Source organism: Anabaena sp. CCY 9613, from assembly GCF_963920895.1.
Lineage (GTDB): Bacteria > Cyanobacteriota > Cyanobacteriia > Cyanobacteriales > Nostocaceae > Cyanocohniella.
The window spans coordinates 57,672-231,160 of sequence record NZ_CAWUDE010000009.1; the positions used below are offsets into that span (position 1 = coordinate 57,672).

Genomic DNA, 173,489 nt, shown 5'->3' on the forward strand with positions numbered 1-173,489 from the left:
TTTAGAATCCTTGGTAATTCGTCGTGACATTACAGCCGATGCTACCCAAGGTAGTACCCAGACAACTTTAGAAGTCCAGGATGGCGACACAATTGCCCCAGGTGCTGTGGTAGCAAGTACCCAAATCTTAAGCAAAGAAGGGGGTATTGTCCGGGGTGTACGTAAAGACAGTGAAGCTGTGCGTCGCTGTTTAGTGTTACGGGACACCGATAAACTCATCATGAATACCAGTGCCCAACCCACAGTGAAAAAGGGCGACTTATTGGTAGAAGGTGCAGAAATTGCTCCGGGAATTTTTGCTGAAGAATCTGGACAAGTATTGGCAGTCAACAATGCTACGGCTGGATCTGCTACTGGTGAATCTGCTCTCAGCGCCCAACAATACTCCATAGTCATCCGCCTTGGTCGTCCCTACCGAGTCAGCCCTGGCGCTGTATTACAAATAGAAGATGGTGATTTGGTACAACGGGGCGATAACTTAGTGTTGTTGGTATTTGAACGCGCCAAAACCGGAGACATTATCCAAGGTTTGCCTCGGATTGAAGAACTGCTGGAAGCTCGTAAACCTAAAGAGGCGTGCATTTTAACACGACGGGCTGGAGAAGTCAAGGTAGTGTATGGAGATGGAGACGAAGCGATCGCCATTAAGGTCGTAGAATCCAACGGTGTCGTTACCGATTATCCTCTAGGCCCTGGACAAAACTTGATGGTACCAGATGGCGCGATGGTCATAGTGGGAGAACCATTGAGTGATGGCCCATCCAACCCCCACGAAATCCTGGAAGTCTTCTTTAGCCTGGGTTCGGAGGAAGGCGTTTATGCTTGTGCCAGCCATGCTTTACAGAAAGTACAAACATTCTTGGTGAATGAAGTGCAGATGGTGTATCAGTCCCAGGGGATTGATATTTCTGACAAGCATATTGAAGTGATTGTGCGCCAGATGACCAACAAAGTGCGGATTGATGATGGTGGAGACACTACCATGCTTCCTGGCGAATTGGTAGAACTGCGCCAAGTTGAACAGGTAAACGAAGCTATGGCTATTACCGGCGGTGCTAGGGCGCAGTACACCCCAGTTCTGTTGGGTATCACCAAGGCATCGTTGAATACTGACAGCTTCATATCTGCTGCATCATTCCAAGAAACCACAAGGGTACTTACAGAAGCAGCCATTGAAGGTAAATCTGACTGGTTGCGTGGCTTGAAAGAAAACGTAATTATCGGGCGCTTAATTCCGGCAGGTACTGGTTACAATACCTATGAAGAACCAGGTGCTATTGATGAATATGCGGCTCTGGAAACCAATGGTGTTTTGGATGAAGTTGATGATCCACTAGATATGGTGCTAGATGACCGCACAGCACGCGCCTACAATTTAGATTCTCCTGGACTGGCTGAACCTGGATTTGGCAACCGTCGCGTCGAGAAGTCTATTTTGGATGACGAAGATGAGTTGATTGCTGATGAAGTTAGCGACCTTGTAGAAGATGATGAAGACGATTACGAGGAAGTTGACGACGATGAGGATGATTACTCTTAATCACTGCATCAGCTAAAACTTTATAAAATTTAAGGCAAGAGGAAAGTTTCTTTTGCCTTTTTTTTATGCCACACCATAATCTGTATACTGCCGTTTATAAGCAGGTTGCAAACCCAAAACAATATCTTCTCGTTGTACCCCCATTTCTACCAACTCTTCAGCCGGATTTTGGTCAGTTAAATTTTGCTGAAGCCAGATTTTGTCATTTTTAATATTAAAATGAATAACACATCGATAAACACGTTTTAAACCTTCCCATCCCACATTCATCCATTGATAATGGTCGCGCTTTTCATCAAAAATTAGTTGGACTTCTACTTCACTATCAGCGACATCATCATTAGCTATTTTCATTTTTGTACTTGGGGTAACAACTGTTCGCAGTTTCTTAACTTTAAATCAGCTTTAGATTTTCGGAAATGCTGATGCTGTTATTCATTAATATATAATAATTGTTACAAAGATTAACTTTAATAAAAAAATTAGCCTTTATCCTTTAATATTCTTAATCTGCTCATCTCTTAATACTAGCTGACAGAATTACCATAATCTAATAGGCTAATCTCAAGTAGTATGCCCATAAGTTTTTAATCAAGAATATGCCTTTTAAAATTGTCCAAAACTTTGAAAGTGATTTCTGTCTTGAACCTGAAGCGCAAGCAAATTTAGATAAATTATTATCTAATGAATCTTTCATAGCACAAATTTGTCAATATTCACAATGTGAGAAAGTTGAATTTACAGAGTTACTTTTTCAACCAGTACCATATAGTTTAAATACGCCTAAAGGAATGCCGGCAGAGTTTGAGAATTATCATGAATCTGATGAGTATGTCATTATCAATGTACCGCCAAATTTCATGTTTCAAGCTAAGATTTTTCAACCTAGTCGTCTTTGTGCAATTTATAGAAAAGTTCAATAAATTTTAATTATGACTACGCAAACTAATTTCTCAACTTTAGCCAATTTAGAATATTTTCCTTACATTGACGACAGAGGTCAATTACCTGAAATAGTTCAGGGAAAAATAGGAGTATATGCCATCTTTGACCAAGCAAAAGTTTTGCAATTTGTAGGATATTCACGCGATGTTTATCTGAGTTTGAAGCAGCATTTAGTCCGTCAGCCACAACAATGTTATTGGGTGAAAGTGCAAACTATTGAACGTCCGAGTCGTACTGTTTTAGAAAGTATTGAAAAAGCTTGGATTGAGGAAAACGGTAGTGTACCTGTGGGAAATGAAAATGATAAAGAAATTTGGACGCAGCCGATAAATATCAAACCATTGATGACGCCTGAAGAACAAGCAAACTATAATAATCCAGCTAATGATGAATTGGCACAAATTAAAAGTATTAAAAATGTTGCCCGGAGAGTAGAAGCAGAAATTTTAGCGGTGTTGAAAGACCGGGGTTTACACGAACAATTTCGTTTCCAACCTAAGTTGAAGGAAGAAGGATTATTGGATTTAAAGTGAATTAAGTTCGGAAGTTGCAACACCGAGTTGAGTACTGGTGACAAAATGTAAAATATATGACTATGATTGTTGTGCTGATCGGCGCTAATTTATGCAAACCCTGCTGAACGATCGCTATCAAGTTATTCGCACACTGGGTGCTGGTGGTTTTGGTGAAACCTATCTTGCAGAAGACACCTATATGCCTTCAAAACGGCGTTGTGTGGTGAAACAGCTAAGACCAATTCAAAATAATCCCCAGATTTACAGACTGGTACAGGAACGTTTTCAAAGAGAAGCAGCAATATTGGAAGCACTTGGCGGTGCAGCTGACCAGATTCCGGCTTTGTATGCTTATTTTTGTGCAGACGGGCAATTTTACTTAGTTCAAGAGTGGATTGAAGGTGAAACACTCACTACAAAAGTCCAAAAACAGGGATTATTTAGTGAAAGTGCTGTCCAGGAGATATTGGTAAATTTGTTACCAGTTTTGGAGTACGTCCACTCCCAGCACATTGTTCACCGCGATATCAAGCCAGATAACATCATGGTGCGTCATGGTGATGGTAAATCGGTATTAATTGATTTTGGCGCGGTACGGGAATCAATGGGAACGGTATTTAATTCTCAAGGTAATCCTACCAGTTCCATTGTAATTGGTACGCCTGGGTATATGCCGAGTGAACAAGCCGCCGGTAGACCTGTTTATTCTAGTGATTTATATAGTTTAGGTTTGACAGCAATTTATCTACTCACCGCGAAGCAGCCGCAAGAATTAGAGTTAGATTCTCAGACAGGTGAGATTGTGTGGCGACAGTATGCTAGCCAGATAAATTCTACATTAGCAGGAGTAATAGACCAAGCGATCGCCTACCATCCACGCGATCGCTTTATCACTGCTAAAGCCATGTTAGATGCGTTACAAACCATAGCCAATCCTATTCCACCTACGCAACCGTTCTTCCCACAGCCACCTGTAGTCCCAACGCCACCACTACCCACTGTTCCTATTAATAGTCAGCCCACAACTCCAGCTAATAATCGCAATAGCATCTTCATGGGTAGTTTAATAGCAGGTGGGTTAATTGGTGCATCTCTAATTATTAGTCAGGTGTTTAAACAATCTCCTCAACCTGTAGTAGAAAAAAATGTCATTCCATCAGTAACATCCACGGTGATCCAAAAAACTATTCCTCCTATTGTTACCCCGATTGTACCTGTTGACAATACATCGCCAACACCAGTAGATACAACAACAGCAAATAATTATCGATGGTTATCCCAAAGAACCGTGTCAGATGCAGATTTGGATGACAAAGACGGCTTTGAACTAGATATTATGCGAAATTCGGTTTTTGCCCGTCACGGTCGTCGCTTTGATACTTCTGGCTTACAGGAATACTTTAATAATCAATCTTGGTATCGTCCTCTATATTCACCAAAGACTTTTCCTGCTAAGTTGTTGTCACAATTAGAACAGTATAATGTTGAGTTCATTAATAAATATCAAGACCGTTATAATCGCAGGTATTTTCCAAAATAATTTTTAATTTAAACGCAAAGTAAAAATTTTTGCCCCTTCCCTACAAGGGAATGGGTTGGGGTTAGGTTCCGTCGAATTTACGTTAAATATGGACATATTTAAATTTAAAAAACATATCTGTAAAGATATAATTCTAATTTTTATTTATCAATACTAATTTATGCAAACACTCTTAAACAACCGCTATCAAGTTATTCGCACACTGGGTGCTGGTGGTTTTGGTGAAACTTTTCTAGCAGAAGATACCCAAATGCCATCCCACCGTCGCTGCGTGATTAAACTGCTAAGACCGATTCAAAATAATCTTCAGGTTTACCAACTGGTACAGGAACGGTTTCAACGCGAAGCAGCAATTCTAGAAGACTTGGGTGGATTTAGTGACCAAATCCCTACTTTGTATGCCTACTTTCAGTCAGAAGGACAATTTTATTTAGTTCAAGAGTGGATTGAAGGCGATACCCTCACCGCAAAACTCCAAAAACAAGGGTTATTCAGTGAAAGTGCTGTCCGGGAAGTTTTGGTGGATTTGTTACCAGTGCTAGATTATGTCCACTCAAAGCGCATTGTTCACCGCGACATTAAGCCGGATAACATTATTGTGCGGCATCGTGATAGTAAGTCAGTGTTAATTGATTTCGGTGCGGTGCGGGAATCAATGGGAACGGTATTTAATTCTCAAGGTAATCCTACCAGTTCCATTGTAATTGGTACACCTGGGTATATGCCCAGCGAACAAGCAGCGGGTAGACCTGTTTATTCTAGTGATTTATATAGTTTAGGTCTGACAGCAATTTATCTACTTACAGGAAAACAACCACAGGAATTAGAGGCTGATGCGCGTACTGGCGAAATTGTTTGGCATCAACACGCCTTAAATATTAGTCCCACATTAGCAGGGGTTCTAGACCGAGCGATCGCCTATCATCCACGCGATCGCTTTGCCACTGCTAGAGAAATCCTCGAAGCTTTACAATTAGGTTCAGTCAGTATCCCGCCTACAGTAGCTTATCAGCATCCACAAGTAATAACAGCACCGTCTCCCGCTCCCGCCCCATCCCTAAATACAGTTGCTGTTAGTCCAGGTTCTGCCTCACAACCGTCTAATATTAATCAAGGTAGTGGACAAAAGGGCATTTTTTTCGGCAGTTTAATTGTGGGTGGTTTGATAGGTGCTTCTATCATCATTGGTTTTGCCCTGAATAGACAACCGCAGCCATTGCAAACAGTAGATTCACGCAATGAAGCATCAAATGTTATACCATCAGCTAATCCTCCTATTGCCCAAACTCCAGAACCTTCCCCAAATGGCATTCAACCACAGGAAGTTATACAACCTATAAATTCCCCCTCTCCGTCAATAATTCCTAATCAAACCCCATCTTCTAGGCCTGATCCGGTCACTAACCCAGAAATCAATAGACCATCCCCGGCACAAGCAGTGCAGAATTATTATCTAAATATTAATCAAGGACAATATCAAACTGCGTGGAATCAACTAGCCCTCAACTTGCAAAATAATACACGACTGCATCCTGATGGTTATCTTTCTTACATCGACTGGTGGGGGGGAAAAGTGGAAAGCGTCAATGTTGAACAAGTTAATTTAGTGCAAGCCAGTACAGAAACAGCCACAGTCAATGCCAAGTTTCAATACTTGATGAAAAATGGTAAACAAGTTCCCGGTTCTGTGAATTTTTCCCTTTTATGGGATGCTGAAAATAGTAGATGGGTTGTTAGTGCTGTTAAATAGCGATCGCCATTTACCCTAGACACAATAGTTATGCTCCAAATAGGGGATATAAACTGCCTGTAAATCGTCAGAATATCTGATGTACATTTGTAAAGGGCTAAAACTTGTAATTTTTCATGACAACAACGCTGCTGAACAATCGCTATCAAGTTATTCAAGTACTGGGTGCTGGTGGGTTCGGAGAAACTTCTTTGGCAGAAGATACCCACATGCCATCTCGCCGTCGCTGTGTCATCAAGCAACTCAAACCAATAATTAATAACCCACACAATCACAAAATGATTGAACAGAGGTTTCAGAGAGAAGCTGCAACCTTAGAAATTTTGGGTAGGGCTAGTGACCAAATTCCCGAACTCTACGCTTACTTTTCTGAGAATGGGGAATTTTACCTGGTACAAGAATGGATTCAAGGACAAACCTTGACCGACATCGTTGTCACCCAAGGCCATGCAAGTGAAAAGACTGTCCGAGAAATTCTCTTGAGTTTGCTCTCGTTATTAAATTATGTTCACAGTCAAGGCATCATTCACCGCGATATCAAGCCAGATAATATTATTTTGCGTGCAGGTGATCACAAGCCAGTTTTGATTGATTTTGGTGCCGTGAAGGAAACCATCCGTTCAGTAGCCAGTTCTTCAAATTATCCCACACGCTCAATGGTAATTGGGACACCAGGATATATGCCTAGTGAACAAGCTATCGGCAGACCAGTTTATGCTACTGATATTTACAGTTTAGGCTTGACGGCGATTTATCTCCTGACTGGGAAACACCCAGCAGAAATGCAAACTGACCTGCAAACGGGGGAACTTTTGTGGCAAGAGTATGGGCCTCATGTATCCCCTAATCTGGCAATGGTACTTAATCAAGCAATTCATCCTCATGTGAGCGATCGCTATAGTACCGCCAGTAAAATGCTATATGCTTTAAGGTCTACTAGTGATATTGCTCCACAATCTCCTATCACTACCCCTACTTACAATATCAGTCCTCCTAAACCTGTATCAACCACACAAACTCAAGCATTATCTGCGCCATCAACTATTTCTACCAGTAATTGGCAAAAGCCCGCTTTAATTATCGGCAGTTTAATTTTGGGTGGCTTAGTTGGTGGGGTAGCAATTTCTAGTGTCACTCGTCAACCGCAGTCTACAACACCCGTTGCCATAACTCCTACGCCCACACCATTTTCCGACTCAGATAACATTGAACCCACGCCCACACCAGAATTTTCGCCGCCAGCGCCAATTGCTGCACAACCTCGTTTAGAGCCTATAGTACCTGTAACACCACAACCACAAGTAACTCCTACATTTGCACCAACCCCGGATGTTCCGCAGCAAGAACTTCCAGTGGAAGCAAAACCACAGCAGCCAGAAACACCTGAATCTTCCACAGTTCCAGTAGAACCGGAACCACCACAGCCACAACAAGATGCTGTTCCTAGCAATACCCGAAGTTCCAATGTAAATGTGCCGGCATTTCCTACAGGAACTACTCAAGATACTGTCAAAGCAGCCTTGGGTAACCCTAGTAAGATTTCCAACGGCTTATGGAATACTCGTGCTTTCCTTTATCAATTGGAACCAAATCAGGTTGACCTCGGTTACTTATTTGACCGAAGCACGGGAGTTTTGCGCCAAACTGAAGTAGCTTTTGCCCAATCTATCCAGCCCGAAGTTATGCAATCAACATTACAAGGGATGCTTGGCGGTAATATTAATAGTAATATCCAGCAAGGACTCCAAAGAGTACGCGATCGCCAAACTAGACAATACTCTTTTAATGTTGGTGGCTTAAAAGGTGTAATTGAACGTAATCGACAGGATCGAATTTATATCGGCGTTTGGGATGCTGATTTGCATTAAAAAAAGGCCTGCTTCCGCAGACCTTTTCTACTTAGCCCCAGACGTAAAGTCTGGGGAAAAATTTGATTACTTAACAGTAACCTTACCGCCAGCTTCTTCGATGCGCTTCTTAGCATCTTCAGCAGCATCCTTAGCAATACCTTCTTTGATTGCTTTGGGCGCAGCTTCTACCATGTCTTTGGCTTCTTTCAAACCTAAGCCAGTCAATTCCCGGACAATCTTCAGTACGGCAATCTTCTTGTCAGCAGGAACGGAATCCAAGATTACGTCAAATTCGGTTTTTTCTTCTACTGGTTCAGCCGCCGCCGCACCCGCACCGGGAGCCATCATCATCATGCCACCAGCAGGTGCAGCTGCACTCACACCGAAAGCTTCTTCAATTTGCTTAACTAACTCAGATGCTTCCAATAAAGAAAGGCTTTTCAATTGTTCGAGAATTTGATCAGTTGTAGCAGACATTGATATGACTCCTGTAATGTTAATTTTGTTTTTGCCTACCCAAAGCTGCAATTAAGGACAAACTTCATCAGGCAAATTCTGGTGTAATTTGGCGAATTTTATTCAGCAGCGCTTTCAGTGCTGTCACCTTGTTCTTTCTCAGCCACAGCCTGCAAGGCGCGAGCCAAAGAACCGGGAACTTCGTTAATACCAACAGCCACTTTGGTAGCCAAGGCGTTGATAGCTCCGGCAATTTGCGCCATGAGTTGCTCTTTAGATGGCAAGTCTCCTAAAGCCTTGACATCTGTTTCTTTGAGCAGACGTCCTTCCATCACGCCACCGCGAAGTTCTGTCTTCTTAGTGACTTTCTGGAATTCTTGGTAAGCCTTAATTGCCGAGGAAAAATCTTCTTTTACCAGCAAAAAGGCGGAAGAACCATTGAGCAATTCCGAAAGTGGTTGCCAGTTGTCGTCACCATCAATGGCAATGCCCATTAAGGTATTCTTAGTTACCTTACAAACAGCGCCACTCGGACGTAACCGTTGCCGTAAGTCAGTAATTTGAGCAACTGTCAGACCTTGATAGTCAATTACCAGTGCCAAAGTTGACTCACTCAAAGTTTCTTTGAGTTCAGCAACTATCTCTTTTTTATTTTCTAGCGTTCGACCCATGCTTGTTTCACCTCCAAGGGCAAAATCGTAAATTTCCGCTAAGTAAAACCGTCTCCAATCTATTGATTCAGACTAGATTTGGTTTTACTTCCTGCTTCAACCAGAGCCACACGGCGTTTTTTTATCCACAGGCATAAATTCGGGAGTAGCTCTCCCTATTTTTGCTAAATTCAGCACCGGATTTAAATCTCTTGTGAGTCTGACTTGTGTGTTTCACTGTGAACGAGCAAAAACAATAAACCCCAGCTATTTCAGCCAGGGTTTTACAGTTAGACTCATAATACTTCGGTCATCACACCATTAAGGGTGGTACTTCCAGTAATTAGAGTTTTAACCTCGGCAGGATATTTAAGCTATTTGCTCCTGCTGTCTCCGGCTTTGCTTATTTAGTTTTTAGTCGAGAGTATTTACTAGGTACTGAACTGAGAAAATTGATTTACTAAAAATCTTTTCTAGCCTCTAGCCTCTAGTCTCTGGTTCCCATTAAGCTACTTCGGTCAGTTTCAAATCCCTGAGGGCATTAATATCGACTTTAATCGATGGGCCCATTGTGGCAGATACATAAAATGAACGCCAATAACGACCTTTAGCTCCTGAAGGACGGTTACGGTCAATTGTCTCTTGTAACGCCTTCAAGTTTACCAATAAATCTTCAGGTGAGAAGGCTATCTTACCAAACATAACATGGACAATGCCGGTTCGATCAGCCCGGAATTCTAATTTACCAGCTTTGAATTCGGCGATCGCACTTGCTACGTCAAATGTCACAGTTCCACCCTTGGGTGATGGCATCAAACCACGAGGGCCCAATAACTTACCCAACTTTGCCACCTGTGGCATCACATCTGGTGTGGCAATTAGCTTATCGAAATCCATCATCCCTTGTTGAATTTCGTTAATTAGCTCTTCTGAGCCAGCTATATCCGCACCAGCATTACTGGCTTCTGTAACTTTTTCACCTCTGGCAATTACGGCTACCCGTACAGTTTGTCCTGTACCTTTAGGCAATGCCACCGTTGTCCGCAATTGTTGGTCTGAATACTTGGGGTCAATCCCTAACCGGATATGTGCTTCAGCGGCTTCAGGAAATTTAGCTGTCGCTGTCTCTTTTAACAGGTTTAAAGCCTCTATCGGCTCATAATCCCTGTCTTCTACCTTTTCTAGCAGCGCCTGTAAGCGACGCGATATTTTTTTTCCCATTTTTCTCTCCTGGGGTAATTACGAAGTTTTGCTTCTCCCCCGATAAGTTTTGTTCTTAGTCTTTTGTCTTTTGCCAATGACTAATGACTAGTCTGCAATGGTTACGCCCATGTTCTTGGCAGTACCCGCCACAATCTTCATCGCCGCTTCTATATCGTTGGCGTTGAGGTCAGGCATTTTCGTTTGAGCAATTTCTTGCAATTGCGCTCTTGTAATTGAGCCAACTTTCTTTTTGTTGGGTTCATTAGAGCCTCTTTCAATTTTCGCTGCCTTGCGAATCAGTACTGATGCTGGTGGCGTTTTGAGTACAAATGTAAAACTCCGGTCTTCAAAAACCGAAATTTCGACAGGTATCACCATGCCAGCTTGGTCTGCCGTTTTGGCGTTGTACTCTTTGCAGAACATCATAATGTTCACACCGTGTTGACCCAATGCGGGACCCACTGGTGGTGCTGGGTTGGCTTTTCCAGCATTCAGGGCCAATTTAATGACCGCCACTACTTTCTTCGCCATTTGTGTTAGCTCTGTTTCTCTACCTGATTAAATTCCAATTCTACTGGTGTATCGCGGCCAAAAATCGAGAGCAAGGCTTTGAGTTTGCTTCGCTCTGGACTGACTTCAATCACCTCACCTTCAAAGTCTTTAAAAGGACCAGAAAGCACGACTATCTTATCACCAGTCGCCATATCAATTTTGACAATTGGCTCCTGTTCGCTAGTCTGTTTGAATATCCGTTCTACTTCGGATGGGCCCAGGGGTACTGGTTTAACGTGACCGCGGCTTTTGCTACCGCCACGTTTTTGTTCTGCTCCCACGAAATTAATTACATGGGAAGTGTTTCGTACCACCTGCCATGTATCATCTTCCATCACCATCCGCACTAGCACATAGCCAGGAAAAACTTTCTCTTCTGTGTGCTGGCGACTGCCATCCTTACGAATTTTCACCGCTGGCGTGTGAGGAATTTCTACCTGGATAATTTTGTCAGCAACATCAAATGTTTGAATGCGTTGCTCCAAATTTGTTTTCACGCGTTTTTCACAGCCTGAGGCTACTTGCACTGCATACCAGCGTGCTTCCTTGAGCGCTGTTTCTGCTGTTTCCTCTGACTGCAACGCTGAGTTGTATGGTTCGTCTGTTGCAGAAGTCATCAGAACACCTGTTTTGCTACCCAACCAAACAATCCATCGACCAAATATATCAAAGATGCGGAGAGTGTCACCATTAACAGCACAGCAGCTGATTCACTCACTAACTGCTTGCGACTGGGCCAAACGACTTTTTCCAGTTCTTCTTTTGTTCCTTGAAAAAAGTTCGTCACACTAAATCCATTAGTGGTTGCTGGCATTTCTGCTTCATTTTTTTTGGCCACTGTCGTTTGTCCCCCCGTTTCTTAAATAAAATAGAGCTATAACCTGCTAATTCACATCCAGGCTTACAGCTTCGACTCCATCATACTTATTGGAAGCAAAAAAGCTGCAAATATAAAATAATTATACCCGAAATCATTTACACTAACTGCTACATTAGCAGGCGTGCTATCACTTCGGGCTGTGTTTTTTGCTTTCAAGCGCGCCCTGGAGGACTTGAACCCCCGACATCAGGTTTTGGAGACCTGCGTTCTACCAACTGAACTAAGAGCGCACAAGCTGGGGTGGATTCAGTTATTTAGCTGAACCTTTTTTAGTATAGCACAATTTTAACTCTTAATTTTATTTTATTTTGGTCGGGGGAGCAAATCAGCGGCATTTGCCGCTTGTTAATAGAAATTTCTCCCATACTTTGAAAGAGGTTTACAAAGCACGGTCAAATCTTTGTTTAATCCGAGTAGCTTTACCTACACGTTTGCGTAAGTAATATAGCTTCGCCCGGCGGACTTTACCTCGACGTAGGACTTTGATGTTGTCAATTCGGGGAGAATGTAACAAAAATACCCGTTCTACACCAATGCCTTGAAATACACGACGGACGGTAATTGTTTCGTTAATACCACCATTGCGTTTGGCAATGACAACGCCTTCGTAGGGTTGTATGCGGTATTTTTGGCCTTCTTTAATCTTGACACCGACTTTTACGGTATCACCCACATAGATTATGGGCAAATCCGATTTTAGTTGTTCCGCTTCAATGGAACGGATAATCTCTTGAGCGCTCATAGCCTGTTTGCTTTAAAAACTCACAATCATTAATAATAAATCGATAATCCTCTTTCAGTCCACTTATTTTAGATTTAAATATCAATAATTTTACCGATTCAGCACCCTAGTCATCAAAGCTATATTGCAAGAGTCTGTGCTACAAGCATCGGATTTATGAAATTTAGCGTCGTTATTACTACATATAACCGCTTGAGTTTGCTGCAAAGAGCAATTGACTCTGCGCTTAACCAGACAGTACCTTGTGAGGTAATTATTGCCGATGACTGTTCATCTGATGGCACTGAAGCATACGTAAAAAGCTTAGGCAACTCTGTTGTTTACCATCGCAATCAGATTAACAAAGGTCATGCAGCTACGGTAAATGCTGGTGTCCACAAAGCGAGCGGTGACTGGATTAAGTTTTTGGATGATGATGACTACCTAGCTCCCAATTGTATAGAAGAAATGGCGGAGGCGATCGCCCTTTGTCCGGGTGCTGTAATTTGTTCTTGTGTGGCAGCTCAGGTAGATAGTCACGAAGTTGAACTTAGTCGTACCCCTCAAGTTGGCCCTGGTTTAGCTTTTTATATTCCCCAAGCTGATATTCACTACGGTATGCTGCTAGAGCTTGTACCTTTTGGGACACCTGCTCAGGTAGCTTGCAGTCGTGATGCTTTTTGGCAAACTTATGGTTGGGATTCCCGACTTGATGCTAACTGTGATGATATCGATTCCTGGATTCGCATTGCCCAGTTTGGCCATGCCGTTTTTGTGAATCAGTGCCTCGCCTACCGGACTATTTGGACTGGTGCATATAACCAAAAGTTTTCTTTAGCGCGGCGGCTAAATACAAATATCTTAATGAAAGAGAAGATTTACGCTTTAATTGACGAAAAGCACCAGTCTTATCTACCTAAGCTCCAAAATATCAAGAGTTATTTGAAACTGCATTGGATTTTAGCGGCTCTCAAGCACAGAAAATTCCAAAGCTGCTTGTCAATCTTAGATAAATCTATTTTCTGTCCAATATCTTGGTGGCTTTTACTTAGATCTATTTTCTGGAGACACTCTCATTTTTATAATTTGCATCTACGTAAATTGGTTTTGATTAAGTCTTAGAGGCTAAAGAAAGTCGGGTTGAAGTTTCTTCTCCCATGAATAATGACTAAATCGGCGGTCTATTATCCTCTTTATCTCTTGAGATAATTGGATTACCGTCGATTTTATTTATTTGCTGTTTTAAGGGAATCTCAATCACAAATTCTGTACCCTCATCTGGGGATGAAATGCAGTAAAATTTACCACTGTGATTTTTGGTAATAATCTGGTAGCTAATAGACATACCCATGCCTGTACCTTTGCCAATTGGTTTGGTAGTAAAGAAAGGATCAAAAATTAGTTGTTTAATCGCTTCTGGTATACCCAATCCATTATCACGAATTTTAATAATAATTTGATTATCGTCGATAATTTCGGTATAAATAAAAATCATGCCAGGCGATTCTTGAATCTCTTGGTAAGACAGTTTTTCGTTTCTTTCTTCTAATGCATCTATAGCATTAGTTAAAATATTCATAAAGACCTGATTGAGTTGCCCAGCGTAACACTCTATCAACGGCAATTCGCCATATTTTTTGATGACTTCAATACCGGGAGAGCCAGGTTTATTTTTGAGTCGATTTTCTAAAATTAATAAAGTACTATCAATTCCTTCATGAATATTTACTGCTTTATATTCAGCCTCATCTAAACGAGAGAAATTTCGCAATGAAAGAACTATTTGGCGAATGCGTTCTGCTCCTATTTTTATTGACTTCAATAATTTAGGTAAATCCTGCATCAAAAATTCTAAATCTATTACCTCAATTTCTTTTTGAATAATTGCAACTGGTTGAGGGTAGTATTCCTGATAGAGTCTAATCAGTTGAAGTAAATCATGGATGTAATCGTTAGCAGGTGTAATATTGCCATAAATAAAATTAACTGGATTATTAATTTCGTGGGCTACCCCTGCTACTAATTGACCTATGGAAGACATTTTTTCACTTTGGATCATTTGACTTTGAGTACGCTGTAATTCCTTTAATGTCTTCTCTAGTTGTTGTGCTTGTTGCCGGAATTGAACTTCTGATTGTTGTAGAGCCTCTTCAGCAGTTTTGCGTTCGCTCACATTACTCATTGTGCCGACTAAGTAGTTACTTGCTTTGATATTGTTTACTAAAAATTTGCCGCGATCCTCTACATAAATATAGGAGCCATCTTTTTTCTGTAGGCGATATTCGATTTGATACTGACTTTTGCTTTGCATTGCTTGTGCTAACAAAGACTTGACTTTTGGCCGATCTTCAGGATGAATGTGCGCTTCCCCAGCCGCTAAATCAAATTGCTGCCATTCATTAGCAATGTATCCCGTAATTTCCTCAATTGCTCCTGCCCAGCGAATGTAATTGTCAGCGATATCATAGACATAAATTAATTGTCCAGTTTGCTCTACAACTAAACGAAACTGATTTTCGCTGTCAGCTAAAGCGACTTCTACAGATTTGCGATCGCTTGATTCAATAACTAGACGCACAAATTCAGTAATCGAGCTAATAAAGTTTTCTTCTTCTACAGTCCAATGACGCTGATTACCCAAATGTTCACAACAGACTACACCAATAACTTTTCCCCTCGACCAAATTCGGACATCAAGCATTGAGGTAATGCCTAGAGGCCGTGTATAAGTATCCGAAAATTCTGAAGTGCGAGTATCTTGATGAACATCAATAACTGCAATAATTTGTTCTTCCTTCAGAGCTTGAAAATAGCTGGGATAGTCACAAACTGATAATTCAAAACCAGCATTGTGAGAATTACTAGGATGTTCATATAAGTCAGCACATTGAATTTTGGCATAATCTTCTGTATATAACCAAATACTTACACGGGCGACATCAAGTCCAATGCTAGCAACTTCTGTGACATGTTTTATGGCAGTTGGGAAGTCATCGTATTGTAGTGATTCACTTTGCACAAGTTGTTGTAAAGCAGTATTATGTCTTTGAAAAATTTGCTCAGTTTTGTGTCTTGCCGTTTCAGCTTGTTGATATTCATTAATTTCTCGTTGTAACTGATTCACTGTTTGGTTTAACAGTGCTGTTTTTGCTTCTATTTGTTGTTCTAATTTTTCATTAATTTGCTGTAAAGCAATATCTATTTGCTGATCTTTATTCACAAGAATAGGATCTATAATGCCTTCCAGAATGCTCCGGAGAAAATCTGGAAAATTTTGTTGTAGAGAATTTTGTTTGTTTTGTAAAGTAGAACTCTGGTAAAAAATATCCATCTTGCTTGATCCTGCAAGGTATTAAATTAATTGATTTAATAGTATTTTTGTCAGACAAAATAATATTCTTTTATTAGTATTCCCAAAATATGGCATAAAAATACAAAAATTCCCCCAAGGCAGATCATAAAGGTATAAACTTTATCGAAAATTCACCATATTAAAGACCTAACTTTTCACGGTATCTGGAAAACCTCTCTCCTGCGAGGAGGAGCCACTGCGTTGCGCGGGTTCCCAAGGCACTCCGTTGGGCGGATTTCCCGACTTGTAGACGCGCTCTGCGCGGCTTCTCGCAGAGTAGGAAGTGCCGCCGCATTGTAGCAAGTGGCGTTAGAGACTTTGAATTCCTGGTTTGGACGTTAGATTTTCCGTAGACTTTTCCACATGACGTGAAACGTCAGATTTAAAGACTGATAATCAACAATATTATTGAGATGAGTTTGGCAGCAATAAAGTTAGAGGGGTACAAAAGCTTGCAACCCTCAGGAAAACTCATAACAGGCTATAGCGTGCTACAGCAACGTTTTTTAGTCAAACCTCTTCTTCCATCCATCCAAATGGATTAACATTGGCTTCGTCCAACGCCAATTTAATAAATCGTGCAGCAGTGTATAAAAACAGGGGATGATAAACAAGGTTAGCAATGTGGCTAAAGATAAACCTGAAAATACCACCACACCCAATGGTTGCAGAAATTCTGACCCTTCACCAATTCCCAATGCCAGGGGGAACATACCTAAAACAGTAGTGATGGTAGTCATTAAAATTGGACGTAAGCGTTGCGGTGCAGCTTGTAAAATTGCTGTTTTGCGGTCAACTTTATCTCGTTCGCGAATTTGATTGGCAAGTTCCACCATGATGATGGCATTGTTGACGACAATACCCACCAACAACACCGCCCCCACAATCACCGTCGCACCAATGGCTGTATTGGTAACGTAAAGTCCAAAAATCCCCCCGGCTAACGCCAAAGGAATTGTAAACATAATTACTAAGGGATCGATGAGTGAATTGTATTGCACTGCCATGACCACAAATACGAGAAAGCTCGCTAATCCACCTAATAGCTGTAGTGAGTTTTGTAGTTCCTGATTAGATTCAGCTGTTGAACTAGGTAAAACACTAACGCCTTCAGGTAGATTTATACTGTCGAGAATTGTATCTACCTGTGTAAAAGCATCACTGAGATTAGCTCCCTCAGCTAAGTTACCTGCAAGAATGACGACCTGACGCTGATTAATTCGCTGAATTTCTCCTGGGGCTTGGGCTTCGGCTATTGTGGCTACATCGCTCAAACGAATTTGGCGATTGTTGCTGACAAATAAAGGCAATCTCTCTAATTGAGAAACGCTTTGCAGGGATTCTTCATTTAACTGTACTCTGACATCTACTAATCTGTTGCCACGTTGTAATCGGGTGGGGACGCTACCTTCAATGGCAGTCTGAATTGTGTCGCCAATACTTCTAGTACTTAAGCCAAAATTTGCCACTCGCTCCCAGTCAGGACGAATTTGCAGTTCTGGTTGACGCTCATCGGCATCAGGACGGAATCTGACTAAATTGGCTTGCTCTTCTAGGGCTGCTAATACTTCCCGCCCAGCTTGTTCTAAGTTATCTGTATCGTTCCCCTGAAGAATCACATCCACATCAGCACCGCGCGCCGGAGAGTTGCTGAGAATTAAACCCCGCACTTGACCAGGGGAAAGGCGGAGGCGAATTCCTACTAAATTGAGTTTGTTAAATTCTGCGGTGACTCGTTCTATATAAGCGTCTGTATTAGTACCTGGTTTGAGGGTAATAGTGCTAGTACCTCTGAGGGGATTAGCATTGACGTTTGTACCAAATAGGGCGCCACCAGCTGTTGAGAACACATATTCTGTTTCTGGTTGGTTGAGAAGAATTTCATCTACCATCGCCATAACTTTGCGGTTCGTTTCCAGGGGTGTACCGGGAGGAAACTGAGCGTTTAACCTGGCTTGTCCTGTACTAATTCGCGGCAGAATTTCTTGGGGAATTTGCGGAGCCATCCACAAACTACCGCCACCAAAAAGTAGAATAGCGATCGCAACGGTTAGTAACCGCCAGCGTAATATCCCAGCTAAAAATCGGCTATATCTGTTGGTGGCTGCATCAAAGCGACGATTAAATGCTTGTAGCGGCCAAAATCTACTTAATCCACTAGAAAATTTCCATGCTAAGGTGCGGGATGTGAGCATGGGGATAATGGTTACCGCAATCAAAATGGAAGCGGCTACAGAAAAGGTAATGGTGAGAATTAACTCGTTGAAGAGTAGTGAGATAAAGCCACCGATGAGCAAAAATGGCATCACCGCTACCAAGTTGGTACTGGTAGACGCAATTAAGGCTGATTCGACTTCCTGACTACTTTGTTCAGCTCTTTGAATCAGTTCTTGGGCATTTAGGCGAGTTTTGGTATCTTTACCGGGAGTCATACCTGCACCTTCGGCAATGTTTTCCAACATGACGATGGAGTTATCTACCACAATACCCACGCCTAAGGCTAAACCACCCAAGCTGAAGATATTTAGGGATAAACCAAATATCCCCATTAAGATGATGGCGGCTAAACTTGCCAAAGGGATAGCAATAACAATAATAAAAGTTTGCCGCAGGGAACCTAGAAATAGTAAAACTGCAAAAGCAGCTAGTCCTGTACCAATTAATCCAGACGTAGTAACGTTAGAAATAGAATTACGGATAAACTGCGATTCATCTAATGTCGGTGTCAGTATTGTCCCTTCAGGAACTACACCAGATGTCTGAAGTTCTTGCAAACGTCTTTTTACACCCTCCACAACATTAACAGTATTGGCATCTGGCTGTTTTTGAATGCTGACTTTAACAGATGGTTCTCCATTCAATAAAACATAAATGCGCTGTTGTTCGGAGCCATCCACGACTTCGGCAAAATCTCGCAAATAAACACGGCGATTCAAAACTGGAGATTCGGTATTAGAGTCTGAGGGAGAAGATACTTTAAAAGACAAATTTCTAATTTCTTCTGCACTTTGGAAGCGTCCTACCGTACGCGTCAATGGCTCGGAGTTTTGCCCTAATAGCCGACCACCAGAAACATCTTGATTGCGGTCTCTTAGTTCATCTAGTACAGGTGTCAAACCTACACCCAAAGCTTGTAAGCGGTCTAAATCCAGATTAACTCTAACTTCTTCATTCACTCCTCCCGATACGTCAACCCCCGCTACTCCAGGTACAACACCGAGTTCCCGGGCTAGTTCTTCTTCGGCAAAAACCCGTAAATCAACGCTTTCTAATGAGGGTGAAGTTAAGGCAAATTCGTAAACTGGTAACTGGGAAGGATCAAATTTGAATAAACGCGGTGCGCCCAGAGAGTCTGGTAAATTGCTTCTAGCTCTATTGAAGGCGGCTGTGGCATCATTTAAAGCTTGGTCAATATCTCCCCCTGGTTCAAAATAAAGATCTAAACTTACCTGCCCTTCACGAGTTTGGGAAAAAACCTGTAGCACTCCCTCTGTGGCTGTAAAAGCTGATTCTAAAGGTCGTGTCACTTCATCAATCGCCACCTCTGGAGAAATTCCTGGTGCGTCTATCCTGACACCAATTCGTGGATAGGTAATTGATGGTAGTAAATCTACTGGTAACTTAAGGACAAAAAACACACCCATGACTACTACTGCCAGGGCGAGCATCAGTGTGCCGATGTGTCGGCGGATGGAGATGGTACTAATACTAAATCCGCCACCCTTGTTTATTTGCTGCATCTATTATTAATCTCCAATTCGGATTTTGTAATTAAGAATATTTTCTGTTTTTTTATTGGGATGATTTTTAATTTTCCGCAGGGGTTGGCTCTGGTGCTTCTGATAAAACTGAAAGAACTACAGCGTCACCATCTTTTAATGGACGACCACTGCGAGCAACATAGCGTTCCCCTGATTGCAAGCCAGATAAAATTTCTACGTTGCCATCAGCTTTGTTCCCTAAGGTCACAGCACGGGCTATCACTTTGGTATTACTTTCTGTATCTGTAACTACAAATACTGTTCCCCGCCGATCTTCTATTTCGCTCTTTGTGGCTGTAGAGGAAGCAGAACTTTTATTGCCGTTTTGTTCTTGAATCGCTGCTTGGGGAACCACTACTCGCTGTGATGTCTGGGTTTCAAAATTGACTCGTGCTAATAGTCCACTACCAATCTTGTTGTCGTTGTTTGGAATCACTACTTCTACTGGTATTAAGCGCGCTGTAGCGTCGGCTGCGGGAGAAATACGTGTGACTCTGCCAATTAATGATTGATTGGGAAAGGCATCTAAGCGGACTTGTACAGATTGTCCAATTTGAATTTGTGATAATTCTAATTCGGAAACTTGTACTACGACTTTTACACGGCTAAAGTCGGCAATTTGCAAGACTTCATTTCCTGGTTGCAGTAGATTTCCCGGTTCTGTCACCTTTTCTGTGACAAGACCAGCAATGGGAGAGATTAAGCGCGCGTAGGATCTGCGCTCTTTTGCTTGAGCAACTACGGCTTGTTGGGCAACTACTCTACCTTGGGCCGCAGCGACTACTTCTTCTTCTGTACGCACTCGCTCTTGGGCTGCTCTTAGTACCTGGGCTGCTGTTTGAGCCTCAGTTCGTGCTTGTTGAGCATTTTGTTGGGAAATGGCTCCGGCTTGGAAGAGTTCTTGTTGTCTTTGGGAGTCGGCTTCGGCTTGTACTAGTTCTAGTCTTGCTCGTTCAACTTCGGCTTGGGCATTGCTGATTTCAGTTTTGGCTCTGGCTACTTCTGATCTCAAGGCTGCTAGTTCGGCTTCTGCTTGCTTTAAGGATGTCAACAACAGGGCATCATCTAACTGCCCAACGTTTTGTCCCCGTTCTACGCGATCGCCTACATCTAAGTTCAATGCCAATAACCTTGCTTCTACCTGCGATCGCAGTGATACTGTCCGAAACGGTGTGGTATTACCTGTATAAGTTGGTTGTGCGCGTAATGAATTGGTGCGGGCGATCGCTACATCTACAGGTGTTGCCCTGTTACCAGTTTGCCCCCCGTTAGGTTGCTGAGATTGTGCTTTGGCAGTTTCCTCTGGTGTGGCACCACAACTTACGGTCAGTAGCCCCATACTGAGTAAGCCGGCCACTAAAAATATCGGGCGAACCGATAGGTAATAAGAAAACTTGTTCTGATTTCTTTGTGTGCCAGTTACATTCTTCTCAATGGCAGAATTTAACTGAGTCATAGTTCCCTGGTTTGGGGCTGTGTGAGTTTGCTGTTTCATTGATTTTTTTCTGGCTTTGATACTCAAAATCATTGATTTTACTGTTTATAGACAAGTTTATGAAAGTTATAACAGCCTCTTTTTACCAAGAAATTACATATTTATTGCTATTCCCAACCTATAAAAATTAATTGCTTTGTCATTTCTCTGTCACTTTTTGTTGTTAAGCTTTTATTTCTTCAGAAAATAACTTCAACAAATAGTTAATACTGCCACTGTGATTATGCAGTAATAATAATTCTTTAGCAAATTAAGATGATTAATTGATTTTAGGATAAATTTAGCTTTATTGTCTCAAAATCAATCTAAAGATGGATACATTCAAAAACTATAACTATGGTTTGATTGACATTTTTATTTGCTAATTTACCATCATCTAATGACGATATTTAGTTTTACTAACAATACATAAACTATAGTAGCAAAAATATTATTAATGTCACTCGTGATCCTCAGTATTTATTATATATATTAAAAATCTTAAACATTGTTTGCTTTTTTGTTATATATAGTATATGCATAAAACCAACTTTCATTAATTATTAGGTGAGGACAATTACGCGTGATATCACCGTTACAACTGACACCAACTCATGACGAATCACAGATCACAGATTTCTTCCAGGAATCAGTCGGACAGTGGCACTCAGAAAGGCGCTACTACACTCTGCCAGCAGGAGAAACAAAAGAAATAGAGAGTGTCATCAAGATCCGGTTTTTAGCACCAGGATGTGATCAATTGCACACATTGGGACAAATGCATGATTTATCTGATGAGGTGAGTTTAATCTGTGGTGCGGAAGTCACTTGGGAAAGTACAGATGTATTAAAAGGCAGAAAAGAGTCCCAAGGTTCGACGCTATTTGGAGCTTTGGGCAGTATTTTATATCGCGATCGCGGTTTTGCCACATCCAAACCAGTCACTGCTCAATATTATTTCCCCAACCCCAAAACACTATGTTTGCGAACTGAGTACAAAGGCTCAGTGTTTGAGGAGGAGTTAAAACTGATTGGTAGCAAATACCGCACCAGACAGACCATTATTTCTCGCGCTGGTGAGCAGTTGATGATTGGTCAATATTTAGAGAAAAGAATTTAAGACTAGGGGCTAAGTGCTAACCCCTAGCCTCTGTCTTAGCGCTGCCGCTTGAATTTCAGCATCCCCATTAAACTAATTGCCATTAAGCCCAAGATGGCCCCAGGCTCAGGAACAGATTGGGTTTCAGTCTCTGCTTCAATAGAGAAGATGGTTGTTGTACCACTAACTTCATTAGCTACAACTAGTAATGGCTGACCATTGGGGCTATCGGTGGCGGAAATGAAAAGTAAACCTTCTGCACCCAAGTCACCGGCTGCTGGGGTCGTAGTATCTGCCGTAAAGTCGCGGTTGTTAACGTAGTTTACAAAGATAGGATTCACTGGGTCAGTGACATCATAAGTCATGATGCCCCCGACGCGCTCTAATCCGATAAAGGCGTAAATGCGATCGCCAATTTGGGCAATCTTCACGTCCTCTGGTTCTGGGCCTTTATCGTCACTGCGAGTATCAAAGCCATTCTCATCATTATTAGAGTTGAAGAAATCAGGTAAGCGTTGGGCGATAATTTGCTCAAACTCGTCACCACTGTCATAAACTGGTTCAAGTGTTTCAGCATCCCAAATAGTGAAGGAACGGCCACCATAGGCAAAGATTTGCTCAAATAGACCATCACCATCTACATCACCTAGAGTATTGGTGACATTCAGGCGACCCAGATTTGCCTCTTCCTTGAGGTCATCAGCATTGGGAAACACGTTGGGGTCGAGTTGATAGCTATTGTTACCCAATCGGACTTCTTCACTAAAACCATCGTAATCGCGGGCATCGCCTTCGTTGGCCGTGACAATGTAAGTTTTGCCATTAACGGTATAAGAGTCAATGCCATCGGGTTGGTACATACCAAGAACAGGCCAGTTGGTAATGTTAATAGCACCATCTTCGTTGCTAGCATCCATTCCATTTCCTGGTAAGCTACGATCCTTAAAGCCTAAGGGAATAATGTCGGTAAACTCATTATTAATCAGATCTAGAACCCCAAAGGCATTATTTTCCTGTAACGCTACCCATGCTTTAGTAGAATCATCAGAAACTGTAATGTATTCTGGCTCTAAATCCTGGGCTACAGTGGCATTTGGCCCAAAAATGCGTACCCCAGCATCCCGTAACTGATCAATTTGGCTGTTGAATTGTCTAAAGCCAGCAGTGATCACATTAGAATTTGAGAGATTCAAGAAATCTAAATCTATGATACTGACTGAGCCTTCTGGGTCGATGGTATAGTCACTATTTGGCTCACCTTCATTAGCTACTAACAAGCGGTTACCATTGGGAGTGAAAGTCAGCATGTCAGGTAACGCTCCCACGGTGACATCACCGAGAAAACCACCATTAGCATTAAAAAATAAAGCCTTGCCTAAATCCTGGGTAACTGGTGCTTCTACTGCTGCTGCTAGTATGCCATTCTTAAAGGCGACACTGTTAGCATTTCCACCAGAGAAATAGGTATTGATATCAATATTGAACAGCAACGATGGGTTTGTTGGGTCGCTAATGCCTATTACATCGATGGTTTTGGCTCCCGCATTGACTACAAACAGCCGTTGGGATACCGGGTCATAAGTTGGGATTTCCGCTGCACTGACATCAAAAAGTCCTGTGTTGTAAGTACCGATGGGTTTGAGCGAAACTGCTGCTGCTGGAGCCATGAATGTTCCCAACAGAATGGCAGATGGAGCTATTAAACCGATGAGCTTTTGGATAGTCATGATTTCCACGAAATAATTAAATGCTTGGCTTTCAGATATCAGTCAGATGTGGTTTATCCCTATACCCCAAATACAAGCACACGAACAATTGCCCACTCAGATGTGATGCAGCCTTGCAGGATATTCATGTTGCCAGTTTTGGGAAGTGATGACGCGGAATAAAGCTGACTAGCAACTACAGTTACACCTGAAAACTATCGCCCAAAGGTTAAGTAAATAGGTGCTTTAGGTTAAGTAAAGGTAAAAAGCCGTAATTTTACGTATTTTTTATCAATAAGCGAAGCATAGCCATACTTTCTTCTTAATATCTTTGGGAAATTATGTATGCTTCAATCTAGAAAATTCTCAAACCCTTATTTCATCGGGGTGATAGCGATTTTTTACAAAAAAAAACTATGTATTACGGATCACTTTTGCTAGAATTTAGGGTATTTTAGGAGTAAATGAGGGGTCATTTTGGGGTAATCCCTGTCCCTTCATCTAGTAAATATGGCACAAGGAGTCGAACAGTACATATATGAATAAGCGTGCGGTAAAAGTCAGTTTGAATGAAAAAGCTTCTGAAGATTTAAAAGAAATTGCCCGAGAACTAGGCATTTCAGAAACAGAGGTCTTAAGAAAAGGCTTGGCCGTTATGGGATTGTATGCAAAATTGAAAGAAAATGAGAAGCAAGGCAATGGTACTGCGGCAATTCTGTTGAAAGAAGGAGATATAACTAGAGAATTAATCCTTGCTTAGTAAATTTTCATGTCAGAAAGCCAAGAAATATCTGTAAGTTCTGATCAAAAGCCACCACTGTCATCAAGTGATGGCTTTCATCATAAAATTGATCCAATTGATCCCAAAGAATCTGTAAACCTGGAAGAAACTACCAAAAAGTTCGGTAGTTTTGCAGGTTCTAGTAAGGATAAGTTTTCCCTTGTAGAAGAGCGAAAAAATTATAGAACTCTCGTTTCGGGAGATTTGGCAAAATTCTTATGGTATTTACTTGGGTTTGTCGTATTTGCAAATTTGGTGTCAACTATTGTTTTTTCTTGGCAGTTAATACAAACACCAGCGGCTGATGATAGAGAGCAATATACTGAAAGAATAAACAGCGCTACAGCAAATGTCAATGAAGCATCTAAAACCTTGTATACATTTTTGGGCCCACTAGCTACTGCGGTGACAGGATATTATTTCACTAGTGTGGAAAGGTCAAATAAGGATAGTGATGACGACTAATAATGACTGCCCGTTTTCCGTTGATGTACGGCTGTCACACCATCTTTATTTAGGACTTTACCATTATCAACTGTGGCATAAACTAGCCAATGGTCACCAGATTCCATGCGGCTTTGGACTGAACATTCTAAGTATGCCAAAGCATCATTGAGGACAGGGGAACCACTTTCAGTCTCTTCAGCAGCAACATCAGCAAATCGGTCTTGTCCTGGGCCAAAGGGTTTAAGAAAATGTTTCATCAAACCGATGTGATTGCCTTCTTGAAGGATGTTAAGAACAAATTTGTTACCTGAGTGCATTAATAATTCTAAGGCGCGGTCTTTAGCAACGGCTACAGTTAAACCTGGAGGATTAAAGCTGGCTTGAGATACCCAAGAGGCTAACATAGCACTGGAAATATCTTCTTGTTTAGCTGTAACTACACACAGAGAACCGACAATGCGACCAACTGCTTGTTCTACATTGGTGGCTGGTTGGCTGGGAACACGGACTTTTTTGGATTTCTTTAGTCCTTGGGCAAAGTCAGTGCCGGCTTCTTCACACAATTGTAGTGTGGCATCATTGGGTTTGAATTTGACGCGGATGGCATCAAAACCGAATCTGTAGCCAGCATCTTTGAGTTTGTTTTCAATTAAGTCAACTGCTTCACCACTCCAGCCAAAGGAACCAAACACGCCAGCAAGTTTATTTGTGGTAGCGGTGGATAGGACAATTCCTAAAGCTGTTTGCACTGGTGTGGGTGCGTGACCACCAAGGGTAGGTGAACCAATTATAAAACCATCGGCTTTTTCTACAGCAGCACGGATTTCTTCTGGTTCTGTAAATTCGCAGTTAATTGATTCTACTGCTACGCCAGCTTTTGTAATACCACGAGCGATCGCCTGGGCTAATGTGGCTGTATTCCCATAAGCTGATGCATAAATTAATGCAACTGTCAAGTCTGCTGATGCTTGCTGTTGAATCCACTGTCGATAGGCCTTGGTCAGTTCGATTAAACCGTAACGCACTATGGGGCCATGTCCCGTGGCATACATTCTCATGGGCAAATCAGCCAGTTTATCTAATGCTGTGTCTACTTGACGAGCATGGGGAGCCATCAAACAATCAAAATAATACCTGCGGTCTTCGTTGATGGTTTCCCAACCTTCATCAAATACCTGATCACCACAAATATGCGCCCCAAATAGTTTATCTGAGTAGAGAATTTCTGTTTGTGGGTCATAGGTGCAAAGCAGGTCTGCGTAGCGCGGGTTAGGAGTGGGGATGAACTGTAAATCATGTCCTTTACCTAAATTGAGGGTTTCTTCCCCCCGCATCACCATAATTGGTAAATCCTGATTTTCCAGAGTATTACGTAAATTCTTCGCCCCAGGATTAGAACACACAAAGGTAATCTGTGGTGCAAGTTCTAATAAGGCTTTGATGGTAGCAGCGCGGTTAGGATTGATGTGACCCAGGATGACATAATCAATGGCTTTGACATCAAAGCGTTGCTGCAACGCCTCTAAATAAATTTGCGTAAATGTTTCCCCTGGAGGGTCAATGATGGCGATTTTATCAGCTTGAATTACATATGAATTAGCTGTTGTGCCTTTGGCTAGGGCATATTCAATTTCAAATCTCAATCTTGACCAGCTACGCGATCGCAGTACGGTTGTGTCTGTGCCGATGGGGAGTATTTGAACATCACGGGGTTTGTTTTCTGCCATAGCTTGATTTCCTTATTTCTAATAACTCTTATCCCCCTCCTCGCTTGCGGGGAGGGGCTAGGGGTGGGGTCTTATTCCAACCAACGCACAATTTCCTCTAAAACACCCTCTATCCTGAACAAAATATCCTCATTCTGAAATCTCACCACCCGCAAACCCAAAGATTCTAAAAACTCTTGTCGCATAGCATCTTCTACTTGAGTGTAATTGTGAATCTCCCCATCCACCTCAATCACTAATTTGATTTCGTGGCAATAAAAGTCAACGATAAACCTATCAATAACCTGCTGACGACGAAACTTAAAACCTCGCAGTTGCTTATTTTTTAATTTTTGCCAAAGTAGCTTTTCTGACAATGTGGCTTGTGTCCGCATCTGTCGGGCTAGAGGTTTAAGTTGTTTCCAGATACCTGGTGGGCTTTGCCAAGAGACCCCACCCCCTAGCCCCCTCCCCGCAAGCGAGGAGGGGGGACAGGAATTAGGATGACTGGTGATGTGATGATTTTGCATGATTTCATTTGCTATTTAAGTGTTTAGCATCACTTGAGGTTGAGACTATTAAACTCTGATGGTTTTACCCCTACTCCCTACTCCCTGTCTTAATAGCTACGGTGTACACAATTTTGATTTATAAAGAGTAGACATCTCTAAAAATAGGATTTAACCGGAAATCCAGTTCCCCCTCCTCGCTTGCACCGGAGGGGTTAGGGGTGGGGTGTTATGGGAGAAGAAAGCAATTTCCCCTACTCCCTCCCTTAATAATGGTTGCCGACTTTACGATGGTGAACGGCTGTGAATGCTTCTGGTTTAGAAACTCTGCCTTCGTAGACGGTGCTATATACTGCCCAGTGGTCACCGCAATCCATGCGACTCACGACTTCGCATTCCATGTATGCTAGGGCATCGGTGAGGATGGGCGCTCCATTTTGGGCTGGTTGTGTTCTTACTCCTTCAAAGCGGTCAGCACCGGGGGCGAATCGCTTGAGGAAGTGTCTCATGAGTGGTTGGTAATTGCCTTCTTCTAAGACGTTGAGGACAAAGCGATCGCCTACTTGCATGAGTGATTCAATTGCTCGGTCTTTGGCTACGGCTATGGATAGTCCCATAGGTTTGAAGCTGGCTTGACTCACCCAGGAGGCTAACATGGCACTTTGCACGTCGCCTTTTTTGGCTGTGATAATATACAATCCGCCACTGATGCGACCTAAGGCTTTATCGAGGTCTGCACCCAGGGACTTCATGGCTTTGATGCTGCGATCGCGGGTTACCCATTGTCCTAAGTCTGTACCGGCTTCTTCACAAAGTTGGTAGATGTTTTCTGTGGGTGTTTCTTTAATGCGAATTGCGGGGAAACCTTGTGTTAAACCCAGGTTGCGGAATTGATTCAACAAGGTGTCTATGGGTTCGTCATCTCCACCGCCAGTTTCAAATATGCCTATGGCTTGTTTTTCGTGGGCCGATCCTAAAACAGTGCTGAGTGCTGCTTGGATATTGGCTTTACTTCCCGCAGGAGGCATACCCACTACTAATCCTGTGCAACGGCTGACTAATTCCCGTAGTTCTTGTAAATCTATTCCTGACCCCAAATCTACGATTTCTATGGCAACATCAGTTTTGCTGATACCTTTGGCAATGGCTTGGGCTAGGCGATCGCTATAACCATATTCGGAAACGTAAAATATCCCTACGGCGTTTTCGGCTTTGGTTTGGGTTTGGCTCCAAGTGCGGTAACGTCCGGTGAGTTCGGCAACGTTATGGGATAATAAGGGGCCGTGACCTGTGGCAATCATCTCAATGGTTTTCAGTTCAGCCATGCGTTTGAGGGCAGACAACACTGAACGCGCATTTGGCCCCATTAAACAGTCGTAGTAATATTTAAAGTCTGCTTCAATGGCTGCTAAATCTTCGTCGAAGGTGCTGTCTGAGCAATAATGCAGCCCAAAAGCATCACAGGTGTAGAGAGTTTTTGTTTTGTGGTCGAAACTAAATATGGTGTCAGGCCAGTGTAAATTAGGGGCGATGACAAATTCAAATTCGTGACCGTTACCTAAATCTAGGCGATCGCCATTTTTGACAATTTGCCGTTTAAATGGCTGATGAACAAAATTTTCCAGAAACTGAATTGCTACTTTAGAAGCCACAACTGTGATATCTGGAGCCATTTGTAGCAAATCTTTGACTAAGCCGCTATGGTCTGGCTCGGTGTGGCTGATAATTAAATAATCAATTTCTGTGGGATTGATTAATCCGGTGAGGGTATCAAAATATAATTGGCGAAACTTTTCATGGGAGGTGTCAACTAAGGCAGTTTGTTCACCGCGAATGAGAAATGAGTTATAGGTGGTACCGTTTTGCAGACCGAATTCAATATCGAAGCGATCGCGATCCCAGTCTAAAGAACGAATTGCGATCGTTTCTTGAGCGATTTCCACAGTCTCTATGGTTAGCCGCTTTTCAGTTCTTTCGGTGAGTGCTACCATAACGCCCTTCCTTAACAAAATGAGTATTTATGCCTCTGGTTTTATTGTGACACGCCTTGATTGTTAAGTTTTATTAAAAAACCTATGAGTGACTTAAAAAAGTTAAAACTGTGAAACCACACAGACAAGGAGAAAATCAATGGTTAGCGTTAGAGATTGGTAATTCCCGGTTACATTGGGCGTTATTTACAGGGGAAACCCTAAAACACACTTGGGATACTGACCATATAGCTGAGTCAGTTATACAGCAAATACCCCAATGTCTAACCGTAGATAATGTACCCCCAGAAATTTTTTTTCCCCATCTCCCCATCCTCCTCTCTTCCGTCGTTCCCAGTCAAACTGCACTTTGGCAAACATATCCTCATGTTCAAGTCGTTAGTTTAGACCAAATACCCCTCTTAAATATTTATCCCACACTGGGAATTGACCGTGCTTTAGCTTTATGGGGTGCTGGCAAAACTTGGGGTTTTCCCATGTTAGTAATTGATGCTGGGACAGCCTTAACTTTTACAGGTGCGGATGCTAATCAATATTTAGTGGGAGGCGCAATTCTACCGGGATTGGGTTTACAGTTTGCGACGTTAGGGCAAAAAACTGGACAATTACCACAACTAACAACAGAAAATATCACTTTACCGTCACGTTTTGCCTTGAATACACCAGAGGCTATTCAAAGTGGAGTTATCCATACTTTATTGGCGGGAATTAAAGATTTTATCTTAGCTTGGTGGGAATTATTTCCTGAAAGTAAGGTGGTAATTAAAGGAGGCGATCGCTTGTTAATAATCAACTATTTAAAACTACAGGTTCCTGAAATTGCCAGCCGTTTAATTGTGGAACCAAATTTAATTTTTTGGGGAATGCGAACAATATTTATGAGTGATAAATAGAGGATGAATTTTCAGGCGATCGTTTAACTAAGTAGGAAGGCGTAAATAATTAAAGGTTTGTAGTGAGGACTTTAGTTCTCAAATAAGGGCTGAAACTACGAAATGAATTTTAATTATTTTACATTGTTTAACATAGTTTGATTTTTCTCGCCGACTTACTTATTAAACAAGTAGAGATAAAGATATCATCTCAATGTTGCTTGTTCATATAGAGTCTAGCATCCCTTTCTAAATACTCAATTTCTCTTCTCCACAGTTCTAGTTTTTTTGCTCTATCTTGTAATTGAGATACTGTCAGGTTTCCGGAAGATTGGGTATTTGCATTAGGCAAAATTCTATGATTTGCCAGCCAGGTATGGGAAAAGACTTGCCAAAGATATACATGATCGTGCTTCTCGCCACCCAGAAAACGAATCTGTTTGACTGAAAGTGTTGATTCGCCAAAAAGAATTTGCTGATTTTTGGGATTATTAGGAAACAGGCGTATCTCACTACCTTTTCCCCGAAAAAATTCGACTACAAACCACTCACCAAAATCAAATATACAAATCTCTGTAGAGTCACTCCCGTCGTCCTCTAATAAATCAACATCACCTTGGATTTGATAACTTATAGCAAGTTGTGATGTTTTAGGTAACAAAATACGAAGCCGTTCAAAACGATTACTATAGTTAGCCCAAAACTTACTACGACTACGTAGACGATTTGACTCGAAATTTTGTAAAGGGAGCCTGCTTAATATTAAAATAACTAACTTTTGGAAATCACCATAATTAATACCACCAATCCATTCTCGAAGTCTTTGTCTTGCTGGATCTGAAAGTTTGTACCAATTTCCACCTTGTCTATATTTATTTCGTAACCAATCCACCACTAAATAACAATTGGATGTTATGGTTTTAGAAACATTAGTTAGTAAATAATCAACCGCTTTTATCTGCTGAGTATCTGACATTTCATCTAAACAACTTAGCAACCATCTTATTTCTTGTTGGCTGGGAGAATTAATTGTTGTAAAATATGGTGATATTTCTTCTACAAAATTGCTAAACAATGGAATCCAAATAGGTAAATCTTTTCGGATTAAATTTAATAATTCAGTTTGATTCACAGAGTGATTACAACTAATTTTTGCTAACTGTCTACTTGGTTGCTGATTACGAAGTGCCAGAATAATTTGAACTGATAACAAATTATTAATTAACTTAGGATTAGCAAAAACATCAAAACTTTCAGCTAAAGAATGTGCTAATACCTGTTCTTTCTGACCACTATGATAAAGAGCTAAACGCCATAATAGCTGATGTTGTAACCATGAACTAGAAATTGCTACCTTCCAAATTTCTGCTGATGTTTTTCTACATCGTCCAATATTTTGCTGATCCCACTGTGCTTTAGCATGGATACAGTAAACCCAGTCCAAATGACTTATTTTATCAGATTTACCCTGTTCAATAGCCGCCAATACTAAATCAACATTTGGCATTGATATAGTCTCATTTGCTAAGTTACTTGCAAGCTGAATCAGTTGATTAGGAATACACGGGGGAGTTTCAGGTAGAGAAGGAAAAGAAAATTGCAAATTCAAGATTGTTGCTCCTTTACAAAGAAGTTTTAGTAATATCTTTATTTAATTCATCACTACGAAACTGAAAACGGAAAACTACCTTGCGATCGCCTGGATTATCCCGACTCTGATCAGATTCAATTTCTCCACGACCAGCAGCTAATATTTTCTGACTTAAAGATGTTTTTGTAGGAAAATTTATGTCAGAGAAAATGTATTTATGAACTGATGCAGACCTCATTACACTCAGTTCGAGATTTATTTGTTCATCTCCTTCTGAGCTAGTATGACCTTCTATAACTACACGGCTAATTTCCTGCTCAAATTCTGGTCTGGAGAAAATCACCCCACTGTAAACGGGAACAAAATTGCGTAGAAATGCTTTACCCTCTGGTTTTAATTCGGTGCTTCCTTTCGCAAACAGAATCGATTCTTGGATACTGATATCTCCGGTTTCTGGGTTGACTTTGACATTGATATTGTTGCTTTTCATCTCTCCTACGACATTACCAATTACTAGTCTTTTAGGCACATCTTTCTCCGCAAGCTGGAGTAGTGCAGTGATAAATAATAAGGCAAAAAACATCAATAACCCAGACATCAAATCGCCAATAGATAGATAGATGTTAGAATCATCATCCTCTATGATTTCTACATCACTTTCATTTATGGTAAAATCATCCATCATTGCTTTCATTATTATTCAAGTGGCGGGTATCATGTGCAGCAACTAGAACTTTTGCTGTTTCTAGTAAACCTCCACAAACCCTAGTCATAGAAGTATCTGCTTGTTGGAAAAAGTTTACCTGTAAATCAACGGTCTTTTGCATAGAAACTTCAAGATGACTTTGCCAAGCATGAAGGCTATCATCAAATTTTCGATTCAAATTGCTGTATGAACTGTCAACCTTTTCTACTTGCTCCCCAATACCACGCGCCAGATTTTCTAGTTGTATTAGTCGTTGTGAATCGTTTAATCCAGCAGCACTAACTAATTTGTTAATTTGTTCGACAGTCATCTGAATTTTACTCATACTTTTTTCAACTTCTTGAGTCAATTCACTCCGTCTTTGGCATTCATCTCGGAACACCTTATCAAGATGGTTTACAACCCCAGATAATCCATCCCTTTGCTCGCCTAGTGTCCCTTCCAATAAGTTGTTCTGTTCTTTAAAGAATGCGTATAAATTCGCTTGATATTCTTGCCGAAATTTGGTCAAATCTTCCTCTACTGTTTTACGGGTAGCTGTGAGTGTTGTGTCGATATTTCCTAAAGTAGATAGAAGATTATCCTTCGCATCATTCATCAATCCAGAAGCTTGCTCACCCACTGTTTTTAGAGTATTAGTTTGCTCATGAAAAGTTCTATTTGCTTGAGTGAGAATGTGGATAATTCCATTTTGAGTAGCTTGAAGCATCTGCTGTTCTACTACGGCGCGTTCTTGTAGCGCTGTTTGCAATTCTTCTCGGATTCCACGGAAGGTAGCAGCAGCTTGAACTGCACTTGCTTCAAAAGCACTTCTTTGAGCTGTCAATCCTTTGATACTCTGATCTACAGCTTGATTAATTTCGTGGGCTGTTTGTTGTAAAACTCCCGTAGTTTCAGTTTGGAATTGGCTTAAAGTGTGTCCCATAGTGTTAGCAAAGCCTTGCAGCATCTGCTGTTCTACTACGGCGCGTTCTTGTAGTGCTGTTTGCAATTCTTCTCGGATTCCACGGAAGGTAGCAGCAGCTTGGACTGCACTTGCTTCAAAAACACTTCTTTGAGCTGTCAATCCTTTGATACTCTGATCTACAGCTTGATTAATTTCGTGGGCTGTTTGTTGTAAAACTCCCGTAGTTTCAGTTTGAAATTGGCTTAAAGTGTGTCCCATAGTGTTAGCAAAGCCTTGCAGCATTTGCTGTTCTACTGCGGCGCGTTCTTGCTGTGCTGTTTGTAGTTCTTCTCGAATTCCACGGAAGGTAGCAGCAGCTTGGACTGCACTTGCTTCAAAAGCACTTCTTTGGGCTGTCAATCCCTGGATACTCTGATCTACAGCGCGATTAATTTCGTGGGCTGTTTGTTGTAAAACACCTTTTGTATTTGTTTGAAATTGATTGAGAGTGTCTCCCAAATTATGTGCAAATCCTTGGAGTTCTATCAAAGTCTCTTTTTGAAAATTCTGAATTGTCAGGATAGAACTTGCCAAATTTTGAGAAATTTCACCAAGTTCCTGATGCAGTGTCAAAACTGCTGTAGAAGCTTTTTCGGTTAACTCTGCACTTTTATCTAATCGATCTGCAATTGGTTCGAGTACCTGGATTCGTAAATCTTTAATTAGTTCTTCTAAAACTCTCTGTCCCTGATTTTCTTGGAGTTCCCGAAGTCTTTTCTGTTCTTTGAATATTGCTTCCAATCCTGGAAAAATCTGCTGCTTGACAGATTCTCCAATAGCTTGAGCTGATAACTGATTTAAGCCTGTGAACTGTTCTGCAATACTTTTACCGACAGCTTGACCAATTTCTGTTGCATTTAGCTGTTTTAACCCAGTCAAATTTTTTGCTACAAGACTCAGTGCTTCAAAGACTTCATGATTCCCATTATCTACCGTTTTTAAAGTTGCAATATTCTCTAATTTCTGGCGTAAACTATCACGCTCTTGCTGTCGTCGCCAATCACATCCAAACAACACTAGAGTAAATAAACTACCAGAACCAAGTCCCATCAAGGAAGTGGAGAAAGCTGTTGTCATGCCTTGCAGTAGCCCTGTACTGGCATTCATCAATTCTTGAGAATTTTCTGTAGATAAATTAATTCCTTGGAGTCCCTTTTGTATGCCGTAAAATGTTCCTAAAACGCCGATAGCAGTACATAATGTGGTCACAAAACGCAAGGAAGTTCGAGGTATGGGGCGGGCTAAAACAGATGGATACTTTATAAGTACAAATTTGTTATCATTTTGTGCAATGTTTTGACGAATTTTTTTAACATCATCTGTTCCTAAATGCGTTTTTAACCAGCGACTAACTCTGTTTAAGTTATTGACATTTTTACCATTTTGCAACTTACTCAAAAATCGAATTGAAGCTTGAGTTTCGCCACACGCTGAATGCAAATACCACCATACTGTGTAAATTTCAACAGCAATTGCAACTATCAATACAAAAGCAATTGCCCAATGAAAAGGTTCATTATCCCAAATAATGTCCCAAAATTTTGCTATTTCCACACTGCACCCTGATTGTTTATTTTGGTTATTTCTGTTTAAATTTTGCTAATTCTTGATCCGTCAGAACTTTTTCAGCTGTCCGCATTGGCAAATGTTCTGCATACAAGCGGTTGCCTATAGGTTCCCGGAGACATAAGCTGTAAAGTGGTTCACCCTCTACTTCTGTGTCTTCAATGAGATACACCTTTTTTGGTGCATAGTTTCGTAATAAACGAACCTGCAAACAGGTTTTTAAATCTCGTGAAGAAATAGATAAAGGTGAATTGTTTCCAAATAATTCACCAGCCACTTTCCACGCGTGGTTAATAGCCACAATCTCCTTAACCAATGTCTCTACAGAGGGGTACAATAGTTCAGAAGTTTTATCAATCAATGCTTTCACCCTAGTTGCCTAAGCCTCAATAGGTTTATTGTTCCCAAAGATGGCAACTTATTTCACTTTTTTGATTATCAATCTGAAAAGGCATAATCTATTGTTTGCAGAGTTTCCATGAGACAACACTAGTTCTGCCTGATAATCATCAAATTCTTATATCTTCTACAAATAAAAGTATCCCCGGCTTATTGCATAAGTCGGGGATCTGAGCCTTGCTTTCGATACTTTACAGCTTCACAGATAATTGCTATCAACAAAATTTATAATATCCTCAACTACAACCCCAGTACAAGATTCAGATAAATCATTACCTGCGTGAGCAATTATTTTCAAATCGACTTTTGGAATTAGTTGAGTGTAGGTTTGACTTCTCACTACATCATCTAATAAAGCTTGACCGCCTTGCAAAATTAAAACGGGAACTTCCATTAAATGTAATCGGCTGTTCAATAATTCTGCTTCAATTTCCGACTGTCGTCGTTGGAATAGTAATTGACAAGCTGTGGGATATTGCAGCAATTTCTGACGCCAACTCCAGTCTTTTTCTATTTTGTTTTGCCATCCCAGTTTTTTAATTACCGGATGAAGCAACTTTAATATTTTCAATAATAGTGGTGGACGATTTAATAATGTCCGCATCTTCTGCCAATTTTTTTCTTGTCCATCTATCCCCACACCTTCTGGTGATAGTAAGACTAAACCAGCAATTTGCTCTGGATACTTTAAAGCATAACTAGCAGCAATCCAACCTCCAATAGAATATCCTACTAAATATACTTTCTCTAACTTAACAGCTTCCAAGAACTCAGCAATAGACTCCACCTGTAAATCAATTGAATAATGAATTTTAGGATTTTCTGATTCACCAAATCCCAATAAATCTGGTGCTAGACAATGAAATTTTTCCGATAATGACTTCATCACCGATACCCATTGACTGCTATCGTTCCAAGCACCATGTAAAAAGACTACAGGTATACCTTCACCAGCTTCACGCCAAAATAATAGCCCTTGAGAGAGTTTTCTCCGGGAGTTCCGAAATAGGATATCCATTTTAATTTAAAGTTAAACTTTGAGCAGACCTGGGTTAAGTTTAAAGTCCAAAATAGTTTTATGCCAATGTCGTTAAACCATTCAAGTAGTCTTGTAGCTGCCGAGTGTGGTCATGAGACATTTTTCCTAGAGGTAAAGACTCAGGAGCAAAAGCTTGAATTTCCATGACTTCCAAGGTATCCTGAATTTCCATGTTTCCTTGAACTTCTGCTTCAACCACAACACAAATTGAATGAATTCTCGGATCGCGGTCTGGTGATGAGTAAACTCCTACCAAACGCTTAATTTGTAACAACTCTAAACCAGTTTCTTCTATTAATTCTCGGTAGACTGTTTTCGGAATATCCTCTCCCCAGTCCACCATCCCGCCAGGTAATGCCCAACAGCCATCGTCGCGTCTCCGAATTAGCACAATTTGACCATCCGGTAATAAGGGAATGATACTAGTGCCAGTAATGGGATGACGAAAAATAATACCCAATACTGTTTGTCCAATACGCCATAAGCTACGCGTGGAATGGACAATTGCCGCAAAAAAAGCAAGAACGTTCAATCTTAATATATATGTATGTTGTGTTCTCTAACTTTCCTACCACTTACATAAAATCAACTAATATAGAGATGATTTTTATGTAACGCATATAGATATGCTTGTGGTTTAGGAGTTAATTGTAATGACTCTCGTATAATATATCAATTTTCCCATTTGTTTCCCAAGAAAATTTATTTTTTTGTATTTATCTATACATAAGTGAATTGTAGATAATTTGCATTTAAATCTGTGATGATATTTATAGGACTTACGCAAAATTAACATAATTACGTCATTATTAGCGATAGCGACGTAATCGCCTAAAACTCTGGGATTGCTTCCCTTATCTGCGTTCCGGTCGCAAGGACAAATTTTATTTACGTAAGTCCTGATTTCTCTAAATAGCTTTCGTTAATATAATTAAAGTAAATTAATTTCTCTAAATTGGCAATACCAGTCCATTTTTAGCGCATTAAGTTGCGGCAATTCCGTGAGATTCATCATATAGGCAACAGATTCAGACTAGTAGGGCAAAAACTGAAAATTGCTGGACAAGTTCTATGTAATCATAACGTCTTATGTTGACAGTGATTTCCTCTATGTTTCACCTGCCAAGATTGAATTCATTATTGTGAATATGTAAGTTGACAGGAATAAATAAAACTATGTTAAATAAGGTGAAAAAATCTGAAATAAGCTCTTGGTAAGTTCTAAAGCCCTACAGTATACCTGCGCTGCATAGTAGCCTAATTTTTCACGGTAATCTGGAAAACCTCTATTTAAATCTCTCTCCTGCAAAGAGAGAGACTTTGTGGAAGTCAGATAGCTGCAAGCACGGGAGATGGATATGCATCTTGTTGACAGAAGTTCACTGAATGCGGTAGACTAGTATACTGTTAAAAGTATCTGAATAAAAAGACTAGGCCAAAAGTATATCAATAACATCAGTAGCTGATATTGCCTACAAGATGCCTAGTTGCACTTTTTTGTTGTTTATTAAATGAGGTGAACATGGCCAAGCGCCGTAACCCGAAAAAAGAAAAGGCGCTACGGAACCAGGCATATGCCAGAAAGTTTCGTAAACGGACGACTACAGGAAGAATGCAGAGAAGGTTCCAACAAAGACCTCCGAAGAGTGAGGAAGAAGAAAGTACGTCAGCAGCTGATACTGAATAAGTTATCTGCTGAAATTCTTACTCTTTAAATTTGTGAATTTGAGGGTGTACAGCTAGCTGTGCGCCCATATTTTTTAGCCATTTTTCTGTTCACGCCGTGAAGCGATCGCCCGCTGAAAAAAGTCTGATCAGTAGATGGGCGAAGTGGTGGCAGAATTAGTACTAGTCTAAGCGATGGAAGTTAAGACTAAAGGAGACGGTCATTTTGTTTTTGCATCAGCATCAGATTTTATGATGGATTGTGCTTTTAGAAACAAGCTCGGTATTCTAAATGTTTAATTTTTAAACTTAAAGGAAAGGAGCGCAGCAGAAGTTCATATTTCGCGTCAGCATTCCGAAGGAAAACCGGGTTTCCCAGCGAGAGAAACTTCTCAAGACAAATATACGTAGACCCTTAAGGATTAGAGGAAAGAAGCAGGAGAAGAAGGAGCTACCATGCAAGATGTAGAGCAAAAATTTCTAGCTCCTAACCTCTAGCTTCTAACCCCTAACCTCTAACCTCTAGCCTCTAAAGCAATTTGAGTACGAGCGGTCAGAAGTGCTTTACTAACTTGGGAAAAACCAGTACCACCATAACTGTTACGGGCAGCTACGACTTGACGCGGCGATATTGCTTCATAAATATCTACGGCAAAGGCTGGATGTATTTGTTGCCACTCTTCTAAGGTCAAATCTTTTAAAAGTTTACCTGCGGCAATACTGGTTTTTACTACTTTGCCTACGAGATTGTAAGCCTCCCGAAAAGGAATACCTCGTGCTGCAAGATAATCTGCGACATCGGTAGCATTAGAAAAATCTTCGGCTACGGCTGCTGCTAAACGCTGGGTACGAAATTCTAAACCTTCTTGTAACAATATTGTCATTGCTTCCAAAGAAGCTTTGATGGTATTTACACTATCAAATAAACCTTCTTTATCTTCTTGTAAGTCTTTGTTGTATGCCAGGGGTAGCCCTTTCATAATTACCAGCATTGCCTGGAGATGGCCAAATACGCGCCCTGTTTTTCCTCGTACTAATTCTGGTACGTCGGGGTTTTTCTTTTGGGGCATAATGCTGGAACCCGTGGCACAGCTATCTTTAAGGGTGACAAATCGAAATTCTTCAGATGACCAAAGGATAATTTCTTCACTCAGACGGCTGAGGTGAACCATGATTAAGCTAGCAGCACAAAGAAATTCAATGGCAAAGTCGCGATCGCTCACTCCATCCAAGCTGTTAGCATAAATATCCTCAAAATGCAATAGTTCGGCTGTGTAATGGCGGTCAATGGGGAATGTGGTTCCGGCCAATGCCCCACACCCTAGAGGGGAAATATTCACCCGCCGGGTAACATCTCCCAGGCGTTCCCAATCACGCTGAGTCATTTGGAAATACGCCAACAGGTGATGAGCCAAACTCACAGGCTGGGCGCGTTGCAGGTGAGTATAACCAGGTATCAGCGTTTCTACGTGCTGTTCAGCTATATCTAGTAAGACACCTTGAAATTCTCGTAATTGTCCGCGAATTTGTTGAATTTGGTCGCGTAGGTAAAGTCTAGTGTCCGTACCAACTTGGTCATTACGCGATCGCGCGGTGTGCAGCTTTTTACCCACATCACCCACAATTTCCGTCAAGCGTCGTTCCACAGCAAAATGTACATCTTCAGCATCAATCCCTGGCTGAAATTTTCCTTGCTGGTACTCTTGACGAATTTGTTCTAAACCCGCTACTAGTTGTTCTCCCTCATCTGGGGAAATAATACCTGTGTGAGCCAACATTTTGGCATGAGCTTGAGAACCAGTCAGGTCATATTCAATTAATTCAATGTCAAAATTGATACTAGCGTTAAACCGAGCGATGGCCGGATGCAACGCTGATTCAAATCGTTGACTCCAAGTTTGTTCTTTGGTCATAGATGATTAGGGCCGTAGGAGATGGGAAGGTGGGGGTGGTAATTGAGGAAGACACAATAGAAATTTATCACTCTTCCTTTCCCTTGTCCCCAGTCTTCAGTCCTTAGTCCCTAACCGTAACTTGTTAAATTCCGCATGATATAGCCAATTACCAGACCAATCAACAATGCCCAAATTTGACCTGTTTGGACAAAGTTATTCCAATTGTGTTGGATTTGACCTAACAAATCTGGATCGTTAATGTGTTGCCCTAGCATCGTCAGATTCACTGGTAATTGCCAAACTAACTGAGATATGACATCGCTGATGTAGTTCATACTTAATAATTTATGGGTAATGGGCTGTAATTAACAGTGGTCAGTTGTTTATTTTTTTCCTCACACACTGGCCACATACTGAAATTTTGCGTATAACTTAACTGTCATAACTCAAGATGCCGAAGATGCCAACCGCAATTTCTCGGCTGTTCGCAAAATTTGTCCCGCTAGAACAGCAGCACCAAAACCGTTATCAATATTCACTACACCCACGCCCGCCGCACAAGAGTTGAGCATTGTCAATAGGGGAGCTAAACCGCCAAAACTTGCACCATAACCAATGCTAGTGGGAACAGCAATCACCGGACAATCTGCCAAACCTGCCACAACGCTGGGTAAAGCACCTTCCATTCCTGCCACAACAATCAACACCGAAGATGATTCGATGAGGTGGCGATTACTTAGCAAGCGATGAATCCCGGCAACACCTACATCCCAAAGACGCTGGACGCGAAACCCAGAAAGTTCTGCTGTTACAGCTGCTTCTTCAGCTACGGCTAAGTCAGCAGTACCAGCAGAGAGAATGCCTATTAATCCTGCAAACTTGGGTTCAATTGTCGGGGGTGTAATAGCACAGATGCGCGCCAATTCGTAATAGCATAAGCCTCTAACTTTTGGTTGTAGTGCAGCATAAACGGCTGGTTCAATGCGGGTTGCCATCACCACGGGATTACGAAGGCGCATCACCTCCATAATTTGAGCAATTTGTTCCGTGGTTTTACCTGGCCCCCAAATCACTTCTGGGAAGCCAGTTCTCAATTCACGATGGTTGTCGATTTTGGCAAACTCACCCACAGGTTCATAGGCTAAGTCTTTGAGTGAAGTTAGAGCCATATCTGGAGTAACTTTACCATTGGCAACCGCTTCTAAGAGCGATCGCAAAGTTTCAGTTTGAGTCACGGTAGTTAATAGGGACTGGGGACTGGGTAATGACAAATTACGAATTACGAATTATGAGGAATCCGGCTGAAAACCCTTGAGTATGTAGCACAAAGCACGGCAAATCGCACCTTTTAGTGCCTATTTTTATTTACTAAATCATCATCGCTTCTAATTCTTCTAAAGCTTGAAAACTTCCTACTTGCCAACTACGTTCCACAGCAGCAGGAATAATCTCAGTAATAGCTATATCCTCAAAATTAGGACTGGTGTTAGATTTTATATATTTCCCCGCTTTCAGCAAATAAATAGAAAGGCTCCCGCTATCGTAAACCCATAATTCTGGGACTCCAATGGCTTCATAAGCATCGAGAGTAGTTTTTGATGTGACATCAGTCTCAATCGTTAAATCTGGCGGCGGATCATCAGGTTGTAAACGGCGGTGACCAATCATTTGTTGATAATTCTGAATATAAAAGCAAGCATCAGGTTCAACTCCTGCTACACCTTGCCGTTTAAAGGTGGTGGAACCAAAAGGTTGGTATCTGATATTTTTAGCCTTCAGCAATATTTTGACAATATCAGAAATTAAATCTTTGGGTATTTCATGTTCTGGTAAAGGAGCCATAATTTCTAAAGCACCCTGGCTATAGGCAATTCGTGTAGTTCTTTTTTCTCCCAATTCTTGTAAAATAGATTCAAATTCTTCCCAGCTAACATCTGGAATTGTCACTGTGCTACCAGGTGCTAACTGCATCTGGCTAACGGGTTTAAAAACGGGAATGGCAGCAGTCATAACCCAAATATAAGTAATCTGAATCTCAATAATTATCTATCAGGTTGCGATGGATAATATAGCCCACCGTAACCTTTAGATTGATAAATTGAGTTTAACAAAAGCAGCTAAAAGCGATCGCCTTACACTTTAAACTTCTCCGTAATCCGCTTCATCGCCTCTTCGACATTCTCCCGGCTGTTAAACGCCGAAATGCGGAAGTAACGGTCGGGGAGTTAGTCAATAATTAATTATTTTGATTTCATGAATGTTCCAGAATGCGCCGCCCAAAGCTGAGTATTTGATATTGTCAAATTCATTCCGCACTGCTGACAAGGAATAGGGATTTACCAGATAGATAAAAGGTAAATTTTCCTGGGTGATCTTTTGGGTTTCGGCGTAAATTTCTCGGCGCTTGGCTTCGTCTAGTTCCCTAGCCGCTTGAATGTAAAGTTCAGCAATTCTCGTTTCCCAAGGTGCTACTTCCCAACCTTCTATGGGTTTTTGTCCGGCTTGGGGTTTTTGATTAAACATATGTAATCCACCTTCAGGGTTCCAGACGTTAGCCCCATCATTTGGTTCTAAACCACCAGTTAAACCCAGTAACGAAGCATCCCAATCAAGAGTATTTGCCAGCTTATCTGTATAAGTATTCCATGCCAATGGCGTGAAATCAACTTGCATTCCAATTCTGTCTAAGTCTTGTCGAATTTGCGCCCCCATTGCCTCACGGATTCTATTTCCCGCATTTGTCAATAAAGTGAAGCGTACACGGTTACCGTCAGCATCTAATAGTTGACCTTGAGCATTATATTTAAATCCAGCTTTTTTCAGTAATTCTTTGGCTTTTTCGGGATTGTAATCGTAGACCTTTAATCCTTCTTCTGGTGCTAGGTAAAAAGGACTTTGTACAGAAATGGGTGAATTTTGGGTTTGACCTAAGCCACGAAAAGTATTATTAATCATCGTTTGGCGGTCAATGGCATAAGCGACTGCTTGCCGAAATTCAACTGTATTAAACCAACGAGATTTTATAGGATCTACTAGCGGTTTGCCATCTCTTTTACCTTTATTTAAATTAAACAAAACAAAAGAAGTTCCCGTAGCTGGCCCGCCGTTATAGATTGTGAAATTACCTTGTTTTTCTTGCCGTTTTAATAACGAAAAGTAGTCTGGTGTGACTCCCACAGAATCTAACCCACCAGAACGAAATTGCAGCAAAGCAGTATCTGTAGATTCGACAATTTGCCATACTACTCGTTCAATGTAGGGTTGAGCATCCCCTTGCGGCCCTTTACGCCAATAGTAAGGGTTGCGCTGGAAAACTATACGTTGACTTGTATCATAACGCTCTACTTTGTAAGGGCCATTGACAATGATTTGATCAGGAGGAGTATCAACGCCCCACTGGGACAAAAATATTGGTTTACCTTCTTGGTCTTTGGTTTTAACAAATTTGGCTAAAGCATGAGCAGGTAAAATTGGTAGTCCTAGAGTTCCTAAAAATGGTGCAAATGGTTCTGGGGTAGTAAATTCAACCCGTCGATTATCTATTTTCCTGACTTGAGGTAATGCCCGACTTTCACCAATTCGGAGAATATCTCTAGTATCTGTGGGAATCTCTTCATTGAGGTAAATGTCATTGTAAGTAAAAATTACATCATCTACTGTTAGTGGTTTGCCATCAGACCATTTCAAACCCTCTCGTAAAGTAAAAACAAACCCTAACCGATTATCAGTAATTTTCCATGATTCCGCTAATACAGGTTCAACTTCACCTGTGATAGGATTTTGGGTTGTTAATCCCTCATAAGTTAAACTAAAAATATTAGGAGATTCTGAACTAAGTGCATAGTTAAAGGTTTTGGGATCACTAAGAATACTATTTACTAATTGGGGTACTTGAGTCGCTGTACTTTTAAAATTAGCTGGGTTACAACCAGCAATTGTCATGGCTGTTGCTAAAGCCAAAATTATGGGTAACCAAAACCGTTTGAGTGTGGGAATGAGTTTTGTAATTTTCATAATTGGCAAAAAATGTAAATTCTATTAAATAAATTGAGAGTTGAACCAACCCAGAAAATTGTGAGTTGTAGGAAAATATTGGATACCATGATCTCGTAAAATTGCTGTAACCTCACGCTTTCCAAATTCCTTACTATTAGCACTTAAAAAAACTTTTATTTCATCAGAATATAGACGTGCATGGTAAAGTATACATTCTAAAATTAATTTATCCATAAAATGTTTTTCTAAAATATTTGTACTCAAGCTTCTATGAATAATTTCTGTAGTTAATGGAATTTCTTCCGCTTTAGTAATTAAATTAATCAAAGCTGAATAAAAACGTTTTTCTATTTCATTAGAATGTTCTGAAAAACTAAGATTAGCTTGTTGTAAATGATTAACAAGTAATTTAGCATTTTGTGAATTTTTGTCTCTTCCAGCTTCATGAATTTGAATATATAATCGCTGAATAAAATCTTGCTTATATTTATCTTCTTGTTCTAATGTCATGAGAGATTCTACATAACAAATACTAGGTATTACTATATCAATTGAGTTAGGTGTATTTTGCAAAAAGCTTGTTGCTAATTCATCCTGACCTTTTGCAATACTCATTAAAAAATTGGTTTCTATATAAAGTAGCACTATTAGTATTAATTAAGGTTGGGTAATTCCACCTTCTAATAAAGGTAATAAATTTATTTCCTTTATTTCCTGAAATGCTGGTGGTTTTTCTGACTTCCAGTGATAGCAAAAGTCATTAATCCAAGCTTTTACCAAATTTGTAAGATAAAGATTAAAAATTTGTTTGTTATTAAACTCAGGCTCGTAATGACTTAGTATATCCCCAGTTTTTAACCTAATAATTTCTAACAAGTTAAAACCATCCCAGTGAAAAATTAAAATATTTTCTAAATCGACAAACATCGCTAAAGGAATAAGTTGTGGGGAAGCTTTTAAATAGTCAATAATTCGCAAAATACTATATTCTTGTGTTTTCTTAGGGTTTGAATCAAATGGAAAACCTTGGACTTCAATAATTAAAATAATGTTTCCATCTTTATCTAATGCCACAACATCAGGGTGTTCTAAATATTCTAGGTTGATAGCTGTCATTTTTCTAAGTTGCTAATATTCAATTATTTTTATCTTAACTACTTTGTAAAAAATACAGTTGTATAAGTTAAGAAAAATTACGTTTCAGCCACCAGTAAAACGACAGCATAAGCACATATACCTTCTTCTCGACCAACGGGGCCTAATTTTTCATTGGTGGTGGCTTTGATGCCAATTTGATTGGGTGGTAATTCTAAAACAGTTGCTAGCTTATCCCGCATGTTTTCAATATGCGGTTTTAATTTAGGACGTTCTGCTACTACTACTGAGTCAATATTGCCTATTTCCCAGCCTTGATCTCGAATTAGCTGATGTACTTGAGTTAATAGCACCAAACTATCTGCTCCAGCCCATTGAGGGTCACTAGGGGGGAAATAATGACCAATATCCCCCAAGGATAATGCCCCCAAAATGGCATCCATAATGGCGTGGGTCAGTACATCAGCATCACTATGTCCTAATAAACCCAATTCATGGGGAATTTGCACGCCTCCTAAAATTAAAGGGCGATCGCTCACCAACTGGTGGATATCATAGCCGTTACCAATCCGAATTTTAGTCATTAGTCATTAGTCATTGGGAAAAAACTTTACCCCTGCTCCTCTGCTCCCCTGCTCCCCTGCTTCTCCTGTTGCCATTTTTCCAGTAAATCGGGGCGGCGATCGCCTGTTCTTTGAATTTGTTGTTCAAACCGCCAACGTTGAATGGCTGCATGATTCCCTGATAATAAAACATCAGGCACTTTCCAGCCACGAAAATTGGCGGGACGAGTGTACTGGGGATAGTCTAGCAATCCTTCTTCAAAACTTTCTGCCTTTAGGGACTCGACTTTGCCCACGGTTCCTGGTAAAAGTCTTACCACACCATTAATTAATGCCATTGAAGGAATTTCTCCTCCAGTGAGAATAAAATCACCCAAAGATACCTCACGAGTAACTAAATGCAACACCCGCTCATCTACACCTTCGTAATGCCCACAGATCACTACTAGCTGGTCATAACTTGTGGCTAATTCTCGCAGCAATGGTTGGTTGATGGTTTCACCCTGGGGACTCATTAAAATAATCTCTCTCCGGGGGAGAGTTGGTAGCGATTCCACAGCGCTGAAGATGGGTTCTGGCTTCATGAGCATTCCCACCCCGCCGCCGTAAGGTTCATCATCCGCCTTGTGGTGCTTATCAGTGGTAAAATCCCTGGGATTAATCAGATTAACTTGGGCAATCTGTTTGGCTAAGGCTTTACCCAGCAACCCCGAACTTAAAACTGAGGTAAAACAGTCAGGAAAAAGTGTAACTATATCAAAGCGCACAGTAATTCGTATTCGAGAACACTAATCTAAAGAATGAATGTCTAGCAAACACCATCAGCCAATGTAGGATAGAACTACAGATAAGTTTAATCAATAGTGTCTAAAAGTACCAGAACTATTGATTTTTGGTAGGATCAAAAGTTTTTCTAATTACTTAATTTGTGTTTAAATATTGTCACAAGTACATTTAAATTAATAATCTGACCAAGTTAACAACTTCCAGGATGCATCGAGCCAGCCTCAGAAAAAGCGTGTTAAGACCTGCTCGCCCCCAATACCAAAGGGGAAATCTAGTCTCCCAAGCATTATTATTTTGCCAGTCTGGAAAAAGTGGACAGGTGAACAACAAGGCGCTGGCTTTGAGGATCAGCAATGGACACATGAATATTGAGGCTTCTCCTGAGGTCGACGCTGCGCGAACATGTGTATTCAGCGAGAAGTTGGATAGCCAACTTCAGACAAGTGTCCTCCCCAAAAAAAAGCAAAGTGCAAAAATCATCAGGCTACTGATAAGTTGTGTGGCCATGGCCATACCTTGTTAAATTCACACGCCATTCGCCATAAGCCCTTCGGGTACTCTTCCCTTCGGGACGCTCCGCGAACGAGAACCCCTTCGGGGAACGCCGTCCCCTAGGTCGGGAAACCCTCCTTCAGGGCTGTCTTACCGGGAAACCCGTCCAAGGCGATGGCTCCTGAGGTTGTTGACAGGAGAAACATAATGCCGCAATTAAAAGCTAAATCGCTGGAAATGAGGACACCCCAAGCAACTAAAACCGCCGTTCTAGTTATCGGAGGCGCAGAAGATAAAGTTCATGGACGCGATATCCTCAGAACTTTTTTTGGTCGTGCCGGTGCTAGTAAGGCCTATATTACAATTATTCCATCGGCCTCTCGTGAACCGGCCATTATCGGTGGTCGGTATATTCGCATTTTTGAAGAAATGGGTGCTGAGAAGGTCGAGATTTTAGACATCCGCGAACGGGAACAGTGCGAAACGCCCCAAGTTAAAGCATCCCTGGAAGCCTGTAGTGGGGTATTCCTCACGGGAGGCGACCAGTTACGTCTGTGTGGTGTATTGTCAGATACGCCAGCTATGGAAATTATCCGACAGCGGGTGCGATCGGGACAGCTGACCCTAGCAGGAACTAGTGCAGGGGCGGCTGTAATGGGGCATCACATGATTGCTGGCGGTGGTAGTGGTGAAACTCCAAATCGTTCCTTGGTCGATATGGCAACGGGTTTGGGTTTTATCCCGGAAGTGATTGTTGACCAGCACTTTCACAATCGTAATCGCATGGGTCGTTTGATTAGTGCGATCGCAGCTCATCCTGACCGTTTAGGCATTGGCATTGATGAAGATACTTGTGCTGTATTTGAACGCGATGGTTGGCTACAAGTTGTGGGCAAAGGCAGTGTCACCATTGTCGATCCCACAGAAGTAACCCATACAAATGAACCTCATGTCGGCGCTAATGAACCTCTAACTGTGCATAATTTACGATTGCACATCCTCAGTTATGGCGATCGCTTTCACCTGTACCAGCGGACTGTATTGCCTGCTGTGCATCGCATCTCCAGCTGACGGAATAGCGTATCCGAGGTTACACTGTGTTGATCGCTTTATTTCTTGCGGTAGAAAAATGAGAATAATACCATAAAAAAAGAAAAAACTGTTTATTATGAACAGTTTAGCGGTCAATTTCAGTAAGAAACTAGAATTTTGGTTCCGAATCTCCATCTACCTATTCCCATGAGAATCCTCAAGATCCAGACCTTACGCGGCCCAAACTACTGGAGCATTCGACGCCACAAGCTGATCGTCATGCGCCTCGATTTAGAAACCCTTGCCGAGACGCCCTCAAATGAAATCCCTGGCTTTTATGAAGGGTTAGTAGAGGCGTTGCCAAGTCTGGAGGGTCATTATTGCTCGCCTGGCTGTCGCGGTGGTTTTTTAATGCGGGTCAAAGAAGGCACCATGATGGGCCATATCGTGGAACACGTAGCCTTAGAACTCCAGGAATTAGCTGGAATGCATGTCGGCTTTGGGCGCACACGCGAAACTGCCACACCTGGCATTTTCCAGGTAGTAATTGAGTACTTGAATGAGGAGGCGGGACGCTACGCCGGACGAGCCGCTGTGCGGCTGTGCCAAAGTATTGTTGATAGAGGTCGTTATCCCAAGGCAGAACTCGAGCAAGATATCCAAGATCTGCAAGACTTATGGCGTGAATCTTCTTTAGGCCCTTCGACAGAAGCCATTGTCAAAGAAGCTGAAAAAAGAGGTATTCCTTGGATGCAGTTGAGTGCGCGCTTTTTGATTCAGTTGGGCTATGGCGTGAATCAGAAGCGGATGCAGGCAACAATGACCAGTAAAACGGGCATTTTAGGGGTAGAACTAGCTTGCGACAAGGAAGCCACCAAGCGCATTCTCGCAGCCGCAGGAGCGCCAGTACCCAGAGGTACTGTAATTAACTTTTTGGACGATTTAGAAGAAGCCATCGAATATGTGGGCGGCTATCCCATTGTCATTAAACCATTAGATGGTAATCATGGACGCGGTATTACCATTGATATTAGAAACTGGGATGAAGCCGAAGCAGCCTACGAAGCGGCGAGACAGGTTTCTCGGTCAATTATTGTTGAACGTTACTATGTAGGGCGAGACCATAGGGTACTAGTTGTTGATGGCAAAGTAGTAGCAGTAGCCGAACGTGTGCCAGCTCATGTAGTGGGCGATGGCAGATCTACTATTGCTGACTTAATTGAAGAAACCAACAAAGACCCCAATCGTGGTGAAGGGCACGATAACATCCTCACCAAAATCGAACTAGACCGTAACAGCTACCAATTGCTAGAAAGGCAAGGTTTTACCCTCAATAGTGTACCACCCAAAGGTACAATTTGTTACCTAAGAGCAACGGCTAACTTAAGTACAGGTGGTAGTGCCGTAGATCGCACCGATGAAATCCACCCAGAAACCGTTTGGTTAGCCCAAAGGGTAGTGAAAATTATTGGTTTGGACATTGCCGGACTGGATGTTGTCACTACAGATATTAGCCGCCCTCTGCGGGAAGTAGATGCTGTGATTGTGGAAGTGAACGCAGCCCCCGGCTTCCGGATGCACGTCGCCCCCAGTCAAGGTATTCCCCGCAACGTTGCCGGCGCAGTTATGGATATGCTGTTCCCCAGTGAACAATCTAGCCGCATTCCCATTCTTAGTGTGACGGGCACTAATGGTAAAACTACAACTACTCGATTGTTAGCACATATTTATAAACAGACAGCTAAAGTAGTAGGTTATACCACAACTGATGGAACATACATCGGTGAATACTTAGTAGAATCTGGAGATAATACAGGGCCACAAAGCGCCCATTTAATTCTGGAAGACCCAACAGTAGAAGTAGCGGTACTAGAAACAGCGCGAGGTGGCATTCTGCGGTCTGGGCTAGGGTTTGAAACTGCCAATGTAGGTGTAGTGCTAAATGTTGCGGCTGATCATCTAGGCATAGGTGATATAGACACTATCGAGCAGTTAGCTAACCTCAAAAGTGTAGTAGCAGAAGCCATATTTCCTGATGGCTATGCAGTACTCAACGCTGATGATCACCGGGTGGCGGCCATGGCAGAGAGAACTAAAGCTAATATTGCTTACTTCACAATGAATCCCGACTCGGAATTGGTGCGGAAACACATCCAAAAGGGAGGAGTAGCGGCAGTTTATGAGAACGGCTATTTGTCAATTGTCAAAGGCGATTGGACCCATCGCATCGAAAGAGCAGAAAATATTCCCTTGACAATGGGTGGAAGAGCGCCGTTTATGATTGCCAACGCTTTAGCGGCTAGTTTGGCAGCCTTTGTGCAAAACGTCACAATTGAGCAGATTCGTGCTGGCTTGAAGACCTTCCGGGCTTCTGTGAGTCAAACGCCAGGACGGATGAATTTATTTAATTTGGGGAACCACCACGCTTTAGTGGACTATGCTCACAATCCAGCCAGTTATGAAGCTGTGGGTTCTTTCGTTCGTAACTGGACTACAGGACAGCGAATTGGTGTAATTGGTGGGCCAGGCGATCGCCGTGACGAAGATTTTGTGACTTTGGGTAAACTCTCAGCCGATATTTTTGACTACATCATTGTCAAAGAAGACGACGATACTAGAGGACGCCCACGGGGATCGGCTGCTGGTTTAATTATCAAAGGCATCACCCAAGTAAATCCAGATTGTCACTACGAGTCAATTTTGGATGAAACCGCAGCCATCAACAAAGCTCTAGATATGGCTCCTGATAACAGTCTGGTGGTAATTTTGCCAGAAAGTGTCAATCGGGCGATCAAATTAATTAAGATGCGCGGTTTAGCGAAAGAGGAGGTACAGCAACAAAATACCTCCACGACAATCGTAGATTCCCAAAATGGGGTGACATCTTCTGTTATCAATACTTTGCTTTAGGGAAATAGTAGAGACGGTGGTATCGCGTCTCTACTGCTAACTATTGCTGTTCTTTTTCTGAATCAGTGTCATCATCAGTATTGTTTAATTCCTCTTTAAAACCTCGTAAGGTCTTACCCAGTGCATTTCCCAGTTCAGGAATTTTTTTCGGCCCAAAAATTACAATAGCGACTATGGCAATTATGCCTACTTCCGGCCATCCCAGTCCAAACATGTGTCTCTCCTGTCAAGGGGTCTTTCTTAACTATAGACATTAAAGGACTACTTATTTTGTGATTTCAATCCCTAACCAATCGCTTAATTCGTAGGCTAGCCATTCCAATTCCGCCTCAGATTGGATACCACCATAATTGACACTCAGTGGGTATTTCCGGACTCCTGCCCAAATATCTAGTTGTGCCGATACTGTGGTTTTATCGCCGTCAGAATCTTTAGTAAAGTGTTTGGGAACGTAAACGAGTTTAGTGATACTTTCTTTGGGCGATGGCCGGGGACGATTAAATTTTAATCCCAATAACTCATAAGTAAAGGCAATTTGCTGGTCATTCAAGTGCAGTCGAATGCGGCCAAATATACCCAGCAACACATTCCAGATCATAAATAGCCCCACACCCCAAAAAGGCAGCGAGAATAAAGCAAAAGGCACATTCACCGGAAAAGGTGCAGCAAGCGCGCCAATTGTCCAGAATAGGATAAAAGAATTCCAGGCGATCGCAAACAACCCAGTGAATAACATTGAAGGTTGAAAGCCCACTGGGGGAATAAAGATGTCTAAAAATTCTCGATTTTTGGTAATTTGAATTTTACTACCAGCAGGTTTAACAGTAGGTTTACCAAGAGTTACCGTATTAGTTCTAGTCAACTGTGGCTGATCTAAAGCTTTTAAAGCTTCCACAGCAGAACTTGTCCGCCGTTCCACCATCGGTTCAGTCATCCACTGTAACCAGCGCGTCAAGCCTGGACTCAGATGAGTTACTTGCTCAAACTGAATCCGAAAATCCTTTTGGGGTAAGTCGGCTGGATGAGTACCCGTCACCAAATAAATTAAAGTTGCGCCTAAACTATACAAGTCAGAGGCCGGAACAGTCCGCGCCCCAAATTGTTCTGGTGGCATATAACCATAAGTTCCCACCACAGTCCTAGTTCCGCCTTCAGCTGCGAGGACAGTTTGTACTGAACCAAAATCTACTAAATAAACTTGTCCAACACTATTGCCAGAACGCTCACCCAAGAGAATATTGCTAGGCTTAATATCACGATGGATCACAGGCGGATATAGCCCATGTAGATAAATGAGAATTTCTAAAAGGGCTGTGGCGACTTGTTTAACTTCAGCTTCAGTAAAACTCCGCCCAGTTTGTAAGTATTGCTCTAATGTTTGGGCTGGGATATAACTCTGTACTAAGGCAAATCCTTTGATGGTGGGTGAATTAACTTCAAAATAGTCTAAATAGCGAGGGATAGCCGGGTGAGATAAAGATTTTAATGTTTCGGCTTCACGCTCAAACAGCTTAAGATCATCCCATTCAAAGTCACTCCCAAAAGTAAGTAACTTGATCACAACCAATTCACCAGTTGTCTGATCCTGAGCTAATAGCGTCCGCCGCCCTGACTTTTTTCCCAAGAGTTGCTGAACTGCGTAGCGGTCGCCTAAAATTTCGCTGACCATTATGATTGCTGATAACGCTGTGTTTAAAAGCTTTTATAGCTTATGGCTTGTCAAATTGGGCAAGCTAATACCTTTAGTATAATTGTGTCTTTCTATGCCTTCCCAACTTTGGCCTTATATTACCCCTGGTATTCCCGATGAATTATTTGAGCATTTGCCAGGTATTCCCTTTACTCAGCGAGAAGTGCGGCTGTTATTGATTTCCCAACTGCGGCTACAACCTGATTCGGTATTGTGGGATATTGGGGCGGGGACAGGGACAATTCCGGTAGAAGTAGGATTACTGTGTCCCCAAGGGCAAATTATCGCTGTGGAACGGGACGAAGAAGTAGCCAACTTAATTAAGCGTAACTGCGATCGCTTTGGGGTTAAAAATGTAGAAGTAATTGAAGGTAGCGCCCCAGAATGTTTGCATGATCTCAAAGTAACTCCTCACCGGGTTTGTATTGAGGGTGGAAGACCTATTCAGGATGTTTTACAAGCAGTATGGCAATATTTACCATCATCAGGTAGAGTGGTCGCCACAGCTGCTAATCTAGAAGGCTTGTATGCTATTTCTCAAAGCTTTTCTGTATTGCCAGCCAGAAATATCGAAGTTGTTCAATCAGCAGTCAACCGTCTAGAAACGCGTGGCTTTTCCCAAACCTTTGCCGCTGTTGATCCCATTTTTATCCTCAGTGGTGAGAAACTAGACTAGAGACTAGAGACTAGAGCAAAAAATACTTCCACCCTGCGGGAAGCCACAAACAGCGTCTACATCTCCTCTATCTTCCCCAATCACCGATTCCCATTGCCCCTGATCCCCAGAGGGGGCCCCGAGTTCCCCAATACCTCATTCAAAATACTTCTATGCCTTGGTCTCGAATTATTAGTGGAATTATAGCGATCGCTCTTGCTCTAGTTGCAACTCTTTTGGGGGGTTGGTACTTTACTATCGCAATTGCAGTGGTCGTATTTTTAGGTCAAGAAGAATATTTTAATTTGGTGCGTGCTAGAGGTATTGTTCCTGCTGCTAAAACCACCATGTTTGTGAGTCAAGCTTTACTGGTGATTTGTAACGTTAATGTCACTTTGGCGGATGCTGTGATGCCCATAGCTGGGACGCTAATTTGTTTTTACTTACTTTTTCAGCCGAAAATGGCCACAATTGCGGATATTTCTGCTTCGATTATGGGGCTATTCTATGTAGGTTATTTATCGAGTTACTGGGTAAGATTACGCACTCTTGATAGTGTAGCCACGAGTAATCTCCCGCTTGGTGGTTATTGGCCTACAGATTGGACAAATATTTTACAGGAGAAAAGTTTTGCTTCTTTGCCACAGGGGTTGACGTTGACAGTGCTGACTTTCTTTTGTATATGGGCTACTGACATCGGCGCTTACGTTTTTGGCAAATTCTTCGGTAAAACCCGTTTGTCTGACATCAGTCCCAAGAAAACTGTTGAAGGTGCTGTGTTTGGGATCATTGCTACTATAGCCGTAGCCGTAGCAGGAGCTTATTATTTGCACCTACCACAATTTCTTTTCACTGGTGTAGCATTAGGTTTGCTGATTGGTATTGCCAGTCTTTTGGGTGATCTCACAGAATCTATGCTCAAGCGTGATGCTGGTGTCAAGGATTCTGGTCAGTTGATCCCCGGTCACGGAGGCATCTTAGACCGCACTGATAGTTATATCTTCACAGCGCCCTTAGTTTACTATTTTGTGACGCTTTTATTACCATTGATTGCAAAGGTTTGAGGTTAGGCTAGAGGCTAGAGGTTAGAGTAATTTTTTCCATCTCCCCATCTCATCTCTCCTTAAGGATTAACATTAATCCGTCCTTGACACACCAACTGACCGGGGATCAAGTTGAGTTCTTGAATATCGACATCTGAGCCAAGATCCAAATTGTAACTATGCTCATTTTCCACAAGTGGTATTTCGTTTTGAATGACTTGAATCTGTGATAATTTCAATTCACGATTGCCAATTAACTCCAAACTTAAATAAATATCCAGAGGTATAGATTCGCTAGTGGGTGCTAAAATAGCACGGAGTCTAATTTGATTATGATCCAGGATAATTTTTTGCCAAACAATTGGTGGGGATTTTAGAGAATATTCTGGTATAAGTTTAACCAGTACATCATTTAAAGCAGTTGATAAAAGTTCAGATGAAAGGGAACTATTTAAATCCTTTTCCTCAACTACTAAATCCCCAATCACGGGTACTATTTCTAACAGTCTGAGTGGTTGACCTTTGAGTACTGAGCCTATATTGACCTGAATATTTTCTGCTAAGAGTTGAATTCGTGTAACATGAAGGCCTTGATACACGGCATCACTCGCTATTATAGAAACCCAGGGAATGCGACCAGAGAGAAGTTGGCGATCGCTCGCTTTAATTTCTACCTCTAGTTGAGATACTTGAGTGACTTGTGATTTTAACCAGAGTTTTAGAGCTTTTGTGAGTACATTTGTAATGATGCGGATTTTATGTGAACTTTTGGCTGAGGAATTTTCTTCTGGCATTTAACCACTAAGGTGATGGATATTTGCTAAACAACTAACTAAACTGAAATAAGCTTTAAATGTAACATTTATGGCTACTCAGCACAAAATACAAATATGATGAATATTATCTAATTTTTGTACTCTTTCTACAAATTTTCCCAGTATATTCAGTAATTTCAACATGGAGGCGCGGTTACAAAAAGTTCTAGCTCAATGGGGTATAGCCTCACGTCGTGAAGCTGAGGAAATGATTCGGCGATCGCGTGTGCGGATTAATGGAGTATTAGCACATTTAGGTCAGAAAGTTGACCCTCAAAAAGATACCATTTCCATAGATGGCAAACCAGTATCTGCTCGGCAGCAGCCGCCTGTAATATATCTATTACTAAATAAACCACCTGGAGTGGTTTCTACCTGCTATGACCCTCAGGGAAGAACAACAGTTTTAGATTTACTTCCTGAAGAATTACGCCAGGGTTCAGGTCTGCACCCAGTTGGTCGTCTAGATGCAGATTCCACAGGAGCTTTAATCCTGACCAATGACGGGGAACTTACATTTGCACTCACGCATCCACGTCACAGTGTCCCTAAGACTTATCAGGTTTTGGTCAAGGGACATCCATCAGAAGCCGTGCTAGAAATGTGGCGTCAAGGTGTGACTTTAGAAGGGCGAAAAACACGCCCCGCTAAAGTGAACTTAACAGAAAGTCTTGCTAAAAACAGTAGTTTAGAAATAGTTTTGAAGGAGGGGAGAAACCGACAGATTCGCCGTGTAGCCCAACAGTTGGGATATCCCGTAATTAAGCTACATCGTACTGCCATAGGCCCAATTCAATTACAAATCTCAAAAGCACCCTTGTTACGTGAGGGTGACTATCGTCTACTTAAAGATGCTGAAATTCGCTTTTTAAAAGAGCAGGTTAAGCATCTACCTATTAAAGATTCAGCTGAGGTCAGGAGCGGAGATTAAGCATGAAATGGCTAAAAAGTAAAGAACAAGAGCAGCCGACATTTTCATTAGCACAGCAACAAGCGGAAAAATTGGCAGAAATGGGCGCTCAATTGAGAGAAAACCGAAAAAACCGGGCTTTATCTCTAGAAGAAATGGTAGTTTTAACCAAGATTCCCCGGCGATTGTTGCAGGCGATTGAAGAAGGTAATTTAGAAGATTTACCAGAACCAGTTTATATTCAGGGTTTAATCAGGCAATTTTCCGATGCACTGGGCTTTCAGGGATTAGAATTTGCCAGTAATTTTCCTTTAGATTCCCATTCAGTCAGCATCCCACCTACTGAAAAAAATCATTCTATTGGTTTACTACGACCGCTTCATCTTTACTTACTTTATATATTTGTTATTGTCAGCGCTGTAAGTAGCTTGTCTCAATTGCTGAGTAATACTAATACTCTTAGCCATAGCAATCAACAGCCACAAAGAGAAACACTTTATCAATCAGAACCCAATCAAGCAAACTCTCAACAACCCACAAACTTGCAACCTGTAAGCGACACCTCAAATCGCATCAACAATAATCAGTCATTGCAGATTGGTGTCACCTTAAAAGAATCATCTTGGATTCGCGTAGTAGCCGATGGCAAAACCGAGTTTGAGGGTATTCTTCCACAAGGAACTTACCGCACCTGGAAAGCCCAAGAGCAGCTGACAGTAAAAACTAATAATGCCGGTAGTGTGTTGATGAGCGTGAATCAGCAAGAAGCCAGACAAATGGGAGAACCAGGGAAAGAGGGAGAAATCAAGATTGGTGGTAAACCCAGATCTTGAGGAGATGGGGATCAGGGACAAATGAGAAAGTATTTTTGTTCATTTCCCCTACTCCCCACTCCCTTATTTTCACTTTCCTTGCGGTGCGCGTCCGTAGAGTTTAGTGAGATTTTTCAGGCGATCGCCTAGTTCTTCTGTTAACGCTGATGGCTGATAGCGCCAATCCCAATTACCCTCAGCAACACTGGGAAAGTTCATTCGCGCCTCGGTTCCTAAACCCAAGATATCCTGTAAAGGAATAATCGCTTGATTGGCGATGGAACTCAAAGCTAATCGAATGACATCCCAGTGAATACCTTCAGGACTAATACAACCTAAATAAAGTAGTAAGTTTTGCTTTTCCCAATCACTAGCTTGGTTAAACCAGCCTACAGTGGTGTCGTTGTCGTGAGTTCCTGTATACACTACGGCGTTACGTGTGTAATTAAAAGGTAAAAACGGATTACCAGGATCAGAACCAAAAGCAAACTGCAATACCTTCATCCCAGGAAATTCATACTTGTCGCGCAGTGCTTCTACTTCTGGTGTAATGACCCCTAAATCTTCTGCTAAGACTGGTAACTGCCCCAATTGCTGTTTAATCGCATCAAATAACTCGTCTCCTGGGGCTTTCATCCATTCTCCATTCATGGCTGTTTCTTCTCCTTGTTTCACAGCCCAGTAGGCTTCAAAACCCCGGAAGTGGTCAATGCGAATAACATCTATATAATCCAGCATTGCTTCAAAGCGACCCAGCCACCATTTAAAGTCTTGTTTTTGCAATGCCTCCCAGTCATAAACTGGGTTACCCCATAATTGACCGGTTTCACTAAAGTAATCAGGTGGAACTCCTGCCATTAGTGCTGGTTCTCTCGTCTCTTCATCTAGGCAAAAAATTTCGGGATGCGCCCACACATCAGCGCTATCTTGGGCTACATAAATGGGAATATCGCCAACAATGGAAATCCCGCTCATGTTGGCATAGGATTTGAGTTCTGACCATTGGCGGAAAAATTCAAATTGAACGAATTTATAGTAAAAAATTTCAGACGTTAATTGTCGCCGTACCCGATCCATTGCTTCTGGTTCGCGCTTGACAAGTTCTGATTCCCAAGTGTGCCAGCTAGTGTCTTCATGGGCATCTTTCAACGCCATAAATAAAGCGTAATCATCTAGCCAATAAGCTTTACTGTCACAAAAACCTGCAAATTCTGTTTGTTGTAAAGGTGTTGCTTTAACTTGAAAGTTCTCACAGGCTTTTTTCAGCAATGCAATTTTTATGGGCTTAACTTGCTCATAATCTACCTTAGAGTCCTCAAATACTGGTAAATTAGCAAAGTCTTCTTCAGCTAACAAACCCTGCTCTTGCAACTGTTCTGGGTTGATGAGCATGTGGTTTCCTGCCATTGCTGAATAGGAAGCATAAGGAGAATTTCCATAACCTGTTGGCCCTAAGGGTAAGACTTGCCAATATTGTTGGTAACTTTCTCTGAGAAAATCAATAAATTTGTAGGCTTCTAAACCTAAATCCCCAATACCAAATCGACTGGGAAAAGATGTAGGATGCAACAAAATACCACTGGATCTAGGAAAAGGCATATTTAACTTCAAATATAGGAATAAGTGATTGCAACGAATTTATCACGGTAAGGTCAGCTTTGAACGCTAACAGAAAATGAGGGTGAGAGGAAGATTTTACATAATGACTATTGACTATGACTTATAGAAATCCTGCACCAACGGTTGATATCATCATTGAATTGGTGGATCGGCCACATCGACCTATAGTGTTAATTGAGCGGCATAATTCACCTTTAGGTTGGGCGATTCCTGGCGGTTTTGTGGATTATGGGGAACCTGTGGAAGTAGCGGCGCGGCGCGAGGCTGAGGAAGAAATTGGTTTGCAAGTTGAGTTGATTGAACAATTTTTGGTCTATTCTGACCCTATTCGTGATCCGCGTCAGCACACAATTAGTATTGTATTTTTAGCTACAGCATCAGGGGAACCAAATGCGGGTGATGATGCGAAGAATGTGGGTGTTTTTGAGTCTTGGTGTGTGCCGAAGAATTTATGTTTTGACCACGATCGCATTCTCCGGGATTATTGGCGTTATCGGTATTATGGGCTGCGTCCACGGTTGGGTTATTAACGAACCGCCAAGTCGCCAAGGACGCGGAGAGAGGATTTAAGATGAGTATCTATGAATTATTCTCACTGCGTTTATACTGGGTCAGTGGTATTTTATGGTGCATTATGGATGCTGAGGAATTGTTGGAGAAATATGCACAGGGTCATCGGGACTTTAAGAGTGTAAATTTGAGAGGAACAGATTTAAAAGGTGCTGATTTAAGTGGGATCAACCTACAAAATGCTGATCTGACAGGAGCAGATTTGAATGATGCAAACTTGAGCAATGCAATTCTTAATTGTACAAACTTTACCAGAGCATCTTTGACAGGTTCAAAGTTGAGTTGTTTACAAAACAGTTCTTCTGTAAATTTCAGTTGGGCAGATTTGACTTGTGCTGACTTGAGTCAGGCAAATCTAAGTAGCGCCAACTTTACTAATGCCAATTTGGATAATGCTGACTTGAGTCAGGCGAATCTAAGTAGCGCCAACTTTACTAATGCCAACCTGAATGATGCCAAGTTAAGTCAAGCCAATCTCAGTAGCGCAAACTTTATTCATGCCAACTTAGATAATACTAATTTGAGTGATGCGACGCTAGAATCTGCCGACATAACTGAAGCATCCTTGAACAATGCAAACCTTGTGAGGGCAAAACTTACAGGTGCTAATTTGAGTGGAGCTAATTTGACTGGGGTTGATTTGAGTCAAGCAATCTTAAGCAACGTTAAACTCAAAAATGCCAATTTACAGCAAATCAAAATTCGAGGCGTTCGTTTATCTCAACAAGATTTTTCTGGGATGAATTTGGCTGGTGCTGATTTGGGCGCAGCTAACCTCATTGGCGTAAATTTCAGAAAAGCTTGTTTACAAGGGACAAATTTAGATAAGGCGGAACTGCAAAAAACTGATTTGATAAAAGCGAATCTAAATGGAGCAAGTCTGAGGAAAGTAGACTTAACTGGAGCAAATATCTATGGGGCTAGCTTTGCCGAAGCAGACCTAACTGGTGCGATAATGCCTGATGGAGAAGTTTACCAGCTGATCGCCTCTGAGGTGGAAATCGGTAAACAGGAAGCATCGTTAGAGCAAGTAATATCTATGACTCGTAAAGTAATTAATACTGACCAAGCACCTGCACCTGTAGGGCCATATAATCAGGCGATCGCCGCTTCTGGTCAAATGGTATTTGTGGCTGGACAAATTGCCATCGATCCTCGCCTCGGTGATGTTGTCTACACCGATGATATTAAAAAGCAAACTGAGCAGGTAATGGCTAATCTAGAAGCTATTCTGACAGCATCTGGTGCTAGTTTTGAAAATGTTGTCAAAACCACCGTATTTCTCGCTGATATGAATGATTTTGCCGCAGTGAATGCGGTTTATGCTAAATATTTTCCCGAAGATACAGCCCCGGCCCGCGCTTGTGTACAGGTGTCGCGTCTACCTAAGGATGTTTTGGTAGAAATTGATTGTATTGCAGTGATATCTGGAGAATAAGATATGTTAAGCGATCGCCTGCATAAGCCTTCATAATTCTACCAATGGCAGGCGATCGCTCAATTCAAAATTCTTGCTAAAGTTTTGCAAAAATTACTGCCGAATACTCAGGGAACACACCAAATATCTTCTTATTAAATTTTCTTATTAAAAAATCAAAAATTTACTAGCCGTTTCCACGAACTTTGCTGTGAGGTATTACGACTTCTTCTAAATTATCTGGCTGTTGTTCTAGCCTCTTGTCGGCAAAATGCTTGTCCATTATTGCGGGTACTTGCGCTGCGGGAATGCGGCTATAACGGGTTTTGTCTGGCATCACTAGGTTAGGCCCTGCTTTGCAGTTTTTCATACAACCAGTACCTTTAATTGTTACTTGGTCTTCTAAACCGCGATTACTTAAGGCTGCTTCTAAAGCCTGACAAACTGCTTTACCACCGCGTTTCATGCAGTCAGACTTTTGACACACCAGAATTGTGGCTTTATTTTTAGCTGATTTAGCTTTAGGAGTATTAATTGCTGGGGTCTCCTGTACTGGGACTCTGCCTATTTCAGAACGTGCTGCCATCACACGTTCAGCTTTTAATGTAACTTTATCTTTTTTTAGATCGTGCTTTTTATAACCAATAACTTGTAGCCAAGTCCCTGGTGGTAAACGCAAGTCAAAAGCTGCTCGTAAATGTTTAGCAAGTTTAATGTAGCATTCACCTTCAGAAGTAGCTAATAGCAAGCCTTTGAGCTTATAGCCATCTTTGATTACAAAATTAATAAATCTTCCTTCAAGACAAAATTCTGCTGAGTCTGTACTGTAGGATGCACTCATTTTATTTAACCTATGTTTAACTAAGTAGCTTTCTAGCATTAGGCAAGACAATCTCAATCTCTGTTACTTATCAAGATTTTCGATAGCGACTTTGCCAGCTGCGTTCAAGATTCCAAATTAGGTCTTGACGAGAGGCTGTGTATTGCTGCATCACACACCAAAGTTGAATAGCTGCTAAGGGGTTGTCAATTTCCACCTGCAATGGCTGGTTAGTCTGACACCAACAAGGAATATCTAGCTCTTGCAAGCGTTGATAGATTTGCCATCGGTCTGCCCAATTCACCCCAATAACGTACTTTTGCTCTACTTCTGAACTTAACGATTTCAAGAGACTAGCCCTCAACGTGCGACAAAATTGCAGTAACTCTTGTGTCTTGAATCCCTAATTTTCAAAATTTCGGGAATATCACCTCTTCAAATAAGCATAACCTAAGTGCTAACAATTCTCAATTGTCTGAAAAAAGAATCTCAAACCTTTGTAATAATTTCCTGTTATGCGTCTGAGACTAAGGATTAGAGACTAGGGATATGAGGCTACGGTGGTGAAAGCCTAAAACAGTCCCTCTTGTTTTTTGTGTATCTATATCTAGTCTTAATAAGGTACTAAATATAACTACGTATAAATTTGGTTATAAAAATTCTTCTCATAACTAGTGTAGATAATGAGGATTCGCAGAAGATGTTTCAGAGCTTTGATATTTGAAAATTTAGTTTCTAAACATTCTCATTAGTAGTAATTCAAGACTATGTTAATGAGTAATAAATGGACTTTTAACAACAGAAAATTTATATTTTTATGATAATAATCAGGCTTGCTTTTATTTTTTAAATGTTAATATGTAGAAGATAAGCAGTTAAAAGCCGTAACTGTGATAAAGCGAGGAGAACTAATGTCAGATACACAAACTTTGTTACAAAACTTTGGTCAAGTTTACGACAATCCTGTCCTATTGGATCATAGTGTAACCGCCCCAGTAACTGAAGGTTTTAACGTTGTATTAGCTAGCTTTCAAGCACTGTACTTGCAGTATCAAAAGCATCATTTTGTAGTTGAAGGTTCGGAGTTTTACTCACTGCATGAGTTTTTCAGCGATAGCTACGAGCAAGTACAAGATCACGTTCATGAAATTGGCGAACGCTTGAACGGTTTAGGTGGTGTACCAGCTGCCAGTTTCAGCAAATTAGCAGAATTAACTTGTTTTGAGCAAGAGCCAGATGGCGTATATTCTTGTCGCCAAATGATAGAAAATGATCTAGCCGCAGAACAATCAATGATTAACGTCATCCGCCGTCAAGCCTCTCAGGCAGAGAGTTTGGGCGACCGGGGTACACGCTATCTCTACGAACAAATTCTCTTAAAAACTGAGGAACGTGCTTACCATTTGGCGCATTTCTTGGCTAAAGATAGTTTAACCTTAGGGTTTGTTCAACCTGCTCAAAATTAGTACTGTCCTAATTTCGGTTTGGTGTAGTCTACCCTGAGAAAAGAGTTGGCAGTTTTAAACATTAAAAAAATCTAAAAATGGCGGAGATGAAGAAAATATCTCTGCCATTTTTAATGTCAGTAGATGAATGTAGTAAATGTATACAGTATTTAAATAATAAATGTAAAAGATATTAGGAAATAATGGCAATTGCTAATTAGAAAAGTTTTTTATTTAAATTGTTTGCTCACCATACAACGACCAAGTAAACTTTTACTAAAAAAACGCGAAAAATATCTCACCATTGTTCAGCATGAGTCAGTTTCAATTAAAAATTATTTGCAAACAAGTTAAAGTATATTTACAGGGAATTAATTCAAATGATCTATCCTCAATTATCAGCTAAGTGAAGATTTGAGATCGCTAAGTCATAGATTGACTACAGTAGCCTACAGTGTATGTCCCAATGAAAGGGAATAGGCAACAGGGGAGATGAGGAGAATAATCAAGCGATCGCATCGCCTACAATACTGGCCAAGCCAATGGGCTGATACACGGTAGCCGTGGCAGTTTCCCTGATACAATGGCTGGCGTGCTAGGTAATTGAAGATAGTAGCCTAGACATAGGTAGGTGCTTTTGTACTCCTATCACTGTGATCTGTACTATCCAACGACCGAAAACTTAAATAATAAATAAGACGACCGAGGGGAAAGACCCTTAAAATAATCAGGATTTGTATTCTCTTACTCCAACCCAACGACTATGCCCCGCCGTCAAGACCTCCGGAAAATACTATTGTTAGGCTCTGGCCCCATTGTGATCGGACAAGCCTGTGAGTTTGACTACTCTGGGACTCAAGCCTGTAAAGCGCTGCGAGAAGAAGGCTATGAAGTGGTGTTAGTCAATTCTAACCCGGCAACAATTATGACCGATCCAGAAACTGCCGATCGCACTTATATTGAGCCGCTAACACCGGAATTGGTCGAAAAAGTCATCGCCAAAGAACGTCCTGATGCCCTGCTACCAACAATGGGAGGACAAACGGCGCTGAATATTGCTGTAGCCCTGGCGAAAAATGGTGCTTTAGAAAAGTATAACGTTGAATTAATCGGCGCTAAATTACCTGCCATTGAGAAAGCGGAAGATCGCAAATTATTTAACGAAGCCATGCAAAGGATTGGGGTAAAAATGTGTCCTAGTGGCACAGCTTCAACTTGGCCAGAAGCCAAAGCGATCGCCGAACAAATTGGGACTTATCCTTTAATTATTCGTCCTGCCTTTACAATGGGTGGCAGTGGCGGTGGTATTGCCTATAACAAAGAAGAATTTGAAGAAATGGCCCAGGTGGGTATAGATGCTAGCCCTGTTTCCCAAATTCTCATCGACCAATCTCTACTGGGTTGGAAAGAATACGAATTAGAAGTCATGCGCGATTTGGCAGATAACGTGGTGATTATCTGTTCCATCGAAAACCTTGACCCGATGGGTATCCATACCGGTGACTCAATTACCGTCGCTCCCGCCCAAACCCTGACTGATAAAGAATATCAGCGGCTGCGGGACATGGCAATTAAAATTATCCGGGAAATTGGTGTAGAAACTGGCGGTTCTAATATTCAATTTGCCATTAGTCCTGTGACTGGGGATGTAGTTGTCATTGAAATGAACCCCCGCGTTTCCCGGAGTTCGGCGTTAGCTTCCAAGGCTACAGGTTTTCCCATTGCCAAAATGGCGGCTAAGTTAGCTGTGGGTTACACCTTGGATGAAATTAAAAATGACATCACCAAGAAAACACCCGCATCTTTTGAACCAACAATTGACTACGTAGTTACCAAAATCCCCCGCTTCGCTTTTGAAAAGTTCCCTGGTTCAGAACCTGTGCTGACAACTCAGATGAAGTCGGTGGGTGAAGCCATGGCCATTGGCCGGACATTTAATGAATCTTTCCAAAAAGCACTGCGTTCCTTAGAAACTGGACGCGCCGGCTGGGGTTGTGATCAAGCCGAAAAATTACCCAGTGGTGAACAAATTCGCGCCCAACTGCGGACACCGAACCCTGATCGCATCTTCTCAGTGCGTCATGCTTTACAACTAGGGCTGAGTACCGAGGAAATCTACGAACTGACAGGTATTGACCCGTGGTTCTTAGATAAAATGCAGCAACTGTTGGATGTGGAAAAATTTCTCAAGCGCACACCCTTACAACAGTTGACAAAAGCGCAATTATATGATGTGAAACGAGATGGTTTTAGCGATCGCCAAATTGCTTTTGCCACAAAAACCACCGAAGATGAAGTCCGCGCCTATCGCCAAAAATTAGGTGTTACACCAGTTTACAAAACCGTAGATACTTGTGCGGCGGAGTTTGAAGCGTTTACGCCTTACTATTACTCTACCTACGAAGAAGAAAGCGAAGTTTTACCCACCACCAAGCCCAAGGTGATGATTTTGGGTGGTGGCCCTAACCGCATCGGCCAGGGAATTGAATTTGACTATTGTTGTTGCCACGCCGCTTATGCTTTGAAAGGTGCGGGATTTGAAACAATTATGGTCAATTCCAATCCGGAAACAGTTTCCACCGATTATGACACAAGCGATCGCCTGTATTTTGAGCCGTTGACCAAAGAAGATGTGCTGAACATTATCGAAGCCGAAAATCCGGTAGGGATAATTATTCAGTTTGGTGGTCAAACACCCCTGAAATTAGCAGTCCCGTTACAGCAGTATCTTACTGCTCTGGATGAAGCAACAACTCACCCATCATGCCCATCACCCAACCTCCCCGTGACCAAAATTTGGGGGACATCACCTGATTCCATTGACATGGCAGAAAATCGGGAGCGGTTTGAAAAAATTCTCAATCAGTTAAATATTGCCCAACCAGCCAATGGTATTGCCCGCAGTTACGAAGATGCGCTGATTGTCGCCCAACGTATTGGTTATCCGGTAGTTGTGCGTCCTAGTTATGTGTTAGGAGGACGAGCAATGGAAATCGTCTATTCTGATACAGAATTAGAACGTTACATGACCTTTGCGGTGCAGGTGGAACCAGAACATCCAATCTTAATTGATAAGTTCTTGGAAAATGCCATCGAAGTTGATGTGGATGCCATCGCCGATCATACTGGTAAAGTAGTCATGGGAGGCATCATGGAACACATTGAGCAAGCGGGGATTCACTCAGGTGATTCTGCTTGTTCTTTACCAACTATTTCCCTGTCACCAGCAGTTCTCGCACAAATTCGCACTTGGACTGTGCAGCTAGCTCAGGCATTGGAAGTTGTGGGATTGATGAATATTCAGTTTGCCGTGGTGGGCGCTCAAGGTGCTGCGCCGCAAGTCTATATTTTAGAAGCCAACCCCCGCGCTTCACGCACAGTGCCATTTGTGTCTAAGGCTACAGGTATACCACTAGCGAAACTCGCATCCTTGATTATGTCGGGACAAACCTTAGCAGAGCTAGGTTTTACTGAGGAAGTGATTCCCTCACATATCTCCGTCAAAGAAGCAGTATTACCGTTTAATAAATTCCCCGGAACTGATACAATATTGGGCCCAGAAATGCGTTCCACTGGTGAAGTCATGGGGATAGATAGTGACTTTGGGCGCGCCTTTGCCAAAGCGGAATTAGCTGCGGGAGAGCGTTTACCCCTCCAAGGTACTGTATTTGTCTCCATGAGCGATCGCGATAAAACTGCTGCCGTTGATGTGGTCAAAGAATTTATTGACTTAGGTTTCACCGTGATGGCTACTTCGGGTACTGGCCAAGTCCTGCAACAACAAGGCTTAAATGTTGAGTTAGTCCTAAAACTTCATGAAGGTCGTCCCCACGTCCTTGATGCCATTAAAAATCAGAAAATCCAACTCATCATCAACACACCTTCCGGTGAAGAGGCCCAGACTGATGCTAGATTAATCCGGCGCACAGCCTTAGCTTACAAAATCCCCATCATCACAACGATCGCCGGCGCAAAAGCTACTGTTGCAGCCATCCGCTCACTACAAACTACTACTTTAGACGTAAAAGTTATCCAAGAGTACTGCGCGATTTATCAACTAGGCTCTCAACCCAAGAAGTAAGGTATTTGGCTCTGATAGAGCATTTAGGGGCTGTGGGGGAAAATAGAGAATAGTAAAAATTTCCCCCCCGCCTGCTTTCTGAATCTGCATTAAGCAGTATTTACAAGGAAAATTAAGCAATTATTATAGAAGGATAATTATAGATTCTATTGAGATATTTTAAGAAGTATGAGGAATTAATTTTTCTCTGGAGACAATTTTATCATTTGACTTGCCCGGTCGTCTGTCAGCAGTAGCCAGCCTGAGTCTTCTAATCACAGTATCAAAGGGTAAAGACATCGATAACTTCCAGTAGATACGGATAATTCATCACCCTTGTTTTTTCAACTTCTCACTTTCTCAATTGCCCATTAATGCTAAGAGTCTATTGTATAAACTAGAACAGCTAAAAAATTAGCCTTACTAGGATTTCCATTTTTTCTCATAAATGTTACAATTATTAATAATGAAAGATACAAAAAACGTTTACCTTTTACCTTTTATCTAACCTGAGATAGTTGTGAAAACAGATAAATAACTGTAACGTCTACCAGTTAAGACCTTTATTTGATTAATATAAGCAGCCGACGAAATCCATCGGGGGCGTAAATTGTAAACCATCACAAGGGTTTCTAGCCTAACTAGCTAATGCCCTGTTTTCGTATCCACTAGTTAATGACCCCACCGTCAAATCCATCATTACCGAAGAGTAGCGCCATGAAGACCGCTCAGACAGCCACAGACCTCGTGCGGACTTACCTGCGTGAGATTGGCCGTGTGCCACTCTTAACCCACGAGGAAGAAATTTTCTACGGCAAACAGGTGCAACGTTCCAGTACCTTAAATGAAGTCAGGGAGTCTCTTGTTGACCAATTAGGTCGTCAACCGAGTCTAGAAGAGTGGGCGACAGCCGCAAATTTAGAAGCGGTCGAATTGAACGATGCGATCGCCGACGGTGAAATTGCTAAACGCAAAATGGTGGAAGCCAACTTGCGTCTGGTAGTATCCGTTGCCAAAAAATACATTAAACGCAATGTAGATTTACTAGACTTAATTCAAGAAGGCAGTATTGGGATGCAGCGGGGTGTGGAAAAATTTGACCCCACCAAAGGCTATAGATTTTCTACTTATGCTTATTGGTGGATTCGTCAAGCCATCACCCGGGCGATCGCCGAGAAAGCTCGTACCATCCGGTTGCCAATTCATATTACTGAAAAATTAAATAAAATTAAAAAAGCACAGCGCCAGCTATCTCAACAACTAGGACGCGCCCCATCAGCTGCGGAGTTAGCTCAAGAATTAGAATTGACACCCAAGCAGGTGCGAGAATATTTAGAAAAAGCGCGTCTACCTTTATCCTTAGATTTGCGGTTGGGGGATAATTACGACACTGAACTTGGGGAAATGTTAGAAGATCCAGGAGCATCTCCCGAAGAGTTCGTCATGCAATCTTCTTTATCTTATGACTTAGAGCGTCTGATGGAAGAACTCACCCCGCAGCAAAAAGAAGTAATTACATTACGCTTCGGGTTAACTGATGGACAAGCACTCACCTTGGCCAGAATTGGTGAAATTCTCAACATTAGCCGCGAACGAGTCAGGCAAATTGAACGGGAAGCCTTAACTAAACTTCGCAAGTCGAAAGCAAGTATGAATGAATACTTGGCTAGTTAGGGACTCATAAATTAGTTTACTAATGTTTTTCTAGTTTTTCCTCAGAAAAACCTTGATTTAGAGCCTGCCTAGCAGGCTTTATTCGTTTAGCTTCTGAAAGCTTTTGCATAAGGGAAGTTTGTAGTGTAGTAAAGACTTTAGTCCTCTACATCCCATACCCACATTTCTGATAACTTTGAATTTATTCTCCCCACTTACTTAGAGAGACGAGAAAATACGCTACTTTTGGTACGGTTACATCGACCTCCAATAGGTGATATGCCTGTTAAATTAGTTGATATGAATAGCCAAGAGCCAGTTAAATGAAGTAAATAGCAAGTATTTACTATTAAAATTCTCAGCACTACAGCTACTAGAGATAGTACAAGAGGTAAAGCATGAATAAACCATCTAACCGAGTTTCAGAATTTTTTAATGGTGAGTCAGAAACCAGTAATTTGCTGTGGCAGTACGTTAAAGCACTAAGTCCAGAAACAGTTACGCAACTATCTAAGCCTACTTCAGCCGAAGTTTTTCAGGTAATGGAGCGTAACATCATAGGATTATTAGGAAACCTACCTTCAGAACATTTCAACGTCACCGTCACCACCAGTCGGGAAAGTTTGGGTCAACTACTTGCTTCTGCAATGATGAGTGGTTATTTTCTCCGTAACGCTGAACAGAGAATGAACTTTGAAGCCACCCTGCAAGGCCATGAAATTAATGGTAGCGAAATTGACTAGCAATCGAAAATTTTGCTTAAAACTTCAAAGTCATTGGGTTTATACCTCCTCACAGTCACGGATAAACCCATAAAAAATAAATTTCATGGAGCATTTTCACAACCAACCTTCCCTTAAAATAAATTGCAAGCTCGGCAGATTAAACTAACTTTCTGCCGAGTTTTGCTATGGTTTCTTGTTTACTAATTTTTCCCAACCGCCATAAACTATGACTGCAACGACTTCTTCCCCACCCCACAAAATTATTGGTGTTGCCGTAATCTGGAACGAACATGAGCAAATTTTAATTGATCGCCGTCGTCCAGAAGGTGTTATGGGTGGTTTATGGGAATTTCCCGGTGGCAAAATCGAGTCTGGCGAAACCATTGAAGAGTGTATTCAACGAGAAATTCAAGAAGAACTAGCAATAGAAATTGAAGTAGGAAAGCATTTAATCACCATTGACCACACCTATACTCACTTGCGCGTTACCTTAACAGTGCATCACTGTCGTCTCATTGCTGGTGTTCCTCAAGCCATAGAGTGCGAAGAGATTTGTTGGGTACACTTAGACGATCTAGAAAACTTTGCTTTCCCCCAAGCGAATAGTCAAATTATTGCAGCATTGAAGCAAGGGAGATGAGGGAGAAACTTTTTATTCTCTAGCCTCTATACCGTAACGATGTATTAACTCAATCAGGTTGAGTCCCGCAATTTTCTACAATGGTTGCAGAGACTTAGATTGAGGATGTCAGCAAGCCAATGCCTAAAACTGTTACCGACGTAATGACCCGTGACCCAATTGTTGTCCGGGCAGAAACTCCACTGAAGGAAGCTATCCAAATTCTGGCAGAAAAACGCATCAGTGGAATACCTGTTGTGGATAATGTCGGTAAGTTGGTAGGTATTATTTCTGAAACTGACTTGATGTGGCAAGAAACTGGTGTGACACCTCCGGCATACATTATGTTTCTTGATAGCGTCATCTACTTACAAAATCCTGCTACTTACGAACGTGAATTGCATAAGGCCTTGGGGCAAACTGTTGGCGAAGTGATGAGTAAAAACCCTGTCACTATTTCCCCTGATAAAACCGTCAAAGAAGCAGCTCAACTTATGCACGATCGCAGTGTTCATCGTTTACCTGTAGTTGACAGCACAAATCAAGTAATTGGTATTCTTACCCGTGGTGATATTGTGCGGGCAATGGCAGCTAGTGAATCTTAGAAGTTATTCCAGCGCTTTTAATTTAGCAATTTTTTAAACACTTTTGAAAATTAGGATCAATAAATGAGTATTACTCCTGCGTCTGTAAGGCAATTACTGAGTTCTGAGGATTTAGGCGATCGCTTGCGTGCAGTTAATCAAGCCCGTGAGTTGGAACCAGCAAACGCCTTTGAACTAATTCAAATTGCCATAGGCGATAGTAATTCACGGGTGCGATACTCAGCCGTAAGTCAGATGGATACTCTGGGAAACCAGGATTTACAGTTGTCGTTAGATGTATTACTTGCTTTGCTTAACGACCCCGAGCCAGATGTTCAAGCAGCCGCCGCAGACTGTTTGGGTGCCTTAAAACTCCGTGATGCTTTTGAAGATTTAGAGCAGCTTTACCATACCACCCCCGAATGGCTAGTACAATTCAGTATTATTGCCACATTAGGTGAATTAGGCGATCCACGAGCAGTTGAATTACTTAAACAAGCACTTGCTTCCGATAACGAATTAGTGCAAACAGCTGCAATTAGTTCTTTTGGTGAGTTGGGAGATATCCAAGCAGTTCCCCTGTTAACCCCCTTTGCTAGTAATTCAGATTGGCAAATTCGCTATAGAGTCGTGCAAGCTTTAGCTCGTTTAGGTGGTACTGAAGCCAAATCTGTGTTGGAAACTCTCGCCAATGATCAAGTTGAAGCTGTAGCAAATGAAGCTAAAACATCTTTGCAATCGGTTTGAAGGTTTGTAGTCAGGACTTTAGTCCTTTTTTGATAGCTAAAATTCTGCCCATATACCAATCAAACACATCGGTTGATTTATTACCTCTAAGTGCATTAACAGTAATTAAATTTACCCCTTATTAATGCTATCAATAGGAGAATTACAGAAACTATCCTGACGTGATTTCTTGACTTTCACAATAGTTATAGTAGACTTGTCGGGTAAATGAAAAAAATCGATCTAACTGGGAAAGTTGTGCGTTCCAGTTAGACCGAAGATAGTAATCATAGCAATCGTCGTTACTTTCAGTTTCTGAAAGTAATTTTTTTATGTGAAGACAGGCTTAGGAAGGGATAGTTTTGTTGCGACGACGAGATACAGCCATACCTGCGGCGACTATACCCAAGCCCAGTAGTGTAGCTGGTTCAGGAACAGTAGTTAGAGTTATTTCGTAACGGTTCGCCTCCCCTGAAACTGAAGCGCTTAAGAAGCCTTTAGCAACGGTCTGCCCATTGAAATTAAAGGCTCCCTTAATCCCATCAAATGCTCCATAAAAAATGAACTTGGACGCTAACCGACTTCTCTCAATGAAAGAATCATCTAAATCAAAGGTTAACAAACCTGTGATGCCATCCAGTGTTCTTTCTCCAAAATCAATAAATGTAGGAACAGCCCCTGTTGAGTATGTAGCTCTTGCTGGACCGTCAACACTTGACCTGGTTAGATTTAGAGTACTAATTTGAATTAAAGGAGTACTGGGGTTGGGACTTAGGGTAGGGATGAAATTTCCAAAATCACCATGAGCATTAACGCCATCAACATTAACAAATCCAATGCTAGTGTTTAACGGATTGACTCCATTGTCAGGAACTAAGGCTTGACCACCAAGACCAATACTGCCACGGAGTATTGCTGCTTCAGCAGAACCACCAGGGGTAAAAGTTGTAGCAGCAACTATAGGTATAGCAGCTAATACTGCAACAGCACCTTTAAAAAGATTGGATTTACAAGTAATCATTTGAAACTCCTATAAACAACAAATTTTCATAACATAACTGCCACTGATTACGTGTATACGTCAAGTAACTTCACGGTTAATCAGTTAGTTATGTATCTCTTTCTTCTAGTAGAATCACACAAGTACCTATGAATCGGCAATATGTAATAGGTGACTTTATAAACTCTTCATTCCTGATACAAGGTAGCTTTGTATGTCTACGCAAATTTCGATAGTTTGGCTCATTAATATGGAAATACAGAATATAAATTGGTGGAAGAAAAACTTACAAGTCAGCATTACTAAATAAAAATACGATATTTCAATTTTTATGTGTATTTTCCAAGAATATTTTGCTAAATATTGATTAAGTTCGGACAATAAACCTCTGACTTCCTGGGAACAAGATAACCTGACTTCAGGTTAAGCCGATTGAGGCAAAGCTAATTCTAAATAGAGTAAGGACTTATTAGCTTGATCAAAACAAGCAATTAACCTACACAAGAAATTGACTATAAAATTAACAGGACTGCGATGACCAGAATGCTCAATTTGAGTCATATTCTTGATCTGGTCAATAATAGTTTCAATAATCGAGTGGTTACAAGCTAAAAACTTATCAGTCAGGCGTATCAAATAACTCTTTATGTTACGTCTGACTTTAGCAAATAACTAAACCTATTTCTTTCTGCTTTAAGACAGTCGCTAGTCGCTACGCAGCTATTAAATTTTTTTCAAAAATTGGTATTAATGATAAGTCGTCACTAGAACAGGGGAAGAGCTAGTATCTTCAATGATTTTCAGGACTACAGCTTTAGGACCTTAGATTTTTTATCCCGAACTGATGTTATGTATTTTCTCGTAATATAATTCGGTTCTTGTGGGTGATATTAACTAATTCAAACAGATTAATGCTGGCTGTATTGCCTATTCTTCCTGAAATTACGTGGTTATACCTAAATTTTATATTGGGTGGTTTCACCCTGGCTAACTATCAATTTTAAAGAGCAATATTAAACAAAATTCACACCAACTTTTTGTTGTTAAACAATTTCTTTAAATTATTCATGGTGTGATGTACCCAATTTTCGATACCATTTAACAAGGGATATTTATGCTTGATAAAGCAGGTAATACTTTAAATACTGCTAGAAATTTAACCCTTATTCCTAATGTGCAGGCTTTCACAGACTGGGTGGGTTCTTCAGATATCAATGATTTCTACAGTTTTAATTTCACCAGTCGCAGTAGCCTGAATATCGTTGTTGATGGTTTGAGTGCTAATGCAGATGTACAGATAATTAGAGATAAAAACAGCAACGGTGTAATTGATTCTGGTGAAGTGATGGCTGGTGCTTATAAGAAAGGAACTTTAAGTGAATCAATTCGCAAGACTTTAAACGCTGGAGATTACTTTATTCGAGTCTATGCAAAAGATGGTGACACTAACTACAGTTTAAAAATTTTTCAAAATTTTGCTCCTAATTCACTACAGTTTAAGCTCGATAAGACTAGCCTCAACGCAACAGAAACCCTGAGTATTAATAGTGCTTGGGTATCAGATAACAATGGTAATAGTGATATTTCCAGGGTAGATTTCCGCATTAGAACACCAGACGGGGAGTTACTAAATGTGGCTAATGCAACTAAATTTACCCCCACTATCAGTAATGCCAATAAAGCGAGTTTCGACTACAGTTTGTCTCTAAAAAACTTAAACTTAGTGGCGGGCGAATATATTCTCGAAGGAAAAGCCTACGATTTTACTGGTGCTGGTAGCAATACAGTCAAACAGAAATTTACGGTTACCAATACGGTTAAAGATGCAGTTACACATCAAAATTGGTTCAGTAAAAATCTACTCAACCAAAACATGATTACCTTGACGCGGAACCTAGCGGCTGATGGTGATTTGAGTCGTCAGGATATGTTAAATATCTTCAGACATGTCCAAAAAGATTCTGTAATTGATGCTAATGAGGTAAAAGACCTCAAAGCATTGGTAAGTTCAGACACCCCCTTTAGCATGGTAGATTCTGTAAAATGGTTATCGACACAGGTTGCTAGTGGTGCGTCTGTAAATATGAGCGCTAGCCAGTTTGAATCAAATTTAGTTGGTCGCTGGTTCTTAGGCACAATGGCACCGACACCTGTTTTTAAAACCAAGAATCTCACCTACGTTGAATTAAAAGGTAATCTGTTTGGTAGTGCAAATGAAGCGCGAATTGGTGATATCGATCAAGGAAATCTAGGTAATTGCACCTTTTTAGCAGCTTTGGGTGCAACCTTTGAGCGTCAATCTGATGATTCAGGTAACAATTCTAGTGCTGTTATTAACAGCATGATTACAGATAATGGTGATGACACCTACACCATACGCTTTTACTCAAATGGTGAAGCACAATATGTGAGTGTTGATCGTCGGATTGCCACTTCTGGAGGAAAAATCTTTGGTGCTAAAGCCAATGGTAGTACAAATCCAAATAATGCCGACAACGTAATGTGGGTGTCTTTAGTTGAAAAAGCTTATGCTCAATGGCAGGAATGGACATATGGCGATCGCTACTCAGGTTATAATTTGACTGGTAGTGCCGCCCATCTTTCTCGTCCTCTTGAGTTCGTTACAGGACAAAAAGCTACTAATCATAATACCAGCAGTATTAATTTTTCAACTCTGGAAACAGCTTTAGCAAATGGTCAGGCTATGACAACCCAGAGAAATAGTGCCAATGGTAATACCCAATTTATCGTAGCTGCCCATGCCTATTCAGTGACAAATGTCTACACCAATAATAGTGGTGAGCAAAGGGTTGTGGTTCGTAATCCTTGGGGGGTTGATGGTAGGACTAAAAGTGGTGCTAACGATGGATTTATTGATTTATCCTTTAAGGAGTTCCAGCAGACTTTTACTTATGGGGTTACCATCGCTTAGAAACACTGAGTTTACAAAGAATAATATTGCCAGAGTGCTACAAATTTTTTGCCTGACATACTGCCTTAGTCTGTTAATATAACAAAATGAATGCGCCCCCATGCTGATAAAAAAGCATGACTGGCGCAATTCATATTTTTTCAGTTAAACTAGCAACTTGTCGAAGAATTTCATCTGGCGGATAGAAACCGCCTTTGAAAAAACACTACTTGCTCTAACAAGTCGTCAATCATTAATTTGAGTTGTTTAGCCGTAAATTTTACTAATCACGGCTATTTTTTTAAGTTACTTCAACAGGCTGCTAGCTTGATCAAACTTGCTATTAATTTAGGCTTGTAAGAATTTCTTACGCTTTAAACCAGTACTGATTCCTAGTGCAGCCATAGCTCCTAGTCCTAAGATAGTAGTAGGTTCGGGAACGGGTGTGACTTCACCCTCTGGCTTATCAAAAGTAATTTGAAAAGTACCGATATTACCACTGCGAGATGCATTGATGATCAGCTCTCCCAAAATATTGCTTCCATCAGGCTCTATAAATAAGATCTCTAGTGGAATACCTGGCCGAGTCTGATATGAAAAACTTGTTGAAGATTCGACCCCACGAACTAAACCATTAGATGTGTCTTGTAGAATCCCTCTGACAATTCCGCCACCTTGCGCTACGCTGCGCTGTAACTGAATAAAGTTATCAATTAAAGGGACGTCGTATAAAGCACCAGGGTTAGGACCAGTTAGAGAAATATTTAGAAGCTCAGTCACTAAGGTAGCGCCTTCAAATTGACCCTCGCCATCATCAATGAACCGAGTGGTGAATTGGAGAGTGGTGTTTACGGGATCGCCCTCAAAGGCAACTGATCCACCTATACCACTGGAACTGAGCGCTTGGGCAGGAGCAGTTGCCAAACCTACACCAGCGAGAACACCGAAAGCTGCAACTCCAGCAGCGACTTTGTTAGCAATTTTACTGTTTTTTGCGATGGTAATCATTGTGATTTGCAATAGAAGGGGTAAGTTTGTCAATGCGTAACTTAGACTATTCCCCTGGCTGCCTTGTTTTTATATCTCACATCTTGCACTAAGAAATATTGATGTAATTTAATCCCTCAGTATTTGGCTGAAACCCTTATTTTAGTGGTAAAAGCTCATAAAACTTAGGTTGCTTTATCGAGCATGTTATTACTTTGTCTGGGTTTGTACTGAGAGGTGCAGGATCTGATATATGAATATACATTTGAAGGCTAGAACTCTAACAAAATCGTTAGTGTAGAGCTTCAAATTTACTAATTTAGACAACCAGAGAATCCGTGGTACAAATAATTCTGAACGTATGATTACTTATTCAGAAGTGTGGTGTTCACTTTTTTATCTTTTTTAAAAAAGTATTTCCACTGATACCTTATTATCATTAGGCTACATAAAACCAAAAAATGCAAGTATTCGTGAAGTACTTCGTCAAAACTTTATTGTTTGCTTTAATTTTTTTAAATAAGTAGACGTATGAAAATATTTACCGTGATTGACAGGCTTAAGTAAATAAGGCTAAATCGTCCCAAGCCCTTGTGATTACTAGTACCTCTGCCATGTTTTACTAACCTTTCCCTGAAAGGCTTTCGCAATGACATTATGTAATTAATTATATTTATCTACTTAACGTACTGCGATCGCAAATAACTCTTCAAGCCAGTAGTACTATAGACAGATTTACCGAAAAGATTCACTACTCATAAATATCCTCACGGAACCTACCCTTGGCCTGTTGACATTTTTAGCTCAGTAATATTAAAAAACTAGATAATTACAGATAAGGAACAGAAACTAAATAATTCCTGTAGGTTGGGGAGTCACGGCATTGGAGAGATGGCGCGGTGAGCGGGTTTCTCGGCTTGGAGGTAGTGGTGTTTGAGGTCAGGAAACCCAACATCATTAGCAGCTTTGGGTATCGCTATTGCTTCACCTAACCTACAAATTTTGGATCTTATTTAATCCCCAATCCTAAGTTGTGAATAGGATAAATAGAGACTTTATTGTAGAAAGTCTCTGCGTAAACAACCTACATAATCTAATAAATATCTCATTGTGCCAGTTTGAAAAGTGGAATATGAATTGTAGTTAATCCAGACCAATATTTTGTTTTTATTAACAAACCGCATAATCTAATAAATATCTCATTGTGCCAGTTAAAAAAGTGGAATATGAATTGTAGTTAATCCAGACCAATAGGTGGCAGCATTTTAATTTTTTATCTGGTGATATCACTCAACAACATAAGAAGTAAATTGGCGTTTAAAGGGAGAGTGGAAGCCAATAACGATATGGGAGAGAGGTAAACGTCACTCAACAAATCGTTCTGTAATAAATTCTTCTGTGCGGTTATATTTAATCCATCTTTTGCCATTTTGAAGATCAAAAATTGATAGGTGTATAGAATGGCACTTACCTAGCAAAACCTAGATACTGTGGGCAAAGCTCATCCTACGTATATCCTACGTATATTGCACAAATCTAATAGGAATCCTATATTACTGAGGCGATCGCTAGCAAATCACCATTTGGCTCTGATCTATCTTGGTGCTTGAGGCGCGGAACATCTTGACCCAACCTCATTTAAGGCTAAAAGGGGAGAAGCCCAGCTGTTTCAAGAACAACCAGGCTTCTGGGGGATGGGGTACTTACAGTATACCAAATTTTTACGCGCCGTATACCTGAGACCAAGTTGTAACTACAAAAACTACCACTGCTGCGATCGCCAACACCCCTTGAATCAAATTTCCCACCAATGAACCGACAATAATTCCTACTCCAGCCTTAACAGACAACCATAATTCACGTCGGTAAATAAATTCACCAATAATTGCCCCTAGTAGTGGCCCTAGTAATATTCCTAACAAGGGGCCCCCGAAAGGCAGAGTTGGTAGTAAACCAAAAAATCCTAATATCAAGCCGACAATTGCACCTATTTGTCCCCACTTGCTAGCACCTGCATGTTTCGCACCTAAGTAGCTAGCTAAAAATTCAATGCCGATACTGAGGAGTAAAACTACGACTATGACAATGAGTGGTATCTGAATGGCGGCAAAAGAACCACTCATCACTCCCCAAATAATAATAGAGGTTAAAATTAAACCACTACCAGGGATACCGGGAACCACAGAACCAATGATTCCTACAACCATCACGAAAATTAGTAGCCAATAAATAACTTGCATAGTTTGTAATTTTTAGCTTGGTATTGTGCTTTGTGATTCTCAAGTGTGCGATTACACCTGAGATATGTGCTGCTTTACCCAAGTGCGAAAAGCATTCTTGGCTGCTAGTTGCCCAATTTTTTTACTTTCTTGTATCCATCGGGGAATATCTCTCACCGAAATTGGCGTAAAGGTAGGACTAAACTCAACTTCTGAGTATTGATTTTCTAAAAGAGTATAAACTCGCAATACCGAACCGTTGTATCTCCAAAACTCAGGAATACCCATTGAGGCATAGAGAGATAATTTATCTATTTTGGGTCTGGAGTAATCTACCTCTAGGACTAAATCGGGTGGTGGATCTTGATTTAAATCAATATTTTCTTTATCCCTTACCAAAAATTCATTCTGAATATAATAACTACTATCCGGCTCCCCTGCTTTTTCTAGGTCATTTCGTGCCAAAGTTAATGAACCTGTAGTTTTTACTTCCAAGCCCAATTCCTCACAAAGCACAAGAATTAAGCCTTCAATCAGGCGGTTGGAGTTCTCATGCGGCATGAGTGGGGTGATGATTTCTACTATTTTATTGTCGTAGGCTAATCGAGTGTTGCGTTCATTGCCCATATCTAATAGCATGGCTTTGAATGTCTGCCAGCTAATGTTTTTTAGCAAAGTTCGGGTTTCTGCCAGTGGTGCTGTTGTTACCATTTGGGGAAATAACAATGAACAATATAAAATTAAATATCTTTGAGAGTAACTGCTAATTTATCAGCAATGCCTGCAATCCAATTTTCATCTTGTTTGGTGTAACTGCGGGGAGTATTAGCTCCTAAAATTAAGGCTCCTTGATTACCAATAGGTTGACAAATTACACCTTGAGTATTTTCTGGCAAATAATCAAATTCAACTCGTCCTGGGTAGACTTTTAAAGCGACTAAATAAATCGGCTTTTGTGTTTCTAGTACTCGTTTTAATATTGGCCCTGGTACAACTTCAGATTTAGTAGCCAGAATACCGCGACGTAACAAAACTTTACCTTGATAAACCAATACAAGCGATCGCGTGACTGTATTAGTCAATAATAAATGAGATGCCCAGGCTAATTCTGTTTTTACGGCTTCTGGTAAATCTTCTGCTAAGACAAAACCTTCTTCCCCCATTAATTCTACAGATTCAGGCGATCGCGGTTGTACTTGCTGCCAAATTAAACCCGTTAAAATCAACACTGCACTCAAAATTACGCCCAGCACATCCCCACGTGCTTGGGATTGAGTTAATTCTGGTGTCAATAAACGGTTAATCAACAAAAGTACAGCGCCTAACCCACCTACAGCCAAGGGTAGACGCCGCAAAATTCCATTGGGATCAGGTTTAGTCATTAGTCACTGTCATGAGAAAATTTCTTTCCCCCAGTCCCCTCCCTACTTCCTATTCTTCTCCTGGTTCAATGATCCGTTGGAACAAATAACCAGTACCGCGTGCTGTCAGAATTAATTCGGGATTACTAGGATCATCTTCTAACTTGGCCCGCAAACGGGAAATATGCACGTCTACTACACGGGTATCTACATGACGTTCTGGTGTGTAACCCCATACCTCCTGCAAAATTTCGGAACGGGAAAAAGCTTCTCCTGAACGGCTGACTAGCAACTCTAGCAAGCTAAATTCCATTCCTGTCAACCGAATCCGCTCATCACCTTTGTAGACTTGACGTTTGTTGGTATCTATTTTGATGTTACCAACATGAATTACCCCAGAGCTAGGAATCCCAGAAGCCCCGGTTTTATCTACTCGGCGCAGTACTGAGCGAATCCGCGCTTCTAACTCTTTGGGGGAAAATGGTTTAACTACATAGTCATCAGCACCCAATTCTAGACCGGTGATGCGATCGGCAACGTCCCCCAAGGCTGTTAGCATAATAATGGGGACATCTGATTCTTTACGTAATTCTTGACACACACCATAGCCATCTAGCTTAGGCATCATGACATCTAAAACCACTAAGTCAGGTTCAGCTTTGCGAAACGTCTCCAAAGCTTCTTCCCCATCGCCAGCTGTCACCACATCGTAGCCAATCATGGAAAGGCGCGTTTCCAAAATCCGGCGAATGCTGGCTTCGTCGTCTACCACCAGGATTTTTTCTTTATGACTTTCCAAGTTTTTCAGCGCTCCTTAACTAAAATTTTTCATGATTAATTTTTAATACCATAATATTAAGATATCATTCCATGAATTGATTGGAAAAAAGCTCTAACTCTTACCATTCTTCGATTTTAGTTTTGAGCAAAAAATTAAGGAAAAATTAAGATTTTTTAATAACTTTTAAGAATGGCAAAGCCTAAAACCTTTTACGTTTGTAACGAGTGTGGAGCAGAATCTCCCCAGTGGTTTGGCAAGTGTCCAGCTTGCGGCACCTACAATTCCCTAGAAGAGCAGATTTCTATCCAATCATCAGTAGATATACCTTCTCGGGGCGGGATCAGTAATTGGCAAACAAATCAGAACAACGGCAAACCGCCTGGTAAACCAGCAAAAGCCCGAGCTTCGCTGACATTTGATCAAATTAGCGATCGCCAAATTGCCCGATGGGAATCAGGCTATGGTGAACTAGATCGGGTACTGGGGGGTGGAATTGTTCCCGGATCGATGGTTCTCATTGGTGGTGATCCCGGAATTGGTAAATCTACTTTACTGTTACAAGTATCAAACCAACTGGCGCAGAGATACCGCATTCTCTACGTAACTGGAGAAGAATCAGGACAACAGGTAAAATTGCGAGCATCTCGCTTGGGAGTATCAAAAATCCCTGATTTGCCTAGTCATGAACCTAGTGATGAAGATGATGGGCATCATGAAAACGGCAAATTAGCAGTAAAAACACTGACTTTAGAAGAAATCGAAGAAGGTAAAAATGCGGATTTGTATGTATTGCCGGAAACAGACCTAGAAGAGATTTTACGAGAAATAGATTCCCTCAGACCTAATTTAGCAGTAATTGATAGTATTCAGACAGTGTTCTTTCCAGCACTGACATCTGCACCAGGTTCTGTAGCCCAAGTCAGGGAATGCACTTCTGCCTTGATGAAGGTGGCAAAGCATGAAGATATCACCATGTTAATTGTAGGACACGTCACCAAAGAAGGAGCGATCGCCGGGCCGAAAGTCTTAGAACATTTAGTAGATACAGTATTGTATTTTGAAGGCGATCGCTTCGCCTCCCATCGGTTATTAAGAACAGTCAAAAATCGCTTTGGAGCAACTCACGAAATCGGTATCTTTGAAATGGTGGAACAAGGACTGCGAGAAGTTTCCAACCCTTCAGAGTTATTTTTAGGTACCCGTGATGATCCTGCACCGGGGACAGCCATTGTTGTAGCTTGCGAAGGGACTCGTCCCATCGTTGTGGAGTTGCAAGCCTTAGTCAGTCCTACCAGTTATCCTTCTCCACGACGTGCAGGTACAGGTATAGATTACAACCGCCTAGTACAGATTCTCGCCGTATTGGAAAAACGGGTAGGCATTCCTATGTCGAAACTAGATTCTTACGTCGCCTCAGCTGGTGGTTTGAGTGTAGCAGAACCAGCCGTAGACTTAGGAATTGCCATCGCTATCGTTGCTAGTTTCCGCGATCGCATAGTTGATCCCGGTACAGTATTAATTGGTGAAGTCGGGTTAGGCGGACAAGTGCGATCGGTATCCCAAATGGAACTGCGGTTAAAAGAAGCAGCCAAACTCGGATTTAAACGGGCGATCGTTCCCAAAGGGCAAAAATATCCTGACTATGATATCGAGATTTTACCGGTTGCCAAGGTAATAGATGCAATTATCGCCGCCATCCCCCATCAGGAACTGACAAGCGAGGACTTAGATATAGAGGACGACGAATAGACACAGATTACGGGGGACAGTTTATAGAAGCATTCCCCCACTCCCTACTCCCCACTCCCTACTCCCTACTAAATATGACAGCCATCATCACCCCCAACTACCAAATCACCTGGGAAAAACTTCCCGATGATTACAAGCTACCAAATGATCCAGTGGACAATATCAACCAACCAGCTTTAGCCGCAGCACTAACCGAAAGCTTACAAATAGCTAAAAAAGTCCCAGATGATACCCTGATAACAACGAATTATGGCATTTGTGCCACCCTAAACGGCAAAATTGTCATTAAAGCCCCTGATTGGGCCTATATTCCCAGAATCAGTGTCAATAGAGAAGAAATAATTCGCAGTTATACCCCCCAACTCCAGGGTGAAATTCCCTTACTGGTAATGGAATTTATTTCCGATCCAGACGGAACAGAGTATTCTGTCAAACCTACCTATCCCCCCGGAAAATGGTTTTTTTACGAACGCATTCTCAAAGTCCCAAACTACATAATTTTTGCACCAGATAGCGGTAGATTCGAGATGTATCGCTTAGATAAAACAGAACGGTACGTGTTGCAAGCAGCAAACGACAACCAGCTGTACTGGATCTCAGAAATCAATCTCTACTTGGGTGTATGGCAAGGAACTCGTGAAAATCGCACAGGAAATTGGCTACGCTGGTGGGATGAACAGGGAAATCTATTGCTTTGGGGTTTCGAGTCAGCCGAACAAGAACGCCAACGTGCTGAACGACTAGCAGCACAACTACGCGCCGCAGGAATTGAGCCACAAGATTAGACTTTTTGCCATTGAAAAATTTGCGATCGCTATTTTAATCCCATAAAAATTCTCAATATCTTTGATATTGCCGATTTTCAAAAAAGTTGGATATCTGGACAACACGAGACAACCATGATGCTAGTTACTTATATTTAGGTAATAACAGTAAAAATAAAATTGCCACAGTTGAAAAGAATTTATTAGAACGTCAGTTATGAGTTTTAAAACCAAATGATTGGCATAAAGTGTGTCAGTCTATACATCAACTATGGTCTTCAATTAAATAAAAAATTTTCATTCATACTGAGCTTCTTTTATCCATATCTAACACATATTTACTATGACTATCTTCCCTAAATATATCCCCCAATCTGATCCCCCACTTCCGCCTTGGGAAACCCTACCCACAATGTATGATTTACCCAGTGATAACCCAGAGGAACCAGGTTTGCCAGACGATTTTCATTTTTTACAACCCTTACTGTTATATTTAACTTTCCAGCCAACTAACTGGAATCCCGAATTAGTTTATAGTGCAGCTGACCTAAATCTTTACTATGACGTTCAGCATCCTTTATGGTACAAACGCCCTGATTGGTTTGGCGTTGTCGGTGTACAAAAACTCTATAAAGGTGAAGATTTACGTTTAAGTTATGTAACTTGGCAAGAACCAGCAAATCCTTTTGTAGTGGTGGAATTATTATCACCTGGAACAGAAGAGGAAGATTTAGGTAATAAACCCAGTAAAGTCAATCAACCTCCGAGTAAATGGGATGTTTATCAAAATATTCTCCGTATTCCTTACTACATCGTTTTTAGCCGCTACACCAATGAACTTCAAGCATTTCAATTAGTCGGGGGTCATTATGAACCCATGACTTTTACTGATGGACGTTTACCCATGCCAGAAATCAGTTTAAGTTTAGGTTTGTGGCAAGGTTCATTTAGAAGTATTGAAAAACTGTGGTTAAGGTGGTTTACCCTAGAAGGAGAAATGATTCCTGAACCTACAGAAGAAACTGCGGCGGCTAATGAACGGGCTAGAATTGCCGAACAAAAATCTGAACAACTAGCAGAACGGTTACGACAGTTGGGTGTAAATCCTGATGAACTGAGTTAAACCTCTAGATAGACATGCGATCGCCTAAAAATTGTCACAATAATGACAACAACCGTTATTTTTACACAATTTTTATATGGGGTTTGGTATTGGTGACTTATTTTGGATTTTCCTGATCTTCACTTCCTTACAACCCCTTTGGCAAAAGCGCCAAATAGAATCTCGGCGCTTACGCACCCTGCAAGAATTTCAGCAAGAACGCAAAAGCCGAGTGATTTTGTTAATTCACCGTCAAGAGTCCATCAGTTTACTGGGAATTCCCCTCTCGCGTTACATTACTATTGAAGATTCAGAACAGATATTGCGGGCAATTCGCCTCACACCGCCCGATGTTCCCATTGACTTAATTTTACACACCCCTGGTGGTTTGGTTTTAGCCACAGAACAAATTGCTAGGGCATTAATTCGTCACCCTTCCAAAGTCACCGTTTTTGTGCCTCACTACGCCATGAGTGGCGGTACAATGCTTGCCTTGGCGTCTGATGAAATTATTATGGATGCCAACGCCGTCTTAGGGCCAGTTGATCCCCAATTAGGTAACTATCCGGCAGCTAGTATTTTAAAAGTGGTTGCAGATAAACCCATCGGTGATATTGATGACCAAACCCTAATTATGGCTGATCTTGCAGGAAAGGCTATTCAACAAGTACAGCGTTTTGTGCGGACTCTGCTAAAAGACAATATACCTAAACAAAAAGTTCAACCAGAAAATATTGAACCGATTATCGAAGCTTTGACAACAGGACGTGTTACTCATGATTATCCCGTTACTGTTGAAGAAGCCACAGAAATGGGACTACCTATAACCGTAGGATTACCGCTTTCTATTTACAGACTCATGGATTTGTATCCACAACCACAAGGGGGACGGCCCAGCGTTCAGTATATTCCCATGCCCTATGATGATCGGCGTCCCATTCTACCGTCGCCCAAAGGTAGACCAATGGAAGAACCCAATCAAAATTCATAATTTGTAATAGTAGTGTAAGGCAGGCGAGGCCGTAAGCGCAGCTATACCCGGTAGGGACTATACATCATTCGTAATTAAGCCTCCAGTACATCAACCGTTAGCTAGTGTACTGGGGCTTTAAGTAATGTCTATATGACTGTTTTAGTAACGCTTATGGCGTTGGTGTCGGCGTTGGCGTTGGTGTTGGTGTCGGTGTTGGTGTTGGTGTCGGTGTCGGTGTTGGTGTCGGTGTTGGTGTTGGCGTTGGTGTCGGTGTTGGTGTTGGCGTTGGTGTCGGTGTCGGTGTTGGTGTCGGTGTTGGTGTCGGTGTCGGTGTTGGTGTTGGCGTTGGCGTTGGCGTTGGTGTTGGCGTTGGTGTTGGCGTTGGCGTTGGCGTTGGCGTTGGCGTTGGTGTTGGCGTTGGTGTTGGCGTTGGTGTTGGTGTTGGCGTTGGTGTTGGTGTTGGCGTTGGCGTTGGCGTTGGCGTTGGCGTTGGTGTTGGCGTTGGCGTTGGCGTTGGCGTTGGTGTTGGTGTTGGCGTTGGTGTTGGCGTTGGCGTTGGTGTTGGTGTTGGCGTTGGTGTCGGTGTTGGTGTCGGTGTTGGCGTTGGTGTCGGTGTCGGTGTCGGCGTTGGTGTCGGTGTTGGCTGACTTATAATTTTCCTTGCCTCTTGATTCAGCATTTGGCGGAATGGCAAATTAGCAATGCCAGTTTCTTCCATCTGAAATTTTTTCTGAGCCTCTTTAACGGCTGCTTCTGTTTGCTCACCATAGAATTGATCACGAGATAAGGGAGTCTCAGGTTGCAGTACTACATTTAAATTGGCTTTCAAAATTCGGACGATACTAGCTGCAAAATCTTGGGTTTGTGGGCCTGCTATACCATCCACAGATAACTTGTACCCTTTCTGAAACTCAGAGATTGCCTTTCTCGTTTCTTCGTCCGTGAGAGGCTCGTTGGTCACCTTAACGTTATAGCCCAATCCCTGTAACACAGCCCGAAATTCCTGGGGCGTATAGTTACGCTGACGAGCAGCAAAAGTTGTTTCTGCTACCACCAAACTAGCTGTTACGACGCAAGTAACAGCAATAGTCATGCTGGTTTTTCCAAAATCACACCACATATGAAAAACTCCTTTGGATTAAATCAGCAGTATTCAGAAGTATCTAGAGGTTAACAGAGAAATTTTACATTTTGTTAAATACTTTATTCTTGATTATTAATAATTTTTGATTAATGTGAATTCTATTAGCTAAACTGAACTAAATGTATAAAAACTTTTTTTTGCCATCTTCCTATAGAAGTATTTTAAACGAGTAGTAATAATAGGCAGCATCGATCTGAAACTAAAAAAAGCGCATTTTCAAGATGTATAATCAAGAACTAAAAATGCCTAATCGCAAGTCACCAAAACAACAAAACCTTGTCTTTGAAAGATTAATGGCAATGATTGCCACTGTAAATTTATGCTTAGTTTTGTTCGATTTGAGTTACGTACCTTGGCGGGATTTCTATTTACGAAATTTTCCCCAAATCACCCAGATTTATGACCCCATTAAGGGTATTGAAGACCATAGAGAAACAATCAATTATTTGAATAGAGTAGATGCACTCCAAGAACAGGTAAGCCAGACTGGATTAACTTCACCAGAAGCCAACGCTAAATTAGAGGAACTTGACCGTCTTAGCCGCGAAATGGTTGACAGTAATCCATTTGCCGCCGTCAATAAAAGTGGCAATTTTGAAAAAGCCAAAAATCGGATGCGCGATCGCATCGGTATAGAATCGGCAAAACAGTCTTTTTCTACGTTTTGGAGTCCAGAGTACTTATCGCAACAAGGCTGGAACCAAGAAGTTAATTTTTTTAACAGACAAATCCGCCCCTTAATAGCTACCAACTACTTTCGCCGTATAGGTGAAAATGGGGAACTTCAGGATGATTTTTGGCGCATTGATTTACCTTTTATCCTGCTTTTTGGCATCGAGTTGCTAGCACGTTCTTTTTATCTGCGTCGCCGTCATCCCAGTTTTACTTGGGTAAATGCAATTTTGTGGCGCTGGTACGATATATTTTTGCTACTACCATTTGTTCAGTGGTTACGAATCATCCCCGTAATCATTCGTCTTGACCAATCGCGGTTATTAAATCTTCAACCATTGCAGCAGCAAATAAATCAAACAATATTAGCTAATTTTGCCGAAGATTTGACAGAAATAGTCGTTGTCAGAGTAATTAACCAGATCCAAGGTTCAGTTCGGCGCGGTGACTTAACTAGTTGGCTATCGTCAAAAGAAAATTTACGTTCCTACATAGATATTAACAATATCAATGAAATCGAAGCGATCTCAAGTATTTTCTTGCAAACAATCGTCTATCAAGTGCTACCCAAAATTCAACCAGAAATCGTTGCCATTTTACGCCACAACATTACAGTCGGACTAAATCAAACCCCCATTTACCGTAACCTGCACCATTTTCCTGGCGTGGAAGACATGCAAACCCAACTCAGCGAACAACTAGCAACTCAAATCACCACTAACCTTTACAGTGCCGTAACTGCTGCGATGGAAGATCCTATAGGGGCGCAACTTTCTAGTCAACTAGCACAACGCTTTACCGCCGCCTTGGGAGAAGAAATGCAGCAAAAACATGTACTTGAGGAAATTCAAAGCTTACTTGCTGATTTCTTAGAAGAAGTCAAACTCAACTACGTCCAACGGCTTTCCCAAGAAGATATAGACCAAATTTTAGAACAAACTAGAAAGCTAAGAACACAAGCACCCTTTGTCGATCAAGGTACTGTTCTCCCAGTAAAGAGGGAAAGTTGAGAGAAATCAGCGGGATCAAGAAGCAAGGATGAAGTTTTTCCCCATGACCAATGACTATTGACTATGAAAGAAATGCGCTAAACTCGGAATAGAGACGAACTATTATTAGTTCGTCACAAGACTTCTTGGAAGATATCCCTATCGCAGGAAGTGGGTCTACGCCCACTTTTTTTATTGAAATTTCGCATGACTCATCCTTTAGTTCCACAAATTATAGATTTGGCAACACCAGTAGCGGCAGAACTGGGCTTGGAAGTCGTTGGCATAGTGTTTCATACTAACCAGCGTCCACCAGTATTGCGGGTAGATATTCGTAATCCCCAGGATGACACTGGTCTGAGTGATTGTGAACGGATGAGTCGTGCTTTGGAAGCTTCCTTAGATGCGGCAGAGATCATTCCAGACGCTTATGTCTTGGAAGTATCCAGTCCGGGAATTTCACGACAACTAATAACCGACAGGGAATTTATTTCCTTCAAAGGATTTCCTGTAATCATTTCCACTTCCCAACCCTACGACGGACAACAAGAGTGGATTGGTCAATTGATTCGCCGGGACGAAACAACTGTTTACTTAAACCAAAAAGGCCGCGTCATTGAAATCCCCCGCACCCTGATTACAAAGGTGCAGCTAGAGGAGCGCTAATCAACGGGAAACTAGGGGCTAGAGGCGCTTAGGCTAGAGGCTAGAGATTAGGGAATAGAGTAAAAACTTTCTCTACATCCTTAATTCTTTAATGCTTATTTATGCTGAGTTTCTACCTTCTTTATTGTTACTAGTCTCTAGTCCCTAGCATTTAATTTTAAAGGAGATTGCTTATGTCAATGGTTAGTTTACCAGGATTAAAAGAATTAATTGAAAGTATCAGCCGCGAGCGCAATTTGCCTCGTCTAGCAGTGCAATCCGCTATTAGAGAAGCATTACTCAAAGGCTACGAACGTTATCGTCGCGCCCAAAATTTAGAAAGAAAACAATTTGATGAAGAATATTTTGAGAATTTTGAAGTAGAACTCGATATCGAAGGAGAAGGGTTTCGTGTTCTTTCGACTAAAAGCATCGTTGAAGCAGTTGATAATTCCGATCATCAAATATCTCTTGATGAAGTTCAACAAGTTGCTCCCGAAGCACAATTAGGAGATTCTGTTGTCCTAGATGTGACCCCAGATCAAGGGGAATTTGGGCGCATGGCCGCGATGCAAACCAAGCAAGTACTGGCGCAGAAACTACGGGATCAGCAACGCCAGATGGTGCAAGAAGAATTTCAAGACTTAGAAAGCACCGTTCTCCAAGCTAGAGTCTTGCGGTTTGAAAGACAATCAGTAATTCTGGCAGTCACCAGTAACTTTGGTCAGCCAGAAGTGGAAGCTGAATTACCAAAACGTGAACAATTGCCCAACGATAATTATCGAGCAAATGCTACGTTTAAGGTATATCTCAAAAAAGTTTCCCAAGGTCAACAACGAGGACCTCAATTACTCGTATCTCGTGCCGATGCTGGCTTAGTGGTTTATTTATTTGCCAACGAAGTCCCAGAAATTGAGGATGAAGTGGTGCGGATTGTAGCTGTAGCGCGAGAGGCTAATCCCCCTTCCCGTTATGTAGGTCCCCGGACTAAAATAGCAGTAGATACCCTAGACCGTGATGTAGACCCAGTGGGTGCTTGTATTGGCGCTAGGGGATCGCGCATTCAAGTAGTAGTCAACGAATTACGTGGTGAAAAAATAGATGTGATTCGCTGGTCTCCTGACCCATCTACATATATTGCTAATGCCTTAAGTCCAGCCAGGGTAGATGAAGTCCGCCTCATGGACCCTGAAACTAGACAAACTCACGTACTAGTAGCCGAAGATCAACTAAGTTTAGCAATTGGTAAAGAAGGGCAAAACGTTCGTTTGGCAGCTCGTCTCACTGGTTGGAAAATCGATATTAAAGATAAAGCTAAGTACGACTATGCAGGTGAAGATGCTAAATTCGCTGCCTCCCGATCCAGATATGAACCAGAGGAAGATGATTTGGAATTAGAAGAGCTAGAGTATGAAAATCAAGAAGAACTAGAGGAGGAAGAACTAGAAGAAGAGTCTTTTGACACAAGCGATCGCGATTAATTTATCTAATTTCTCAGTTTCTGGGAGAGATGATACTATTTACAGCATAATTAGTCTCAATGATTACCAGGAATCAGGCAATTTATCATAAGTAAGTGAAAGACTGATCATAACAACTTTATGTTCACATCCAGATTGCTTACCTGTTCGCGTTAGCGTCTCCCCTGGGGAGAAGTCAGATAAGATTAATGAAACCGAATTATCGGCGCTGTATTAGTTGCCGCAAAGTAGGCTTGAAACAAGACTTTTGGCGGATAGTCCGCGTCTTTCCATCTGGAAAGGTACAATTAGATCAGGGCATGGGGCGTTCTGCCTATATTTGTCCGCAAATGAGTTGCCTGCAAGCAGCTCAGAAAAAAAATCGACTAGGGCGATCGCTACATGCATCAGTGCCAGAAACACTGTACCAAACATTGTGGCAACGTCTAGCCCAAAGCCATACCCCACATCAAAACTAAGTTGAAAAACTTTGTGGTGGTCATGCCCAGAGTACTTGTGCCGAAAGCCGAATTCATCGGGCTTTAGTCACATCATCTGCAATTGATAGGGTTAGTGGCAAAATAGTAAATGGGTGTGTCAGCCTGCGGCTCTTCCACAAAAAGAGTGGCAAAGTGATACTCCCAACAAGTTTTACTCGATTGTGTTGTGGAAGACTCAGAATCAGCAAAACAAAAAACACAAAAATGGCAACCTGGTAGCGCTCAAGCGCAGCTTGGCATCAACCATCATCTTGGGTGGAAATGTCAGAGTTAAACCAAAACATCTCTCTTTCCTGACTGGAGGCACCGGCAAAATCACCAAGGGCAACCTAAAAACAGTAATCAAAGGATGGAGATGTCGAAAACCAGGCAACCATCCGCTAAAAAACTGTAAATTAAAGGGGAAGAGTGGATGAACAACGGCAAAGTTAGAATCTACGAATTATCAAAGGAATTGAATTTGGATAACAAAGAGCTATTAGCAATTTGCGACCAGCTCAGCATCTCGGTCAAAAGCCATAGCAGCACTATTTCAGAATCAGAGGCAGAACGCATTCGAGCGGCTGCCGAAAAACTGGCGGCTACCAATGTAACCACCAAAGGTGCAACCAGTCATAAACCAAATTCACCGCACACTGGCTCTCGCAATCGACCAGCTCCACCTCACAAACAGCAAATTTTGGAAATTCGCAAACCCAAAATATTGAGAAATACTACCTCCAACGCCCCAGAGGCGTCAGTTGCTACGGATAACCAACTTGCTTCGTCTGATAGCTTGCATGGCGAAGCCACAGCTAATCCTCCTTCACCTCCACGGCCCTTCGATACACCAGTCTCAACCATGAAGCCGACGGCACCAATTCGACCTGTACCCCGGAATCAATCTGAGACCTCGCCAGAACCTGCAATCACCCAAGCAGATCAAGTTTCTAATGAAGAGGCACCGGAAACAATAGCAGAGCAAAAATCGGAAAAAACGGTTACATCCAGACCAAAACCGGAAAAACCCCAAAAACCTCAACTAGTGTCCCCACCCGCCAGGCCTGCGGCGGACAGCACCCCTGCCACTGAACAGCTAAGTCCGGCAGACAAACCCATACTCAAACGCGATCAACCCAAGCAGAAGGTTGCTAAACCGACAGGCACGGATACCCCACAAGCTCCAGTGCAAAAACAGGCTCGTCCTGCATCATCTCCATCCAGACCGGAGCCTAGAGGCAATAGACCTCCCGGACAAGCAGCAACCGGAGATGGGCCAAGACCTAGCCGGCCAGTACGTCCATCGGAACCTGTAGCAGCAATGCCAACGGCTACTCCGCCTAGACCGATGTCAGGCGCACCCGGAAAAGCTGATCTAGGAAATGATCCGGTTGCAGCCGAACTTTTAGATTTGAAACGCCCCACTCCACCGCGTCTAGCCAAAGGTGGTAAAAAGTGGCAAGAAGAAGAAATTATTGACGAAATCAAAGAAAAGAGCAAAGTAGGTGTTAAAGGCAAGCGGGTCAAACCGATCCTGGAAGATGAGTTTGAAGAAGACGATTTACTAGACGACGAAGATGCAAATTCACCAGCTATCGTCCAGGTTAGTCTTTCTATTGCCCGTCCCCCCAAACCTAAAGCTGCTCGTCCTACACAGTCGCCTGGTGCAGCAACTATTAGTGCGCCCACTACCAGAGCGAAAAGATCCTTTTCTCGCCGTGACCACAACCGTCGTCAAGAAGTTGAGACCAAGCGTGAGCGTCCCGAAAAGGTAGTGGTTACAGGCCCGTTGACAGTGCAAGAACTGGCTGATGTTTTGGCTGTTGCCGACACAGAGATTGTGAAAATCCTGTTCCTCAAAGGCATGGCGGTGAGTATCACCCAGAATTTAGATATTCCCACAATTACTTTGGTCGGTAAAGAGCTAGAAATAGAAGTCGAAACCGCCGAACCAGAAGCAGAAGCGCGCAAAGTCACAGAAATGCTGGATGTGGCGGATATGCAACTACTCCAGCGGCGTCCGCCAGTAGTGACAATCATGGGTCACGTAGACCACGGTAAGACAACCTTGCTCGACTCGATTCGCAAAACGAAAGTAGCATCTGGCGAAGCTGGTGGTATTACCCAGCACATTGGTGCATACCATGTAGATGTGCAACATGAAGGACAAACACAGCAGATTGTCTTCCTAGATACTCCTGGACACGAAGCGTTTACAGCGATGCGGGCACGGGGAGCAAGGGTTACGGACATTGCCATCTTAGTAGTAGCTGCTGATGATGGTGTTCGTCCCCAAACAGTGGAAGCCATTAGCCATGCTCAAGCTGCCGGCGTACCCATTGTTGTAGCCATCAATAAAATTGATAAAGAAGGGGCACAACCAGACCGGGTGAAACAAGAACTGACTCAGTATGGCCTCACCCCAGAAGAATGGGGCGGTGAGACAATCATGGTTCCTGTGAGTGCCATCAAGGGCGAAAACCTCGATACCCTCTTAGATATGATTCTGTTGGTATCAGAAGTCGGAGAACTTTCTGCTAACCCAGATCGCTCGGCTAAAGGAACAGTCATTGAAGCACATCTGGATAAAGCTAAAGGAGCAGTTGCGACCTTGCTAATTCAGAATGGCACCCTGCATGTGGGAGATATGCTAGTAGCTGGCTCGGCATTTGGTAAAGTCCGGGCGATGGTTGATGACAGAGGCCGGAGAGTAGAGATTGCTAGTCCTTCCTTTGCCGTCGAGGTACTGGGTTTAAGTGATGTACCCGCAGCAGGTGATGACTTCGAGGTCTTTGCTAACGAAAAAGAAGCTAGAACACTAGCAAGCGATCGCGCAGACAAGCAACGTCAATCCCGTCTGTTACAGGGGCGTGTGACTTTAACAACACTCTCAGCCCAAGCACAAGAAGGCGAGTTGAAAGAACTCAACTTAATCTTGAAGGGAGACGTACAAGGTTCTGTAGAAGCAATTGTGGGATCTCTCAGACAAATCCCGCAAAACGAAGTCCAAATTCGGATGCTATTGGCTACTGCTGGGGAAATCACGGAAACAGATATTGACTTAGCCGCAGCTAGTGGAGCTGTCATTATTGGCTTCAACACCACCTACGCCAGTGGCGCTAGACAAGCAGCCGACGAAGCTGGGGTAGATGTGCGGGAATACAATATCATCTACAAACTCTTGGAAGATATTCAAGGAGCCTTAGAAGGACTTCTAGAACCAGAGTTGGTGGAAGAACCCCTTGGTCAAACCGAAGTTCGTGCCGTATTCCCAGTTGGTCGGGGCGCAGTGGCTGGTTGCTACGTACAATCTGGCAAGCTGGTTCGCAACTGCAAAGTGCGAGTACGTCGTGGCGGTAAAGTCGTCTACGAAGGTGTTCTGGACTCACTCAAACGGATGAAAGAAGATGCGCGCGAAGTTAACTCCGGTTACGAGTGCGGGATCAACATCGATAAGTTCCATGACTGGGTTGAAGGTGACCTCATTGAAGCCTATCAGATGGTCACCAAGCGTCGTACACTCACCTTAACGAAGTAGTGCTAGGTACTCAGTGCTGGGTCATGAGTAAAAGTGATGGGTTTTGGGTTGACAACTCAAAACTCAAAACTCAAAACTCAGCACGGGCTAAACCCGCCTGTACACACAGGACTGAGAATACCTCAAGTTTTGTAAAGATGGTTTCGTCTGTCTGGAGAACGGTGGGTTCCCCTTTAGGCAAATTTCGGTGAATTAAGCACACACAAATTTGATATGGCCTCATTTCGCTCTGAACCTATATTGTGGATTCACATCGCTGGATTAGCGGCTACACCAATCTTTTTGGTAATGTGCTTATTATTTCTGTCTGTGGGTGAACCGCTTTTGCCAGTATGGTTAGAGCTGTTCCTCGTAGCCAGCATTGGTGTGATCCCACTGTTATGGATGCAGTTACACCGCCCTTTTTATATTTTTGCTATTTTGGGTGTGGCCCTGAAGCCAGAAAATTTAACTGAGCAACAGCGGAAAATTCTCTGTTTAATTAAGACAAAGTTAAATCGCTTTTTATCCTTAGCAGCAGCAATATTATTAATTGGGGTGTTATGGCAACTTTACCAAATGGTGCCACAGGTAGCTAATTTAGCTAAATTTTTACCCCAGTGGCGCAGCTTGGGTTTACTGCTAGCTGCTTTAGCCTTTTTTGCTAGTAACTTATTTTTACAAATTCCCGTGAGTGTGGCGCGAGTTTTAGTGACCAATGACACAGAATTTGCCGCCCTAGAACCATTATCTTTAGAAAAGATTAAGCAGGACTTCACGATTTTAGGTGTACGGGTTAACCAAATTATCCCCCAGTTGTTTTCATCTCTGAGCAGGATGAACACAGACCCCCAAAAACCCCTAAAGTAATCCTTATAGGTATTAAGCAAATTATGCACTGTCTCATGTAGGCAGGGTTGTATCTGCTGAAAATGATGACTGCCGTAACTGTTGAACTTAAAACTAAGGAATGAGAAACTATGGCTCAAATTCCATCTGCTAGCGATCGCCCATTCTCTGCTGATCCGGAAATTTGGTATAGTCTCAAATGCGCCATCGCTACTAGTTCCGGTTTTCAACGCTGGCAACTAGAACATGATGCTCAATTACAGGGACTTCGCCTAGAACAGCAGGTACAAAAATATTTACGAGAAACTTTAGAAACTTTAGCTTATTAAAATCTCAGGAAATCTTGTATACCTGTTTGCAAGCGACGGAGTTGACGGTATGCATTACCCAAGCGATCGCCGTCAATTTCTACATCTGAGGTGGGATAATTTCCAATTACTTCCATCAACGTTATCTGCCCATCTTCACTAGCAGAGAGTATTAAAGCGGAGCGCAAAGCTTGTCTGTCGGCTGTCCGTGATGGTGTGTGAATCGCTTGACTCAGCTCATCGAGTATAAGATTACCAACAGGGCTATTTAATACTCTATCTAAAGTGACCAAGTTGACCTGCACTGGTGTCGTGAAATATGGACGAATTGCTTGGGGATCTTGTCGAGCCAAGGCAAAATTTACTCGTAGTGAACGTGAAAGTTCCCCAGTTTTCGCAAAAGTTGATAACTCCTCTACAGAAATTGATTCACGCAGGATTCCATACCTTAGCACTACTCGTTCCGCAGCGAAGGCGGGAGTGCTGAAAAAGAAAGTACAAGTGCTAACTATTACTAAGACTCGACGTAGTACCGGAAATTGATAACGCATTTCTCCTCATTACCATCAGGTTTGTTGTTCTGAGGATCATATCTATTGCTACCAATTAAGGACATCTGGCTTTAGGTATCTATCTTCGGAAAACCACTGCTCTCAGGCACAAATTTATACTGCTGATGTAGCTCGTCATTAGTTAATGGTGAGCAAATTTAGCTATGGCGATCGCTTGATTATTTAGGCTAGACTGGATAAATTTTGAAATTTGCACAAAAATATTAATATGTTTTCTTACGAAACTTAGCTGATTATTTGCTAGTCATCCGGTATAGTTTGGCATGGGCTTGGCAGCTAAGTAGCTGCTACATTTGACCCTGTTTAACCAACTGTAATTCAGCACACCACAGATCTAACAATGAAATATCGGGGTTTTCACATTTCTTCTGTAAAATATATTCGTTTGATTTCTCATAATTCTCTCGGATCTCTTTTACCCTTACAAGCCGGACTAGCAGCTTTATTAGTTGTTTCTGGAGGTTCTACATTCTTAATCAGTGGGGCAAATGCTGGTGTTACCCAGCAAGAAGCTACTTCCGCAACTTTAATGGCGCAAGTTCCCACATCTGCAACAATAATTTACGTAAATCCCACAACTGGTACAGACACTGCTGGCGTTGGTAAAACCGAAGCAACGCCCTATAAAACAATTACCTACGCTCTTAGCCAAGCTCAATCAGGTACAACTATTCAACTAGCACCAGGGACTTATAATAGCGACACCGGAGAGAAATTCCCTCTGTTACTCAACCCAGGAGTATCCTTACGGGGAGACGAATCTAGTAGAGGTCAAGCAGTCTTAATTACAGGTGGTGGTTTTTACACCAGTCGTACCTTTGCCCGACAAGATATTACCATCTTGGCTAATAACAATAGTACTATTTCTGGCGTGACGGTCACCAACCAAAATCCTCGTGGTACAGGGGTTTGGGTAGAATCTAGTAATCCCACCATTACAAATAATACATTCACTAACAGTGCCAGAGAGGGAGTTTTTGTTACGGGTACCAGTAATCCCAGAGTAGAAAATAACCTATTTGTGCAAAACCAAGGCAACGGGATTTCCATAGCGAGAACTTCCCAAGGTGAAATTCGCAATAACTTGTTTCAGGATACAGGTTTTGGTCTAGCTATCGGTGGTAGTTCTACACCTTTAATTGAGGGTAACCAAATTATCCAAAATCAAGACGGTCTGTTTATCTCAGAATCAGCCCGGCCTATATTACGTAAGAATGTAATTCAAAATAATAAACGGGATGGTCTTGTCGCAACTGTCAATGCTCAACCAGACCTCGGTACCAATGAAAATCCTGGTGGTAACCTGATTCGCGGGAATGCTCGTCATGACGTGAACAATGCCACTACAAGCAATACAATTTTGGCTATTGGCAACGATATTGATCAAAGTCGCATTTCTGGTCAAGTCAATTTTGTGGCTGCTGCTGTTGACCTCCCAACTGGACAAACTGCTTTTGCAGATGTGCCGGAAGGTTACTGGGCAAAAGCTTATATTGAAGCCTTAGCTGCACAAGGTATTATTGCTGGGTTTCCTGATGGCACATTCAAACCCAATGATCCTGTAACCCGCGCTCAATTCGCCACTATTGTCACCAAAGCTTTGACACCACCAGTTAAACGCGCAAATATTAATTTTAGAGACGTGGCTAGTAATTTTTGGGCTTACAATGCCATTCAATCTGCTTACCGCAGTCAGTACCTGGCTGGTTATCCTGACGGTACCTTTAAACCACAGCAGGAAATTCCCAGAGTACAGGCATTAGTTTCTTTAGCTAATGGTCTGGGTTTAACTGCTAGTAATCAGAATGCAATTTCTGTGTACACTGACGCTGCCCAAATTCCTAATTATGCGATTGGCCCTGTTGCTGCTGCAACTACACGCCAATTAGTGATTAACTATCCCACCGCTAGGCAACTCAATCCTAATCGTCCGGCGACAAGAGCCGAAATTGCTGCCTTTGTTTACCAAGCACTAGTTAATGCTGGACGCGCCCAACCAATTCCTTCACCATATTTAGTTACGGCTCAGTAAACTTCTGACTTAAACATTAAAAGCGCCAGACTGACAATTTGTTAATCTGGCGCTGACAAAATTTTTCTTTTTATCAACTTTGGGGTCTTTAAATATAGATAACCCCATTTAAATGGATTTGGGTGTATATTCAGGGTCTTTATATTGGCTGACCCTGTTTGAACAATTTCCAGTTTCTCAGAAATTTTTGCTTTTTGAAATTTTCTAATGTTTTTTTTATTTTTTCTCTACTTGTATTTCCAAGGTTGGAAAAATATGAATATTTTTTAAACCAAAATAGTCAAAAAACACTAATTATTAATTTTTGTAAGTTAGTCTTTTATGCATCTACGAACGTCTTTTCCGACTTTGATCCCAGCGCCAAAGAAAGATCATCAGTGCCACAACTCCGACTTGAAGCGCTAAATTAGGCAATGCGCTATCAACATCTCGTCCAGCCAGTACTTGAAAAAAGAAGATAAATGCGCCAATCAAACCAGATGCACCAAAACCAATATAGAGAAATTGCCGCAAGCCACGATAGGGTGCTGCCATTTCCGCTTTGAGGCGAGCATATTGTTCTGGATTCAAGCGATTTTGAGGATTTGGTTTTACCATGAAGAAATGATGCTATAATTACTTGCTGTATGTGCCGATGTGGCTCAGTGGTAGAGCAGCTGATTCGTAATCAGCAGGCCACGGGTTCAAATCCCGTCATCGGCTTGGGTTTTTGAAAATCATATCTTTATCTTGCCCGATTTTTGACCATTTCCGCTTAAAACCTAGTGCGATCGCGCTACTCAAATTCTACTCATTTTTTAATCCCAAGAGTTCAGGCTGTTCTTCTACCATCTTGGCGAACTTTCTCAACTCGTCCCAAGTCCGGGCAGAGACATTAACTATCTTGCCGTGCTGGTTTGGGTGGCGACCGCCACCGCGCCAGAGAATGTAATTTGCGATCGCTTCTAGCACTGTGCTTTGCACAATCGCGTTCAGGATAATAATTTCTTGTGTATTGCCTTGTGACACGGCATTATCGCTATCTAATGCCCTGGCATAACTCATAATTTCATCTGCCAGCGCTGCGGGGACACGAATTGTCCTAGTTTCGCCGTGTCGCCAGATGAAGAACTTTCACAAGTTATTGAAAGTTTATTACAGTTATCTCCAGAAGAGTCTACTCCTTTGTGTTTGCAATTATCTTGTGCAGAATTATTGACAAGATTCAGCCCATAATGTTGACTTCCTATTCCCTATTCCCTATTCCCTATCTATAGTTCTAAACTTCTCCACCGCACCCAAAGAATAATCTTCTAACTTGAAATCTGCAAAGGGTTTATTTTCTAACCTATCTCGTAGGGCTTCATCGAGAATTACATTATTTGATTGTGGTTTTGCACCAATAATAATTACACTGTTTTGGTATGCAGTTAAATTTTGATTTGGTTGACAATTATAGCGTTGAAATTGACCAAGATTTAATAAACGATATCCTTGCACACTGGGTGTATTGCTAAATAAAGTTTTTGCTAAACGTTGAATTTGCTGAGAACGTTCTAAAGCTTTCCGTTCTTGAACTTCTCGGTTACCTCCACAAGCAGCAATCCCTATGGCAATAATTTCACTAGGCTCTTCCATGATTGTCTGTATACCTGCTTGTTCTAATGTCAACCTTAAAACATCGACGCTAATAATTTGATCGTTATATATAATTTGAAAATTACTCCCTGGTAACCATTTATATTCAACCGACAAAACAGCTATATTAAATAGGGCAGTTTTTCCTTGACTATCCATACCTTCTGCATAAGGAAAGTAATCAACTGTACTTCTTCTTTGGGGAGATTGGGTTGATGTTGCCAAAAAAGCAAACTGTGGGGCAAGAGTTGCTAAAGCTATCAAACTAAGTAATCCAAAAGAAACTAATAAAGCTGCCAGGAGGGCTAGTAGAGGTACTTTGTCTAAATGCTTGACTGGTGTGGGTAAAGTTGCTGGAGATTGAGAACTAGTGACTACATTTGCTGTACTAGTTTTCATCTGTTGCTGTATCAGTTGTTTTAACGAATCCACAGATTGTGCTTGGGAAATGTAACTATTTTGCTGCTTTAACCACTCCTCCAATTTGGGTTGGTCAATTTTTTCCAAGACAATACAGTGTAAAACTAAATTATTGCGAGTTTGATACTGAAAATAACCAGCAAATTGGGGAATATCCGGATGATGTAAATGTTCTAAAAGTGATGCTTCTTGGCAAAACAATTCTACTGCTTGAGAATCATTTGATAAATTCTCATTGAGTACCTTAATGATTTTTGGTGTGCCTTGTTCGTCTGCCTCATAAACTTTACTAAAACCATTTTTGTCACTCAACCAACGCATCACCCGATAACGTCCTAGCAATTCTAGTTGAGAGCCACATCTTTTACAAAAACGGTCTTGATTATCTGGGTGATAGGGTTGAGGACAAACTGGATTTATACAAAGGCTCATGATTGAATATAAAAGTCAAAATCAGACTTGTTCTACTTACATTCTGCTAAGAATGTAGCTACAGTCCGGTTAAATGCCTCAGGTTCCGTCAAAAATGGCCAATGGTTTCCAGGAACTTGGCAGAGGTGAAGATTTTTGAGATAAGTTTTGTAGGGTTTAATTTGCCAATCTTGTCGATTTAGTCCTTTTTCTGGCTGCACAAACATAGCAGGGATATCCAGAGGCACAATAAAACCAGGTACACACATCACATCGGCAAAAATTCCGTCACGGGCCGCAATAGTAAACTTACTACCCCAACTGCCATCAAGTTTTTGTTCAATTCCGGCTTGAAATACTTGTTGTTGTAAGCTAGTCCATCCTTGATATTGGTTTAACTGACGCGCTTGTGCTTCGGCTTCCTCGTAACTAGCAAAGGGGCCCATACCTTTGAGAAACGATAAGAAACGGTACAACAAGGGGAAGGTTAACTTCAATAAACTAGGCATCTTCCAAATAAAAATTGGGTCAACCAAAACCATACTGCGTAATCTTTTTGGATTTTCCCTAGCCCAAATAGCAGCTAGTTTACCCGTCCATGAATGACTGACAACATGAGCCGAAGACCATCCTAGATGATCCATGAGTGCTTCTAGGTCGGCGATCGCACTGGCAAAGGTATAATCATCCACTGGCTTGCTGCTTTCACCATGACCGCGCATATCTGGCGCCACTATGTGATAATCGGATGCTAGGTTATCTCCCAAGCTAGACCAAACCAGGGCGTGGTCAGCTAAACCATGTAACAGCAGCAAGGGTTCTGTACCTTGCTCCCACTCTAAATAAGAAAGTTGAATATCAGGTTTTAATAACGTTTGACGTAGAGGCATCGTCATACATCCACCTTTGGAGAGATAGTTAGCGCTTATATGGTACTGCGAAAAACTTGTTGCTCTCCAGCTGCGCCTGAAAAGGGTTTGTTGTTCCCAAATTCGGTACCGGATCTTCAAAATCCCAAATCTACAGCTATGCGATGAGCGCAAGCAAAACCAGAAAATGCTACTGCATTTAATCCCTGACCAGGAAAGGTACTATCTCCGACACAATAAAGTCCCGGAATCGCTGTGCGATTAAATGGCATCTCCAACAACCCCCGTAACTTGCGCCGGGGAATGGGCCCATAAGTACCATCTTTACGCCCTAAAAAGCGGCGATGGGTGCGGGGTGTCCCTACTTCTAAATAATCTAAGCCCGCGTCTAAACCGGGGAAAAATTTCTCTAGTCGGTCAATGATTTGCCCAGCGGCTGTTTCTTTCTTCGCCTCGTACTCACTAGCAGACAGCCCTTGCCATGCATTCATCCACTCAGGTGTAAAGGCATGGATGATGTGATATCCTTCTGGAGCTAAATCTGGGTCAAGCAATGTGGGAATGGAAACAAACAGTGTCCCAGATGGTGCTGTCATTTGCTGCCAATCTGACAAAATTATATGATGGCATTCTGTCCCTTCAGGCAATACTGAACTTTTTACCCCCATATGCAGACTCAGAAAACTTGGCGATTTTTCGTAGCTTTGTTGCCATTTTATCTCATTAGAGGGTATTTTCTCTACAGGTAGTAATTTTTCAAAAGTATCCCAACGTGTAGCATTAGAAACTATTCGTTGACCACGATAAATTTTACCATTAGCTAGTTGCACTCCGACGGCGCGCCCTTGTTCTGTGATAATTTTTGTGACCCTAGCTTGGTACTGAATCTTACCTCCAGCTTTTTCTAAACCCTCTACCAATTTTTGGGCAATTTGTCCGACTCCGCCTTTAGGATAGTTAACTCCGCCATAGTGCCTATCAGAAAAAACCATGCCCGCATTAATCATTGGCGTCATGTCAGCTGTCACCACCGACCAGCAATAACACTCCATATCAATAAATTTTAATAATTCTGGATCTTTAATATGGCGTCGGGCGACATCGCCAACATTTTGGGGGAAATATTTGACCAAACCAAGACATGCTAAGGGATGCTGTAAGAAAGTTCGCAGCAAATACCGAGGTTCTTCTAGCGACAGTAAATCCATGCTATTAAGGCAATTGAAAACCTGCCAACACTCGTCATAAAAGCGACGAATACCTTTTTCTTCATGGCGAAAATAAGCAATAAGATTTTGCAAGAAGTTATCATAAACCCGTTCAACTTTCAGGTCTAATTTATTAGGTAAGTGATAGTGAATCTGTACGGGATCAGTGATTGTTTCTTGGCTAACATTTACAGCATCAAGGGCACGGGTGAGTAAATTAGTAGTACCATTTTGTCCAAATCCAAAAATCATGGATGCGCCCACATCAAATCGATAGCCCTGGCGTTCAAAAGCACCAGAACTACCACCTGGAATTAAATAACTTTCTAGTACCAGCACCTTAGCTTTTTTGGCTGCTAACTGGGTTGCTGTCACTAAACCGCCAATACCAGAACCAATAACAATTACATCAAAAGAAGAATCAACAGATGAAGTTGCTGTGCTGAAAGTCGGAGATATGCGGTCAGCCATTACATGAAATTATTTAAGGAAATCGTATTTTATATTACTTTTTTTAAAGGTATTATACGCACTTTATCTTAATATTTGCTCCCCAGGGCTGCTAAACCTTGAATATATTGGTATTCAGCCCTTTAACACTTGGAGAGATGAGATTTTGCTCAGTTAAATTTTCACAAAAAAGAGGGACAAGCCTGCTACCGCTGGCCAATCCCGTCTGCCGATCCTTAAAGAGAGGAGAACACTGATTAACAATATAGCCTTGGTTGAGAATAGATGTCAACTATTAATGCAAAAATTTTGCATTAAATTGAAGAATGCTGATTTTAGCGGTTAGCAGTACGCCGGAAAGAGTATGATGATGTTTCAGTTCTTAGAAAATGTAAGTACCCATTTTTGGCTATGACGGTACAACTGCGTGTTTATGTTCCACCCCATCCTTTAATCAAGCACTGGCTGGCAGTTGCCCGTGATGCTGCTACGCCCTCGGTCTTATTTCGTAGTGCCATTACAGAGTTGGGCAGATGGCTGACTTACGAAGCGGCACGAGAGTGGTTGCCAACTTTAGAAACAATGGTGCAGAGTCCTTTAGATGCATCTCCAGCAACTTTGATTAATCCAGAAGTGCCTATGGCAGTTGTGCCTATTCTACGGGCAGGGCTAGGATTATTAGAAGGAGCGCAAACCTTGCTACCGTTGGCTGCGATTTACCATTTAGGCTTGGTGCGAAATGAAGAGACACTGGAGCCTAGCTGCTACTTGAACAAATTACCAGAAAAATTTGACCCCCAAACTAGGGTGTTAATTACCGACCCAATGTTAGCAACGGGCGGGTCAATTATGACGGCGATGGCAGAATTAACACAACGGGGTGTTGACCCAGCTTTGACAAGAATTGTCTGTGTAGTAGCTGCTCCACCAGCGTTACAAAAACTGAGTGCAGCGTATCCAGGTTTAATAGTTTACACTGCGACCATTGATGAAATAGTCAACGATCAGGGATACATTGTACCGGGATTAGGAGATGCAGGCGATCGCATCTTTGGGACTTAGGGAAATCCCAAAAATAACTCACTCTCCCTGGTTTTTTGCTTACACAGCGATTGGTTATTTTTTGATTTTGAAGCTAGTATGCAGCTATGAACGAAAAATAGCTGAACTACATCTAGAAGTTGCAAGATTTGTTCAAGGCGGTAAAGTATGAGTCAGCGTGATGGTTTTGCCAGTGGTTTTTTCGCAGGAGCAATTTTTGGTAGCGTAGTTGGTGGCGTTCTCGGTGCGGTGATTGCTTCTCGTCGAGATGGGGAATTGATCGCAGAATCAGAAACAGAACTAACTAATGGCCAAACAGGAACCAAAAAAGTATCCGCGAAACGACGACAAATAATCGCCTCAGATGATGAAGATATGGAAATGGCCAGGCGATCGCTCGAAGATAAAATAGCTCAGTTGAATGCCACAATTGACGAAGTGCGCCAACAACTAGGAAATGTTAACGGTAGTTCCACTCAGTCGGTGAATGACCGCTCTCTTACCCAAGATTCATGAGGGTGGGTGGTGGATAAGGGGACAAAGATCAAGAAGATGTTGTGCTGGATGTAGAAATTAAAAAATTTATTTCTAGTTTTTGGGAAATCTCTAGACAAAGTGCTAATACTGTTTAATGCGGCAATCCGCACACTTCATGTCGTGGACTAAATTAAAATCAATAATAAGACCACTTTTGACACTTAGCAGGAAAGTAACTTATCCATGAATTTACTGTTTACCACTTTGGCTACCTTTGTCACCTTCTATAGCTATTTGCTAATTATTCGGGTTTTATTGACCTGGTTCCCCACAATCAACTGGTATAACCAGCCCTTTGCTGCTTTAAGCCAGATAACCGACCCTTATCTTAATCTGTTTCGCTCAATTATTCCCCCATTGGGTGGTATAGATTTATCCCCCATTTTGGCATTTTTGGCACTTAATTTAATTGGTGGCTTACTGAGAACCTTAACTAGCCTGACATTTGTACAGGGATTTTAGTTGTAGCAGAGAACAGGCAATGGGGAGATGGGGGAGGTGAGGAAGATCAAAAACAAAGATGTTGGTACTAATCGAAAGTATTTCCCCCTACCCCCGTACCCTTCGGGAAGCTACGCTAACGGCTGACGCTCACGGCGAAGCCTGCCCCCTTGCCTCTTTTACCTGCGAACTTGTCCGCTAAAGCCGGCAGCTTTAAACTGCTTCAACTGTAAAGGTTCGGGCTGGTTCGCAGCTACGGATATTCTCAACTCAAAGTCACTGACGCCTGGAGGAACTTCGGCAATAGAACCAAGACGGGTGCGGTTTTGCATCACTGGGTTATTGTTAGCATCATAGACCCGACCGAAGATATCTGCATCGTATACTGTTTTATAAGTGCCATTTTCTGCTTTGCCAGTGACAATAAAGCAGTTAGCTGCTGCACTACCACTACTGATCACAGCTCCTTCTGCCAGTTCTGGTGGACAATCTTGATAAGAAAGATCAAATAGTTTAATTTGTGTCAGCGCTACAGCTGAGGGAGTATGCACCCACGATAGAAACGTGATTACACAGGCAATCAAGACGACTGATGTTAATTTTGCATACTGAGTTATGATTTTTGAATATTTCTGCATAGCTAAAATTGGTGAATTTGTTGATGTCTTCGATATTTAAATATGTTGACACACTCCTTACCCTTCTAGGGTAGGGATTCTAGGCTCAAACAGCAATTGCAGGCGTCATTGGTCATTAGCGACTCTCCCCCATCTCCTCCAGTCCATGTAATTTAACTTTTTTGTAATAATTAGGGAAATACACCCTTCAGTTGCCATTAACTTATGACTCCAGATGAGATTGAAACAGCCATGCAAGCAGCATTTAATAGTTGTGATGCAGCTAGTTGCCCTCTCTCTGATAGGCAGAAACAGATATTACTGCAAGTAATCGAGCAAATTCAGGGAAACTCGAAATCTAGGATGTCAGATGTAGCCAATCCCTTAGACGAACTTACTTCAGAAGAATTAGAAGTGTTTTTACAGTTCGTCAAGATGGAGGAACAACAAAACCGCACTTGGAAGGTGCAATTACTCAACGACTGGCTACATAACAACGATTCTGGCAATGTACAATTTATTCGCCAACGCTACGGTTTACAATGGCTCAATCGTGTAGAATCATATCATTTTGATAAGTATTCTTACTTTGAAGATGCACTCAAACTGAGAGTAGGCGATCGCATCGAAGTTTCCAATGCACTATGGGAATGGGTACAAGACGATGGCCCTTGTCTACGGGAATGGTTCTCTTGCATGGTGCTGCAAGTTGATGAAATTTACGATGGCGATGATTGCCCTACTAATTGCATTGTGCGTTTCTACGACGGTTCTGAGTACGAAATTCAAGGTATTTATGAATGGAATCGTTACAATTGGCGCTGGCCGCAGAGGTAGGGATTGGGGATAAGGGACAAATGGGGAGATAAAAAATTTAAAGCGGAGATAAAAAATTTAAAGCGGGAAGAGGGGCGCTTGGGCTAGGGGCTAGAGTAATCCCTAATCCCCACTACAATCTCAGGTGATTTCGCAAAGCTTGACGCATCACATCCACAGAAATAGTTTCCAACTGTAACCAGATTTTTAATGCTGCTACTCCTTGTTGGACTAACATTTCTAAGCCATCAATGGCAATTGCGCCTTGTTTTTGGGCTTGTTGAAGAAATTGTGTCGGGTTAGGAGTATAAATTAAATCGTAGGCGATGGCACCTGGGCAAATCTTCTCTACTTCTTCTGCACTCAATGGTGATTCATCCACATGGGGATACATGCCCACAGGTGTGGTATTTACTAGTAAATTGGCATGAGGTATTAGTTTTGCTAGTTTATCCCATGTATGTACTTGTAATTTCTCAGCCAAGGGTGAATTGCCCCAACTATGACGAAATTCTTCTAACTTTTGCAGATTACGCCCCACAACATGAATTTGGGCAAACCCTAATTGATCACACCCGGCGACAACCGCCCTAGCTGCACCACCATTGCCTAAAATTACCGCTACCTGCTGACTCCAGTTTTGCTGATATGTTGTTTGTAAAGGCGCAATAAATCCTTCGATATCAGTGTTTGTGCCTACCCATTGATGATTTTGACGATAAACAGTGTTTACTGCCCCAATAGCTTGGGCAATGGGAGTAATTTCCGCTAATAAAGGCATAATTGCCTGTTTATGAGGAATAGTCACACTAAAACCCACAACCCCCATAGCGGCAAAGCCTGCGATCGCCACCTCTAAATTCTGTGGTTCTATAGGAAAAGGTAGATAAATATAATCTAATCCCAATTGGGCGATCGCCGCATTGTGCATCACAGGTGACAGCGAATGTTCCACCGGATAACCAATTACGCCCAAAAGTTGAGTTTTACCTGTAATTAATAATTTAGTCATTAGTCAGCTGATAATTTTTTTGACTTCTGCCCAGGGGCGCTGGTCTACAATTATTAGAAGTTACTTAACATTTCTTTATATCATGCAGGTAACCATAGCCTCTTCAACAACGCCCATTCCTGGTAAATATTGGCAGTGGCGCGGACATAACATTTACTATGTCCATGCAGGAGAAAAACAACCACAACGTCCACCATTGCTATTGGTGCATGGGTTTGGTGCTTCCACAGACCACTGGCGCAAGAATATCACAGGACTGTGTGCAGATTTTGAAGTATTTGCCATTGACCTTTTGGGATTTGGCCGTTCAGCAAAACCTAAATTGCAGTATGGTGGCGACCTCTGGCGTGATCAACTCTCTGATTTTATCAGTGAAGTGATTGGTCAAAAAGCAGTATTGGCAGGCAATTCACTAGGTGGGTATGCTTGTTTGTGTGTTGCGTCCCAGTGTCCTGATGCTGCGGCTGGCTTAGTGTTGCTCAATAGCGCTGGCCCTTTTAGCCAAAACCAAACTAGTTCTGAACCGGAAGCATTACAGTCACAAATTCAGCCACCCAAACAACCTTCTCCCTTACAGAAACTTTTAGGTGATTCTGTGAAGTGGATGTTTCAACAACAATTCGCCCAGTTTCTGTTATTTCAATACATACGTCAACATTGGGTAATTCGCCAAACTTTAGAGAAAGTTTATCTCGATAAAAGTGCAATTACAGACCAACTAATAGCAGAAATTCGTCGTCCTGCTGATGATCCTGGTGCTTTAGATGTATTTGTTTCCGTGTTTAGTACTCCTCAAGGAGAGAAAGTTGATGTTTTATTAAAGCAATTAACTTGTTCTCTGTTGCTATTGTGGGGAGAAGCTGATCCTTGGATGAATGCGCGGGAACGTTCCCAAAAGTTTCGTCAATATTATCCTGAACTCACAGAGCATTTTCTGGTAGCTGGTCATTGTCCCCACGATGAAGTCCCAGAACAAGTAAACCCACTGTTACGAGATTGGGTTTTGTCGATTCCACATTAATGGCGAGTAGGGAGTGGGATTCTTATTGAATACAACTGAGTATGAAGAAGTATTTTCCCACTCACTGCCAGTTTTTTTAGTTAATTATCCAGGATTATGTCTACCTTAAGAATTATTTTTTCTTCTTAAAATGAGAATTATGTATATTAAAAATTAAATATAAATAATTAGCTATTATTACTATTTATCTGGGATATTTTTGTCATTTTGGCATAACCTAAAAAACAAAAACTGCTATAAATAAGCCACCGTAATTTATGGCAGTTCACCTAAAAATGAAGCCTCAACCATATCCTGGAAAATGGAAAAAAATTCAGGAAAGCTTAATACTTAATTGCTTAAGAGGAATACCTACAAGTTTAGGTAGCACATTAAGAAATTCAATGTATCGCCATATTTTTTCCAGTAAGGGCAGAATAGTAAGTATTCAATATGGTGTAGAGTTTATTGAACCTAGTTATATTAAACTTGGCACTGATGTGAGGATTTGTCGAGGTGTTAATATTGATGCTAGTGGACATCCAAATAATCTTATTTACATAGCAAATGACGTGATTTTTAGTTATGGTGTTGACATTCAAGCCTTAATAAATACGTCTATTCATATCGGTAAAGGTACTTTTCTTGGGCCTTATGTTACTATTGCTGGGCCCGGCAATGTATCCATTGGTAATAACTGTTTAATTGCGGCACACTCTGGCATTTTTGCTAATAATCATATTTATGCAGATACCACCAAGCCAATTGGTTCTCAAGGTGTAACTTGCCGGGGAATTACCATTGAGGATGACTGTTGGCTTGGTTCCGGAGTCAAAGTATTAGATGGAGTTACTATTGGTCATGGAAGTGTCATTGGCGCTGGTTCCGTCGTCACCAAAAATATTCCCTCATTTTCCGTAGCTGTGGGTGTACCTGCAAAAGTAATTAAAAGCCGTAATCAGAAAGAACTTATTAACTCTACTGAATAAAAAATATTTGCTCGTAGTCAGGACTTTAGTCCTGTCATGGCTTTAGGGACTGTAGACGCGTCAGTCCCTAGACAAACTGTTTCTTATGGCTGATTTGGCAAACATCATATAAGTCAGAATGTAACAACTATAGGAGCAAAAATGTCAGACAATCATGAAGATAAGCAACCTTTAGTCAGTGTTATTATTCCCTCATATAACCGACCACATTATCTTAAGCAAGCAATTGCTAGTGCCGTTAAACAAACTTATCAAAATCTTGACATCATTGTTTGTGATAACTGTAGTAATGAAGATTTTCAACCAATAATTGATAGTTTCCAAGATGCACGGATTCGCTTTTGGCGACATTCTCATAACATAGGAATGTTAGGTAATATTAAACATGGTTTTAAAATAGCAAAGGGAAAGTATGTTGCCAGTTTACACGACGATGATATGTGGGAAGCAGGATTCTTAGAAAAGCTGGTACCAACTTTGGAAGCTAATCCTAACTTAGCTGTAGCTTTTTGCGATTCTTACATAATCAATACAGATAGCATCATAGATGAAGTCCTCACAAAAAATAATTCGCAGATATGGAATCGGGACACCTTAAAAGAAGGTATTTATCAACCTTTTTACGACATTGGCATAGTCAAGATGTCTATAGCCAGTGCCTGTGCTGCTGTTATTCGTAAGGATGTTGTAGATTGGGATGCAATTCCTGAAGAAGTTGGCGGTTGCTATGATTTATATATAAACTATCTTTGTTGTCGTTCTGGTTTAGGAGCTTATTATTGTCCAGAAAAACTCACTAGATATAGACAACATGAGCAAAGCGATACATTGATTAGCAATCCACCAATTAACATTCGCAAAGCGAAAAATCAAATATTCTGTTATGAACGATTTATGGAAGATGCTAGGCTAAATGCGTTCAAACCATATTTTCAGCGGCGATTATTAGAAGCTAATTATGTTTTAGGAATTAATTTAATGCAAGCTAGGGAAACAAAAGCAGCACGTTCTCATTTGTGGTATGTCATTAAGAGAAAAAAGCTGAGTGCAAAACCTCTGCTGGCATTGTTGTTAGGTATTTTTTAAGTAGGTAAGTTAAAGGCTTTTAGTGAGTTAGCGCGGTCTACAGCCCTTCTCCTAAAGGAGACGCTACGCGAACGGGCATCCTTCTCCCAAGGGGAGACGCCAAAGGCGAACGGCGGGGGGTCTCCCCCATGAGCGACTAACGAACTCGAAGAGTGAGGACTTAAGTCCTCACTATTTCCTATGGTCGCCGCACTGCTAAAGCAGCAATTTGTTGATAGATAAACAAAGCTTGAGCCACACATTGATCCATGTTGTAATACTTATAAGTTGCTAAACGTCCCACAAAATACACCTTTGGTGTTGCATCTGCCAGCGCTTTATATTTCTTGTAAATTTCGTTATTTTCAGAACGCGGTACAGGGTAATAAGGGTCTCCTTCAGCTTGAGGAAATTCATAGACAATGCTAGTTTTTGTATGTTCTTGTCCAGTCAAATATTTGAACTCTGTGACACGGGTATATAGGTGTTCATTGGGATAGTTAATAACTGGTGCAGGTTGAAATACAGGGGTGTTGTGGGTTTCATGCTGAAAATGAATGGAACGATAAGGAAGTTTGCCATAGCGATAATCAAAAAATTCATCAATTGGCCCGGTGTAAACTATCTCTCGACAAGGGATCACCTGCTTGATTTCCCGATAATCAGTATTTAGCATCACCTTGATGTTGGGGTGGTCTAACATCTTCGCAAACATGCGCGTAAAACCATGCAATGGCATTGCCTGATAGATATCGGTAAAATATCGGTTATCTCGGTTGGTACGAGTAGGGACTCTGGCTATTACTGATTTATCCAGTTCTGAGGGGTCGAGTCCCCATTGTTTGCGGGTATAGCCTTGGAAGAATTTTGTATATAGTTCTTTACCAACTTTACTCACTACTACATCTTCTGATGTGCGGATATATTCTTTCGGTTCGGCTATGGACTGGAAAAAATCTGCTACCTCAAATGAATTGAGGTTCATGCCATAAAGTTGGTTGATGGTGTCAAGGTTGATAGGGATGGGAAGCAGTTGTCCATCGACGCTGGTGAGGACGCGGTGTTCGTAAGGTCGCCACTGAGTAAACTGTGAGAGGTATGCAAAGACTTCGCGGGAGTTGGTATGAAATATGTGGGGGCCATATTTATGAATGAGAATACCATGATCGTCATAATGATCGTAGGCATTACCGCCGATATGATGGCGCTTGTCTACAACTAGCACTTTTTTACCAGATTGACTCGCCAGCCGTTCTGCAATCACGCTACCAGAAAATCCCGCGCCTACAATCAGGTAATCAAATACCATATCTGTATTCACGGTGTCTGAGACTTGGTAACCCAGCATTGCACGATGGGAATCAGGGGTATCTTCATCCTGGCGGGCGGTAACGGCAAAATCTATCAGTTTCATCATTGATATCCAGGTGCGTTCCCAATCAACGCTACTAGGAAACGCATAGATGTTAGGGTGCTGGTGTGCTTGAATGGCGTGAGTACTGTGTTCACTGATAAATACTACGTCTGCAATAGCAAATAATTCTGTTTTGTAGTCCGGAAATGTCGGTAACTCATCTATACAGTCATATACAACTACCTGGGGTTGCAAGTGGCGTGTAAAGGCGATCGCCTGCGATGTACAATACCAGCAAATGTATTGACAGATATTATTTGCGCTCAATAAATTATTGATTAATGTCTGTAAGTTGGCATTTATCGCCTCCTCACTCAGATGTTTGGGCAAATATGGCACCACAATCATGACGCCACTTTTGTCTTGATTGACATCTAAGTGCGCCAATGATTCGTCATGAAATACTACTTCTTCGATGAAGAATACCCGCTTTTCTGAAGTGCAGCGGCTGAGAATATGTTGTAGTCTGGGATGAATACAAGTCCAATTTAAATTAGATAAGCAAAGTATATCGGGTATCTCTGGGGTGAAGGTAGTAAAATTACAATTAGTGATCATATTTTGTACAAGAAATTTTTATTTTTAACTCAACGGGACGTCTAATAAAAAATGAAAGCTTCTACTATGAGGAGTATTTATTAATTTCTAAATAGCTTTCCCAAAAATTTCTATTGGTAAGTTCTGGTAAGGTGTCTCTATACTTGCGTTTAATTTGGGGAAATTTAAAGAATATTTGGATAGATAAAAAGATAATTTTGATGAAAATTTTAAAAAATTCTTCTCTGGAAATATCAACAGCAAAACCTTCTGCATTATTTAAGTTATGGTACAAAGCTGTTTTCGACCTAAAGACGTTGATAGGTCTGTATTTTTGCATGGAAATAATTTTGTATTTTTGCTGGGTCAATTTATTATTTTTATGAAAAAATATAGAAGGTAATAAATGACCATTTAATGTAAAAAGTCTGAACCAACGATAAAATGTATTTTCTGTTTCATTCAAGCTTTCTTGGTATTTTCCGTAAATAAAAGGTAATTGATGATTTTTTACGGCTTTCTCACCCATACTTCTAATTTCTAAATTTTTTTCTTCTGGATCGAGTGTTTTCAAATATTCAGGCCCTTTTAAAAAATCAGCAACCGCTTGAAAAACTACATCGGCACTTTTATATTTATAACAAAATGCCTCTCTCATAGTAAATTTTACAAAATATTTGATTGCATCTAACTTACTAAAATTATCAGTAGTAATCACATTTAAAATTAATTCGTTCTTTTTTAAATAATAGTTCATCATGGCAGAGTATTTTTTCTCTAGTGCTTCATGCCATACGCACACACCATTTAGAGTAATAATTTTGTGATTTAATCTTCGGGGAAATTCCATATCATCCATTTTAATAAAAAATGGATAAGGTAATTTAGAATTATCTATCAGTCTTGTAGGAAAACAAAATAACCACCAACCGTTATAGTTAATATATTCTTCTATTTCGTTAAATAATACATTGTTGATATTTCTCAAATCTAAATCAGGTTTAATTCGTATTACTTCTTGATCCCAAATTGCCCCATTTTCGTGTTGTATGTATTGATTATCTAGAAGCAGCATACTACCGCCAAAGCAAAAATTTGCATCACTAGCGACATTTTGAAAGTTATATATTCTCTCAAATACTTCTGGGGCTATCACAACATCATCATCCATTAAAATAATATGAGAAAAATCAGATTTACGGTCTAAGACTTCCAGCATTCCTCTGGTATATCCACCGCTACCACCTGCATTTTTGTTATGGATTACATGTATTTGTGAGCCATATATATTTTTGAGAGTTCTACCATTATCGATAATGAAGATTTCAAATTTATTTCCTATGTTTGACTGTTTGAATAAATAATTATCTATTAATTCAATATTTTTATTAATATAATATTCTCTTTTATATGTACAAATAACAATGGCTATTTTCTGATCTAAATTTTGTGTTTGGGTAATATTTGCATAAAAATATCCATTTTGAAAAATGCAGTTGTTTGCTAATGCTTCAATTTCTACATAAAGCAATCCTTTGTATAAACTGATATCTATATTGCTGAATACATTGTATTCTGCTAAATCATGATTATTAATTACTTTTTGATTCACTAATTTCTTCACTTGTGCAGCGTAATCTATATTGAACAAGCTAATTTTAAATTTACCCTGCAAAGTTAGATTTAAACCTATGTTTTTCACCCTAGTATAATCTAGCCACTTTTGCACTGAAAAAGCATTGAAATAAGTATCAAAGCTGATAACACCCGAATTTTTTAGTTCAATATGACTATATTCGTAGTTCAATACAGATTTAGTATTTAACCTTAAAAAAAGTTCTTCTGTCGTGCAAATATCTAAATTCGGCAAAATAATGTTTTGCAGTCTAACCGTAGTTTGAGTAAATGGGTTGTTAACTATGGGATTTAAAAGAATATCTGACATGGTATTTTATCTTGGTTAAAAATATTTTGCCTAAATTTCATAGAGAAGTACTACAAGTATCAATAATCATCGTGGATTGTAGATACTCTTGAACAACTTGTTTAGCATCACCAATTAATTTAATTTTTCCTTTATCTAACCAAATTACCCACTCACAAGAGTGTTTGATAAACTCCAAATCATGAGAGACGACTAACACCGTCGCATCCGCATTCCAAAAGTTAGCAATTCGCTGCTTGCACTTATTTCTAAAACTTTCATCGCCCACTGATAATACTTCATCCAAGATTAAAATATCAGGTTGGACATCAGTTGCGATCGCAAAGCCTAATCTCGCAGCCATTCCAGATGATAAAACCTTTACTGGGACTAAAGAGTAATCTTGTAATTGGGCAAATTCTAAAATTGATGGTACTCTAGAAATCATTTCTTGGCGCGAGAAACCTAACATGACTCCATAAAAAATAATGTTATCAATTACCGAAATTTCACCATCAAATCCTGCACCCAATTCAATTAAAGGTGCAATTTTTCCAGCTACCCTGACAACTCCTGATGTTGGTTGTAAAATTCCACAAATAATTTTTAGAAGTGTAGATTTACCTGCCCCATTAGCGCCTATAATACCTATTTTTTCACCTGTTATCACCACAAAATTAATTTTATCTAAAACTAATTTTTTTGTGGGTTGACGATACTTTCCTTCGATAAACGACAAGATTGTTTTCTTCAAATCATAAGAAAACTCCTCTTGGGTTCTTCTCCACAAAGAAACTTGATTGAGACGTATTACTTCCATTTACAATAAATCCATAAAAGAATGACGCCAGCAGTGAAAGCAACTTAGTCCTATCCCAAAAATAATTACTCCACTAGATAATGCATGGACAATTAAGTAAATATCTGGTGTTGTTCCTGATAAAGAAATCTGGCGGATACTTTCAATAACTGGTAACAAGGGATTTAGTAAAAGAAACGACTGCACCGATTTTGGGACAATGGCGGCTGGGTAGAATATAGGACTACTCAACCACAGCATGAATACCACCAATTCATAGAAGTAAGGTAAATCCCTAAAAAAGACAAACAAAGAACTGACTAACAAACTCATCCCGCTACATACTAAAACTAACCCCAGTAGAGGTAATAGCAGTACTAGCACATTTAACAAGCTTCTAGAGTTAACCAATGTCATAATTGCCAGTAATGGCAACACCCCAATGACAAATTGAAATATATTGGCAGCAATTAGCGAAATTGGAAAAATACTCACCGGTAAAGAAATTTTATTTAATAATCCCCCATTACCGACGACACTCCATAATGCTTGGGTTGTCGATGCGGAAAAGAAATTAATCACTACTAAACCCGTAAATACTGCCAACACATAATTAACAATAGAGTTGTCATAATATGCAGCAAAAGCAGTACCAAAAATTGCTGTGTATACTCCTGTCATTAAAAGTGGATTAATTAGGGACCAATAAACCCCTAAAAAAGATCCTCGGTAACGTACCTTTAAATTTCGGCTGACTAAAACTTGTAATAATTCCCAGTAATGCTGTAATTCTGATTTATTAAAACTCACTTTCAATGTGGGAGACATAGTGTTATTTGCAGTTTAGCTATTTTGATAATTCAGCTTTTTCAAACATTAGTTTATGATTTTGAAATCCGCTTTGCCAACCAACACGCATACCATGAAAAGCTTGTTTGATGTAATTAATTAAAACAGCATTAGGTAAATTATGTGTAAATTTCAGCCGAATTATTCTTAACATACAGCGATAGATAAGTAGTGATGTCAAACGAACAATTAAAACAGGTAAAATTACTTTTCTCAATCCATGCTTGACAGCAAAATAAGTGGTATTTTTGGCTAAAGAATACCAGCAAGTCAGATGTGTTTGGTCAATGCGGTTGTGACTAGGTTGAGGATAATGGTCTACAGCTACATCAGCATAATGAACTTCATATCCTGCTTGAATTAAGCGCAAACAAACATCTGTTTCATCGAGATAATAATCAAAAAATTCATCATATCCATTTATTTTTTCTAGCAAGTCTTTACGAAAAGATGAATTAGTTCCCATTAACCCGTTAAACCAAAAGCCATTAGCTTGGTTATAATTTGCAGCATCATCACGACGGATGGCGATGGTTTCGCTGAAAACATTACTGATTCCCCGATGGAATTGTAAAGGATATCCAGGACGAGTTAAGTCCCTCACGGTACCGCCAACCGCTGCACATTTTTCTCCATGCTGCGAATAAATATTTAACAATTGTTCTAGCCATTCGGATGGGGGAATAGCATCATCATCAAAAAAAGCAACAATAGAACCTGTCGCTAGCTTAATTCCCATATTGCGGGAGTAACTAATATTTTTCGGTTCAACTCTCAGAAAATTGATTTTAAAACTATGTTTACTAGCTACCTTACTGACTATTTCTTTTGTCTCAGTTGTGGATGAAGCGTCAACAACAACTACCTCAAATTTTTGGTAGTTAATCAGTGCTAGGGCTTGCAATGCCTTTTCTAAAAAAATCGGGCGATCGCTTGTACAAATTATGATAGAAACTAGGGTATCTAATGGAGTAAACTTTGGTTTGGGCATTTGCGATAACTTCAGCTTGTGAATTTGCCAATATATCTGCCACATCTGCTTCACAGTTTTGACAACTGCTTGCATGAGAACTAAAGGATTCATGGAAATCGGCACATAGCCGTTACCCGTAAAGTAGTAAACTTGTTTTGCCAAATGGAGGGCGAAAAATTCTGGATGTTGATAAGTAACTAATGCGATATCAACTGGTTTTTTAAACCAAGCAGCCAACCAGAAGCAAAAGCGAACTCCGAACTTATCAGGTAAACACCAGGGAATAAGTTTTTGCTCAGACTCCATCTGCTTTATAAGCTGACTTTGCCCATCATCTTGATATATAAAAGATTGCACTAAAACTTTAGCTGGTACCTGAATAATTTCTGCCAAAGATAATTCAGTATAATTAAGATTTCTTGGCATCTTTCCCTGAATACCATTGATGAAATCTTGAAACCCTGCAATAGTCAATTCAGCTAGGAAATAACGTCCTGTAGCGGCATAATAAACTAGCCGTGGTACATTGACAATTACCCGTTTTAATAAAAGATGTGGACGGTGTTTTTGCCAACAATAACAAAGATTACGCTCATCGTAATAATTAATCCAGGGACGGCATTTAAAATCAGGTGAATCATGCCAAATAATTGAATAAGGATTAACAGCAACAATCCAACCAGCTTGTTGAGCGCGCAAGCACCATTCTACATCGTCGAAGTGGAGAAAATAATTTTCAAATACGCCAATTTGTTGTACTACTTGACGGCGTAATAATAGTGATGCGGCAGCACAAACATCTACACTAATGTAAGATTTGCCTTGCAGAATATCTTGATAAGAAATATTACTTTGGTTTTGCCAATTAATTGTTAAATGTGCTTTAGCATCATTGACAAAGCTGCCAAGCTCTTGAATAGTATCAGGTGCTTTGAGCTTACAAATTTGAGAACCCACTACGCCCACTTCAGGATGCTTTTGTAAGGTAGTAATTAGGGCACTGAGGGCTAACTGATCAAGACGCACATCATCATCAAGTAGCCAGATGTAATCATATTTAAGTTGACTAACAACCTGTAAACCATAAGAAAAACCACCAGAACCACCTAAATTTTTACCAGTTTGTAAAACCTTAACATTAGCAAAGTAAAACTTTTCTAGATAAGCTTGTGTACCATCACTAGAATTGTTGTCTACAACATAAATATCAACTTTTGTTTGGGATAATTTGAGTTTACAAATATCTTCTAGAAGTAAGCAAATAGAATTAATTTTATTACAAGTGACAATAATAATAGCTATTGTGCTATTACTTACATGAGCAATACTGGATAGTGACTTTGGTTGAGATAAAAATCCCATAAAGTAATTTTTCACTTTAAAAAGTCCCCAAAACGCCTATTTCGTTCAAAACGATTTATCGTCGAATCATGAACTCAAAATATGCATTTTTTTATGCAAAATTAAAGATCACATAGCTCAAAAATTTAACTTTTTTGAATGTTGAACTCGTCCGTCTAAAGGGTGATCAGTTGGCATCAATTAAGGTGGCTAAAGTAAATTACACTACACCTGATAAATTCTGGGTAGATTATGGAAAAATATATATATTTATCGTCAGATTGCCTATAAAATTAATTACTGTTATTTTTAGGCAGGAGACAGTAATATCAAGTGATAAAATTGAGTAATTTAGTGATAAGTCGTCCATGAGGACGTGATGAAGCAACCATAACTCGTTTACTGGCGGTGATTAATCAGACGCACAATGGCTGCTACTAATTCTTCAGGATTAAAAGGTTTAGCTAAATGCATCTGAAACCCTGCTTTTAATGCTTTTTCTTGGTCATGGTGACTAGCAAAAGCAGTCAAGGCGATCGCGGGAATATCTCCCCCTTGTTCTGGTGTCAAATTTCTCACTTCATGAATGAGCATATAGCCATCCATTTCCGGCATACTAATATCACTCACCAACACATCTGGTTTGACACTTTTGAGGGTTTGTAATACGACCAAAGCTGAAGATAGTGAAATCACCTCAGCCCCATCATCTTCTAAGACGAAAGTAATAAAATCACGGGAATCAGGATCATCATCAACAACTAAAATCTGCCTTCCAGTCAAGGATAAAGATTGAGTATCTAAGAAGCAATCTTGATTGGGTTCATCAGCCATGTTTATAGTTTTATCTGTAATTAGAGGTAACTGGATAGTAAATGTTGCTCCCTGTCCCTCACCAGGGCTTTCTGCTTTTACCGTACCACCATGTATTTCGACAATATTACGGACAATTGCCAGTCCCAAACCTAAGCCACCAAATTTTCTCGTAGAACTGCTATCTGCTTGGCGGAAATAATCAAATACATAGGGTAAAAAATCGTGACTAATTCCCTTACCTGTATCAGTAACTGTGATTTCGGCAAAATCCTCAACTTGACTGACTCGTACCTCTACCCTCCCCTCCTTGGGTGTAAATTTGACAGCATTGGAAAGCAGATTCCACACAACTTGTTGCAAACGAGCCGAATCACCCATCACTTGCCCTACATGCGGTGCAAAAATTGGTGTCACTTGAATTATTTTACTTTCTGCCGCTAAACGCATTGTTTCTAGTGCAGACAAGACTACAGTTTTTAAGTTAATAGGAATAATTGTTAGCGCTAGCTTACCCTGTAAAATTTTGGATATATCCAGCAAATCCTCAATTAATTGCACCTGTAAAGTAGCATTACGCTCAATTGTGGCTAGTGCTTGGGATGTTTGTGCGGAATCAAACTTACGGCTTTGTAACAACTTAGACCAGCCAAGGATAGCATTCAAAGGAGTGCGTAACTCATGGGAAAGTACAGCTAGAAATTGATCTTTGATTTGATTCGCTGTTTCTGCTTTAGTTCTTGCTGCTTGTTCTAATTCAATTAATTGCGCTCGTTTTTCTAATATTTGTTTTTGTTCGTGGATATCGGTACAAGTACCAAACCACTTAACTACACGCCCTTGATTATCTGTGAGCGGTAAGCCTCGCCCTAACAGCCAGCGATAAGAACCATCGGCAGCATATTTCAAGCGATATTCCATTTCATATACAGTACTACTACTAACAGCATGAGACCACACTTGTACTGTTTTTTCCATATCTTCTGGATGCAATGCCGCTAACCAGCCAGAACCTAAAGATTGATTTAATGTTAGTCCAGTGTAATCGCACCAATTTTGATTAAAATAATCACATTCACCTTCAGCATTACTTGTCCAAACGAGTTGAGGAATTGCCTCAGCCAAGTAACGGTAACGTTCTTCACTTTGGCGTAAAACTTCTAGAATGCGCTGGCGTTCGGCAATTTCTTGTTGTAATTGCTCATTGGTTTTAGTCAGCTCCTGGGTACGCAGAGCCACTAATTCCTCTAGATGATTCTGGTATTTTCTCAACTCCCCTTCTATGCGTAGCCTCTCAGTTATTTGTGTTTGCAGTTCTTCATTGGCTGTTTCTAATTGAGCAGGACTAGGAAGTGCTAGTGCTTTTGGTACTAAAGGTACTAGTACTATTGCTGTCAACACAGATATGATTGCCGTTGCGGCTTTGATTAACCCCGATAGCCAATAAGTTGGATGCCAAAGTGTCCAAATGGCCATTAAATGCGTAGTGCCACAAGCTACAATAAATCCACTAAACAACAGGAAAATCCAATCAAAAGGTAAATCTCGCCGCTTACGAACAAAGTAAAACAAGGTACTGGGAATGGAATAATACGCTATGGCAATCAGCGCATCAGATCCTAAATGTAGCCAGACTAAATTTCTTTGCCATAAATAGCAGTGTCCATGAGGGATAAATGCTCCTGCGCTCAATAGATTAGTCCATAATGCTGTTATAAATTCTGACATAGTTACTCTAGTTTTTGAATCCCATAGGAACTAATCTCAAGCTCCACTTTATTAATCAGATTGGGCTACAAGATAATTACCAAATGGTGATCATCCTGGTAACGGAAAGTCGAAAAATAAAAATATGGTGAGGGTTAATTTAATTGGGTGGTTTTTGAGGAGCGATCGCTTTGCTAGCTAAAGGTAATGTATTATGAGCATAAGCGACACCAACATGAGGTTAAGAACCAAGTGGCGGGCAATATAATGCCCAGACTACACTCTGAAGCGTCTACTGATTCATCAAAAATATCAAGTTAAAAGCTAGCTTTGTCATCAGCTTTATTTCCTACTGCTAAATTTTTGTGTATTATCTATAATATCGATGATAAATTAAATTACACTTGATTAACTAAGCCAAAAAATAAGTATATATATTTAACAAATCTTAAGGTTATTGGCAATATTATTAATTAAAAATAGGCCTCATTCATTGGCTAGGTTTAATTTCTGTTCGCTCGAAGACATTTTTTAGTAAACCTAACCCTTCTTCAATATGGGAAATTTGCTCTGGTGTCAGATTATCCAGAAGTTCGGCAATATGAGCGCGAGTTTGGTCTTGAGATTGCTTTAAATGATGCTTACCCTCTTCAGTTAGACTCAGAAGGACTCGCCGCCGTTCTTGGGGATCATCTATACGTTTTACTAAGTTGCGTTGTACTAGTCTTTCTGTTGTGGCTGATGCTGTGGCACAGGTGACACCTAAATGTTCTGCTAAATCAGATAGTGAAGCACCTGGATTGCGGTTGAGAAATGCTAGCGATCGCAACTGTGGTATTGATAAAGAAGCCGCACTATGAACCCGCATATCCGCTCGAATAAACCGCATCATTAATGGAACTGTCTCCATTACTTTGGCAGCGCATTCTTCGGAAGTTGCGCCCTGGGTAGGTTTACCGGGTTTCATAATGCTTGTTTTTCTCCTGATGACATTGCTACCCGTGGATCAAGTTTTCCATAAATAAGGGTGAAGCCTATTAATGTTAACAAGAGAATCGTACAGTTCCAACCATCACTATAGACACTAATGCTGTTGCCTAACATTGTCCCACGGAATGGGTCTACTTCGTAACTTAAAGGATTGACGTGGGATAAAAACTTTAACCAGTTGATCTACAGCGATCGCTTTATCCAGATTAATATCTAGAGACGCAAAATTTCGCGTCTCTTTAGCTTAATATTTCTTAAATGAAATTTTGGAGATGTTGTACCAATTGTGGCGCTTGCATCACACCCTCAATTTTATCTACAGGCTTACCTTGCTTAAATAGTACCAGCGTTGGGAGAGCTTCAACTTGGTACTGACTTGCCAACGCTGCATACTTTTCCGTGTCAATCTTGACAATACGCAAACGGTCTTTTAACTGGGCATTCACCTGTTCTAAAATCGGCACCATCATCTGACAAGGGCCACACCAATCAGCGTAAAAATCCACTAAGACAGGTACATCAGAACCAGATAGCATTTCTTCAAAACTGTTGAATTGTTTTTTATTAGCCATGTGATACACACCAATTTTCTATTGATTGCTTTTAATAGTAATGCGTACATTCAAGAATTGTCTTAACATAATTTTGTTTTTATTGTTGCTAAATTTTTGATCTCATCCCCAAATTATAGATAATTCTCTAAATTGAAAAACCTGAAATTCTGGAAATTCCAGGTACAAATCACCATAAGATCATTAGCGCGGTATCTCCAAGTTTGAGGAATATTAAATGAGTTTATTACAAGACAAAGTAGCAATTGTCACAGGTGCATCAAGAGGGATTGGGAGAGCGATCGCCCTGCAACTCGCATCTCAAGGAGCCACTGTGGTAGTCAATTATGCTAGTTCTAGTACTGCTGCGGATAACGTAGTTGCAGAAATAAATGCCGCCGGTGGTCAGGCGATCGCCCTACAAGCTAACGTTTCCCAAGCTGATGAAGTAGACGCATTATTTAACACCACCATCTTGAAGTTCAAACGCATTGATATTTTGGTCAATAACGCAGGTATTACTCGTGACACACTATTGTTACGGATGAAGCCTGAAGATTGGCAAGCTGTTATTGACACGAACCTTACAGGTGTTTTCTTATGCACACGGCTTGCCAGTAAAACCATGCTCAAACAACGTTCTGGACGCATTATCAATATTGCCTCCGTCGCTGGGCAAATGGGTAACCCTGGTCAAGCCAACTACAGTGCTGCCAAAGCAGGTGTCATCGGCTTTACGAAAACCGTCGCTAAAGAATTAGCTTCTCGTGGCATCACAGTTAACGCTGTGGCCCCTGGTTTTATCGTCACCGACATGACTAACAATCTCAGCAACACCGAAGATATTTTAAAATTCATCCCCTTAGGTCGCTACGGTGAAGCAGAAGAAGTAGCCGGTATGGTGCGTTTCCTCGCTGCCGATCCTGCTGCTGCTTATATTACTGGACAAGTGTTTAATGTTGATGGCGGCATGGTTATGGCTTGATATCTACGAACACAACAAAGATCCCCGACTTTTTTAAAACCTCGGGGATCTAAGATTTTTAAAGTATAAATACTTTTATCTTAGGTAATTAAACAGACATGATAGAGCGCAGGCTTTTCAGATTTTTCTTTGCCAGACACTAAAGCTCAACAAGAAAACAATACTAATAGCGGTAAAAACTATTACCACTAAACTCATCCCTTGTATTCTCATGGCCAGCAAATTAAAAAATAAAGTCACTGCCCACAAGGTTAATGCAGCATGAGGCTGAGAGAATCCCCAGTCCAGTAAGCGGTGGTGTAAGTGGTCTTTACCAGGAGTACTCAGAGGGTTTTTTCCTGCCATGAGCCTGCGGATAAATACTTGTGTTGTGTCCACCACTGGTAATAGAACAAATAAAGCTGTCGGGCCTAAGGCAAAGACAGTACTTTCTTGCAAGTTACCTAAAATGCTAGTTGCACCCAACACATAACCAAAAAAGTATGCTCCCGCATCACCCATAATAATGCGTGAAGGATGAAAGTTATGGCGCAAAAAGCCCAAGGCACCACCCCCTAAGGCAGCCAGAACTAAAATAGCCGCTGCCCGGTTGGGAAATTGGGCTGCAACCCCTAACAGACTCATGGCAGTGATAAAACTGACTCCCCCTGCCAATCCATCCATGCCGTCCATCAAATTGATGGCGTTAGTAATACCTACTACCCAAAGCACAGTTAGCGTCATGGAAAGGAATGGATCAATGGGTGTGTGGAAACCAACCTCGATACTGATGCCGTTAGCATACAGCAACAATGCCGTGACAATTTGTGCCCATAAGCGCACCGAGGGGGGTAAACCGAACTGATCATCGATAAAACCGACCAATACTAGGATTGAACCGCCTAGTAAAATAGTTAATACCTGAGCTAATACATTTTGCAGGGCGATGGGTCGCAAAAGAGTCGCTAGCACCATTGCGGCAATGACACCCGCATAAATAGCCAAACCTCCTGCATTTGGCAAAGGTTCTCGATTGAGTCGTCGTGCGTTGGGTTGGTCTGCCCAACCTACCCGTAAGGCAAATTTACGTACTGTGGGAATCAAGCGCCAGGTGACTAACCAAGCCAAGAGAAACGTAAATACTACTGCCAACCAGCCGGAGCCGCTAGGGTCGGCAATGCCGAGGGATTTCAGAAAGTTAGATAAGTTCATCCCCCAATTCAACCATTACTGCCAATAAATATGAGCATCAACTGTAATATTAATCAATTTTTTTATTTCCATTTATAATCTGAGGTGCTAGTTTGATTAGCACTCTAGCCTTGTGAGTGCTAAATTGTCTAATGGAAGCGCAAGAGAAATTAAACATGGCAAAAATTATTTCATTTGATGAAGAGTCACGGCGAGCGTTAGAAAGGGGTGTAAACGCCCTAGCTGATGCGGTAAAAATCACCTTGGGGCCCAAAGGTCGCAACGTCCTTTTAGAAAAGAAATTTGGCGCGCCACAAATCGTCAACGATGGTATCACTGTTGCCAAAGAAGTTGAATTAGAAGACCCCTTAGAAAACACTGGTGCTAGGCTCATCCAAGAAGTAGCCTCCAAAACTAAGGATTTAGCTGGTGATGGCACCACAACCGCCACAGTTTTAGCACAAGCCTTAATTAAAGAAGGTTTGAAGAACGTCGCTGCTGGTACTAACCCCATTAGCTTGAAACGGGGAATCGACAAAACCATTGAAGCCCTAGTAAAAGAAATTGCCCAGATGGCCAAGCCAGTCGAAGGCAGTGCGATCGCGCAAGTGGCTACTGTTTCATCTGGTAACGATGAAGAAGTGGGCCAGATGATTGCCGAAGCTATGGAAAAGGTCACTAAAGACGGTGTAATCACTGTTGAAGAATCCAAATCTCTGACAACCGAACTGGAAGTCGTAGAAGGGATGCAAATTGACAGGGGTTATATTTCCGCCTACTTCATCACCAATAACGATCGCCAGATAGTCGAGTTTGAAAATGCTCGCATCTTGATTACCGATAAGAAAATCAGCAGCATTCAAGATTTAGTTCCTGTGTTGGAAAAAGTTGCCCGTTTGGGTCAACCTTTGCTGATTATTGCTGAAGATGTAGAAGGAGATGCTTTAGCAACATTGGTAGTCAACAAAGCACGGGGTGTGCTAAATGTTGCTGCTATTAAAGCACCGGGATTTGGCGATCGCCGCAAAGCTTTGTTACAAGATATTGCTATCCTGACCGATGGACAGTGGATTTCCGAAGAAATTGGCTTAAGCCTAGACACTGCTTCCTTGGAAATGTTGGGAACCGCCCGCAAAATCACCATTGACAAAGAAAGCACCACAATTGTGGCTGTTGGTGACACCAAACCAGAGTTACAAAAGCGGATTGCTCAAATTCGGAAACAACTAGAAGAAACCGATTCCGAATACGATCAAGAAAAACTACAAGAACGCATTGCCAAGTTGGCTGGTGGTGTCGCCGTAATTAAGGTGGGTGCAGCCACAGAAACTGAACTCAAAGACCGCAAACTGCGGATCGAGGACGCACTAAACGCCACCAAAGCTGCTGTAGAAGAAGGTATCGTTCCCGGTGGCGGAACAACCTTAATTAACTTGATTACCAAAATAGACGCAATTAAAGCCAACTTCAACGAAGAAGAAAAAATTGGCGCAGATATTGTCAAAAGAGCATTAGAAGCTCCTTTGCGTCAAATAGCAGAGAATGCTGGTGACGAAGGTTCTGTGATTGTTGCTCAAGTCAAGACCAGCGATTTCAATATTGGTTACAACGCCGCCACTGGAAAATTCGAGGACTTGATTGCGGCTGGTATTATTGACCCTGCTAAAGTAGTGCGTTCAGCATTGCAAAATGCTGGTTCCATTGCTGGTATGGTCATTACAACCGAAGCGATCGTTGTAGAAAAACCAGAGAAGAAATCCGCAGCGCCTGCCCCCGATATGGGTGGTATGGGTGGTATGGGCGGTATGGGCGGTATGGGCGGCATGGGCGGCATGGGCGGCATGGGTATGTTCTAGTCCTTCCTACCACACATAAATATTTTCTTAGCAGTTTGCTGTCACAAGGCAAACTGTTTTTTTATAGGCAATGGAATAATTATGCTCACTGCTTGCATACGGGTGTTATCTTTGACAAAGCTATTTCAAAAATTAATTATAAATTACCATTTTGATATTCAATATTGTAAAATTTCTGAAAATACATCAAATCAATATAGCTACTTTCCTAACACTAACTATGCAAATTTCCAAATTGATAGTTTTTGACCGTTGAATAATGACCTCTAAATATTAGGAAAAAATGTATGGTAAGAAAACTTCGCCGTATACCCAAAGCAGTGAAGAAGTTCTATGAAAAGGAATTTTATCACAAACCAGGAACCGTTCCGGGAACTATCATTGTTGATGAAAATGCTGAGGCTCCAAACATTATTTTGTTTGACTATAATCAACATAATTTTATTCGCAAACAAATAGAAAATCCTGAAGAATGTACAATTTATCTAGACCAAGAATCTGTCTCTTGGGTGGATGTCCAAGGATTAGGCAATCAAGACATACTACAACGATTGGGTAAGGTTTTTGATTTACATCCTCTAGTTTTAGAAGATGTAGTTAATATGGGAGAACGCCCTAAAATTGAAGATTATGAAGACCAATTACTCATAATTGCTCAAATGGTAGTGCCAATTAAAAAAACCTTTGGGTTTCATAGCGAGCAAGTAAGTTTTGTCTTAGGGAAACATTATCTACTAACAGTACAAGAAGAACCAGAATATGATTGCTTTGAAGGAGTGAGATTAAGAATTGATAGAAGTAAAGGTATCATTCGCAAACAGGGGGCCGATTATTTAGCTTATGCCCTGTTAGATGCAATTATTGATGGCTTTTTTCCAGTTCTAGAAATGTACGGGGAGCGACTAGAAGAATTAGAGGAGGAAGTCATACTTAACCCTACCCGCAAAACACTACAACAAATTTATCAAATCAGGAGAGAATTGCTGCAACTACGTCGTACTATCTGGCCCCAGCGGAATGCAGTTAATTCTTTAATTCGAGATAGCAGCGAACTTATAGGAGCAGAAGTACAAATCTATCTGCGAGATTGTTATGACCATGCAGTGCAAGTAATGGATATGGTAGAAAATTATCGGGAATTGGCATCTGGATTGATGGAAGTTTATTTGTCGTCGGTAAGTAACAAAATGAATGAAATTATGAAACTGTTAACAGTAATTTCTTCCATTTTTATTCCCTTAACTTTTGTGGCGGGAATATATGGGATGAATTTCAATACCGAAAAATCTCCATATAATATGCCTGAACTGAATTGGTATTGGGGTTACCCAATTTGCTTGGCAGTAATGGCTGCGATCGCCTTGGGTTTGCTATTCTTTTTTTGGCGACGAGGCTGGCTCAACAATTCTGTAACAATTAAGCAGGATGGGCAGTAGCTCATGAGTCAAATATACAAAATTATTCTAGGGAGTTAGTATTTTAATTTATGAGGAGTGGCGACCAAAATTTAGTTGTTTTGACCCTTTATATTATTGGCGTATCTTACGTCTTTAATCGGATGGTCGAATCCATTGATGATCAAGTTAGGTTTGATTTTAAAAAGGGTATGGTTGATGACCAACTAAAAGAACAAAATCTCCAAGACCAAATCGGGATTGCTTTTAAATTCAAACCTTCATATGCCATAGACGACCTCAAAGACTTATCTGTGAGTATTGAGAATAAATCGGAAAATATTGCTGTATACGTTGACTGGGACAATAGCTCTTTGGTTGATGACAAGCAATCACGCCGAGTCATTCGCAAATCACCCGACTTAACCCGTGACTTAGCTGTATCCCAAAGTCCTAGTCTGATTGCTCCTCAGAAAACACTTTCCGAGACAGTCACAGCAGAAGATGTTTTTGAGCGTGATCCTGTAGCCGGAACCTACTCAGCCAAAAAACCCATTATGAATATTAGCGGGTTAAGCAAAGCAGGTCCACCGCAAAAAAAAATATATAACGACTTTATGAATGAAAGAATAGAACTAGGATTTTCGCTACAACTAGTGCTACGCATCTCTGAGGTACGTGTAGGTCTAACCCCTGGTGTAAACGTCCCTCCCATGTGCATTATCAATTGTCCTTTTACAGTCAAAAAATTACCCTGGACTTACGCCTTGCCTTGGAATAAAAAGAAATAATCTGCACCAGACAGTTAAACTGGAAATAGGGAGGGAGTAGGCGCAGGCGGTTGCAGATCAATCATAACGATTGGTTTGAGGAAAGTCCGGGCTCCCGAAAGACCAAACTTGCTGGATAACGTCCAGTGCGAGCGATCGTGAGGATAGTGCCACAGAAAGATACCGCCAAGAATGAGGGAATAGGGAATAGGTAGTAGGGAGTAGGGGAAGAAAAACCCCACTCACCACTCACCACTCACCACTCCCGAATCTTTGGTAAGGGTGCAAAGGTGCGGTAAGAGCGCACCAGCAGCGTCGAGAGGTGCTGGCTCGGTAAACCCCGGTTGGGAGCAAGGTAAAGGAAGCTATGGTTGGTCTTTTACCAGTTTCCAAAAGTAGAGCCGCTTGAGGCGTCTGGTAACAGGCGTCCCAGATAGATAACTGCCCTTAAAGGTGCTTTAAAATACCTGTAAGAACAGAACCCGGCTTATGTCCGACTCCCTCCCCCGATAATTCTGCTTTTTACAAAAAAATATGTCACCCAGACAAATAATTAGGCGTCAAAATTGATTTAGTTTATGGGGCTTGCCGCAAATTGGTTTGTCCTGGGTTCACAATATTCATAATGAATGAAATAAGTCGTTGATCACCCTGCTGGCAATGTGTGTGCAACATTCGGAATACAGCGGCTTTTAAGAATGCGCGATCGCTAATCCCCATTTCTTCATATAAGGTGGCATAACGATTTAGCCCATCCATCAGTTCTTTGTCAGAACTAGGAGCTATCTGGGCAGATTTACACCAATGCTTAAAATCATCCAACCAGCTCTTGAATTTTGGGTTTAGTACGTCTCTTTCGTATCGTTCCCTAATGTAGAACACCTCATCCCAAGTGATTACCTCTTCAGTATTAGGCTCAAACTCAATTTGCCATCTTGGTATTTGACCAATTGGGGTACGTGTACCAGCAAAAGGTTGACTATTTTTGAGAGAGAGTCTGATTCTTGTACAGTTATATGGGTCAAATGACTTGCGACGAGTACCGTCTTTTCTAATGAGAATATCCTCAGCACGCTTGTAGCTTGAGTTGCATTTATTGCCCATTGGCACGAGGTTACGCAAATTTGAAGCTGCAAACGGGTATTTACTTTCTGCAAGGTAGTGATCCAATGCTTCACGGGGTGCTTCTGGTGCATCAAAGTTCTCACATCCGCAGAAAGGACATGTATGAGAAGGAGCCGCATCATAAATTACTTTGTAGTGCTTATCGCGGATTTCCAGTTTTGTGAGAAGTTCAAACCCAAATTCAAAAAGTTTTTTTACCGGCTCATGAATGGCTTCTGGCAAATCACCGATAGCTTCACAGTCCAATTGGCAAGACAAGAGAAGATCAATCTGATTTTGGTCATGGAATGCTTGAATAATTCGGTTCTGTTCTGCGATGGTGAGCTTTTCTAGAGATGTCTTGTAATTATTCAACCTATCTTCCAGTCCTCGGCGGTTTTCCAGCCTTTTTCGGTATCGCGCTGGAATAATTTCAGGCCATGCTGGCAGAGTTGCTGCTGCTTTTAGGCTTGTATGAATTGAACACAGAATCTCGCGTAAGCATTCGTGAAGCCAATTTTCCGCTGTTGCCGAAACGGGATACCCAAACAGCATCCTACACCTCATCCCTATTTGTTAGCTGCAACAGTCGATCAACAAGAAATGCTTTCTCGACAGAATCACCCAGATGCTGCATCCCTGCCCTAATCTCTTCGGAATTTTCACTCTCCATAAGCCTTTTAATCTCATCATGAGGAACTTGTGACATAGGCGGGCTAACGTTAAAGCATTCCTCAATGATTGTGTCGAATGTAGTACCAAATGTCTCAATATTGGGATTTTGGACTTGAATCTTCCCTTCTTCGTCTTTGCTAAAAATGAAAACTTTGTCTCTATGCATATCTGAGGGGACGAAAGGCGAGTGTGTTGTTAGTAAGCACTCTTGTTCAGTAGCTTTAGCAGATTCTCTGCGATCGCCATGTGTAGTAGGGAGATCCAATATGCGTGAAATGAACTTCACCCGCCATAGCGGATTGAAATGTGACTCAGGCTCATCCAGCAGGAAAAGTACGTTAGGAAATGACAACATACAAAACGTTCCAAGAATCTGCCCAAGCTGATGCTCTCCATCGGAAAGCGATACGTAGTCTACCTCTTTGCCAGTCCTTTGAGCAGTAAACATCACTCGTTCAAATCGAAAAACTTTATCTTCATCCTGAGGCTCTGGAAGACGTGAAGCAAACCTTCTCGATTTGGTGTCTTTCCGAAACCGCTCGCGGGTTTTCTTGGAAAGTACCAAGTCGTTTAACATTGCGAACTTGTGGAATGACGAGTACAAATCAAGCGTGTTGTTCCAAAACGAGCGAAATGCTTCTCTTGTCTGGTCATTTATCCAATAGTCAAAAGTATACGTCTCTGTTTTATCGTCATAGGTGTAGCAGGTAGCGCAACGTTTGAGCTGATCGAGATAATCTTCCAGTTCCTGGGTAAGTTGTATTCCTTTTCGCTTATTTTGTGAGCCTCTCCTACTTGGAGCCTTCGGGGCTGCACTGTGTGCAAGTTGGATTATGCAACGAAATGAGTGCAGGTTTTGCAGTTTTGCATCCTGTAGCAGAAAATCCCACTGAGAAACATCACCTAACAGGAGATTTGCCACAAAAACTTCCAGGTGCGTTCCATAGTCAATCAGCATTAGCCGAGTATCGGGAACGCGTTTTGGCTCGTGTAATGCACTTTCGGTTACATCCTTCGCGTACCCACTGCGACTTAAGAGGAACGGCAAACTAAGCGTTTCATTATCGCCTGACGTATAGCCAACAATCTTTTTAGGTAAAAGTTTATAGGTTTCAGGAGCTTTGAGGTCACATTCTATCCAGTCGTATTCATCTTCATCTCTCCGCTCGATTACAAGGCTTGGACGATTTTTACCACTGGCTTTCCGTGAAATGCGGACACGGACAGGTAGCTGCTCATCCTCTGGGTGAATGAGGTACTCAAGCTCGAAATGCAAGTCTGGCCCTTCGGAACGTTCTTCATTGGGAATGCATGTGTGAAAAACAGACTGAAAAATTTCTGTTAGCACTTGCAAGAATTGAGATTTTCCTGCGCCATTCGGCCCAATAAGACATAAAGGATCAAACCCAGAATAGCCATTAAATGGACTTCGTAACTGTAAGTTCAGTCCATCAAGTAACCCCCCGCAAGTTTTAGCAGAAATGATGTGAACCCTTAAAAGCTTCATTTGCCTGCCCGAAAAAAACGCATCGCTCGCTCCTCTTGATCGAAGACCTGGGTAAGAATCGGCTCAGCTTCACTGAGGAGTGTAAACAGGATATCCTTTAGTGAGTCATAATCACCAGTGAGGTTTTCACGCAGTTCATCGAATGAAAATTTTTCCTTAGGTAATTGCTGAATTGCTTCCCTAACAGATTCTTTGGTCATTTGGGTCATGGTTGATTTTTTAGGAGCCTTGATCTTGGGTTTAGTAAGTTGTGCTGCTCGTTCAGCCAGAATCCGCTCCAACAGCATTGAAGCCGGTTCATCGTTCGGGTCTTGAGGTACAAGTTCCCCACAAAATGCTTTAGCTAACAGCTTGGGTATCAGACACTCGACTTGAGCGTAGGCAGCTTTATAATGGGTTTCGACCCGATCAGCATAGGCGAAGAGGTTTTCAGTGCGGCGAATTATCTCTGCTTGTTCTTCTACAGGTGGCAGTTTAAACTGAAATGCTGCGAGCTTCCTCGCATTGATGTTTGACTGACTGATAGCATCAGACTTAACCTGCCGGCAGTAATCGCGCCCAGCAGGGCTATTAAGGCAGTAGTTAAGATAGTCAGGAAGTAGATCATCTCTACAGCGAATACGAATAAGGTAGCCTGCATAAATAGCAGGTCGCTCGCCTTTATAGACGGCTGTTTTTCCTACTAATTCAGGACTATTGGTTCGATTAAATAGTACATCTCCAGCGAGCAATTGGTATTTCTCAATCTCGTTTATGTCAGAAGTGAAGACCAGATTATTCCAATCTAGTTTACCCTCTTGAATATTACCCATACGTAATACAGGAACAGAACCTGATGGCGATGACTTGGTGGATGATCCATAGCTCAAGGATGATGCAAAGTCTTCAAGAGAAACCCAACGTGCCATCTTGTTAGTACGGTCTGTGTTCTGCCAATCCTCGGTTAGTTGCCCTGATGTAGCTGCTGTAAGGACGGCTTGACGGAAGCTTTTAAGGATGAGGGGTATGCGCTCCAGTCTATCTCGACAGCCATCTACCCGCGTAAGCAGAGCATCAAGCTTATCGGCGATGCGTTTTTGTTCTTTGAGGGGAGCGACAGGAACTCTTAATTCTGCTAACTTCTTCGCATTCACATTAGCTAGGGCGATTCCTGTAGACGCATTGGAAATCTGTTGCCAGTATTTGGGAGATCGCAAGAAATGGGCTACATATCGTGGTTCAATATTTTTAGAAGGAATAAATCTAATAAGATACGATGCAAATACTGTTGAACAGGGAATATCTCTAATTAAGATACTAAATCCGACTGAGCCAGATCGTGAGATAAGGATGTCATTTTTTTGAATCTGATATTTCTCGATATCAGAAGGACTTTCCTGGCAATAAGGAACAGAGTCCCAGTCAATTTTTCCCTTGGTGATGTCGGTAGTACGTAGATACTTGAGAGATCCTTGGTTTTCAGCTTTTGTCGTCCAGCCATACTGACTAGCTCCACAAATATCTCCAAGACTACTTATATTCCAACCCTCCGGAAGCTCGCTCACGCTTCCGCCTCCTCACCTAACTCCTCTAAAATCCCCTGCAATTCTGCTAGAATTGCCTCTAGTTCGATCATAGCCTCTTGTGCGAGTACTGCTGGTTCAGGTAGCTCATTGGTGTCGTTTCCACTTACATCTTTAAGCCAACTGATGTCTAAGTTATCATTGTGATCAGCAATCCAGTCGCGGGTAAAGAGGCGGAAACGTCCCTTTTCACCAGTATCTACACGCTTGGTAAGACTTGCAGGACTACCAAAAGGATCATCGCCAAAAGCAACTTCAAAATCGGCAAAATGTTCGCGGGTCAGTTGAGTGCGCTTGCCAAACGGCGATATATTAGCACGCATATCGTATACCCATACTTCTTGAGTGTTACCCTTTTCTTTCTTGCCACGAGTGAAAAACAGCACGTTAGTCTTAACACCCGGAGCGTAAAAAATACCAGTTGGTAGACGCACGATAGTATGTAGGTTGCACTTTTCCATCAATTCAGTGCGAATCTGCTTACCCACATTGCTATCAAATAACACATTGTCTGGAAAAACTGCCGCAGCACGTCCACCAGGCTTGAGACCACCATAAATGTGTTGCAGAAAGCAAAACTGTTTATTGCTGGTAGAAAAAATGAAGTCCTTGCGAGTAGGTAAACCACCCCCTTTCTTGGAGCCGAAAGGTGGATTGGTAAGGATCAGCGTCGCTTTCGGTAATGCTTCTCCCTCTGGTGAAAGCGTATCGCCATAGCGGATACCTGCCCCTTGCGGGTCAAACTCTAGCCCATGCAGCATGAGATTCATTAAAGCCAGACGGTGCGTGTCCTGCACATGCTCCATGCCGTAGAAGGTATTGCTACGGTACTTGCGTTGCTGTTTTGCCGTCCAGGTATCCGGGTTACTGTTTTCGCGTATGTAGCGATTGGCGGCAATCAAGAAACCGCCCGTCCCTGCTGCGGGGTCTTGAATAACGTCCTCCAAGGTCGGGCGCATAACATGCACCATACTATCGATCAGCGGACGGGGTGTAAAGTACTGACCAGCACCGGATTTTTTTTCATTAGCGTTCTTTTCCAGCAACCCTTCATACACGTCGCCCAGTCCTTCTTGCCGGGCGCTGTACCAGTCAAGCTTGTCAATCTCAGTAACTAGTGTAGAAAGTGTATTGGGCTTATTGATAGAGGAATTGGCGTTGGCAAAAATTTCTTTAACAAGCGTGGAACCGCGACTACCAAGGTGGATCAACAGCAGTTTGTAAAAATCCAGACGTTCATTTGCTGCTTTGCCTTCCAGATCGTCCCAGCGGTAACCCTCTGGAAGCAGGTTTTCTGTACGGGTCTCCTTCGCCATCTTCAGAAACAGCAGGTACGTTAGTTCAATGACGTATTGGTGATACGTCACGCCATCATCTTTGAGGACGTTACAGAGATTCCAGAGCTTGGCAATTAGGTCGTAGGTCGTGGTACTCATAGGCGAAAGAAAATTTATCTTACCCCAAAGGGGTAACCGCTGCGTCAACTATTTTCCAGCATTTTTTGTGATGGCTTTCGATGACACTTAATCTTTAGTTACAAATCATTATATTGCCGCCATTTTGCTGAATTTGTAAACAGAGTGAATCTATAATTATTGAGGAGTATGGCATCAGTAAACAGGAGTGGTTGAAAACGTTTTTACAACTACCATAAAGTTTTCGACCAACATAAAGTAAAAGATGCTTTATTAGCAATACTTGCAGATAATGAAGAACCACCAACAATGGAAGAATTTGCAAAGTGTTTAGGTCATCACAACAGAACTATTTTTAGACATTTTCCAGATTTGTGTAGTGCTATTTATGCTAAATGTCGTGATTACAATAAAGCTTGTCGTCTCAAAAGCATAGAGAGATTGTGCAATGATGTTAGAGATATTGTCCTTAGCGTTAATGCTCAGGGTGTCTATCCAACAGAAGCTCGCGTTTGTGAATTAATGAAAAATCCGGAGTGTTTTAGATATAAAAAAGTACATGCTGCTTTTTGATGATGCACGACGTGAGGTTGGTTTATCAGCTGTTATAGTACGCCTTATGTGAATTAAAAATGCCCAAGCGATAGCAAGGGTTTCAGGCTGTGATTTAGCCAACATGTTTAGCTATGTTGACGTATTTACGCCTTTCCAGACTCCAACTCACATAAGCCGTATAGTTTTACCTACTACGCTTCACAAGCTGGAACCATAAATTTGCCGGATTCTATTATAACCATAAGCTTACCATCGCGGCAAACTTATGGGTAAGATTAAAAAAGCCGCCATAAAGACGACTTTTTAATATATGGGTAGTACCAGACTCGAACTGATGACATCCTGCTTGTAAGGCAGGCGCTCTACCAACTGAGCTAACCACCCACTTACGTTTGCGTTTGCGCTCACAATTAAACAATATAGCAAAATATTTCTCAGGGCGCAAGTCATTTTGGGAAAAATATTTTTTTATCTTATAATCACTCAGTAATCAGCACTTAGCACTGCAAATGCCCTCTGGTCGAACGCACGATCGCATCACTTTATATACTCTGCCGTTAATCGCTGGTGCAACTTTATGGCAAACTCGCAATAGCAATTTAACGTTGTTGGTTGCTAGTGGGTTTATGTTTAGCGGTTTGATGTTTGGCCCCGATTTGGATATTTACTCGCGTCAGTTCCAACGCTGGGGCTTTTTGCGCTGTATTTGGTTACCTTATCAAAAAAATCTCCGCCATCGTTCTGTGATTTCTCACGGGCCGATTATTGGCACAACTGTACGGGTAATTTATCTGGGTTGTTTGCTGGCGATTGTAGCGATTGTGATTTTGGTGATTGGGGAAAAACTGGGACTTTTGGCTTTGACTTGGCAGGATTTGGGTGTAGCTTTGGGGCGATCGCTTGTGGTTTACAGTACTGAATACCTGGCTTTGTTTTTGGGTTTGGAACTCGGTGCTATGAGTCATTCTCTCAGCGACTGGGGAGGTTCGGCTTATAAACGGGTGCAAAAACAAGGAGTTCGGAGTTTACTTCCTCGTGGGAAGGTGAAGAAAGCTCCGAGGAGGAGGAAAAGGTAATTTTTGAACGCAGAGGTTTTTTATGGATGAGAGTTTGGCGGCTTTACAAGAGTTGATTGAAGTGGTGGCTAGGTTGCGATCGCCTGATGGGGGTTGTCCTTGGGATTTAGCACAAACGCCCCAAAGTTTGACGCCTTATGTGATTGAGGAGGCTTATGAGGTGGTGGATGCGATTCAAGGAGGTGAACAGGAGGCGATCGCAGAGGAGTTGGGGGATTTATTATTACAGGTGGTTTTACAAGCCCAAATTGCTGGGGAATCTGGTTTATTTGGCATGGCGGAGGTAGCTAGAGGAATTTCCCAAAAGTTGATTCGTCGTCATCCCCATGTGTTTGGTGATGTGTCGGTGCAAAATGTGGATGAGGTGCGGCAAAATTGGGAGGCGATTAAGGCGACGGAAAAGGCAGAAATTCCAGAGAAGCATCAACTTAGCACTAAACTTGGTCGTTATGGCCGGACTCTTCCTCCGTTAATGGCGGCGATGAAGATTTCCGAAAAGGCTGCGGCTGTGGGGTTTGAGTGGGAAAATATTGATGGAGTTTGGGCTAAGTTTCACGAAGAGTTGGGAGAGTTTCAACAGGCTTTGGCTGAGGAAACACCGGAACGACAACAAGCGGAGTTGGGGGATTTATTATTTGCGATCATGCAACTGGCGCGTTGGCATAATCTTGACCCTAGTGCGGCGTTACAGGGGACAAATCAGCGTTTTGTGCAACGATTACAAAAGATGGAAGCAGTTGTTGATCGCCCCTTATCTGATTACAGTTTGGATGAATTAGAGTCTTTATGGCAGCAAGCAAAAGCCCAAATTGCCAAACAGGAGTAATCTCTCTAATTTAAATGTGATCGTCACAGTCTTGACTTTGGTGTGTAGAAGGCAGTGTATGGCAATAAATTTTAGTCGGCGTAAATTTGTTTTGTATGGTTCAGCAACTTTTGCTACTAGCCTATTGCTAAAAGCGTGCAGTAGTCAACCTCCGACACCAACCAGTGGGGAAGGATTTAAAATAGCGATCGCGGCGCCGCAATCTTGTATATTTCTACTGAGTTAGAAGAAGTGATGGCCATGAGCGATCGCATTGCCGTAATCTATAGAGGTGAGTTTGTCGCTATTTTGGCACCGTGATACCCAAACAGGGAATTTGAAACCTTGTTTGAATCAATCGAAGTGTTCAAATTTGAATACTTCGTTAAATAAGAATGCCTCTCAATTAATTAAAGGTAAACCTGTGATTCGGGAGATTTCGGAAAATCTCAGTATAAGTGTTGGCAGTTATCACAAGGGTAAGAAAGTATTTGATGTTATTTCTCAATAACGAATGGGCATCTGCTAATCCTGGGTGTTTACCGTTTTCATGTTTGAATACGAAACTTTTGTAGCACTAAAAACTTAAGTTGTTCCTTAACTCAACGATTTTCGCTGGCTAAAACTAGCAGAAACTAGAAAACTAAGTAACGAACAAAACTTATTGATTAAGGAATCCAAACCATGCGGCTCAAAGATAAAGTTGCCATTATCACTGGTGCTTCTAAGGGCATTGGCTTGGGAATTGCTACAGTTTTGTCTCGAGAGGGAGCCAAAATTGCTATTGTTGCTCGCAATGTTCAAGATGGCAACCAGGCTGCTGAAGATATTCGGCAAAAAGGTGGTCAAGCCATATTTGTTCCTTGCGATGTATCTAATGAACAGCAAGTCAAAAAAATGGTACAAACAACCTTAGATACCTATGGTCAAATTGATATTTTGGTCAATAATGCTGGCGTTGGTATCTATAAATCTGTATTAGATACTACTAGTGAGGAATGGGATCGCTGTTTGGCAATTGACCTCAAAGGCGCATTTTTTTGTTCTAAGTACACCATCCCTCATATGCAGGCTATAGGTAAAGGTGCAATCATTAATATTTCATCCGTACATTCCCATGCTACGGTTAACGGTGTTGCTCCTTACGCAGCCTCAAAAGGTGGAATGACTGCTTTAACACGCAACATGGCCATTGATTATGGGCCGACTATTCGAGTCAATACCATTTCGCCTGGTTGGGTGTTGACGCCTTTAATTCAAAGCATCTTCGATGGTTACGATGATCCAGATCAGCAACAGCGTGTGGTTGAACAACGGCAGGTGATGAAACGTATCGGTACCCCGGAGGATATTGGTTGTGCTGTCGCCTTCTTCGCTAGTGATGATGCTTCTTTCATTACTGGTACAGAACTCTTTGTAGATGGTGGTTTAACAGCTCAACTTGAATCCTGGTAGTTCAAATCTGTATTAATCAAGGATTTACTATGGTGACACTCAATGATGCGCGTCGGATCATTGCTCATGCTGAAAAAAAAGCGATCGCTATCGGTCAACCTATGAATATTGCGGTGGTTGATACTGGAGGAAACTTGGTCGCTCATGTGCGTATGGACGGAGCCTGGCTAGGAAGTATTGACATTTCTATTAAGAAGGCTTACACCTCCAGATCTTTTGACCTACCTACTAAAGACTTGGCTGAACATTGTCAATCTGGGGGTCAATTTTTCGGTATCCATGCGTCGAATGACGGCAAAATCATGATTTTTGCAGGTGGTATTCCCTTAAAGAGAAACGGCACTGTAGTGGGAGCTATTGGCGTTAGTGGTGGTTCGGGTGAACAAGACCACACTGTAGCAGAAGTAGGGGCAGCAGCATTTTAAACAATAGTTTTCTTGTTTGTTTTTGTCTAAATCGCAAAGAACTAAGGAGTATAATTTATGACTACTGTTTTGCATCTTGATACTAGTCCACGTGATGCACGTTCAATTTCTCGTCAACTTACCACTGAATTAATTTCCGAATGGCAAGAAAATTATCCTCAAGATCATGTCATATATCGAGATATAGGACATCAATTAATACCTGCGGTTGATGAACCTTGGATTGCAGCTTCTTTTAGCTCACCAGATTCACACACACCAGAATTAGCAGCAGCAATAAAAATTTCAGATGAGTTAATTGATGAATTTTTAGCCGCCGATCGCTATGTTTTTGGTGTTCCTATGTATAACTTCAATGTGCCATCTAACTTTAAGGCATACATCGATCAAATTGTTCGCGTGAGACGCACATTTGTCGTCAATGAACAAGGTGGATATGATGGGTTAGTTAAAAACAAGAAAATGCTGGTGATTACTGCTAGAGGTGGCAGCTATACACAGGGAACTCCTGCGGCACAATTTGACTTTCAAGAACCTTTTATTCGCACAATATTTGGTTTAATTGGCGTCACAGATATTACCTTTATCCATGCAGATAATCTAGCAATGGGTGATGATGCACGTGTTCAATCTCTGGAGAATGCTCGCCGAGAAATTAAAGATATAGTAAATCATTGGTAATACTGCTGTATATCAGGGCAATGGTTGACGAGTTTACTTTTACATTGCCCTTTTATGCACAAATTTGTTACTTGATATGCAATGAAATCAAATTTTTAATCTATGAAAAAACCAAACTCTAATTCCCCACTCATCACAATTACTTTACTGATAACTAGTACATTAACTGTGATGTCAGGTGCAACGATCGCACCTTCACTGCCAGCCATGCGCGCTTACTTCTCTGATATGATGAATGCGGATTACTGGGTCAGATTGATTTTGACTATTCCGGCTTTATTCATAGTTATTGGTGCGCCTCTGGCAGGATTAATTGTAGATCGCTTTGGTCGTAAATCTCTGTTGGTAATTTCAGTTTTAATTTATGGATTAGCAGGTAGTTCTGGCTTTATCTTAAGTTCTTTGGGTCAGATTTTAATTGGTCGTGCATTGCTAGGTTTGACAGTTGCTGGCATTATGACAAGTACAACAACCTTGATTGCAGATTACTATGTAGGCCAAGCACGAGCGAAATATATGGGTTTACAAGCCGCCTTTATGAATTTGGGAGGAGTGTTATTTTTATCTAGTGGCGGCTTTCTTGCAGATATCAATTGGCGAATGCCTTTTTTAATTTATCTGTTGGCTTTACTGATCCTGCCTTTGGTTGTATTCGTGCTATATGAACCAACTCGCATTGACACCACAACATCTGATATTAGACAACAGGCTACTCGAGTACCCATCAAACTGCTGATATTAATTTATGGTAGTGCGCTGGTATCCCAGATAGTTTTCTACTTAATTATTGTTCAACTGCCCTTTTATCTCCAGTCCTTAGCCAATACTAGTGCATCCCAAAGTGGACTGGCGATCGCCTTCACAACTTTGTTTAGTGGTTTGACTGCGATCGCCTATGGAAAAGTCAAAGCACATTTAAACTTTACCGCTATCTTGACACTGAGTTTTGCATTATTTGGAATTGGTTATATTGCCATAGGTGTAGTCAGCACTTATACTCAAGCATTTATCGGTTTAGCTATTGCAGGTATGGGGTTAGGTTTAGTCATGCCTAACTTTACTGTCTGGCTATCTGCTTTAGTACCAGATGCTATCCGTGGACGTGCTTTAGGTGGACTGACTACATTCTTTTTTTTAGGGCAATTTTTATCCCCAATCATTAGTCAACCATTAAGCCAAAAACTTGGTTTCAACAACACCTACAGTCTCACTGGAGCTTTCATGTTTCTTGTAGCCGTGATACTTTTGAGTATGAAACAGCAATTAGTAACTTTGAATACTAGTCCTTCAAAGTAGTTTTCTCAATATCAATATTACAAACATGGAAGATGCATTTCACTATTGTTTCACTTAGGGACTTCCAGAAATTAAATTATCCAATGAGTGAGAGCGAAGATAATAATCAGATTCTTTCTCCAAGAGTTTCAAAAGCGATTGGACATTTATTTATTTGGAAATCCCTTAGCACTTGTTTGGTGAGTGTCTTAAGTTTAATTACTCTCAATATTCCCGCTTTAGCCGGAACTACAGAAAATGACACAACAGCGCAACTCACCTCTGTATCGCAACTAGAAGATGTACAACCTACAGATTGGGCTTTTCAATCGTTGCAATCATTGGTTGAGCGATATGGTTGCATTGCTGGGTATCCAGATAATGTGTACCGAGGTAATCGCGCCTTAAGCAGATATGAGTTTGCCGCAGGTTTAAATGCTTGTTTGATGCGAATCAATGAATTGATAGCAACAGCTAATTCTAACTTAATCAACGGCCATGATTTAGTGATGATTCAGCGTCTGCAAAATGAATTTGCCCCAGAAATAACATTGCTGCAAAGCCGTTTAGATACCTTAGAAGCTCAAACTGCCCAAATAGAAGCAAATCAATTCTCCACAACCACTAAGTTGACAGGTCAAGTAATCATGGCGGTCAATACTGGAGGATTTAATGGAGACAGCATCATTAGCCCCACTGGTCAAGAAATTGCTAGTTTTGCTCCCAATGCTACTGTGCTTTATCGAGTGGCTTTAGACTTGAATACTAGCTTTTCTGGCACAGACCAATTAAAAATTCGGATTGATGCAGGTAGCAACAATGGTATTAATAATGCAGCCGGATTTTTAGAACCATCTTTTGGTAGTACTTTAGACTACGCTGTCAAACCAATCAGCGATAATAACTTGGGGTTAGGGAGATTATATTACACTTTTCAACCTTGGCAAAACTTGCGTGTGTCAGTGGGGCCAGACATTCGGACTACAGATTATATTGACCGCAACAGCTACGCTTCTTTAAGTTTTCGAGACTTTAGCACCTTGGCCTTTGTTAACAACTACATTCTCTTTCCTGTGAATGGCCCTAGTGCTGGTGTAGCAATTGACTGGAAACCAGGAAATCAAGCATTTTCGGTCAGGGCGTTGTATGCTGCCGCGGCCGCCGCCAATCCCAGCAATCAAGAACCTATTAGGGGAGTGGCACCGTTTGCTCGCCTGTTATATCCCGTTAGTGGTGGTCAACAAGGTTTATTTGGTGACACCTATCAAAGTACTGTAGAACTGGAATATGCGCCTACAAACACATTGGCAATGCGTTTTCAGTATAGTGGTGGTGAAATATTTAATAACCGCTACGACGTATTGGGAGTTAATTTCGAGTTCACTGTTTCGTCAAAATTTGCCATATTTGGTCGTTATGGCTATGGCAGTTATCACAATACTACCTTCGATCACATTCAACCTAATTACTGGATGGCAGGAATGGTAATGCGAGACTTGTTTCTTCCAGGTGCTACGGCGGGAATTGCCGCAGGTCAACCCTTTATTGCTAGTGAGATTGGTAATAATACACAAACTAATTTTGAAGGTTTTTATAACTTTGCGGTGAGCGATCGCATTCGAGTTACTCCTTTGATTCAAGTGATTGTTAATCCTGCCAACCAAGATGCAAATAGCACAATTATTACGGGAACTTTACGAACTGTTTTTTCTTTCTAAATTTAAAGTTGGTATGATAAATTAAGGATAATTTTAGTTATGAGATTGCTTCATTATCTACCCACTGCTTAATGAGCAAGTATAAAATTGAACGAATCATTACCCGTTTTTGAGTGCAGATATATTTGAATTGTAGCTTTAAAGATTTGGGGATATATCCTCTAACATCTTCATTTTCTTCATTAGATAAATCAGGAAATAATTCAGTAATGGGTGCATTAGCTTGTATCCATTGCCGGATTAAATGTTCTAAAACCTCACTCATTTCTAACTCTTTTTGTACACACATGACTTTAAACTGAAGCTTTAAAGTTTTTGGTATTGCTCCTTTGACAACAACAGTTTGTTCACTATTTTTTTTCATGGAATCACAAAATCTACAAATATTAATAATTAAACATCTTCAATCAATTGTTTGTACAATTATTTAATATATTTCAATCTTTTATCATATAAAATAGGTAATATAAATAGTAAAAATAATCAGGAAACAGGAAGATAATTGCCACTCATGGGAAACATTTTTCCTGTTCCCTGCAAGCTGATTATGCTTTAGTTAAAAGACCAAGGGCTTTAGCAACTCCTTCTCCATAAGCTGGATCTGCTTGAGTAAAATGTGCCAGTTGTCTCTCAATGATAAATTGCGGTACACCCTGCATAGCTGTGGCAATATTTTGAAAAAGTCGTTGTTTTTCGTCTTCTGGTAGTAACCTAAAAAGATTGCCAGCCTGGTGATAATCTTCATTGCCAACACGATGATCGTAACGGTCAGCATCACCAGCAATCTTCAATGGCGGTTCTTGGAAGTGTGGATCTGCAACTGGGCCTCCAAAGCTGTTTGGCTCATAGTTGACCGAGCCTCCACCATTGTCATCAAAACGCATCATACCGTCACGATGATAATTGTATGTTCTAGTGGCATGTGGGCAATTAACTGGCAAGTGTTCATAGTTCACTCCCAATCGGTAGCGGTGTGCATCTGGATAAGACAAAATACGTGCTTGCAGCATTCTGTCGGGACTAAAGGAAATTCCTGGTACAACATTAGAGGGAGAAAAAGCAGCTTGTTCAATTTCTGCAAAATAATTTTCTGGATTGTGATTAAGTTGAAGTATACCAACTTCAATCAACGGATAATCTTTGTGTGGCCATACTTTAGTTAAATCGAAAGCATTGTAAGGCGTTTGATCAGCATCAGCTTCCGGCATAATTTGCACATGTAACCGCCACTGTGGGTATTCACCTTGCTCAATTGCATAAAATAAGTCGCGCTGTGCGCTCTCACGATCCTCTCCCACCATCTTTGCTGCTTCTTCATTGGTGAGATACTTATGCCCCTGCATAGTTTTAAAGTGAAACTTAACCCAGAAGCGTTGATTTGCTGCGTTAATCAAACTGAAGGTATGGCTACCATAACCATTCATACAACGATAACTCTTGGGCAATCCGCGATCGCTAAATAAAATGGTCAATTGATGTAAACTTTCTGGTGATAGTGACCAAAAATCCCACATACTCGTGGCATTGCGGAGATTAGTTTTTGGATCACGTTTTTGGGTGTGAATAAAATCGCCAAACTTCATGGGATCACGCACAAAGAAAACTGGAGTATTGTTTCCGACTAGATCCCAATTGCCTTCTTCAGTATAAAACTTAACTGCAAATCCCCGAACATCTCGTTCCGCATCTGCTGCACCCCGTTCACCTGCAACTGTAGAAAATCGTGCAAGTACCTTCGTTTGTTTGCCAATTTCCGAAAACAGTTTCGCCTGTGTATATGCAGTAATATCATTAGTCACAGTAAATGTGCCATAAGCACCCGATCCTTTAGCGTGAACGGCTCTTTCAGGAATGCGTTCCCGGTTGAAATGTGCCATTTTTTCAATGAGATGAAAGTCTTGCATCAAGACTGGGCCGTATTCACCTGCGGTCAACGAGTTTTGGTTATTACCAACAGGAATACCTGCATCTGTAGTCAGAATTTCTTTGTTGTTATTCATTATGTTCACTCGCTATTTCTATTGAATTTCAATGTACGGGCAAATAGATAAAACTTGACTATGCATGTTGAACGAGATAGTTCATGTGGGCAGTAATCAAACCAAAATTAGGCATTCGCTGGGCATACAGTTTTCCTAAAGCAGGTGCAAAAGCACTTGACCAATCTGATAAAATTTCAGCGATTACCATGTTGGTATTAGCGATTTTCACTCCTGCTTGACTCATCCGAAACATAGATGCATACAAAGCCTGTTGATTGACTGTTCCAGAAGCATCCATCACTGCATAAACATCGTAGCCATTTTCCACAGCACTGATAGCAGGGAATGTTAAACATACATCTGCTGTTACTCCAGCCATAATTAGTTTTTGGCGGCCAGTTTGTTGAACTGCTTCTACAAAGTTAGGATCATGCCAAGCGTTAATCCGAACGCGATCAATTACGGGCATATCTGGAAATATTTCTAATAGTTCTGGAAACAGAGGCCCGTTCGCACCCTTGGGATTACTTGTAGTGAGGATAACAGGTAAATTAAAGATTTTTGCTGCTTCTGCTAGCCATAATGTTTGATTTTTTAGATGTAATGCATCAATGTCAGCAATGCCAAAGTTCATAGTTCCAACTTGGTGATCAATGAGCAGCATGACTGCATTGTCTGGCGTTAGTAACTCGTAATACGAGTTATTGTGAGAATTGTTGTTGGATATAGTTTTCATCTTTTATTTCTGTAATTGGGAACGTGTTGACTAAGTTAATTGCTTGGTATTTAAGACAGAAGTGAATTACGAAATTTGCATCAAATAGACTCTATTGTCTTGAGAATCAAAAACATAGCTCTAATATTTTGGATGTTCGTGAGCATAAAAGACAAAACACTAAGCGTCAAATATTACTTTCGTAACCTTGTGTGGGTTATGGATAGCTACTGCTTCTGGAGATACATAAATTTGTTGAAACCAGAAGTTAAGTAATTGTTTACTTTTTTTCAGTTTTTGAGTATCGAAGATCAATAACTTAAGGAAAAACTTAAGAGGTTGTTTGAACAACGGAACATCTGTAAGAAGTGAAGGTAATTGCCATTAGTCATAAGTTAAGCTTGTGAAGTAGTTGTCCAGAAGATTTGAGAAGGTGCTTGACAAAAAAAATCAGGTGTGATGCGACTTTATCACTGATGATGAAATCGTAAAAAATAATTAAACGCGAAATCCCGATGTTTTCGTTAGTTCTTAACTTCCGTTGTGATCAAGAGCAATTTAGATGCGGCCTCCCTGGTTAAGGAGCAACTTGTAATCCTATATAGCCGCTGAGTTACTTAAGTTAATCTTTAAATTCATGATTGTCTCTGGCTAAAACTTGCCTAACTTGAAACACTGAAAGACGAAAAGTGTTCAATTATTCATCTAGCTTTTTTGTACCTAAAATTTCTACTGTTATCTCCTAAGGAGAATAACCCCATAAATGAGGGGAGTAACGCAAAAACATGAAATTGGGGTTTAATTATCAATTACATCGCTAAATTACCAATAAAACCTGTTTTTTCGTTGCTATGCTTACGGCTGCTGCATCTATGCCAACCGCATCAGCAAAATTTTTCGTCGAACATATCTCTACTCAAATGAAACGAAAAATTCTTGAAAACAATTAGAGAGCAATTATGCAAACTGAAGATTTGACTATTAAACAGCTTGGTAACACAAATTCAGCAGATTCGATGACGAAGTCTCTGATTGACTTGTTTCGAGAGCAAGTGCAGGCTCAACCTGACAAAGAAGCTGTTATCTGTGATCATTGCGATCCTGAATGTATAACTTATCGAGAACTTTCTGAAATCAGTTCACATTTGGGTTTGTATCTTCAGCATCTTGGTGCTGCTGTTGATGAATGTGTAGGTATTTTTCTTGAACCGTCACTGGAATTGATTATTGGAATTTGGGGTATTTTGTTCTCAGGCAGCGCTTATTTGCCATTATCACCAGAATACCCTGAAGACCGATTGAGATATATGGTTGAAGATGCAGGTGTGAAAATTGTGTTTTCACAAGAAAAGCTACGGGCAAGATTGGCCGAACTAGTGCCTCCAGGTACGCAAATTGTTACCCTCGAAGAAGCCGAAGACTTTAAAATACCATCTGTTACCAATAGACAGAATGGACTATTCCCACGTCCAAGCGCAAACAACTTAGCTTATGTCATATATACCTCTGGAAGTACAGGTAAACCGAAAGGTGTGATGATTGAACATCGCAGCATCGTTAACCAAATGAATTGGATGCGAGATGTTTACCAGTTAAATCAGAGCAAAGTTATTTTCCAAAAAACACCCATGAGTTTTGACGCAGCCCAATGGGAGATGCTAGCGTCATGTTGTGGTAGTAAAGTGATTATGAGCCGTCCTGGAGTCTATAAAGATTCAGAACAATTAATTGAGTCGATTATCCGGCATGATGTAACGACTTTGCAATGCGTTCCTACACTGTTACAAGCTCTGATTGACACTGAATTATTCCACAATTGTCAGTCACTAACACAAATATTCAGCGGTGGCGAAATTCTATCAAAAAAACTCGCACTACAATGTCTCGAAGTCTTACCAAAATGCGACTTAATTAATGTTTATGGCCCCAGCGAATGCACAATTAATGCTTCCGCTTTTAAGATTGATCACAACAAAATTGCTGATTACTCCGAAGCAATCCCTATCGGTGCTCCTGTTCATAACACTCAGTTTTATATTTTCAATAGCGATCAATCGCTAGCACAAGTTGGAGAACCCGGTGAGCTATACATCGGTGGTGTTCAGCTGACACGTGGATACATTAATCGACCAGACTTGAGCAAGGAAAGGTTTGTCAACCACTTGTTTTCGAGTAACTCTGGAAGTACCAAACTTTACAAGACTGGCGACTTAGTTTATTGGAATGCAGATCGTACTGTTCAATTTGTCGGCCGGGTAGACAATCAAGTGAAACTTAGAGGGTTTCGGATTGAGCTGGACGAAGTCAAGGTGGCAATTGAGAAGCATGACTGGGTTAAGAATGCGGCTGTTTTAGTTAAGAAAAATTCCCGTACTGGATACTCTGATTTGATTGCGTGTATTGAATTGAGTCCTAAGCAAGCAGCTGTGATGGACCAGGGTATTTACAGTGAACACCATGTATCTAAGAAAAACAAACTTCAAGTTAAAGCTCAATTGTCAAATCTCGGATATAGGGATATTGACGAAGAAAATTGTGTACCCGGTCAAATAGAGATTGATCTTCCAGGTAAAACACCGACTGAGGAACAGCGGCGATTAGCTTTTGCTCGGAAATCATACCGTTTGTTCGAGGGAGGTTCTGTCCACAAAGCTGATATTATGCAGTTACTCGCTCAACAAATCACTGGTGCTAAAACTGACAAATTAGCCGATTCTCGTAACTTGGAAACGTTGAGCTTCACCGAATTAGGTGATATTTTAAGATATTTCGGGCCATTTCATAGCGATGAGCGTCTATTACCAAAGTATGGTTACGCATCACCAGGTGCATTGTATGCAACGCAAATGTATCTGGAATTAGTTAACATAGCTGGGTTAAAGTCCGGTTATTATTATTATCATCCAGGATATCATCAATTAGTACTCTTAAATGAAATAGATAGTACAGAAAAAACCCGCATCAAACTCCATTTCATTGGCAAGAGAAAAGCTATCGAGTTAGTTTATAAGAATAATATTCAAGAGGTACTCGAAATTGAAACTGGCCACATCTTAGGTCTATTTGATAAGGTTCTGCCAGCATATAACCTGAGCATCGGAGATGCTGAATATACGCCCGATGTCAAGGATAAAGTAGTGTGTGCAGACGAGTATTATTATTATCTCGGTACTTTTGATGTAGTGTCTGAGGCTAAGGAATGGTCAATTGAACCAGTCGATATTTATGTGCAAAGTCATCCTGGAAAAATTGCTGATTTACCTGCGGGCTTATATAAATACAAAGATAGTGGTTTGGAAAAAATTTCAGACGATATCATTCTCAAGAGGAATGTCATAGCTATTAATCAGCTAACCTACGACCAGGGAAGTTTTGGCATCACAATGATTGGTAGAAGTAGTTGCAAATGGGCAAATTATTTCGCACTAGGTAGGAAGCTTCAACATTTGCAGATGAACGATCTTAATTTTGGTTTCTTGTCATCAGGATATAGCTCTGAAACTGGTAACGATCTTCCTTCGGCAAAACAGATAACAAAAATACTCAAAGCCAGTCATGAAGAACCAGGCCCTTCTTACTTCTGTATTGGTGGTCGCGTGAGTGACGAGCAGTTAATCAGCGAGGGGATGAAAGAAGACTCGGTTCAGATGAAAGGCCCAGCAGAGTTGATTAAAGAGGATTTACGTAACTTTTTGCCTGATTACATGATGCCTAACAACATCATTATCATAGATAAGTTACCACTGACTGCTAATGGCAAAATCGACGTTAAAGCACTAGCAGCCTCGGACAAAGTGAATATTGAAATAGTACAACGACCTATAATCACACCTCGTACAAATACTGAACAGCGTATAGGTGAAATTTGGAAGAAGGCGATGAAGTGGGATTCTGTCTCGATATGTGATGATTTCTTTGAATCCGGTGGCAATTCACTGATTGCTGTGAGAATCATCAATGCGATCAACAAAGAGTTTCATTGTAACTTGCCTTTACATGCTTTGTTTGAAGCTCCAAGCATCGAGAAACTTGCTCATAGGGTCGATAATGATGAAGTTGAAGTTTCTTCACGTCTAGTACGTCTATCGGCTACAGGAGTAAAGCATCCTGTCTATTGCTGGCCTGGACTTGGTGGCTACCCTATGAATTTGAGGTTACTGGCAGAGAAAATCAATCTCAATCGACCCTTTTACGGTGTCCAAGCTTATGGAATCAACGAAGGCGAGAAGCCGTTTGTCACCATTAGCGAGATGGCAGCAGAAGACATTAAGGAAATAAAACGGATTCAACCAGTCGGCCCCTATACACTCTGGGGATATTCCTTTGGTGCACGGGTGGCTTTTGAAGCTGCCTATCAGCTTGAGCAGTCCGGTGAGCATGTGGAAAATCTCTTTTTGCTCGCTCCGGGATCACCAAAGGTGCGAACTAAGAGCGAATCTATTCATGGCAATCAATCTGTATTCACCAACAAAGCCTATGTGACAATTCTGTTCTCGGTTTTTGCCAGCACTATCACTGGCCCTGCACTAGAGGAGTGTTTGCAGGTTGCCAAGGATGAAGAAAGCTTTGCGTCATTTATTTCCAGATACAAAAAGCTGGATTTGGATCTGGTAGAACGAATCATGAAAATTGTACAGATGACATATGAAGCCAAGTACACATTCCGTGAACTAACTGAGAGGCAAATCATTGCACCCATAACTATTTTTAAGGCGGATGGTGATGATTACTCGTTTCTTGAAAGTCATAGTGAATACTTTAAAAAGACTCCGACGCTCATCAACCTCAAAGTTGATCATTATAGTTTGCTGAAGATTACAGGCATTAGCAAATTGGTGAGCGCGATTGATAAACTATCGCATCTGTAATTTTTCAGAGTATATTCACTTCAGGATCAGCAAAATAAGAGGTATCAGGATGAATGAACGCTCGATTTATCTGTTTGTGGCACTTGCTGGAGGCGCCATTCTACCTGTTCAAATTGCTCTGAATACGCTGTTGCGACGTTATGTTGGTGAGCCAATGCAAGTTACATTCATTTCATACCTTGCAGGTACATTAACATCGCTGACTATCTGTTTTTTCGCGCAGTATCCGATTCCTGCTGCAACCTCCCTTGTTCAAACATCTTGGTGGATGTGGGTTGGTGGTTGTTTGGGTACTTTATATGTTTGGGCAACTATTTTTGCCACACCTAAGATCGGGGCTGCACTTGCACTTTCACTGACGATCGCAGGTCAAATGATAGCGGCACTTTTTCTTGATCACTATGGTGCAATTGGGCTGACCAAATACCCAGCTAGTCCATTACGCATCATAGGAATCGTCTTTGTCATTATCGGAGTTTCTTTAGTTGCTGCTAAAAAATGAAACCAGTTACTGTTCGCTTGTCTGATATTTTGTTGACTGCTCTAGCACCAGTGACTTGGGGAACGACTTATGTTGTAGCAACTGAACTTCTGCCGCCTAACCATCCGCTATTGGTGGCGGCATTAAGATCACTGCCGATTGGTATTTTGCTGACAGCATGGTTAAGACAACTGCCTAGAGGTATTTGGTGGTGGCGTATTTTGGTCTTAGGTAGCCTCAACATCGGCATCTTTCAAGCACTATTATTCATAGCTGCTTATCGCCTTCCAGGTGGTGTTGCTGCCACAGCAGGGGCGATTCAGCCTTTATTAGTCGTGTTGTTTTCCTGGATTATCTTGCATGAAAAACCGTCTGGGCTATCTATCATCGCGGCGATCGCTGGCGCTGTAGGTGTCGGGTTGTTGGTTCTTGGCCCTAGTGCGCGCCTTGATATTGTTGGTATTGTTGCTGCGATCGCCGGATCTGCCACAATGGGTTTGGGAACAGTGCTAGTCAAAAAGTGGAAACGCTCAGTTTCTTTACTTGTTTTTACTGCATGGCAGTTAGTAGTAGGCGGAATTTTTCTGCTACCCATCGCCTTAGTCATTGAAGGGCCGATCACTCATGTTTCCACAACTAACTTATTAGGCTTTGTTTACCTGGGTTTGATCGGCACTGGAGCTGCTTATGTGCTGTGGTTTCGAGGCATTGATAAACTTAAAGCATCGTCTGTTTCATATCTAGGGTTGATCAGTCCTGTAGTGGCAACCCTCATTGGATTTGTGTTACTACATCAAACATTAACACCAATTCAATTGATGGGCATTGCGATCGTTTTCATGAGTGTTTTGATCGGACAACGAACTCATAAATTACATCAACGCTCATCTAATACTTTCAAATCACTGCTCAAAAAATAACTTGCTTCCCTAACTATTGCTCCACAACTCCATCTGGAGTAATACGTTTTACACTTTCTCCTTCGTAAGCAACAGCAACTAATTCTGTTTCAATCACAGCGCCTGGCTTCATTGTCAATGCTGTACCGTTTTTAACAGCATTTTTGATCCCAGAAGGAGGAAAACTGGTAAATGGCTCAAGAGCGCAATTATATGTACGTCCATACCAAGGATAATCAGTGTGTCCACCGTAAACCTGCCACATCCAAAGATATTTAAATAGATCTTTATCCCAAACCATGCCGAAGCCTACACCTTTTCTTTGATTGGTTAAACTGTACCAACCTTCGGTTAATTCTTTGAAAAAAACCACATCAACCGATTGAGTTTCCTTAGAAAGAATAGAGGTAATGTCTTGTGTAACACCAGTACGTCGGTTTTTCACTTTGGGGAAATCATAATCTCCTCCTGGTTCCCATAAGCCATTTTGATGGTAAGCCATCACCTCAACTTTGGCCGCTGGAGTCTGAACTATACAACTATCATCCAGGAATGGCTCTCCAATTGCAGGATGATGACCCCACATGATAGCAAATTCACCCATTGATTCATTAACAAGACGTTCGTGAATAAACAAAGCCGCAATACCGCGTTTGAGTGACATCTTGCGCTCAAGCATTAACGGTGAACGGTAAAGATGTACACGAGTGTATAAAGTGACTTGTTCTTGAGTGTCTTCAAAAATACTTGCTTCAAAAGGGAGGAGTGCTAATTCACCATGTAAACCTTGAAAAACACCCATATAAGGTTCTGCTGACCATCCTGCTGATGGTAGTATTTCCTGCCAACCACCATAGTAGTTATCATGAAAAGCTCCTTCGGGTAGTGCACTAGTAGCAACAAAGGGACGACGCATATGAATTGGTGATTGCCACATGAAATCTAAATCGTGAGGCTTGTAGGTGAAGTCAAAGATGTCTGCACCTTTTTCTAGTAGTATGCCAATTCGCAGTAATTCATTCTCCAGGTATGCAATTTGCATATTTTTGTAGGTGTAATCTAAACTAATGCGACAACCTTCTTTTCTTCCGTGCGTATACATAAGTTTCAAATTTGCTATTCAATATTTTGATTAAATAAATATACAGATATTGGTAAGCGCTCACTAATCTAGGGTAAATCGCTCGGTGACCAGCCTCAAATGGCGTAAAATCGTTCCCTAAATCGTAGTCCGCCCCGATTTATTGAGCGGATACAGATATTGTCAGATCACAATGATTTGATAACATCAGTTGAGTCTCTTGATGCTTTGATTTTGATGAAGGTATGAGACATCTCTAGAAATGAGAGATAAAAGCTAAGTTCAGAAGGTTTTTATCTTCTTTGTCCGAGATGTCTATATACTGTGTAATAAAAAATTGTGCCCAGCCATCACCAGTTAAAACCTGTACTATGAAAGCTAGTTTAAAAACTACCTTCGAGTAATTCCAGTACAGTTCCATCTGGGTCAGTAAAGCAAACAATAGTGACGTTAGTACCGGGAAGTATTTGCGGTTGAGAAAAGAAATTTACGCCCTGTTGTTTGAGGTTTTCATATACTTGATTAATATTCTGAGTGCGAAAACACATCCGAGCAATTCCAGTATGGTAGAGATGAGGATAGGGTTTTCCTTCTGTCTTGGGGTCTTGAAATTCTACAAGGTCAATTCTAGTTCCTGTGGGGTCATTTTCTAGGATTAAGTGGACTCCTCGGATTTGTGCGTGTGACATATTAAATGCCTTCGCCATAGGTTCGCTACTCATTCCCTCTTGAAAGTCCAGTACAACTTTGAAACCTAACTTTTCATAAAAGCTGAGCGAGCGGTCTAAGTTTGTGCAATTGACGTTGAAATGAAAAATACTTTCGATCATGATTAATCCTACTATGACAAGTGCTTACGCGAATACTGGAGAGATGTCCATAAAGATCCGATAATCTTGGATAAGGTTGCCCTTGAATCGCAAGGTACTTGTGGCTGGAAGTGTAACAACTTGTCCATCTTGGCGAATATATGTAACATTTGCTTCTACACTCACCACATGTCCTAAATCCCATTTCCCCTTCCAGACTCCTGTAATGTCGTGACTTAGCCCCTGAATTGAGGAAAAGAACTCGGTTATGGCATCTCGAATCTCTTGCTTGCCGAATAAAGTATCAGCATTACCGAAGCGGAACTGTCCATCTTCTGCAAAGAAAGCGACAAATTCTTCTACCTTCATCTGATCGATAGTTGCAAACAAAAGTTGGATATAAGCTAAATTAAATTTTTGCCATATAGGAGTCACTGTCTGAGCAGTAGTCATGCGATTGATCAGGATTGAAATGACTGTTGTACTCGCCCCTAAGGACAATAAATGGCGGCGACTGAGGCTATTTTGAATATTTTCCATCACTTCACTTTTGTTGACTCAGGATATAAATGGCTCATGTCAAGGCATAGATCAAAAAGAAATTGTGTGGGTAATTTCAGGAGTAAATTCGCCTACGTCTCCTACACTTTTTTCTTCCCTCATCAATTTGGCTTATTAGTATGTTATTGCTTGCTTTAATTACAACTTGTCAGGCAAGCAATTTGACCAATTTACACTGTAACTAGTGACCATTTAGATGAAATTTGTGACCATTTAGGAGCAAATCCTGTGACTACCCGATTTTTTCCTTCATCATGTTCCAGGAAGTAATTTTTCATTGTGTCTGGTGGTGACACTCTTTGTCCTTGACTAATGGTCAGTACAGAAGAAGTTTGAGGAACAAGAATACTAGCATCAGATACAGGATTGGCATCCATAAAAATCCGTAACTCTGAGAATTTGTCACCTTCTAAACGAAAGATGTCGCAGCAAGGTAATGTAACTACTGAACCATCCTTACGCCAGTAAATAACATCCATTTCTACAAACACTACATCTCCTACTTCCCACATCATTTTAATTTCGTGGTACAAAGCCGAAACTTGACTGAAGAATGCATCGACAGATTGTTTGATGGCAGCTTTTGTAAAACATGGTGCAAAGTTACCAAACTGATACACTGGTGTGTCAGTGAAAAATTGAATAAATCCTTCTGAATCAAAGGCTTCACCTCTGGCAAATAAACGCGTTACCAATTCTGAAGCTTTTCCGGGAAATCTTTCTATCATTTTGTGGTTTGGCTTTGTAATTTGACTAGAAATATTGACATCTGCAACTGAAAAATCAGAGTGATTATTCTGTTTACCATTAGCGAAAGAAACTTGATTATTCATGAGAAAAACTACTTCCTGTTTAAGTTGATTAATTGCACCGATATTAGTAATTAATTCTGCCACTGTAGAACTTCTTTGACCTGCCAAAGTCATTTGGCTATCGTAGACAAAAGTGTAAGCTGTTTTTTCTGGAAAAACATTGAGTTGCTTAATGTAATATGGCTGTGAATTAATAGTTGATTGGTACTCAGAAGAAGCAAAAAATCTAGCCATTTCTAAAGGATTAGCAAAAGCAATTTCAAAAGCAGCTTGATATTGCTTTTCTAACGGTTCCACATGAACCACACCAGGGGCATCTGGTCGAGAATTGTCGACTTCTTCAAACAAATGCAATCGGAATTTAAGCAGAGACTCACTCGTAACAATGGCAGCAGCAAAGTTATCTGTCATGTATTTACGGAATGCTTCTATACTTAACCCATCTGCCTTTTTCACCATGACGTGAAACTTGATCACCCCTAATTCTCCATTCGGATCACCTGTAGGAATGGCATCTACATAAGTGTAAGAATTACCAGGGTTAGTATTGTATCCAATAGCTTTGCTAAAAATGTTGTATTCGTCATCCATGAGTATGCTTGCAGCATTGAACCAAGTTTGACGTTCAGCAACTGTAGTAAAGGTTAACTCGGCAATACCATCAAACTGGTCTGATTCTGGGGATTGATAATCTATGCCATCTAGAGAAGGCCAAAAACCACCTTCGTTGTGAGCTAAATGAAATTGCCAGTATTGGTGTTGACTTGGTAATCTCGCGCAAACCGGGCCATGTACATTCCGCCAGTAGTCATCAAATAGAGACAGAGAGATACCTTTTCTTTTCCACAGCAGTACATAAAATGCTAATTTTCCATAGCGATCGCGGGATGCATAGTTGACTCTTGCTGTGTCTTGATTGAGAATTTTCATGGGTAATAATTACAACCTTAATTAGTGGTCAATAAATATCAATTCTGCTCAATTCACTTTTAAGCATTTTCTCTCTGTAAATGAGTGAATAGGCAGACTCACCTGAAAACGTGTATCACCCGGTTGTGAAAAACAGCGAATATTTCCGTTGTGCTGACCTACTACAATCCGATAGGCAATTTCTAGTCCTAAGCCAGTTCCTACACCGATGCCCTTAGTAGTAAAGAATGGATCAAAAATCCGGGATTGAATCTCAGGAGGAATACCTGGCCCATTGTCTGCAATTTCTACGACAACGTGATCTTGTACGCTAGACGTACGTACCCAAATTGTACCTTTATCTACTAAAGCATCGATAGCGTTATCAATCAAATTTGTCCACACTTGATTTAACGCACTTCCATAACCTTCAATAGTAGGTAAATTCTCATCATATTCACGCATTACCTGGATACGGTGCTTTTTGAGCTTATAGCTTAAAATTGTTAGTGTACTTTCAATACCTTCATGAATAGTTATCTCCTGTAGTGGAGATTGATCCATGTATGAGTAAGCCTTGACAGCATTAACAAGTTCAGAAATGCGATTCACGCCTTGCTCTAGGACATTTAGCATACTAGCTACAGCTAAACTTGTCTCTAACCAAGTCAACATACTGCTAAGTGCATTGGTGTGTAATTCTTTGCCAAGTAGTTCTAAGAGCTGAGTGTTCACTCCAACCGCAACCAAATTAGCAGCAATTTTCCAGCCATCAGTGATACCGTGTGATTCTAACCAATCGGTTAATTCATCTTCTAAATCCATTTGCGCTAAAGGATTAAAATCACAGATTTGCTCAGTTTGTATTATTGCTTGCTGCTTGATTTTTAGCAGTTTGTTTAATTGTTCTGTAGTGAGTTGTTGCTTGAGAGATTCTAACGAGAAGTTGTGCAAAATACTTACTGTATCTTGCAATTGTCCCACAGCCCGACGTACTGCTGCTGTGGGATTGCCTAGCTCATGGGCTAGACCAGCAGCTAGTGTACCCAAAGAAATTAACTTATCATGTTGCTGAGATAAACTTTGTAGTTCTTGCATACGGCTGGCCATAAAACCAAGAACAGCTTTTCTCACCGATGGGCACAACATGAGCATCTGCCAAAACTCTTCTTCATGTAAACAATAGACATGACATTGGCCTAGTGCTTGCCCACTGGCAAGATGAAAAGTCCCAGCCAAAAGAGGAACTTCACCAAAAAATGTCCCAGCATTATATGTAGCTAAAACTACTTCGTTACTGTTAATTTCTCGGATTAGCCGGATTGCTCCCTCAAATACTATATAAAAACATTTTGCTGGTTCTCCTTGTTTAAACAGAAGTTCACCTGAATTCAGTCGGATGTTAGTACCTTCCAAGAGACACGTGAGCTGATCTTCGGCCAATTCTTGGAACAAAGGTATTTTTTGTAACAACTCAAGCATGATCATAAAGTTCCAATGATTTTACATAGTTGATAGGTATTGATGTATAAATTGAATGGAAATAGAACCCTCACCTACCGCAGAGGCGACTCGTTTAACTGATTGATAGCGCACATCACCCACGGCAAAAATTCCTGGTACGTTAGTTTCTAGCAGATAGGGTGACCGATGTAGTGTCCATCCTCGTGGATATGTCTTACCATGCACAACATCAGTCCCGGTCAAAATGTATCCTTTGTGATCTCTCTCTACAACATCTTGTAACCAGCTCGTATGCGGCATAGCACCGATAAAAGTGAACAAAGCACAAGCGGGGACTGTTTCAACTTCACCATTGGCTAAGTTAACAAGAGTGATGGCTTCCAGCTTTTCTGTCCCGAATACTTCAGTAATTTTGGTTAATACTTTTACCTTGATATTATTCGTTTCTGCGATCTGATCAATCAAATACTTGGACATGCTTTTTTTCAGTGAGTCGCCACGCACAAGAATGGTAACTGAGTGAGCATATTTAGACAGGTGCATAGCAGCTTGTCCAGCTGAATTACCTGCACCAACAATAAATACATCTTCGTTTTGATAGCCCATCGCTTCAGTCATGGCTGCGCCGTAGTATATGCCGGCACCTGTAAGTTTTTCACTACCAGTTAAATCGAGCTTACGATAAGACACACCAGTGGCAATGATTAGCGTATGACTGCTGAGTTCTGTACCGTCCGCTAGGGTCACATACCGATATTGACCATCTACACGTAAATTAGTTACTTCTTGGGGTGTGAGAATTTCCGCACCAAATTTATGAGCTTGGGCAACAGCACGCCTAGCTAAATCTCCCCCTGTTAAACCTATTGGGAAACCAAGATAATTCTCAATTCGAGAACTAGTGCCTGCTTGTCCACCTGGCGCTTCTTTTTCCACTATGACAGTGCGTAGTCCTTCAGAAGCAGCATATACAGCCGCAGCCAATCCAGCCGGGCCAGCACCGACAATAATCACATCGTAAAATGGCATTTCTGGGCGCATTTTTAGCCCAATTTTATCGGCAATTTGAACGTTAGTCGGCTGCAACAGATGTGAACCATCTGGAAAAAATACCAGCGGTAGTTTGAATTCATCACACTGAGCATGAGCTAGCAATTTACTCCCTTCATCTGATTCAATGTCTAGCCACTGATAAGGAATATGATGACGTGCCAAAAAATCTTTGGTTTGATGGGTCATTGGTGACCATCTGTCGCCAATCACACGCACACCTTCAAACGATGGCAGAAAGTTTTTTTGCCAAATCTCTAGCAAATCGTTCAATACCGGAAATAAACCTTGTTCTGGAGGTGTCCACGGTTTCATTAAGTAATAATCAATTTTGGCTTTATTGATTGCACGGATAGCCTCATCAGTGTCAGCATACGCCGTAAGCAAGGCACGTTTGGCATCTGGAAAAATTTCCATAGCTTGTTCCAAAAATTCCACACCAGTCATGTTTGGCATCCGTTGGTCTACTAACAACAAAGCTACTGGCTGATTACGTAATTTGAGTTTTTTCAGTGCTTCTAAAGCTGCCTGACCAGAGTCTGCGCGTAAAACTCGGAAATTTTCACTGTATTCACGGCGTAAATCGCGCTCAATCGCCTGTAGAACTTGTGGATCATCATCTATTGTAATTAGAACAGGCTTAGCCATAGTATCCTCTCATTCGTTAATGTGGCGATCAAATTAATGTTCTTTCCGTACCTTACGTACAGTTGGTTATCAGCAGATAGAAATCATGAATTTGTTTGTATGGGAAATCTCTTTTAATTACACACTGACTAATTCCAAATCTTCATACTTATCTAGGATCTTGACACCCTCGCAGAAACCACTCATTCTCAGGAAATGCTCTATCTGTACTTTGGCACCCACTATATATAATTCCACTTCAGCACCCAGCTTCTGTTTAATAAAAATGAGGGTTCGCATACCAACAGTAGTGACACATTGCAGATCATGTAATAGCAAAACAAGACGTTTTACAGGCTTTTCTGTGGCTTGAGCTAATACTTCTTGAAGACGCCCGACTGCATCTGCATTCAATAATCCAGTTAAGGATATTTTGGCTGTACCTTCACTGATTTCTAGTAATGTGGCATCAAAATAGATTGTTGTAGGCAGCAGTCTGACTCTGACCTTGAGTTCGTTTTGAGTGGATGGTAGTTTGACTGTCAGGTTTTCTGGATCAAAATCTAAATGTTTCTGCCCATTTATCCATACTTCACCAATACGTACACTTCCTGGCGGTAAGATATCTGGAGCTACCCGCAGAATGTTGTCTTTAAAGGCACCTGGCTTGGGCTTAAAGTACAAATCCATTGGTTGCTTAGTAATTAACAAGTTTGTATAAACTGTAGCTAAGTAAGCTAGCTCAAACGAGTGATAACCACTCATAGAGTGACTACCCTTAGCTCGCTCCGTTCCTAGTAAATAAGGCAATCCATTAGCCAGAACGTTGAAGTAAACACCTCCAGCCTCATTATCAAGAAACCAAGCATTATAGAAGGCTGCTGATTCACGTGCTAACCGTTGATATTTAGCTTGATCTAGTGAGCCGGCTAAAATTAAATAAGCTAAGATAGCTTGTTCTTGTTGCCACCAAGCTTTGCGATCATGCCATACAAAGCGGTTAATACTTTGTTCTGATTCTAGTTTCCGTTCTACAACATCGTACCAACCGCCACGCTGTTGGTCACTACCTACCGCAGGCATAATTTCCGCAATCTTTTCAGCTAAGTCAACATACTTTTCTTTTGGTTTGAGATGATTCATTCGCATCAAATTCCAAGCGATTTTCAGATTATGTCCAACTACGGCTCGGTTCTGCTGCCATCCCCAAGTTGTATCGTGGCTCCAATCTTCATAAAAACGTTCTTGCACAAAGGGGCTATGGTCATAATCAGGAAATTTTTTCTCAATAATTTCAAAAGTATATTCCAACAAATCAGCATATTTTTCTTCACCTGTTGCTAACCAAAGATTAATCAAATATGCTGGCGCATGGTCACCAACAGAGTTCCAATTTTTTTTGGCGCGATTGTGTCCTAAAATTTCAGAGTAGGGGCTGAGAGTAATAGGATCAATATGTGAGAAAAAACCACCTTGATCTGTCTTATCCAGAAAATACTTGTTAAATAAATTGACCGTCAATTCAATGTCGTTAATAATGCAAGGATCACCTGTCACTCGATAAGTTTGAGTCAAACCAGCCAAAGCATAAATTTGTTCGTAAGCAGGAATAGCATCATAATCATCCCCAAATTCTGAGGAAAATATTTTTTGTTCGGTACCGTCTGGTTTCACATCAATTGCATGGTACCAATAACAGATTCCTTCGCCTTCATCGAGAAAACGCATATGTTGGCGCAAGTATTCTGTGCCTTTCTCCGCCGCTTCTAGATAGCGATCATCTCCAGTCATCATGTAGGCTGTAGCAAAACCATACACTAACCGAGAAATAGTATCAGTTTCTTGACGATTACTATCTTCTTTGGAACCAACTAAACCGATACCAGTCCGATAATTGCGATAATCAATTTCGCCATCTTCAAACTGAGCTTTTAGGTAAAAATTAGCTAAACTTTGTATTTGCTTGACCCACCAGTCTTGTTTTTCAAATAAGTACTCATTCTCTTTTCTACCTAGAAAAACTATTTGTTTAGCTTCAAATTTGTGCTGCTCGGCTTCAAAATAAAAAATGCCATACACAAAAAGATACCGATTTGGTACAAGCATTGCTGCCATCTGACTGGTGCAATCATAATAAGGTTCTTCTAAATTGCGTACTAATTGACTATAGGTAGTTAAGGTGAGAAAAATTTTAAAGTTTCTGCCATCTGATGTCTTGAGTCCAAAAGTACCAAAAGCTCCTTGATGCGGCTCAAAATCAGTCACATACCCAGCAAGCATATCTGAAAAGGAAAAATCTAGGTTATTCATTACATATCCTCCTAGAGGTGAAGTTAGTAATCCTCTTCTAGTACACTTTGGTGCTAACAAAATACATACATTAAGATGTATAAATGTTAATGCTAAACACAGTCTTTTATAGCAATTGGTGATTATAGTTCTATCTTCATGGTTGCGATAAAATTAAATCATTGCAGATGCAACAATTGTGTTTTTAAGCGGTAGAAGAGGAATCAAATTTGCTCAGCAAGTGATAGCAATCCTGGAAAGTTAGGATCAATATTTACCCAAATGTAGCCAAGAATTAGTAGCGATATTATGCATCTATTTGCATCTGGAATAGTTATTGGGAGATTAGAACCACAACACTGCGGTTTTTGACGTAATATGTATAACCGTCAACTATTGGCTCCTTCCCTTTTTCGACAATATCTGAGGGAGAAGGCTCAGCAGTATCTACAACTTTATACCATCTTCTATCTTGAAGTAGAGGAATTTCAAATTCTAAATTTTCCCAATACATATTTAGCATGATATGAATATCTGCATGTCCTTCAAAGCCAGCTAAAGTATATGCAAGTACTCTGCTATCGGGATCTTGCCAACCAGGACTATGCAACTTACAACCATGCCAAGAGATATCAGCTAAACCACGCTCATTAACTTCACCGTTAAAGAAATGGCTACGACGTAAAGCTGGATTGCAGTAACAATTACGGAACTCAATCATCAGCTTAAAGAATCTGAATATATCTGCGTTCTGCTCTACAAGATTCCAATCAAACCAACTAATTTCATTGTCTTGGCAGTAGGCGTTATTATTACCCTTTTGAGTACGTCTAACTTCATCGCCAGCCACTATCATGGGAACACCCTGAGACAACAAGAGAATAGCTGCAAAGTTCTTAATCTGTCGCTGCCGCAATGCATCAATTGTTGGGTCGTCAGTTTCTCCTTCAACACCACAATTCCAGCTTAAGTTTTCATTGATACCATCTTGATTATTCTCACCATTGGCTTCGTTGTGCTTATCGTTGTAAGAAACCAAGTCATTCAGGGTAAACCCGTCATGACAAGTGATGAAATTAACACTATTAATCGGTAAATGCCCTGTATCTTGATAAATATCAGCACTACCAGCTATACGTGCAGCAACAGCCCCAACTAATCCTGGATCTCCTTTGATAAATTTGCGAATATCATCTCGGAAGTGTCCGTTCCATTCTGCCCAACGATATCCAGGGAAGTAGCCAATCATGTATAGTCCACCAGCATCCCAAGCCTCAGCAATAATTTTGGTTTCAGCTAAAGCTGCTGACGTTTCAATATGCCAAATTACCGGTGGATGGCTCATAGGTACTCCATCTTGTCCACGGGATAAGATAGATCCTTCATCAAATCGGAAACCATCAACATGCATTTCCTTCACCCAAAATTCTAGGCATTCTACAATTAATTTTTCCGCAATTGGGTGATTGCAGTTGAATGTATTACCACAGCCTGAATAGTCCATGTAGTATTGTTTATCCCAGGGTACGAGGTGATAGTATGTAGTATTCCCAATACCTTTAAAATTGATGGTTGGCCCCTGGTGGTTACCTTCACTGGTATGGTTAAAGACTACATCTAAAATAACCTCAATCCCTTCTTTGTGTAATGCCTTCACCATATCCCGAAATTCGTTAATCGGGTTTTTCTCTTTGGGAGAATAACAATAAGAAACTTCAGGTGCAAAAAAGCTATGGGGGTTATATCCCCAGTAATCTTTCAGTGGTGTACCGTTAACTTCTCGCAAAATTTCTGTTTCATCAAAATCAAATATGGGCAAGATTTCAACAGCTGTTATGCCTAGCTTTTTTAAGTAAGGAATTTTCTCAATGACTCCAGAGTAAGTACCTTTGTATTGGCAGTTAGAAGAAGGAGATTTAGTAAATCCGCCAACATGTAATTCGTAAATAATGGTATCACTCATGGGTCGGTTTAAAGGGCGATCGCCTTCCCAATCGTAATTTGAAATATCTAGCACTACACTACGCATTGATGTAGCCAAATTATCTTTTGAACCTAAAGCATCAATGCGATTCCAAAGAACATTAGCATTTGATTTAGAGTAAGGATCTAACAGTAACTTATTTTTGTTGAAATGATGTCCGGCTTGGTGTAAATCTTGATGACCATCAATTCGATAGGCATAACCAGTTCCAGACTTTAATCCTTTGACAAAAACATGCCATGTGTGAAAGGTTTTATTAGTTTTTGGGTTGAATTGAATAATCTGAACGGGTTGTAAGTCATTAGGTTGTGCAAATAATAAAAGCTCTACAGATGTAGCATGTTCTGCAAATATCGAGAAATTGACTCCATCTTCGTAAAGTGTTGCACCCAAAGGATGTGTACGTCCTACTTCTACTTGGTAATTTTTGGTAGATAGTTCTGCTTGGTATTGACGTGGTATAATTGCAGTCATTAGTACTTACTCATTTACTTGACGTTAAACGAAAAATCTCAAGAATAGCTATGGATTTTTGCAACTGAGTTTTCTAGTGATTTACTGCTTGCAATTGCTGTTCATTAATTGCTTGCAAAAATATATCCATAAATTTGTTGACTACATCGGGGTGCTTAGCTGTAATCAGATTGCCATCAATATGTACATCTTTGGTTTGTTTACCATCAAAGATAATCATTCCTCCAGCATTTTTGACATCACAAATTATGTTGTGAGCACAGGTAACTTCACGATTCTTTAGTAATTCGGGATCTGCACAAAATAACCAAAGGCTATGACAGATAGTTCCAATTTTTAATCTGCCATTATCCATAGCCTTAACAGCTTTGCGGAGAAACCTGACAGCAGGAGATTGATTAGGCTGACCAGCTTGATGATACTCTTCATAGCGCAGACGATCCATTGCATATGCACCAATGAGAATAATCCCTTCATAATCAGTAGGTTCAATATCATTGATCTCTACTGTGACCGTGACTTCTTCTGTATAAAACACTCCCTGAAATTTCACGTTTTCTTGGTTCCAAAGATGAGATATGTATTCTACTTCATATCCATGTTCTGGAAAGAATTGATTGAATGCTCTAAACTCTATTTCATCAAAGTGTTCTTCTATGAGTACACCTATTTTACCCTTAGTCTGAGGAGTTGTAGTTACCATGTTTTCTCTTGTGTGGGCTAATAATGAATAATGTGTGCTAATTGATGATTTGTGATTATTGCCATTCGGTATTAGCACTTAATTAACTGCATCAATTCATTAGGTGCAAATACATCACGATAAAAAGTAAGTTGTTCACATTTTAAGTAACATGCACCTCTGTGTCCGCGGCGCAACCAAGTAACATTTCCTTTGGCAATGACTTCATTTGTCTCGTTATCCATACAGTTCCATTCAAAGTAAACAACTTCACCATAAAACATAACGATAGGCCAAGTCATAGTGACGCCTGGTTGAGCAATAATTGCCCACCAATTTGCTTCTCTTTCTGTTCCTGCTGTTCTGCCATAAAAAGGCCCGTCAGCGCACAGATAGACAAGATTACTGGCATACTCACCTGCTAAAATATCTCCTCTCCCTTGTCGTAGAGATTCACAGTGAGTTGGCCACCAATCCCTGTTTTCTTTTTCTATTTGAGCTAAACTATATTCTGAATTGATTTCTGGTAAATTTTCTTCACGCAGAGATATATATTCTTCAGCATCCTTAATTAACTTCTCTGCTAACTTATTCTCCACTGCATCTGGTTTTGAATAATCTACAGATAGTTCTTGGTAGTAATTAGTTCGCTTTTTCATCTGATGCCCTGTTATATGAGAATTGGCAGTATTAGACTGTATACTTTGTTAATTGAGTACAGTTTGGTGGTGCAATATCAACAATTTTTTGATGTGTCAATGTACCATTACTGTGGTTGCTCGATTTGATAAACTTTGAGAACATCATATTGAAAGACCAAGAATATCGTTGAGGGTACCGAAGCAACCTGCTGCCTTGTTAAATCCTGCATAAACACACATAAACAAAAGCAGTTCCTCAATTTCTGCACGCGTTGCTCCTTGTTGCATCGCCATGTTGACGTGCGCTGCAAAAGGGCTACCTGTTCCGACCTGATCTTGATTTGCAACATCAAGTGCAATTGTTATAAAAGCCTTGGTTTTTTGGTCAATTAATGGCAAACCCCATGCTTCACCTGCTACGCGGGTACAGAAATCCCCAAACCTTGGATTGATTTTTTTTAAAGCTTCTTGAAGTTTTTGATCATCTAAAACTGCGTTTCGGTATGGCATTGCCTTTTCCTCTTTGACTAATGTCCAGAATTATCATGTTTCAAAGCTTTTTGGCATGAGGTTTGCTACTTTATTGCAAATACCTACTAAGTGGTTGCTGCTAATGTAGTCAGGCTCAAAACTGTTATGGCAAGCTTGACTTACCTTTTTATTCTATGTGTTCTATGTGTAGTCAAACACCTGATACTTGCTCTTTGGAACTAGAGTCTGATGAATAACTGAACGCTTTTCGTCTTTCAGTTTTTCAAACTTGGCAGGTTTGAGCCAGTGAAAATCATGAGGTTAAAGGTCAACTTAAGTAACTAATTGACTAAATAAGATTTCAGCTGGTTTTGCAACATAAAATATATGTTTAACCTGTCGATGCGGAGTAATAACCAAGAAAGTAGCTCAATGTTACACAAAGTTTGCGTCTAATATCTTGAAGGGTGAGATTGTCTTACTTTAAGGTTGATACATTTAGACAAGCAGGAAAGACTGGGGAGCCTGGAGAAGTGAATGGTATGACGATTCAACATTTCTGGTACGAAATATACAAATATCGAAACTGCGACGACTGGCCGCAGGGTATTTATCATGATGGTTAGCTCTACACCTAGCGCACTACGCAGGATAGCAATTGTAGTTTTTTATTTTATTGATAAATCTGGGCAAACTCTTAAGTTGATTCTTAAGTTAGCGATTTTTATTAGACAAAACTTTGTAGTAAGTTTATGTTCAACAACATGAGATAACAGGGCGTCCGCATCATGTCAATAAGACTAGTTTATTCTCAATAAACTCTTAAATAATGTCATTAATCTCTGCTTATTGACAAAAATTTTAGCGTAGGCGTAGCCCGTCGTAGACATCGCATTGAGTCGTGGAAAGTGAATCAAACGATAAATCCTCATTTCCTCGTTGGTTCTCCCTCTTGGTTGCGATCAAGAGTACTTTAGATGCGTTTGCCTTGCATGAGATGTGAGTTGATTGCAACAATTATAAAACATTATTGCCCATGATACAAACATTCCTTTCTTTAATCAACTGTAATGAATTTGCTCTGTTTCAAGTTATTTATACATTGGGAATCCTTGAATGAGAAGCTTTTTGGTGAATAGTTAACCAATTCATAAGGTGCATAAGCTGATTTCGATACAAATGGTAGAAATGAAAAGAATTACTAATATGTCTGTAGTTGCTTGTAAAAACATATTTCGTGTTAACATTCACTCATGTTACATACAGACACAAATTAAAATTTTTTGACATAAATCCTCACTAATATTTTGGTAGCTTGGCTTTATATAGCTAGATCACAAAATATTTTCTAGTGGATATGTGCAATCATTTGTCTACCACGATAAAAAAGGTAGTTAATTGAAGCGTGGAATATGAAATTATCAAAGTCTTTTTTGCTGTAAAAGAGAATAGCATGAAGACAGAGTAAATCATGTCTAATTCTTTTAATTTACCCGCAACTTTTCTCTTACTATTGCATTTTGAGTTTGTTAACTGACAGTATTTTGAGAAAGTATCGTAATAGCATTTTCCTATCACGTGAGGTACAGCTTAAAAAGCGAAACTCTTGATATACAAATTTTTGATGTACTTCATTCGCTGAGGAAAGGCTATACCTTTTGAGCAGATATCTCACCTAAATCAGGACTGAAAAAGATGGAAACTACTCATAAGAATTTACTGAATTTACCCATTCCTGTAGGTAAGGGCATTGATACAGCAAGCATAGCTGATACCCAAAAGCTTTTAGATAAAGCGATCGCTGATGCTTGGCACACAGTAAAGACAGATCGCAGACCACCAAAGCTGACCCGTACTCGTTGGGTATGGCGGCTTGCAGCTTTTTACCATTTGTGTACCTCTACACCGCGATTGATGGAAGAAGCTGCTCAACACTTCAGTGCATCTGGACATGAGACTTTAGCACACTGGGCTATACAAAAAGCGAAAGAAGAAGCTGGCCACGACCGACTCGCCCTGCTTGATATTCAGTCTATGGGATATAGAGCCGAAGCCGTTGTGGAAGTGCTTTTTCCTCCTGCTGCAAAGGCATTGTTGAATTACTTCACCCAAAGTGTGCAGAATTCAAATCCAATTGATTGCGTAGGTTATTCCTATACAGCAGAACGTTTAGGTATATGTATAGGAAAGGGTTACATACAAAAAGTGGAGGGATTGCTACCACCTTGTACTAATGCCACTCGCTGCTTACGTGCACACAGTGCTATTAGCTCGACTGAGGTAAAGCATGTAAAGGAAACACTGGGAATAATTGCAGGACTTACTTTGCAAGAGCGTGATCTTGTGGCGAAGGCCTGCTATCAAGCGGCATGGTTACGTTTCAGTCCACCCAAGGAAGCTTATATATCAGATGAGGAAATTCAAAATTTACTGAAACCACTAAAACTTACAAATAAACATACTGGGGTTTTGTTATCAACTGTTTAATCACTCACTCAACAACAAACAAAAAATTCAATTACTGAGGTAAAGATAATGAAAACAGGAAAAACTACAGCTATCAAATCTCAAAGTTTGAGTTTTGATGATTATGCTACCAAGCCGCAACTTTGCAATTCTTATAACTATGCTAAAAAGCCTAGGGAAGAAAGCTTAGAGAACTTGGACAACACGCAATTTGACTTGGAAAGAATTATGTTTGAGGAATTTGCACACGGATTGCCAAGCGATATCCCGATGGCTGATCTTTAGTTTCCGCAGTCATTTACCAAACATAATATCACTCGAACTTTCAAACAAGTTTTCCTGAAATAGGATAAAGCCCCGTTACGTAGCGTCAAGCGAAGTGCGGGGTAATTTACATAACTGCTTACTAAGGGGGAGCAACGCGATTTTGTGAGGTTTGTGCGATTCGTTGGCTATAAATCAAGCCCCGCATGGGTTATGAAGGATTAGCCGCAGGATATTGAACCCTGACAGATACTTCGTGTTTCAATATTATTCCTGAAAAAAAATTCTACCTTTTTTCCGTCGCCACAATAGACTAAAAGCTCATTTTTTGTACAGGTTGTATTTAAGTGATAATACTATAACCGACATTCCGCACCCTCAACTGTCACAATCGGTTTTTGCTGTTTTTTAGAAAGAGATAAAGCTATCTCATATACCATTACTCTTGGAATCCACGGCTAAAGAACGATTTAAAAGCATAATTTGTAGCTGAAGAACAAGAGAAATTTCAGTGATTATGCTGTGTGACACTCCAAGGTGCGGAATGTGGGCTATAATTAATGTACTAAACAATTAAAATATACGGGGAATTAATTTAGCGATCGCTCTCCAGGTGGGGTCATCCCACAAAGTGGCGTTGCTCCCTTACTAAGGTTATTTTTCCTCGGTAATTGCTCCCAACCATTTGAGAGTAGTAAGAGTTGCGGCAGTCAAACCTCTAACTCCTTTAATCTTCATTCCCTCATAGAATTTCGTAGATTTCAAAGTTTTTAAGCATTTACCTGTGCTGATGTCCCAAAATCGAATTGTCTCATCAGCGCTACTGCTAGCCAGAGTTTGATTATCTGGGTTAAAGGTAATTGACCAAACCCAAGCTGAATGTCCATGTAATGTTTTTTTGCATTCGCCTGTATCAACATCCCATAACTTAATTGTATAGTCAGGACTACTACTAGCTAGAATCTTACCGTCCAGACTAAAGACGACTGTTTTGACGATACCATTTGCATAAACCTGGAAAGTTTGAATACAGCTACCAGTACCAACACACCACAACCGGACTGTTCCGTCATAACTGGCACTTGCCAGCAGTTTACCATTGGGGCTAAAAGCAATTGACCAAATCCAATTCTTGTGTCCCTCTAAGGTTTCTTTGCACTCACAAGTCATAACATCCCACAATTTGACGCTTTGATCCCAAGCACCACTTGCCAAGGTCTGACCATCTGGACTAAACGCAATTGACTGGATTGCAGCATGATGTCCCTGTAAAGTTTGCAATGTTTGACCTGTGTTGACATCCCACAATTTGATGGTTTGATCCTCACTTCCACTTGCCAATGTCTGACCATCTGGACTAAAGGCAATTGATTGGATTGCAGCATGATGTCCCTGTAAAGTTTGCAATGCTTGACTTGTGTTGACATCCCACATCCTTACTGTGCAGTCGTCACTGCTACTGGCCAACGTCTGACCATTTGGGCTAAAGGCAACTGATCTAACCACAGCAAGATGCCCCTGTAAAGCTTGCAAGGTTTGACCCGTATTGACATCCCATAACTTCACTATGCGGTCGTGACCGCCACTTGCCAACATTTGACCATCTGGACTGTAATTAACTGACCAAGATTGACTGGTATATCCACTAAAAGTTTTAAGGCATTGACCAGTGATAACATCCCATATTTTCACAGTTTGGTCGTCACTGCTAGTGGCGAGAAGGTTTAGTGGAAAATTAAAAGCAACAGAAAGTACCCAACCATAATGTCCCTGAAGAATTTTTAAACATTGACCGATGTTAACGTCCCATAATCTTACTGTCTGATCAAGGCTACCACTGGCGATGAGATTGCCTTGAGGACTCATGGCAACTGACCAAACCGCAGCACGATGCCCTTGTAAAGTTTTGATACATTCACCACTACCAAGGTTCCACAACTTCACTGTGTGGTCATCACTGCTACTCACTATTGTCTGATTATCAGGACTGATAGAAATTGATCTTATCCCATCATGATGCCCCCGTAAAATTTTGAGACATTCACCAGTGCTGATTTCCCACAATCTAATTGTGTCGTCATCACTGCCACTTACCAGCATCTGACCATCCAGAGAGAAAATTGCAGAAACTATCCAACTTGTATGTCCCTTGAAAGTTTTAACGCATTTACCAGTGCTAACATTCCATAATTTTATAGTGCAGTCATTACTGCCACTTGCTAATAAGTTCCCATCTGGACTAAAGGCGACTGACCACACCTCATGTTCGTGTTCTTGTAAGGTTTGAAGGCATTGACCAGTAATAACATCCCACAACTTCACAGTGTGGTCGCTACTACTGCTAGCAAGGATATTACCATCAGGACTAAAGGCCAGTGATGGAACCCAGTTAGTATGTCCTTTACAAATCAGAAGTTGTTTCCAATCCACAACTTGGTATAAACGAATCTCACCATTGGTATCCCCTGTAGCCAAAAGTTTTCCATCTGGACTAAAAGTTACTGAAGAGATCCCACCAAAGGTTTCAGTAAAAACCGACCTGTCAAAGTTAGCGTTTTGAAAATTCACATCATGTAATTTTATATTCTTTAGGTCTGCTTGCCAAATAGTTAAATAAGAGAAATCATAGCCAGTGAGGTCAGTATCGAGATGACAAAGCAAATTAAGAATATTTCCAGCCGTATAGCTTTGTTCGAGAGGTGATGTTTCTCGGATATTTCCTAAGATTTGGGTTAGCTGATTTTCTAGTTTCCTTTGACTTCTAAAAATACCAATTAGCCCATCTATAACTGGTTGGACAATGAGGCGAACTTGAATATCTCTAATGTAATCTTTGGACGTAGCCTTCATTAAAGCATGACACCTGAATAAATCAATATTCTGAGTGGCAATTTCTTCACAAACTTGCTCTATCAATCGCTGTGTCACATACTCCATTACTACAGGTTGTAAGGTAAAGGAGACTTCATTGTTCTCAATTAGCGATCGCCTTAATAAAGACTCTAACGAGTCTAGCAGTTTTTTTGTTGATATTGGTGAGATAATGTCTTGCCGTATTTCAGATATGGAAACTGGCTCACGATTGATTGCTAGCCAGTATATTATATCTTTTTCTAAATTAGACAATCGCAAAAACTGCTGTTCTAAAAGCTCATAAATATCACCAAAAACAATTGTTTTTTGTTGTAAGAATTCAGTTATGCTACCATCAAATACATTTTGAATAGTTGTAGCCACCATTTTTAAAGCTAAGGCATTGCCTCCACAAAGCTCTACTAATTTGGTGGATTCTAAAACGGAAGCAAAAATTCCTTTGACTTTCAATATTTCTTGCCCATCCACAGCCTGCAAACCACCAATAACAAATGAACGGACGCATAATGCTTCGCCTTCTAGTATTGCTACTTCTTTAGGTTTTTCTCGACTGGTTAGCAGTAAACAACTTTGGTGAGTTACTTCTCCAACTCGTTTAAGCAGATCTCCATATCCTTCATATCCTGCTCGATAAAGTCCGGCTCGACTACCACCGCGCAGAATCGATTCCACATTATCTAGTATTAGCAGACAGCGATGCTGCCGTAGATAATCAATCAAGCGCGATATTTTATCACCTAAACTTTGTGGTAAGAAAGCTTCTGTTTCTTGCTCATCGGATAAGAATTGGATGAGGCTGGTGAGAATAGCTTCCACGGGCGGTGCTTCTCGCAGCGATCGCCAGATGATATATTCAAAGTTATCCTTAATCCGCTCCGCCAGCTTTATAGCCAGCGTTGATTTGCCAATTCCCCCCATTCCCAGAATTGCCACTAACTGACAACGCTCTTGAAGCAGCAATTTTTCTAGTGTAGCTATTTCTGCTGTACGTCCATAAAAAGCTGAGATGTTATTCGCTTCTCCCCAATCTTGGTGTTGGGATTGATCAGAATTTGTATAGTAACTTTTATCCAGTTGTATATTAAAAGCTTGAAAAAAAAGTTCAATTGTGCGTTTATCAACTCCTTCTTCGCGCGATAATACTTTTGAGACAGTGGCGGTATTAATACCAATGCGGTCACTTAAGTCTTCTAGAGTAAATCTAGTTCCATAATTTTCGTTTAATTCAGTACTAAGTTTAGCGGACTGAAGTTTTTGTAATCCTTCTGGAGTCAGGATAAGACCACGTTTGCGCTTCTGCTTTGTCTGTTTCATGAAACCAAAAACTTGCTTAAACTGAATTTAAGTTGGCTGATTCGGAATTTAGTTACTCTAAAACGAACTTTGATAAAAATATAATTGCAACTTATTAATTGCATGATTAATACCATAAATACTATTGTTGTACACTAATAATTTGTGGGCGAAAAATTAGTATCTACAATAAGCAATATCTGGGGCTAAAAGAACCAGCCTACTTATGTAGGCTAGATATATACATGTTCATAGGTAAAATCATGAAATTTAGTAATTATATTTATGTATTAAAATAGCACAAAAAGTCTTTAGGGTCGTAAATACCTAAATATTATTTTTACAGGACTTACGCAATTGGCACAATGCGATGCCTGCGGCGGGCTAAGCCTACGCTATTTCATAGTACATAGGTATTAATTAAAAATTGTGTTGGCGTCGGACAAGATTATGTATTTTCCTGCTCTAAACTATCAGTAACTATATCAAAGCCTGATTTCTACGTTGAAACAGAATCTGCAAGGACTGGTCTCATCATGAAAGCCATCAGCCTCGCCATCGAAACAAAAGTAAAAACGCAGAGTGACGCAAAGGTTTAACACAGAGGTATATAAAGATTCCTTCGCGATACTTTGCGTTTAAAAATAAAAATTATGGATAAAAAACGGAGGTAGTAAATCACTACCTCCTGATCAATTAAAGCTTGCATGAGAAATGCGCTGACAGCAGTCTAAAAACTCAACTATGTGCTGCTCAAAAACATTATTAAGACTAATCCCAGGATAATCGAGCCTCCGCCCAGGATGAATGACCAAAAGCGATGGTAACTATTGACAATAGTGCCATTTTCACTCTGAATTTGAAGTAAATCCATCCAAGGCGCTACACCCCGGCGGAACCAACCCACAGCCCCGACTTGTTCACCAATCAGGCTTTGCACTCGCTTCATACCAAATAAAAAGTTGCCGATGGGGCCAAAACGTGAGGCGTAGTGCAGATACAGCATCCCGCTACGGTCTTGGATTTTTAAATCGGAACCGAATTTATAACCAGCATCGCCACGACCAATGAGTTGACCTGCTAGTTTTGCGGGTTGTCCGCGCAATGGACTGGCGTAAGGGTCTGACATTAAGGTGAGAATGTCGGTAGCTGTTGCTTGCTGGTAATCGGGGAACATGACCAAGGCTTTGACGAGTATTCCTAGCCCTAAGCCAATCAGTGGCGCACCCAGCAATAAACCTGCATTGGCAGAACTTGATATTGACACTCCCCTACCTGAGCAAGTTTCGCTATGCTCACTTACTCCCAAAGGTAG

141 protein-coding genes, 3 tRNA genes, 1 other RNA gene, 4 pseudogenes and 1 other annotated feature (1 of these 150 only partly in view) are annotated in these 173,489 nt (G+C 41.1%); of the genes and pseudogenes, 66 read left to right on the forward strand and 83 right to left on the reverse strand.

The window, feature by feature from the left end; translation table 11 throughout:
* On the forward strand, window positions 1-1,540 hold the end of the coding sequence (locus tag ACM0OT_RS12485) for a DNA-directed RNA polymerase subunit beta'' (RefSeq protein ID WP_414564661.1). Its footprint begins 2,507 nt before the window's first position; the window shows 1,540 of its 4,047 coding nt (coding positions 2,508-4,047); the start codon falls outside the window, past its left edge; its stop codon occupies window positions 1,538-1,540.
* A 63-nt stretch (window positions 1,541-1,603) separates the two neighbouring features.
* Here the strand turns inward: ACM0OT_RS12485 and ACM0OT_RS12490 are convergent, their stop codons facing one another.
* Window positions 1,604-1,894, reverse strand: coding sequence for a XisI protein (locus ACM0OT_RS12490; protein ID WP_414564662.1), 291 nt, complete (start codon window positions 1,892-1,894; stop codon window positions 1,604-1,606).
* A 245-nt stretch (window positions 1,895-2,139) separates the two neighbouring features.
* Here ACM0OT_RS12490 and ACM0OT_RS12495 point away from each other — a divergent pair, with 245 nt between their 5' ends.
* The 5 genes from ACM0OT_RS12495 to ACM0OT_RS12515 all read left to right on the forward strand — a co-directional run bounded on the left by ACM0OT_RS12495 (window position 2,140) and on the right by ACM0OT_RS12515 (window position 8,158).
* On the forward strand, window positions 2,140-2,463 hold the full coding sequence (locus ACM0OT_RS12495; RefSeq protein WP_414564663.1) for a hypothetical protein: 324 nt from the start codon (window positions 2,140-2,142) through the stop codon (window positions 2,461-2,463).
* Between the two features lie 9 nt (window positions 2,464-2,472).
* Window positions 2,473-3,018, forward strand: coding sequence for a GIY-YIG nuclease family protein (locus ACM0OT_RS12500; RefSeq protein ID WP_414564664.1), 546 nt, complete (start codon window positions 2,473-2,475; stop codon window positions 3,016-3,018).
* Between the two features lie 91 nt (window positions 3,019-3,109).
* Window positions 3,110-4,540: a protein kinase domain-containing protein gene (locus ACM0OT_RS12505; protein ID WP_414564665.1), complete on the forward strand. Its 1,431-nt coding sequence runs from the start codon at window positions 3,110-3,112 to the stop codon at window positions 4,538-4,540.
* 160 nt (window positions 4,541-4,700) lie between these two features.
* Window positions 4,701-6,290 (forward strand): protein kinase domain-containing protein, encoded by a 1,590-nt coding sequence (locus ACM0OT_RS12510; protein WP_414564666.1) that lies wholly within the window; start codon window positions 4,701-4,703, stop codon window positions 6,288-6,290.
* A gap of 116 nt (window positions 6,291-6,406) precedes the next feature.
* Window positions 6,407-8,158 carry a protein kinase domain-containing protein gene (locus ACM0OT_RS12515; RefSeq protein WP_414564667.1) on the forward strand — a complete coding sequence of 584 codons (1,752 nt, stop codon included), beginning with the start codon at window positions 6,407-6,409 and terminating at the stop codon, window positions 8,156-8,158.
* 66 nt (window positions 8,159-8,224) lie between these two features.
* Here ACM0OT_RS12515 and rplL read toward each other — a convergent pair whose 3' ends face one another.
* The 8 genes from rplL to rplS form a co-directional block, all read right to left on the reverse strand.
* A complete protein-coding gene (rplL, locus tag ACM0OT_RS12520; protein WP_414545110.1) occupies window positions 8,225-8,617 on the reverse strand; it encodes a 50S ribosomal protein L7/L12 in 393 nt (130 codons plus the stop codon).
* Between the two features lie 98 nt (window positions 8,618-8,715).
* Window positions 8,716-9,267 carry a 50S ribosomal protein L10 gene (gene rplJ, locus ACM0OT_RS12525; RefSeq protein ID WP_414564668.1) on the reverse strand — a complete coding sequence of 184 codons (552 nt, stop codon included), beginning with the start codon at window positions 9,265-9,267 and terminating at the stop codon, window positions 8,716-8,718.
* A gap of 225 nt (window positions 9,268-9,492) precedes the next feature.
* Window positions 9,493-9,661, reverse strand: a sequence feature (ribosomal protein L10 leader region).
* Between the two features lie 89 nt (window positions 9,662-9,750).
* Window positions 9,751-10,467 (reverse strand): 50S ribosomal protein L1, encoded by a 717-nt coding sequence (rplA, locus tag ACM0OT_RS12530; protein WP_414564669.1) that lies wholly within the window; start codon window positions 10,465-10,467, stop codon window positions 9,751-9,753.
* Between the two features lie 87 nt (window positions 10,468-10,554).
* A complete protein-coding gene (rplK, locus tag ACM0OT_RS12535; RefSeq protein ID WP_414564670.1) occupies window positions 10,555-10,980 on the reverse strand; it encodes a 50S ribosomal protein L11 in 426 nt (141 codons plus the stop codon).
* 5 nt (window positions 10,981-10,985) lie between these two features.
* Window positions 10,986-11,618 carry a transcription termination/antitermination protein NusG gene (gene nusG / locus ACM0OT_RS12540; protein ID WP_414564671.1) on the reverse strand — a complete coding sequence of 211 codons (633 nt, stop codon included), beginning with the start codon at window positions 11,616-11,618 and terminating at the stop codon, window positions 10,986-10,988.
* Window positions 11,618-11,839: a preprotein translocase subunit SecE gene (secE, locus tag ACM0OT_RS12545; RefSeq protein WP_414545105.1), complete on the reverse strand. Its 222-nt coding sequence runs from the start codon at window positions 11,837-11,839 to the stop codon at window positions 11,618-11,620. The genes nusG and secE overlap by 1 nt, the downstream gene beginning before the upstream one ends.
* Before the next feature lie 199 nt (window positions 11,840-12,038).
* A tRNA-Trp gene (locus ACM0OT_RS12550) sits at window positions 12,039-12,111 on the reverse strand.
* A gap of 149 nt (window positions 12,112-12,260) precedes the next feature.
* Window positions 12,261-12,623 carry a 50S ribosomal protein L19 gene (gene rplS, locus ACM0OT_RS12555; protein WP_414564673.1) on the reverse strand — a complete coding sequence of 121 codons (363 nt, stop codon included), beginning with the start codon at window positions 12,621-12,623 and terminating at the stop codon, window positions 12,261-12,263.
* A gap of 156 nt (window positions 12,624-12,779) precedes the next feature.
* On the opposite strand from rplS, the gene ACM0OT_RS12560 reads away from it, so the two are divergent.
* Window positions 12,780-13,724, forward strand: coding sequence for a glycosyltransferase family 2 protein (locus ACM0OT_RS12560; RefSeq protein WP_414564674.1), 945 nt, complete (start codon window positions 12,780-12,782; stop codon window positions 13,722-13,724).
* A 46-nt stretch (window positions 13,725-13,770) separates the two neighbouring features.
* On the opposite strand, the gene ACM0OT_RS12565 is transcribed toward ACM0OT_RS12560, so the two are convergent.
* The 3 genes from ACM0OT_RS12565 to ACM0OT_RS12575 form a co-directional block, all read right to left on the reverse strand.
* On the reverse strand, window positions 13,771-15,933 hold the full coding sequence (locus ACM0OT_RS12565) for an ATP-binding protein (RefSeq protein ID WP_414564675.1): 2,163 nt from the start codon (window positions 15,931-15,933) through the stop codon (window positions 13,771-13,773).
* Window positions 15,934-16,460: 527 nt separating this feature from the next.
* Entirely contained in the window at window positions 16,461-19,694 is a 3,234-nt protein-coding gene (locus tag ACM0OT_RS12570; protein WP_414564676.1) for an efflux RND transporter permease subunit, read from the reverse strand.
* 67 nt (window positions 19,695-19,761) lie between these two features.
* On the reverse strand, window positions 19,762-21,210 hold the full coding sequence (locus ACM0OT_RS12575) for an efflux RND transporter periplasmic adaptor subunit (protein ID WP_414564677.1): 1,449 nt from the start codon (window positions 21,208-21,210) through the stop codon (window positions 19,762-19,764).
* A 562-nt stretch (window positions 21,211-21,772) separates the two neighbouring features.
* Between ACM0OT_RS12575 and ACM0OT_RS12580 the strand changes: the two genes are divergently transcribed.
* Window positions 21,773-22,309 carry a phycobiliprotein lyase gene (locus ACM0OT_RS12580; RefSeq protein ID WP_414564678.1) on the forward strand — a complete coding sequence of 179 codons (537 nt, stop codon included), beginning with the start codon at window positions 21,773-21,775 and terminating at the stop codon, window positions 22,307-22,309.
* A gap of 35 nt (window positions 22,310-22,344) precedes the next feature.
* Here ACM0OT_RS12580 and ACM0OT_RS12585 read toward each other — a convergent pair whose 3' ends face one another.
* A complete protein-coding gene (locus ACM0OT_RS12585) occupies window positions 22,345-24,015 on the reverse strand; it encodes a choice-of-anchor I family protein (protein WP_414564679.1) in 1,671 nt (556 codons plus the stop codon).
* A gap of 517 nt (window positions 24,016-24,532) precedes the next feature.
* On the opposite strand from ACM0OT_RS12585, the gene ACM0OT_RS12590 reads away from it, so the two are divergent.
* Entirely contained in the window at window positions 24,533-24,754 is a 222-nt protein-coding gene (locus ACM0OT_RS12590) for a hypothetical protein (protein ID WP_414564680.1), read from the forward strand.
* Window positions 24,755-24,763: 9 nt separating this feature from the next.
* On the forward strand, window positions 24,764-25,240 hold the full coding sequence (locus ACM0OT_RS12595; RefSeq protein ID WP_414564681.1) for a hypothetical protein: 477 nt from the start codon (window positions 24,764-24,766) through the stop codon (window positions 25,238-25,240).
* Here the strand turns inward: ACM0OT_RS12595 and ACM0OT_RS12600 are convergent.
* The 3 genes from ACM0OT_RS12600 to ACM0OT_RS12610 form a co-directional block, all read right to left on the reverse strand.
* The gene (locus ACM0OT_RS12600; RefSeq protein WP_414564682.1) at window positions 25,237-26,949 is read right to left on the reverse strand and encodes a diflavin flavoprotein; all 1,713 of its coding nucleotides are present in this window, start codon (window positions 26,947-26,949) and stop codon (window positions 25,237-25,239) included. The two genes, ACM0OT_RS12595 and ACM0OT_RS12600, sit on opposite strands and share 4 nt — an antisense overlap.
* Before the next feature lie 71 nt (window positions 26,950-27,020).
* Window positions 27,021-27,458 carry an endonuclease domain-containing protein gene (locus ACM0OT_RS12605; RefSeq protein ID WP_414564683.1) on the reverse strand — a complete coding sequence of 146 codons (438 nt, stop codon included), beginning with the start codon at window positions 27,456-27,458 and terminating at the stop codon, window positions 27,021-27,023.
* Window positions 27,459-27,703: 245 nt separating this feature from the next.
* A complete protein-coding gene (locus ACM0OT_RS12610) occupies window positions 27,704-29,428 on the reverse strand; it encodes a diflavin flavoprotein (protein WP_414564684.1) in 1,725 nt (574 codons plus the stop codon).
* Between the two features lie 110 nt (window positions 29,429-29,538).
* On the opposite strand from ACM0OT_RS12610, the gene ACM0OT_RS12615 reads away from it, so the two are divergent.
* Window positions 29,539-30,321 (forward strand): pantothenate kinase, encoded by a 783-nt coding sequence (locus ACM0OT_RS12615; protein WP_414564686.1) that lies wholly within the window; start codon window positions 29,539-29,541, stop codon window positions 30,319-30,321.
* Window positions 30,322-30,511: 190 nt separating this feature from the next.
* Here the strand turns inward: ACM0OT_RS12615 and ACM0OT_RS12620 are convergent, their stop codons facing one another.
* From ACM0OT_RS12620 to trmD, 15 genes are all read right to left on the reverse strand, one after another.
* The gene (locus ACM0OT_RS12620) at window positions 30,512-31,909 is read right to left on the reverse strand and encodes an EH signature domain-containing protein (protein ID WP_414564688.1); all 1,398 of its coding nucleotides are present in this window, start codon (window positions 31,907-31,909) and stop codon (window positions 30,512-30,514) included.
* Window positions 31,910-31,922: 13 nt separating this feature from the next.
* Window positions 31,923-32,585, reverse strand: a complete 663-nt coding sequence (locus tag ACM0OT_RS12625) for a flagellar motor protein MotB (protein WP_414564689.1) — start codon at window positions 32,583-32,585, stop codon at window positions 31,923-31,925.
* The gene (locus ACM0OT_RS12630; RefSeq protein WP_414564690.1) at window positions 32,566-35,097 is read right to left on the reverse strand and encodes a hypothetical protein; all 2,532 of its coding nucleotides are present in this window, start codon (window positions 35,095-35,097) and stop codon (window positions 32,566-32,568) included. The genes ACM0OT_RS12625 and ACM0OT_RS12630 overlap by 20 nt, the downstream gene beginning before the upstream one ends.
* 25 nt (window positions 35,098-35,122) lie before the next feature.
* On the reverse strand, window positions 35,123-35,479 hold the full coding sequence (locus ACM0OT_RS12635) for a hypothetical protein (protein WP_414564691.1): 357 nt from the start codon (window positions 35,477-35,479) through the stop codon (window positions 35,123-35,125).
* A gap of 228 nt (window positions 35,480-35,707) precedes the next feature.
* Window positions 35,708-36,526, reverse strand: coding sequence for an alpha/beta fold hydrolase (locus ACM0OT_RS12640; RefSeq protein WP_414564692.1), 819 nt, complete (start codon window positions 36,524-36,526; stop codon window positions 35,708-35,710).
* 58 nt (window positions 36,527-36,584) lie between these two features.
* A complete protein-coding gene (locus ACM0OT_RS12645; RefSeq protein ID WP_414564693.1) occupies window positions 36,585-37,079 on the reverse strand; it encodes an NUDIX hydrolase in 495 nt (164 codons plus the stop codon).
* Between the two features lie 1,648 nt (window positions 37,080-38,727).
* Entirely contained in the window at window positions 38,728-40,125 is a 1,398-nt protein-coding gene (argH, locus tag ACM0OT_RS12650; RefSeq protein ID WP_414564694.1) for an argininosuccinate lyase, read from the reverse strand.
* A gap of 110 nt (window positions 40,126-40,235) precedes the next feature.
* Window positions 40,236-40,442 carry a hypothetical protein gene (locus tag ACM0OT_RS12655; RefSeq protein WP_414564696.1) on the reverse strand — a complete coding sequence of 69 codons (207 nt, stop codon included), beginning with the start codon at window positions 40,440-40,442 and terminating at the stop codon, window positions 40,236-40,238.
* A gap of 111 nt (window positions 40,443-40,553) precedes the next feature.
* Window positions 40,554-41,342, reverse strand: coding sequence for a nickel pincer cofactor biosynthesis protein LarB (gene larB / locus ACM0OT_RS12660; RefSeq protein WP_414564697.1), 789 nt, complete (start codon window positions 41,340-41,342; stop codon window positions 40,554-40,556).
* Between the two features lie 133 nt (window positions 41,343-41,475).
* The gene (locus tag ACM0OT_RS12665; protein ID WP_414564699.1) at window positions 41,476-42,117 is read right to left on the reverse strand and encodes a Uma2 family endonuclease; all 642 of its coding nucleotides are present in this window, start codon (window positions 42,115-42,117) and stop codon (window positions 41,476-41,478) included.
* Between the two features lie 219 nt (window positions 42,118-42,336).
* On the reverse strand, window positions 42,337-44,121 hold the full coding sequence (locus tag ACM0OT_RS12670; protein ID WP_414564700.1) for an ABC transporter substrate-binding protein: 1,785 nt from the start codon (window positions 44,119-44,121) through the stop codon (window positions 42,337-42,339).
* A 24-nt stretch (window positions 44,122-44,145) separates the two neighbouring features.
* Window positions 44,146-44,748, reverse strand: a complete 603-nt coding sequence (locus ACM0OT_RS12675) for a PIN domain-containing protein (protein WP_414564701.1) — start codon at window positions 44,746-44,748, stop codon at window positions 44,146-44,148.
* Window positions 44,749-44,760: 12 nt separating this feature from the next.
* Window positions 44,761-45,219 (reverse strand): hypothetical protein, encoded by a 459-nt coding sequence (locus tag ACM0OT_RS12680; RefSeq protein WP_414564703.1) that lies wholly within the window; start codon window positions 45,217-45,219, stop codon window positions 44,761-44,763.
* A gap of 77 nt (window positions 45,220-45,296) precedes the next feature.
* Entirely contained in the window at window positions 45,297-45,782 is a 486-nt protein-coding gene (ispF, locus tag ACM0OT_RS12685) for a 2-C-methyl-D-erythritol 2,4-cyclodiphosphate synthase (RefSeq protein ID WP_414564704.1), read from the reverse strand.
* 26 nt (window positions 45,783-45,808) lie between these two features.
* Window positions 45,809-46,528 (reverse strand): tRNA (guanosine(37)-N1)-methyltransferase TrmD, encoded by a 720-nt coding sequence (trmD, locus tag ACM0OT_RS12690; protein WP_414564705.1) that lies wholly within the window; start codon window positions 46,526-46,528, stop codon window positions 45,809-45,811.
* Window positions 46,529-47,246: 718 nt separating this feature from the next.
* Between trmD and ACM0OT_RS12695 the strand changes: the two genes are divergently transcribed.
* Both ACM0OT_RS12695 and cphA read left to right on the forward strand, forming a co-directional pair.
* A complete protein-coding gene (locus ACM0OT_RS12695) occupies window positions 47,247-48,110 on the forward strand; it encodes a cyanophycinase (RefSeq protein ID WP_414564706.1) in 864 nt (287 codons plus the stop codon).
* Window positions 48,111-48,278: 168 nt separating this feature from the next.
* Window positions 48,279-50,981, forward strand: coding sequence for a cyanophycin synthetase (gene cphA, locus ACM0OT_RS12700; RefSeq protein WP_414564801.1), 2,703 nt, complete (start codon window positions 48,279-48,281; stop codon window positions 50,979-50,981).
* Between the two features lie 40 nt (window positions 50,982-51,021).
* On the opposite strand, the gene tatA is transcribed toward cphA, so the two are convergent.
* Together tatA and ACM0OT_RS12710 are read right to left on the reverse strand one after the other, a co-directional pair.
* Window positions 51,022-51,195, reverse strand: a complete 174-nt coding sequence (tatA, locus tag ACM0OT_RS12705) for a twin-arginine translocase TatA/TatE family subunit (RefSeq protein ID WP_414546393.1) — start codon at window positions 51,193-51,195, stop codon at window positions 51,022-51,024.
* 51 nt (window positions 51,196-51,246) lie between these two features.
* Complete coding sequence (locus tag ACM0OT_RS12710) at window positions 51,247-52,650, reverse strand: serine/threonine protein kinase (protein ID WP_414564707.1); 1,404 nt, start codon at window positions 52,648-52,650, stop codon at window positions 51,247-51,249.
* 94 nt (window positions 52,651-52,744) lie between these two features.
* Between ACM0OT_RS12710 and cbiT the strand changes: the two genes are divergently transcribed.
* Together cbiT and ACM0OT_RS12720 are read left to right on the forward strand one after the other, a co-directional pair.
* Window positions 52,745-53,347 (forward strand): precorrin-6Y C5,15-methyltransferase subunit CbiT, encoded by a 603-nt coding sequence (gene cbiT / locus ACM0OT_RS12715; RefSeq protein ID WP_414564708.1) that lies wholly within the window; start codon window positions 52,745-52,747, stop codon window positions 53,345-53,347.
* Between the two features lie 152 nt (window positions 53,348-53,499).
* Window positions 53,500-54,390: a phosphatidate cytidylyltransferase gene (locus ACM0OT_RS12720; RefSeq protein WP_414564709.1), complete on the forward strand. Its 891-nt coding sequence runs from the start codon at window positions 53,500-53,502 to the stop codon at window positions 54,388-54,390.
* Window positions 54,391-54,449: 59 nt separating this feature from the next.
* Here the strand turns inward: ACM0OT_RS12720 and ACM0OT_RS12725 are convergent, their stop codons facing one another.
* On the reverse strand, window positions 54,450-55,163 hold the full coding sequence (locus ACM0OT_RS12725) for a DUF2993 domain-containing protein (RefSeq protein ID WP_414564710.1): 714 nt from the start codon (window positions 55,161-55,163) through the stop codon (window positions 54,450-54,452).
* A 163-nt stretch (window positions 55,164-55,326) separates the two neighbouring features.
* On the opposite strand from ACM0OT_RS12725, the gene ACM0OT_RS12730 reads away from it, so the two are divergent.
* Both ACM0OT_RS12730 and ACM0OT_RS12735 read left to right on the forward strand, forming a co-directional pair.
* Window positions 55,327-56,115, forward strand: a complete 789-nt coding sequence (locus tag ACM0OT_RS12730) for a pseudouridine synthase (RefSeq protein ID WP_414564711.1) — start codon at window positions 55,327-55,329, stop codon at window positions 56,113-56,115.
* 2 nt (window positions 56,116-56,117) lie between these two features.
* A complete protein-coding gene (locus ACM0OT_RS12735; RefSeq protein WP_414564712.1) occupies window positions 56,118-56,927 on the forward strand; it encodes a helix-turn-helix domain-containing protein in 810 nt (269 codons plus the stop codon).
* A 69-nt stretch (window positions 56,928-56,996) separates the two neighbouring features.
* Here ACM0OT_RS12735 and malQ read toward each other — a convergent pair whose 3' ends face one another.
* On the reverse strand, window positions 56,997-58,505 hold the full coding sequence (gene malQ, locus ACM0OT_RS12740) for a 4-alpha-glucanotransferase (protein WP_414564713.1): 1,509 nt from the start codon (window positions 58,503-58,505) through the stop codon (window positions 56,997-56,999).
* Window positions 58,506-58,621: 116 nt separating this feature from the next.
* Between malQ and ACM0OT_RS12745 the strand changes: the two genes are divergently transcribed.
* Both ACM0OT_RS12745 and ACM0OT_RS12750 read left to right on the forward strand, forming a co-directional pair.
* Window positions 58,622-59,056 (forward strand): NUDIX domain-containing protein, encoded by a 435-nt coding sequence (locus ACM0OT_RS12745; protein WP_414564714.1) that lies wholly within the window; start codon window positions 58,622-58,624, stop codon window positions 59,054-59,056.
* A gap of 104 nt (window positions 59,057-59,160) precedes the next feature.
* Window positions 59,161-60,534, forward strand: coding sequence for a Rid family detoxifying hydrolase (locus ACM0OT_RS12750; protein WP_414564802.1), 1,374 nt, complete (start codon window positions 59,161-59,163; stop codon window positions 60,532-60,534).
* Window positions 60,535-60,700: 166 nt separating this feature from the next.
* Here ACM0OT_RS12750 and ACM0OT_RS12755 read toward each other — a convergent pair whose 3' ends face one another.
* Both ACM0OT_RS12755 and ACM0OT_RS12760 read right to left on the reverse strand, forming a co-directional pair.
* Window positions 60,701-61,354 (reverse strand): (2Fe-2S) ferredoxin domain-containing protein, encoded by a 654-nt coding sequence (locus ACM0OT_RS12755; RefSeq protein WP_414564715.1) that lies wholly within the window; start codon window positions 61,352-61,354, stop codon window positions 60,701-60,703.
* Between the two features lie 70 nt (window positions 61,355-61,424).
* Entirely contained in the window at window positions 61,425-61,682 is a 258-nt protein-coding gene (locus ACM0OT_RS12760) for an Asr1405/Asl0597 family protein (protein ID WP_414564716.1), read from the reverse strand.
* A 562-nt stretch (window positions 61,683-62,244) separates the two neighbouring features.
* Between ACM0OT_RS12760 and ACM0OT_RS12765 the strand changes: the two genes are divergently transcribed.
* The 7 genes from ACM0OT_RS12765 to nblB all read left to right on the forward strand — a co-directional run bounded on the left by ACM0OT_RS12765 (window position 62,245) and on the right by nblB (window position 71,166).
* Window positions 62,245-62,799 (forward strand): Dps family protein, encoded by a 555-nt coding sequence (locus tag ACM0OT_RS12765; RefSeq protein WP_414564717.1) that lies wholly within the window; start codon window positions 62,245-62,247, stop codon window positions 62,797-62,799.
* Window positions 62,800-63,541: 742 nt separating this feature from the next.
* Window positions 63,542-66,859: a carbamoyl-phosphate synthase large subunit gene (gene carB / locus ACM0OT_RS12770; RefSeq protein WP_414564718.1), complete on the forward strand. Its 3,318-nt coding sequence runs from the start codon at window positions 63,542-63,544 to the stop codon at window positions 66,857-66,859.
* 696 nt (window positions 66,860-67,555) lie between these two features.
* Complete coding sequence (locus ACM0OT_RS12775) at window positions 67,556-68,512, forward strand: RNA polymerase sigma factor, RpoD/SigA family (RefSeq protein WP_414564719.1); 957 nt, start codon at window positions 67,556-67,558, stop codon at window positions 68,510-68,512.
* A 377-nt stretch (window positions 68,513-68,889) separates the two neighbouring features.
* Complete coding sequence (locus ACM0OT_RS12780) at window positions 68,890-69,234, forward strand: DUF760 domain-containing protein (RefSeq protein WP_414543073.1); 345 nt, start codon at window positions 68,890-68,892, stop codon at window positions 69,232-69,234.
* A 208-nt stretch (window positions 69,235-69,442) separates the two neighbouring features.
* Window positions 69,443-69,856, forward strand: coding sequence for an 8-oxo-dGTP diphosphatase MutT (gene mutT / locus ACM0OT_RS12785; protein WP_414564720.1), 414 nt, complete (start codon window positions 69,443-69,445; stop codon window positions 69,854-69,856).
* Window positions 69,857-69,975: 119 nt separating this feature from the next.
* Window positions 69,976-70,440, forward strand: a complete 465-nt coding sequence (locus tag ACM0OT_RS12790; protein ID WP_414564721.1) for a CBS domain-containing protein — start codon at window positions 69,976-69,978, stop codon at window positions 70,438-70,440.
* 63 nt (window positions 70,441-70,503) lie between these two features.
* Window positions 70,504-71,166: a phycobilisome degradation protein NblB gene (nblB, locus tag ACM0OT_RS12795; protein ID WP_414564722.1), complete on the forward strand. Its 663-nt coding sequence runs from the start codon at window positions 70,504-70,506 to the stop codon at window positions 71,164-71,166.
* Between the two features lie 325 nt (window positions 71,167-71,491).
* Here nblB and ACM0OT_RS12800 read toward each other — a convergent pair whose 3' ends face one another.
* Both ACM0OT_RS12800 and ACM0OT_RS12805 read right to left on the reverse strand, forming a co-directional pair.
* Window positions 71,492-72,166, reverse strand: a complete 675-nt coding sequence (locus ACM0OT_RS12800) for a PEP-CTERM sorting domain-containing protein (protein ID WP_414564723.1) — start codon at window positions 72,164-72,166, stop codon at window positions 71,492-71,494.
* A gap of 402 nt (window positions 72,167-72,568) precedes the next feature.
* Window positions 72,569-72,805: pseudogene (locus ACM0OT_RS12805) on the reverse strand (transposase); the annotation flags it as partial.
* Window positions 72,806-73,259: 454 nt separating this feature from the next.
* Between ACM0OT_RS12805 and ACM0OT_RS12810 the strand changes: the two are divergent.
* Complete coding sequence (locus tag ACM0OT_RS12810) at window positions 73,260-75,077, forward strand: C2 family cysteine protease (RefSeq protein ID WP_414564725.1); 1,818 nt, start codon at window positions 73,260-73,262, stop codon at window positions 75,075-75,077.
* A 327-nt stretch (window positions 75,078-75,404) separates the two neighbouring features.
* On the opposite strand, the gene ACM0OT_RS12815 is transcribed toward ACM0OT_RS12810, so the two are convergent.
* The 5 genes from ACM0OT_RS12815 to rpaB all read right to left on the reverse strand — a co-directional run bounded on the left by ACM0OT_RS12815 (window position 75,405) and on the right by rpaB (window position 80,422).
* The gene (locus tag ACM0OT_RS12815; RefSeq protein WP_414564726.1) at window positions 75,405-76,064 is read right to left on the reverse strand and encodes a PEP-CTERM sorting domain-containing protein; all 660 of its coding nucleotides are present in this window, start codon (window positions 76,062-76,064) and stop codon (window positions 75,405-75,407) included.
* Window positions 76,065-77,764: 1,700 nt separating this feature from the next.
* Entirely contained in the window at window positions 77,765-78,283 is a 519-nt protein-coding gene (locus ACM0OT_RS12820; RefSeq protein ID WP_414564727.1) for a DUF456 domain-containing protein, read from the reverse strand.
* Between the two features lie 51 nt (window positions 78,284-78,334).
* Window positions 78,335-78,973, reverse strand: a complete 639-nt coding sequence (locus ACM0OT_RS12825) for a Uma2 family endonuclease (RefSeq protein WP_414564728.1) — start codon at window positions 78,971-78,973, stop codon at window positions 78,335-78,337.
* 29 nt (window positions 78,974-79,002) lie between these two features.
* A complete protein-coding gene (locus tag ACM0OT_RS12830; RefSeq protein ID WP_414564729.1) occupies window positions 79,003-79,644 on the reverse strand; it encodes a cofactor assembly of complex C subunit B in 642 nt (213 codons plus the stop codon).
* Between the two features lie 49 nt (window positions 79,645-79,693).
* Window positions 79,694-80,422: a response regulator transcription factor RpaB gene (gene rpaB, locus ACM0OT_RS12835; RefSeq protein WP_190409154.1), complete on the reverse strand. Its 729-nt coding sequence runs from the start codon at window positions 80,420-80,422 to the stop codon at window positions 79,694-79,696.
* 171 nt (window positions 80,423-80,593) lie between these two features.
* On the opposite strand from rpaB, the gene radA reads away from it, so the two are divergent.
* From radA to ACM0OT_RS12855, 4 genes are all read left to right on the forward strand, one after another.
* Complete coding sequence (gene radA, locus ACM0OT_RS12840) at window positions 80,594-82,153, forward strand: DNA repair protein RadA (protein ID WP_414564730.1); 1,560 nt, start codon at window positions 80,594-80,596, stop codon at window positions 82,151-82,153.
* A 74-nt stretch (window positions 82,154-82,227) separates the two neighbouring features.
* Window positions 82,228-82,938 carry a Uma2 family endonuclease gene (locus ACM0OT_RS12845; protein ID WP_414564731.1) on the forward strand — a complete coding sequence of 237 codons (711 nt, stop codon included), beginning with the start codon at window positions 82,228-82,230 and terminating at the stop codon, window positions 82,936-82,938.
* A gap of 322 nt (window positions 82,939-83,260) precedes the next feature.
* Complete coding sequence (locus ACM0OT_RS12850) at window positions 83,261-84,040, forward strand: Uma2 family endonuclease (RefSeq protein ID WP_414564733.1); 780 nt, start codon at window positions 83,261-83,263, stop codon at window positions 84,038-84,040.
* Between the two features lie 76 nt (window positions 84,041-84,116).
* Window positions 84,117-85,010: an SDH family Clp fold serine proteinase gene (locus tag ACM0OT_RS12855; protein ID WP_414564734.1), complete on the forward strand. Its 894-nt coding sequence runs from the start codon at window positions 84,117-84,119 to the stop codon at window positions 85,008-85,010.
* 352 nt (window positions 85,011-85,362) lie between these two features.
* On the opposite strand, the pseudogene ACM0OT_RS12860 reads toward ACM0OT_RS12855, so the two are convergent.
* Window positions 85,363-86,112 (reverse strand): annotated as a pseudogene (locus ACM0OT_RS12860) (peptidoglycan-binding protein); the annotation flags it as partial.
* 266 nt (window positions 86,113-86,378) lie between these two features.
* Here ACM0OT_RS12860 and ACM0OT_RS12865 point away from each other — a divergent pair.
* The 7 genes from ACM0OT_RS12865 to ACM0OT_RS12895 all read left to right on the forward strand — a co-directional run bounded on the left by ACM0OT_RS12865 (window position 86,379) and on the right by ACM0OT_RS12895 (window position 95,076).
* A complete protein-coding gene (locus tag ACM0OT_RS12865) occupies window positions 86,379-87,818 on the forward strand; it encodes a hypothetical protein (protein ID WP_414564803.1) in 1,440 nt (479 codons plus the stop codon).
* Window positions 87,819-88,004: 186 nt separating this feature from the next.
* Window positions 88,005-88,463 (forward strand): ribosome maturation factor RimP, encoded by a 459-nt coding sequence (gene rimP, locus ACM0OT_RS12870; RefSeq protein ID WP_414564735.1) that lies wholly within the window; start codon window positions 88,005-88,007, stop codon window positions 88,461-88,463.
* Window positions 88,464-88,636: 173 nt separating this feature from the next.
* Window positions 88,637-89,923 (forward strand): transcription termination factor NusA, encoded by a 1,287-nt coding sequence (gene nusA / locus ACM0OT_RS12875; RefSeq protein ID WP_414543053.1) that lies wholly within the window; start codon window positions 88,637-88,639, stop codon window positions 89,921-89,923.
* A 188-nt stretch (window positions 89,924-90,111) separates the two neighbouring features.
* On the forward strand, window positions 90,112-90,381 hold the full coding sequence (locus ACM0OT_RS12880; RefSeq protein WP_414564736.1) for a YlxR family protein: 270 nt from the start codon (window positions 90,112-90,114) through the stop codon (window positions 90,379-90,381).
* A 433-nt stretch (window positions 90,382-90,814) separates the two neighbouring features.
* A complete protein-coding gene (infB, locus tag ACM0OT_RS12885; protein ID WP_414564737.1) occupies window positions 90,815-93,919 on the forward strand; it encodes a translation initiation factor IF-2 in 3,105 nt (1,034 codons plus the stop codon).
* Window positions 93,920-94,132: 213 nt separating this feature from the next.
* Entirely contained in the window at window positions 94,133-94,768 is a 636-nt protein-coding gene (locus tag ACM0OT_RS12890) for a low-complexity tail membrane protein (protein ID WP_414543050.1), read from the forward strand.
* Window positions 94,769-94,878: 110 nt separating this feature from the next.
* Window positions 94,879-95,076 carry a hypothetical protein gene (locus tag ACM0OT_RS12895; protein WP_414543049.1) on the forward strand — a complete coding sequence of 66 codons (198 nt, stop codon included), beginning with the start codon at window positions 94,879-94,881 and terminating at the stop codon, window positions 95,074-95,076.
* Here the strand turns inward: ACM0OT_RS12895 and ACM0OT_RS12900 are convergent.
* A complete protein-coding gene (locus ACM0OT_RS12900) occupies window positions 95,073-95,606 on the reverse strand; it encodes an alpha/beta hydrolase (RefSeq protein ID WP_414564738.1) in 534 nt (177 codons plus the stop codon). The two genes, ACM0OT_RS12895 and ACM0OT_RS12900, sit on opposite strands and share 4 nt — an antisense overlap.
* 361 nt (window positions 95,607-95,967) lie before the next feature.
* Here ACM0OT_RS12900 and ACM0OT_RS12905 point away from each other — a divergent pair, with 361 nt between their 5' ends.
* Window positions 95,968-97,659 carry a DUF1565 domain-containing protein gene (locus ACM0OT_RS12905; RefSeq protein WP_414564739.1) on the forward strand — a complete coding sequence of 564 codons (1,692 nt, stop codon included), beginning with the start codon at window positions 95,968-95,970 and terminating at the stop codon, window positions 97,657-97,659.
* Window positions 97,660-97,986: 327 nt separating this feature from the next.
* On the opposite strand, the gene ACM0OT_RS12910 is transcribed toward ACM0OT_RS12905, so the two are convergent.
* Complete coding sequence (locus ACM0OT_RS12910) at window positions 97,987-98,256, reverse strand: DUF3493 domain-containing protein (RefSeq protein WP_414543046.1); 270 nt, start codon at window positions 98,254-98,256, stop codon at window positions 97,987-97,989.
* A gap of 33 nt (window positions 98,257-98,289) precedes the next feature.
* Between ACM0OT_RS12910 and ACM0OT_RS12915 the strand changes: the two genes are divergently transcribed.
* A tRNA-Thr gene (locus tag ACM0OT_RS12915) sits at window positions 98,290-98,361 on the forward strand.
* Window positions 98,362-98,445: 84 nt separating this feature from the next.
* Here the strand turns inward: ACM0OT_RS12915 and ACM0OT_RS12920 are convergent.
* From ACM0OT_RS12920 to crtH, 4 genes are all read right to left on the reverse strand, one after another.
* A complete protein-coding gene (locus tag ACM0OT_RS12920) occupies window positions 98,446-98,703 on the reverse strand; it encodes a hypothetical protein (protein ID WP_414564740.1) in 258 nt (85 codons plus the stop codon).
* 195 nt (window positions 98,704-98,898) lie between these two features.
* Window positions 98,899-100,128: a 4-Cys prefix domain-containing protein gene (locus ACM0OT_RS12925; RefSeq protein ID WP_414564741.1), complete on the reverse strand. Its 1,230-nt coding sequence runs from the start codon at window positions 100,126-100,128 to the stop codon at window positions 98,899-98,901.
* A gap of 32 nt (window positions 100,129-100,160) precedes the next feature.
* Window positions 100,161-100,997, reverse strand: coding sequence for an alpha/beta fold hydrolase (locus tag ACM0OT_RS12930; RefSeq protein ID WP_414564804.1), 837 nt, complete (start codon window positions 100,995-100,997; stop codon window positions 100,161-100,163).
* 116 nt (window positions 100,998-101,113) lie between these two features.
* Window positions 101,114-102,655 (reverse strand): carotenoid isomerase, encoded by a 1,542-nt coding sequence (crtH, locus tag ACM0OT_RS12935; protein ID WP_414564742.1) that lies wholly within the window; start codon window positions 102,653-102,655, stop codon window positions 101,114-101,116.
* A 390-nt stretch (window positions 102,656-103,045) separates the two neighbouring features.
* On the opposite strand from crtH, the gene upp reads away from it, so the two are divergent.
* The 3 genes from upp (at window position 103,046) to ACM0OT_RS12950 (ending at window position 104,674) form a co-directional block, all read left to right on the forward strand.
* Window positions 103,046-103,696 carry a uracil phosphoribosyltransferase gene (gene upp, locus ACM0OT_RS12940; protein ID WP_414564743.1) on the forward strand — a complete coding sequence of 217 codons (651 nt, stop codon included), beginning with the start codon at window positions 103,046-103,048 and terminating at the stop codon, window positions 103,694-103,696.
* Window positions 103,697-103,843: 147 nt separating this feature from the next.
* Complete coding sequence (locus ACM0OT_RS12945) at window positions 103,844-104,191, forward strand: hypothetical protein (RefSeq protein WP_414564744.1); 348 nt, start codon at window positions 103,844-103,846, stop codon at window positions 104,189-104,191.
* A gap of 204 nt (window positions 104,192-104,395) precedes the next feature.
* A complete protein-coding gene (locus ACM0OT_RS12950) occupies window positions 104,396-104,674 on the forward strand; it encodes a YggT family protein (protein WP_414564745.1) in 279 nt (92 codons plus the stop codon).
* Between the two features lie 158 nt (window positions 104,675-104,832).
* Here ACM0OT_RS12950 and ACM0OT_RS12955 read toward each other — a convergent pair whose 3' ends face one another.
* Window positions 104,833-105,291 carry a biotin carboxylase gene (locus tag ACM0OT_RS12955; protein ID WP_414542781.1) on the reverse strand — a complete coding sequence of 153 codons (459 nt, stop codon included), beginning with the start codon at window positions 105,289-105,291 and terminating at the stop codon, window positions 104,833-104,835.
* A gap of 204 nt (window positions 105,292-105,495) precedes the next feature.
* Between ACM0OT_RS12955 and ACM0OT_RS12960 the strand changes: the two genes are divergently transcribed.
* Window positions 105,496-106,107 (forward strand): hypothetical protein, encoded by a 612-nt coding sequence (locus ACM0OT_RS12960; RefSeq protein WP_414564746.1) that lies wholly within the window; start codon window positions 105,496-105,498, stop codon window positions 106,105-106,107.
* Between the two features lie 112 nt (window positions 106,108-106,219).
* Here ACM0OT_RS12960 and ACM0OT_RS12965 read toward each other — a convergent pair whose 3' ends face one another.
* The gene (locus ACM0OT_RS12965; RefSeq protein WP_414564747.1) at window positions 106,220-107,098 is read right to left on the reverse strand and encodes a shikimate dehydrogenase; all 879 of its coding nucleotides are present in this window, start codon (window positions 107,096-107,098) and stop codon (window positions 106,220-106,222) included.
* 82 nt (window positions 107,099-107,180) lie between these two features.
* Between ACM0OT_RS12965 and ACM0OT_RS12970 the strand changes: the two genes are divergently transcribed.
* The 3 genes from ACM0OT_RS12970 (at window position 107,181) to ACM0OT_RS12980 (ending at window position 110,173) form a co-directional block, all read left to right on the forward strand.
* Window positions 107,181-108,119, forward strand: coding sequence for an alpha/beta fold hydrolase (locus tag ACM0OT_RS12970; RefSeq protein ID WP_414564806.1), 939 nt, complete (start codon window positions 107,181-107,183; stop codon window positions 108,117-108,119).
* A 275-nt stretch (window positions 108,120-108,394) separates the two neighbouring features.
* Window positions 108,395-109,087, forward strand: a complete 693-nt coding sequence (locus ACM0OT_RS12975; RefSeq protein ID WP_414564748.1) for an acyltransferase — start codon at window positions 108,395-108,397, stop codon at window positions 109,085-109,087.
* Between the two features lie 141 nt (window positions 109,088-109,228).
* Window positions 109,229-110,173, forward strand: coding sequence for a glycosyltransferase family 2 protein (locus ACM0OT_RS12980; RefSeq protein ID WP_414564749.1), 945 nt, complete (start codon window positions 109,229-109,231; stop codon window positions 110,171-110,173).
* A 178-nt stretch (window positions 110,174-110,351) separates the two neighbouring features.
* On the opposite strand, the gene glf is transcribed toward ACM0OT_RS12980, so the two are convergent.
* From glf to trxA, 8 genes are all read right to left on the reverse strand, one after another.
* Window positions 110,352-112,124 carry a UDP-galactopyranose mutase gene (gene glf / locus ACM0OT_RS12985; RefSeq protein WP_414564750.1) on the reverse strand — a complete coding sequence of 591 codons (1,773 nt, stop codon included), beginning with the start codon at window positions 112,122-112,124 and terminating at the stop codon, window positions 110,352-110,354.
* Window positions 112,125-112,188: 64 nt separating this feature from the next.
* The gene (locus ACM0OT_RS12990) at window positions 112,189-114,048 is read right to left on the reverse strand and encodes a glycosyltransferase (RefSeq protein WP_414564751.1); all 1,860 of its coding nucleotides are present in this window, start codon (window positions 114,046-114,048) and stop codon (window positions 112,189-112,191) included.
* 37 nt (window positions 114,049-114,085) lie between these two features.
* A complete protein-coding gene (locus ACM0OT_RS12995) occupies window positions 114,086-114,847 on the reverse strand; it encodes an ABC transporter ATP-binding protein (protein ID WP_414564752.1) in 762 nt (253 codons plus the stop codon).
* Complete coding sequence (locus tag ACM0OT_RS13000) at window positions 114,848-115,654, reverse strand: ABC transporter permease (RefSeq protein WP_414564753.1); 807 nt, start codon at window positions 115,652-115,654, stop codon at window positions 114,848-114,850.
* A gap of 19 nt (window positions 115,655-115,673) precedes the next feature.
* Window positions 115,674-118,025: a glycosyltransferase family 2 protein gene (locus tag ACM0OT_RS13005; protein WP_414564754.1), complete on the reverse strand. Its 2,352-nt coding sequence runs from the start codon at window positions 118,023-118,025 to the stop codon at window positions 115,674-115,676.
* 363 nt (window positions 118,026-118,388) lie between these two features.
* On the reverse strand, window positions 118,389-120,530 hold the full coding sequence (locus ACM0OT_RS13010) for an ATP-binding protein (RefSeq protein WP_414564755.1): 2,142 nt from the start codon (window positions 120,528-120,530) through the stop codon (window positions 118,389-118,391).
* Between the two features lie 469 nt (window positions 120,531-120,999).
* Entirely contained in the window at window positions 121,000-121,476 is a 477-nt protein-coding gene (locus ACM0OT_RS13015; RefSeq protein ID WP_414564757.1) for a MarR family winged helix-turn-helix transcriptional regulator, read from the reverse strand.
* A 277-nt stretch (window positions 121,477-121,753) separates the two neighbouring features.
* On the reverse strand, window positions 121,754-122,071 hold the full coding sequence (gene trxA, locus ACM0OT_RS13020; protein ID WP_414564758.1) for a thioredoxin: 318 nt from the start codon (window positions 122,069-122,071) through the stop codon (window positions 121,754-121,756).
* A gap of 217 nt (window positions 122,072-122,288) precedes the next feature.
* On the opposite strand from trxA, the gene fabG reads away from it, so the two are divergent.
* Window positions 122,289-123,035 carry a 3-oxoacyl-[acyl-carrier-protein] reductase gene (gene fabG, locus ACM0OT_RS13025; RefSeq protein ID WP_414564759.1) on the forward strand — a complete coding sequence of 249 codons (747 nt, stop codon included), beginning with the start codon at window positions 122,289-122,291 and terminating at the stop codon, window positions 123,033-123,035.
* Window positions 123,036-123,152: 117 nt separating this feature from the next.
* Here the strand turns inward: fabG and ACM0OT_RS13030 are convergent, their stop codons facing one another.
* Entirely contained in the window at window positions 123,153-124,226 is a 1,074-nt protein-coding gene (locus tag ACM0OT_RS13030; protein WP_414564760.1) for an MraY family glycosyltransferase, read from the reverse strand.
* A gap of 155 nt (window positions 124,227-124,381) precedes the next feature.
* Between ACM0OT_RS13030 and groL the strand changes: the two genes are divergently transcribed.
* From groL to rnpB, 4 genes are all read left to right on the forward strand, one after another.
* The gene (gene groL / locus ACM0OT_RS13035; RefSeq protein ID WP_414564761.1) at window positions 124,382-126,061 is read left to right on the forward strand and encodes a chaperonin GroEL; all 1,680 of its coding nucleotides are present in this window, start codon (window positions 124,382-124,384) and stop codon (window positions 126,059-126,061) included.
* 287 nt (window positions 126,062-126,348) lie between these two features.
* Window positions 126,349-127,497: a magnesium/cobalt transporter CorA gene (gene corA, locus ACM0OT_RS13040; RefSeq protein WP_414564762.1), complete on the forward strand. Its 1,149-nt coding sequence runs from the start codon at window positions 126,349-126,351 to the stop codon at window positions 127,495-127,497.
* A 50-nt stretch (window positions 127,498-127,547) separates the two neighbouring features.
* Complete coding sequence (locus ACM0OT_RS13045) at window positions 127,548-128,246, forward strand: hypothetical protein (protein WP_414564763.1); 699 nt, start codon at window positions 127,548-127,550, stop codon at window positions 128,244-128,246.
* Window positions 128,247-128,278: 32 nt separating this feature from the next.
* An RNA gene (rnpB, locus tag ACM0OT_RS13050) (RNase P RNA component class A) lies at window positions 128,279-128,731 on the forward strand.
* 70 nt (window positions 128,732-128,801) lie between these two features.
* Here the strand turns inward: rnpB and ACM0OT_RS13055 are convergent.
* Genes ACM0OT_RS13055 through ACM0OT_RS13070 form a run of 4 tightly spaced genes read right to left on the reverse strand, consistent with a single transcriptional unit; the run spans window position 128,802 to window position 134,509 of the window.
* Window positions 128,802-129,884: a hypothetical protein gene (locus ACM0OT_RS13055; protein WP_414564764.1), complete on the reverse strand. Its 1,083-nt coding sequence runs from the start codon at window positions 129,882-129,884 to the stop codon at window positions 128,802-128,804.
* Between the two features lies 1 nt (window position 129,885).
* Window positions 129,886-131,511 (reverse strand): restriction system-associated AAA family ATPase, encoded by a 1,626-nt coding sequence (locus tag ACM0OT_RS13060; RefSeq protein WP_414564765.1) that lies wholly within the window; start codon window positions 131,509-131,511, stop codon window positions 129,886-129,888.
* A complete protein-coding gene (locus tag ACM0OT_RS13065; RefSeq protein WP_414564766.1) occupies window positions 131,508-133,055 on the reverse strand; it encodes a restriction endonuclease subunit S in 1,548 nt (515 codons plus the stop codon). Before ACM0OT_RS13065 ends, ACM0OT_RS13060 begins: the two co-directional genes overlap by 4 nt.
* A complete protein-coding gene (locus tag ACM0OT_RS13070; RefSeq protein WP_414564767.1) occupies window positions 133,052-134,509 on the reverse strand; it encodes an N-6 DNA methylase in 1,458 nt (485 codons plus the stop codon). Before ACM0OT_RS13070 ends, ACM0OT_RS13065 begins: the two co-directional genes overlap by 4 nt.
* A gap of 288 nt (window positions 134,510-134,797) precedes the next feature.
* Between ACM0OT_RS13070 and ACM0OT_RS13075 the strand changes: the two genes are divergently transcribed.
* A complete protein-coding gene (locus ACM0OT_RS13075; RefSeq protein WP_414564768.1) occupies window positions 134,798-135,061 on the forward strand; it encodes a hypothetical protein in 264 nt (87 codons plus the stop codon).
* 293 nt (window positions 135,062-135,354) lie between these two features.
* Here the strand turns inward: ACM0OT_RS13075 and ACM0OT_RS13080 are convergent.
* Window positions 135,355-135,427: transfer RNA gene (locus tag ACM0OT_RS13080), tRNA-Val, on the reverse strand.
* A 125-nt stretch (window positions 135,428-135,552) separates the two neighbouring features.
* Between ACM0OT_RS13080 and ACM0OT_RS13085 the strand changes: the two genes are divergently transcribed.
* The 8 genes and pseudogenes from ACM0OT_RS13085 to ACM0OT_RS13120 all read left to right on the forward strand — a co-directional run bounded on the left by ACM0OT_RS13085 (window position 135,553) and on the right by ACM0OT_RS13120 (window position 142,478).
* The gene (locus ACM0OT_RS13085; RefSeq protein WP_414564769.1) at window positions 135,553-136,119 is read left to right on the forward strand and encodes a metal-binding protein; all 567 of its coding nucleotides are present in this window, start codon (window positions 135,553-135,555) and stop codon (window positions 136,117-136,119) included.
* Between the two features lie 22 nt (window positions 136,120-136,141).
* Window positions 136,142-136,945, forward strand: a complete 804-nt coding sequence (gene mazG, locus ACM0OT_RS13090; RefSeq protein WP_414564770.1) for a nucleoside triphosphate pyrophosphohydrolase — start codon at window positions 136,142-136,144, stop codon at window positions 136,943-136,945.
* 58 nt (window positions 136,946-137,003) lie between these two features.
* Window positions 137,004-137,144: pseudogene (locus ACM0OT_RS13095) on the forward strand (BMP family ABC transporter substrate-binding protein); the annotation flags it as partial.
* 464 nt (window positions 137,145-137,608) lie between these two features.
* Window positions 137,609-138,379, forward strand: a complete 771-nt coding sequence (locus ACM0OT_RS13100; protein WP_414564771.1) for an SDR family NAD(P)-dependent oxidoreductase — start codon at window positions 137,609-137,611, stop codon at window positions 138,377-138,379.
* A gap of 29 nt (window positions 138,380-138,408) precedes the next feature.
* Window positions 138,409-138,804 (forward strand): GlcG/HbpS family heme-binding protein, encoded by a 396-nt coding sequence (locus tag ACM0OT_RS13105; RefSeq protein WP_414564773.1) that lies wholly within the window; start codon window positions 138,409-138,411, stop codon window positions 138,802-138,804.
* Between the two features lie 57 nt (window positions 138,805-138,861).
* Entirely contained in the window at window positions 138,862-139,485 is a 624-nt protein-coding gene (locus ACM0OT_RS13110; RefSeq protein WP_414564774.1) for an FMN-dependent NADH-azoreductase, read from the forward strand.
* A gap of 102 nt (window positions 139,486-139,587) precedes the next feature.
* A complete protein-coding gene (locus ACM0OT_RS13115; RefSeq protein ID WP_414564775.1) occupies window positions 139,588-140,781 on the forward strand; it encodes an MFS transporter in 1,194 nt (397 codons plus the stop codon).
* Window positions 140,782-140,864: 83 nt separating this feature from the next.
* Window positions 140,865-142,478: an iron uptake porin gene (locus ACM0OT_RS13120; RefSeq protein WP_414564776.1), complete on the forward strand. Its 1,614-nt coding sequence runs from the start codon at window positions 140,865-140,867 to the stop codon at window positions 142,476-142,478.
* Between the two features lie 37 nt (window positions 142,479-142,515).
* On the opposite strand, the gene ACM0OT_RS13125 is transcribed toward ACM0OT_RS13120, so the two are convergent.
* The 3 genes from ACM0OT_RS13125 to ACM0OT_RS13135 all read right to left on the reverse strand — a co-directional run bounded on the left by ACM0OT_RS13125 (window position 142,516) and on the right by ACM0OT_RS13135 (window position 145,196).
* Window positions 142,516-142,842: a hypothetical protein gene (locus ACM0OT_RS13125; RefSeq protein WP_414564777.1), complete on the reverse strand. Its 327-nt coding sequence runs from the start codon at window positions 142,840-142,842 to the stop codon at window positions 142,516-142,518.
* A gap of 181 nt (window positions 142,843-143,023) precedes the next feature.
* Window positions 143,024-144,478, reverse strand: coding sequence for a catalase (locus ACM0OT_RS13130; RefSeq protein ID WP_414564778.1), 1,455 nt, complete (start codon window positions 144,476-144,478; stop codon window positions 143,024-143,026).
* Between the two features lie 58 nt (window positions 144,479-144,536).
* A complete protein-coding gene (locus ACM0OT_RS13135; protein WP_414564779.1) occupies window positions 144,537-145,196 on the reverse strand; it encodes a hydrolase in 660 nt (219 codons plus the stop codon).
* A 938-nt stretch (window positions 145,197-146,134) separates the two neighbouring features.
* Here ACM0OT_RS13135 and ACM0OT_RS13140 point away from each other — a divergent pair.
* Genes ACM0OT_RS13140 through ACM0OT_RS13150 form a run of 3 tightly spaced genes read left to right on the forward strand, consistent with a single transcriptional unit; the run spans window position 146,135 to window position 151,444 of the window.
* Entirely contained in the window at window positions 146,135-150,043 is a 3,909-nt protein-coding gene (locus ACM0OT_RS13140; protein ID WP_414564780.1) for an amino acid adenylation domain-containing protein, read from the forward strand.
* 49 nt (window positions 150,044-150,092) lie between these two features.
* Window positions 150,093-150,545 (forward strand): DMT family transporter, encoded by a 453-nt coding sequence (locus ACM0OT_RS13145; protein ID WP_414564781.1) that lies wholly within the window; start codon window positions 150,093-150,095, stop codon window positions 150,543-150,545.
* Window positions 150,542-151,444: an EamA family transporter gene (locus ACM0OT_RS13150; protein WP_414564783.1), complete on the forward strand. Its 903-nt coding sequence runs from the start codon at window positions 150,542-150,544 to the stop codon at window positions 151,442-151,444. Before ACM0OT_RS13145 ends, ACM0OT_RS13150 begins: the two co-directional genes overlap by 4 nt.
* A 13-nt stretch (window positions 151,445-151,457) precedes the next feature.
* Here the strand turns inward: ACM0OT_RS13150 and ACM0OT_RS13155 are convergent, their stop codons facing one another.
* The 11 genes from ACM0OT_RS13155 to ACM0OT_RS13205 all read right to left on the reverse strand — a co-directional run bounded on the left by ACM0OT_RS13155 (window position 151,458) and on the right by ACM0OT_RS13205 (window position 165,316).
* A complete protein-coding gene (locus tag ACM0OT_RS13155) occupies window positions 151,458-152,525 on the reverse strand; it encodes a DUF4432 family protein (protein ID WP_414564784.1) in 1,068 nt (355 codons plus the stop codon).
* 362 nt (window positions 152,526-152,887) lie between these two features.
* Entirely contained in the window at window positions 152,888-153,334 is a 447-nt protein-coding gene (locus ACM0OT_RS13160) for a VOC family protein (RefSeq protein ID WP_414564785.1), read from the reverse strand.
* Window positions 153,335-153,358: 24 nt separating this feature from the next.
* Window positions 153,359-153,766: a nuclear transport factor 2 family protein gene (locus ACM0OT_RS13165; RefSeq protein WP_414564786.1), complete on the reverse strand. Its 408-nt coding sequence runs from the start codon at window positions 153,764-153,766 to the stop codon at window positions 153,359-153,361.
* Window positions 153,767-154,044: 278 nt separating this feature from the next.
* Window positions 154,045-155,616 carry an EthD domain-containing protein gene (locus ACM0OT_RS13170; RefSeq protein ID WP_414564787.1) on the reverse strand — a complete coding sequence of 524 codons (1,572 nt, stop codon included), beginning with the start codon at window positions 155,614-155,616 and terminating at the stop codon, window positions 154,045-154,047.
* A 48-nt stretch (window positions 155,617-155,664) separates the two neighbouring features.
* Window positions 155,665-157,077, reverse strand: a complete 1,413-nt coding sequence (locus ACM0OT_RS13175; RefSeq protein WP_414564788.1) for an ATP-binding protein — start codon at window positions 157,075-157,077, stop codon at window positions 155,665-155,667.
* Window positions 157,078-157,098: 21 nt separating this feature from the next.
* Entirely contained in the window at window positions 157,099-158,757 is a 1,659-nt protein-coding gene (locus tag ACM0OT_RS13180) for an FAD-dependent oxidoreductase (RefSeq protein WP_414564789.1), read from the reverse strand.
* 117 nt (window positions 158,758-158,874) lie between these two features.
* Complete coding sequence (locus ACM0OT_RS13185) at window positions 158,875-161,046, reverse strand: AGE family epimerase/isomerase (RefSeq protein ID WP_414564790.1); 2,172 nt, start codon at window positions 161,044-161,046, stop codon at window positions 158,875-158,877.
* A gap of 313 nt (window positions 161,047-161,359) precedes the next feature.
* On the reverse strand, window positions 161,360-163,483 hold the full coding sequence (glgX, locus tag ACM0OT_RS13190; RefSeq protein WP_414564791.1) for a glycogen debranching protein GlgX: 2,124 nt from the start codon (window positions 163,481-163,483) through the stop codon (window positions 161,360-161,362).
* A 73-nt stretch (window positions 163,484-163,556) separates the two neighbouring features.
* The gene (locus tag ACM0OT_RS13195) at window positions 163,557-164,186 is read right to left on the reverse strand and encodes a DJ-1/PfpI family protein (RefSeq protein ID WP_414564792.1); all 630 of its coding nucleotides are present in this window, start codon (window positions 164,184-164,186) and stop codon (window positions 163,557-163,559) included.
* A gap of 71 nt (window positions 164,187-164,257) precedes the next feature.
* Window positions 164,258-164,824: a hypothetical protein gene (locus ACM0OT_RS13200; RefSeq protein ID WP_414564794.1), complete on the reverse strand. Its 567-nt coding sequence runs from the start codon at window positions 164,822-164,824 to the stop codon at window positions 164,258-164,260.
* 144 nt (window positions 164,825-164,968) lie between these two features.
* Window positions 164,969-165,316 carry a carboxymuconolactone decarboxylase family protein gene (locus ACM0OT_RS13205; RefSeq protein ID WP_414564796.1) on the reverse strand — a complete coding sequence of 116 codons (348 nt, stop codon included), beginning with the start codon at window positions 165,314-165,316 and terminating at the stop codon, window positions 164,969-164,971.
* 1,656 nt (window positions 165,317-166,972) lie between these two features.
* On the opposite strand from ACM0OT_RS13205, the gene ACM0OT_RS13210 reads away from it, so the two are divergent.
* On the forward strand, window positions 166,973-167,764 hold the full coding sequence (locus tag ACM0OT_RS13210) for a hypothetical protein (protein ID WP_414564797.1): 792 nt from the start codon (window positions 166,973-166,975) through the stop codon (window positions 167,762-167,764).
* A gap of 48 nt (window positions 167,765-167,812) precedes the next feature.
* Window positions 167,813-168,028, forward strand: a complete 216-nt coding sequence (locus ACM0OT_RS13215) for a hypothetical protein (protein ID WP_414564798.1) — start codon at window positions 167,813-167,815, stop codon at window positions 168,026-168,028.
* A gap of 633 nt (window positions 168,029-168,661) precedes the next feature.
* Here the strand turns inward: ACM0OT_RS13215 and ACM0OT_RS13220 are convergent.
* Together ACM0OT_RS13220 and ACM0OT_RS13225 are read right to left on the reverse strand one after the other, a co-directional pair.
* Complete coding sequence (locus ACM0OT_RS13220) at window positions 168,662-172,195, reverse strand: NB-ARC domain-containing protein (RefSeq protein ID WP_414564799.1); 3,534 nt, start codon at window positions 172,193-172,195, stop codon at window positions 168,662-168,664.
* Between the two features lie 721 nt (window positions 172,196-172,916).
* Window positions 172,917-173,489, reverse strand: a pseudogene (locus tag ACM0OT_RS13225) (peptidase M48); the annotation flags it as partial.

What these genes read in the sequence shown, in the direction of transcription:
- ACM0OT_RS12780 (WP_414543073.1), top strand. Translation starts at nt 68,890, where the DNA reads ATGAATAAACCATCTAACCGAGTTTCAGAATTTTTTAATGGTGAGTCA.
- ACM0OT_RS12750 (WP_414564802.1), top strand. Translation starts at nt 59,161, where the DNA reads ATGGATGCTGAGGAATTGTTGGAGAAATATGCACAGGGTCATCGGGAC.
- ACM0OT_RS12790 (WP_414564721.1), top strand. Translation starts at nt 69,976, where the DNA reads ATGCCTAAAACTGTTACCGACGTAATGACCCGTGACCCAATTGTTGTC.
- ACM0OT_RS12830 (WP_414564729.1), bottom strand. Translation starts at nt 79,644, where the DNA reads ATGACTAAACCTGATCCCAATGGAATTTTGCGGCGTCTACCCTTGGCT.
- ACM0OT_RS13055 (WP_414564764.1), bottom strand. Translation starts at nt 129,884, where the DNA reads ATGCTGTTTGGGTATCCCGTTTCGGCAACAGCGGAAAATTGGCTTCAC.
- ACM0OT_RS13220 (WP_414564799.1), bottom strand. Translation starts at nt 172,195, where the DNA reads ATGAAACAGACAAAGCAGAAGCGCAAACGTGGTCTTATCCTGACTCCA.
- ACM0OT_RS13075 (WP_414564768.1), top strand. Translation starts at nt 134,798, where the DNA reads ATGGAAGAATTTGCAAAGTGTTTAGGTCATCACAACAGAACTATTTTT.
- ACM0OT_RS12925 (WP_414564741.1), bottom strand. Translation starts at nt 100,128, where the DNA reads ATGAGCCTTTGTATAAATCCAGTTTGTCCTCAACCCTATCACCCAGAT.
- ACM0OT_RS12490 (WP_414564662.1), bottom strand. Translation starts at nt 1,894, where the DNA reads ATGAAAATAGCTAATGATGATGTCGCTGATAGTGAAGTAGAAGTCCAA.
- ACM0OT_RS13160 (WP_414564785.1), bottom strand. Translation starts at nt 153,334, where the DNA reads ATGATCGAAAGTATTTTTCATTTCAACGTCAATTGCACAAACTTAGAC.
- ACM0OT_RS12905 (WP_414564739.1), top strand. Translation starts at nt 95,968, where the DNA reads ATGAAATATCGGGGTTTTCACATTTCTTCTGTAAAATATATTCGTTTG.
- ACM0OT_RS12670 (WP_414564700.1), bottom strand. Translation starts at nt 44,121, where the DNA reads ATGAAAATTACAAAACTCATTCCCACACTCAAACGGTTTTGGTTACCC.
- ACM0OT_RS12765 (WP_414564717.1), top strand. Translation starts at nt 62,245, where the DNA reads ATGTCAGATACACAAACTTTGTTACAAAACTTTGGTCAAGTTTACGAC.
- ACM0OT_RS13120 (WP_414564776.1), top strand. Translation starts at nt 140,865, where the DNA reads ATGAGTGAGAGCGAAGATAATAATCAGATTCTTTCTCCAAGAGTTTCA.
- ispF (WP_414564704.1), bottom strand. Translation starts at nt 45,782, where the DNA reads ATGACTAAAATTCGGATTGGTAACGGCTATGATATCCACCAGTTGGTG.
- ACM0OT_RS13000 (WP_414564753.1), bottom strand. Translation starts at nt 115,654, where the DNA reads ATGTCTCCCACATTGAAAGTGAGTTTTAATAAATCAGAATTACAGCAT.
- ACM0OT_RS12600 (WP_414564682.1), bottom strand. Translation starts at nt 26,949, where the DNA reads ATGGCAGAAAACAAACCCCGTGATGTTCAAATACTCCCCATCGGCACA.
- ACM0OT_RS13010 (WP_414564755.1), bottom strand. Translation starts at nt 120,530, where the DNA reads ATGTCAGAATTTATAACAGCATTATGGACTAATCTATTGAGCGCAGGA.
- ACM0OT_RS12880 (WP_414564736.1), top strand. Translation starts at nt 90,112, where the DNA reads ATGAAACCGAATTATCGGCGCTGTATTAGTTGCCGCAAAGTAGGCTTG.
- ACM0OT_RS13105 (WP_414564773.1), top strand. Translation starts at nt 138,409, where the DNA reads ATGGTGACACTCAATGATGCGCGTCGGATCATTGCTCATGCTGAAAAA.
- ACM0OT_RS13140 (WP_414564780.1), top strand. Translation starts at nt 146,135, where the DNA reads ATGCAAACTGAAGATTTGACTATTAAACAGCTTGGTAACACAAATTCA.
- ACM0OT_RS12510 (WP_414564666.1), top strand. Translation starts at nt 4,701, where the DNA reads ATGCAAACACTCTTAAACAACCGCTATCAAGTTATTCGCACACTGGGT.
- nblB (WP_414564722.1), top strand. Translation starts at nt 70,504, where the DNA reads ATGAGTATTACTCCTGCGTCTGTAAGGCAATTACTGAGTTCTGAGGAT.
- rplA (WP_414564669.1), bottom strand. Translation starts at nt 10,467, where the DNA reads ATGGGAAAAAAAATATCGCGTCGCTTACAGGCGCTGCTAGAAAAGGTA.
- ACM0OT_RS12590 (WP_414564680.1), top strand. Translation starts at nt 24,533, where the DNA reads ATGAATAAGCGTGCGGTAAAAGTCAGTTTGAATGAAAAAGCTTCTGAA.
- ACM0OT_RS13110 (WP_414564774.1), top strand. Translation starts at nt 138,862, where the DNA reads ATGACTACTGTTTTGCATCTTGATACTAGTCCACGTGATGCACGTTCA.
- ACM0OT_RS13015 (WP_414564757.1), bottom strand. Translation starts at nt 121,476, where the DNA reads ATGAAACCCGGTAAACCTACCCAGGGCGCAACTTCCGAAGAATGCGCT.
- corA (WP_414564762.1), top strand. Translation starts at nt 126,349, where the DNA reads ATGGTAAGAAAACTTCGCCGTATACCCAAAGCAGTGAAGAAGTTCTAT.
- ACM0OT_RS13210 (WP_414564797.1), top strand. Translation starts at nt 166,973, where the DNA reads ATGGAAACTACTCATAAGAATTTACTGAATTTACCCATTCCTGTAGGT.
- ACM0OT_RS12920 (WP_414564740.1), bottom strand. Translation starts at nt 98,703, where the DNA reads ATGAGTTATGCCAGGGCATTAGATAGCGATAATGCCGTGTCACAAGGC.
- ACM0OT_RS13030 (WP_414564760.1), bottom strand. Translation starts at nt 124,226, where the DNA reads ATGAACTTATCTAACTTTCTGAAATCCCTCGGCATTGCCGACCCTAGC.
- ACM0OT_RS12865 (WP_414564803.1), top strand. Translation starts at nt 86,379, where the DNA reads ATGCCTAATCGCAAGTCACCAAAACAACAAAACCTTGTCTTTGAAAGA.
- ACM0OT_RS12695 (WP_414564706.1), top strand. Translation starts at nt 47,247, where the DNA reads ATGCCGCAATTAAAAGCTAAATCGCTGGAAATGAGGACACCCCAAGCA.
- mutT (WP_414564720.1), top strand. Translation starts at nt 69,443, where the DNA reads ATGACTGCAACGACTTCTTCCCCACCCCACAAAATTATTGGTGTTGCC.
- ACM0OT_RS12595 (WP_414564681.1), top strand. Translation starts at nt 24,764, where the DNA reads ATGTCAGAAAGCCAAGAAATATCTGTAAGTTCTGATCAAAAGCCACCA.
- ACM0OT_RS12980 (WP_414564749.1), top strand. Translation starts at nt 109,229, where the DNA reads ATGTCAGACAATCATGAAGATAAGCAACCTTTAGTCAGTGTTATTATT.
- ACM0OT_RS12500 (WP_414564664.1), top strand. Translation starts at nt 2,473, where the DNA reads ATGACTACGCAAACTAATTTCTCAACTTTAGCCAATTTAGAATATTTT.
- ACM0OT_RS12965 (WP_414564747.1), bottom strand. Translation starts at nt 107,098, where the DNA reads ATGACTAAATTATTAATTACAGGTAAAACTCAACTTTTGGGCGTAATT.
- ACM0OT_RS12575 (WP_414564677.1), bottom strand. Translation starts at nt 21,210, where the DNA reads ATGAAACAGCAAACTCACACAGCCCCAAACCAGGGAACTATGACTCAG.
- groL (WP_414564761.1), top strand. Translation starts at nt 124,382, where the DNA reads ATGGCAAAAATTATTTCATTTGATGAAGAGTCACGGCGAGCGTTAGAA.
- ACM0OT_RS12910 (WP_414543046.1), bottom strand. Translation starts at nt 98,256, where the DNA reads ATGGTAAAACCAAATCCTCAAAATCGCTTGAATCCAGAACAATATGCT.
- ACM0OT_RS12680 (WP_414564703.1), bottom strand. Translation starts at nt 45,219, where the DNA reads ATGACAGCTATCAACCTAGAATATTTAGAACACCCTGATGTTGTGGCA.
- rimP (WP_414564735.1), top strand. Translation starts at nt 88,005, where the DNA reads ATGACTCATCCTTTAGTTCCACAAATTATAGATTTGGCAACACCAGTA.
- ACM0OT_RS12775 (WP_414564719.1), top strand. Translation starts at nt 67,556, where the DNA reads ATGAAGACCGCTCAGACAGCCACAGACCTCGTGCGGACTTACCTGCGT.
- upp (WP_414564743.1), top strand. Translation starts at nt 103,046, where the DNA reads ATGACGGTACAACTGCGTGTTTATGTTCCACCCCATCCTTTAATCAAG.
- ACM0OT_RS12610 (WP_414564684.1), bottom strand. Translation starts at nt 29,428, where the DNA reads ATGGTAGCACTCACCGAAAGAACTGAAAAGCGGCTAACCATAGAGACT.
- ACM0OT_RS12730 (WP_414564711.1), top strand. Translation starts at nt 55,327, where the DNA reads ATGGAGGCGCGGTTACAAAAAGTTCTAGCTCAATGGGGTATAGCCTCA.
- carB (WP_414564718.1), top strand. Translation starts at nt 63,542, where the DNA reads ATGCCCCGCCGTCAAGACCTCCGGAAAATACTATTGTTAGGCTCTGGC.
- ACM0OT_RS12665 (WP_414564699.1), bottom strand. Translation starts at nt 42,117, where the DNA reads ATGACTGCTGCCATTCCCGTTTTTAAACCCGTTAGCCAGATGCAGTTA.
- ACM0OT_RS13145 (WP_414564781.1), top strand. Translation starts at nt 150,093, where the DNA reads ATGAATGAACGCTCGATTTATCTGTTTGTGGCACTTGCTGGAGGCGCC.
- ACM0OT_RS12655 (WP_414564696.1), bottom strand. Translation starts at nt 40,442, where the DNA reads ATGAACTACATCAGCGATGTCATATCTCAGTTAGTTTGGCAATTACCA.
- ACM0OT_RS13135 (WP_414564779.1), bottom strand. Translation starts at nt 145,196, where the DNA reads ATGAAAACTATATCCAACAACAATTCTCACAATAACTCGTATTACGAG.
- ACM0OT_RS13205 (WP_414564796.1), bottom strand. Translation starts at nt 165,316, where the DNA reads ATGCCATACCGAAACGCAGTTTTAGATGATCAAAAACTTCAAGAAGCT.
- ACM0OT_RS12890 (WP_414543050.1), top strand. Translation starts at nt 94,133, where the DNA reads ATGGCCTCATTTCGCTCTGAACCTATATTGTGGATTCACATCGCTGGA.
- ACM0OT_RS12850 (WP_414564733.1), top strand. Translation starts at nt 83,261, where the DNA reads ATGACTATCTTCCCTAAATATATCCCCCAATCTGATCCCCCACTTCCG.
- ACM0OT_RS13100 (WP_414564771.1), top strand. Translation starts at nt 137,609, where the DNA reads ATGCGGCTCAAAGATAAAGTTGCCATTATCACTGGTGCTTCTAAGGGC.
- ACM0OT_RS12505 (WP_414564665.1), top strand. Translation starts at nt 3,110, where the DNA reads ATGCAAACCCTGCTGAACGATCGCTATCAAGTTATTCGCACACTGGGT.
- ACM0OT_RS13060 (WP_414564765.1), bottom strand. Translation starts at nt 131,511, where the DNA reads ATGAAGCTTTTAAGGGTTCACATCATTTCTGCTAAAACTTGCGGGGGG.
- rplL (WP_414545110.1), bottom strand. Translation starts at nt 8,617, where the DNA reads ATGTCTGCTACAACTGATCAAATTCTCGAACAATTGAAAAGCCTTTCT.
- ACM0OT_RS12625 (WP_414564689.1), bottom strand. Translation starts at nt 32,585, where the DNA reads ATGAAAGCAATGATGGATGATTTTACCATAAATGAAAGTGATGTAGAA.
- ACM0OT_RS13180 (WP_414564789.1), bottom strand. Translation starts at nt 158,757, where the DNA reads ATGGCTAAGCCTGTTCTAATTACAATAGATGATGATCCACAAGTTCTA.
- ACM0OT_RS13200 (WP_414564794.1), bottom strand. Translation starts at nt 164,824, where the DNA reads ATGAAAAAGCGAACTAATTACTACCAAGAACTATCTGTAGATTATTCA.
- rplJ (WP_414564668.1), bottom strand. Translation starts at nt 9,267, where the DNA reads ATGGGTCGAACGCTAGAAAATAAAAAAGAGATAGTTGCTGAACTCAAA.
- ACM0OT_RS12810 (WP_414564725.1), top strand. Translation starts at nt 73,260, where the DNA reads ATGCTTGATAAAGCAGGTAATACTTTAAATACTGCTAGAAATTTAACC.
- rplS (WP_414564673.1), bottom strand. Translation starts at nt 12,623, where the DNA reads ATGAGCGCTCAAGAGATTATCCGTTCCATTGAAGCGGAACAACTAAAA.
- ACM0OT_RS12720 (WP_414564709.1), top strand. Translation starts at nt 53,500, where the DNA reads ATGCCTTGGTCTCGAATTATTAGTGGAATTATAGCGATCGCTCTTGCT.
- nusG (WP_414564671.1), bottom strand. Translation starts at nt 11,618, where the DNA reads ATGACTTCTGCAACAGACGAACCATACAACTCAGCGTTGCAGTCAGAG.
- ACM0OT_RS13125 (WP_414564777.1), bottom strand. Translation starts at nt 142,842, where the DNA reads ATGAAAAAAAATAGTGAACAAACTGTTGTTGTCAAAGGAGCAATACCA.
- fabG (WP_414564759.1), top strand. Translation starts at nt 122,289, where the DNA reads ATGAGTTTATTACAAGACAAAGTAGCAATTGTCACAGGTGCATCAAGA.
- ACM0OT_RS12975 (WP_414564748.1), top strand. Translation starts at nt 108,395, where the DNA reads ATGAAGCCTCAACCATATCCTGGAAAATGGAAAAAAATTCAGGAAAGC.
- ACM0OT_RS12735 (WP_414564712.1), top strand. Translation starts at nt 56,118, where the DNA reads ATGAAATGGCTAAAAAGTAAAGAACAAGAGCAGCCGACATTTTCATTA.
- ACM0OT_RS12725 (WP_414564710.1), bottom strand. Translation starts at nt 55,163, where the DNA reads ATGCCAGAAGAAAATTCCTCAGCCAAAAGTTCACATAAAATCCGCATC.
- tatA (WP_414546393.1), bottom strand. Translation starts at nt 51,195, where the DNA reads ATGTTTGGACTGGGATGGCCGGAAGTAGGCATAATTGCCATAGTCGCT.
- ACM0OT_RS13195 (WP_414564792.1), bottom strand. Translation starts at nt 164,186, where the DNA reads ATGGTAACTACAACTCCTCAGACTAAGGGTAAAATAGGTGTACTCATA.
- ACM0OT_RS12990 (WP_414564751.1), bottom strand. Translation starts at nt 114,048, where the DNA reads ATGTCAGATATTCTTTTAAATCCCATAGTTAACAACCCATTTACTCAA.
- ACM0OT_RS13070 (WP_414564767.1), bottom strand. Translation starts at nt 134,509, where the DNA reads ATGAGTACCACGACCTACGACCTAATTGCCAAGCTCTGGAATCTCTGT.
- ACM0OT_RS12900 (WP_414564738.1), bottom strand. Translation starts at nt 95,606, where the DNA reads ATGCGTTATCAATTTCCGGTACTACGTCGAGTCTTAGTAATAGTTAGC.
- ACM0OT_RS12710 (WP_414564707.1), bottom strand. Translation starts at nt 52,650, where the DNA reads ATGGTCAGCGAAATTTTAGGCGACCGCTACGCAGTTCAGCAACTCTTG.
- ACM0OT_RS12970 (WP_414564806.1), top strand. Translation starts at nt 107,181, where the DNA reads ATGCAGGTAACCATAGCCTCTTCAACAACGCCCATTCCTGGTAAATAT.
- ACM0OT_RS12825 (WP_414564728.1), bottom strand. Translation starts at nt 78,973, where the DNA reads ATGGTAACAACAGCACCACTGGCAGAAACCCGAACTTTGCTAAAAAAC.
- ACM0OT_RS12945 (WP_414564744.1), top strand. Translation starts at nt 103,844, where the DNA reads ATGAGTCAGCGTGATGGTTTTGCCAGTGGTTTTTTCGCAGGAGCAATT.
- ACM0OT_RS12640 (WP_414564692.1), bottom strand. Translation starts at nt 36,526, where the DNA reads ATGGATATCCTATTTCGGAACTCCCGGAGAAAACTCTCTCAAGGGCTA.
- ACM0OT_RS12955 (WP_414542781.1), bottom strand. Translation starts at nt 105,291, where the DNA reads ATGCAGAAATATTCAAAAATCATAACTCAGTATGCAAAATTAACATCA.
- ACM0OT_RS13045 (WP_414564763.1), top strand. Translation starts at nt 127,548, where the DNA reads ATGAGGAGTGGCGACCAAAATTTAGTTGTTTTGACCCTTTATATTATT.
- ACM0OT_RS12960 (WP_414564746.1), top strand. Translation starts at nt 105,496, where the DNA reads ATGACTCCAGATGAGATTGAAACAGCCATGCAAGCAGCATTTAATAGT.
- ACM0OT_RS12585 (WP_414564679.1), bottom strand. Translation starts at nt 24,015, where the DNA reads ATGACTATCCAAAAGCTCATCGGTTTAATAGCTCCATCTGCCATTCTG.
- radA (WP_414564730.1), top strand. Translation starts at nt 80,594, where the DNA reads ATGGCAAAGCCTAAAACCTTTTACGTTTGTAACGAGTGTGGAGCAGAA.
- ACM0OT_RS12800 (WP_414564723.1), bottom strand. Translation starts at nt 72,166, where the DNA reads ATGATTACTTGTAAATCCAATCTTTTTAAAGGTGCTGTTGCAGTATTA.
- ACM0OT_RS12820 (WP_414564727.1), bottom strand. Translation starts at nt 78,283, where the DNA reads ATGCAAGTTATTTATTGGCTACTAATTTTCGTGATGGTTGTAGGAATC.
- ACM0OT_RS12515 (WP_414564667.1), top strand. Translation starts at nt 6,407, where the DNA reads ATGACAACAACGCTGCTGAACAATCGCTATCAAGTTATTCAAGTACTG.
- ACM0OT_RS12570 (WP_414564676.1), bottom strand. Translation starts at nt 19,694, where the DNA reads ATGCAGCAAATAAACAAGGGTGGCGGATTTAGTATTAGTACCATCTCC.
- ACM0OT_RS12815 (WP_414564726.1), bottom strand. Translation starts at nt 76,064, where the DNA reads ATGATTACCATCGCAAAAAACAGTAAAATTGCTAACAAAGTCGCTGCT.
- crtH (WP_414564742.1), bottom strand. Translation starts at nt 102,655, where the DNA reads ATGGCTGACCGCATATCTCCGACTTTCAGCACAGCAACTTCATCTGTT.
- ACM0OT_RS13085 (WP_414564769.1), top strand. Translation starts at nt 135,553, where the DNA reads ATGCCCTCTGGTCGAACGCACGATCGCATCACTTTATATACTCTGCCG.
- ACM0OT_RS12755 (WP_414564715.1), bottom strand. Translation starts at nt 61,354, where the DNA reads ATGAGTGCATCCTACAGTACAGACTCAGCAGAATTTTGTCTTGAAGGA.
- ACM0OT_RS12855 (WP_414564734.1), top strand. Translation starts at nt 84,117, where the DNA reads ATGGGGTTTGGTATTGGTGACTTATTTTGGATTTTCCTGATCTTCACT.
- infB (WP_414564737.1), top strand. Translation starts at nt 90,815, where the DNA reads ATGAACAACGGCAAAGTTAGAATCTACGAATTATCAAAGGAATTGAAT.
- ACM0OT_RS13115 (WP_414564775.1), top strand. Translation starts at nt 139,588, where the DNA reads ATGAAAAAACCAAACTCTAATTCCCCACTCATCACAATTACTTTACTG.
- cbiT (WP_414564708.1), top strand. Translation starts at nt 52,745, where the DNA reads ATGCCTTCCCAACTTTGGCCTTATATTACCCCTGGTATTCCCGATGAA.
- ACM0OT_RS12950 (WP_414564745.1), top strand. Translation starts at nt 104,396, where the DNA reads ATGAATTTACTGTTTACCACTTTGGCTACCTTTGTCACCTTCTATAGC.
- ACM0OT_RS12995 (WP_414564752.1), bottom strand. Translation starts at nt 114,847, where the DNA reads ATGGAAGTAATACGTCTCAATCAAGTTTCTTTGTGGAGAAGAACCCAA.
- ACM0OT_RS12495 (WP_414564663.1), top strand. Translation starts at nt 2,140, where the DNA reads ATGCCTTTTAAAATTGTCCAAAACTTTGAAAGTGATTTCTGTCTTGAA.
- ACM0OT_RS13165 (WP_414564786.1), bottom strand. Translation starts at nt 153,766, where the DNA reads ATGACTACTGCTCAGACAGTGACTCCTATATGGCAAAAATTTAATTTA.
- ACM0OT_RS13175 (WP_414564788.1), bottom strand. Translation starts at nt 157,077, where the DNA reads ATGCTTGAGTTGTTACAAAAAATACCTTTGTTCCAAGAATTGGCCGAA.
- ACM0OT_RS13185 (WP_414564790.1), bottom strand. Translation starts at nt 161,046, where the DNA reads ATGAATAACCTAGATTTTTCCTTTTCAGATATGCTTGCTGGGTATGTG.
- ACM0OT_RS13155 (WP_414564784.1), bottom strand. Translation starts at nt 152,525, where the DNA reads ATGTATACGCACGGAAGAAAAGAAGGTTGTCGCATTAGTTTAGATTAC.
- ACM0OT_RS12930 (WP_414564804.1), bottom strand. Translation starts at nt 100,997, where the DNA reads ATGCCTCTACGTCAAACGTTATTAAAACCTGATATTCAACTTTCTTAT.
- ACM0OT_RS12845 (WP_414564731.1), top strand. Translation starts at nt 82,228, where the DNA reads ATGACAGCCATCATCACCCCCAACTACCAAATCACCTGGGAAAAACTT.
- ACM0OT_RS13170 (WP_414564787.1), bottom strand. Translation starts at nt 155,616, where the DNA reads ATGAAAATTCTCAATCAAGACACAGCAAGAGTCAACTATGCATCCCGC.
- trxA (WP_414564758.1), bottom strand. Translation starts at nt 122,071, where the DNA reads ATGGCTAATAAAAAACAATTCAACAGTTTTGAAGAAATGCTATCTGGT.
- mazG (WP_414564770.1), top strand. Translation starts at nt 136,142, where the DNA reads ATGGATGAGAGTTTGGCGGCTTTACAAGAGTTGATTGAAGTGGTGGCT.
- cphA (WP_414564801.1), top strand. Translation starts at nt 48,279, where the DNA reads ATGAGAATCCTCAAGATCCAGACCTTACGCGGCCCAAACTACTGGAGC.
- ACM0OT_RS13215 (WP_414564798.1), top strand. Translation starts at nt 167,813, where the DNA reads ATGAAAACAGGAAAAACTACAGCTATCAAATCTCAAAGTTTGAGTTTT.
- ACM0OT_RS12565 (WP_414564675.1), bottom strand. Translation starts at nt 15,933, where the DNA reads ATGGATATTTTTTACCAGAGTTCTACTTTACAAAACAAACAAAATTCT.
- nusA (WP_414543053.1), top strand. Translation starts at nt 88,637, where the DNA reads ATGTCAATGGTTAGTTTACCAGGATTAAAAGAATTAATTGAAAGTATC.
- ACM0OT_RS12560 (WP_414564674.1), top strand. Translation starts at nt 12,780, where the DNA reads ATGAAATTTAGCGTCGTTATTACTACATATAACCGCTTGAGTTTGCTG.
- argH (WP_414564694.1), bottom strand. Translation starts at nt 40,125, where the DNA reads ATGACCAAAGAACAAACTTGGAGTCAACGATTTGAATCAGCGTTGCAT.
- malQ (WP_414564713.1), bottom strand. Translation starts at nt 58,505, where the DNA reads ATGCCTTTTCCTAGATCCAGTGGTATTTTGTTGCATCCTACATCTTTT.
- glf (WP_414564750.1), bottom strand. Translation starts at nt 112,124, where the DNA reads ATGATCACTAATTGTAATTTTACTACCTTCACCCCAGAGATACCCGAT.
- glgX (WP_414564791.1), bottom strand. Translation starts at nt 163,483, where the DNA reads ATGACTGCAATTATACCACGTCAATACCAAGCAGAACTATCTACCAAA.
- ACM0OT_RS13150 (WP_414564783.1), top strand. Translation starts at nt 150,542, where the DNA reads ATGAAACCAGTTACTGTTCGCTTGTCTGATATTTTGTTGACTGCTCTA.
- ACM0OT_RS12895 (WP_414543049.1), top strand. Translation starts at nt 94,879, where the DNA reads ATGGCTCAAATTCCATCTGCTAGCGATCGCCCATTCTCTGCTGATCCG.
- rplK (WP_414564670.1), bottom strand. Translation starts at nt 10,980, where the DNA reads ATGGCGAAGAAAGTAGTGGCGGTCATTAAATTGGCCCTGAATGCTGGA.
- ACM0OT_RS12605 (WP_414564683.1), bottom strand. Translation starts at nt 27,458, where the DNA reads ATGCAAAATCATCACATCACCAGTCATCCTAATTCCTGTCCCCCCTCC.
- ACM0OT_RS13130 (WP_414564778.1), bottom strand. Translation starts at nt 144,478, where the DNA reads ATGAATAACAACAAAGAAATTCTGACTACAGATGCAGGTATTCCTGTT.
- ACM0OT_RS12745 (WP_414564714.1), top strand. Translation starts at nt 58,622, where the DNA reads ATGACTTATAGAAATCCTGCACCAACGGTTGATATCATCATTGAATTG.